The 228,352-nt window shown below is 64.3% G+C and carries 195 protein-coding genes and 1 pseudogene (1 of these 196 running past the window's edge); 56 read left to right on the forward strand and 140 right to left on the reverse strand.

Annotated elements, in window-relative coordinates; translation table 11 throughout:
* A protein-coding gene (locus ACJJV2_RS12165) for a Gldg family protein (protein WP_405281201.1) crosses the window boundary here: on the reverse strand, positions 1 to 2,030 show its 5' portion. It extends 748 nt beyond the left edge of the window; 2,030 of the gene's 2,778 nt are visible here — the first part of the coding sequence; its start codon is at positions 2,028 to 2,030; its stop codon lies off the left edge, out of view.
* Entirely contained in the window at positions 2,030 to 3,283 is a 1,254-nt protein-coding gene (locus ACJJV2_RS12170; protein ID WP_405281204.1) for an ABC transporter ATP-binding protein, read from the reverse strand. The genes ACJJV2_RS12165 and ACJJV2_RS12170 overlap by 1 nt, the downstream gene beginning before the upstream one ends.
* 522 nt (positions 3,284 to 3,805) lie before the next feature.
* On the opposite strand from ACJJV2_RS12170, the gene ACJJV2_RS12175 reads away from it, so the two are divergent.
* Both ACJJV2_RS12175 and ACJJV2_RS12180 read left to right on the forward strand, forming a co-directional pair.
* Entirely contained in the window at positions 3,806 to 3,937 is a 132-nt protein-coding gene (locus ACJJV2_RS12175) for a hypothetical protein (protein WP_263643036.1), read from the forward strand.
* A 170-nt stretch (positions 3,938 to 4,107) separates the two neighbouring features.
* Positions 4,108 to 5,058: an AEC family transporter gene (locus ACJJV2_RS12180; RefSeq protein ID WP_043335541.1), complete on the forward strand. Its 951-nt coding sequence runs from the start codon at positions 4,108 to 4,110 to the stop codon at positions 5,056 to 5,058.
* Between the two features lie 149 nt (positions 5,059 to 5,207).
* Here the strand turns inward: ACJJV2_RS12180 and sixA are convergent, their stop codons facing one another.
* The 12 genes from sixA to ACJJV2_RS12240 form a co-directional block, all read right to left on the reverse strand.
* A complete protein-coding gene (sixA, locus tag ACJJV2_RS12185; protein WP_054554945.1) occupies positions 5,208 to 5,717 on the reverse strand; it encodes a phosphohistidine phosphatase SixA in 510 nt (169 codons plus the stop codon).
* Between the two features lie 157 nt (positions 5,718 to 5,874).
* Complete coding sequence (locus ACJJV2_RS12190) at positions 5,875 to 7,002, reverse strand: NAD(P)H-dependent glycerol-3-phosphate dehydrogenase (protein ID WP_405281209.1); 1,128 nt, start codon at positions 7,000 to 7,002, stop codon at positions 5,875 to 5,877.
* 345 nt (positions 7,003 to 7,347) lie between these two features.
* Positions 7,348 to 8,736 (reverse strand): NAD(P)(+) transhydrogenase (Re/Si-specific) subunit beta, encoded by a 1,389-nt coding sequence (locus tag ACJJV2_RS12195; protein ID WP_043335534.1) that lies wholly within the window; start codon positions 8,734 to 8,736, stop codon positions 7,348 to 7,350.
* The gene (locus ACJJV2_RS12200) at positions 8,736 to 9,068 is read right to left on the reverse strand and encodes an NAD(P) transhydrogenase subunit alpha (RefSeq protein ID WP_043335532.1); all 333 of its coding nucleotides are present in this window, start codon (positions 9,066 to 9,068) and stop codon (positions 8,736 to 8,738) included. The genes ACJJV2_RS12195 and ACJJV2_RS12200 overlap by 1 nt, the downstream gene beginning before the upstream one ends.
* Positions 9,065 to 10,282 (reverse strand): NAD(P) transhydrogenase subunit alpha, encoded by a 1,218-nt coding sequence (locus ACJJV2_RS12205; RefSeq protein ID WP_405281214.1) that lies wholly within the window; start codon positions 10,280 to 10,282, stop codon positions 9,065 to 9,067. The genes ACJJV2_RS12200 and ACJJV2_RS12205 overlap by 4 nt, the downstream gene beginning before the upstream one ends.
* Before the next feature lie 607 nt (positions 10,283 to 10,889).
* Positions 10,890 to 12,644 carry a protein adenylyltransferase SelO gene (locus tag ACJJV2_RS12210; protein WP_405281217.1) on the reverse strand — a complete coding sequence of 585 codons (1,755 nt, stop codon included), beginning with the start codon at positions 12,642 to 12,644 and terminating at the stop codon, positions 10,890 to 10,892.
* Entirely contained in the window at positions 12,637 to 14,706 is a 2,070-nt protein-coding gene (locus ACJJV2_RS12215) for an ATP-dependent helicase (RefSeq protein WP_405281220.1), read from the reverse strand. Before ACJJV2_RS12215 ends, ACJJV2_RS12210 begins: the two co-directional genes overlap by 8 nt.
* Positions 14,707 to 14,763: 57 nt before the next feature.
* On the reverse strand, positions 14,764 to 15,702 hold the full coding sequence (locus ACJJV2_RS12220; protein ID WP_405281223.1) for a glucosaminidase domain-containing protein: 939 nt from the start codon (positions 15,700 to 15,702) through the stop codon (positions 14,764 to 14,766).
* Between the two features lie 408 nt (positions 15,703 to 16,110).
* Positions 16,111 to 17,994, reverse strand: coding sequence for a molecular chaperone HtpG (htpG, locus tag ACJJV2_RS12225; protein WP_405281226.1), 1,884 nt, complete (start codon positions 17,992 to 17,994; stop codon positions 16,111 to 16,113).
* Between the two features lie 358 nt (positions 17,995 to 18,352).
* A complete protein-coding gene (locus tag ACJJV2_RS12230) occupies positions 18,353 to 19,528 on the reverse strand; it encodes a hotdog domain-containing protein (RefSeq protein ID WP_405281229.1) in 1,176 nt (391 codons plus the stop codon).
* Positions 19,528 to 19,914, reverse strand: coding sequence for an MAPEG family protein (locus tag ACJJV2_RS12235; RefSeq protein ID WP_213115055.1), 387 nt, complete (start codon positions 19,912 to 19,914; stop codon positions 19,528 to 19,530). Before ACJJV2_RS12235 ends, ACJJV2_RS12230 begins: the two co-directional genes overlap by 1 nt.
* Positions 19,915 to 20,154: 240 nt before the next feature.
* Positions 20,155 to 20,493, reverse strand: a complete 339-nt coding sequence (locus ACJJV2_RS12240) for a YkvA family protein (RefSeq protein WP_107335278.1) — start codon at positions 20,491 to 20,493, stop codon at positions 20,155 to 20,157.
* Positions 20,494 to 20,767: 274 nt separating this feature from the next.
* Between ACJJV2_RS12240 and ACJJV2_RS12245 the strand changes: the two genes are divergently transcribed.
* Positions 20,768 to 22,750: a transglycosylase SLT domain-containing protein gene (locus ACJJV2_RS12245; RefSeq protein WP_405281234.1), complete on the forward strand. Its 1,983-nt coding sequence runs from the start codon at positions 20,768 to 20,770 to the stop codon at positions 22,748 to 22,750.
* A gap of 121 nt (positions 22,751 to 22,871) precedes the next feature.
* Here the strand turns inward: ACJJV2_RS12245 and ACJJV2_RS12250 are convergent, their stop codons facing one another.
* From ACJJV2_RS12250 to ACJJV2_RS12285, 8 genes are all read right to left on the reverse strand, one after another.
* Complete coding sequence (locus tag ACJJV2_RS12250; RefSeq protein WP_405281237.1) at positions 22,872 to 23,954, reverse strand: hypothetical protein; 1,083 nt, start codon at positions 23,952 to 23,954, stop codon at positions 22,872 to 22,874.
* A 113-nt stretch (positions 23,955 to 24,067) separates the two neighbouring features.
* Positions 24,068 to 24,604: a hypothetical protein gene (locus ACJJV2_RS12255; protein ID WP_043335517.1), complete on the reverse strand. Its 537-nt coding sequence runs from the start codon at positions 24,602 to 24,604 to the stop codon at positions 24,068 to 24,070.
* Positions 24,605 to 24,671: 67 nt separating this feature from the next.
* On the reverse strand, positions 24,672 to 25,316 hold the full coding sequence (locus tag ACJJV2_RS12260) for a LysE family translocator (protein WP_405281241.1): 645 nt from the start codon (positions 25,314 to 25,316) through the stop codon (positions 24,672 to 24,674).
* Between the two features lie 300 nt (positions 25,317 to 25,616).
* The gene (locus ACJJV2_RS12265; protein ID WP_279831351.1) at positions 25,617 to 26,201 is read right to left on the reverse strand and encodes an exopolysaccharide biosynthesis protein; all 585 of its coding nucleotides are present in this window, start codon (positions 26,199 to 26,201) and stop codon (positions 25,617 to 25,619) included.
* An 87-nt stretch (positions 26,202 to 26,288) separates the two neighbouring features.
* Entirely contained in the window at positions 26,289 to 27,002 is a 714-nt protein-coding gene (locus ACJJV2_RS12270; protein ID WP_043335509.1) for a ZIP family metal transporter, read from the reverse strand.
* Positions 27,002 to 27,427 (reverse strand): hypothetical protein, encoded by a 426-nt coding sequence (locus tag ACJJV2_RS12275; RefSeq protein WP_405281246.1) that lies wholly within the window; start codon positions 27,425 to 27,427, stop codon positions 27,002 to 27,004. Before ACJJV2_RS12275 ends, ACJJV2_RS12270 begins: the two co-directional genes overlap by 1 nt.
* Positions 27,428 to 27,554: 127 nt before the next feature.
* Positions 27,555 to 27,980 (reverse strand): TM2 domain-containing protein, encoded by a 426-nt coding sequence (locus ACJJV2_RS12280; protein WP_043335505.1) that lies wholly within the window; start codon positions 27,978 to 27,980, stop codon positions 27,555 to 27,557.
* A gap of 218 nt (positions 27,981 to 28,198) precedes the next feature.
* Positions 28,199 to 29,038 (reverse strand): isopenicillin N synthase family dioxygenase, encoded by an 840-nt coding sequence (locus ACJJV2_RS12285; protein WP_405281250.1) that lies wholly within the window; start codon positions 29,036 to 29,038, stop codon positions 28,199 to 28,201.
* Between the two features lie 247 nt (positions 29,039 to 29,285).
* Here ACJJV2_RS12285 and ACJJV2_RS12290 point away from each other — a divergent pair, with 247 nt between their 5' ends.
* Complete coding sequence (locus tag ACJJV2_RS12290; RefSeq protein ID WP_043335501.1) at positions 29,286 to 29,489, forward strand: cold-shock protein; 204 nt, start codon at positions 29,286 to 29,288, stop codon at positions 29,487 to 29,489.
* Positions 29,490 to 29,748: 259 nt separating this feature from the next.
* Here the strand turns inward: ACJJV2_RS12290 and ACJJV2_RS12295 are convergent, their stop codons facing one another.
* From ACJJV2_RS12295 to ACJJV2_RS12320, 6 genes are all read right to left on the reverse strand, one after another.
* Complete coding sequence (locus ACJJV2_RS12295) at positions 29,749 to 30,297, reverse strand: hypothetical protein (RefSeq protein ID WP_052384908.1); 549 nt, start codon at positions 30,295 to 30,297, stop codon at positions 29,749 to 29,751.
* A 220-nt stretch (positions 30,298 to 30,517) separates the two neighbouring features.
* Positions 30,518 to 30,976: a nucleoside deaminase gene (locus tag ACJJV2_RS12300; RefSeq protein WP_405281255.1), complete on the reverse strand. Its 459-nt coding sequence runs from the start codon at positions 30,974 to 30,976 to the stop codon at positions 30,518 to 30,520.
* A gap of 73 nt (positions 30,977 to 31,049) precedes the next feature.
* Positions 31,050 to 32,075 (reverse strand): SPFH domain-containing protein, encoded by a 1,026-nt coding sequence (locus tag ACJJV2_RS12305; protein ID WP_043337056.1) that lies wholly within the window; start codon positions 32,073 to 32,075, stop codon positions 31,050 to 31,052.
* A gap of 137 nt (positions 32,076 to 32,212) precedes the next feature.
* Positions 32,213 to 32,659 carry an NfeD family protein gene (locus ACJJV2_RS12310; protein WP_405281258.1) on the reverse strand — a complete coding sequence of 149 codons (447 nt, stop codon included), beginning with the start codon at positions 32,657 to 32,659 and terminating at the stop codon, positions 32,213 to 32,215.
* Between the two features lie 163 nt (positions 32,660 to 32,822).
* Positions 32,823 to 33,731 (reverse strand): lipid kinase YegS, encoded by a 909-nt coding sequence (yegS, locus tag ACJJV2_RS12315; RefSeq protein ID WP_404326251.1) that lies wholly within the window; start codon positions 33,729 to 33,731, stop codon positions 32,823 to 32,825.
* 146 nt (positions 33,732 to 33,877) lie between these two features.
* Positions 33,878 to 35,083: a multidrug effflux MFS transporter gene (locus tag ACJJV2_RS12320; RefSeq protein WP_240916702.1), complete on the reverse strand. Its 1,206-nt coding sequence runs from the start codon at positions 35,081 to 35,083 to the stop codon at positions 33,878 to 33,880.
* A 131-nt stretch (positions 35,084 to 35,214) separates the two neighbouring features.
* On the opposite strand from ACJJV2_RS12320, the gene ACJJV2_RS12325 reads away from it, so the two are divergent.
* Positions 35,215 to 36,282: a LysR family transcriptional regulator gene (locus ACJJV2_RS12325; RefSeq protein WP_405281263.1), complete on the forward strand. Its 1,068-nt coding sequence runs from the start codon at positions 35,215 to 35,217 to the stop codon at positions 36,280 to 36,282.
* Positions 36,283 to 36,357: 75 nt separating this feature from the next.
* Positions 36,358 to 36,753 (forward strand): glutathione S-transferase N-terminal domain-containing protein, encoded by a 396-nt coding sequence (locus tag ACJJV2_RS12330; RefSeq protein WP_043337063.1) that lies wholly within the window; start codon positions 36,358 to 36,360, stop codon positions 36,751 to 36,753.
* Positions 36,754 to 36,887: 134 nt separating this feature from the next.
* Here ACJJV2_RS12330 and ACJJV2_RS12335 read toward each other — a convergent pair whose 3' ends face one another.
* The 3 genes from ACJJV2_RS12335 to ACJJV2_RS12345 all read right to left on the reverse strand — a co-directional run bounded on the left by ACJJV2_RS12335 (position 36,888) and on the right by ACJJV2_RS12345 (position 39,853).
* Positions 36,888 to 37,994, reverse strand: coding sequence for a COX15/CtaA family protein (locus ACJJV2_RS12335; protein WP_405282222.1), 1,107 nt, complete (start codon positions 37,992 to 37,994; stop codon positions 36,888 to 36,890).
* Between the two features lie 317 nt (positions 37,995 to 38,311).
* The gene (locus ACJJV2_RS12340) at positions 38,312 to 38,953 is read right to left on the reverse strand and encodes a hypothetical protein (protein ID WP_405281266.1); all 642 of its coding nucleotides are present in this window, start codon (positions 38,951 to 38,953) and stop codon (positions 38,312 to 38,314) included.
* Between the two features lie 75 nt (positions 38,954 to 39,028).
* Positions 39,029 to 39,853, reverse strand: coding sequence for an SURF1 family protein (locus tag ACJJV2_RS12345; protein WP_405281269.1), 825 nt, complete (start codon positions 39,851 to 39,853; stop codon positions 39,029 to 39,031).
* On the opposite strand from ACJJV2_RS12345, the gene ACJJV2_RS12350 reads away from it, so the two are divergent.
* Positions 39,852 to 40,043, forward strand: a complete 192-nt coding sequence (locus tag ACJJV2_RS12350) for a DUF2909 domain-containing protein (protein WP_043337068.1) — start codon at positions 39,852 to 39,854, stop codon at positions 40,041 to 40,043. The genes ACJJV2_RS12345 and ACJJV2_RS12350 overlap by 2 nt on opposite strands.
* Before the next feature lie 17 nt (positions 40,044 to 40,060).
* On the opposite strand, the gene ACJJV2_RS12355 is transcribed toward ACJJV2_RS12350, so the two are convergent.
* From ACJJV2_RS12355 to coxB, 4 genes are read right to left on the reverse strand one after another with little or no spacing between them, the layout of a single operon-like run.
* Positions 40,061 to 40,921 carry a cytochrome c oxidase subunit 3 gene (locus tag ACJJV2_RS12355; protein ID WP_405281272.1) on the reverse strand — a complete coding sequence of 287 codons (861 nt, stop codon included), beginning with the start codon at positions 40,919 to 40,921 and terminating at the stop codon, positions 40,061 to 40,063.
* Entirely contained in the window at positions 40,918 to 41,511 is a 594-nt protein-coding gene (locus ACJJV2_RS12360) for a cytochrome c oxidase assembly protein (protein WP_107335292.1), read from the reverse strand. Before ACJJV2_RS12360 ends, ACJJV2_RS12355 begins: the two co-directional genes overlap by 4 nt.
* A gap of 27 nt (positions 41,512 to 41,538) precedes the next feature.
* On the reverse strand, positions 41,539 to 43,191 hold the full coding sequence (gene ctaD / locus ACJJV2_RS12365; RefSeq protein ID WP_107335293.1) for a cytochrome c oxidase subunit I: 1,653 nt from the start codon (positions 43,189 to 43,191) through the stop codon (positions 41,539 to 41,541).
* A 30-nt stretch (positions 43,192 to 43,221) separates the two neighbouring features.
* The gene (gene coxB, locus ACJJV2_RS12370; protein WP_405281277.1) at positions 43,222 to 44,382 is read right to left on the reverse strand and encodes a cytochrome c oxidase subunit II; all 1,161 of its coding nucleotides are present in this window, start codon (positions 44,380 to 44,382) and stop codon (positions 43,222 to 43,224) included.
* A 444-nt stretch (positions 44,383 to 44,826) separates the two neighbouring features.
* Between coxB and ACJJV2_RS12375 the strand changes: the two genes are divergently transcribed.
* From ACJJV2_RS12375 to ACJJV2_RS12410, 8 genes are all read left to right on the forward strand, one after another.
* Positions 44,827 to 46,575, forward strand: coding sequence for a carbon starvation protein A (locus ACJJV2_RS12375; protein WP_405281280.1), 1,749 nt, complete (start codon positions 44,827 to 44,829; stop codon positions 46,573 to 46,575).
* Positions 46,565 to 46,885, forward strand: a complete 321-nt coding sequence (locus ACJJV2_RS12380; protein WP_199852375.1) for a cory-CC-star protein — start codon at positions 46,565 to 46,567, stop codon at positions 46,883 to 46,885. Before ACJJV2_RS12375 ends, ACJJV2_RS12380 begins: the two co-directional genes overlap by 11 nt.
* Positions 46,876 to 48,090: an ArsA family ATPase gene (locus tag ACJJV2_RS12385; protein WP_405281284.1), complete on the forward strand. Its 1,215-nt coding sequence runs from the start codon at positions 46,876 to 46,878 to the stop codon at positions 48,088 to 48,090. Before ACJJV2_RS12380 ends, ACJJV2_RS12385 begins: the two co-directional genes overlap by 10 nt.
* Positions 48,091 to 48,630: 540 nt before the next feature.
* Positions 48,631 to 49,929, forward strand: coding sequence for an efflux RND transporter periplasmic adaptor subunit (locus ACJJV2_RS12390; RefSeq protein ID WP_405281287.1), 1,299 nt, complete (start codon positions 48,631 to 48,633; stop codon positions 49,927 to 49,929).
* Between the two features lie 101 nt (positions 49,930 to 50,030).
* A complete protein-coding gene (locus ACJJV2_RS12395) occupies positions 50,031 to 53,162 on the forward strand; it encodes an efflux RND transporter permease subunit (RefSeq protein WP_192838457.1) in 3,132 nt (1,043 codons plus the stop codon).
* A 376-nt stretch (positions 53,163 to 53,538) separates the two neighbouring features.
* Entirely contained in the window at positions 53,539 to 55,041 is a 1,503-nt protein-coding gene (locus ACJJV2_RS12400) for a PqiA/YebS family transporter subunit (RefSeq protein WP_405281290.1), read from the forward strand.
* Complete coding sequence (gene pqiB / locus ACJJV2_RS12405) at positions 55,038 to 56,672, forward strand: intermembrane transport protein PqiB (RefSeq protein WP_284892264.1); 1,635 nt, start codon at positions 55,038 to 55,040, stop codon at positions 56,670 to 56,672. The genes ACJJV2_RS12400 and pqiB overlap by 4 nt, the downstream gene beginning before the upstream one ends.
* Before the next feature lie 11 nt (positions 56,673 to 56,683).
* A complete protein-coding gene (locus tag ACJJV2_RS12410) occupies positions 56,684 to 57,382 on the forward strand; it encodes a membrane integrity-associated transporter subunit PqiC (RefSeq protein WP_405281294.1) in 699 nt (232 codons plus the stop codon).
* Between the two features lie 119 nt (positions 57,383 to 57,501).
* Here the strand turns inward: ACJJV2_RS12410 and ACJJV2_RS12415 are convergent, their stop codons facing one another.
* From ACJJV2_RS12415 to ACJJV2_RS12425, 3 genes are all read right to left on the reverse strand, one after another.
* The gene (locus ACJJV2_RS12415; protein ID WP_043331847.1) at positions 57,502 to 58,041 is read right to left on the reverse strand and encodes a glycine zipper 2TM domain-containing protein; all 540 of its coding nucleotides are present in this window, start codon (positions 58,039 to 58,041) and stop codon (positions 57,502 to 57,504) included.
* A gap of 369 nt (positions 58,042 to 58,410) precedes the next feature.
* Complete coding sequence (locus tag ACJJV2_RS12420; protein WP_405281297.1) at positions 58,411 to 59,034, reverse strand: hypothetical protein; 624 nt, start codon at positions 59,032 to 59,034, stop codon at positions 58,411 to 58,413.
* 87 nt (positions 59,035 to 59,121) lie between these two features.
* Complete coding sequence (locus ACJJV2_RS12425; RefSeq protein ID WP_405281300.1) at positions 59,122 to 60,306, reverse strand: GGDEF domain-containing protein; 1,185 nt, start codon at positions 60,304 to 60,306, stop codon at positions 59,122 to 59,124.
* Between the two features lie 709 nt (positions 60,307 to 61,015).
* On the opposite strand from ACJJV2_RS12425, the gene ACJJV2_RS12430 reads away from it, so the two are divergent.
* The 8 genes from ACJJV2_RS12430 (at position 61,016) to ACJJV2_RS12465 (ending at position 68,669) form a co-directional block, all read left to right on the forward strand.
* Positions 61,016 to 61,516, forward strand: coding sequence for a hypothetical protein (locus tag ACJJV2_RS12430; RefSeq protein ID WP_405281302.1), 501 nt, complete (start codon positions 61,016 to 61,018; stop codon positions 61,514 to 61,516).
* Between the two features lie 344 nt (positions 61,517 to 61,860).
* Entirely contained in the window at positions 61,861 to 62,475 is a 615-nt protein-coding gene (locus ACJJV2_RS12435) for a CBS domain-containing protein (protein WP_166019319.1), read from the forward strand.
* Between the two features lie 250 nt (positions 62,476 to 62,725).
* Positions 62,726 to 63,340, forward strand: coding sequence for a hypothetical protein (locus tag ACJJV2_RS12440; RefSeq protein ID WP_225347719.1), 615 nt, complete (start codon positions 62,726 to 62,728; stop codon positions 63,338 to 63,340).
* A gap of 204 nt (positions 63,341 to 63,544) precedes the next feature.
* On the forward strand, positions 63,545 to 64,735 hold the full coding sequence (locus ACJJV2_RS12445; protein WP_054554976.1) for an MFS transporter: 1,191 nt from the start codon (positions 63,545 to 63,547) through the stop codon (positions 64,733 to 64,735).
* 367 nt (positions 64,736 to 65,102) lie between these two features.
* Positions 65,103 to 65,876, forward strand: coding sequence for a DUF969 domain-containing protein (locus ACJJV2_RS12450; protein WP_405281307.1), 774 nt, complete (start codon positions 65,103 to 65,105; stop codon positions 65,874 to 65,876).
* The gene (locus ACJJV2_RS12455; protein WP_405281310.1) at positions 65,873 to 66,784 is read left to right on the forward strand and encodes a DUF979 domain-containing protein; all 912 of its coding nucleotides are present in this window, start codon (positions 65,873 to 65,875) and stop codon (positions 66,782 to 66,784) included. Before ACJJV2_RS12450 ends, ACJJV2_RS12455 begins: the two co-directional genes overlap by 4 nt.
* Positions 66,785 to 66,860: 76 nt before the next feature.
* On the forward strand, positions 66,861 to 67,520 hold the full coding sequence (pcp, locus tag ACJJV2_RS12460; protein WP_225347715.1) for a pyroglutamyl-peptidase I: 660 nt from the start codon (positions 66,861 to 66,863) through the stop codon (positions 67,518 to 67,520).
* Positions 67,521 to 67,622: 102 nt separating this feature from the next.
* Positions 67,623 to 68,669 (forward strand): asparaginase, encoded by a 1,047-nt coding sequence (locus ACJJV2_RS12465; RefSeq protein ID WP_284726304.1) that lies wholly within the window; start codon positions 67,623 to 67,625, stop codon positions 68,667 to 68,669.
* A 242-nt stretch (positions 68,670 to 68,911) separates the two neighbouring features.
* Here ACJJV2_RS12465 and ppc read toward each other — a convergent pair whose 3' ends face one another.
* The 5 genes from ppc to cysM all read right to left on the reverse strand — a co-directional run bounded on the left by ppc (position 68,912) and on the right by cysM (position 77,568).
* Entirely contained in the window at positions 68,912 to 71,560 is a 2,649-nt protein-coding gene (ppc, locus tag ACJJV2_RS12470) for a phosphoenolpyruvate carboxylase (RefSeq protein ID WP_043331859.1), read from the reverse strand.
* A 332-nt stretch (positions 71,561 to 71,892) separates the two neighbouring features.
* Positions 71,893 to 72,861 carry a nucleoside triphosphate pyrophosphohydrolase gene (gene mazG / locus ACJJV2_RS12475; RefSeq protein ID WP_405281315.1) on the reverse strand — a complete coding sequence of 323 codons (969 nt, stop codon included), beginning with the start codon at positions 72,859 to 72,861 and terminating at the stop codon, positions 71,893 to 71,895.
* Positions 72,858 to 75,122 (reverse strand): GTP diphosphokinase, encoded by a 2,265-nt coding sequence (relA, locus tag ACJJV2_RS12480; RefSeq protein WP_043331860.1) that lies wholly within the window; start codon positions 75,120 to 75,122, stop codon positions 72,858 to 72,860. The genes mazG and relA overlap by 4 nt, the downstream gene beginning before the upstream one ends.
* Positions 75,123 to 75,178: 56 nt before the next feature.
* Positions 75,179 to 76,582 carry an RsmD family RNA methyltransferase gene (locus ACJJV2_RS12485; RefSeq protein WP_043331861.1) on the reverse strand — a complete coding sequence of 468 codons (1,404 nt, stop codon included), beginning with the start codon at positions 76,580 to 76,582 and terminating at the stop codon, positions 75,179 to 75,181.
* Entirely contained in the window at positions 76,582 to 77,568 is a 987-nt protein-coding gene (gene cysM, locus ACJJV2_RS12490) for a cysteine synthase CysM (RefSeq protein WP_131431465.1), read from the reverse strand. The genes ACJJV2_RS12485 and cysM overlap by 1 nt, the downstream gene beginning before the upstream one ends.
* A gap of 221 nt (positions 77,569 to 77,789) precedes the next feature.
* On the opposite strand from cysM, the gene ACJJV2_RS12495 reads away from it, so the two are divergent.
* Positions 77,790 to 81,038: a response regulator gene (locus tag ACJJV2_RS12495; RefSeq protein ID WP_405281320.1), complete on the forward strand. Its 3,249-nt coding sequence runs from the start codon at positions 77,790 to 77,792 to the stop codon at positions 81,036 to 81,038.
* 111 nt (positions 81,039 to 81,149) lie between these two features.
* Here the strand turns inward: ACJJV2_RS12495 and acpS are convergent, their stop codons facing one another.
* The 9 genes from acpS to ACJJV2_RS12540 all read right to left on the reverse strand — a co-directional run bounded on the left by acpS (position 81,150) and on the right by ACJJV2_RS12540 (position 90,637).
* The gene (gene acpS / locus ACJJV2_RS12500; RefSeq protein ID WP_043331863.1) at positions 81,150 to 81,527 is read right to left on the reverse strand and encodes a holo-ACP synthase; all 378 of its coding nucleotides are present in this window, start codon (positions 81,525 to 81,527) and stop codon (positions 81,150 to 81,152) included.
* Complete coding sequence (gene pdxJ / locus ACJJV2_RS12505) at positions 81,524 to 82,354, reverse strand: pyridoxine 5'-phosphate synthase (protein WP_054554985.1); 831 nt, start codon at positions 82,352 to 82,354, stop codon at positions 81,524 to 81,526. Before pdxJ ends, acpS begins: the two co-directional genes overlap by 4 nt.
* A 121-nt stretch (positions 82,355 to 82,475) precedes the next feature.
* Positions 82,476 to 83,192 (reverse strand): DNA repair protein RecO, encoded by a 717-nt coding sequence (recO, locus tag ACJJV2_RS12510; RefSeq protein WP_405281323.1) that lies wholly within the window; start codon positions 83,190 to 83,192, stop codon positions 82,476 to 82,478.
* 203 nt (positions 83,193 to 83,395) lie between these two features.
* Positions 83,396 to 84,340, reverse strand: coding sequence for a GTPase Era (gene era, locus ACJJV2_RS12515; protein ID WP_052384345.1), 945 nt, complete (start codon positions 84,338 to 84,340; stop codon positions 83,396 to 83,398).
* Positions 84,341 to 84,432: 92 nt separating this feature from the next.
* Positions 84,433 to 85,125 carry a ribonuclease III gene (gene rnc, locus ACJJV2_RS12520; RefSeq protein WP_043331866.1) on the reverse strand — a complete coding sequence of 231 codons (693 nt, stop codon included), beginning with the start codon at positions 85,123 to 85,125 and terminating at the stop codon, positions 84,433 to 84,435.
* A gap of 340 nt (positions 85,126 to 85,465) precedes the next feature.
* Complete coding sequence (gene lepB / locus ACJJV2_RS12525; RefSeq protein WP_054554987.1) at positions 85,466 to 86,269, reverse strand: signal peptidase I; 804 nt, start codon at positions 86,267 to 86,269, stop codon at positions 85,466 to 85,468.
* Between the two features lie 55 nt (positions 86,270 to 86,324).
* Positions 86,325 to 88,145 carry a translation elongation factor 4 gene (lepA, locus tag ACJJV2_RS12530; protein WP_043331869.1) on the reverse strand — a complete coding sequence of 607 codons (1,821 nt, stop codon included), beginning with the start codon at positions 88,143 to 88,145 and terminating at the stop codon, positions 86,325 to 86,327.
* Between the two features lie 321 nt (positions 88,146 to 88,466).
* Positions 88,467 to 89,882, reverse strand: a complete 1,416-nt coding sequence (locus ACJJV2_RS12535) for a DegQ family serine endoprotease (protein WP_107335313.1) — start codon at positions 89,880 to 89,882, stop codon at positions 88,467 to 88,469.
* Positions 89,883 to 90,166: 284 nt separating this feature from the next.
* Positions 90,167 to 90,637: a SoxR reducing system RseC family protein gene (locus tag ACJJV2_RS12540; protein WP_054554989.1), complete on the reverse strand. Its 471-nt coding sequence runs from the start codon at positions 90,635 to 90,637 to the stop codon at positions 90,167 to 90,169.
* 127 nt (positions 90,638 to 90,764) lie between these two features.
* On the opposite strand from ACJJV2_RS12540, the gene ACJJV2_RS12545 reads away from it, so the two are divergent.
* Positions 90,765 to 91,010 carry a VF530 family DNA-binding protein gene (locus ACJJV2_RS12545; RefSeq protein ID WP_405281329.1) on the forward strand — a complete coding sequence of 82 codons (246 nt, stop codon included), beginning with the start codon at positions 90,765 to 90,767 and terminating at the stop codon, positions 91,008 to 91,010.
* A gap of 186 nt (positions 91,011 to 91,196) precedes the next feature.
* On the opposite strand, the gene ACJJV2_RS12550 is transcribed toward ACJJV2_RS12545, so the two are convergent.
* On the reverse strand, positions 91,197 to 91,934 hold the full coding sequence (locus tag ACJJV2_RS12550) for a sigma-E factor negative regulatory protein (RefSeq protein ID WP_107335316.1): 738 nt from the start codon (positions 91,932 to 91,934) through the stop codon (positions 91,197 to 91,199).
* A gap of 367 nt (positions 91,935 to 92,301) precedes the next feature.
* Complete coding sequence (gene rpoE, locus ACJJV2_RS12555; protein WP_153635273.1) at positions 92,302 to 92,904, reverse strand: RNA polymerase sigma factor RpoE; 603 nt, start codon at positions 92,902 to 92,904, stop codon at positions 92,302 to 92,304.
* 533 nt (positions 92,905 to 93,437) lie between these two features.
* Here rpoE and ACJJV2_RS12560 point away from each other — a divergent pair.
* Entirely contained in the window at positions 93,438 to 94,526 is a 1,089-nt protein-coding gene (locus ACJJV2_RS12560) for a 3-deoxy-7-phosphoheptulonate synthase (protein WP_043331875.1), read from the forward strand.
* Between the two features lie 150 nt (positions 94,527 to 94,676).
* On the opposite strand, the gene dinG is transcribed toward ACJJV2_RS12560, so the two are convergent.
* Positions 94,677 to 96,815 (reverse strand): ATP-dependent DNA helicase DinG, encoded by a 2,139-nt coding sequence (gene dinG / locus ACJJV2_RS12565; RefSeq protein WP_248379280.1) that lies wholly within the window; start codon positions 96,813 to 96,815, stop codon positions 94,677 to 94,679.
* Between the two features lie 247 nt (positions 96,816 to 97,062).
* Positions 97,063 to 98,367 (reverse strand): DEAD/DEAH box helicase, encoded by a 1,305-nt coding sequence (locus ACJJV2_RS12570; RefSeq protein WP_405281335.1) that lies wholly within the window; start codon positions 98,365 to 98,367, stop codon positions 97,063 to 97,065.
* A 1,010-nt stretch (positions 98,368 to 99,377) separates the two neighbouring features.
* Between ACJJV2_RS12570 and ACJJV2_RS12575 the strand changes: the two genes are divergently transcribed.
* Together ACJJV2_RS12575 and xthA are read left to right on the forward strand one after the other, a co-directional pair.
* On the forward strand, positions 99,378 to 99,644 hold the full coding sequence (locus tag ACJJV2_RS12575) for a hypothetical protein (RefSeq protein WP_043331879.1): 267 nt from the start codon (positions 99,378 to 99,380) through the stop codon (positions 99,642 to 99,644).
* On the forward strand, positions 99,644 to 100,456 hold the full coding sequence (xthA, locus tag ACJJV2_RS12580) for an exodeoxyribonuclease III (protein WP_054554994.1): 813 nt from the start codon (positions 99,644 to 99,646) through the stop codon (positions 100,454 to 100,456). The genes ACJJV2_RS12575 and xthA overlap by 1 nt, the downstream gene beginning before the upstream one ends.
* Before the next feature lie 137 nt (positions 100,457 to 100,593).
* On the opposite strand, the gene ACJJV2_RS12585 is transcribed toward xthA, so the two are convergent.
* The 8 genes from ACJJV2_RS12585 to ACJJV2_RS12620 all read right to left on the reverse strand — a co-directional run bounded on the left by ACJJV2_RS12585 (position 100,594) and on the right by ACJJV2_RS12620 (position 108,167).
* On the reverse strand, positions 100,594 to 101,889 hold the full coding sequence (locus ACJJV2_RS12585; RefSeq protein ID WP_405281339.1) for a hypothetical protein: 1,296 nt from the start codon (positions 101,887 to 101,889) through the stop codon (positions 100,594 to 100,596).
* A gap of 133 nt (positions 101,890 to 102,022) precedes the next feature.
* Complete coding sequence (locus ACJJV2_RS12590; protein ID WP_405281341.1) at positions 102,023 to 102,799, reverse strand: energy transducer TonB; 777 nt, start codon at positions 102,797 to 102,799, stop codon at positions 102,023 to 102,025.
* A 1-nt stretch (position 102,800) separates the two neighbouring features.
* Positions 102,801 to 103,199 (reverse strand): biopolymer transporter ExbD, encoded by a 399-nt coding sequence (locus ACJJV2_RS12595; protein ID WP_043331884.1) that lies wholly within the window; start codon positions 103,197 to 103,199, stop codon positions 102,801 to 102,803.
* On the reverse strand, positions 103,192 to 103,815 hold the full coding sequence (locus ACJJV2_RS12600; RefSeq protein ID WP_082388107.1) for a MotA/TolQ/ExbB proton channel family protein: 624 nt from the start codon (positions 103,813 to 103,815) through the stop codon (positions 103,192 to 103,194). Before ACJJV2_RS12600 ends, ACJJV2_RS12595 begins: the two co-directional genes overlap by 8 nt.
* Complete coding sequence (locus ACJJV2_RS12605) at positions 103,808 to 105,259, reverse strand: MotA/TolQ/ExbB proton channel family protein (RefSeq protein ID WP_405281346.1); 1,452 nt, start codon at positions 105,257 to 105,259, stop codon at positions 103,808 to 103,810. Before ACJJV2_RS12605 ends, ACJJV2_RS12600 begins: the two co-directional genes overlap by 8 nt.
* Complete coding sequence (locus ACJJV2_RS12610; protein ID WP_235506905.1) at positions 105,259 to 106,170, reverse strand: DUF3450 domain-containing protein; 912 nt, start codon at positions 106,168 to 106,170, stop codon at positions 105,259 to 105,261. The genes ACJJV2_RS12605 and ACJJV2_RS12610 overlap by 1 nt, the downstream gene beginning before the upstream one ends.
* A gap of 321 nt (positions 106,171 to 106,491) precedes the next feature.
* Positions 106,492 to 107,418, reverse strand: a complete 927-nt coding sequence (locus tag ACJJV2_RS12615) for an electron transfer flavoprotein subunit alpha/FixB family protein (protein WP_043331885.1) — start codon at positions 107,416 to 107,418, stop codon at positions 106,492 to 106,494.
* On the reverse strand, positions 107,415 to 108,167 hold the full coding sequence (locus tag ACJJV2_RS12620) for an electron transfer flavoprotein subunit beta/FixA family protein (protein WP_405281351.1): 753 nt from the start codon (positions 108,165 to 108,167) through the stop codon (positions 107,415 to 107,417). Before ACJJV2_RS12620 ends, ACJJV2_RS12615 begins: the two co-directional genes overlap by 4 nt.
* Before the next feature lie 593 nt (positions 108,168 to 108,760).
* Here ACJJV2_RS12620 and ACJJV2_RS12625 point away from each other — a divergent pair.
* Complete coding sequence (locus tag ACJJV2_RS12625; RefSeq protein ID WP_405281353.1) at positions 108,761 to 110,404, forward strand: electron transfer flavoprotein-ubiquinone oxidoreductase; 1,644 nt, start codon at positions 108,761 to 108,763, stop codon at positions 110,402 to 110,404.
* 227 nt (positions 110,405 to 110,631) lie between these two features.
* On the forward strand, positions 110,632 to 111,867 hold the full coding sequence (locus ACJJV2_RS12630; protein ID WP_405281356.1) for a dicarboxylate/amino acid:cation symporter: 1,236 nt from the start codon (positions 110,632 to 110,634) through the stop codon (positions 111,865 to 111,867).
* A gap of 116 nt (positions 111,868 to 111,983) precedes the next feature.
* On the opposite strand, the gene ACJJV2_RS12635 is transcribed toward ACJJV2_RS12630, so the two are convergent.
* From ACJJV2_RS12635 to ACJJV2_RS12710, 16 genes are all read right to left on the reverse strand, one after another.
* The gene (locus tag ACJJV2_RS12635; RefSeq protein WP_405281359.1) at positions 111,984 to 112,925 is read right to left on the reverse strand and encodes a sulfurtransferase; all 942 of its coding nucleotides are present in this window, start codon (positions 112,923 to 112,925) and stop codon (positions 111,984 to 111,986) included.
* 131 nt (positions 112,926 to 113,056) lie between these two features.
* Positions 113,057 to 115,606 carry an ATP-dependent helicase gene (locus ACJJV2_RS12640; protein WP_405281362.1) on the reverse strand — a complete coding sequence of 850 codons (2,550 nt, stop codon included), beginning with the start codon at positions 115,604 to 115,606 and terminating at the stop codon, positions 113,057 to 113,059.
* Between the two features lie 106 nt (positions 115,607 to 115,712).
* Positions 115,713 to 116,342 carry a DUF1285 domain-containing protein gene (locus ACJJV2_RS12645; RefSeq protein ID WP_405281365.1) on the reverse strand — a complete coding sequence of 210 codons (630 nt, stop codon included), beginning with the start codon at positions 116,340 to 116,342 and terminating at the stop codon, positions 115,713 to 115,715.
* A gap of 42 nt (positions 116,343 to 116,384) precedes the next feature.
* Complete coding sequence (locus ACJJV2_RS12650; RefSeq protein WP_405281368.1) at positions 116,385 to 117,218, reverse strand: TatD family hydrolase; 834 nt, start codon at positions 117,216 to 117,218, stop codon at positions 116,385 to 116,387.
* 110 nt (positions 117,219 to 117,328) lie between these two features.
* Positions 117,329 to 117,679, reverse strand: coding sequence for a PilZ domain-containing protein (locus tag ACJJV2_RS12655; protein ID WP_043331891.1), 351 nt, complete (start codon positions 117,677 to 117,679; stop codon positions 117,329 to 117,331).
* 278 nt (positions 117,680 to 117,957) lie between these two features.
* Positions 117,958 to 118,983, reverse strand: coding sequence for a DNA polymerase III subunit delta' (locus tag ACJJV2_RS12660; RefSeq protein ID WP_405281371.1), 1,026 nt, complete (start codon positions 118,981 to 118,983; stop codon positions 117,958 to 117,960).
* Positions 118,980 to 119,729, reverse strand: coding sequence for a dTMP kinase (gene tmk / locus ACJJV2_RS12665; RefSeq protein WP_084589254.1), 750 nt, complete (start codon positions 119,727 to 119,729; stop codon positions 118,980 to 118,982). The genes ACJJV2_RS12660 and tmk overlap by 4 nt, the downstream gene beginning before the upstream one ends.
* Positions 119,730 to 119,828: 99 nt before the next feature.
* A complete protein-coding gene (mltG, locus tag ACJJV2_RS12670; protein WP_405281375.1) occupies positions 119,829 to 120,830 on the reverse strand; it encodes an endolytic transglycosylase MltG in 1,002 nt (333 codons plus the stop codon).
* A gap of 72 nt (positions 120,831 to 120,902) precedes the next feature.
* On the reverse strand, positions 120,903 to 121,793 hold the full coding sequence (pabC, locus tag ACJJV2_RS12675) for an aminodeoxychorismate lyase (protein WP_405281378.1): 891 nt from the start codon (positions 121,791 to 121,793) through the stop codon (positions 120,903 to 120,905).
* 118 nt (positions 121,794 to 121,911) lie between these two features.
* Entirely contained in the window at positions 121,912 to 123,156 is a 1,245-nt protein-coding gene (fabF, locus tag ACJJV2_RS12680; protein ID WP_405281381.1) for a beta-ketoacyl-ACP synthase II, read from the reverse strand.
* 339 nt (positions 123,157 to 123,495) lie between these two features.
* The gene (gene acpP / locus ACJJV2_RS12685; RefSeq protein ID WP_024950601.1) at positions 123,496 to 123,729 is read right to left on the reverse strand and encodes an acyl carrier protein; all 234 of its coding nucleotides are present in this window, start codon (positions 123,727 to 123,729) and stop codon (positions 123,496 to 123,498) included.
* Positions 123,730 to 123,829: 100 nt separating this feature from the next.
* Entirely contained in the window at positions 123,830 to 124,573 is a 744-nt protein-coding gene (gene fabG, locus ACJJV2_RS12690) for a 3-oxoacyl-ACP reductase FabG (protein ID WP_043331893.1), read from the reverse strand.
* A 60-nt stretch (positions 124,574 to 124,633) separates the two neighbouring features.
* Positions 124,634 to 125,596 (reverse strand): ACP S-malonyltransferase, encoded by a 963-nt coding sequence (gene fabD / locus ACJJV2_RS12695; protein ID WP_043331894.1) that lies wholly within the window; start codon positions 125,594 to 125,596, stop codon positions 124,634 to 124,636.
* Between the two features lie 287 nt (positions 125,597 to 125,883).
* Positions 125,884 to 126,906 (reverse strand): phosphate acyltransferase PlsX, encoded by a 1,023-nt coding sequence (gene plsX / locus ACJJV2_RS12700; protein ID WP_405281386.1) that lies wholly within the window; start codon positions 126,904 to 126,906, stop codon positions 125,884 to 125,886.
* A 29-nt stretch (positions 126,907 to 126,935) separates the two neighbouring features.
* Entirely contained in the window at positions 126,936 to 127,106 is a 171-nt protein-coding gene (gene rpmF, locus ACJJV2_RS12705; protein WP_065392644.1) for a 50S ribosomal protein L32, read from the reverse strand.
* 33 nt (positions 127,107 to 127,139) lie between these two features.
* Positions 127,140 to 127,670, reverse strand: a complete 531-nt coding sequence (locus tag ACJJV2_RS12710; protein WP_107335333.1) for a YceD family protein — start codon at positions 127,668 to 127,670, stop codon at positions 127,140 to 127,142.
* 258 nt (positions 127,671 to 127,928) lie between these two features.
* On the opposite strand from ACJJV2_RS12710, the gene ACJJV2_RS12715 reads away from it, so the two are divergent.
* On the forward strand, positions 127,929 to 128,525 hold the full coding sequence (locus tag ACJJV2_RS12715; RefSeq protein ID WP_405281391.1) for a Maf family protein: 597 nt from the start codon (positions 127,929 to 127,931) through the stop codon (positions 128,523 to 128,525).
* 63 nt (positions 128,526 to 128,588) lie between these two features.
* Here ACJJV2_RS12715 and ACJJV2_RS12720 read toward each other — a convergent pair whose 3' ends face one another.
* From ACJJV2_RS12720 to ACJJV2_RS12730, 3 genes are read right to left on the reverse strand one after another with little or no spacing between them, the layout of a single operon-like run.
* Complete coding sequence (locus ACJJV2_RS12720; RefSeq protein WP_405281394.1) at positions 128,589 to 129,707, reverse strand: S49 family peptidase; 1,119 nt, start codon at positions 129,705 to 129,707, stop codon at positions 128,589 to 128,591.
* Between the two features lie 34 nt (positions 129,708 to 129,741).
* Positions 129,742 to 130,428 (reverse strand): HAD-IA family hydrolase, encoded by a 687-nt coding sequence (locus ACJJV2_RS12725; RefSeq protein WP_405281397.1) that lies wholly within the window; start codon positions 130,426 to 130,428, stop codon positions 129,742 to 129,744.
* The gene (locus ACJJV2_RS12730; protein ID WP_405281400.1) at positions 130,421 to 131,380 is read right to left on the reverse strand and encodes an RluA family pseudouridine synthase; all 960 of its coding nucleotides are present in this window, start codon (positions 131,378 to 131,380) and stop codon (positions 130,421 to 130,423) included. The genes ACJJV2_RS12725 and ACJJV2_RS12730 overlap by 8 nt, the downstream gene beginning before the upstream one ends.
* Before the next feature lie 1,036 nt (positions 131,381 to 132,416).
* On the opposite strand from ACJJV2_RS12730, the pseudogene rne reads away from it, so the two are divergent.
* Positions 132,417 to 134,261: pseudogene (gene rne, locus ACJJV2_RS12735) on the forward strand (ribonuclease E); the annotation flags it as partial.
* A 2,632-nt stretch (positions 134,262 to 136,893) separates the two neighbouring features.
* Here rne and murB read toward each other — a convergent pair.
* The 9 genes from murB to ACJJV2_RS12780 form a co-directional block, all read right to left on the reverse strand.
* Positions 136,894 to 137,976, reverse strand: coding sequence for a UDP-N-acetylmuramate dehydrogenase (gene murB, locus ACJJV2_RS12740; RefSeq protein WP_405281403.1), 1,083 nt, complete (start codon positions 137,974 to 137,976; stop codon positions 136,894 to 136,896).
* The gene (locus ACJJV2_RS12745) at positions 137,973 to 138,530 is read right to left on the reverse strand and encodes a low molecular weight protein-tyrosine-phosphatase (protein ID WP_405281405.1); all 558 of its coding nucleotides are present in this window, start codon (positions 138,528 to 138,530) and stop codon (positions 137,973 to 137,975) included. The genes murB and ACJJV2_RS12745 overlap by 4 nt, the downstream gene beginning before the upstream one ends.
* Complete coding sequence (gene kdsB / locus ACJJV2_RS12750; protein ID WP_405281408.1) at positions 138,527 to 139,369, reverse strand: 3-deoxy-manno-octulosonate cytidylyltransferase; 843 nt, start codon at positions 139,367 to 139,369, stop codon at positions 138,527 to 138,529. The genes ACJJV2_RS12745 and kdsB overlap by 4 nt, the downstream gene beginning before the upstream one ends.
* Positions 139,369 to 139,563, reverse strand: a complete 195-nt coding sequence (locus ACJJV2_RS12755; RefSeq protein WP_043331901.1) for a Trm112 family protein — start codon at positions 139,561 to 139,563, stop codon at positions 139,369 to 139,371. The genes kdsB and ACJJV2_RS12755 overlap by 1 nt, the downstream gene beginning before the upstream one ends.
* A 54-nt stretch (positions 139,564 to 139,617) precedes the next feature.
* Positions 139,618 to 140,607, reverse strand: coding sequence for a tetraacyldisaccharide 4'-kinase (gene lpxK, locus ACJJV2_RS12760; protein ID WP_054555010.1), 990 nt, complete (start codon positions 140,605 to 140,607; stop codon positions 139,618 to 139,620).
* Entirely contained in the window at positions 140,604 to 142,352 is a 1,749-nt protein-coding gene (msbA, locus tag ACJJV2_RS12765) for a lipid A export permease/ATP-binding protein MsbA (RefSeq protein ID WP_225347686.1), read from the reverse strand. The genes lpxK and msbA overlap by 4 nt, the downstream gene beginning before the upstream one ends.
* Positions 142,353 to 142,380: 28 nt before the next feature.
* The gene (locus ACJJV2_RS12770) at positions 142,381 to 142,806 is read right to left on the reverse strand and encodes a biopolymer transporter ExbD (RefSeq protein ID WP_153635253.1); all 426 of its coding nucleotides are present in this window, start codon (positions 142,804 to 142,806) and stop codon (positions 142,381 to 142,383) included.
* Positions 142,803 to 143,582: a MotA/TolQ/ExbB proton channel family protein gene (locus ACJJV2_RS12775; protein WP_082388116.1), complete on the reverse strand. Its 780-nt coding sequence runs from the start codon at positions 143,580 to 143,582 to the stop codon at positions 142,803 to 142,805. Before ACJJV2_RS12775 ends, ACJJV2_RS12770 begins: the two co-directional genes overlap by 4 nt.
* A gap of 107 nt (positions 143,583 to 143,689) precedes the next feature.
* A complete protein-coding gene (locus ACJJV2_RS12780; RefSeq protein WP_405281414.1) occupies positions 143,690 to 146,584 on the reverse strand; it encodes a ComEC/Rec2 family competence protein in 2,895 nt (964 codons plus the stop codon).
* A 201-nt stretch (positions 146,585 to 146,785) separates the two neighbouring features.
* On the opposite strand from ACJJV2_RS12780, the gene ACJJV2_RS12785 reads away from it, so the two are divergent.
* A complete protein-coding gene (locus tag ACJJV2_RS12785; protein WP_405281417.1) occupies positions 146,786 to 147,367 on the forward strand; it encodes a DUF2062 domain-containing protein in 582 nt (193 codons plus the stop codon).
* Positions 147,368 to 147,462: 95 nt separating this feature from the next.
* Here the strand turns inward: ACJJV2_RS12785 and ACJJV2_RS12790 are convergent, their stop codons facing one another.
* Complete coding sequence (locus ACJJV2_RS12790) at positions 147,463 to 148,185, reverse strand: ABC transporter ATP-binding protein (RefSeq protein ID WP_054555014.1); 723 nt, start codon at positions 148,183 to 148,185, stop codon at positions 147,463 to 147,465.
* A 52-nt stretch (positions 148,186 to 148,237) separates the two neighbouring features.
* The gene (locus tag ACJJV2_RS12795; RefSeq protein ID WP_043332064.1) at positions 148,238 to 149,482 is read right to left on the reverse strand and encodes a lipoprotein-releasing ABC transporter permease subunit; all 1,245 of its coding nucleotides are present in this window, start codon (positions 149,480 to 149,482) and stop codon (positions 148,238 to 148,240) included.
* 253 nt (positions 149,483 to 149,735) lie between these two features.
* On the opposite strand from ACJJV2_RS12795, the gene ACJJV2_RS12800 reads away from it, so the two are divergent.
* From ACJJV2_RS12800 to ACJJV2_RS12810, 3 genes are all read left to right on the forward strand, one after another.
* On the forward strand, positions 149,736 to 150,797 hold the full coding sequence (locus tag ACJJV2_RS12800) for an agmatine/peptidylarginine deiminase (protein WP_405281420.1): 1,062 nt from the start codon (positions 149,736 to 149,738) through the stop codon (positions 150,795 to 150,797).
* Positions 150,797 to 151,717, forward strand: coding sequence for a carbon-nitrogen hydrolase (locus tag ACJJV2_RS12805; RefSeq protein WP_405281423.1), 921 nt, complete (start codon positions 150,797 to 150,799; stop codon positions 151,715 to 151,717). Before ACJJV2_RS12800 ends, ACJJV2_RS12805 begins: the two co-directional genes overlap by 1 nt.
* 291 nt (positions 151,718 to 152,008) lie before the next feature.
* Positions 152,009 to 152,878 (forward strand): DNA replication terminus site-binding protein, encoded by an 870-nt coding sequence (locus tag ACJJV2_RS12810; RefSeq protein WP_405281426.1) that lies wholly within the window; start codon positions 152,009 to 152,011, stop codon positions 152,876 to 152,878.
* Between the two features lie 57 nt (positions 152,879 to 152,935).
* On the opposite strand, the gene ACJJV2_RS12815 is transcribed toward ACJJV2_RS12810, so the two are convergent.
* From ACJJV2_RS12815 to ACJJV2_RS12865, 11 genes are all read right to left on the reverse strand, one after another.
* Positions 152,936 to 153,268: a YrhK family protein gene (locus ACJJV2_RS12815; protein ID WP_405281429.1), complete on the reverse strand. Its 333-nt coding sequence runs from the start codon at positions 153,266 to 153,268 to the stop codon at positions 152,936 to 152,938.
* A gap of 129 nt (positions 153,269 to 153,397) precedes the next feature.
* The gene (gene sthA / locus ACJJV2_RS12820) at positions 153,398 to 154,789 is read right to left on the reverse strand and encodes a Si-specific NAD(P)(+) transhydrogenase (protein WP_043331912.1); all 1,392 of its coding nucleotides are present in this window, start codon (positions 154,787 to 154,789) and stop codon (positions 153,398 to 153,400) included.
* Between the two features lie 132 nt (positions 154,790 to 154,921).
* Positions 154,922 to 155,173: a (Na+)-NQR maturation NqrM gene (gene nqrM / locus ACJJV2_RS12825; RefSeq protein WP_043331913.1), complete on the reverse strand. Its 252-nt coding sequence runs from the start codon at positions 155,171 to 155,173 to the stop codon at positions 154,922 to 154,924.
* Between the two features lie 233 nt (positions 155,174 to 155,406).
* Positions 155,407 to 156,480, reverse strand: a complete 1,074-nt coding sequence (locus tag ACJJV2_RS12830) for an FAD:protein FMN transferase (protein WP_405281433.1) — start codon at positions 156,478 to 156,480, stop codon at positions 155,407 to 155,409.
* A 3-nt stretch (positions 156,481 to 156,483) separates the two neighbouring features.
* Positions 156,484 to 157,716: an NADH:ubiquinone reductase (Na(+)-transporting) subunit F gene (gene nqrF / locus ACJJV2_RS12835; protein ID WP_405281436.1), complete on the reverse strand. Its 1,233-nt coding sequence runs from the start codon at positions 157,714 to 157,716 to the stop codon at positions 156,484 to 156,486.
* Between the two features lie 25 nt (positions 157,717 to 157,741).
* Complete coding sequence (nqrE, locus tag ACJJV2_RS12840; RefSeq protein ID WP_043331916.1) at positions 157,742 to 158,362, reverse strand: NADH:ubiquinone reductase (Na(+)-transporting) subunit E; 621 nt, start codon at positions 158,360 to 158,362, stop codon at positions 157,742 to 157,744.
* A 1-nt stretch (position 158,363) separates the two neighbouring features.
* Positions 158,364 to 159,032, reverse strand: a complete 669-nt coding sequence (locus ACJJV2_RS12845) for an NADH:ubiquinone reductase (Na(+)-transporting) subunit D (RefSeq protein WP_043331917.1) — start codon at positions 159,030 to 159,032, stop codon at positions 158,364 to 158,366.
* Between the two features lie 2 nt (positions 159,033 to 159,034).
* A complete protein-coding gene (locus ACJJV2_RS12850; protein ID WP_043331918.1) occupies positions 159,035 to 159,817 on the reverse strand; it encodes a Na(+)-translocating NADH-quinone reductase subunit C in 783 nt (260 codons plus the stop codon).
* A gap of 1 nt (position 159,818) precedes the next feature.
* A complete protein-coding gene (locus ACJJV2_RS12855) occupies positions 159,819 to 161,051 on the reverse strand; it encodes an NADH:ubiquinone reductase (Na(+)-transporting) subunit B (protein WP_043331920.1) in 1,233 nt (410 codons plus the stop codon).
* Positions 161,051 to 162,400 (reverse strand): Na(+)-translocating NADH-quinone reductase subunit A, encoded by a 1,350-nt coding sequence (locus ACJJV2_RS12860; protein WP_054555019.1) that lies wholly within the window; start codon positions 162,398 to 162,400, stop codon positions 161,051 to 161,053. The genes ACJJV2_RS12855 and ACJJV2_RS12860 overlap by 1 nt, the downstream gene beginning before the upstream one ends.
* Before the next feature lie 341 nt (positions 162,401 to 162,741).
* A complete protein-coding gene (locus ACJJV2_RS12865; RefSeq protein ID WP_405281443.1) occupies positions 162,742 to 164,190 on the reverse strand; it encodes a glyceraldehyde-3-phosphate dehydrogenase in 1,449 nt (482 codons plus the stop codon).
* A gap of 555 nt (positions 164,191 to 164,745) precedes the next feature.
* Between ACJJV2_RS12865 and mfd the strand changes: the two genes are divergently transcribed.
* The gene (mfd, locus tag ACJJV2_RS12870) at positions 164,746 to 168,273 is read left to right on the forward strand and encodes a transcription-repair coupling factor (protein ID WP_405281446.1); all 3,528 of its coding nucleotides are present in this window, start codon (positions 164,746 to 164,748) and stop codon (positions 168,271 to 168,273) included.
* A gap of 218 nt (positions 168,274 to 168,491) precedes the next feature.
* Here the strand turns inward: mfd and ACJJV2_RS12875 are convergent, their stop codons facing one another.
* From ACJJV2_RS12875 to ACJJV2_RS12900, 6 genes are all read right to left on the reverse strand, one after another.
* Positions 168,492 to 169,229, reverse strand: coding sequence for an S-methyl-5'-thioinosine phosphorylase (locus ACJJV2_RS12875; protein ID WP_405281449.1), 738 nt, complete (start codon positions 169,227 to 169,229; stop codon positions 168,492 to 168,494).
* Between the two features lie 222 nt (positions 169,230 to 169,451).
* The gene (locus ACJJV2_RS12880) at positions 169,452 to 170,033 is read right to left on the reverse strand and encodes a hypoxanthine-guanine phosphoribosyltransferase (RefSeq protein WP_043331927.1); all 582 of its coding nucleotides are present in this window, start codon (positions 170,031 to 170,033) and stop codon (positions 169,452 to 169,454) included.
* On the reverse strand, positions 170,014 to 171,360 hold the full coding sequence (locus ACJJV2_RS12885; protein WP_405281452.1) for a mechanosensitive ion channel family protein: 1,347 nt from the start codon (positions 171,358 to 171,360) through the stop codon (positions 170,014 to 170,016). Before ACJJV2_RS12885 ends, ACJJV2_RS12880 begins: the two co-directional genes overlap by 20 nt.
* Before the next feature lie 48 nt (positions 171,361 to 171,408).
* A complete protein-coding gene (gene nagZ, locus ACJJV2_RS12890) occupies positions 171,409 to 172,563 on the reverse strand; it encodes a beta-N-acetylhexosaminidase (protein ID WP_405281455.1) in 1,155 nt (384 codons plus the stop codon).
* A gap of 259 nt (positions 172,564 to 172,822) precedes the next feature.
* Positions 172,823 to 173,365, reverse strand: coding sequence for a L,D-transpeptidase family protein (locus tag ACJJV2_RS12895; RefSeq protein WP_405281458.1), 543 nt, complete (start codon positions 173,363 to 173,365; stop codon positions 172,823 to 172,825).
* Positions 173,365 to 174,042, reverse strand: a complete 678-nt coding sequence (locus ACJJV2_RS12900) for a TetR/AcrR family transcriptional regulator (RefSeq protein WP_339926531.1) — start codon at positions 174,040 to 174,042, stop codon at positions 173,365 to 173,367. The genes ACJJV2_RS12895 and ACJJV2_RS12900 overlap by 1 nt, the downstream gene beginning before the upstream one ends.
* 567 nt (positions 174,043 to 174,609) lie before the next feature.
* On the opposite strand from ACJJV2_RS12900, the gene lexA reads away from it, so the two are divergent.
* Positions 174,610 to 175,239, forward strand: coding sequence for a transcriptional repressor LexA (gene lexA / locus ACJJV2_RS12905; RefSeq protein ID WP_043332079.1), 630 nt, complete (start codon positions 174,610 to 174,612; stop codon positions 175,237 to 175,239).
* Between the two features lie 117 nt (positions 175,240 to 175,356).
* Here the strand turns inward: lexA and ACJJV2_RS12910 are convergent, their stop codons facing one another.
* The 3 genes from ACJJV2_RS12910 to topA all read right to left on the reverse strand — a co-directional run bounded on the left by ACJJV2_RS12910 (position 175,357) and on the right by topA (position 178,970).
* Positions 175,357 to 175,596: a hypothetical protein gene (locus ACJJV2_RS12910; protein WP_052384340.1), complete on the reverse strand. Its 240-nt coding sequence runs from the start codon at positions 175,594 to 175,596 to the stop codon at positions 175,357 to 175,359.
* A gap of 252 nt (positions 175,597 to 175,848) precedes the next feature.
* A complete protein-coding gene (locus ACJJV2_RS12915) occupies positions 175,849 to 176,328 on the reverse strand; it encodes a DUF6586 family protein (protein ID WP_153635242.1) in 480 nt (159 codons plus the stop codon).
* Positions 176,328 to 178,970, reverse strand: a complete 2,643-nt coding sequence (gene topA / locus ACJJV2_RS12920; protein ID WP_107335351.1) for a type I DNA topoisomerase — start codon at positions 178,968 to 178,970, stop codon at positions 176,328 to 176,330. Before topA ends, ACJJV2_RS12915 begins: the two co-directional genes overlap by 1 nt.
* Before the next feature lie 784 nt (positions 178,971 to 179,754).
* On the opposite strand from topA, the gene pyk reads away from it, so the two are divergent.
* Positions 179,755 to 181,224 (forward strand): pyruvate kinase, encoded by a 1,470-nt coding sequence (gene pyk, locus ACJJV2_RS12925; RefSeq protein WP_043331933.1) that lies wholly within the window; start codon positions 179,755 to 179,757, stop codon positions 181,222 to 181,224.
* A 79-nt stretch (positions 181,225 to 181,303) separates the two neighbouring features.
* Positions 181,304 to 181,777, forward strand: coding sequence for a methylglyoxal synthase (locus ACJJV2_RS12930; RefSeq protein ID WP_054555025.1), 474 nt, complete (start codon positions 181,304 to 181,306; stop codon positions 181,775 to 181,777).
* Between the two features lie 257 nt (positions 181,778 to 182,034).
* Here the strand turns inward: ACJJV2_RS12930 and ACJJV2_RS12935 are convergent, their stop codons facing one another.
* The 6 genes from ACJJV2_RS12935 to ACJJV2_RS12960 form a co-directional block, all read right to left on the reverse strand.
* Complete coding sequence (locus tag ACJJV2_RS12935; RefSeq protein ID WP_405281466.1) at positions 182,035 to 182,790, reverse strand: isochorismatase family protein; 756 nt, start codon at positions 182,788 to 182,790, stop codon at positions 182,035 to 182,037.
* Between the two features lie 162 nt (positions 182,791 to 182,952).
* Entirely contained in the window at positions 182,953 to 183,660 is a 708-nt protein-coding gene (locus ACJJV2_RS12940; RefSeq protein ID WP_225347671.1) for a prephenate dehydratase domain-containing protein, read from the reverse strand.
* Between the two features lie 95 nt (positions 183,661 to 183,755).
* Positions 183,756 to 184,508 carry an SDR family oxidoreductase gene (locus ACJJV2_RS12945; protein WP_225347670.1) on the reverse strand — a complete coding sequence of 251 codons (753 nt, stop codon included), beginning with the start codon at positions 184,506 to 184,508 and terminating at the stop codon, positions 183,756 to 183,758.
* Between the two features lie 195 nt (positions 184,509 to 184,703).
* Positions 184,704 to 185,255 (reverse strand): lactoylglutathione lyase, encoded by a 552-nt coding sequence (gene gloA, locus ACJJV2_RS12950; protein ID WP_166019255.1) that lies wholly within the window; start codon positions 185,253 to 185,255, stop codon positions 184,704 to 184,706.
* A gap of 118 nt (positions 185,256 to 185,373) precedes the next feature.
* The gene (gene oadA / locus ACJJV2_RS12955; protein WP_405281471.1) at positions 185,374 to 187,206 is read right to left on the reverse strand and encodes a sodium-extruding oxaloacetate decarboxylase subunit alpha; all 1,833 of its coding nucleotides are present in this window, start codon (positions 187,204 to 187,206) and stop codon (positions 185,374 to 185,376) included.
* 83 nt (positions 187,207 to 187,289) lie between these two features.
* Entirely contained in the window at positions 187,290 to 188,705 is a 1,416-nt protein-coding gene (locus tag ACJJV2_RS12960; protein WP_405281474.1) for an acetyl-CoA carboxylase biotin carboxylase subunit, read from the reverse strand.
* Between the two features lie 193 nt (positions 188,706 to 188,898).
* On the opposite strand from ACJJV2_RS12960, the gene ACJJV2_RS12965 reads away from it, so the two are divergent.
* Positions 188,899 to 189,888: a LysR family transcriptional regulator gene (locus tag ACJJV2_RS12965; RefSeq protein WP_043331946.1), complete on the forward strand. Its 990-nt coding sequence runs from the start codon at positions 188,899 to 188,901 to the stop codon at positions 189,886 to 189,888.
* Positions 189,889 to 189,993: 105 nt separating this feature from the next.
* Here the strand turns inward: ACJJV2_RS12965 and lipA are convergent, their stop codons facing one another.
* The 12 genes from lipA to ACJJV2_RS13025 form a co-directional block, all read right to left on the reverse strand.
* On the reverse strand, positions 189,994 to 190,986 hold the full coding sequence (gene lipA, locus ACJJV2_RS12970) for a lipoyl synthase (protein ID WP_052384342.1): 993 nt from the start codon (positions 190,984 to 190,986) through the stop codon (positions 189,994 to 189,996).
* Positions 190,986 to 191,711, reverse strand: a complete 726-nt coding sequence (gene lipB, locus ACJJV2_RS12975; protein ID WP_082388119.1) for a lipoyl(octanoyl) transferase LipB — start codon at positions 191,709 to 191,711, stop codon at positions 190,986 to 190,988. The genes lipA and lipB overlap by 1 nt, the downstream gene beginning before the upstream one ends.
* 57 nt (positions 191,712 to 191,768) lie before the next feature.
* Entirely contained in the window at positions 191,769 to 192,056 is a 288-nt protein-coding gene (locus ACJJV2_RS12980) for a YbeD family protein (RefSeq protein ID WP_043331948.1), read from the reverse strand.
* A 196-nt stretch (positions 192,057 to 192,252) separates the two neighbouring features.
* Positions 192,253 to 193,455, reverse strand: a complete 1,203-nt coding sequence (locus ACJJV2_RS12985; RefSeq protein ID WP_054555032.1) for a D-alanyl-D-alanine carboxypeptidase family protein — start codon at positions 193,453 to 193,455, stop codon at positions 192,253 to 192,255.
* A 102-nt stretch (positions 193,456 to 193,557) separates the two neighbouring features.
* Positions 193,558 to 194,589, reverse strand: a complete 1,032-nt coding sequence (locus ACJJV2_RS12990) for a septal ring lytic transglycosylase RlpA family protein (protein ID WP_288987516.1) — start codon at positions 194,587 to 194,589, stop codon at positions 193,558 to 193,560.
* The gene (gene mltB / locus ACJJV2_RS12995) at positions 194,586 to 195,629 is read right to left on the reverse strand and encodes a lytic murein transglycosylase B (RefSeq protein WP_054555034.1); all 1,044 of its coding nucleotides are present in this window, start codon (positions 195,627 to 195,629) and stop codon (positions 194,586 to 194,588) included. Before mltB ends, ACJJV2_RS12990 begins: the two co-directional genes overlap by 4 nt.
* A gap of 71 nt (positions 195,630 to 195,700) precedes the next feature.
* Positions 195,701 to 196,849 (reverse strand): rod shape-determining protein RodA, encoded by a 1,149-nt coding sequence (rodA, locus tag ACJJV2_RS13000; RefSeq protein ID WP_043331958.1) that lies wholly within the window; start codon positions 196,847 to 196,849, stop codon positions 195,701 to 195,703.
* The gene (gene mrdA / locus ACJJV2_RS13005) at positions 196,839 to 198,785 is read right to left on the reverse strand and encodes a penicillin-binding protein 2 (protein ID WP_216059756.1); all 1,947 of its coding nucleotides are present in this window, start codon (positions 198,783 to 198,785) and stop codon (positions 196,839 to 196,841) included. Before mrdA ends, rodA begins: the two co-directional genes overlap by 11 nt.
* A gap of 42 nt (positions 198,786 to 198,827) precedes the next feature.
* The gene (gene rlmH, locus ACJJV2_RS13010) at positions 198,828 to 199,295 is read right to left on the reverse strand and encodes a 23S rRNA (pseudouridine(1915)-N(3))-methyltransferase RlmH (protein WP_043331959.1); all 468 of its coding nucleotides are present in this window, start codon (positions 199,293 to 199,295) and stop codon (positions 198,828 to 198,830) included.
* A 145-nt stretch (positions 199,296 to 199,440) separates the two neighbouring features.
* Positions 199,441 to 199,800, reverse strand: coding sequence for a ribosome silencing factor (rsfS, locus tag ACJJV2_RS13015; RefSeq protein ID WP_043331961.1), 360 nt, complete (start codon positions 199,798 to 199,800; stop codon positions 199,441 to 199,443).
* 230 nt (positions 199,801 to 200,030) lie between these two features.
* The gene (gene nadD / locus ACJJV2_RS13020; RefSeq protein ID WP_405282225.1) at positions 200,031 to 200,666 is read right to left on the reverse strand and encodes a nicotinate-nucleotide adenylyltransferase; all 636 of its coding nucleotides are present in this window, start codon (positions 200,664 to 200,666) and stop codon (positions 200,031 to 200,033) included.
* A gap of 257 nt (positions 200,667 to 200,923) precedes the next feature.
* A complete protein-coding gene (locus ACJJV2_RS13025; protein WP_405281484.1) occupies positions 200,924 to 202,207 on the reverse strand; it encodes a glutamate-5-semialdehyde dehydrogenase in 1,284 nt (427 codons plus the stop codon).
* Positions 202,208 to 202,555: 348 nt separating this feature from the next.
* Between ACJJV2_RS13025 and ACJJV2_RS13030 the strand changes: the two genes are divergently transcribed.
* The 4 genes from ACJJV2_RS13030 to ACJJV2_RS13045 all read left to right on the forward strand — a co-directional run bounded on the left by ACJJV2_RS13030 (position 202,556) and on the right by ACJJV2_RS13045 (position 207,046).
* Positions 202,556 to 203,617 (forward strand): hypothetical protein, encoded by a 1,062-nt coding sequence (locus ACJJV2_RS13030; RefSeq protein ID WP_405281487.1) that lies wholly within the window; start codon positions 202,556 to 202,558, stop codon positions 203,615 to 203,617.
* Complete coding sequence (locus ACJJV2_RS13035; RefSeq protein WP_153635231.1) at positions 203,617 to 204,576, forward strand: diguanylate cyclase domain-containing protein; 960 nt, start codon at positions 203,617 to 203,619, stop codon at positions 204,574 to 204,576. Before ACJJV2_RS13030 ends, ACJJV2_RS13035 begins: the two co-directional genes overlap by 1 nt.
* Entirely contained in the window at positions 204,573 to 206,045 is a 1,473-nt protein-coding gene (locus ACJJV2_RS13040) for a bifunctional DedA family/phosphatase PAP2 family protein (protein WP_405281491.1), read from the forward strand. The genes ACJJV2_RS13035 and ACJJV2_RS13040 overlap by 4 nt, the downstream gene beginning before the upstream one ends.
* 122 nt (positions 206,046 to 206,167) lie before the next feature.
* Positions 206,168 to 207,046, forward strand: a complete 879-nt coding sequence (locus ACJJV2_RS13045) for a DMT family transporter (protein ID WP_405281494.1) — start codon at positions 206,168 to 206,170, stop codon at positions 207,044 to 207,046.
* A 92-nt stretch (positions 207,047 to 207,138) separates the two neighbouring features.
* Here the strand turns inward: ACJJV2_RS13045 and ACJJV2_RS13050 are convergent, their stop codons facing one another.
* The 3 genes from ACJJV2_RS13050 to mpl form a co-directional block, all read right to left on the reverse strand.
* Complete coding sequence (locus tag ACJJV2_RS13050) at positions 207,139 to 207,768, reverse strand: LysE family translocator (protein WP_405281497.1); 630 nt, start codon at positions 207,766 to 207,768, stop codon at positions 207,139 to 207,141.
* Positions 207,769 to 207,853: 85 nt separating this feature from the next.
* Positions 207,854 to 208,507, reverse strand: a complete 654-nt coding sequence (locus ACJJV2_RS13055) for a flavin prenyltransferase UbiX (protein ID WP_043331969.1) — start codon at positions 208,505 to 208,507, stop codon at positions 207,854 to 207,856.
* Positions 208,504 to 209,946, reverse strand: coding sequence for a UDP-N-acetylmuramate:L-alanyl-gamma-D-glutamyl-meso-diaminopimelate ligase (mpl, locus tag ACJJV2_RS13060; RefSeq protein WP_405281501.1), 1,443 nt, complete (start codon positions 209,944 to 209,946; stop codon positions 208,504 to 208,506). Before mpl ends, ACJJV2_RS13055 begins: the two co-directional genes overlap by 4 nt.
* A 194-nt stretch (positions 209,947 to 210,140) precedes the next feature.
* Here mpl and ACJJV2_RS13065 point away from each other — a divergent pair, with 194 nt between their 5' ends.
* A complete protein-coding gene (locus ACJJV2_RS13065) occupies positions 210,141 to 211,403 on the forward strand; it encodes a 6-phosphofructokinase (protein ID WP_043331973.1) in 1,263 nt (420 codons plus the stop codon).
* Between the two features lie 201 nt (positions 211,404 to 211,604).
* On the opposite strand, the gene ACJJV2_RS13070 is transcribed toward ACJJV2_RS13065, so the two are convergent.
* The gene (locus tag ACJJV2_RS13070) at positions 211,605 to 212,261 is read right to left on the reverse strand and encodes an NAD(P)H-binding protein (RefSeq protein ID WP_405281504.1); all 657 of its coding nucleotides are present in this window, start codon (positions 212,259 to 212,261) and stop codon (positions 211,605 to 211,607) included.
* A gap of 47 nt (positions 212,262 to 212,308) precedes the next feature.
* Entirely contained in the window at positions 212,309 to 214,036 is a 1,728-nt protein-coding gene (locus ACJJV2_RS13075) for a bifunctional protein-serine/threonine kinase/phosphatase (RefSeq protein WP_043331977.1), read from the reverse strand.
* Positions 214,037 to 214,300: 264 nt separating this feature from the next.
* Between ACJJV2_RS13075 and ppa the strand changes: the two genes are divergently transcribed.
* On the forward strand, positions 214,301 to 214,831 hold the full coding sequence (gene ppa, locus ACJJV2_RS13080; protein ID WP_043331979.1) for an inorganic diphosphatase: 531 nt from the start codon (positions 214,301 to 214,303) through the stop codon (positions 214,829 to 214,831).
* A gap of 134 nt (positions 214,832 to 214,965) precedes the next feature.
* On the opposite strand, the gene ACJJV2_RS13085 is transcribed toward ppa, so the two are convergent.
* Positions 214,966 to 216,069, reverse strand: coding sequence for a DUF2333 family protein (locus ACJJV2_RS13085; RefSeq protein ID WP_405281508.1), 1,104 nt, complete (start codon positions 216,067 to 216,069; stop codon positions 214,966 to 214,968).
* Between the two features lie 515 nt (positions 216,070 to 216,584).
* On the opposite strand from ACJJV2_RS13085, the gene dsbD reads away from it, so the two are divergent.
* From dsbD to purH, 8 genes are all read left to right on the forward strand, one after another.
* Complete coding sequence (gene dsbD, locus ACJJV2_RS13090; RefSeq protein ID WP_405281511.1) at positions 216,585 to 218,618, forward strand: protein-disulfide reductase DsbD; 2,034 nt, start codon at positions 216,585 to 216,587, stop codon at positions 218,616 to 218,618.
* Positions 218,619 to 218,874: 256 nt separating this feature from the next.
* The gene (gene aroQ / locus ACJJV2_RS13095; protein ID WP_043331983.1) at positions 218,875 to 219,315 is read left to right on the forward strand and encodes a type II 3-dehydroquinate dehydratase; all 441 of its coding nucleotides are present in this window, start codon (positions 218,875 to 218,877) and stop codon (positions 219,313 to 219,315) included.
* A 173-nt stretch (positions 219,316 to 219,488) separates the two neighbouring features.
* Complete coding sequence (gene accB, locus ACJJV2_RS13100; protein ID WP_043331985.1) at positions 219,489 to 219,962, forward strand: acetyl-CoA carboxylase biotin carboxyl carrier protein; 474 nt, start codon at positions 219,489 to 219,491, stop codon at positions 219,960 to 219,962.
* A 19-nt stretch (positions 219,963 to 219,981) separates the two neighbouring features.
* Positions 219,982 to 221,322 carry an acetyl-CoA carboxylase biotin carboxylase subunit gene (gene accC / locus ACJJV2_RS13105; RefSeq protein ID WP_043331987.1) on the forward strand — a complete coding sequence of 447 codons (1,341 nt, stop codon included), beginning with the start codon at positions 219,982 to 219,984 and terminating at the stop codon, positions 221,320 to 221,322.
* Between the two features lie 124 nt (positions 221,323 to 221,446).
* Positions 221,447 to 222,361 carry a 50S ribosomal protein L11 methyltransferase gene (prmA, locus tag ACJJV2_RS13110; protein ID WP_043331989.1) on the forward strand — a complete coding sequence of 305 codons (915 nt, stop codon included), beginning with the start codon at positions 221,447 to 221,449 and terminating at the stop codon, positions 222,359 to 222,361.
* Positions 222,362 to 222,527: 166 nt separating this feature from the next.
* On the forward strand, positions 222,528 to 223,562 hold the full coding sequence (gene dusB, locus ACJJV2_RS13115) for a tRNA dihydrouridine synthase DusB (protein ID WP_405281516.1): 1,035 nt from the start codon (positions 222,528 to 222,530) through the stop codon (positions 223,560 to 223,562).
* Positions 223,559 to 223,855, forward strand: a complete 297-nt coding sequence (gene fis, locus ACJJV2_RS13120; RefSeq protein WP_043331993.1) for a DNA-binding transcriptional regulator Fis — start codon at positions 223,559 to 223,561, stop codon at positions 223,853 to 223,855. Before dusB ends, fis begins: the two co-directional genes overlap by 4 nt.
* Positions 223,856 to 223,917: 62 nt before the next feature.
* Positions 223,918 to 225,495 (forward strand): bifunctional phosphoribosylaminoimidazolecarboxamide formyltransferase/IMP cyclohydrolase, encoded by a 1,578-nt coding sequence (gene purH, locus ACJJV2_RS13125; protein ID WP_404326145.1) that lies wholly within the window; start codon positions 223,918 to 223,920, stop codon positions 225,493 to 225,495.
* A gap of 120 nt (positions 225,496 to 225,615) precedes the next feature.
* On the opposite strand, the gene ACJJV2_RS13130 is transcribed toward purH, so the two are convergent.
* Complete coding sequence (locus tag ACJJV2_RS13130) at positions 225,616 to 226,725, reverse strand: amidohydrolase family protein (protein WP_405281521.1); 1,110 nt, start codon at positions 226,723 to 226,725, stop codon at positions 225,616 to 225,618.
* 61 nt (positions 226,726 to 226,786) lie between these two features.
* Positions 226,787 to 227,026 (reverse strand): DUF2061 domain-containing protein, encoded by a 240-nt coding sequence (locus ACJJV2_RS13135; protein ID WP_043331997.1) that lies wholly within the window; start codon positions 227,024 to 227,026, stop codon positions 226,787 to 226,789.
* Between the two features lie 350 nt (positions 227,027 to 227,376).
* Here ACJJV2_RS13135 and glsB point away from each other — a divergent pair, with 350 nt between their 5' ends.
* Positions 227,377 to 228,318 (forward strand): glutaminase B, encoded by a 942-nt coding sequence (gene glsB / locus ACJJV2_RS13140; RefSeq protein WP_054555045.1) that lies wholly within the window; start codon positions 227,377 to 227,379, stop codon positions 228,316 to 228,318.
* Positions 228,319 to 228,352 lie beyond the last annotated feature (34 nt).

Here is a 228,352-nt window from a genome sequence, read left to right on the forward strand (position 1 = left end):
ACCACCAGCAACTGGCCGCCCCTGGCGCCTGCCGCTGGCCATTGCGCCAGCACGGCCAGCCCGCCCGCCGGCGGTGTTTCCCCTGCCACTCCCGACAGCGGACGCGGGTCCATGCGGCTGGAGTGAACACGCGCCGCCGGAATAAGGCGCGCCTCATCATTGCCACGAATCAGCCACTGCAACGGCGCGTCTTGCGCTCCCGGGCCTTTCGATGATGCGTCTGCTGCATCAGGCAGCGGCGCCAACCAGCCCGCGCTGGACATCACCAGTTGCTCGACATTGAGGTTGAGCGCGGCGTCCGACAGCTGGGCGGCACTTAGCCCGAGCAACGTCGGACTCAGCGCACGCGTGCCGTCCAGCAAGCCGATCGGCAAGGCCAGCTGCGCATCCGCCACCACCTCGCCCGCACGTGATTCAAGCCCGGCGCGCGCCAGCAATGTCGTGAGCGCCTCGGAAGCCGGCGCCGGCTGATCGAGCATTTCGGGCAGCGGGTCCACCAGCATCAACACCCGGCCGCCACGCTCGAGATAGGCCGTGATGGCCTCCAGCGTCTTGACCGGCAACAGCCGCGGCGCGATCACCAGCAACGCATCCTGATCGGCGATAGGGCGCGCGGCATCATCACCGGCCGACAGCCAGTCGATGCGCAGGCGTGCATTGAGATGCTCCATCAGGCCCCAGCTGCCCAGCGCTCTGCCCTGCTCCAGGCTGGGCTGGCCCATCACCGGCAAACGCGAGACGACACCCAGGCGCGGCGGCTCGGTGCGCGAGACTTCCTGGATCTGGCGTGTCACCTGCGCCTCCAGCCCGCCGATATCCGCCGCCTTGAGCAGCGGAATGGCGCGGCGTTCGGCGTAGGGGCCATCCACCACCAGCCCGAACAGCATCTCTTCGCCGCCCGGCAATGACAGCGCGGTCAGGCCCTGCGCTTCGAGATCCGCGAAGTCGGCACTGTCCGGTGCAGGATCGACACGCTTGAGGCGTATCTGCGGCTCACGCGCGAAGGCGGCCAGACGCGTCTCGATCCGTGTCGCCAGTTCACGCAGCTGCGGCAGGTCGGCGGCGAAGCGTTCGCTGTAGGCGAAAGTCAGCGTCACCGGTGCCTCGAGGTCATCGAGCACCGCACGGCTGGCGGGGCTCAGGCTGTGCTGACGCGTGGCGGTCAGATCATGCGCGCGGGTGAGCGGATTGTGGCCGTCGGCCGTCAGCAGCGGCGGCAGGCGCACGCCGGCCAGCAATAGCGCGGTGACCGCAGCCGCCAGCGCCGCCGTGACCAGCCACTGTGGCGCCTGCTTGCGTGCATGGCGCTCCTGACTGAGGCCGCGCGCCTGCAGCACCAGCCCGGCCAGGGTCAGCAGCAGGAAGTAGCTGGCATCGAGCCAGGTCGGCCGGCCTTCACTGAAAGGCGTCAGATGCGCCGGCAAGCTGATCAGATCTAGCAGCTGCACCCAGTGCGGCGCCAGATGCAGAGCCAGCTGGCTCGTCACCGCGGGTGTGCCCGGCAGCATCAGCGCCAGACCCAGTACCAGCGCCCCGAGCCACGCCGACAGCGCAGAAGGCGCGCGCACCGCCAGCGCCTGACCGAGACTGGCCAGCGCCATCACCAGCAGCGCCATGCCCAGATAGCCGCTGAGCATCAGGCCGAGATCCGGCGTGCCGAGCCAATGGATCAGCACTACCAGCGGTGCCGTCATCGCAAGCCCCAGCCAGCCCAGCACGCTGGCACTGATCAGGCGTGCACTGGCCAGCCGCCATGACCCCAGCCCGAGGCCGGACAGCCATTCGAGCAGGCCATTGGCGCGCTCTTCCGGCCAGCCGCGCAGGGCCAGCAGCGGTGTCCACAGCACCAGCAACCAGGGCAACACCTGCCACAGCGAGCCAAGATCGGCGCGATCACGTGCCAGCAGATCGCCCACCTCGAAGGCCCCCAGCGGAGCCAGCACCGCCATCACCACCAGCAGCGACCAGCTGGCGCCCTGCGTCAGTGCCTGATGCAGGTCACGGCGGACCAGCGCGAGAACGGCCCTCATTACGACACCTCCTGATCTGCGCGCGGTGTCTGCTTGCGCATCGGCAGCGGCGAGGGCTGTTCCGCCATGCGCGTCACCAGCTGGCGGAACGCGACCTCGATATCGCCCCGTTCGTGGACGCATTCATCGAGGCGGATTTCCATATAGCTGCACCAGCGTGCCAGCGCGGGGCGCGGGTCCTGGTGGAGCCGCCCGGCCAGACGCAGCACGGCGCCGGTCGAGACCACCAGCGGCGACTTGTCACGCGCCATGGCATCGCCGGGCTTGACGGGCGTGATGGCCGCCACGCCCGGCAGACGCGAGACACTGGCCAGCTCGCGCTCGCTCAGGGCCCGGCTCAGCGTCACTCGCCATACCGGCAGGCTGGAACTCGCGCCATACCCCGCGCCGTAGCGCGAACGGCTGCCGCCCAGAATGCCTTCGCTTACCGAGGTCGCGGCCAGCGCCTCCGGCGTATCATCAAAGCCCAGCTGGCCATTGGCCATGACCAGTACGCGGTCACAGATGCGAGGCACTTCCTCCAGCAGATGGGTGGAGACGATGATCAGACGCTCACGACCCAGCTCACGAATGAAGGCGCGCACGCTGTCCTTCTGCAGCGGGTCCAGCCCATCGGTGGGCTCATCGAGCAGCAGGATGTCCGGATCATGGGTCAACGCCATCGCCAGCGCCACACGACGCCGATAGCCTTTGGATAACACTGCGCACAATTGATTGGCGAAAGGCGTGATATCCAGGCGATCCATCAATGCCGCAAGGCGATCATTGCGCACCTTGCGCGACAACCCATGCAGACCCGCCACGCACTCGAGGCTCTCGCGCACCGTCAGCTGCGGCCACAGGGGCGCGCCCTCCGGCAGATAGCCGATGCGACGCTTGAGGCGATTGAGCTGGCGCTGACTGGCGCGACCATCGAAGGCTTCGCCTTCCAGCTCCAGCTGGCCCTGGGTGGCGGCGAGCGTGCCCGCCAGCATGCGCAGACTGGTGGTCTTGCCGGCACCATTGGGCCCCAGCAGACCGATGACCTCACCACGCGAGGCCGTGAAGGTCAGCCCGGTGACGGCCTGTTGCTGACCGAATTGACGCCCGAGCCCGCGACTGACCAACAGCGCCGGGGAAGCGGACGGCTCGGCAGGCTCACGCGCGGGAGTTGCCACAGAGCGAGTCGCAGCAGAGGGCGCCGCGCCAGAGGGCGTCGCGTCAGAGGGCGTCGCGGCAGAAGATGACGCAGAGGTCGTGTATGGGTCCTGCAAGATACCCGCTCCTTGTACTTTTCTTGATAGGGGCAATGCGCTGCCGGGGCTGATGGTTCCGGCAGGTGATCATGAGGCCGGAAGATAACCGTGGCACCGGCAGATAACCGTGACAGATGACAATGCAGCGCACAGGGTAAGCGGACAGCCTGCGCTCGCCAAGCAGGAGTGCGCGCACAGTCGCCACTCGCGCGGTTATGGCGTCTATTCCGCCCTTTGCCGGCACTCAAGGCGGGTCGCGGCGCCGGTCTTCTCTACCATCACGCCCGCCCGCGCCTCTGGTTGGCGGCATGCGGTCAACGCGACCTGATACCAGAGCTGATAGCGGAACTAGCACCGGGGCTGATGCCCGAGCTGCACGACTATCCCTAAGTCTAAGGAAAGCCTGATATGCTGGGCGGATGACAGGCACGCGCTGTTGTCAGAGCGCCTTGCTGGCCGGCCGTCTGCCCGCCAGAGCCTTCACACGCTGAGCCTTCATTCGCTGAGCCAATATTTCACCTTGCTGGACAGGACCCCTCGATGCCCAAGCATGACAAGCAGTCCGCTACTTCCTCGCCGTCTTCCAGGCCGCGTCGCGATACACGCCTGCGCAACGGCCTGTTCTGGGCCTTGCTGGCAGCGGCCTTGATCACGGGCTTCTGGCTGGCCTGAGCCAGGCCGCCGCGGCAGTTCACGACGAGTCTGATACGACAGTTCGCAACAGGCTGGCATGACAGTTCACGATGGGCGGTCGCGCAACGCTCGTCAGGCGCTGACCAAAAGCCTCACCAGACAGACCGCAACACTCACAGGACAAGGGCGGAAATGAGCGAGACTACTTCATGAACGACATGCTGGCGCTGTTCGTCGCGACCCTGAACGTCACCGTTCCGGTCTTCGCGATGGTATTTCTGGGCCTGGGCCTCAAACGCCTCGGCTGGATCGATGACACCTTCATCGGCACCGCCTCATCACTGGTGTTCAAGGGCACCATGCCGGCGCTGGTCTTCCTCTCCATCGTGCGCGCGGACCTGGATCACGCCCTGCGCCCGGGCATGCTGACCTACTTCGCGCTGGCGACACTGGGCACCTTCCTGCTGCTGTGGGGCTGGGCGATCCTGCGCGTGCCGAGAAAGGAGCGCGGCGAGGTGGTACAGGGCTCGTTTCGCGGCAACTGCGCCATCGTCGGGCTGGCACTGGCCGCCAATCTCTATGGCGATCTCGGCCTCTCGATGGGCGGCATCCTGATGGGCGTCGTGATCCTGTCCTACAACATGCTGTCGGTGGTGGTGCTGTCGAGCTATCTCGGCGATGGCCGCACCAGCTGGAGTGGCATCGCGCGCGGCATCATCACCAACCCGTTGATTCTCGGCGTGCTGGCCGCCCTGCCCTTCGCGGCATTCAGCTGGCAGCTGCCCGAGTGGCTGGAGACCTCCGGCGACTACTTCGCGCGCATGACGCTGCCGCTGGCATTGATCTGCATCGGCGGCACCCTGTCGATGCGCTCGCTGCGTGAAGGCCGCAAGCTGGCGCTAAGCGCCAGCCTGATGAAGATGATCAGCGTGCCGCTGCTGGCGACCACCGTCGCCGTGCTGCTGGGCTTCCGCGGCACCGAACTCGGGGTGCTGTTCCTGTTCTTCGCCTCACCGACGGCGGCGGCAAGCTTCGTGATGGTGCGGGCAATGGGCGGCAATGACCGCCTGGCCGCCAATATCATCGCCATCAGCACCCTGATGGCGGGCATCACCATCACGGCTGGCATCTTCGTGCTCAAGCTGAGCGGTCTGGTCTAGCAGCAGCGCTCTGATCAAGTAGCAGCGGTCTGATTCAGAAGACGACACGCCACCTATACACGCCACAACGAAACGCCCCCGCCAGTGCAGACTGGCGGGGGCGTTTCGTTGTGGCTCAATGGTTGTGGTTCATGACAGCCGCGCGTGACTTACGCCAGTTCCGCCGGGCTCACGAACTGGTGCAGATCCGCCAGACCAGCGGCCCAGACATCGGCGTCCAGCCAGGCGAGACTTGCGGTGGCAAAGGCCAGCTGGGTGCTGCCGGGGCCATCGACCAGGGCGCTGGCCAGATTCGAGACAAGCGGATTGTGGCTGATGATCAGCCAGTCGCGCGGCTCGCGCCCTTCAGAGGTGGGCGGCACATGGGTCTGCAGCCAGTCGAGCACCGGCGTCAGCGGGTCGTCCGGGGTGATGATCTCGAGCGTGGTCTGCTGCTCACCACTCAACTCCAGCGCCGAGGAGATCTCCTGGGCGGTCTGCTGGGCGCGGGTAAACGGACTGACGACCAGCGTCAGGCGCGCACGACGCTCGGCGGGCAGCTGATGGGCCAACCAGCGCCCAATGCGGCGCGCCTCTTCGCGGCCATATTCACTCAATTCGCGGCTGGGGTCCGGCGTGCCGGCCTGGGCCTCACCGTGACGCATGATCAGTACACTCATGACATTCTCCTGAAAAGATGACTGCCGCAGCGCAAGCGCTTCATCACTCGCTCTGTCGCTGCGGCCGATGACCAGGGACTCGCCAACCGGAGCGTTGCACGAGTCAGACAAGGGGATGGCAAAACACGCTCCATCACCCGCTACCTGCTATGAGTCCTCAGGAGCCGTCGGGTTCCAACTGCCGCGCCTGCTGCACCGACTCACGCGACAGCACGAATTCCACATCGCTGGATTGCTCACCGCCCATCAGCGCGCGGGCCATGTGATGCGGGTCGACATTCTCGAACAGCACCTTGGCCATGCCACTGACCAGCGGCATGTAGATGCCCAGTCGCTCGGATTCATCCTGCACCAATCGCACGGTGTTGACACCCTCGGCGACCTGGCCCAGCACCTCGACCGCCTGGTCGAGGGTGCGCCCTTCTCCCAGTGCGTAGCCGACCCGATAGTTGCGCGACAACGGCGAGGAGCAGGTCACGATCAGATCGCCCACGCCAGCAAGGCCGAGGAAGGTCATCGGATTGGCGCCCTTGGCCACGGCGAAGCGGCTCATCTCGGCCAGCGCGCGGGTCATCAGCATGGCGCGGGTGTTCTCGCCCATGCCCAGAGCCGCGGCCATGCCGGCCGCGATGGCGTAGATGTTCTTCAGCGCCCCGCCCAGCTCGACGCCGTAGCGATCATTGCTGGCGTAGACACGGAAATAGTCGCAGCCGAAGGCCGTCTGCACGCGAGCGCGGGTGTAGGCATCGTCGGAGGCAATCACCGTGGCCGTCAGCTGCCGCTGGGCGATCTCGGCCGCCAGATTAGGGCCAGACAGTACGCCGATATGCGTAAAACCGGTTTCCTGCTCCAACACCTCGCTCATCAGGGTGAAACCTTCGCTCTCGATGCCCTTGGTGGTGGCCACCAGTATCTGCCCTTCACGCAGGTGGGCACGCGCCTGACGGACCACCGTGCGGAAGGCCTTGGAGGGAATCGCCACGCACACCAGCTCGGCCTCGGCCAGTGCATCGGCCATGTCGGTGGTGGCACGCACCGAGGCATTGATCTCGAAGCCCGGCAGATACCCCGAGTTGCGGTGCCGGGTGTTGACCTCCTCGGCCTGGTTGGCATCACGCATCCACTGGGTGACGCTGGCACCATTGTCGGCGGCAATCGAGGCGATCGCGGTCCCGAAGCTGCCGCCACCCAGCACGCAGACATTGAGTCCCACCGCCTGAGGGGTCGTTTCGCTTGCCTCGCGATCACGAATGGCCCGACGAGGTGAAGGGGTAGTGGCAGACATGCTGACTCCTTGGATGACGATGTGCTCAGTGAATGGCAGGCATTGTACTCATAGTTTGTCAGAGAATGCTGAACAAGAGATGTCTGCGCAGACCTCGTGGCCAACGCAGGGGCTGCGCCTGGGTGACGCGCCTGGGTGACGTGCCTGAGTGACGTGCCTGCCACGCGCGCCTCGCAAGCAATCGACTAGCATGCACCATCGATACGCATGAACTCTCGATATGCATGAATTCTCAACATGTACAAAAAAACCGGCAATTCCTGCCCCCTGAGGCGCAGAAATTGCCGGTCTATTCAGCACTGGCGTGATGGCGGCAGACTTGCCCCATCACGCCGAGGCGTCAGTTCACAGCGTCTTGAGGGCCGTGATCATGTCGCCAACAACTTTCTGACCATCGCCATACACCATGCGTGTGTGGTCAAGATAGAAGAGGTGGTTCTCGACCCCGGAGAAGCCGGAACCCTGACCGCGCTTGATCACCAGCACGTTGCGTGACTGGTCGGCGTTGAGGATCGGCATGCCGTACAGCGGGCTTGAGGCGTCGTTCTTGGCGACCGGATTGACCACATCATTGGCGCCGATGACCAGCGTGACGTCGGTGGTCTCGAAGTCGTTGTTGATCTCGTCCAGGTCCGCGATCATGTCGTAGGGCACGCCGGCTTCCGCCAGCAGCACGTTCATGTGACCCGGCATGCGACCGGCGACCGGGTGGATCGCGAAGCGCACTTCGACGCCACGCTCACCCAGCAGCTCGACCATCTCCCAGACCTTGTGCTGTGCCTGTGCCACCGCCATGCCGTAGCCCGGCACGATGATGACGCGCTCGGCGAAGGCCAGCTGCACGGCGGCGTCCATCGGATCGGAGGCCTTCATGCTGCCCTCGATCTCGCCCTGCTCGACACCGGAGGCGCCACCGAACTGCTTGAACAGCACGTTGCGGATCGGGCGATTCATGGCCTTGGCCATCAGCTGGGTCAGCAGCGTACCGGCCGCCCCGACGACAGTACCGGCGATGATCATCGCGGCATTGCCGAGCACAAAGCCTTCCATCGCCACCGCAAGGCCGGTCAGCGCATTGAACAGCGAGATGATCACCGGCATGTCGGCGCCACCGATGGGCAGTGCCAGCATCGCACCGAACAGCAACGCGAGCGCGAAGAACACCAGCACCAGCGAGCTTGATGGTTCCACCGCCGCGATCACGACACCCAGGTAGACCGTCAGGCCCAGCACGATCATGTTGATCAGCTGCTGACTCGGGAAGTTGAACGCCTTCTTGAGGCGCCCATCCAGCTTGGCCCAGGCCACGATGGAACCGGAGAAGGCCACCGCACCGATCATCGCCCCGAGCACACCCAGCCACAGCGCCAGCGAGCCGTGCTGCTCGATCAGTGCCGGGTTGTCGCTCATGCGCATCAGCTCGACCGCGGCGATCGCCGCTGCCGCACCGCCGCCCATGCCGTTGTAGATGGCGATCATCTGCGGCATGTCGGTCATCTCGACCTTGTTGCCGGAATACCAGGCGATACCGCCACCGATCACGATGGCCAGCAGCATCAGGCCATAACGACCATCAATCTGCGGATGCAGGAAGGTGAGCAGCGTGGCCACGACCATCGCGATACCGGCCCAATGGATGCCGCTGCGTGCCGTGGAAGGATGTGACATGCGCTTGAGGCCGAGGATGAAGACCACCGCCGCCGCGAAATACCCTGTTTCGACCAGCCAGTTCATCAGCGAGCCTCCTTGTCGTTGATGCCATTGGCAGCGTCTGTGCCCTTGCTGCGATCACTGGTCTTGAACATTTCCAGCATGCGCTCGGTGACCACATAACCGCCGACCGCGTTGCCGGCGCCCAGCAGCACGGCGATGAAGCCGATGAACTGCTGCATGCCGGTCTCGGCCTGACCGAGGGCGATCATCGCCCCGACCAGCACGATGCCGTGGATGAAGTTGGAACCGGACATCAGGGGCGTGTGCAGAATCACCGGCACACGCGAGATGACCTCGTAGCCGACGAAGGCCGCCAGCATCAGGATGTATACGGCAGAAAGTCCTTCGATCATGCGGCGTCCTCCGCGCGAGCGCGTACGTCATCGTGGGTGATGCGGCCGCCTTCGGTCAGACGCATCGGGCCGAGCACCGCATCCTCGAAGTCCAGCGTCAGTTCGCCGTCCTTCATGAAGGGGGTCAGCAGGTTGAAGAGGTTCTTGGCGTACATCTCGCTGGCATTGACCGCCAGGCTCGAGGCCATGTCCAGCGGGCCGAGTACCGTGACGCCGGCGTGCTCGACACGCTTGCCGGGCTCGGTCAGTTCACAGTTGCCACCGCCTTCGGCGGCGAGATCGACCAGCACGGCGCCGGGCTTCATGCCCTCGACCATCTCACGGCTGATGATGCGCGGCGACGGACGCCCCGGAATCGCGGCGGTGGAGATCACCACATGCGCATCGCCCATGTGACGTGCCAGCGCATCGGCCTGCTGGGCGCGCTCGTCATCGGTCAGCTCGCGGGCGTAGCCGCCCTCGCCGGAGGCATCGACGCCGGTATCGATCATCTTGGCGCCCAGCGATTCGACCTGCTCACGCGCGGCAGCGCGGATGTCATAGGCCCACACCTGGGCGCCGAGACGCTTGGCGGTCGCGATGGCCTGCAGGCCCGCAACGCCGGCACCGACCACCACGACACGCGCCGGACGCACGGTCCCGGCGGCAGTCGTCAGCATCGGGAAGAATACCGAGGACTCATTGGCCGCCAGCAGCGCGGCGTGATAGCCCGCGACACCTGCCTGCGAGGACAGGGCGTCCATGCTCTGGGCGCGCGAGATACGCGGCACGAATTCCATGCACAGGCTGGTCAGCCCCTGGCTGGCAAGCTTGCTGATCAGCTGCGGGTTCTGGTACGGCGTCATCAATGCCACCACCACCGCGCCTTCACGCAACTCGCTGATCTGTGACTCGCTGGGCGTGCGCACGCACAGCACGAGATCCGCCGCGGCACGCGCCGCCGCGATGTCGGCCTCGGCGACGACTGCCACCCCGGCCTGGGCGGCGTAGGCCGCATCGTCGAAGTGCGCATGACGCCCGGCACCGCTCTCCACGTGCACGATGGCGTCGCTGGTGTCACTGACACTGCTGTCGAGGTGACGCGCGAGCTTGCCGGCCGTCACCGGGTCCAGCGCGACGCGGCATTCCCCGCGCGCCAGTGTGCTGCTCACCCCCTCGTCGAGTGTCACCAGGTCCGGTGCACGCATCTCGCGCACGACTAGAATATTCAGCATCGCGCACCTCGTTTCACGTCCGTGTTCATGCCTGAGGCTGCCAGCCTTGAAAGGTTCATGGCGTCGTTCCTGTTGAGCGCTGATTCGCGCCATCCTGCCTGCCGGAGGCGCTTTCAGCGACGTTATTGCCTGTCACAGGTGAGACTTGCCTGAATCGCAAGCCGTGACTCACGCATGGCCAGAAGGCCTGACATCACCCGCGACACGATGAGTGTCCAGCATCAGTCTTTTCTTGTCGGTGCATCAGGGTCAAGCGCTGCATTGCAAAAAAGCAATAAAATCAAGCATAAAGCTATCGTTATGGCAGCCATAACAGCCGCCTTATGCTGACAGGCGCCTTGCGGCACTACCAAGTGACTGATTTGCAATGAGTTTACAAAAGGCACCTCACCAAGAATAGCTCAGCTTTGTGTTATGCATCGCATAATCTCGAGCTTATGGCTGCCATAGTGCCTGCCATGAAAAATGGGATACCGCCGCAGCAATATCCCATTTTCATGACGATGACTTGAGTGTCAGCGCGTGTTTCCTGCATTGCGCCAAGCGGATGTCCGGCCATGGCTTGCGCTGTCAGCGAAGCAGTTCAGGCCCTCTTCATGAGAACCGCTCAGGACGAGCAACTCATGCAGATCGGCGCTGCATTCGCCGCCGGTGACCGTGTCCAGTCATCGACGAGCTCGGCATCCACGCCCTGCGCCTGCCCCAGCGCCAGCGCCGCCTCCAGACTGCCCTCCTCGGGGCGGAAGAAAGGCGCCGCCAGACGCTGACGCAAGGCCTTGAGCGAAGTGTCATCGCCCTGCTCCACCCGTGCGATCACCTCCAGCAGCAGATGCGTGCGCGGCACATAGAGCGGATTGCAGCCGAGCATGGCCAGACGACGCTGGCGCTCATCCTCGGCGGAGAGCCCGATGGCCATGACGCGCGCCTGATAGCGCTCAAGCCACGCCGAGGCTTCATCGCGCGCCTGGGCCGAGTTGCCATGCGGCCCACGCTCACCCGCCAGACGCACGACCAGCGTTTCCGGCGCGGGCTGCGCGACATCCCAATGATTGAGCAGACGGTAGGCATGGGTGTGGTCGACCTTGCCGGCCGCCAGCAGCTCGCGCCACTGCTGCACCAGCGTCATGTCCTCATCGCGCGCATCCGGCAACCCGAGACGCGCGCGCATCAGGCGGGCATATTCGCGCTGCAACTCGCCCTCGTAGGTGCCCAGCGCAGCAGAGAGCGCTTCGACATCGATCAGCGGCGACAGCGCGATCCCCAGACGCTCCAGATTCCATAGCCCGATGCCCGGCTGCTGGGCGAAACCATAGCGCCCGGCCTGATCGGTATGATTCGGCACGAGGTTCTCTTCATAGCCATCGAGGAAGGCGTAGGGCCCGTAATCGAAGGTCAGCCCCAGCAGCGACATGTTGTCGGTGTTCATCACCGCATGCACGAAGCCGTAGGCCTGCCAGGCCGCGATCAGTTTCGCGGTGCGAGTGATCACTGTCTCGAACATGGCCAGCGCACTGGTCACGCGCACTTGATCTGCAAGGGGCTGGTCTGTGAGGGGCTGGTCTGCCAGCGGCTGGTCCGCCGCTGCCTGCGCGCCGCCTTCCGGCAGTGGTTCAGTCAGCTCTTCGGGCAGGCACTCAGACAGAGGTTCAGTCAGCTCCTCGGGCAGACACTCTGAAAAATGCTCCCGCAGGGCGTGATCGATCAGCGTCTTGAGGTCTTCATGTCGGCCGGAGTGGGCCAGCCACTCGAAGTGCCCGAAACGCAGGTGGCTCTCGCAGACGCGCAACACGGTCGCGCCGGGCTCGACGGTCTCGCGCTGGACCCGCTCGGCATTCACCGCCAGTGCCAGCGCGCGGCTGGTGGGAATGCCCAGCGCGGCCATGTACTCGCTGGCCAGATACTCGCGCACGCTGGAGCGCACCACCGCCTGACCATCGCCGAAGCGCGAGTAAGGCGTACGCCCGGCGCCCTTGAGATGCAGATCGAAGGTCTTGCCGTGTTCGGTCTCAAGCTCGCCGAGCAGAATGCCTCGCCCGTCGCCGAGCTGCGGATTGTAATGACCGAACTGATGGCCAGTGTATTTCTGGGCCAATGCGTCCATGCCCGGCAGCAACTGCTCACCGGCCATCAAGAGGCGCAGCTGCTCGAGCGCCTCCTCACTGGAGGATTCGGAGGTCAAGGCCGCCTCCAGCCCCAGCAGACGGGCGCAGTCAGGACTCACATCGGCAAGGCGGGTGCCGTGTCGCGGCTGCGGGGCGACACGCGTGAAGAAGTGCTCCGGCAGGCGGGCATAACGATTGTTGAAGCGCAGCGCCGCCAGGTCGTGCACGTGCGCGGCGGGCGTAGGGGCAAACTCACTCATCAAGAGGCTCCGTCGGGCCGCCGGGGGTCGGCGACTCGCTGGGGGAAGAAGTGGACGCGGCGGCGTCGCTCGGGGTCAACAGGCTGCGCAGGCCGCCGGAGGGCCGCCCGGGCGGCAGCTTGCTGGCCATTTCATACAGCTTGCGCGCCGTCGTGTCGGTGCGAGCCTGACGCTTGAGCGCCTGCAGGGCATCGTCGGAGCCCCGGGCATGGCCCAGGTGCTGAGCATGAGCCAGGTGCTGAGCATGACTGGCAAGGTCGCTCGAGGCTGGCGCCTGATCGCGCGCTCCAGCCGCGGGCGACACCGCGACAGACGTGCCCTCAAGCGAGGTCTCATGCCGGCGCAGTAGCAGGCGCTTGCGCGGTGTCAGCGCCAACTCCGACAGGCGTGCCTTGCCCCACCAAGGGTGCGGCGCCTGCACGCCATGCGTGGACTCGCTCAGCCAGGCCTGCGGCAGTGCCTCGAGCAGAGGGAAGCGCTCACTCTCGCCCTGCGCCTGCCACCAGTGGCTCAGGCGCTCATTGAGCACCAGCAGCTGGCGTGCCCGCGTGGCGGCGGTGTAGCTGAGATTGGTGACCAGCACCTGATTGGGCAATTGCTGGCGCTCGCTTGGCAATGCCAGATCATCGGCCAGCACCACGCAATCAAATTCGAGACCCTTGGCGCGGAACACCGTCCCCAGCATGACCGTGGGCAGCTCGACCGACTGTCCCCGCGAGTGAGCACTGACGATGGCGGCCTGCAGGTCGCCATCGTGCTTGCGCAGCTCCCCGATCCATTGATCCAGTGGCGCATGGGCATACCAGGAGGCCAGCTCATGCAGGCTGCGCGCCTGATGATCATCGAGACGCGTCAGAGCCCCCAGCACCTGCGCCGGGGTCTGACCGAGCCGTGTCAGTGAGGGAGGCAGCAGTCGCCACCACTCACGCTGACTCGCGCTGTCGCCCTGCTCGGCCATCTGATGTGCGCGCCAGAGTCGCCAGTGATCCAGCAGCCCCGCCAGCGGATAGCCTTCGATGCCGTCCAGCCAGGCCACCGCGATGCCGCGCTGATGCAGTGACAGCGCCTCCCCCAGCGCTGCCACCGGGCCGGCACTGATCACCGCATGGCGCTTGCCGGAGTGCAGCAATGCCTCACGCACCGCGGGCAGCGCCAGACGGGTCGCCGGGCCGAGGCCGCTCATGGCCTGCTCGCGGGCGGTGGGCGAACAGGCCGCCAACCGCGTGCCCAGCGCCGCCAATGCCGGCCCGAAGCGCCAGGCGCCGGGCAGCGAGTAGACGGTGGCATCGGCCAGCAGCGGCGAATCCAGCGAGCTCATGCCTTCCACCTGACGCGACAGGCTCTGATGCGGGTCGCCGATCAGCAGCAGGTCGCAGCGCTGGCGACGCAACATGGCCAGCAACGCTGGCGTGGCGTCCTGCGCCTCATCCAGCATCACCAGGTCGGCCTCCAGCGACTGGCCATGCTGCGACCACAGCTTGAGCAAGGCGTTGAACGACAGGCTCTGCTGATGATCGGCGGGGTCCAGCAGGCACTCCCACACCAGTCGCATGCTCTCGACCAGCTGGCGCAGTTCATTGGCGCTCAGCCGTTGTGCCACGCCGTCGGGCAGATGCTCAGGCATGGGCACCGCGTCGCTCTCGGCGAAGAAGGTGTTCAGGCCCTGGGCGATCAGGCTGCGCGACTGGCTGGAAAGACTGCCCAGCCAGCTGAGGCTCTGCGGCGCCAGACGGCGCGTGATGTCGGGCTGCCGCTTGAGCTTGTCGCCGTACTCTTCCATCAAGGCCTGGCGCGCCAGCTGATGCAGCGACAGCGACTGGACATTGGCGGGCAGCTGACTGGCGGTCCGCCCGGCCACCGCCGGGTTGAGCGAGGTGTAGATGAGGGTCTCGTCGGCATAGGTACGCGCCAGCTCGACCATCAGCACGGTCTTGCCGCTGCCGGCACAGGCACGCACCACCACGCAATCGCTGTGCTCGGCGCTGTTGGCCGGCGTGCGATCGCGCAGGCGCGAGGGAAAGGGATGGGCGAGAATTCGCCGTTGATCATTGCTCAGATGCATGGCGGCATGATCCCCCCTGTCAGCGCGGGGGGCAAGACCTTCGCTGCGCGATCATGACTAGGACAGGGCGCCATTGGCCGCGAGGCGCTCACGCACGGTACGCATCAGGCCACGATTCCAGCGCAACAGATCATAGAGCGTGGTGAAGTAGGCGTTGCCCCGCGTCGAGTAGGCACTCAGCGTCGGGATGAGGTCTTCGGCGCGCACCGGCTGGCCCGCGTTGCGCAGACGCCCGCGCAGCTCACGTAGCTCGGCGTAGCTGCGCTGGGAGTTGAGGTTGTCGAAATAGGCGGCGATACCGGCCTCCAGGCTCTCGAAGCGCCGATATTCACGCCCCGGCGGCCCGATACCGCAGCCGCGCGAGAAACAGCGCATGCCGAACAGATTGTTGGCCTCACGGGCATGGCCCGACGTCCCCCAGCCCGACTCCTCGATGGCCTGCACCAGCACCATGTCCAGCGGCAGGGTATCGATGCGCAGCAGCAGGCGCGTCCAGCTGACGCCGATGTCCTCGCGCGTGACGTCACAGGGCAGATTGGCCTGATCACACAGGCCGTTGAGGCGCTCCTGCTCGCGCTCGCTGTAGTCACGCCCTCCGTCACCGGCGCGCTTGCGCATCGCCAGCAACCAGTCGCGCTGCTCGGCGATGCGCTGATTCTCGGCCACCACCAGCGGAATCATCAGCTCGAAGAATGCGATCTTGCGCTTGTTACCCGCGGGATAGGGCCGCAGGTCCGGCATCTGATGGGTCCTGTCACGGGCCAGCAGCTCATCATCCAGCCGCGCCGCCTGCGCCATCGAGCCCAGCCCCATCACCAGCAGCAAGGCGGCACTGACCAGACGAACATAGCTCAGACGAACAGAGCCCAGACGGACAGCGCCCAGGCGAACAGGGCTCAGGCGCCACGAGCGCCGCGGCCAGGCCCACGCAGACAGGCGTGGCAGGCCACGCACTCCGCCAGTCAGCCAATCCGCAGAGAAAGGTAGGTAAGTCATGTGCTGCGCTCATCGAGAGGGATGCAGTAGCAAGACGCGAGATACCAACAGCGTATCTCATGAGGCTGCATGAAACCCTAAAAACGCGTGGGCGAGAAGATGGCGCGGCCGGCCAAGCGAGGAAAGACACGGCAAGCCCTGTCGTTTGTCACCGACAGACCGCCAGGCGATGCCCGCCTTTCGCGCCACTGACGCGGCGCGCGCTCTGCGCTCCCTGCGCTTCCTCGCCTTTTCCCTTTTCCCTTTTCCCTTCCTACCTTGCCGCCTTCCTGACCTGCACACCTTGCACCTCGCACTGGACGCTATCGCTGACGACACACCCAACGCAAAACGCCCCCGCAGCACAGGCTGCGAGGGCGTCGTTGCGGACATGCTTGATCAAGCCAGTGACTCGATCGTTCCGCCGTCTCAGGCGCTGAGCATGCTGTTCAGGCGGCGCACGTAAGCGGCCGGATCTTCCAGCGCACCGCCTTCGGCGATGATGGCCTGATCGAGCAGCACGTGTGCCAGATCGGTGAAGTAATCGCCTTCACCGCCTTCCAGACGCGTGACCAGAGCGTGCTCCGGGTTCAGCTCGAGAATCGGCTTCACTTCCGGCAGCGGCTGGCCAGCGGCTTCCATCATCTTGCGCATCTGGTAGCCCATCTCGTGCTCCGGCAGCACCACGCAGGCCGGGGAATCGGTCAGGCGGTGCGTGATGCGCACTTCCTGAACGTTCTCGGCCAGCGCTTCCTTGACGCGCTTGACCAGATCTTCCTTGGCCTTGGCGGTCTCTTCCTGGGCCTTCTTCTCTTCTTCGTTCTCGACATCGCCGAGATCGAGATCGCCCTTGGCGACATCCGCGAAGGACTTGCCGTCGAACTCGGTGAGGTGGCTCATCAGCCACTCGTCGATGCGGTCGGTCAGCAGCAGGACTTCGATGCCCTTCTTGCGGAAGATCTCGAGGTGCGGGCTGGACTTGGCGGCATTGAAGCTGTCGGCGACCAGATAGTAGATCTTGCTCTGGCCTTCCTTCATGCGCTCGACGTACTGGGCCAGTGACTGGTCCTGGGTCGCGCTGTCGGTCTCGGTGGTGGAGAAGCGCAGCAGCTCGGCGATCTTCTCGCGGTTGGCGAAGTCTTCCGCCGGGCCTTCCTTGAGCACGGAGCCGAACTGGTTCCAGAAGGTCTGGTACTGCTCGGGGTCCTTGGCCAGCTTCTTGAGCATGTCCAGGCCACGCTTGGTCAGCGCGGACTTGAGCTTGTCGACCTGCGGGTCCTGCTGCAGCAGTTCACGCGAGACGTTCAGCGACAGGTCGTTGGTGTCCAGCACGCCCTTGATGAAGCGCAGGTACAGCGGCAGGAACTGCTCGGCGTCGTCCATGATGAAGACGCGCTGCACGTAGAGCTTCAGGCCACGCGCGGCATCACGCTGGTAGAGGTCGAACGGCGCACGGCCCGGCACGAACAGCAGGCTGGTGTACTCGAGCTTGCCCTCGACCTTGTTGTGGCTCCAGCTGAGCGGGTCGGAGAAGTCATGCGAGACGTGCTTGTAGAAGTTCCTGTACTCCTCGTCGCTGACCTCGGCCTTGGGACGCACCCACAACGCAGTGGCGGAGTTGGCAGTTTCCCAGTGGACCTGCTCGTTGCCTTCCTCGTCCTTCTCGACGCGCTTCATGCGCACCGGCAGTTCGATATGGTCGGAGTACTTGGTGACCAGGTTGCGCAGACGATGATCGTCGGCGAACTCGATGGCATCGTCCTTGAGGTGCAGCACGATCTCGGTGCCGCGCTCGGCGCGCTCGATGTCGGCGACGCTGAACTCGCCTTCGCCACGCGAGGTCCACTCGACGCCCTGGTCAGCGCCCAGGTCGGCGCGACGGGTGCGCACGGTGATCTCGTCGGCGACGATGAAGCCGGAGTAGAAGCCGACCCCGAACTGACCGATCAGACGCGAATCCTTCTGCTGGTCACCCGACAGGTTCTTCATGAACTCGGCGGTGCCGGAGCGCGCGATGGTGCCCAGGTTGGCGACCACATCGTCACGGCTCATGCCGATGCCGTTGTCACGCAGGGTGATGGTCTTCGCCTCGGCATCGTGCTCGATCTCGATGCGCAGCTCGCTGTCGTTGCCGTAGAGGGCGTCGTTGTCCAGCGCCTGGTAGCGCAGCTTGTCGCAGGCATCCGCCGCGTTGGAGACCAGCTCGCGCAGGAAGATCTCGCGGTTGGAATACAGCGAGTGGATCATGAGGTGAAGCAGCTGCTTCACTTCTGTCTGGAAGCCATGCGTTTCGGTGTGAGTGGCGGTCGTCATCGAAAAGGACCTCTATGTCGTGGATGCCTGAAAAGAAGATTCGCGGTGGCCAGAGCGCCCCCGCAACAATGGAACCGGCTCGCCGACGCCTGCCTTTCTTGGGCGGCAGATCGAAGGAAGCACTCGTGGATCAGATATGGGGCAAGGGTGAGGGATTTCAAGGCACTAGCAACAGATGATTGCGCTCGGCCCGCCTGGCGCATGCCACAGAAACACCCAATCGGCTCCCTGGGGTAGCAACCAAAGGAGCCAACGAAGGGAAGCAACGAAAGGAGCCAACCAAGAGAGCCAACGAAGAAGTAGCCATCAGGGAGGCGCTTTCTAGTGTGACGCTTGCGGAGCAGACATCGCCTGCCCATCACGGGGAGGCGAGTGATTCCAGCACGAAGTGCATGCGCGCGCTGGCAACCGGTTGCTCGCGGGATTTCTGCCAGGCGCTGACGCGCACATTGGTCATGCGCCGGCCTTCGCGCATCACTTCACAGTCGATGCGCGTCACCTGATCGCCGCGCGCCGTGGCCAGATAGTCGATGGAAAAATCGATCAGCTTGGGCAGGCGCGCTTCACGACCGCCGCGCCCATGCCGCCTGAGCACCTCAAGCGTCGCAGCGGTTTCCATTGCCGCGGCCAGCACGCCGCCATGCACCGCCGGTAGCATCGGGTTGCCGACATTGTCGGGCATCGCCGCCATGGAATAGCTCAGCGCCTGCTCAGGATGCAGCTCGGCATCACTGGCCGCGCCCGCCTGCTGCCCGTCAATGGCACACAGCCCAAGCCCGATCGCCTGCGCGTAGGGCAGACTCGCCAGCAGCGCCGCCAGGTCGGCGTGAGTGCGCTGCCCTTCGACGAAACGTCGCGCACTGAGCAGGCCGCGCGGGTCCCGGGCATCGCGCGGCGCCTGCGCCTCGGTTTTCTCGCCTGCTGGCTGTGCAGCCTGTGCTGAATGCCCCAGCGGTTCCGACTCGTCCGTGGAAGGATTCGCAGGGGCTTGAGCATTGGCCGCCGCCAGCAGCGCCTCGGCAAAGCCGCTGGGCGTATTGCGCTCGCCGAGCCTGACGAAGTTGCCGATCGCGCGACACAGGATCTTGCCCGGCTGCTGCCAGATCTGCGCCTCGGTAAACACCATCGATTCCGTGACCCGCAGCACGCGCGCCTCGCCCACCAACGCCAGGCCCTCGACGCCGGGTCGGTAGTGATCGAGGCGCAGATCCAGCGTCGGGCAGACTTCCGGTGCCGACAGCCCCGTGAGCACGGCACTGCCGCACAGCGTATCGGCGAACATGGTCAGCACACCGCCATGCACCAGCCTGCGGTGCGGATCGCCGATCAAGGCCGGCTGCCACGGCAGCTGCATGCGAATGGCCGGCGCGGCGACCTCCTCGACCCTGACGTTCAAGCGCGCCGTGTGCGGAATGAAGCTCAGGAATCCGGTCAGCGCCCGCGCCCAGCTGGCGTCATCCAGTACGCCACCCGCAGCCGGCACGTCAGCGGGATTGACGGCCAGCCCCAGCAGGCTCTGCGGCACTGCAGGCATCACATCCACAGCGGCATCGCCATCAACGTGAGGGAGACCAGATAGCCGGCGCCCCACAGCAGGGAGCGCAACGTGGCGATGTTGGCCAGATAGCAGCCCCAATAGCCCAGTCGTACCAGCACGAAGATCACCGCCAGCGTGGTCGCGATGGGCGCGCCCGGCGCGGTGATCACGCTGACCAGCACCCCGGCGGCAAACAGCGGAAAGGCTTCGATGGTGTTCTGGTGCGCGGCGAGCGCGCGGGCCCCGAAGCCCGTCAGTTCACGCTGCTGTGCGCGCGGATCGTGGTTGTCGTAGCGTCCGGTTCGCTGTTGCGCCCAGGCGACCGGCACCTTGGTCAGCACCAGCATCAGTGCGGCAAACAGCAGGCAGGCATAGATCAGCATGCAGAATTTCCTTGAAAGGCGTTGTTCAGGGCGTTGCCACAGCGGCGCGTCTCGTTTGTGAACAAACAGTGCGCCGCCCTGTGATAAAACGGCAGACCAAACACTGACGGCGCGCCATTCAAACTGGTGTTTGATAGCGTGTCACGAGCATGGCAGGGTCGCGGCGTCCCTGCCATGCGGCCAATGGCCAGTGCCAGCATCAGGGCTGGTAGAGGAATGGAGTTTCCACGCTGCACGCCTTCAGGGAGTCGGCGGCTCGGAGGGATCAGGTTCGGGAATCTCGCCACGCCACAGGCGATAGTCGGCCAGCGCATCATCGAGCTTGCCGAGCAACCAGGTCACGATCACCAGATCATCGAGAATCCCCAGCCCCACCAGCAGATCCGGAATCAGATCCAGCGGTGAGACCAGGTAGATGAAGGCGCCGGCCGCCAACCCCAGCGCCTTCCAAGGCACCGGGCGATAACGTCCGCTCACCACGTCGCGCAGCAAGGGCCCCATGGTGCGCAAGGCGGCGCCTGCCTTGCCCAGCACATGTCGGCGGCCAAACAATCGCGTCAACCATAATGCCTTGCCCATAGTGGACTCCTCACGGATAGCACAAATTTCGTTTACTGAGCTTGCCATCTTCGCGGCAGCACAGCCGCGATATCACTCTCGGATAATTCACTATCAGTATCAGATGGTGCTGTTATTCAGCGCCGACCACTGCCACGATAGCCACTATCGTTACTGAATCGGCAACCCCTGATAGCCAATATCGGGGCACTTGTTCAACATCGGGGCACTGAACCGCCACCACAAGGTCGCAGCCAGCCCACGCCCCCTTTACCGACAGTCGCAGGAGTCCCAGGTGACACCAGGCAAGCAAACACTCCGATCCCGTGGCAGCCGTCGCTTCGCGGCGCTGCGGCACCTCACCGGCCTAGGCCTGCTGTTGGGACTGAGCCTGCCCCTGCAGGCCGCCACTCCCAGTGACCAGAGCTTCCGCGCCGCCTTCGATGATGCGCGCGCCAAGCGTTTTGACGAGATTCAGCAGGTCGCCGTCAATGGCCACGTGCTGGAGGGCTACATCGAATATCACCAGCTCAAGGCCCGCCTGCCGTACGCCACCGCCGCGGAAGTGCTGTCCTTCATCGAGCGTCATGCGGACTCGCCGTTGGCCGAGTGGATGCGAGGCCAGGCGATCTCCGCCTACGGGCGTACCGGCCGTCATGATGCCCTGCTGGAAGTCAGCGATGGCGTGCCGGCCGGCGCGCAGCGCCAGTGCTATTACTACACGGCGCAGCTGAGCAATGATGTCGCGAGCGCATCGCAAGGCGGCCTGAAGCTCTGGCATGTCTCCGGCTCGCAGGACTCGGCCTGTGACCCGCTGTTCTCGGCGTTGCGCGAGCGTGGCGTGATCGATGATCAAGCCATCTGGGAACGCGCCATGCTCGCCTGGGCTGCCGGCCAGGGTGGCATGGTCAGCTATCTCGAGCGCCAGCTGCCCAGCAGCTGGCAGCGGGCCATCGCGGCACGCGAACAGCTGGAGGGCAACTTTGCCGCCATCACGCGCCTGCCGACCAACCTCGGCCACGGCGGCCATGCCTTCGCCGCCTTGAGCGTCGCTGCCATGCATGGCTTCGTGCGTGCCGACACCGAGGCCGCGCTGGAAGCCTGGCGCAAGGTGAATCCGCACATGCCGATGAGTGATGAGCAGCGCCACACCGTCGAACGCGACCTGGCCTGGTATTCACTGGTACGTGACATCCCCAACAACCGCGGCTGGGTCGATCAGCGCCTGACCATCCTCGATGACGAGGAGCTGTTCGATCTGCGCATGCGCAACGCGGTACGCGATGGCGACTGGCCGCAGGTGCGTGAATGGGTGTTGAAGATGCCGGACCGCTTCCGCAACGAAGCCCGCTACCAGTATTGGCTGGGGCGTGCCGATGACAGCCTGGGCCGCCCGCAGGAAGCACGCGCCGCCTGGACGCGCGCCGCGACCGAGCGCAACTTCTACGGCTTCCTGGCCGCCGACCGTATCGGGCAGGCCTACTCGCTCAATCGCGATGACCAGGACTTCTCCGACGCGGAACTGGCCGAGGTCGCCGAGACGCCGGCCGTCAAGCGTGTCAGGGCGCTGATGAACATCGACGAGATCGGTCTGGCTCGCTCCGAGTGGTTCAACGCCGTCACCCAGGCGGATGACGCCGATGCACGCCGTCTCGCAGCCTATGCACTGCAGCAGAAATGGTATGACCTGACCGTCTTCGCCACCATCCGCGGCCAGTTGTGGGATGGCCTTTCCTGGCGCTTCCCGCCGGCCTGGCAGCAGGACTTCCAGCGCTTCGGTGCCGATGCCGGCGTCGACCCGTGGATGCTGATGGCACTCGCGCGTCGCGAGAGCGCCTTCAACCCCACCGCCACCTCGCCGGTGGGCGCACGCGGCCTGATGCAGCTGATGCCGGGCACCGCCGCTCAGGTCAGTCGCGGCCTGGGCCTGCCCACGCCCAGCAACGCGGCGCTGGGTGATCCGGTTACCAATATCCGTCTTGGCAGCACCTACATCCGCGAGATGCTGGACCGCTACTCAGGCAACCGCCTGGCTGCCGCCGCGGCCTACAACGCCGGGCCGGGACGCGTCGATCGTTGGCTCGCCGACACCCCGGGCGAATACGACCGCTTCGTCGAGCGTATCCCCTTCAAGGAGACCCGCGAATACGTCAAGGCCGTGCTGGCCTACCGCGTGATCTTCGAAAGCCTGGCCAAAGGCACCAGCGAGGGCGTCAAGGTGGTCAGCGACCGCGAAGTCAGCCAGCGCTACACCACCGCGCTAGTGGATCGCCGCTGAGCCGAGCAGCATCCAGCAACGAAAACGCCAGCCCCATGGGGCTGGCGTTTTCGTTTCCATGGCATCAGGGCCCATGGCGTCAGAACTCATTGGGCCTTCAGCCATTCTTTCAATCGGTCATTCAGTCATCACGACGTGGACGAATGACGGGCGAGGACCCGGACTGGCTCTCGCCCTTGGCTTCTCCCGGTCGCGAGGCAGCCACACCATTGCCGAACGGCGGCTTCTGCTGAGGGGTATACCGTCCCAGCGCCTCGGCATAGCTCAGGGGGCGCCCTTCGTCGCTCCCCTTGCTCTTGCCACGCCAACCCTGGCGCTTGCCGGGAGCGCCTTGGGGCTGTGGTGCGTCATCATGGGACTGAGATTCCGCATAGGGCTGAGATGCCGCATGGGAGCGAGTCGCATAGGGCTGAGACGCCCCCTCGCCCTCAGCCTCGCCGCCAGGGTATGCCTGCGACACCACCGGCTCCGATGCCGCTCGGCCGGAATAGGCCAAGGGCTGGGAACGCGTGACGCGCGGTGTACGCATCAGTCGCACCATCAGCCAGACCGCCAGTGCCCAGCAGAGCGTGCCCAGCACGCCATAGACGATCATCGCCCAGACATTGCCGGGGCGGTGGCCGGCATTGATGATGATCACACGCGACAGATCGATGTCGGGCCAGCGCTCGGCCAGAAGGGAGCGCTCATCGCCCGGCAGGTCCGTCTCGGCGTGCAAAACGGTGCCGAACAGGCCATCGGGGAACTCGATCAGCGGCGGCACGTTCTCCAGGCTCTGCACGGAGTCGGTTCGCACCAGCACGCCCATGCGCTCGATGCGCGGCCATTCTTCCGAGGGGATGCCATCGATGCCCCCGAAGGCGCGGGACAGACCGGCCAGCTCCAGCAGATAGGGGTTCATGTCAGAGATGACCGGATAATAGAGCGTCTCGATGCGGCGGCCCCCGTCTGCATTGGCATCGAGGCGGAAGGTCTCGGTGTGCTCGCGATAGACCGCCCAGTGATTGCGCAGCGAGACGAACTGATTGACCGGCAGGTTGCCCTGCTCCACCGACTCGAGATTCAGCGTTTCGGGGCGCGTGGTCACGCGCCCGACCCAGCGCCCCTCATCGACGGCGTACAGCCAGGCCGCTATCCCGGCGACCACCAGCACCACGGCACTCAACCCGCCCAGACGGCGACGAAGGGTATGTGAAAGACTCATCCGATTGCGTTCCCTGCCAATGCCAGCCTTGATGGGCCGGTCTTCATGTCATGAATGCAGCACTGTACCGCTGCTGTCGTTGGCTCGGGCAGGCGTCGGCACCGGCCCGGGCATCATTGTTGTTCGAGCCGTGCTGCCAATCGATTGCTCTTGTCGCAGTAGCGTTGCCGCAGGCGCAGGATCTCCAGAGAATTCGAGGACAGGGCATCCAGCACGTAGCGGTTGCAGGCCTGCTCGGCTTCTCGATGCGCCGCTTCCAGCGCCTTGCGCGCCTTGCGCTCTGCCGGCGTCATGCCCGCATAGGGGTCGCGCCGGGGCTTGAAGGTCGCTGCGGCCTTGCAATACATGGTGCGGGTGTCGATATGCGCCGCCCGCCCCCGGCGCTGCAAGGCATGGCAGGTCTCGACGAACAGTCGGCTGGCCATGCGCGAGCACTCCCGCTGCTCGACGGCGGTACCGGTCTTTTCCAGATGTGCACAGACCGATTCATCATCGATGCGCCACAGCTGGTGGCGGAAGTCGATGGTGTAACCGTAGTAAAGCACCCGTACCTGCTGTACGCGGGAATCGTAGACATCACTGATATCCCGAGCCTCCAGGTGCGTGACGACCTTGAGAAAGGCCGCCAGTGTCAATGTCACAGGATCCATGTGTCATCAAGGATACGAACCGTCATCCCATGCGCTCCGTTGCGATGTTGGCAGTGGCCGCTCATCCCTAGCGGCCTAGCGCCAGCCGTGCCCCCAGCAGCACCATGACGGACCCGGTGATGCCTTCCATCCAGCAGGCGACCCGCGGCCTTGCCAGCCAGCGCCCTGCTCCACCGACCATCAGCGCCACGCTGATCTGCCAGAGATTGGCGATCACGAAGTGGACACTCGCCAGCCACAATGACTTGAGCACGGCCGGGTCGGTCGGCGCGATGAACTGCGGCAGAAAGGCCATGTAGAACACCACCGTCTTGGGGTTGAGCACATTGGACAGGAAGCCCTCACGCAGCGGCAGCCAGCACGATACCTGCTGCCGTGTCACGCTGACGTCGACATTCAGCCCGCGCGCGCGCCGCGCACTCTTGAGACTCTTGATGCCCAGCCAGATCAGATAGCCCGCTCCGACCAGCTTTAGGGCCGAGAACGCCCATGCCGACTGCAACAGGATCAGCGAGATGCCCGCCGACGACACCAGCGCGTGCACGAAGAGACCGGCACAGATCGCGAGACTGGTCAGTACGCCGTCACGCAGACCGCCGCGCGAGGTATTGCGAATCACCAGCAGGGTGTCGACCCCGGGCGTGACCGTCAGCAAGGTGATGGCCACCACGAAGGACCAGAAGGCAGCATCGAACTGGATGAAATCAAACATGACGAACGTCCTTGCGACAGACCCGCTTCAGTAGCCGAATTCGTGCCCCCATGGCACTGAACAGGCGACCAGTCTAGGCGAGCACGGCCAGCCTGCAAAGCCATCCACACCAAGATGACAGCCTGGTTTGCCTCTGAATGGTGCACTTCAGTCTTTTGTCTTACTACGTTGCTACACAACGGCGCAGGCGCTCTCATGAGCCCGCAGCTGATGGCATGCAGAAGCCATCTCGCGTCATCAAGGATACGAGCCTCGAGTCCTAAAATACGCTGCGTCGCTGTTGAGCGACCAACGCAGCCTTCAACCTACCAACCAGAACCCCGTAGCGATATCCAGCAGCAGCACCAGCAAGGCCAGCAGGATGACCAGGCCATCCTCCCCGATCAGCCCCAGTCCCAGCAGCAGCAAGGTCGCCGCCGGCAAGGCCGCGGCGAAGGGCACCAGCTCCAGCGGCACCATGGCCGTGGCCAGCAGGATGGTCAGCGCCGCGATACCGCGATAGGCAACGCCGCGCGTCATGAAGCTCAAGCGTGGCTTGAGCAGACGATCGAGGCGTCGTGTCCAGGGTCTTGCCCGCTCGACGCCATGGGTCAGGCGTTGATGCTCGAAACTGAAGCGCGCCAGCCGGCGTGGCAACCACGGCATCTTGCGGCCCAGCAACAGTTGACCCGCGATCAGCACGATGAACAGCGCGCAGGTCGTCGGTACGCCGGGGATCGCCCCGGTCGGCAGCAGTACCAGCAAGGCAGGCAATACCAGCAAGGGGCCGAAGCCCCGGGAGTTGAAGTGCTCCAGAATGTCGCCCAGCGAGATATCCCCTTCGATCTCGCGGTCCAGCTCTTCCAGCAACCCCGTGAGGTTGCCTTCATTGGCGTGCTTGCTCATGCGAGCTCCCTATCGGGAAGATGACGGAGGGTGTGAAGGTCTCGGGCCGTGGCGAGTCAGCTGGTGCCGCCCCGCCACGGTGAATCGTCAGCCGACCAGGCGATCGCCCAGCATGCCGATCATGAACCCCAGCGAGGCGCCCAACGGCGGTGACCAGTGATGCGCCACCCGCGACTGGGGCGCAATGTCCTGGAAGACGAGGTAGAGAATGCCGCCGGCGGCGAAGGCCATCAGTCCGCCCAGCACGCCCGGCGCATCCGCAAGCCACAGATGGCCGGCCAATGCCGCCAGCGGGCCCAGCAGTGACAGCAGCACGAAGGCCCCAAGCCCCTGACGCGCCGTCAGTCCGGCCCCTTCCAGCTCACGGTAGGCATTGAAGCCTTCCGGCAGGTTCTGCACCGCGATGAACAGTGCCAGCAGCATCGCCGCGGCGGGAGAGGCAGAGGCCAGTGCGCCCAGCGCGATCGCCTCGGGGATGAAGTCCATCAGCATCGCCAGCAACTGGCCCTTGGCGCCACCACCGCGCGCCAGCCAGCGGTCCAGTTGCATGAAGATCAGCGCGCCCAGCAGGAACAGCCCCAACAGCGCCGCGATGGACAGCGCCTGCATGGCATGCGGTACCAGCACCAGTGAGACGGCGGCCAACAGAATGCCGCCGCCGAGCGCGGTGATCCCCGCCAGCCAGCTGCGCTTGACGTGACTCTCGTGACTGCGCTCCAGCTGGGCGATCACGCCACCCAGCGGCATGCACAACCCGGCAGCCCAGGCGAGCGCCACCATGGTCCACGGAATCGATGCCATCATGCTGTCGTCGGGGCCGCAGGACTCGGTCGCGCGCCCAGAACACGCATCAACAGGCTGGTGCCGACGCCCCAGGCGCCATTCAGGATCAGGCCACCGACCACCATCAGCGGCGCGACCTCGATCCCCTTGAGCGGGAAGACGACCAGCATGGCCACGGCCGTCGGGCCGACTGCACCGAAGACGAGGCTGATCAGCCAATGGCTGATGCCCGTCCTGCGGCGCACCAGTGCCCACAGCGGCAGCCCCCAGAGCCCGCCCCAGAAGGCCAGCGAGAGCACTGACGGGACGCCCAGCGGCCCGGTAGGCGTCATGTTGTAAGGCGCCTTGGGCAGGATATCGGCCAGATAGAAGAGCCCGAAGAGGCCCTGATGGAAGATCAGAGTCGCCAGAAAGGCGGCGATGAAGGCTTTCAACCAGATCATGTTCACTTCCTTGTCGTCATGTTGATGAAAACATCCGAGCCCCAGCACATTAGAACGTGCGAAAACTCGACACTGCCTTTTCTGCTACGTCGCTTCCATCCCGCTGGATGCAACGCAGGCGTGATCTCTAGCGCTGGGTGGCCGGCGCCTGCTCGGCATGACGCAGCGATATCTGGTCATTGAGTGTCCAGAAGTCATACAGCACGCCGATGAAGAACAGCCCACCGGTGCACAGGTAGAGCAAGCCGGTCAGCCACTTGCCCATGTACATGCGATGGATGCCGAACACGCCCAGGAAGGTGAGCAGAATCCAGCTCAGCGAGTAATTGATCGGGCCTTCGCGAAAACGGAAGTCCGCCTCGCGGTCCATCGCCGGAATCAGGAACAGGTCGATCAACCAGCCGATGCCCAGCAACCCGAAGGTGAACAGCCAGATGGTGCCGGTGACCGGCTTGCCATAGTAGAAACGGTGCGCGCCGAGGAAACCGAAGATCCACAGCAGATAGCCCATGGTCTTGGAATGCGTGTCCTGTACAACAGGCGATGTGGTCATCAGTGAAGCCTTAGCCGCGATGCGGCAGATCATGATTGCGAATACTGTCAATGCGGTCTTGGCGCCGATGAATCAAGCCTTCTGCCGCCAGAGGCCACGCCCGGAAACGACAACGCCACCCGCGCACTGGCGCGGATGGCGTCGGATCAGCAGGTGTCTCTTCATCGGTCCCGGGAGCGAAAGCCAGGCCGGAAACGAAAGCCAGGCCGCAGCCGGCGCTAGATGACGCCCAGCTCGCGCAGACGTTCATTGAGGTAGGAGTCCGCCGTGTGCTTGTCAGACAGTACCACTTCGGGACGCGGATGCAGGAACAGCGGCAGCGACAGGCGTGACTGGCTGGAGCCCTCGCCGGTCGGGTTGATCACGCGGTGCGTGGTCGACGGGAAGTAGCCGCCGCTGGTCTCCTGGAGCATGTCGCCGACATTGATGACCAGCTGACCCGGATCACAGGGCACGTCCATCCACTCGCCATTGACGTCCATCACCTGCAGGCCCGGCTCGTTGGCTGCCGGCAGCACGGTCAGCAGATTGATGTCTTCATGCGCCGCGGCACGGACGGCGCCCGGCTCTTCACTGCCGGTCATCGGCGGGTAGTGAAGCACGCGCAGCAGCGTCTGACCGCTGTCCTTGATCATGTTGGAGAGCGGTTCACGGTAGAGCTCGGCCACTTCGGCAGGTGAATGGGCCTCGACCCAGCTCAGAAGCTCTGCCGCGAAGGCTTCGGCCTGGCGGTAATACTCCATGGCATTCTCGCGCAGGCTGTCCGGAATCTTGCCCCACGGGTAGATGTGGTAATACTCCTTGAGATCACGCGCCGTATGGCCCTTGGCGGTCTCGGAGACATCTGCCGGGAAGAGTCCATCCTGGGTCTTGGGGTCGAAGCGCCAGTCAAGCTTGTCGGCACTGGAGAAGAATTCGGCCCATTCGGCGTAGATCTTCTCGACCAATTCATGAGAGATCGGGTGATTGCGGATGACACCGAAGCCCGTCGTGCGCAGGGATTCGACAAATTTTTCGGCTGCATCGGCCGAGCGGTAATCTACGTTCTGGACCTTCATGGCATTTCCATCTATGTTGGCTCTGTGTGAGCATCCTACTTGAGCTGGAAGGAGTCGCCAATACGACAACTTTCTGTTCGAATGGAAGCGAGCACGTGCAGCCTAGGCTGCATGCGTAGGTCAAGCAGGAAAGGATGTCGTCGCTGGACGCAACGCGTCTCTCTGGTGGAATTCCCCCTAGCCGCACCAACGCACTCTGGTCTGATGGGCAGACCACCAACATCATCTCGTAAGCAAGGAAAGAATCATGGCAACTGGCACAGTCAAGTGGTTTAACGACACCAAAGGTTTCGGCTTCATTTCTCCGGACGACGGCGGCGACGACCTGTTCGCGCACTTCTCTGAAATTCAGGCAGAAGGCTTCAAGTCCCTGCAAGACGGTCAGAAGGTTTCCTTCGACGTCACCCAGGGCAAGAAAGGCCTTCAGGCCGCAAACATCAAGCCGGTCTGATCTTCTCGATCAGCCTGGTCAGGCCGCCTTCACCGGCGCTCTGATGATGGCAGCAAGACAGTTATGGAAAAGCCCGCCTTCCGGCGGGCTTTTTTGTGGCCAGGCCTTGGCCTGACTCACGCTTCACGAAGAATCACCAGCAACAAGAACGCCGCGACCCAAAGGGGCGCGGCGTTCTTGTATCGGCGGCCATGTCACTCGTACTCAGCCAGTGACATGGCTTGCGACAGGCATCACGCCAGCATTCGCTGGCCAGTGATTACTGCTGCGCTTCGTCGATGGACTCGTTGGCATCCTGCTGCGCAGCGTTGATCTTCTCGTTCGCTTCGGCAGCAGCGTTGTCGCCAGACTGCTCAGCGGAGTCGGTCAACTCGGCAGCCTGCTCCTTGGTGGAGTCATAGGCGTTCTTGGCAGCATCGGCAGTGGCGTCAGCAGCGTCGTTGACACCTTCCTTGGCAGACTCATAGGTCTCGGAAGCAGCGTTCTTGGTCGCGTCGAGGGCGCTTTCGCTCTCGGCAGCAGCTTCATCACCCATGGCATCGGCGGATTCGGCAGCGTCGTCAGCCATGTTGTCGGCCTTGTCAGCAGCGTCGTCCATCTCTGCGGCCGCTTCGTCAGCTGCCTGGTCCATCTTCTCGGCAGCGGCGTCAGTCGCTTGATCGGCGCTCTGTTCAGCCTGCTCGGCGCTCTGCTCGGCAGAGGTCTCGGCGTTCTGGGCAGCTTTGTCAGTATCGCCGTTATCGCAACCAGCGATAGCCAGAGACAGGCCAGCGGCCAGTGCGGGAATCATCCATTGCTTGAGTTTCATCGTCTTCTCCATGATAGGTGGGGAGTTGCCAGCCCCTGTTTCCTGCAAGTGGCATTGCAACAAAGGTCGTGTAGTCATGCAAGCGAAAGCGTGGCTTGGCGCCTGATACCCAAGACATGGTGCCAGACCGACAGCTTTTCAAGCATTTCACCCTTTTCACAGCAGAATAGTGTTAACGAACACCATTTTCCATCAGCTACCACCAACAACCGCGTCGTGATCACTCACCGATATCTTCGTTCCAGACGTCCGGCTGCTCGCGAATGAAGGTCGCCATCAGCTCGCGGCAACGCGCGTTGTCGACCACGTCGACCTTCACGCCCAGGCCACGCAGGTGGTCTTCCGCGCCCAGGAAGGTGTGGTTCTCACCGACCACGACATGCGGGATACCGTAGAGCTGGATGGCACCACTGCACATCGGGCACGGTGACAGCGTGGTGTAGAGCACGGATTCACGATAGACGCTGGCCGGCAGGCGACCGGCGTTTTCCAGCGCATCCATTTCACCATGCAATACCGTGCTGCCCTTCTGCTGGCGCTGATTGTGGCCACGACCGATGATCTTGCCATCATGGACGAGTACCGAGCCGATCGGCACGCCGCCGGCCGCATAGCCCTTTTCCGCCTCTTCAATGGCGGCCTGCAGGAAGCGCTCATGATCGGTAGTCATTGCTGTCATCGTCTTGCTCCAGATGCGGTGAATATTCAGTGGAGCGGCAGCCTACTGCCACTCACTGCTCGGCACAATACACTCAGCCCAGGCCCGCTTCGCCGGTCATCATCTGACGGGCGCGTCTCAGCCCTTCATTGCTGGCATTGGTGGGCTCACCGACTTCAGTGGCAAGCTCGCGGAAACTGCCCATGGCACCCAGCAAGGCAGAGGCCTCGTAGGGAATGAAGACGCGATCACCTTCGCGCGCCATGTCCGGCAGCACCTGTAGATATTTCTGGCCCAGCATGTAGCCGACCACCAGCTGCGGGTCTTCCGCACCGATGGCATCGCGCAGCTGATAGATGGCCTGACGCTCACCTTCGGCGCGCAGAATCGCGGCCTGCTTGTCACCCTCGGCGCGCAGTACCGAAGACTGCTTCTCGCCCTCGGCGGTCGCGATGGCGGCTTCGCGCTGGCCATTGGCCTCGGTCACCGTAGCGCGACGCTTGCGCTCGGCCGCCATCTGCAGCCGCATGGCGTCCTCGACTTCCTCGGGCATGCTGATGTCCTGGATCTCGACGCGCGTCACCTTGACACCCCACTTGTCACCGACTTCATCCATGGTGATCTGCAAGGCGTCGTTGACCTCCTTGCGGCTCTCGAAGAGCTTGTCGAGCTCCATGCGACCGATCTCGGAGCGCAGGCTGGTCTTGGCCAGGACCTCGACGGCCTGGGTGAAGTTCTCGACTTCATAGACGGCGCGCTTGGGATCGACGATCTGGAAATAGAGCGCGCCATTGACGGTCACGGTGACGTTATCCGTCGTCACCACGCTCTGGCCGGGGAAGTCCATCACCGTCTCGCGGCGATCGATGCGCGTCTCCTCCACCACCAAGGGCAGATTGTCGCCCTTGACCTCACGATAGCGCCGAATGGTGATGGAGCGCGGCTTGTCGATGAACGGAATCACCAGATTCACGCCGGATTCCAGTGTGCGGCTATAGCTGCCGAGGCGTTCGATGACGACGGCTTCTGACTGCTGGACGATCATCAATCCCTTGGCCAGCAGGATTACCACCAGCGCCAGTATGAAAAGAATGATGATGAGTCCCGGACTGATAATCATATTGCTCAACTCCCTTGAACTGGGCCGTATCCGCAAGCCCTTGTGAGATATCCGATCACGCTTGACCCGCTGCCACCACGACCGCGCCGTCGAGCCGCGATCTCATGGCGTCTTTGTGCAGCTTCCTTCGAGACAGACTACTTCGAGACCGATTCCTTCGAGGCAGGCTCGACACAGACGGTGATGCCTTCGACGCTGACGATCCTGACCGTGTCCCCCGCTGCCGGCGGCGCCTCCCCCTCCCAGCGTAGCGGATACTCATTGCCTGACACGCGCACGGCAGGTTTGCCGCCGTTGCCGATGATCACCTTGGCCAGCTGCCCGGTCTCCGCGCCGCTGCCCAGGGTACCGTAGGGCGTCTTGGGCAACAGATAGGGATGGATCTTGCGCACGAACAGCGGCACCAGCACCAGGGCCGTGATCGCGACGCTGATCAACTGGAGGTTGAGCCCCGCCCCCGCCAGAGCGCCCCCGAGGGCACTGACCCCCAGTGCCAGCAACACGAACTGCGCACCCAGCAACTCAAGCCCCGCCAGAATCAACGCGAGGATGACCCAGATATGCCACGCCGCCAAACCGACCATGCAATCACTCCCTGAGGTCCTGACTCCCGCCCTGCGCGGCCGAGAGATTGGAAGAATACGCTGCCACCAACGCAACGAGCGCAGCCTGAGTAAACCTCAGACTGCGCTCGTGTACCAGCCAGCTCTCATGGCTCAGCCAGCGCTCAATGGCCCATCTGCGGGCTCATGAGTGTGTCAGCAGGGCGGCGTCCTGCGGGGCGACCAGACGCAGAGCGCCGGGAATCAGCTGGAATTCGCTGTTCTCGATCAGGTAGCTCTCGCCATCGAGATTCACCGGCAGCGACTCACCACGATAGTGCAGCGAGTCAGTGCGCACATACCGCACGAAATGGCCGTTGTCGGGGAGCGACTCCAGCTCCTCGATCACCTCACCCACCCGGGCGATGGGGAAGTCGCGGATCACCAGCACATCGAAGCAGCCATCATCGAGCAGCGCCCGAGGTGCAAGCTCCTGACCGCCGCCCGCCTGACGGCCATTGCCGATCGCCAGCACGAACAACGCCAGCTCCTCCTCCACCCCGTTGAGGGTCACGCTGCCACGATAGGGACGGAAGTCCCATGCCTTGAGCACGCCCATCAGCGAATAGGCCCCGCCGCCGAACAGCTTCTTGAGGCCACCGGGCGTCGAGCGCGTCACCTCGGCACCGAAACCTGCCGAGGCCATGTTGAGGAAATAGGCATCATCCAGCTGCACCACATCGACGGCTCGCGCCGCGCCTTCACAGGCCAGCGCCAGCGACTCCGTCACCGGCTCGGGGATGCCGAGCGAGGTCGCCAGGTCATTGGCGGTGCCCAACGGCAGGATCGCGACTTCCGGACGCTTCGCGAGTGGATGCTGCATCAATGCATTGGCGATCAGATTGAGGGTGCCGTCACCGCCGCCAACGACCAGCCGCGTGACGCCTTCATCGACCGCCTCGCTCACCAGCCTCGCGACGTCATCTCCCTCGAAGGTCAACCGCACTTCAAGCCCTGCCATACGCTCACGCTGAGCGAAGATGGCCTCACGCAGCTCCGGCTGCTGAGCCTTGTCCCCGTTGAGTATCACGCGCACACGCGCCGCTGATTCCATGGTGCCTCCTTGGCGACATGCGGATCGAGCGACAAGCATACTCTGGTCAGGTGCCTTCAATGAACCATCTCTGCCCTGCGGCCCGCCGCTGGCGCCAGCCAGCGAATCCTCCATGCCTGTCCAGTCCCACCGGGCAGTCTTACCGACTAGACGCCCGGCTGACGTCGCGCACCCAGCAGCAGCAACGGCAGCACCATCACCACGCTGATGAGCAACAGTCCCTGCTGAGGGGCGAGCGGCGTATTGAGCAGCACCGTTGCCACCACTGCCGAGCCGCCGAGCTGGATGCTGCCGAGCAGCGCCGCCGCAGTGCCGGCACGCTCAGCGAAGGCCTCCAGCGCCAGGCTTGATGCCGCCCCGAGCGCCAACGAGAAGCCGACCGACAGCACTGCCACCGGCACCATGAAGGCAGCGGCAGACAGTGGTAGCCAGGCGAAGGCCGCGCCCTGCATCAGGCCGGAGAGCAGGATGATCGCCAGCCCCAGGCGCACGGTGGGCTGACGGCCGAGGCGCGTGATCACGCGCGGTGCGAAGAAGAAGGTGATGATATTGATCACGGCATTGCCGCCGAACAGGGCACTGAAGACCAGCTCGGAGTGACCGAGGCGCTCGACCAGCAGCTCGGAGGACGACGAGACATACAGCAGGATGGCGCTCATCGCGGCCATCGCGACCAGCGCCTGATACAGGAAGCGCCAGCTGGTCAACACGGGGCGGTAGCGCGCCCAGTTGTACAGCGGACGCTCCACGACCGTCGTGGCCGGACGCGTCTCGCCAAAGCTCTTCCACGCCATCAGGCCGACGCACAGCGCGAAGGCGGCCATGAACAGGAAGTTGGAGCGCCAGCCGAACTGCACCGCCAGCAGGCCGCCCAGCACCGGCGCCAGCGCCGGGATGATGCACAGCGCACCATTCAGATAGCTGTACATCCTGGCGCCCTGCTCCGGCGTGTAACAGTCACGCACGGCCGCGAAGGCCACCGTCACCGTGGCGCACGCTCCCAGCCCCTGCAGGATACGCCCGAGATACAGCATGCTGATGTCCTGTGCCAGCACGGCGACCATCGCGCCGACGAGGTAGACCGTCGCGCCGCCCAACAGCGCCGGACGTCGTCCGTAGAGGTCCGTCAACGGGCCGACCAGAATCTGTCCGACACCCACAGCGCCCAGAAACAGCGTCACCGTCATCTGCATCACATCGGTGGGCTGGGCGAATTCACGCGCCATCGCCGGCAGTGAGGGCAGATAGATATCGATCGCCAGCGGCGAGAACATCACGCAGCCGACCAGCAGCAACAGCAATAATCGTGCGTTGGGCATGGGCCTTGCGGCAGCAGAGGAAGACACGGACATGGATAATCTCGAGAGTCAGAAGCCAAGGGCGGCCCGATAGAGGGGCCATCAAGAATCCGCAGAGCCTAGCGCCTGCGACTTATGAAGCAAAATGATATTATTTCAGGCCTGATATTCCACTGGAGAAACTCATGAGCGCGACTGCTCCGCAGACACCCGCAAGGCCGGTTGGTGCCCAGTCTCCAGCCGCGTCGTCACTGCCTGCGTCTTCGGGCTCAGCGCCAGCGTCCACGCCCTTCAACACGCGCATCGATCTCAATCTGCTGCAGGTGCTGCAGGTACTGCTGGAAGAGTGCAGCGTGACGCGCGCGGCAGGCCGCCTGCATCTCTCGCAGTCTGCCGTCAGCAAGAGTCTGGCACGCCTGCGCGTGATGTTTGATGACGCCCTTTTCATTCGCGAACGCCATGGTCTGCGCCCCACGGCGCGGGCCCTGTCATTGCGTGGCGAGCTGGCCGAGCTGCTCTCGCGTCTCGAGAACCTGAGCGCCCCTGCCACCTTCACCCCCGCCACCAGCCAGCGGCGCTTTCAGCTGGCGGTGCTGGAAAGCGCCTGGGCGACCCTGATGCCGTCCTGCACGCGGGCACTGACCGATGCGCTGCCGCATGGCAGCCTCGAGATCAGTCGCTGGCAGGCCGATTGCCTGAGCCTGATGGAAAAGGGCCAGCTGGATATCGGGCTTGCCGGACACGATCACAGCTCCGAGACCCCGGGCGAGCCGCCTGCCCTCCCCGCTGGCTTCCAGTCGCGCCTGCTGTGGCGCGACGACCATGTGATTCTGGTGCGGCGTGATCATCCGCTCACGCGGCGCCAGACACCGATGACGCTGAGCGAATTCGCGGCCTTGAGTCATGTCCAGGCCACCTGCGAGGGGCGCTCACGCTGGTCGCTGGATGAGCGGCTGGAGCAGCACGGCGCACCACGCCGCATCAGCGTGCTGGTGCCGGATTTCCGCGATGCCCTGAGCATCGTCGCGCACAGCGAACTGGTGTTCTGCGCGCCCAGAAGCTTTGCCCAGGCCAGCAGCGAGCTGCATGGGCTGGCGATTCTTGAGCTACCGATGCGCCTGCCCGCGCTCAGCTACCGCTTGATCTGGCATGCCAGCCACGAGCAGGACCCCGGGCACCGCTGGTTGCGACAGTCCCTGTTGACGCATATCCGCAACGCGCATGGGGAAGACGCCGAGGCCGCTGAGCTCTAGAATGGCCCCATTGTAAATTCGCCACCCGCCCTGCGGCACTGGCGCCGATACCCGCACGTCCCATGAGGTTCTGCCATGCGCTCCATCATCCGCCTGTTCTTCCGCACCCTGCGTCTGGTGCTGGCTCCCTTCATGCTGCTCAGCGAGAAGCTGACCCGTGGCAGCGCGCTCGAGCGCAGCCCCGCCCAGCAGGCCGAGGTGGACGCCGAGACGGCCAAACTGGCGCTGTATCAGTTCTCGACCTGCCCGTTCTGCATCAAGGTGCGCAAGCGCATGCATCAGCTGAACCTGAACGTCGAGCAGCGCGACACCCAGCACAACGCCACTCACCGCCAGGCCCTCGAACAGGGTGGCGGTCGCGTCAAGGTGCCGTGCCTGCTGATCACCCATGACGATGGGCGCGAAGAGTGGATGTACGAATCCGACACCATCAATGCCTACCTGCAGGAGCGCTTCGGCAGCGCCGCCTGACAGGATACCGGCTGATACGACGCAGACCGCAAGAGGCCGCTCATGAGAGCGGCCTCTTGCGGTCTGGTGAGCGCGATCACGCGCGCTTGGGTGTCTCTCTTCTGCTTACCGTCTTGCCCACCTTCTGCCTCTCATCAGGCCAGCGCCTGCGAGACGGGTGCCCGCTTGAGGCGAGCCGCCTGGCGCATCCGATCCATCGCCCACACCATCGCCAGCGTCAGCGCGACGGCCCCCAGGGTATGCGCCAGCGCCAGATCCAGCGGCAACCACCACAGCACATTGGCGATTCCCAAGCCTGCCTGCACCAGCCAACACCCCAGCGCCCAGCGCCAGGGGTTGTCAGGCGCCGCCTTCCGCGCCGGCAAGTGGCGGCGCTGGCGCCAATACAGCGCCAACAGCACCGCCCCCAGCAGCACGGCCCCGCCACGGTGCGCCATGTGGATGGCCGTGCGCGCCTCACCATGCAGCTGCCCGTGCAGATAGCTGGGGCCGACATCCTGGGTCAGGTGGAAGCCCTCTCCCCAGTCCATCGCCGGCCATGCGGCACCATTGCAGGTCGGGAAACCCTCACAGGCAAGCCCGGCATAATTGCTCGAGGTCCAGCCCCCCAGGGCCAGCTGCCCCAGCAGCAGAACCGCGGCCAGAGTGGCCAGCCAGGGCTGACGCCGGATGTGCGCTCCATCAGCGCCCGCCTTGTGTTGCTCATCTGTCACCTTGAGGTGCGCCGCCCGCCGTCTGAGTGATAGCCACAGCAACAGCAGCAGGCTCAATACGCTCAGACCGCCCAGCAGATGCAGCGTCACCACCTGCGGCCACAGCTTCAGCGTCACGGTAAAGGCCCCGAACGCGCCCTGGACCAACAGCATGCCCAACAACAGCCAGCAGCCGGCCAGGGGAAAACGCGTGCGCGCCTCCGCGCCCCAGTGATCAGTCACCTTTGCCTCGCCGCTGCCACCCTCGAAGGCCTGCGAGTGATGAGCCTCCCGACGGCGTATCCGCCAGCCCAGCGCGAGCAAAGCGATTGCCGCAAGCCCGAGCAGACTCGCCGCATAGCGATGGATCATCTCCGCCCACGCCTTGTAGCCTTCAAGCGGATGATGCGGGCTATGCAGACTCGCGGTCTGGGCATCCGGCACGACAAGAGCGCCATAACAGCCCGGCCAGTCGGGGCACCCCAGACCGGCGTCCACCAGCCGCGTCCAGGCTCCCAGCCCGATCACCAGAATGACCAGTCCCAGCATGCTGGCGACCAGTCGCTGGCTGCTCCGCCACAGGCGTGCCGTCACCCGCCGGCTCGCCGCCTGCCGTGAGACAGGGCCATGCACCAGATCAGACGTCAGCTCAGGCGTCGCCATCGAGAAGGCCTGCGCGGCGGCAGCTTCATCAGTGGTGGCGTGACGCAGAAATGGCGGGCGAGGCAGCAACGCCGCCCCTCGTTGGCGAGCCCGCGAGACGGCGCAGGCCCGCGGTGGATAGCGCTTCTGTATGGCGAGGCGAGACATGGCATATCTCCCTGGTGAAGCGAAAGAAGATCACGCGCGACCTGGCGAGGCGCGACCTACCGAGGCGCAACCGGATTACGCTTGAGCAGCCGGCGCACATCCTTCATCACGGCCTGCGGCGTGATCTCGGGCCCGTAGGCGACCACTACCTGTCCGTGAGGGTCGATCAGGCGTAACTGGTGCGGCGCGGAAGTGGTGTCGTTGGGCGCTGGCCAGCGCCCGAGCGCCCGTTGCTCGCCCGGCACCTGAGGATGCACAAAGGCCCTTTCAGCCACCACCAGGCGGCCCAGGCGTGGCGCCTCCTTGCCAAGTGCGCGATGCAGGCGCCACCAGCGCTCGGCCTGCGCCGCGGCCAGCTGCGGCTGGTTCGGCTCCGGCCAGCTGAGCCAGAAACGCTGCTCATCCGCGCCTCGGGCGGCCAGCGGCGGCATGCCGGGGGCCTCCTTCGCGCCAACAGCGCCGCCAGTCGCGCTTCCTGTGGCGTTTTCGGTGACGTTGTCAGTGGCGTTCTCTGTCACGAGGTAGTCGAGCGACCAGTCCGTGAGCGGCTTGACCTTTGGCAACAGGGCACCATTTGCCACCCGCCCCTCGGGAATCCCTACCTGTGCGCTCAGCATGGCCCACGCCAAGGGCAGCGGGGCGGACAACAGCCCCAGCAAGGCCACGAGTTTCAGACGCTGTCGCATCACGTGTGTCATCGCTCTCCTCCTGACGACGGCTTCCCTGCATGTCCGGGCGTGCGGACAACAGACTCAAGACACAAGCACCGGGCGCTAGGCCTGGCGCTGACGTAGCGCGGACTGACGTTGGCGGCGCGCACCCAGAATCATGACCACCGCCGCCCCCAGGCTGAGCCCCAGCCACTGCAGCGCATAGGCGTAATGGCGCTCCGGCGTCATGTTGCTCGGCTGCCACCAGGGCAGGAATCGCCCCTCCCCGCTCGTCTGGTGCAGAACACCCGCAAAGGCCGGTGTGCCCAGCGCCTGCCAGGCGCTCAGATCGACCTGCTGCAGGCGCTGCCCCTCGCGATTGGGGCCGAACAGTGGTCCACCGCTGGTGCCCTGGCCGTTCAACCACTGCCAGCGACCACTGATCACCCCGGAGCCTGTCGGGGTCGTGAACTCCGGGTCACTGCGGGGTGCCGGCGATGCCACGAAGCCGCGCTCCACCAGCCACCAGCGGCCACCCAGCGTTCGAAAGGGCGTGAGCACCGCCACGCCATGGCGCTTGTCCAGCGTGCGGTTGTCCAGCAGCAGGCTGTGTTCCGCGAGCCATTCGCCGCGCAACTCGATCAGGCTGGCACTGGCGGGTGGCGCCGTCGGCATCACCAGCTCCGGCGCGCTGGCGGTATCCTCCAGATGCTGGGCACGCGCCTGGCCACGCATCACCTGCCAGCTGCACAGACACAGGCCGAGCACGATCAGGCATCCCCAGAACAGCCACCAGCCGCGTCCGACCTGGCGCTCCTGCGTCGCCGCCGTTGAAGACGCCTGCGCCGCAGGCACTGACTTGCGCTTGTCAGCCGAATGAGCTCGACTGTCACAAGCGAGTGCCGCGCTGTGCTCACCCGCCACTGTCTGCGCCCCGGGAGGTGACATGCTGCTCAAATCGCTGATCGCACTGGTCTTTATCGGCATGCTGGCAAGCCTGGTCGCCGGCGCCGGCTTTCTGCTGCGCGATGGCAGCCGCAGTCGACGCCTGCTGACCTCTCTCAAATGGCGGGTTGGCCTGGCAGTGTGTCTGGTGATTCTGCTGGTCATTGGCTTCTCCACCGGAATGCTGGACTGACATCACGCCGCGTGCTGTCAGAACACATAGACGAACAGGAACAGACCGATCCACACCGCATCGACGAAGTGCCAGTACCAGGCAGCCGCTTCGAAGGCGAAGTGACGTTCACTCGAGAAGTGGCCGCGCATCACGCGCACCAGCATCACGATCAGAATCAGGGTGCCGATGGTGACGTGCAGACCATGAAAACCGGTCAGCAGGAAGAAGGTGCCGCCATAGACCCCCGCCTGCAGCGTCAGCCCCAGGTGGTGCCAGGCCTCGTAGTATTCGATGCCCTGCAGGGTCAGAAAGCACAGCCCCAGTACCACGGTGCCCGCCAGCCAGTTGCGCGCCGTGCGCCGAAACTCCATCTTCAGTGCTTCATGCGCCACCGTCAGGGTGACGCTGGAACTGACCAGCAACAGCGTGTTGGCAAGCGGCAGCTGCCAGGGCGACAGCAGCTCTCTGGGCCCGGCGATGCTGGCATCCGGCGGCGTCATCAGGGGCCAACTGGCGGTGAAGTCCGGCCACAGCAGCGCCGTCACCCCCTTGGCGCCCTCGCCATCGAGCCAGGGCAGCGCGAAGGTTCGCAGATAGAACAGCGCCCCGAAGAAGGCCGCGAAGAACATCAATTCCGAGAAGATGAACCAGGCCATGCCCCAGCGGAACGAGCGGTCCATCTGGTCATCGTAGAGGCCGCCCATCGACTCGCGCACCACATCCCGAAACCAGCCCGCCATCACCAGCACCACGGCCAGCAGACCGATGCCTGACAACCAGGCGGCGCTGCCGTGCACCATCCAGATTCCGGTGCCGATCATCATGCCGCCCACCGCCAGCACGCCGAAGATGGGCCAGGCACTGTGGGCCGGGACGTAATAGCTGCCACTGCTCATGTTTCACCTCCTGCAGAATGCTCTGCACCATCGTCCCCCGCGGATGACGGCGTCGTGACCGGATAGAGCGTGTACGCCAGGGTCAGATCACGAATGCCCTCCGGAAGGTCAGGGTCGACCTGAAAGACCAGCGGAAGCTCGCGCCGCTCGCCTGCTGCCAGCGTCTGCTCCTGAAAGCAGAAGCACATGATCTTGCGCAGATGCAGTGAGCCCTCGGCAGGACTGACACTGGGGACCGCGCGGCCACGCACCGGGTAATCGGCGTGATTGGTGAACACGAAACGCGCGCTGTACTGGCCACCGGGATGGATACGGAACTGTTCATCCAGCGCCTCGAGTGTCCACGGCAGGCCCTGCCCCTGCTGGGTGATGAAGCGCACCGAGACCCAGCGGCTCTCGTCGATCTCCATCGCCACCGCGGCCCTGGCCTGACTGGCGGCCTTGCCATTCAGGCCGGTGAGATTGCAGAAGACGTCATAGAGCGGCACCAGCGCGAAGGCGAAGCCCAGCATCGCGACCAGCGCCAGCAGCGTGCGCCGCACGGTGCGTGCCACTGCCTGTTGCTGTGCTGCGTGATCGCGTGAGGGCATGTCACTCTCCTGGCCGCTGTCCATTGCTCAGCGGATGATCTGGCCATCGCGGGTCTGCGGAGGAATCTCGAAGGTATGCAGCGGCGCCGGGCTCGGCACGCTCCACTCCAGGTCCACCGCGCCCTCCCAGGCACACGCCGGCGCTCTGACACCGCCGCGCGCGCACTTGACGATCACGACCAGGAACAGCAGCTGCGAGATACCGAACAGGAAGGCGCCGATGCTGGACAGCATGTTGAAGTCGGCGAATTGCAGCGCGTAATCCGGGATGCGGCGCGGCATGCCGGCCAGCCCCGAGAAGTGCATCGGGAAGAAGGTCAGGTTGACGCCGATGACCGACAGCCAGAAATGCCACTTCGAGAGCCCTTCATGGGGATAGAAGCCGGTCCACTTGGGCAGCCAGTAGTAGGCTCCGGCGAGAATCGCGAACAGCGCGCCGGGCACCAGCACATAGTGGAAATGCGCCACCACGAAGTAGGTGTCGTGGTACTGGAAATCCGCCGGGGCGATGGCCAGCATCAGGCCCGAGAAGCCGCCGATGGTGAACTGGACGATGAAGGCGATCGCAAACAGCATCGGGGGCTCGAAGCTGATGGAGCCGCGGAACATGGTGGCGATCCAGTTGAAGACCTTCACGCCGGTCGGCACCGCGATCAGCATCGTCGTGTACATGAAGAAAAGTTCCGCCACCAGTGGCAGGCCGACGGCGAACATGTGATGCGCCCAGACCAGGAAGGACATGATCGCGATGGAGCCAGTGGCGTAGACCATCGAGGCGTAACCGAACAGCCGCTTGCGCGAGAAGGTCGGCACGATGGCGGACACGATGCCGAAGGCCGGCAGGATCATGATGTAGACCTCGGGATGCCCGAAGAACCAGAACAGATGCTGGAACAGCACCGGGTCGCCGCCACCGGCGGCATTGAAGTAGCTGGTGCCGAAGTTGATGTCGAACAGCATCATGGTGATGGCGCCCGCCAGCACCGGCATCACCGCGATCAGCAGGAAGGCGGTGATCAGCCAGGTCCAGACGAACAGCGGCATGTCCATCAGGCGCATGCCCGGGGCACGCAGATTGAGGATGGTGGCGATGATGTTGATGGCGCCGAGAATCGAGCTGATGCCGGCGATGTGCAGCGAGAAGATGAAGAAGCTGGTCGAAGGCGGCGCATAGGTGGTGGACAGCGGCGCATAGAAAGTCCAGCCGAAATTGGGGCCACCGCCCTCCATCAGCAGGGTGGAAAGCAGCAACAGGAAGGCGACCGGCAACAGCCAGAAGCTGAAGTTGTTGAGGCGCGGCAGCGCCATGTCGGGCGCGCCGATCTGCAGCGGAATCATCCAGTTGGCCAGCCCGGTGAAGGCCGGCATGATGGCGCCGAACACCATGATCAGCCCGTGCATGGTGGTCATCTGGTTGAAGAACTCCGGCTGCACCATCTGCAGGCCGGGCTGGAACAGCTCGGTGCGGATCACCAGCGCCATGATGCCGCCGATGAACAGCATGCTCAGCGAGAAGATCAGATAGAGGGTGCCGATATCCTTGTGATTGGTGGTCAGCAGCCAGCGCAGCATGCCGCGCGGCGCGCTGCCGTGGCCCTCGCCCACATGAGCGCCGCCTGCGGTGGCCCCCTCGCTCTCGCTGGCCTGAAGTACCGCCTTGCGTGGCTGTTCACTGGCCATGACACGCCTCCTGAATGCGTCGCTTGCACGCTATTGAGACAGCTGTTCCTTGATGACGGCTGGCTGCACCAGCTCGCCGGTATCGTTGCCCCAGGCGTTGCGCTCATAGGTGATGACAGCCGCCAGCTCGACCGGGCTCAGCACATCGGCGAAGGCCGCCATGGGCGTGCCCGCCTTGCCGTTGACCACGATATCGATGTGCGCCTGCATGTCCTGGGTGACGATGGCGCTGCCCACCAGCGAGGGGAACGCCGGCGGCATGCCCTGGCCATCCGGCTGGTGACAGGAGGCACAGATGGTGGCGTAGGTCTTCTCGCCCTTCTCCATCAGCTCCTCGAGACTCCAGTCACGACCGGCATCGTTGAGCGCGGCCTCGGCTTCGGCCTTGCGCGCGATCAGCCACTCATCGAACTCGGCCTCCGGCAACGCCTCGACCACCACCGGCATGAAGCCGTGGTCCTTGCCGCACAGCTCGGTGCACTGGCCACGATAGGTGCCGGGGGTCTCGATACGCGTCCAGGCCTCATTGATGAAGCCGGGGATGGCGTCCTTCTTGACGCCGAAGTCCGGCACCCACCAGGAGTGGATGACGTCGGCGGAGGTGGTCAGGAAGCGCACCTTGCGATTGATGGGCAACACCAGCGGGTTGTCGACTTCCAGCAGGTAATGCTCGCCCTTGGCGGCGGTGTTGTTGATCTGCTCGCGCGGGGTCGCGAGGCTTGAGGTGAAGGCGACATCCTCGCCCAGATACTCGTACTGCCAGCGCCATTGATGGCCGGTGATCTTCACGTCCAGCGCCGACTCGGAGGCGTCGTACATGTCCTTGAGCGTGGCGGTGGCAGGCACCGCCATCACCACCAGGATCAACAGCGGGATGGCGGTCCACAGAATCTCGATACGGGTATTTTCATGGAAGCTTGCCGATACCGCACCGCGTGACTTGCGGTGCTTGATCATCGCGTAGCCCATGACACCGAACACCACGATGCCGATGACCACACAGATCCAGAAGATGATCATGTGCAGCGAGTGGATCTCGCGGCTGACCGCGGTGACCCCGACCGGCATGTTGTATTCGACTGCCAGCACCGAAGAGGAAAGGGCTGTCAGTGTCAGGGTCGTCACTGTGCGTCGCAAGCGCAGACGCATTGGCCTGGTGACACGGGAAAGGCATTCCGCGATCCATGACATCGGCGCCTCCTTGTCATTGTTATCGAGAGCCTCACCCAGATGACGGCGCTGAGCGGCTCCCCGTGCTCCGACTTGCTTCGAGTATAGAAGAGCTTGGCGGAACACAAGGTCGCGTGGATCAACCCACTGATACTCCTTGGTCGCAAGGCAGAGCGAGGCAAAAACGGCTACCCCGCGCGTGATGCCGCCTGAGCACAAGGCGGTGGCGCGCTTCTGCGTTCAGTCCACGCAGAGAGGCGGCGATTGAGTCATTGCCAAGAAGTCGGCTCGCGACATGCCGGCGCGCGTCGGGGCGACCAATGGCGAAGTTATATGCGCATTTATCGATGTTAGCGTCACGCCGATCTGCATCAGTGTGTTGAAAGCCCTCCGGCACGCGTCCAGACACCTGACACACGCCAATACGCCCTACTCAATCCATCACCACGCCCCTCGGAATCTGCCATGAACGCCATCTGGCTTGCCCTGTTCGGCTGCGTTGCCTTCGCCATCGGCTATCGCTTCTATTCCCGCTTTCTGGCCGAACGCATCTTCCGCCTCGACCCGAATTTCGTGACGCCAGCCCACGCGCTGCGCGATGACACCGACTACCTGCCGACCAATCGTTGGGTGCTGTGGGGCCACCATTTCACCTCGGTGGCGGGCGCAGCCCCCATCGTCGGTCCGGCGATCGCCGTCTACTGGGGCTGGCTGCCGGCCGTGCTGTGGGTCGTGCTGGGCAGTCTGTTCGCCGCAGGCGTGCATGATTTCGGCACCTTGACGCTGTCGGCGCGCCATCGCGGCCAGTCGGTCGGCACCCTGGCGGACAAGCTGATCGGCAAGCGTGCCAAGCTGCTGTTTCTTTTCATCATCCTGATTCTGGTCCTGATGCTGAACGCGGTGTTCGCCTGGGTGATCGCCAATCTGTTCATCAACTTCCCGGCCAGCGTGCTGTCGGTGCTGATCCAGATTCCGCTGGCGGTATGGATCGGCCATCGCGTCTATCGTCGTGGCGGCAAGATGTTGATTCCCTCGCTGCTCGCGCTGATGGTGATGTATGCCGCCGCCCTGCTGGCGGGTCAGTTCGAGTTCCTGCAGATCGATCTGGCCGGTGCCTTCACCGCCATGGCCGGTGGCGAGGATGGCACCCTGCTGTTCGGCCTTTCGCCCATCTCCAGCGCCTTCCTGGTGTGGATCATCGCGCTGATGAGCTATGTCTACATCGCCTCGGTATTGCCGGTCTGGAAGCTGCTGCAGCCACGCGACACCATCAACTCTCACCAGCTGGTGGTCGGGCTGGTACTGCTGTATCTGGGACTGGCCGTAGGTGGCCCGCAGCTGACGGCGCCGGCCTTCAACGCCGATGCCGAGATGTCCTTCTACCCGCTGCTGTTCATCACCATTGCCTGCGGCGCCATCTCGGGCTTCCACGGCCTGGTCGCCTCCGGCACCACCTCCAAGCAGCTGTCCCATGAACCGGATGCGCGCCTGATCGGTTACTCCGGTGCGCTGGGCGAAGGCATGCTGGCGCTGATTTCCATCATCGCGGTGGCGACCCTGTTCACAACCCAGGCCGACTTCACCGCAACCTATTCAAGCTTCGCCGCGGCGGGTGCCAATGGGCTCTCGAGCTTCGTTCAGGGGTCCGGTCAGCTGATCTCGCACCTCGGCCTGCCCGCCAATGTCGGCAGTACGCTGGTCGCGGTCATCGTGGTCAGCTTCGCGGCGACGACGCTGGACTCCGCCGTGCGCCTGATGCGCTACATCATCGCGGAACTGGGCAGCGAATACGGCATGCCGGCGCTCAGCCACAAGCATGTCGCCACCAGCATCGCCGTCATCGCCAGTGCCGCGCTGGTCATCCTGCCGCAGGGGCCCAAGGGCTTCGGTTCCGGCGGCTACCTGCTGTGGCCGTTGTTCGGCACCAGCAATCAGCTGCTGGCGGGCATCTCGCTGATGCTGGTGTCGGTGTGGCTCAAGCGTCAGGGCCGCCCTGTCATCTATACCCTGGCCCCGATGGTCTTTTTGATGATCATGACGCTGTGGGCGATGGTGAAGCAGGTGGTGCTGGATTGGTCGGGCATGGGCAGCAACGACCCGCAATGGCTGCTGTTCACCTTCGGCAGCCTGATCATGGTGTTCGCGCTGTGGATTCTGCTCGAAGCCAGCCGCAGCCTGAAGTCTCCCGCCCGGGTGAGCGCTCATGAGAGCTGATGACGATACCCGGTTGGCGTCATCACCCCGCCAGCCGGGTCTGACAAGGCGCCTGCTGACAGGCGCCATTCAGCTGCGGGATGGCTGGGAGGCCATGCTGCGCGTCAACCAGCAGCGCGATCTGGCGCAGCTTGCCCGTGAAGAGGAGGACATCTTCATGATGATGAGCTTCGCGGAGCTGATGGGCATCCCCAATCCGGCGCCGGCCGTCTCGCTGGAGATGCTGCCGCTGATGCTGGAACGCATGCATGACTGGCACCTGCGTCAGGGGCTTGAGCATTCACCGCTGGAGGGCATCAAGTGCTGTTAAGCAGGCTCTGGAAACGCGCAGCATCCCGCAAGGCGAAAGATACGGCTGTCTGGGAAGGCACTCAGCCGTCAGCGGCTCGCGAGACTTACGAGACTCACACTCCTCAGCCTGGCCGAGCGCCGGGGCAAGCCGGGAAATCGGAGCCCCCCGAGATCTGGTTCTTCGGTGGCAAGGGCGGTGTCGGCAAGACCAGCTGCGCGGCCGCGCAGGCGCTGGCACTGGCGGAGAAAGGCGAAGCGACCCTGCTGGTGTCGACGGACCCCGCGCACAATCTCGGCGACCTGTTCGGTGCGATCGGTGGCAAGCCCTGCAACATCGCGCCGCGCCTCGACGTGATGGAACTGGACCCCGAGCGGGAATGCGACCGCTACCTGGAGGCGGTCCGCCAGCGGATCGCCCCTCTGGTAAGTGGCGAGCGCAGTGCCACCGTGATGCGCCAGCTCGAACTGTCACGCCACGCCCCCGGCACCAGTGAAGCGGCACTCTTCGATGCACTGGTGGAGATCATCCTGACCCCGCCAGCCCCGCTGGAAGGTGAAGCTCCACACTATCGCCACATCCTGTTCGATACGGCCCCCAGCGGGCACACCATTCGCCTGCTCAGCCTGCCCGAAGTGCTGGGCGGCTGGTTGGAGGGCATGCTGGGCCAGCGCAGGCGCGCCATCGCCGAACGCAGCCTGTGGCTGGACAGTCAGCAGGCATCAGAGGCGCCAGGCGAAGAAGCGCCGGAAGACCCGATCAGCGAGGCGCTGGAGCAACGCCGTACGCGCTACGCAGCATTGCGTCAGCGCTTGAGCGATACCCGCCGGGCGCGCGTGATTCTGGTCAGCACGCCGGAGAAGCTGCCGTGTCTGGAGACAACTCGAACACGAGAGGCGCTGGAAGCCCATGGTCTGGCCGTCGGCGGATTGATCATCAATCAGTGCCTGCCGGAGCCCGCCGCGCAAGAGGCTGGCAAGTCCCCCTCAACGCCCCACGAGCCGCAGGCTGAGTGGGTCGCGACCTGGCGAGAACAGCAACGACACTGGGCCGCCAGACTGGAGGAGGCCTTCGCTGATCGCCCGCGCCTGCGTCTGCTGCGCCAACCACAGCTGCCGGAGGACCGCGCAAGCCTTGCCCCGCTGGTGGCACAATTCACGGCGTTCCGCCCCTGGTCACCCGCCCCTGCCGCGTCCTCTTGTGGTTGCGCTGCTCCCGCCAGATGACTCAAGAGGTCGCCCTGCGCTTCAGCCCCTCAGCGCTTCCGCTCTTTCACCCTCCCGCTTTCCCGCTTTCCCGCTCTCCCGACCTCACGCTGATCCGCTGATCCGCTGATCCGCCCTGTGCTGGCGACATGCATTCGCGTACAGGGCCGGGGAGTTCATCATTCAGACACTTCGACCTGATAACTTATTCAGAATTTGCGCATATTGGTGCACCATCACTGCCCTGGCCTCACCTGACTTGTGCACGCACCTTGCGTGAGGCGAGACATGTGCACGCCTGCGGGCATGGCAAGCGAATTGCATTGTCTTGCATCCCCTCCATGAGGTTCAGAATGCTGCTCACATGGCAACAATCTGTTGCAACAGGGTGCGCAATAACTGCACAAAACAACCATACAGTCGCCTCGCCATTCCGATAGAATAGCGGGCTAAATATATTCCTCATCATGACATCGTTGCTTTGACCTGCCGCGCCTGCGGTGAGTCACAATGTGGCGATAGTGACGCACTTCAGCCCCTGAATTTCGTAAAGGACGCTCCATGGCCCCGACTTCCCCCAGTCAATCCCGCTTGCAGAGACACCCATTGGCTTTCAATGCCCGCCGCCTCGGCCTGCTTCCGGCAAGCCTGCTGCTGGTCGGTGCCCTGCTGGCCGGCTGTAGCGGCGACAAGGAAGAGGCTGGCCAAGGCTCCGCCGCAGGCGCCAGCCAGGCCGCTCAGGTCGATGTCGTCACCGTCACCGCCCAGGATGTACCGCTCACCAGCGAACTTCCGGGCCGCACGCGTGCCTATCAGATCGCGGAAGTGCGTCCGCAGGTCGGCGGTATCATCGAATCGCGCGACTTCACCGAAGGCAGTGACGTCGAGGAAGGTCAGGTGCTCTATCACATCGATTCGCGCACCTATCGCGCCGATGTCGAGAGCGCCAAGGCGAGCCTGGCGCGTGCCGAGGCGAGCCTCAACACCTCGAGCCTCAAGGCCAAGCGCTACAAGAATCTCGTCGCGCGCAAGATGGTCAGCCAGCAGGATTATGATGATGCCGTGGCCACCGTCGGCGAAGACCGTGCCGATGTCGCCTCGGCCAAGGCCGCGGTATCCAGCGCGCAGATCAACCTGGATTACACCAAGGTCACCGCACCGATCAGTGGTCGTATCGGCAAGTCCAGCGTCACCAAGGGCGCACTGGTCACGGCCAGTCAGGAAACCAGCCTGGCCACCGTCCAGCAGCTGGACCCCATCTATGTCGACCTGACCCAGTCCGCCACCGAGGTGCTGCGTCTCAAGCGTGAGCTGGGCGAGAATCGCGATGCCGCCACCGCCCCGGTCCAGACGGAAGTCGAGCTGGTGATGGAAGACGGCAGCGTCTATGGCGCCAAGGGCAAGCTGCAGTTCGCGGATGTCACTGTCGACCAGGGAACCGGCATGGTCACGCTGCGCGCACTGTTCCCCAACGAAGATGAGCTGCTGTTGCCGGGCATGTTCGTGCGTGCCCGCCTGACCGAAGCCGTCGCCAAGGAAGCCATCCTGATTCCGCAGAAGGCCGTGAGCCGTGACAGCAAGGGCCAGGCCAGCGTGATGACGGTCAATGCCGAGAACAAGGTCGAGGCCAAGCAGATCGTGATCGGTCAGGCCATCGACAATCAGTGGCTGGTGACCAGCGGCCTCGACAGCAATGACAAGGTCATCGTCAGCGGTCTGCAGAAGATCAAGCCGGGTGCCACGGTCGAGATCGCCTCGGACGAGACAGGCACTGACCAGAACGCCGCACCTCAGTCGCGGACTGCTGCCAGCAGCGACTCCTCGGAAAGTGAACAGGCCAAGACCGGCGATAGCCAGTAAGCCTGCCCCCGCTTTTCGCGCCACTGTCGCCAGTCAGACGAGAGACGCTTCTCGTGTGATTGGCGACCGTCCCGAACGACGTTCCAGGAGCCTCAAACGTCATGGCCAGATTCTTCATCGATCGCCCTATCTTTGCCTGGGTGCTCGCCATCATCGTGATGCTGGGGGGTATCTTCAGTATCCTCAAGCTACCGATCGAGCAGTACCCCTCGCTGGCCCCTACCAGCATCACCATTCAGGCCACCTACTCCGGTGCCTCCGCCCAGACGGTGGAAGACACGGTGACCCAGGTCATCGAGCAGCAGATGAACGGCATCGACAATCTGCTGTACATGAGCTCGACCTCGGACTCCCAGGGCAACGCCAGCATCGAGCTGAGCTTTGACACCGGCACCGATCCCGACATCGCCCAGGTTCAGGTACAGAACAAGCTGCAGCTGGCCACTCCGCGCCTGCCGCAATCCGTACAGAACCAGGGTGTCTCGGTCACCAAGTCCTCCGGCAGCTTCCTGATGGTCGCGGCCTTCGTCTCTGACGATGGCAGCATGACCAAGCAGCAATTGACCGACTATGTCGCCTCCGACATCCAGGATGAGGTCGCGCGTGTCCAGGGCGTCGGCGAGACCCAGCTGTTCGGCGCGCCGGGGGCCATGCGTGTCTGGCTCGACCCGCAGAAGCTCAACAACTTCAAGCTGACCACCAGCGACGTCACCACGGCCATCAGCACGCAGAACAACCAGATCGCCTCGGGCCAGCTGGGCAATCTGCCGGCGGAAGAAGGCCAGCAGCTCAACGCCACCATCGTGGCGCAGACCCTGTTTGAAACGCCGGAGCAGTTCGGCAACATCCTGCTCAAGACCCAGGAAGATGGCTCTCAGGTCTATCTGCGTGACGTCGGTCGCGCCGAGAAAGGCGCCGAGACCTACAGCACCGTCAGCCGCTACAACGGCAAGCCTGCTGCAGGCCTGGGGATCAAGCTGGCCTCGGGCGCCAACGCGCTGGACACCGTCCAGGCCGTCAAGGACCGCCTCGATGAGCTGTCCGCCTACTTCCCGCCGGGCATGAGCTTCAAGGTTCCGTACGACACCTCGCCCTTCGTCAAGATCTCCATCGAAGAAGTGGTGATGACACTGCTGGAAGCCGTGGCACTGGTCTTCCTGGTGATGCTGCTGTTCCTGCAGAACTTCCGCGCCACCCTGATTCCGACCATCGCGGTACCGGTCGTGCTGCTGGGCACCTTCGGGGTGCTGGAAGTGCTGGGCTTCTCCATCAATACCCTGACGATGTTCGCCATGGTGCTCGCCATCGGGTTATTGGTCGACGATGCGATCGTGGTGGTGGAAAACGTCGAACGCGTCATGCACGAAGAGAAGCTCTCGCCACTGGAAGCGACTCGCAAGTCGATGGGCCAGATCACCGGCGCACTGGTGGGTATCGGCCTGGTGCTGTCATCCGTGTTCATTCCGATGGCCTTCTTCCCCGGCACCACCGGCGCGATCTTCCGTCAGTTCTCGGTGACCATCGTCTCGGCGATGACGCTGTCCGTACTGGTGGCGTTGATCCTGACGCCGGCCCTGTGCGCCACCCTGCTCAAGCCGACCAAGGAGAAGACCACCGGCTTCTTCGGCCTCTTCAATCGGGTCTTCGATCGCTCCAACGCGCGTTACCAGAAAGGCGTTGGCGGCATGCTCAAGCGCACCGGTCGCTCGATGCTGGTCTATGCATTGATCGTCGTCGGCTGTGGCGTGGTGTTCACGCGCATCTCGACCGGCTTCTTGCCGGATGAGGATCAGGGCTATCTGTTCAACCAGGTCATCCTGCCGGTGGGCTCCACTCAGGAACAGACGCTCGAGACGCTGGAAAAGGTCGAGCATCACTTCCTGGTCGATCAGGAAGATGCGGTTCAGGAAATGTTCGACGTCGCCGGCTTCAGCTTCGCCGGTCGCGGTCAGAACATGGGGCTGGCCTTCATCAACCTGAAGCCGTGGGATGAGCGCGAGCGCGATTCCTTCAGCGTGGTCAGTGAAGCACAGAGCTACTTCAGCACCTTGAAGGAAGCCCTGGTCTTCGCCATCAACCCGCCGCCGATCATGGAACTGGGCAACGCCAGCGGCTTCGACATGATGCTGGTCGACCGTGGCGGCATCGGCCACAAGGCACTGACCGACGCGCGCAACCAGCTGCTGGGCATGGCGGGCCAGAATCCGGCCGTGACCGGCCTGCGCCCCAATGGTCTGGAAGACAGCCCGCAGTTCACGCTCAATATCGATGAACTCAAGGCGACGGCGATGGGGGTCTCGCTGTCAGAGGTCTACTCGACGCTTTCCACGGCGTGGGGCTCGACCTACGTCAATGACTTCCTCGACAACGGTCGTACCAAGAAGGTCTACGTGCAGGCGGAAGCCAGTGCCCGCATGCAGCCGGAAGACCTCAAGAAGTGGTACGTACGCAACACCTCCGGCGAGATGGTGCCGCTGAGCGCCTTCATCAACGGCGAGTGGACCTACGGGTCGCCGCAGCTGGAACGCTACAACGGCGTCTCCTCGATGGAACTGCTGGGACAGGCGGCACCGGGTTACTCCACCGGTGAGGCCATGCAGGCCATGGAAGAGATGGTCAGCCAGCTCAACAATGGCGTCGCGCTGGAATGGACCGGCATCTCGCTGCAGGAATCCCAGAGTGGCGGCATGGCACCGTATCTGTATGCCATCTCGCTGGTCTTCGTCTTCCTGTGTCTGGCCGCGCTGTATGAGAGCTGGAGCATTCCGTTCTCCGTCATGCTGGTGGTACCGCTGGGGGTGCTGGGTGCCCTGCTCGCCACCTGGATGCGCGGACTCGACAATGACGTCTACTTCCAGGTCGGCCTGGTGACGACCATCGGGCTCTCGGCCAAGAACGCGATCCTGATCGTCGAGTTCGCCAAGGACCTTGAAGTGCAAGGTCGCTCGCTGATCGATGCCACCATGGAAGCCGTGCGCATGCGTCTGCGCCCGATCCTGATGACCTCGCTGGCCTTCACCCTGGGTGCCGTGCCACTGGCCATCTCGACGGGTGCGGGTGCCGCCAGCCGTCACGCCATCGGTAACGGCGTGATCGGCGGGATGATCTCGGCCACGGTGCTGGCGATCTTCCTGGTGCCGGTCTGCTATGTGGTCGTGCGCCGCCTCTTCGGTGAGCCGAAGGACCTCAAGCGAGCCCACGAAGCGGCCCGCCAGGAGGATGACCTTGTCTGATCTCTGATCACGACAGAAGCCTCATTGCTGTCACATTGCGTGACGGCCCTGCACGCCGCCCTCTCCGGGCGGCGTGCCTGTTTGCAGGCTGGCAAAAAAAGGCGCGCTCACGCGGCAAGCATTGAGTGCCATCAGCCTTTTGCGGCATCATGCTACTATCGAACACTGTTTGCCTGCGCAGGCCTGGTGCTCCTACAGCTCCTATACCTTCGCAGGTCCGCGTGTGCATGGGGCCAGGCCACTGACGGCGCATCCCCGAGAGCGCTTCCCCAAGAGCGCAACCACAGGCGTGGTCAAGCCGCGACTGACAACGCCTCTGCGCATGCCCCGAACACGCGCGGCACGGCGATACACCACCCGATCCCGCTGGAGCGACATGCCTCGTCCCCTTGCTGCCCTGCGCCGCTACACCCGGCGTACCTTTGAAACCCGTGATCCGCCGCAGGTGTTCGCGCCTGTCACGTCAGGCGTGTCACGGCGGCGGATGCGTGCCTGCGAGTGCTGCGATCTCGTCGTGGCCCTGCCGGCGCTCAAGGCCGGCGAGCGCGCCCGCTGCCCGCGCTGCGATCATCTGTTCGCCCAGCGCCACGCCCATGCCGTGCAACGCACCCTGGCACTGGCGATGGCGTGCCTGGTGATGCTGGTGCTGACGCTGCCCTTCGAGTTCATCGCCTTTGCCACCAGTGGCATCTCGGCAAGCCTCAGCCTGATCGATACGCCAGCCGCCCTGACGGCCGAGTCCTATCCTTCCCTGGCCGTGCTGCTGATCCTGACCATCGTGATGCTGCCGGCGCTCTACCTGCTGGGCGTCATCTACACCCATGCGGCCATCGGGCTGAAACTGCCCTTGCCGGGCATTCGCGGCATTGCGCGCACCCTGAGCCACCTGCGCCCGTGGATGATGGCGGATGTGTTTCTAGTCGGCGTGATGGTGAGCCTGGTCAAGATCGCCGGCATGGCCGATATCAGCTTCGGCCCTTCCTTCTGGGCGTTCTGCGCCTTCGCCCTGCTGATGACCAAGACGCTGGCCAGCATCGATGGAGATCGCATGTGGTTCGCACTGGCGGGCGAGCCAGCCGCCCCCAGCGGTACGCTGCCAGGCATCGGCGCCGCCTTGCAGGGATTGGCCAGTTGCCATAGCTGCGGCCTGATCAACGCCTGCGGCGAACGGGAGGCGCACACCCACTGCCGCCGCTGTGGCGACCCTGTCCATCAGCGCAAGACGCAGAGCCTGCAGCGCACCTGGGCGTGGCTGATCGCGGCGGCGATTCTGTACATCCCCGCCAACCTCTTCCCGATCATGACCACGGTCAGCCTCGGGGAGAATGACCCGCAGACGATTGCCGGTGGCATCGTGGTGCTCTGGTCACATGGTGACTGGCCTATCGCGATGGTCATCTTCATCGCCAGCATCCTGGTGCCGGCCTCGAAGATGATCGCCATCGCCTGGCTGTGCATCAGCGCCCAGCGCCCCGAGGTGCAGCATGCGCGAGCGCGGGTGGCCCTGTACCGCATCACCGAATATGTCGGGCGCTGGTCGATGGTCGATGTCTTCGTGGTGGCGCTGCTGGCCGCGTTGATCCAGCTGGGCGCGCTGATGTCGGTCCACCCGGGGCCCGCGGCGCTGTCCTTTGCCTGCGTGGTGGTGCTGACGATGCTGTCGGCGTTGAGCTTCGACCCACGCCTTGTCTGGGACACCGAGACGGAGAAGACGATGATGGCGAACACGCTGTTCGGTGATCTGCCGCTGACGCCGCTGACGGGCTCCGCGTCTCTTGCCGCGTCCTCGCAGGCCACGCCTCCGTTCACGACGCCATTCACGACCCCGAATGCTTCCCGCAATCCCCCTTCCGCTGCCGCCTCACAGGATGACTTATGAGTGATGATTCTCGCGCACGTCGTGAAAGTCGACGCCGCCTTTCGCCGATCTGGATAGTCCCGATCGTGGCCCTGCTGATCGGCGCCTGGATGGTGTGGCACAACTACGCCAGCCGTGGCCCGCTGATCACGATCGAAATGGAGACGGCGGAAGGTATCGAGGCGGGCAAGACCCTGATCAAGACCCGTAACGTCGAGGTCGGCAAGGTCGAATCCGTGCGTCTGTCGGACAATCTCGACAAGACCATCGTCACCGCGCGCATGTCCAAGGACAGCGAGCGCATGCTCAATGCCGACTCGCGGCTCTGGGTCGTGAAGCCGCGCATCGGTCGTGAGGGCATCAGTGGCCTCAACACCGTGCTGTCGGGGGCCTATATCCAACTTCAGCCCGGCGACAGTCGCGATGAGGAGGATCACTTCGTGGCACTGGAGCAACCGCCGGTGACGACGCAGGACGCCAAGGGGCTGCGCATCGACCTCACCAGCAACGATGGCAGCGTGCTGTCGGATGGCGACCCCGTCACCTACGAAGGCTTCGTGGTCGGGCGCGTGGAATCCAGCGAGTTCCGCCCCAGCGAGAAGGAAATGCACTACACCCTGTATATCGACTCGCCCTACCATGAGCTGGTGACCTCCACCACGCGCTTCTGGTCCACCAGCGGGGTCAGCCTGCGCCTGGATTCCCAGGGCCTGCAGGTCGATGTCGGGTCACTGGAAAGCGTACTGAGCGGAGGGGTGGCCTTCGGCATTCCCGAAGACCTGCCGCGTGGTCGTCCGGTGGTCGAAAACACCTCCTTCACGCTGTACTCCGACCAGGAAGAGGCCCGTGAAGGCAGCTTCCACCAGGCCATCGACTACGTGATCATGGTCGACGATACCGTGCGTGGCCTGTCGCGCGGCGCGCCGGTGGAATTCCGCGGCGTCCGTCTCGGCACCGTGGTCAGCGTGCCCTATCGCCTGACCCACCAGCGCGTGCGGACGCTGTCGAGCTTCGAGATTCCGGTGCTGATTCGCATCGAGCCTGAACGCCTCGAGGGGCAAGTGGATGATGAAGGCGTGGCCCAGTGGAAGAAGCGCCTCGAGCGCCTCTTCAAGCGCGGCATGCGCGCGACGCTGAAATCCGGCAACCTGCTGACCGGCGCCCTGTTCGTCGATCTCGACTTCTATGACAGTCCGCCGCCCTACAAGGCCGATACCTTCGATGATATCGAGGTCATGCCGAGCGTCTCGGGAGGGCTGGCGCAGATGGAAGCCAAGCTCAATGCCCTGCTCGACAAGCTCAATGCACTCGATGTCGAGCCGGTACTGAGCAACCTGAACAAGACGCTGTCGGCCTCCGAGAGTCTGGTCAAGCGCCTCGACAAGACGGCCGGTCATGTCGATAGCCTGCTGGGTTCCGAGGCGGTACAGAAACTGCCGGGCGATATCAGCACCAGCATCGACAACCTCAATCGCACCCTGGATGGCCTGACACCGGATTCTTCCGCCTACCGCAAGCTGGAAGGCGATCTCGAACGACTGGACCGCGTGCTCAAGAAGGCGGAACCGCTGCTCGACACGCTGGAGAAGAATCCCTCCAGCCTGATCTTCGACAAGCCGACCACTCGCGATCCGATTCCAAGGGCCCAATGATGACGACAGCCATGAGTCTCTCGACCCGTACAGCCGCCATGCCGCAAGCGTGCAGCGCGTCTGCCTCACCGCGCACTTCCACGTCGCACAAGGGCCGCTTCGGCGGCCTGATGGCAGGCTTGCTGATGCTCGGCACATTGGCGGGCTGCACGACTGCCGCCACCGGTGGCGCCTACCTGCTGCCACAAACGACACAGGGCGGTGCCGCCCAGCGCAGCGTTGCCGCCGATGCGCCCCTGCTGGAAGTGATGCCGGTGCAACTGGCCAGCTACCTGGAAGGCGGCAGTCTGGTCTATCAGACGGACGACATCACGCTGGTACAGGCCAGCCAGAACCTGTGGGCCGATGACCTGCAGGACATGCTGACCCGCCAGCTGCTGACGCAGCTCAAGGCCAGCCCCGCCCAACCGCTGAGCCAGTACCGTATCGCGGATACCAGCCTGAGCGGCCTCAAGGGCGCACGCCTGAGCGTAAGCCTGGATCGCTTCATCGGCCGCCATGATGGCCAGTCCGTCATCACCGGGCGCTGGCGCCTGCGCGGCGTGGATGGCAGCGTGCTGGAGGAAGGCGACATCCAGACACTGACTCCCCTGATGGATGACGGCTATCCGGCGCTGGTCAATAGCCTGGGCGAAGGCTGGCGTGTGGCCGGCGAGCAGTTGGCACGCGAGATCGCCAAGGCACTGCCGGCCACGGCGGATGCCAGCTGATGACCTGACGGCCTGATGGAAAAGAGCACGGCTGGATAACCAGAAAGCTGGATGTCCAAAAAAAAGAAGACCCCCGACGGAATCCGTCGGGGGTCTTCTTGTCTGGCGGCTAGCTGGCCTCAGCCTTGCTGGGGCAGCACCAGCTCACCGTCACGGATCTCGAAGCGCTTCACGTCCGGCTTGTCCTCGAGACGCACGGTGCGGGTCTCGTCACCCATGTCGACCTTGACGTCGTAGCCGACCACCTTGTCTGACGCGTCCTGCACCGTTTCGCAGCGCTGTTCGGTCGTGGTGTAGGTGTCGCCCTTCTTCATCTGACCCTGGATCTGGTTGCCGGCATAACCGCCACCCACGGCGCCCGCGGCTGTCAGCACCTTCTTGCCATTGCCACCGCCAAACTGATTGCCCACCACACCGCCGACGATCGCGCCGACGGCCGTGCCGACGACATTGTGGGTGTCCTTGCTGGGCGCCTGATGCGTCACGGTCTCGTTATGACAGACCTCGCGCGGGGTGGTCACGGTTTCCGTCACGGCATCCACCGCCACGATATCGGCATATTCAGGGCCTGAGTTGCTGGCCGTATAGCTGCCGATCGCCACTCCACCGCCAATGCCCAGTGCAGCCACGATCGCGCCAATCAGGATGGACTTGTTCATGCGTGTTCTCCTCACCGAATAGTGTTGCAGCCTGGCTCGTCGGCCAGTCAGCCAAGCCCCTGGATGACACTTGAGGGGCTTGCCGCTGCGTTCGGAGAGTAATCTAACACTGTTCGATAAACTCGGTAATGTGGCAACTTCACCACCCGGTCGTCGCCATTTCGCAACATCGAACATGGAAAAGCCGGGTTCTACGCTAGATCATGCCTTATATTAGCAATTTCTTGGCAAGCAGGCTTGCGGCCAGAAAACCCCACTCATCGCCCTGACGCTGACGCGGGCTGTACGAGTCGGACAGGACGAACAGGGCCGGTGCGAGCGCCTCAGCTCGCACCGGCCCTTGTCTTGATGGCCCTGACCGCAAGCCACTCAGTCCAGCTGATTGGCCGTGATGGACACGGCTTCATCGTTGCAGAACTGCACGCGGACATCTTCCCACCAGTTCAATAGACGGCAGGACGTGTCATCGGCAATCGTCTCGCTGATATCACTGGGCTTGCCCAGCAACGAGATGGCCTGTGCCTCACTCATGCCCTGCACCAGATAGCCATCATCCAGCGCTGAACGAATGCGGTACTGGCGCTGACTCTCCTCACGTGCGGCCAGGGCACGCTCTTTCTCACGCGCCAGGCGCTGTGCGGTCGGGTCTTCGCCTGAGGTTTCCTCTACCACGTCAGCGGCGGGTACCACCGTCAGTGAATCATCCAGCGTGACGGGGGTATCGCCCTGCTGACAAGGCTGCTGCTGCCAGGTGGGCACCCCCGCCTGCATACAGCGAAAGATGCTGTTGTTGGCCTTGGCGGCAGGCGGCAGAGAGGGTGTCGCCGGGTCGGCAATCACTTGCGCCCGGGGCGCCTGCCCGTCACTCGAAGACTCTGCAGCATTCGGCGACTCCTCCGCCTGAACCGCCGCAAGCGGCATACCACTGACCAGCGTCGCCACCAGCAGTCCCCGCAAGAGCCGGCGCGACACGCTGCCACAGGAATCCATCATCAACTTGTCTCTCCGCTTGGTGAGAGCGTGGATCATGCACGGATATCACGCCCAATGAGGTGAAATGGCAAAGCCATCATCCTTGCGTCAGCGCTTCCACTGATAGACCTCATCGGCGGTCTGCACATCGTCATGGTGACTGACATCAGAGCGACTGGGGGTCGAGGCCGCTGCGCCTGATCCATCGCCCGGAGCGTCCAGTGGCGGCATGCCTGGCATGGCCAGCCTGTCGTGGCTGTGGCCGTGATCAGACGGCTCGATCTGATCGAGACTGGCTGCGCCGTGATCGGGCGTATCCCAGACGGTGACTACCCGATTGCGCCCTTCGCGCTTGGCACGGTACATGGCCTGATCGGCACGCTGCAGAAGGTCCGGCAGCAGTGATTCCGCGCAAGCGGCCGGTCCGCCCTGGGCCACCCCGATACTGATGGTGACCCGCAGCAGCTGGCCGTTGCTCAGCGTGAAGGCACGACTGTTGATCGAGAGCAGCAAGCGCTCGGCTGCGTGCTGGAGCCCTTCTCTGTCCTCCGTCGGGCACAGGGCCACGAACTCTTCTCCCCCCTGGCGGCACAACTGATCACTGCCGCGCAGGTGATGACGCAGTCGTTGCGTCAGCTCTATCAGCACCTCATCGCCAATCGCATGCCCTTGCGTATCGTTGATGGCCTTGAAGTGATCGACATCGATCATCAGCACTCCCAGGCCACCACGACTCAGCAGACGCGGCCCCTCTTCCAGCAAGGCAAAACGAGACAGCGCCCCCGTCAGCTGATCATGGCGCAAGTCACGACGGTAGCGCTTCTCGCGCTGCTCAGCCTCCCACCCGATCTGCACGGCCACCACCGCGATGAAGGTGACGGAAATCACCAGGTTGACGACACTAGCCAACGACATGAACTCATAGGAGACGATATAGACCGGGCTGGTGAGGTATTGGGCACCGATATAGAACAGCAGCAGGACACCACTGAACAGTAGCCGTTGAATGCGTGACAGGGACGCGATACAGACGAAGAAGATGGCGACGATATGGAAATACTCGAAGCCACCCTCGGCGCCGAACTGGTGTTCCCACCATGCCGCCTTGGCAGACACCGGCACCACCAGCAACAGCAACGCGGTATTCATGTACCCCTTGCGGTGGAACATGATGGCCAAGACGTTGAGCAGGACGCCGATGACATTGATCACCACCGGCTGCGGATAAGGCTGCAGGCCCAGCAGAGCGAAGTAGCCCAGCTGACAGCCGAGCGCACTGATATAGATCCACATGAACAACTGATAAAGCACGAGGTGCCGCTCAGCCAGCCCCGCCGGAGCTGGCCACCGCCACTTCATGTTTACCGTGCGCAAGACACTCTGCCGACTTCCCGCTTTGCGACGGCGATCTGCTTTCGCCATGATTCCTTCCTCATTTACGGCACTTCCCGTGTGCCTCCGCTGCGCGCTACCTGATAATTTTACCTGCCTATTCTATCTCACGCTGCTATATGAAACGTGACGGCCACTTTCATTGCGCACCCTACAAGGCATGCAGAGCAGCCAGGCACATGGCCCGCGATGCACCGCAAGCTGTACTCTTCGACACTAGCAATTCCGCCTGAACCGCGTGGCTCACGTAGCAGGAGCCTGAACGTGAAGCATCAGCAATCTCGAGGATCAGCAGTCGAAGATTCTCACAAAGTGGGCCTTGTGGGTGACTTGCAGAGTAGTTGAGAGAAGATTTAAGCCCTAGATTCAGTCGTGATGATGACCGGGCTGGAAAAAGTCCGTGACCAGTCAATGGTACTCTTGAGCATGGCAATGCTGACATCTCGCCGCCAGCCTGCATGACCCAGACCACCTGACACTCGGGCCCTCCTCGACGTCAGAGACAAGAACCGGGCAGACAATCGCCCGCCTTCGTGACACCATCAGCGCCTGGACATGGCAGTAGCCGTCACCCACTTTTCCCCGCCGTTTTTAGAGAAGAGAGACTGTAATGGACGCGACCACTCTGACACGCGACTTCCACCTGTGGCAGCGTTTCTCCAAGCAAGATCGCCTGGAACGTGAACATCGTGCTGCCCGCCGCAAGATCGCCGAAGCTGGCACCATGGCGACGCGCATGATCAAGGCCTATGAAAGCATGGCCGCCAAGGGCGTCTCCGAGAATGCATGCTATCGCACCATCTACAAGCAACGCGATGCGCAGGGTGAGATCATGGTGCGCGAAGGCTGGCTCAAGGTGCGTCGTGTGGTCGCGGAAGGCGGCACAACGCGTCTTCGCGGCACGCTGATGACAACGTTCAGCCTGCTGGATGGCGAGCAGGAACCCTCCGATGCCAGCGTCGAGAAACTCACGCTCGAGGTGTATGACGAAATCGTCGCCGGCACCAAGATGAAGCTGGCCTGCAAGGTGGCCCGTTGCGACGCCGATGACCAGACGGACTTCATCACCTTCCTGGATGCCGTACGCGGCGACCTCAAGCAGTGGGTGTGACGCGCCCAAGCGTAAACACCAGCCCCTGATGAAGGGATAACTCCCTGAATCGGCTCAATGATGCCCACCCGCCTCGTGCAGTGGGCATCATTGCTGTCAGGGGCAAGGAGGCTGCTGACTCATGTCAGTGTCGGCCTTCCGGGCGCAGCCTTTGTTTCCTAAATGGAATCTATCCATTTCCCATCTCGCACAGATAGCGACGAATATTGACCTCATAGACCGAAACCCCTGCCACTGTTGCGACAGTAGCAACCTGAGGTTACCCATCGTGCAGGAAACTCCTGGCCCTCGCCTGACTCATAGTACGCAGAACATGCTCGTCATCTGATTACAGGAGTCAGTCCATGAATGCCATTGCACCGTCGGCTTACCACACCCTCGACGTCGAAACGCTCTCTCATGTCACCTCCGCTCGCCTGCCTTTGCAGCCGATCGGCGACATCACTATGGATAGCCCGGCCAGTGAGCTGGTGACGGACTTTGCCGTTACCGCCGGTCGCAGCATTCAGGGCAGCGCCTCCATCGGTCAGGCACTGGCGACCATGAAACAGGCGGGGGTGCGTCTGCTGCTGGTCCACGATCATGATGGCACCTTCACCGGCGTGGTGACTTCGCGTGAGCTGCAGGGTGGCCGAGTCGTGATGCGTGCCATGACCCGCTTCAATGTTCAGCGCGATGAAGTCACTACCGACATGGTGCAGATACCCCGCGCGGAGCTGCAGGGCATTCCTCTCGCCGTGCTCAAGCGCGCCCGCGTCGGGGACCTGGTCGAGACACTACGTCAGAGCGGCGAATCCCACCTGCTGGTGACCGAGCAGGGCGACGATGGCAAACCCAGCGTGCGCGGTCTGGTCGCCGCCTCCCGCGTCGGCAAGGCCTTGGGGCTCAACCTGGAACACCCGCCGGAAGCTCGCAATTTCGCTGATATCTGCCGGGCCGTGCTGGGCAAGTACGAGTGACCCGACAAGGGTAGGCAGTGTTCTCAGTCATCTGGCTGACAGAGGCGTCATGAAGCCGCGTCTTGACAAGATGGTTTATCCCCAGACTGGTGCTTGATTCGGGAAAAATGCTCACAAACGGCGTATGATGTGGCTATCAGCGCGAGATATCACTTGGCAGGCAGCATGGAAGCGCCTGTCGGTCAGAGAGATGACTCGGGCTCTGACGGATATACTCAGCCAACGGATGGTGTAGATGAGGATTTCAGCCATGCCATTACGCTCACTGCGTGATCATCTTTTCAAGCAGCGCCACGTCGAGGTGCTCGTCATCAAACAGATTGATGGCGAGCTCGTGCATGTGTGTGGTGCCGGCATCGTGGAAGGCAGCGGCAGCGTCAGTCACAAGCGGCGTGAGCTGCAGCGTGACAACCATGCCTTTCCGGTGCGCATGCATGATGGCAATCAGGTGCTTCAGCCGGACGACTTCAATCGTCTGGTGCTGCTGGAGGAAGTGACTCTGCATCCCCTTGGCTGCCAGCCGAAGGAAGCCATCTCGCTGGAGGTGGCTGGCCATCGCTATCGTGTCGCGCATACCCCCATGCGCTGCTGGCACTTCCGCGGCCACCTCGTGCTGGAGCGCACGCCCCAGGGCATGCTGCTGAGCACTGAGGACATGACCCTGATTCGCGCCAAGGCGAGTCGCCAGCCAGTCTCCAATACGGCACGCGCCAATGCCGAGCGCCTGCAGAAGACGCCCGCATGGCGCAATGTCGCTCCCCGCGGCCACGATGTGCATGCCGACGGCGCCACGACGCGTCAACGCGCGGCAGCACGCAGGATCGACAGCCCGACACGCGAGCTGGAGCTTGAGCCCAAGTACTGAGGGGCACAGGAGCGGCGCATTGAGACAGATGAATTGAGAAAGGCCCATCGAGAAAGGCGCATAGAGACAGAACGCTCGGCAACTGCCGAGCGTTCTGCTGTCCAGGGTCCGGTTGGAGGAAGAACGGTTCGCGGCAAGACAGCTTGAGCATATGCCGGTATTCTCACAGACCTGTCCTCTCGTTCAGGTTTCCTCATGCGCCGAATGCCAGCATCCCTATTCCTGCTCATCCTGATTCTGGTCGCTCTGAACCTGCGTCCGGCGCTGTCATCCCTGGCGCCCCTGCTGGATCGCATCACCCAGGACCTGGGCCTGAGCACGCTGGCAGCGGGCCTTCTCACCACACTGCCCGTCGTCTGCCTGGGACTGTTCGCCCCACTGGCGCCGCGCCTGGCCCGCCGCCTGGGGGTAGAGCGCACCCTCAGCCTTGCCCTGGTCACTCTCGGCATCGCCCTGTGGTTGCGGGCCAGTGACATGGCGCTGCTGCTGTATCTCGGCACCCTGTTATGTGGTGGCAGCATCGGCGTCGCCGGCACCCTGCTGCCCGCCATCGTCAAGCGTGAGCATCCTGAGCGAGCCGACCTGTTCACCGGCGTTTACACCATGGCGCTGTGTCTTGGTGCGGCGCTGGCCGCGGGACTCAGCGTGCCACTGGCCAATCTTCTCGACAGCTGGCAAGCCTCATTGGCCTGCTGGGCGCTGCTTGTGGTGATCGCGCTTCCCGCCTGGCGCCTGAGCATGCCCCACCCGTGGCCAGAGAAGATGACCAGCCAACAGCAGGCCACCCCCCGCCTGTGGCACCTGCCGCTGGCCCGCCAGGTCACCTTCTTCATGGGCTGCCAGTCTTCCCTGGCCTATATCGTCTTTGGCTGGCTGCCTTTCCTGCTCCAGCAACGCGGTCTGAGCGATATCGAATCCGGCTGGCTGATGGCCGCCTCGGTGATGGCACAGGTGCTCACCGCCCTGCTGGCCCCCGTGATCGGCCGCATGGGGCGCGACCAGCGCCCCGCCATCCTGCTGCTGCTGTCCTGTACCGCCATCGGCCTGCTGGGACTGATGATCGGGCCACTGTCCCTGCGCTGGCTGTTCGCCGTGCTGCTCGGTTTCGGCCAGGGGGGCAGCTTCTCGATGGCATTGACGCTGCTGGTGCTGCGCACCTCCGATGCACGTCTGGCGGGCGCCCTCTCCGGCATGGCACAAGGCACCGGCTACATGCTGGCCGCCCTCGGGCCACTCGCCGTCGGCATTCTGCTGGAAATCACGGCCGACCTGCGCGTGATCGCGTCGCTGTTCGCGCTGATCCTGCTGAGCGCCGCCATGCTTGGCTTCCAGGTCGGCAGGCGTCGCCGTATCTGCCTGCGCGAGGATGGCAGCACCGAAGTGGTCGACGGCTGACACCTTCTCCCCCCATTAGGTGAGGCAAGGCCCCACCAAGGCATCAATATTATCTGTCAGCCATGTCTGGATGATAGATTTTATCGATACTACTTGTCGCTGAAATTTATATATTCCGAATGTCTCATTTGGATTCCTCTGGTGTCGCTCTACCCTCTGAGTTCTCGTTGTAAAGCAACGAACATTGCGCCCTGCCATGTTCGAACGGCACTGCCATGTTCGAACTGCTCGGCCATGGTCAACCAGCCAGGCAATGTTCGACCTGCTTCGCAACGAGACCCTCATAACAACAATCTCACACCCAGAGGCACATGCTCATGTCCTTCGAAAGGATTCGATTGTCCTCCCCCTGCTCGGGAGACACCTCATGCTGTCATTGATCGGCGTAGCCATCATCGTCATCGGCCTGGCACTGCGCCTCAATGCGCTGCTGGTGGTGCTGGTGGCAGGTTTCTCCTCCGGCCTGGTGGCCGGCATGTCACCCACTGAAATTCTCGCCGCGCTCGGTCAGGCCTTTACCGACAACCGCGCCGTCTCGCTGTTCATCATCACCCTGCCGGTGATCGGATTGCTCGAGCGCAATGGACTGCGCGACCAGGCCGAACATCTGGTCCAGAAACTGCGGGCTGCCAGCGCCGGGCGCATCTCCTTCAGCTACCTGGTGCTGCGCAAGGCGACCAATGCCTTCGGCCTGCAGCTCGGTGGCCACCCGGCGATGATCCGGCCGCTGGTCGCCCCGATGTCAGTCGGCGCCGCCGAACGTGATCTCCCCGAAGAGGCGCTGAGCTCGCCATGCTTCAAGGCCCTGAGCCAACGCATCCGCGTTCTGAATGCCGTCAGCGAGAACTTCGGCAACTTCTTCAGCCAGCTGATCTTCGTGGCTTCCGGCGGGTTGTTGCTGATCAAGAGCGTGCTCGACAAGAGTGGCGCCAGCGTCAGCCTGGCCGACATGGCAATGTATGCCATTCCCACCGCGCTGGTGTCACTGGTGGTGGTCTTCGTGCTCTGCCGCCGGCTGGACGCACGCATTCGCCGTGAACATCAGCTGCTGCGCGAGGAATACCCCCAGCCCTCCGGCCAGACCAACGCGACACCAGGCAAGGACACCTTCACCACTTCTGCGACGGAGAGCCACTCATGAACGGTATCGACGCTCTCTACCTGATTACCGGCTTCGCCATCATGGCCTTTGCCGTCTTGACGCTCACCGATCGTGATCATCCGCGCAGACTCGGCACCACTGCCTTCTGGATGATCTTCGGCATCAGCCTGGCATTTGGCCAGTGGCTGCCCGATGTCGTGGTCGGACTTGCCATGCTGGCGCTGGCGCTGCTGGCCGCCACCGGCCAGCTCGGGTTCGGCAACTACGGCCAGTTGAGCGATGAGGCGCGTCAGGCGCGCCGCAAGCGTCTGGGGTCGCGCCTGTTCATCCCCGCGCTGGTGATTCCGGTCGGCACCTTCCTTTACACCCTCACGACAGGTCAGAGTGCGCTGGTCGGCCTTGGCGTCGCGACGGTACTGGCCTTTGCCGTGGCACTGCTGCTGCTGCGCGAGAGCCCGGCGACCGGCATGCAGGAAGGTCGCCGCCTGGCCGATGCCATCGGCTGGGCCGCCATCCTGCCGCAATTCCTGGCCGCCCTTGGCCTGCTGTTCGATCAGGCCGGCGTCGGCCAGACCATCGCCGGGCTGGTCTCGAGCGTGGTGCCGGATACCAGCCTGATCGCCTGCGTGATTGCCTACTGCGTCGGCATGGCCGTGTTCACCATGCTGATGGGCAACGGCTTCGCGGCCTTTGCGGTCATCACCTCCGGAATCGGCTATCCGCTGGTCATCGCGCTGCATGGCGGCAACCCGGCCATCGTCGGCGTGCTGGGCATGCTGTCCGGCTACTGCGGCACGCTGATGACGCCGATGGCCGCCAACTTCAACATCGTGCCGGCCGCTCTGCTGGAACTGGATGACCGCTACCACATCATTCGCGCACAGATACTGCCTGCGCTGGTCATGCTGGCCGCCAATATCAGCCTGATGCTGCTGCTGGCCTTCTGATCTCCCACTCTCACCCGCGCATCGATCACCGCCAGCCGTGACCCGCGGTGATCGATGCCAGCCAAGGAATGTCATCATGCGTCGTCTGCTACTCTGCGGCTTCGAGCCCTTCGGCACGGATAGCGTCAATCCCGCCCTCAAGATCATCGAACAACTGGACGGTCAGACACTGGCCATGCACGACCAGCCCGATGAGCGCTTCGAGATCATCACCTGCCGGGTGCCGGTGACACGCTACGCCGCGATTGACAGCGTCATCAAGGCCATCGGCGAGCACGCCCCTGACACCGTGATCATGCTCGGCCAGGCCAGCGGTCGCAGCGCCATCACGCCGGAGCGTGTCGCCATCAACCTGGATGACTATCGCATCAAGGACAACGGCGGCCACCAGCCGGTGGATGAGCCCATCGAGGCCGACGGCCCGGATGGCTGTTTCACCACCTTGCCGATCAAGGCGATGGTCAACGACCTCCAGGCGGCGGGCCTTCCCGCCAGCGTCTCCTACACGGCAGGCACCTTCGTCTGCAACCACCTGTTCTATGGGGTGCAGCGTCATCTGGCGGATAGCCCCATCCGCTCCGGCTTCGTGCATATCCCGGCGCTGCCCGAGCAGAGTGTCGATGGCCGCCTGCCGACCATGAGTCTTGAAAGCATGCTCGAAGGCGTACGGGTGATGTGCGTCAGCGCCATGTCCCATCAGAAGGATGCACGCATCGGCGGTGGCAATATCAGCTGAGCGCCCCCATCGCGTCGCGGCTGAACGCCCGACTCCGACAGCTCCCCTGCAAGCCGGCATGCGTTACAATGCCGGCTTTCCCATTTCTGGCAGGTGGACACGATGACTCCCGAGACACACATCCTGGTGCTGTATACCGGCGGAACCCTGGGCATGGTGGAAAGTGAACAAGGACTGGTACCTGCCGGTGACTTCGATACACGTCTGCGCGCAGCACTGGAACAACTGCCCCCCAGCCGTCGTGGCCGTCTGCCCGCCTTCACCCTGCGCGAGTTTCCACAGCTGATCGACTCCTCCTCCGCGACACCGGCGGACTGGCACACCATCGCCAGCCAGATCGCGGACGCCTACGACAGCTTCGATGGCTTCGTCGTCCTGCAGGGCACCGACACCCTGGCCTGGACGGCCTCCAGCCTCGCCTTCCAGCTCAAGGGCACCGCGCGCCCGGTGATCGTCAGTGGCGCACAGTTGCCGCTGGAAGCCGAGCACAGTGACGCGCTGGGCAATGTCGAACTGGCACTCACCGCCGCCGCCCAGCCGACCCTCAATGAAGTCGTGGTCGCCTTCGGCGGGCAGCTGCTGCGTGGCGTGTGCACCCGCAAGTGGTACACCCAGGACCACCGCGGCTTCACCACGCCCAATGCGCCGCTGCTGGGCGAATGGGTCGATGACCGCGTCGTGCTCTACCCCGGCCGCCTGATGGATGATCAAGGCCCCGCCTTCGAGCTGCCCGACTATGCCCGCCTCGGCAAGGACAGCATCATTCGCCTGCCGCTCTACCCCGGCATCAGCGCCGAGAGCGTGCGTGTGCAGTTGATGCGCCCCGAGGTCAAGGGCGCCGTGCTGGAGCTGTGGGGCAGCGGCAATCTGCCGGAAGACGGCGAGCTTTTGGGGGTATTGGCCGATGCGCGTGGCGAAGGCAAGCTGCTGGCCGGTATCAGCCAATGTCCGCACGGGCCGGTCACCATCGGTCACTATGCGGCCGGCGCAGGCCTGGCCACCGTCGGCGTGCTGTCAGGCGATGACATGACGCTGGAAGCGGCCTTCACCAAATTGCTGCATCTCGTGGCGCTCGATCAGGACGAAGACTGGCAGCGGGAACGCTTTCTGATGCCCTTGGTAGGCGAGCGCGCCAGCGGCCTGCTGTGAGTCCTGGCAGCCCCGCGTGTCGCTGAACTCTTATCGCTGAGCGCTGAGCTCTAGCCACTGAGCGCTGAATTCTGGTCGCTGATCAGGGCGCAAACCAGCCTTCAGCGTTGACCGATAGATAACAGAAAGCCCCCGCCAGGCATGCCTGACGGGGGCTTTCTAGTTTCGCTGATAGGCCTTGGCTAATCCTTCACACCAAGGCGCAAATCAACAGGGCCAGCTGGTTCACCGGATCAACCGAATCAGCCGGTGTTGCGCAGACCGGCGGAGATACCGGCCATGGTCACCATCAGCGCGCGTGACAGCTCGGCGGAGATAGCACCATCGGCGTCGCGGTTACGCTGCAGCAACTCGGCCTGCAGACCATGCAGCGGGTCGATGTAGGGGTTGCGCACATCGATGGCCTGACGGATCAACGGCATATGCTCAAGCAGTGCCTGTTGATCGCGGATCTCCAGCACCACCTTCTCCAGACGCTCGAGACGATCTCGCAGCGATTGCCCCAGCGCCTTCAGGGCCGGCTCATCGACCAGACGCTGCTCGTAGTAGGCCGCCGTCGAGAGATCGGCCTTGGAGAGCAGCATCTCCAGCATGTCGACGTAGGTGGAGAAGAACGGCCAGTCGTTCATCATCTCGCGCAGCACTTCCAGGCCGCCCTCTTCCTGCATGCGCGTGGCGAAGGCCTCGCCACTGCCCAGCCAGGCGGGCAGCATCAGGCGAATCTGGGTCCAGGCGAAGATCCACGGGATCGCACGCAACGTCTCGACGCCACCATCCTGACGACGCTTGGCGGGGCGTGAGCCCAGCGGCAGGCGTGCCAGTGCGGTTTCCGGCGTTACCGAGCGGAAGTACGGCACGAAGTTCGGGTCTTCACGCACCACGCCGACATAGGCCTTGTGCGCGATACCGGCCAGGCGGTCCATCTCGTCACGCCATTGCTGCTTGGGCGCCGGTGGCGGCAGCATGCTGGCTTCCAGCACCGCGCAGACATAGATCTCCATCGAGCGGCTGGCGATGTCCGGCAGACCGAACTTGAAGCGAATCATCTCGCCCTGCTCAGTGACACGCAGCGAGCCGGTCACCGAGCCCGGCGGCTGGGACAGGATCGCCGCATGCGCCGGGCCGCCACCACGACCGACCGTACCACCACGGCCGTGGAACAGGGTCAGTTCGACGCCGTGGCGCTTGGTGACTTCCACCAGCGTTTCCTGAGCGCGGTACTGTGCCCAGGCGGCCGCCAGCTGACCGGCGTCCTTGGCGGAGTCGGAGTAACCGATCATCACTTCCTGACGATCACCGGCCTGCTCGCGATAGATCGGCATGCCCAGCAGCGTGTCGATGACCGGGCCTGAGCGGTCCAGATCATCCAGCGTCTCGAACAGCGGCGCGATCGGCAGACGCACATCACCGCCGATCTCCTTCATCAACAGTGCCACCGCCAGCACATCGGAGGCCTGACCGGCCATCGAGATGATGTAGGTGCCCAGCGCCTCGCGATGCTCGCGCGCGATGACCTTGAAGGTATCCAGCACCTCGCGCGTGTCGGTGGAGCATTCCCAATGGCGCGGGATCAGCGGGCGACGGCCAGCCAACTCCTTGGTGAGAAAGTCACAGCGCTGCTGCTCATCCCACTCGAAATAGCTGCCCAGCCCCAGCGTCTGACTCAGTTCATCGAAGACCTGCGCGTGGCGCGTGCTTTCCTGACGGATATCGAGCTTGGTCAGGGTGACACCGAAGCAGGCCACGCGGCGCAGGGTGTCGAGCAGTGCGCCGTTGGCGATGGTGTCCAGCCCCACATCGCACAGCGAGCGATAGCAGGCCAGCAGCGGCGTATACAGCTGCTCGCGGGTCTCGATGATATCGACGCCTTCGTGGCGCTTGCCGTCCAGGCCCGCCTTGGCCCAGTCACGCGTGCTTTCCATGCGCAGGATCAGGCGGCGCAGGATCTCGCGATAGGGTTCGGCCACATCGCCGGCCTCGGCACGCAGGGCGGCCGTGCACTTCCACATCGACAGCTCCGACTTGAGCTGTTCGAGGTCGCGAAGGTAGAGGTCCGCCGCCATCCAGCGTCCCAGCAGCAGCACGGTCCGCGTCACGCTGGCGGTGACATTGGGGTTGCCGTCGCGGTCACCGCCCATCCAGGAGGCGAAGCAGATCGGTGCGGCGTCCAGCGGCAGGCGCTCACCGGCGGCGTCCAGCGTCATCTCGTCAAGCTGACGGTGGAAGTCCGGCACCGCTTGCCACAGCGAGTTCTCGATGGTGGCAAAGCCCCACTTGGCCTCATCCACCGGCGTCGGACGCTCGTGGCGAATCTCGTCGGTGTGCCAGGCCTGGCTGATCAGCTCGGTCAGGCGTGCACGCGCGAGGGTCGCCTGTTCCGGGCGATCACAGGCACCTTCCATCTGGGTCAGACAGCCCTCGATGGCATCGTATTTCTGGATCAGGGTGCGGCGGATGACTTCCGTCGGGTGCGCCGTCAGCACCAGCTCGACACGCATCGCCGAGAGCTCCTCGACGATCTTCTGCGCGCTGAAACCACGCTCGCGAATGCGCGTGATCAGCTCGCCGAGGTCCGGCTGGCTGCCGGGACGATAATCCTCGACGCGCTTGAAGCGGCCACGGTAGTGCTGCTCGGCGATGTTGGAAAGATTCAGGAACTGGTTGAACGCCCGGGTGACCGGCAGCAGATCACCATCCGGCAGATCACGCAGATAGTCGATCAGCTCATGACGGGCGGCCTGATCGCCCTGCTGGCCCTGTTTGGCCAGGGCGCGGATGCGCTCGATGCGTGCGACGAAGTCATCGCCGAGGTCGGCCGCGATGGTCTGGCCGAGGTTGTCACCGAGAATACGCACGTTATCGCGCAACGATTCATGCAAGTCGTGACTCATGAAACCCTCCTTGGGAGTGACGGTGCTGCCGCGGTCATCTTCCCCTGTCACCAGGGGCACACAGTCAGATAGCTGACAACAGATTCCCTCATTGCGCAAAGACACCTGATGACAACCGGCTGAGGGAAGACACCGGTCTGGCGCTGGTGAAGACACTGGCGCGAAACGGAAAGACCCGCGGCGCAGCAGACCGGAAAGCAGGACAAGACTCGCGTCCTGATCGCTTCCCCTCAGCATACGACCGCGGGCCTTGGCTCCACAATCCGACTATCGCGTAAACTTACTACATTTTTCCAAATGCCCTTTTCCCAATACGCTGCGACGACGCTCCCTCATCGAACCAGCGGCGTCACCGGACGTGCTGCTGACGTCGCACCCTCGCCCTGTCGCGCCTGCTCAGCCGCACGCTCCCGGCGCTTGGCCTCATCCCAGTGCGCATCCATCTCGGCAAGCGAGGCCTCATCCAGCGTGCGCCCTTGCCCTACGATCGCGGCTTCCACATGGCGGAAGCGTGATTCGAAGCGCGCATTGGTAGCGCGCAGCATCTGCTCCGGGTCCGCCTTGAGGGTGCGCGCGAGATTGACCACCGCGAACAGCAGGTCACCGACCTCCTCGCGCGCATGGGCCGTATCACCCTCGGCCAGAGCTTCCTCGACTTCGCCGAGCTCCTCACGAATCTTGGCCAGCACGCCACTCGTGTCCGGCCAGTCAAAGCCCGAACGCGCGGCCTTCTTCGAGAGCTTGGCCGCCCGCGTCAGCGCTGGCAGGCCAAGTGGCACGCCATCCAGTACGCTGTCGCCGGCAGCCTGACTGGCAGGCGCATCAGCGGACTCCTGCTGCTTGAGCGACTCCCACTGGGCGTTGAGCGAGCCTTCGTCGACCTCATGAGTGGCGATGCCCTCACGGCGCGACGCGAGGGTGCCATCCGGGAAGACATGTGGATGGCGGTGCAGCATCTTCTCGGTCAGCACATGGATCACGTCGTGGAAATCGAAGTGTTGCTGCTCGCTGGCGATCTGGGCGTAGAAGACGCCCTGAAACAGCAGGTCACCCAGTTCCGCCGGCAGCTCCTCGAGCACACTGGCATCGGCCGCGGCGCGCTCGATGACATCGGCGACCTCATAGGCCTCCTCCAGGGTGTGCGGCACCAGACTCGCGTAATCCTGGCGGCTGTCCCAGGGGCAGCCGTACTGCGGGTCACGCAGCACGGCCATCAGGGTCAGCAGGTCATCGAGGGTGTAGCGCGCATCAGCTTGCCTGCCTGCATCGACATCGACACTGGCATCGAATCGGCGACTCATGCCTTGTCGCCCCCGACCCGCAGGCGCTTGACGTCGATGATGTTGGGCAGCTGCTGGATGCGGGCGAACACGCGCCCCAGCACGTCGAGATTCTCGACTTCCAGCGTGATCTTGAGCGTGGCGATGTTGTCGAGCTGATCGGTGCGCGTGTTCACCGACAGCACATTGACCTTGTCGCCGCTCAGCACGTTGGTGACATCACGCAGCAGACCGGAGCGGTCCCAGGCCTGGATCTCGATATCGACCGGATACTGATTGCGCGAGCGCTGACCCCAGTCGACATCGACGATGCGACGCGGCTCGTCCGAGCGCAGCTGGATCAGGTTCGGGCAGTCCTGACGGTGCACGGTCACGCCGCGCCCCTGGGTGATGAAACCGGCGATCTGATCGCCCGGCACCGGGTGACAGCAGTTGGCCATGGTGGTCTTCAGATTGCCGACCCCCAGCACCATGACGGCGTCGGGCTTTTCCTTGCCCTGCGGCTTGCGCTGGCGCAGCAGACGCTCGAGCTGCTCCTGATCATCGGTATCGCCGAACAGCTGCTGGGCCTGGTGCAGCACCTGGCCGACGCGCAGATCGCCCGCACCGATGGCGGCGTACATGTCATCACGCGTCGGGTAATTGACGGCGTTGGCCAGCTTGTCACGGTCGAGATTCTCCAGCGCCAGCCGCGAGAATTCCTTCTCGAGCAGCGCCTTGCCCTCATCGACGTTCTGGTCGCGTGCCTGCAGCTTGAACCAGGTCTGGATCTTGGCGCGGGCCCGCGAGGTGCGCACATAGCCCAGATTCGGGTTGAGCCAGTCGCGGCTCGGGCCGCCCTTGGTGGCGGTCAGGATCTCGACCTGCTGGCCGGTCTTGAGCTTGTAGGTCAGCGGCACGATGCGCCCGTCGACCTTGGCACCCCGGCAGCGATGGCCGACCTCGGTGTGCACGCGGTAGGCGAAGTCGATCGGCGTGGCGATCTTGGGCAGGTCGATGACATGCCCCTCCGGCGTGAAGACGTAGATGCGGTCCGGCGCGACATCGGAGCTCAGCCCCTGACGGATCGCCTCCTGGCCGCCGTTCTCGCCGACTTCGTCCTGCCATTCGAGCACCTGACGCAACCAGGCGATCTTGTCCTCGTAGCTGCGGCTCTTGTGGCCGACATCGTGGCCCTTGTAACGCCAGTGGGCACACACGCCCAGCTCCGCCTCCTCGTGCATGTCGAAGGTACGGATCTGGATCTCGATGACCTTGTTGCTCGGCCCCACCACCGCAGTGTGCAGTGACTGGTAGCCATTCTTCTTGGGGTTGGCGATGTAGTCATCAAACTCATGCGGCACGTGGTGCCAACGCGAGTGGACGATCCCCAGCGCCGTGTAGCAATCGCTGACGGTGCCGACCAGAATCCGTACCGCGCGCACGTCATACACCTGGGAGAAGGCGATGCGCTTGATCTTCATCTTCCGCCAGATGGAATAGATGTGCTTGGCACGGCCCGCGACATCGAAGTGCTTGATGCCCTGCTCGCTCATCAGAGTGCGCATCTCGACCAGCAGGTCGGCGATGTAGTGCTCACGCTCCAGACGCTTCTCGGACAGCTGCTTGGCGATGGTCTTGTATTCATCCTCCTCGCGGTAGCGGAAGGACAGGTCCTCCAGCTCCCACTTGAGCTGACCGATGCCCAGGCGGTGCGCCAGCGGCCCGTAGATATCGAAGACTTCGCTGGCCACGCGCATGCGCTTCTCGCGCGGGGCATCCTTGACGTGACGCAGGGCGACGGTACGTTCGGCGATCTTGATCAGCGCGATGCGCACGTCATCGATCATCGACACCAGCATCTTGCGCAGGTTGTCCTGCTGGTCATGCTGCGCCATGCCATGACTCGGCGCCTGCAGCTGACTGATGGCGGCCATGTTGAGCACGCCATCGATCAGGCGTGCCACTTCCTTGCCGAAATGCTTCTCGATGGCCTCAAGCCCCAGATGCCCTTCACGCACCGCACGATAGAGCACGGCCGCGACCAGCGCCGGTTGGTCAAGCTTGAGTTCCGACAGGATGTCGGCCATCTCGAGACTGAAACGGAAACTGCGCAGCGGCTCGCGCCACGGCTTGTCACCGCGGGCGTCCGCCTCGCGCGCCACCTTGAGCGCCACTTCACAGGCCTGCACCATGACCTCGGCATTCACCGACGGGACTTCCTCGCGCAGTCGCGCGACCCACACCGGGATGTCCACACCACCGCTATCGGTCAGCGGCTGATCTTCGCGCACCTTGACCATGACCCTATGTCCTTGAATATCTTGCCATCTTGATGACAGTGCCCGAGGGCACCGCCTCAGTCTTCCGCCCGCTCCAGCAGCAACATCGACTCCAGATGTGCCGTGTGAACGAACATGTCCGCCATCAGGGCACGCGTGACGCGATAACCGGCGTCCTGCAACAGCCGTGCATCACGCATCAACGTGGTCGGGTCACAGGCGATGTACAGCACACGCTGCGGCACTCGGCTGACCCTCCCAGCATGCAGATCACGTGCCAGCTCCTCGCAGAGAGGCTGAGCGCCATCACGCGGCGGGTCTAGTACCAGAAGGTCGATACCCTCGAGTGACGGCAGGGCCTTGCTCAGGTCCGCTCGACGTGCACTCACCTGAGCCAGTCCGTTGGCTTCGGCATTGACCATCAGCTGATCGACCATGCCCTGACTGCCCTCGATGCCCGTCACCTCACTGGCGCCGGCCGCGGCAGCCGCCAGGGTCAGGTTGCCGACACCGGCGTAGAGGTCCATCACCTTGAGGCCACTGACGTCGCCCAGCCATTCGAAGGCGGTGTCGATCAGGCGCTGATTGAGCGCCGCATTGACCTGCACGAAGTCGCCCGGCGAGAAGGCAAGACGCAGCGTCGTTGCGCCGATATTCAGCGAATACGCGGCGTTCGGCGTGCCCGACAGCCACTCCAGCACCACCGGATCACGTCCGACCCGCCAGCCGACCACCAGGCCATGCTGCTCGGCGAAGGCCTGCCAGCGCTGCGCATCACGCGGCACCGCCTTGAGCTGGCGCACCACCACGATGACCTGGCCTTCGGCAGCGGTCAGCTCCAGATGGCCCAGACGCTTGGGTGCCTCGAGGCTTTCGATCAGCTCACGCAGCGGCGCGAGCAGGCGGTCCAGCTCCGGCACCAGCACGCTGCAGGTGGTGATATCGACCAGCTGGTTGCTGCCGCGTCCCCGGAAGCCGAACTGCAACTCACCGGCATCGGTCACGCGTACGCCGATACGCGCGCGACGGCGATAACGGCTTTCATCATCGCCCAGCGGCTGAATCTCGGGCAGCGTCACGCCATTGCGTGTCGCATGTTCGCCCAGCACCTGCACCTTATGAGTGCGTTGGGCATCCAGCGCCATATGCTGCAGATCACAGCCGCCACAGCTGCCGAAATAGGCACAGGGCGGCGTCACGCGACTGTCAGCCGCGTTGTCACGTGCACGCACATGCGCCTCATTGAAGCGCTTGTGGGTGCGGTGGATGGCCAGCGTCACGCGCTCGCCGGGCAAGGCCTGATCGATGAACTGGGTCTTGCCGCTCTCGTCATGGGCGATGCCGCGCCCGTCATGGGCCAGGCGGTCGACCGTCAGCCACTGGCTGTCGGCGTCGCTGGCATTGCGGGTGCCACGGCTGGCCACTTCCTTCTCGCGACGGGTCGGCTTGCGCGCCGGTCGCTTCTGTCCGAGCAGCGCCATCAGGAACGCTCCCCTGCGACGGCTTCATTGTGGGGCGTGTCCTGCTGAGTCATGTCGTCGTCCTGGGTATAGAGGCCTGTCGAGAGATAGCGGTCTCCCCGATCACAGACGATGAACACGATGACCGCATTCTCGACCTGCTCGGCGAGCTTGAGCGCACCCGCCAGCGCACCGCCGGAGGAGACACCGGCCAGAATGCCTTCTTCGCGCGCCAGACGGCGCATGCAGACTTCGGCTTCGTGCTGGCCGATATCCAGCGTGCGGTCGATGCGTGACGCATCGAAGATCCGCGGCAGATATTCAGCAGGCCAGCGGCGGATACCCGCGATGCTGGCGCCTTCGGCAGGTTGCAGACCGACGATCTCGATGGCCGGATTCTGCTCCTTCAGATAGCGCGAGGTGCCCATGATGGTGCCGGTGGTGCCCATCGAGGACACGAAGTGCGTGATGCGTCCGTGGGTCTGCTGCCAGAGCTCCGGCCCGGTGGTGCGGTAATGCGACAGCGGATTGTCCTGATTGGCGAACTGATCCAGCGCCTTGCCCTCGCCACGCGCGATCATCGCCTCGGCCAGGTCCCGCGCGTGCTCCATGCCATCGGCTTCGATCAGCGTGGCCCCGTAGGCACCCATCGCCTGCTTGCGCTCGCTGGAGGCACTGGCCGGCATCACCAGCACCATGCGGTAGCCCTTGATGGCTGCCGTCATGGCCAGCGCGATGCCGGTATTGCCGGAGGTCGCTTCGATCAGGGTATCGCCGGGAGAGATCTCGCCGCGCGCTTCCGCCTCCTGGAACATGGAAAGCGCCGGACGATCCTTGACCGAACCCGCGGGGTTGTGACCCTCCAGCTTGGCCAGCAGCACATTGTTGCGGCCCGCGGTGATGCGCGTCAGGCGCACCAGCGGCGTGTTGCCGACGACATCTGCAAGACTGGGATAATCGGACGCGCCAGGGATGGCGTCACCGGGGGTTTCGCTGAGATGAGACATGAGAGGCAGACTCCAGAGACGCCGCGCCCGGACAGCCGAATGACAGCGGTCAGGCGCTGGCATCGGGACCAAGGACGAACGGGGGGCCACGTCGGGGTGTAGATGATGCGCGCAGTATATCGCTCCCGCCCAGCCCTGTCAGGGCGCTCGCCATCGCTTCGCTCAAGAGCGCGAGGTATGCTTGCCGCTGATGCTCGTTCGCCCTTTGACGATGGATTGCCATGCTGCTTCGTACCCGATTCCAGCTTGCCCTCTTGCTGCTGCCCCTCGCCACCAGCCTGATGTTCAGCCTGTATGCGGTGGACCGCGAGATCAGCGGTGAGCGCCTGGCCATGATGGAGCGCCTGCAGGCCAGCATGCAGGCCATCATGCCGGGCATGGCCAACGCCGCCCTCGCCGCTGACGACCAGCGCCTGCACGAGCAGGCCCAGATGCTGATCGACCAGCGCGACGTGCGCGCCCTGACGCTGCGCACCGCCAACGGCGGCGCCCTGTTGCATCTCGGCCCCAGCCAGCGCCCGGAAACCAGCACGCTGATCGAGAGTCAGGCCTACCCCTCGGACCCGGACTCGCTGGTGATGGTGATGCCGGTCATCGACCCGTGGCGCGAGACGCAACGCGGCGAGCAGATGTCATGGCTGGTGCTGGAGGCCTCCGACACCCGCCTGGTGCTGCATCGCTACCAGCTGCTGGTCGGCTACGGGCTGGCCAATCTGGTCTTCGGGCTGGCGCTGCTGCTGCTGGCCTTCCATGGCTCGCGCCGCATGCTGCAGCCGCTGCATGAACTGGGCGAGGCCCTGACCTGTCTGGCGCGCGGCGAGACACACCGCCAGCTGCCGGTGGCAGGCAATGACGACCTCAGCGAGCTGGCCGAGAATTACAACCGCAGCGTCGAGCAGCTCAAGCGCGCCCGCGAGGACATGCAGGACCAGATCGAACAGACCACCCAGGACCTGCACGAGTCGATGGAAACCGTCGAGATCAAGAACATCGAGCTCGACATGGCGCGCCGCAAGGCGCTGGAAGCCAACCGCATCAAGTCGGAATTCCTGGCCAACATGAGCCATGAGATCCGCACGCCGCTCAACGGCATCATCGGCTTCAGCAACCTGCTGGGGCGCAGCGATCTGGACAACCGCCAGCGCGACTGGCTGGGCCACATGCAGAATGCATCCTCGAGCCTGATGTCATTGATCAATGACATTCTCGACTTCTCCAAGATCGAAGCCGGCAAGCTCGAGCTCGAGAAGGTGCAGATGGACATCGAGCCGCTGATCGAGGAAGTGCTCGCCATGCATGCCCCGGAGGCCCATCGCAAGCATCTGCATCTACTCGGGCTTGTCTATGACGACGTGCCGCAGCGCTTCGAGGGCGACCCGCTGCGCATCAAGCAGGTGGTGACGAATCTGGTCGCCAATGCCGTCAAGTTCACCGAGCGCGGCGAAGTCATCGTGCGCGTGATGGTGGATGACCTCTCCGGCAGCAACACCCGCCTCAAGATCGCGGTGGCAGACACCGGCATCGGCATGGACAGCGCCCAGCGCAATCGTCTGTTCCAGGCCTTCTCGCAGGGAGACCCGTCACGGGCCCGTCAGTTCGGCGGCACCGGCCTTGGGCTGATGATCTCCAAGCGACTGGTCGAGCAGATGGGCGGCGAGATCCAGGTCGACAGCCTGCCCGGCCACGGCTCCACCTTCCTGTTCAGCGTGCCGGTGGCGGTGAGCAGCATCGAGGAGCGCCCGCGCGAAGTCGTGTTCGATCATCAACGCATCTGCCTGATCGAGCCGCACTCGGCCACCCGTCGCGCCCTGAGTTACCTGCTGACCCGCTGGTCGCTGACGCTGGTCGGCATCGAAGAGCAGCCGGACCTGGTGGTGGTCGCGCTGGAGAGCCGTGACCTCAAGCGGCTGGATGAATGGGGTGCACGCCTCAAGCATCTGCCGTGTCGCGTGCTGGGCCTGCTGAACGCACCTCTGCCCGCCGACGCCGAGAACCTGCAGCAGTACGGCATCGACGAAGTGGTCAGCAAGCCGGTCACGCGCCTGCAGATGCGCCACAAGCTGGCCAATCTGCTGCACTCACCTCACCGCGACCCGACTCAGGCGCCGCGCAGCGCCTCCTTCACCTCGTTCGAGCCGGCCACACGCGAGCAGGACGCAAGCACGGCGCCAGCCGCCAAGCCGACCGCCACGCCTGATGCGAGCGCCAAGCCAGCCAGCACCCCTGCCGCGAGCACCACGCCTGCCAAGACGCCACCGGCCGGCCCGCGGCCTGAGCTCACCGCCCAGCCTGCGAGTCAGGAAACGCCTGCGCAGCCTCGCAAGTGCGTGATGGTGGTCGACGACAACCCCTCCAACCGCCTGTTGGCCGAGGAGCTGTTGACCGACATGGGGCTGGACACCCTGGCCGCCCAGAGTGGCGAAGAGGCGCTGGCCTTGGCTCAGGAGCAGGTCGTGGATGCCGTCCTGATGGATATCCAGATGCCGGGCATGAACGGGCTGGAAGCCACCAAGGCGCTGCGTCATCAGCATCGCGAGGGCAACCGCCACCTGCCGGTGATCGCCCTCACCGCCCATGCACTGGCGCATGAACGGCGAGAGCTGCTGGCGGAAGGCATGGATGATTACCTGATCAAGCCCATCGACGAGGGCCTGCTGGCCAACCTGCTCAGCCGTCATCTGGGCATTTCACTGAACCCGCCGCCGCAGGCCGCGCGGTCATCTAGCCAAACGCGCAGCCCTGCCCGCAGCCAATCGCGCAGTCCAGAACGCAACCAACCGCGCAGCCCTGCTCGCAGCCAGGCGGCGTCTGCCTTGCCGCCGGGAGTGAAAGACGCTGCCAGCCAGGCCGAGTCCTCGTCGCCGGCAACGCCACTGCCCCGCTCTGCCGCGAAGAGTCAGCTCAGCCTGGAGCATGACGCCGACCTGCCGGTGGTCGACATGGCGCTGGGGGTAGAGATGGCCGGTGGCCGCGAGGCCCTGGCTCTGGAGATGCTGGGGCTGCTGATCGAGAGCCTGCCGGAGAGCGAGGCCAGGATCCGTCGCGCCTGGCAGGCGCGTGACAACGAGGCAATGCTCGATGGCGTGCATTACCTCAACGGCGCCTGCCGCTACTGTGGCGTGCCACGTCTGGCGCTGCTGGTGGAGGCACTGGAGACCCGCATCCGCGTCAGCGGCCTGTCGCAGCTGGAAGAGGATGTCGATGCCCTGTTCGCGGCCATCGACAGCCTGGTCCAGTGGTCGCACAGCGATGAGGCCAAGTCCTTGCTCGCCGCGCCGCTTGAGCCGGCTAGCCCCGACGGCGAGACGCCTGAGACGCCGACAGCGCCCCCTGTCGAGCCCTCATCCCCGCCCGCCACAGCGCCCTCGGACGCACCCGCTGAGCCATCCGACACAGGCTCGTCATCGGTAAGCAAGCCACAGACGAGCGAGCCACAGACAAGCGAGTCCCAGTCCAAAAACCAGCCCTGAAAGACCAGCCCTGCACAAACGACAACGCCACCCGCTGCCGCAAGGCAGGGGTGGCGTTGTCGTTTCGAGCGCCGTGTTCAGAGTCGTGATTCAGCGCCAGACCGAATAGGGCTAACGCTCCAGCACCACGAAGGCGATGGCCTGATCACGCTCATCACTGATCGACAGGTGCAGATGGCGGATACCCGCCCGCGCGGTCAGGGCTTCCGCCTCGTCAGACAGCTTGAGCGAGGGCTTGCCCAGGGCGTCGTTGACCACCTGAATCTGGGTGAAGCGCATGCCCTGACGCAGGCCGGTGCCCAACGCCTTGACGAAGGCTTCCTTGGCCGCGAAACGCTTGGCCAGAAAGGCCGCCGGCTGAGGGTGATCGGCAAAGCGCGCCAGCTCCTCTTCCCCCAGCAGTCGGCGCGCAAAGCGCTCGCCGTGGCGCGCCATGCCTGCCTCGAAGCGCTCGATACGCGCGATGTCCGTGCCTATGCCGACGATCATCCGCAGCAGCCTGAACCCTGCACATGCTCATGGTCATCACCGTGTTCGTGGTCATGGTCATGATCGTGCGCATCCAGCGCGGCCATCAGGCCCGCTTCCTGGCCTGCGATACACAGACGCTTCATCTCGATGACGGCCTCCTTCAGGCCGACGAACATGGCGCGCGCGATGATCGCGTGACCGATGTTCAGCTCGTTGAGCCCGGAGATACCCGCGATCGCCTCGACGTTGTGATAGTTGAGGCCGTGACCGGCATTGACCACCAGCCCCAGCTCGTTGGCCAGTTCCGCGGCGGCCGCGATACGCTCGAACTCGACACGCGCCGTCTCGCCCGTGGCATCGGCATAGGCGCCGGTATGCAGCTCGATGACCGGCGCACCGGCCTCGAAGGCGGCACGGATCTGCTCCGGCTCCGGGTCGATGAACAGCGAGACTTCACAGCCCGCCGCTGCCAGACGCTCGCAGGCGGCGGTGATGCGCGCCAGGTCACCGGCGACATCCAGTCCGCCTTCGGTGGTCAGCTCTTCGCGCTTTTCCGGCACCAGACACACGTTGGCCGGCTGGACTTCCTCGGCCAGCGCCAGCATCTCTTCGCTGACGGCCATCTCGAGGTTCATGCGCGTGTTGAGCACCTCGGCCAGAATGCGCACGTCGCGCTCCTGGATGTGGCGACGGTCTTCACGCAGGTGCACGGTGATACCGTCGGCACCCGCCTCTTCCGCGACCAGCGCGGCCTGGACCGGGTCCGGATAGCGGGTACCACGCGCCTGACGCAGTGTGGCGATGTGGTCGATGTTGACCCCGAGCAGGATGCGCAGCGGATGCATGATCAGCTCCTAACGATGAACAAGAGAACAGGCATGGCGACGAGGGCCATGCCGAAGACAGGTCGCGCAATACTATCATGCGTCACGCCGCAGCCGGACAGTGTCGCCACGCCTGATGACGTCAGTCGGACTGACGACTCTGACGCCGCCTGGCCGTCAGCTGCATCATCAACTCGCGCGAACGCAGCGGACGGTCCCCCAGCAGCGGCGCCAGCGCACGCCGCGCCAGCCACAGGCTCTCGCGGGCAAGCCCTGCATGCCCCCGGTCTTCGCTGGCCAGCAACTTCAGGGCCCGCCCTTCGATGCCCGCCGCGCCTGGCGGCTGCGCCTGAAAGCGTCGCTCACTGACCACATAGTCATAGCGCACATCCGGCATCAAGGGGCTGTCATCCAGAGCGCGAAACTGCGGCAGTTGTTCCAGCGCTTCCAGCAGGCTGTATTCGAGCCGCCTGAGCGCGGCCGCGCGTCTGGCGGGCAGTGCCACCTCGTCCAATGTCAGCGAGTAGAGCGCGAACAGCTCCGGCACCGGCATTTCCACCGGCAGCGTGCGGGTCAAAAGCTCATTGGCGTAGAACCCGCACAGCAGCCCCTCACCCGCCAGCAGACTGGCGCTGCCGCCGGTCTCCATCAGGTTGAGAGTCTTGAGATCGCTCTCGCCACGCCAGGTGACATGCAAGGGCGTGAACGGCTGCAGTCGTGCGCGCGCCTTGCTGCCCGGGCGCTGAACGCCACGCGCCACCGCGCGCACCCTTCCGTGTTCGAGGGTCAGCAATTCGATGATGGCACTGGTTTCACGGTAAGGCTTGCGATGCAGCAGGAAGGCCGGTTGCGGCGTCATCAGGCAGGCTCACGTCAGACGGTGGCTTGGCAAAAAAAGCTGGCAGAAGGACTGGCAGAAGGGCTGGCAAGAAACGAGACCGCCTGGGCAAGGCCAGGCGGTGCGCGGCAGAGACCGCGAGAACATCGAATCGGCGACGGGCGGCACACGGCAGTCGCGACCCTCTCGGATCGCCACCACCCTGCACCGCTCGCGCGGCGTCGTCAGTCCTTGTCGTGGGTGTAACCCAGACTCTTCAGGGCACGCTCGTCATCCGACCAGCCACGCTTGACCTTGACCCACAGGTTCAGCATGACCTTGGCGTCGAAGGCACGTTCCATCTCGAGACGCGCTTCACGACCGATGTTCTTGATGCGCTCACCGTTCTCGCCGATCAGGATCTTCTTCTGACCCTGACGCTCGACCATCATCAGCGCGCTGATGTGCAGGGTGCCGCGCTGATCGGTCTTGAATTCCTCGATCTCGACGGTCATCTGGTAGGGCAGTTCGTCGCCCAGCTGACGCATCACCTTCTCGCGCACCAGCTCGGAGGCAAGGAAGCGAGAGCTCTTGTTGGTGATCTGGTCGTCCGCGAACATGTGCTCGCCCTGCGGCAGACGCTTCATCACGTTCTCGAGCAGCAGATCGATGTTGGTGCCATTCTTGGCCGACATCGGAATGATGGCCGCGAAGTCACGACGCTCCTGCAGGCTCTGCAGCCAGGGCGCGAGGGTGGTCTTGTCCTTGAGCCAATCGATCTTGTTGACCACCAGAATCACCGGCGCCTTCACGTGGGCCAGCTTCTCGAGCACGATCTGGTCTTCTTCCATCCAGCGGGTGCGGTCGACGATGAAGACGACGGCATCGACGTCACGCAGCGCCTGGGTGGCGGCCTGGTTCATGAAGCGGTTGATCGCCTTGTTGCGATCGCGCTGCATGATGTGGATCCCCGGGGTATCGACGAAGACGCACTGGGTGCCCTCTTCGGTGTGGATACCCATCACCTGGTGACGCGTGGTCTGCGGACGACGCGAGGTGATCGAGACCTTCTGGCCCAGGATGTGGTTCATCAGCGTCGACTTGCCGACATTCGGGCGACCGACGATGGCGACGAAGCCACAGCGGGTGTCCGGCAGCGGCTGATCGCTGACACCGGCGGCGGCCAGCATGCCCTCGAGGGCATCCGGCGTGCCGGCGCCGTTATCAGTGGAGTGATCAGGGGCGTCGCCGCTCGGGGTGACGTTGTCTTCTGGGGTATGGCTCATGAGCGGCCTCCGCGGGCAGGTTCGAGCAGTTGCAGCGCGAACTCGGCCGCCTGCTGTTCAGCATGACGGCGGCTGGAGCCGACGCCTGTGGTCTTGGTGTCGATCATCTCGACGTGGCAATCGACGCTGAAGGTCTGCGAATGCGCTTCGCCTTCGACGCTGGTCACCTCATAACGCGGCAGTGCCGCCTGACGCGATTGCAGGAATTCCTGCAGACGCGTCTTGGGGTCTTTCTGGGTGTCCTGAAGATTCAGTGCTTCAAGACGGGTGGCGTACCAGCGCAGCACGTGTTCACGCGCCACCTGCATGCCGGCGTCCAGATAGATGGCGCCGATCACAGCTTCCACGGCATCGGCCAGAATGGACTCGCGACGGTGACCGCCGCTTTTCATCTCGCCGGAGCCCAGACGCAGGTTCTCGCCGAGATTGAATTCACGCGCCAGCTCCGCGAGGGTCTGGCCCTTGACCAGGCGCGCACGCAGGCGTGACAGCTGGCCTTCACGGGCCTGGGGGAAGCGCAAAAACAGCGCTTCGGCGATCACGAAGTTGACGATGGAATCGCCAAGGAATTCGAGACGCTCATTGTTCTGGCCACCATAGCTTCGATGGGTCAGAGCCAGTTCCAGCAGGCTCGCATCCTCGAAGGTGTGGCCGATACGCTTTACAAAGGCATTCAGCGGGCTACTCACAGGTCTCCCTACTCTCTTTTTGTCGCTGACGCCCGCGGGCGTCCTGTCGAATGGTGCATCAGTCATGCTGGCTGATGCCTGTCGTCTTCGACATGTCTCGCGATGCCCGAAGCCTACGCGGCTTGAGGAGTTGCCGATTGCCACCATCCCAATCCGATATTCGTCAGCCGCGCTGCCCGCAAGCTTGTGGCCACGGATCCGACATGATGAACAGCAGGTTGACATGGCAGGCACGACGCATCGTCCCATGTCGAAAATCCGCACTGATAAGGCCGGCGGGCCAATGTAGCCCTGCCAGACACGACCGGGCCGCCTCTCGGCGGCCCGGTCAATGCACTGATCAATGAATCAGGCGTACCGAGGAAAAGTCCGGGAACCCTTCTTTCCAGTGCATCCACACCGCCACCGCCTTGCCGACGATGTTCTCTTCCGGCACGAAGCCCCAGTAGCGGCTGTCGTTGGAGTGATCACGGTTGTCACCCATCACGAAGTACATGCCTTCCGGCACCCGGATCTCGCGCATCTGCGGGCCGGGGTCCTGAGGGTTATTGTAGATTTGATGGGCGTGTTTCCCCAGTGTCTCATCCAGCAGGTCTTCACCGGATTGTTCACTGGAGTTGCGCGCATTCAATGTCTTGTCGATGGCCTCACCATTCACGTAGAGCTGCTTGCCTTCGTAACGAATGGTATCGCCCGGCAGGCCGACGACGCGCTTGATGAAGTTGGTGGACGGATCCTCCGGGAAACGGAACACCATCACATCGCCACGCTCCGGCTCGCCGACTTCCAGCACCTTGGTGTCGACCACCGGCAGGCGCAGGCCATAGTCATACTTGTTGACCAGGATGAAGTCGCCGATCTTGAGCGTCGGCAACATCGAGCCGGACGGAATCTGGAACGGCTCGAACGCGAAGGAGCGCACCACCAGCACCAGCAGCAGTACCGGGAAGAAGGACTTGGCATAGTCCACCGGCCACGGGTCACGCGCCAGCTTCTCACGCGTGCCAGCGTCCAGTTCTCCTTCGACGGAGGCCTCGGCCTTGGCCACACGCGCCTTGCGCGCACTGCGCAGGGCAACCAGGTCTATCAACCACACCACGCCGGCTACCGCTACGGCAATCACCAATACTAGCGAGAAATCCATCGTTGTCCCTGTCTGCCCTGGGTCTTGGTGGCAAGCCGCCAGACGGCGGCCTGCCTCAGTCGTTCATCTTGAGCACGGCAAGGAAGGCGTCCTGGGGAATTTCCACCCGGCCGACCTGCTTCATGCGCTTCTTGCCCGCTTTCTGCTTCTCGAGCAGTTTCTTCTTGCGGCTGACGTCGCCGCCGTAACATTTGGCGGTCACGTTCTTGCGCAGCGCCTTGACGGTGGAGCGTGCCACGACCTGGCCACCGACGGCAGCCTGGATCGCCACATCGAACATCTGACGCGGAATCAGCTCTTTCATCTTCTCGACCAGCAGACGGCCGCGGCCATGTGCGTGATCACGGTGGATGATCGCCGCCAGTGCATCGACGCGGTCGCCGTTGATCAGCACGTCCAGACGCACCAGCTTGGCCGCCTCGAAGCGCTCGAAGCTGTAATCCAGCGACGCATAGCCCTTGGAGATGGACTTGAGGCGATCGAAGAAGTCCATCACCACTTCCGCCATCGGCAGTTCATAGATCAGCTGGATCTGGCTACCCAGGAACTGCATGTCGAGCTGAACGCCACGACGATTGACGCACTCGGTGATGACGTTGCCGACATATTCCTGCGGCACGAGGATGGTAGCGCGGCAGATCGGCTCGCGCAGCTCATCGACGTTGGCCATGTCCGGAAGCTTGGACGGGTTGGACACCGGCAGCACATCGCCGTTGTCCATCAGCACCTCATAGATCACCGTCGGCGCGGTGGTCAGCAGATCGAGATTGTACTCACGCTCCAGACGCTCCTGGATGATCTCCATGTGCAAGGTGCCGAGGAAGCCGACACGGAAACCGAAGCCCAGCGCGTCGGAGTTTTCCGGCTCGTAGTCCAGCGAGGCATCGTTGAGCGCCAGCTTCTGCAGCGCATCACGGAAGTCCTCGTAGTCATCGGAGCTGATCGGGAACATGCCGGCATAGACCTGCGGCTTGACCTTCTGGAAGCCCGGCAGACGCTCGACCTTGTCGGCGGTCTTGGTGTGCACGATGGTGTCACCCACCGGCGCGCCCATGATGTCCTTGATCCCGGCGACGATGAAGCCGACCTCGCCGGCGCGCAGCACGCCGGTTTCCTTGCGCTTGGGCGTGAAGATACCGATCGCGCCGGTTTCCCAGTCACGGCCGGTGGACTTCAGGCGAATCTTCTCGCCCTTCTTCAGGGTACCGTCGAAGATACGCACCAGCGAGACGACGCCGAGGTAGTTGTCGAACCAGGAATCGATGATCAGCGCCTGCAGCGGTGCCTCCGGATCGCCCTTGGGCGGCGGAATGTCACGCACCAGACGCTCGAGCAGCGCTTCCATGCCCATGCCGGACTTGGCCGACACCTGACAGGCATCCGTCGCGTCCAGGCCGATGATCTCCTCGATCTCCTGGGAGACCTTCTCCGGGTCCGCCTGCGGCAGATCCATCTTGTTGAGGACCGGCAGCACCTCGAGCCCCTGCTCGATGGCGGTGTAGCAGTTGGCCACGGACTGGGCTTCGACGCCCTGGCCGGCATCGACCACCAGCAGCGCCCCTTCACAGGCATACAGCGAGCGCGAGACTTCATAGGAGAAGTCGACGTGCCCCGGCGTATCGATGAAGTTCAGTTGATAGGTATTGCCATCGTCAGCGTGGTAGTCGAGGGTCACCGACTGCGCCTTGATGGTGATGCCGCGCTCACGCTCGATGTCCATCGAGTCAAGCACCTGCTCCTTGAGCTCACGGTCGCTCAAGCCTTCGCACAGCTGGATGATGCGGTCAGCCAGCGTGGACTTGCCGTGGTCAATGTGGGCGATGATTGAGAAGTTGCGGATATGCTTCAAGGACGGCGGCGTTACGCGTTCGGTCATGGATCACTGCTCTGTATTTGTGCCCGTCTCCGTGAAATCACACGGCCAACACGGGAGACGACGGAAATCGAATTGCACGCATTGTACAGTCCGACCACAAGCGATGATAGAAGGCGTTGCCTTTTGCGCCCCTCCGGCCCTGTCACAACCCGCCTGATCTCGGGTGAACCGCAGGGCCGCCCGGCAGCAGACGGGGCGCACAGTCGCCCGTGCGCCCCGTCTGCTGCCGGAGTGACCGCCGTCCTGCTGGTGGCGGTCGCCTTCTGTTGCCTGCGCGCTCGTCGCTCAAGTTCTTGACGCTTGCGTCAGGCGCTGGCGGGATCACTTGTCGCTGTCAGCACGCATGCGCAGTGCGATGTACAGCGGGCGACCATTGCGCACCAGGCGTAGCGAGACCGGACGGTTGGTCGGCAGCTTGGCGACCACATCGCGCAGCGCCTGCACGCTGGTCAACGGCTGCTGATTGAGTTCGACCAGCACATCGCCAGCGCTGATGCCTGCCTCGGCAGCCACGCCCTGCGGGTCGACTTCCATCACGCGCACCCCGTGATCGAGGTTGAGCTCGTTCAAGCTGGCCTTGTCGAGCTCTGCCACCGCGACACCCAGCCCCTGCTTGTCGTCACTGGCCTTGCCGGCATGCGCCTGCTCACTGCCCGGCCAATGGCCGACCTTGGCGGTCAACGTCTGGCTCTTGCCATCGCGCAGGATGGAGAGCTTGAGCGAATCGCCCGGCGAGCTGGCACCGACCATGCGCGGCAGGTACGCCGAGCTCTCGACCGCCTTGCCATCCACGGCGGTGATGATGTCACCGCTCTTGAGGCCAGCGGCGGCGGCAGGGCCGTCCGGATCAAGATCGGCGATCAGCGCACCGCGCGCACGGTCCAGCCCGAAGGATTCGGCCAGGTCCTTGGACACCGGTTGAATGACGACGCCCAGCCAGCCGCGGTCCACGCGCCCATCGGTCTTGAGCTTGTCGGCGACATCCATCGCCACATTGATCGGAATCGCGAAGCTCACGCCCATGAAGCCGCCGGAGCGGGTATAGATCTGGGAGTTGATGCCCACCACATCGCCATCGAGATCGAACAGCGGCCCACCGGAGTTGCCCGGATTGATCGCCACATCGGTCTGGATGAACGGCACATAGGCGTCCGACGGCAGGGTGCGATCGATGGCGCTGACGATACCGGCGGTGACGGAATGATCGAAGCCGAACGGTGAGCCGATCGCGGCCACCCATTCGCCGACTTCCAGAGCATCACTGTCGCCCATCGGCAAGGTCGGCAGGTCTTCCGCCTTGACCTTGAGTAGCGCGATATCGGTCTTCTTGTCCTCACCGACCACCTGCGCCTTGAGTTCGCGGCGGTCGTTGAGGCGCACCATCACCTCATCGGCACCGTCGATGACGTGGGCATTGGTCATAATGTAGCCATCATCGGAGATGATGAAGCCAGACCCGAGACTGGAGCGCTTCTCGACGCCCCCGCGGCCCGGACCAGGCAGCTGATCACCGAAGAAGCGCTTGAAGAATTCGGGCATCTCTTCGCCATTGGGCCCACGGAACACCGGCCCCGAGCTGCGCTGGATCTCGGTGGTGGTCGCGATATTGACCACCGCGGGCGCCGAGTCCTTGACCAGCTGGGTGAAGTCGGGCAATTCACGAGCCTGAACCAGCTGGGAGCCCATCAGGGCAGCCATGGCCAAGGCAGGTACCATCAGGCGGGAAAGGGATTTCATCAGTGCGGCTCCTGGTACGTCCTGTCATCACTTGTTATCAGGCGTGCAATCACGCAACTACTGACGATGGCAGCGTCACATCGCTGGCGGCGTCCTTCTCATTGACGTCGAAGCGTCGTTGAAGTTCAGCGATTGGTGCCGCGCTGGACGCAACCATGCGTCGCCAACATCCGACAGGTGCCGATGCCAGCCCGATGCAGACTGACGACGCCACCTGCCGACTACGCAAGTCACTCCCCTATCTGCCGAGAGAGTCGACTACCGCTATCACTTGAGCACGACGACTACAGCGCCTTGATCGCCATCGCGTCCATGCCGAGACGACGCATCAAGCGCGGCCGGTAGAGTGCCTGGCGCTCAGGACGCGCGGCATGCCAGCGCACGACCATCAGGCCCGCCGCCAACGAGAGCGCGAAGCCCAACGGCACCGCCAGGGTGCCAGCGCCCGCCAGCTGCTCGGCCACGATTCCCCCCAGCATGCCGCTGACCAGCGGCAGGCCATACAGCAGGCCCGCACTGCGCAGAAACGCCGACTCATCGATGCCGATCACCACCCGCTCACCCACCATCGGCAAGTCTTCGCCTGCCGGCACATGGATCAGCACGCGATGCGGCTTGCGACGCGAAAACTGGCTCAACAGGCCGCTGCCACAGCTACTGCGCGCATTGCAGGCACCACAGGTGGAGCGACGCTGGGTCTCGACCCAGACGCCTTCCTTGCCATGCCCCGTGACCTGCCCCTCTTCCTGCATCATCTTGCTGACTCCTGCAAAAACTCGCCGCGCACTGGCGACACATACGCGTAGAATAGCGTCATTCACGGCGGCACTTCACGCGCCTCAGGCCCGATAAGCGCCCACGATACCATCAACAGGAGCCCGCATGAGCGACGCACCCCCATCCACCTCCCGCCTGGAACCGCTGCACGGCGTCACCCTCAAGGCACTGCTGACCTGGCTGGTGGACCACTACGGCTTCGAGACCCTGGGCGAGCTGATTCCCATCAACTGCTTCCGCAGCGACCCGAGCATCAACTCGAGCCTCAAGTTCCTGCGCCGCACGCCCTGGGCACGCGCCAAGGTCGAGGCACTCTACATCCAGACGGCAGATCGCTATCTGCATGACTGAGGCCGAGCGTGGTCACACCGGCAAGTGACGGCGCTGGCCGGACGCGACCAGGTCATGTGGGCGCAACCAGGTCATACAGACAAGAAAAGAGGGGCAGCCAATGGCTGCCCCTCTTTTCTTGTCTATCCATGCTGCTTTCATCTGCCTTGGCAATGACGCCAGCGCAAGCCAGTCATCCAGAAAATGTTACTGGGCAACATCCTGCAGGCTGATCCACTCACTGCGCTCCGGCACCGGGCCGCGCGAGGAATGCTGGCTCAGGTAGGCCTCGAGCAGACGACGCTGGGCGAGATCCGCCGCGGCGACATTGCTGGACGACATGCCGGAATCGTAGCTGCCACTTTGCGGCGCCATGAACATCGGACGTGAGCTGGAGGGCGTCACGCCGACCTGCATCAAGCCGCTGTTGGCACCGGGCTGTACCCACTGAGACGCCTCGGCGTTCACCGACGGCTGGCTGACCTGACGCACGGTGCCGCCCTGGATGGCTGAACCACCCTGGTTGACGGAAGAACCGCTGGCAAGCTCTGCGCCGCTGTTCACGCCGCCGGGCACCCCATTGTCACCGCCATTGAAGACCTGCACGCCGGTGATCACCATCACCGCGACGCCTGCCGCGATGGCCGCGGAACCGGCAAAGGAGAACAGGCTGCGGCGCTCGGCCACGGGCGGTGCACTCGCGGGAGCCTCGCGGGAGATCAGCTCGACCTCGGCGCTGACCGCCGACGCGATATCCAGAGTGAAGGTGCTTTCACGCTCACGATGCATGGCACTGCGCGCCAGGTGATAGCGGCGCCAGGTGTCTGCAGCCTCAGGAGACTCATCGAGCCCCTTGAGGACACGACGCAGATCCAGCTCGTCACCCTCCGCATCCATCAGCGCGGACAGCGACTCCTTCACGGATTCGGTGGTCTTCAGATTCATGCGTAAATACCCTCACACTCGTCAGATTGAACGACGACTTCAATCTGCACTCCTGGCAACAAATGGCGTCATTCACCATGGCGGCTGATGGCCCGAGCGGGCCAACGGCAAACAGCGTTACTGCGCCGTGGAAGAGGGGCTTTCGTGCCCTGCCCCTCACCACTCAACTTTCCAGCGCTCATGCACGCAGTCGCTGAGCTACATGACTACTGAACAGTAAGAACACGCGCCGCACGGATTGTTCCGCCATTCGTTCAGAAAACATTCACTTTAGCTGCAAGATTTCGCCAAGCCACTGAGTTGATTGAATTTAACCAACAAAATTTTTGTGGCTCTTCTCTCACAGGGGCGACGCAGAACAGCGACGTCACTCGACGGCAGACACCGCCGAGGCGGGACTGACCAGCCCCTGGATCGCCTTGTCGACCGCTTCACGTGCACGGAAGATACGCGAACGCACCGTGCCCACCGGGCACTGCATCACCTCGGCGATATCCTCATAGGACAGGCCATCGAATTCGCGCAGCGTGATGGCGGTGCGCAGGTCTTCAGGCAGCTTCTCGATGGCCTCGAAGACGACCTTCTCCAGCTCATCGCGCGCCATGGCGGCTTCCGGCGTCTCGATGTCCGACAGGCGACCGGATTGATCGACCACCTCGGCATCGCCGATATCCATGTCGGTGCCCGGCGGACGACGGCCCCGCGAGACCAGATGATTCTTGGCCGTATTGATGGCGATCCGGTACATCCAGGTATAGAAGGCGCTCTCGGCCCGGAAGTTGGGCAACGCACGATAGGCCTTGATGAAGGCTTCCTGGGCGACATCCTGCACTTCTGAATGATCGTGTACGTAACGGCTGATCAGGCCGAGAATCTTGTGCTGATATTTCCTGACCAGCAGATCGAAGGCGCGGTTATCCCCTTTCTGGGCGCGCTCGACCAACTGCTGGTCCGTTTCATTGACACTCATTCACTCGCTCCCTCCGCGGGAGTGGAGGCACCGCTTGCGGACTCCACATCAGGAATCCCCGGGGCATCAGCACCTGACAGGAATTGCGACTCGCGCATGCGTTATCCGGCCCCTTTGATATTCGTTGTGATGGATGCGATGCCTGGCGCGGGGCGAAAAAGCGCCCGGCGGCCCGCTGACGCGACCAAAATCAACGCACAGTGTTCCTGTTTATCATTTGTACGGCAAGACGCCATGCCGTCAAAGCCTCAGGTTTTGCGTGTTCACTCCCGTCATGACAGCGTTTGGCGACGCTGACACGTCAAAGCGTAACGATTTCTTTACGATTTACGCTTATCTTGAGTCACACGAGCCTCAAGTCAGCGCCAGTCAGCTTGACAGTTGATTAAATTTGACCCAAGGACGCTGACAAGCCGGCATGCAGCAGATACCATGGACGTCATTCAGTACGCACAACACGGATGGCGGGCGCGAAGACGCCCGTCTGACTCTGCTAGCAGCCATGCAGACCGCACACCGCTCAGGACACTGTCATGTCAGAACAACACGTCAACAACCTCAACGTCCTGTCACAGGACGTGCTGATCACCCCCGAAGCGCTCAAGCAGGACATCCCGCTGACCGCCAAGGCCGAAGAGACCGTCATCGAAGGCCGTCGCACCATCCAGCGCATTCTGGACGGTGAAGACCCGCGCCTGCTGGTCGTGGTCGGCCCCTGCTCCATCCATGACCTGGACGCCGCCCGTGACTACGCGCGCCGCCTGAAGGTGCTGGCCGAGGAAGTGAAGGACAGCCTCTACATCGTGATGCGCGTCTACTTCGAGAAGCCGCGTACCACCGTCGGCTGGAAAGGCCTGATCAACGACCCGCACCTCAATGACACCTTCGAGATCGAGGAAGGCCTGCACATCGCGCGCGGCCTGCTGGTCGAACTGGCCGAGATGGGCCTGCCGCTGGCCACCGAAGCCCTCGACCCGATCTCCCCGCAGTACCTGCAGGACTGCATCAGCTGGTCTGCCATCGGCGCCCGCACCACCGAATCCCAGACCCACCGCGAGATGGCCTCTGGCCTGTCGTGCCCGGTCGGCTTCAAGAACGGCACCGACGGCTCGCTGGATGTCGCCGTCAATGCCCTGCAGTCCGTGTCCCACGGTCACAACTTCCTGGGCATCAACCAGGCCGGTCAGGTCGCGATCATCCGCACGCGTGGCAACGCCTACGGCCACGTCGTGCTGCGTGGCGGCAACGGCAAGCCGAACTACGACAGCGTCAGCGTCGCGCTGGCCGAGCAGGAACTGGCCAAGGCCGGCGTCACCGCCAACCTGATGGTCGACTGCTCCCACGCCAACTCCAACAAGGACCCGGGCCTGCAGCCGCTGGTGCTGGAGAACGTCACCCAGCAGATTCTCGAGGGCAATCGCTCCATCATGGGCCTGATGGTCGAGTCGCACATCAACTGGGGCGCGCAGAAGATCAATGCCGACCGCAGCAAGATGGAATACGGCGTCTCCATCACCGATGCCTGCATCGACTGGGCCACCACCGAAGACACCTTCAAGACCATGGACGCCAAGCTCAAGGATGCACTGCGCGCTCGCCTCGAGCAGCCTGCCGAAGCCTGAGCCAGAAGCCTGGGGCCAGAAGCCTGATCCAGAAGCCTGAGGCCACTGATTTCAGGCCGACAGCATTGGATGAATGAAAAAGCCCCGCCGATTGGCGGGGCTTTTTTGTGGCCGCTGCGTCGTCAGCTCTGACCTACCAGCCCTGCCCCATCAGTTCTGGCGCACGCCATCGATCTCGCGCACGAAGGGCGGCAAGGCCTCGATCAACTGCTGACCGTAACGCTTGGTCAGGATGCGTCGATCCAGAATCGTGATACGCCCTTCATCGGCTTCCTTGCGGATCAGGCGCCCACAGGCCTGCACCAGCTTGATGGAGACATCCGGCACCGCGATACGCATGAACGGATTGCCGCCCCGCGACTCGATCCACTCCGCCAGCGTTGCACCGACCGGGTCATCCGGCACCGCGAACGGCAGCCGCGTGATCACCACGTGGGTCAGATACTTGCCGGGCAAGTCGATGCCCTCGGCGAAGCTCGCCAGCCCGAAGATGATGCTGCCGCGCCCGCCATCCACCGCCTTGCGATGCTGACTGAGCAGCTCATGCTTGGGCAGACGACTCTGCGCCAGCACCCGCTTGCGGGTCTCGCTGTCCAGCGCCTTGTTGACCGCCGCCAGCTGCTTGCGCGAACTGAACAGCACCAGCACCGCCTCGCGCACATCCAGCGCATTGACGAAGTCGACGATCGCCTGCTCATGCGGGCCGGGCGGCGACGGCTCCACCGCCTCGCGCGGGATGGCCAGCACCGCCTTGCCATAATCGAACGGGCTGGGCAGGCGCTGATAGCGATAGCGATTGGCCAGGCCTGCGCGCTCCTGCAGGCGTTCGAAGCGATTGAGCGCCGTCAGGGTCGCCGACGTCAGCACCGCACCGAAACAGGCGCCCCACAGATGACGCGCCAGCGTTTCCGCGGCCGACACCGGACTTGCCGAGACGGTCATCTCCGGCTCGCCATTGAAGCGCTCGAAGGTCAGCCAGCGCGCATGCGGCGGCCCATCGGCAGGGTCGCTCAAACCGATGGCCTCCCACAGCGCATGGGCTTCCAGCGCACGCCCGTGCAACAGGGCCACCAGCGGCAGCCAATCCTCGGCATTCTCCTTGGGCAGGCCGGTGGCCTTCTCCGGGTCCAGGCTCTCACGCAGGATGTCGGCGATCTGCTCCAGCGCCCGCGACAGCTCCGCGAAGCCCTTGAGCAGGTTGTGACCCAGCTCCTTGAGCGCCTCCGGTGCCTGACCGCGCTCGAAGCGATGATTGGTGACGTCCTCGCCGGCCCCATTGGGCAGATCCGCCAGCTGATGCCCCAGCCCGAACACCTCGCCCAGACGCGGCTCGATATCCGCCAGCAACTCGGGCATGCGCGCCAGCAGGCGGCCGATGGTCGGCTGACTGCCCAGCGCCGCATTCAGCTCGGTGAGCGACTTCTTGAGATTGCCCAGCCAGCGCAGCGTCTGATTGATCGGCGTGCGGTGATGGAAGTGATCCAGCGCCTTGTCGGGCAGATGGTGCGCCTCATCGAAGACGTAGATGCAGTCACTGGGCGATGGCAGCACCAGCCCGCCGCCCAGCGAGAGATCCGCCAGCACCAGGTCATGGTTGGCGACGATGATGTCGGCCTGCTCCAACTGACGACGGGCACGGAAGAAGGCACACGCCGAGAAGTGGCTGCAGCGGCGATTGGTGCACTGACGGTGGTCCGTGGTCAGGCGCGCCCAGTCGCGGTCCTCGACCTGCAGCGGCCAGCTGTCGCGGTCCCCTGCCCATTCGCCGCTGGCATAGTCCTCGGCCATCTTGCCGGCCAGCTCCACGAAGCTGCCGCCGTCGCTGGCGATCATGTCGCGCTCGAACAGCGCCATGGTCGGGTTGTCCTCGACACCTTCCAGCGCCTGATCCAGCTTCTGCACGCACAGGTAACGGCGACGGCCCTTGGCCAGGGCGTAGTCGAAGCTCAGCCCCGAATGCTTCTTGAGCGCCGGCAGGTCCTGATGCATGACCTGCTCCTGCAGCGCGATGGTCGCGGTAGAGACCACCAGCCGCTTGCCGCGCGCCTTGGCCACCGGCAGCGCGGAGAGCAGATAGGCCAGCGTCTTGCCGGTGCCGGTACCGGCCTCCAGCACGCAGACATGCTCGTTGCCGAGGCGATAGCCTTCCGGATTCTGCTCGATGTTGCCCAGGGTGCGCGCGATCTCGGCGATCATCAGCCGCTGCCCGTAGCGCGGCGTCAGCTCAAGACCCTCGAGCAACTTGCGATAGGCGCCCTGAATCTCGCCCTTGAGGCTATCTTCCAGCATTGCGTGTCTCTCTCCTCAACTGGCCATCCACCCCTGACCCACGACATCCGGCCGACGACAACTGGCGACTGGCTGCTTGTCAGCAGATCACTTGTCGTCAGCTAACTCGTCGTCAAAACAGCGGATCATGGAGCGCAAGACGGCGAACAGCCTGAGCTGTCCGCCGTCTTTGCGTGCTACTGCCATCCACCTCGACTGCCCTGCGCGGCCGGCCACCTTTCTGTGACCGGTCGGAGGCAAGCAGGCGTTACAGCAGGCCCTGGGGCGGCTGCTGACGCGGCAGCGTTTCCTGCAGGTAGTCTTCGATTTCCGGCAGCGAGAAGACATCTTCCTCACCGACGAAGCTGATCAAGGTCACATCGCTGAAGCTTGCACGGTGAACGTAGTCTTCCGGCACTTCCGGCAGCGTGAAGTTGATCGCATGGGTCGCGTCTTCGAGTGCGAAGCCACGTCCGGCGACATCGCTGACCACCAGCACCTTGAGCTTGCCGTTGCGGAAGGCCTCATGGGCTTCCAGGCGCTCGGTCTGGGTCTCGGCGCCGGACATCACCGCCGATTCGATACCGGCTTCCTTGAGCGCGGCGTTGATCTTGCGCACCAGCCCACGGCTGTTGCCGAAGACCACGGAGCGCTCCATCTCGCCCTGCTTCACCAGATTGATCAGCAGACGCAGCTTGTCATCATCGCTCACGGTGTAGGTCTGCACGGCGTCGTTGTCCGCCGCGATGGCAGCCGTCGCTTCGTGCTCGACCGCGACCTGAGTCGCCTCATGCGTCCACTGCTCGGCCAGCCCCAGCACGTCGGAAGACAGCTCGGCGGAGAACAGCAGCGTCTGGCGCTCTTCGGGACGCGGCGTGGCGCGGATGATGCGCTTGACGTCGGGAATGAAGCCCATCGACAGCATGCGGTCCGCTTCGTCGACCACCAGCACCTCGGTCTCGGAGAGATCGACATCACGCTTGGTGTGGAAGTCGAGCAGGCGGCCTGGCGTTGCGACCAGCAGGTCGACCTTGCGCTCGAGGCGTTCACGCTGCTTCTGGTAGTCCATGCCACCCACCACGCAGGCCACCGAGATGCGCGCGAATTCGGAGAACGCCTTGGCGTCCTTCTCGATCTGCAGCGCAAGCTCACGGGTCGGCGCGATGATGACGGCACGCGGCGCGCCCGGCTTCTGGCCTTCCGGCGCCTTCTCTTCCAGGAAGTAGGCCAGGGTGGCGATCAGGAAGGCGGCGGTCTTGCCGCTGCCGGTCTGGGCACGACCGACTACGTCACCACCCAGCAGCGCCTTCTCGAAGGTCTGGGCCTGGATCGGGGTGCAGCATTCGAAGCCGGCCTTCTGGATGGCACGCATCAGCGGCAGCGGCAGATCGAAATCATGGAAGCGCCACTGACCGGCGACCGGCGCGACCGGGAACTGATCGAGGTTCCACTTGGACTGGGAGCGACGCGGCTTGCGACGACGACGCTTGGGCTTTCTCGGCTTCTGGTTCGGGTCCTGCGGCTCTTGCTGAGTCTGCTCAGCGGCTGGCTGGGTCTGATCCGTCTCGCTCATGTAATCCGTTCTTTTCAAGGGTTCATATGCGACAGGCGCGGGTCGTTCTCGGAATCTCGCCGTGACAGGCCACACCCGGTTGGTTCGTCATGCCCAGTCGTCTCACCTGGTTCGCCTGACTCGCGCCTGATGCGCGGTAGTCTCGGGCTGCATGCGCCTTTACCGGATTGGGAGCCATCCCCTGCCCTTCTGCGCGACACCCCCTGGGTGTGCGTCTCCGAGGCCACGCAGGCCTCGGGTGCAGAAGGACACGAATGCTCTCACCTGTTCTTGACGGATTCACGCATCCAGCGCTCCCCTGCCCGAATGTTCGGCAAGGGACTGGAGCGGACGTCTGCCATGAGGGTCTGCTCACGTGGCACCGGTCATGTCATCGCCGGGCTCACGCAACGGACAGGCTCATGGGTCGCCACAAGGACGGCCGATACTGCGTGTCGGTCGAAAGGGCTTCTTCATCGGGCAGGCATCAGGCTGCCGGGCAACCTTGGCCACGCCACGGGACAGTTCGCCGCCGCCCGTCTGTCTATATGTCTTACTGTGTGGGCCGGGGCGGCGTACCTGCCAGGGTCATTCAGGTAACACTCATATATTGCATATTGCATGTCGCTGGCACGGGCAATGGCAGCAAGACTGGCGCGTCCGGCAAGCCGTTGTCTCTGACATGCGTGAGGGGAAACGCGCCCCGAGGGGCAGGCGACCCGCCATCGTGCATGAGACACAAGGCGTCGGTTCAAGCGGCCAGTCACGCACCTCACCTGCGGGCAGCGACGATAACGCCGACATATTGTACCAGCCCGCCGGCGTCTTCGCGCCCCTGCATCATGACGCACTCGGCGCGAAACATCCTCGCGCGCACGACACGCGATGCCTCTCACCACGACGCCCCTCATGGCACCCGCCCCATGCAGGCTGGTAGAATGCCCGACAACTGATGCGGTTGCCCGCGTGCCGCGGCCTTGCCGTGCGACTCAAGGCTGGCGACTGCCGACACCGAACAGGAAAGCCCGAAGATGACACGTAGAAAGAAGAGCCGCTCCATCGCCGACAAGGTGCAGATTCGTACCGGCCGCCGCAAGGACTTCAAGAAGTGGCGCGCCGAGAACCCGGACCAGGTGCATTCCGGCCCGCGTTACGTGGCCAAGAAGAAGGACCAGCGCAAGTCCCAGGCTGCCGCCAAGCTGGAACGCATGAACGCGGCGCCGCTGTTGCCGCTGCACCCTGATGCGCCGGCAAAGGAAGACAGCTCCTCCAAGGATGATGGTGGAGGCGAAGCGTGATGCGCCTGATTTCCTTCAACATCAACGGCATCCGTGCGCGTCCGCATCAGCTGGAAGCGCTGATCGAGACGCATCAGCCGGAAGTCATTGGCCTGCAGGAAACCAAGGTGCAGGACAGTGAATTCCCCCACGCGCACATCGAGGCGCTGGGCTATCACGTGGTATGGCACGGCCAGAAGGGCCACTACGGCGTCGCGATGCTGACCCGACAGGTGCCGAAGAAGGTGCACTACGGCATGCCGGATGACGACGAGGATGCCCAGAAGCGCATGATCGGCGTCGAGATCGACGGCCCGAACGGCGAGCCGCTGATCGTCTACAACGGCTACTTCCCCCAGGGCGAGAATATCGAGCACCCGGTGAAGTTCCCCTACAAGACGCGCTTCTATCAGCAGCTGTTCCGCCTGCTGGAAGAAGACCACCAGCCCGAGCAGCATGTGGTGGTGATGGGCGACTACAACATCTCGGCCACCGACCGCGACATCGGCATCGGCGAACCCAACCGCAAGCGCTGGCTGCGCGAAGGCAAGACCAGCTTCCAGCCCATCGAGCGCGAGTGGATGGAGCGCCTCTACGCCTGGGGCCTGACCGACAGCTTCCGCCACGTGCACCCGGAAGTCGATGATCAGTTCAGCTGGTTCGACTACCGCTCGCGCGGCTTCGAGCGTGAGCCCAGGCGCGGCCTGCGCATCGACCTGATCATGACCAGCCCCGGCCTGACTCCGCTGATCAAGGATTCCGGTGTCGACTACGCGCTGCGCGGCATGGAAAAGCCGTCGGATCACGCCCCGGTGTGGACCGATATCGGCTGATGCGCTGAGCAACGCCAGCGCGAACACGATCGCCAGACACGCAAACGCCGCCTTTCCCGTCTCAGGACGATCAGGAAAGGCGGCGTTTTCGTTGCAGTGATACTCAGGCAGCGCTGGATCGCCAGCGTCTCACGTCATCAGCGCTGCGCGACGGATTTCAACCAGGCATCGGCCCCTTCGGCGCCACGCGCCTGAGCCTTCTTGAAGGCTTCACGCGCAGGGTCGAACTGCTCCAGCTGACTGGCGACCACGCCGGAGAGCAGCCAATGACGCGCCGAGTCATCGCCACGCTCACCGGCCGCGGCCAGCGCCTGCTGCGCCGTTTCCCAGCGGCCCCAATCATAGGCAAGCTCGGCATACTGCCGGGCATCCTCGAGTGACTGGCTCTGCTGCGAGACGGCTGCCCACGCCTTGAGCGCATGCTCGACATCGCGCGCCGCCGTCCAGGCCTGTGCCAGCTGGCGACGCAGCGCCGGGGTATCGTCAAGCAGCGGCTGCCCCTCGGGTGTCGCGGATTTCGAAAGCCCCGCCTCGATCAGCTCCGCCGCCCGCGCCGGCGCACCGGCCGCCAGCTGCAGGTCGACTCGCTGCTGGTAGGCGTCACTGCCGCTGACGATCCCCGCCGCCCACGCCGCTTCCCAGGTGCTGGCGGCGCGGGTGTTCTGGTTGAGGCGCTGATAGAGCGCCACGGCACGCTGCCAGTCCTGCGGGTCGCGTGACTCGCCCAGTCCCTGCTCGACCAGCGCCACCGCCGCGCCATGGCGGCCGGTCTGCTGATAGACGCTGACGGCCAGCTTCAGGCGATCGCCGCTCGGCGCACTCGCTTTGCTGGCACGCTCCAGCCAGTCCTCGGCGCGCGCCCAGTCACCTCGGGTGGCTTCCAGACTGACCGCCAGCCACAGGTCATCGGCACTCGCCGAGCCGCCGTGCAGATATTCCGCCAGACGGGCGATACCACTGTCGCGCTCACCGGCGCGCAGACGCAGCATCGCTTCACGACGCAGCCACTCGCGAGCCTGGGAGGCATTGACGCCCGGCAGGCGACGCGCCTCGGCATACAGACGTGCCGCCTGGGCCTGATCGCCCTGGCGCGCTCGCGCACTGGCCGCCAATGACAGATACAGCGCACGCACTTCACCACGCTGGCGCTTGGCCTCACGTTCGGCGCGCTCACCGACCGCATCATAATCGCCTTCATCCAGCCGTGACTGCAGCGTGCGCAACTGCCCCGCCACTTCGGCGGAGACGCGGGTCGCCGCATGAGCCGCACTGATGCCACCAACTTCCATCATCAGCATCAGGCAGGTCGAGACCAGCGTCACGCGGGTGAGTCGACGCCCGCCGCGTGTCAGCAGCTGGCGCGCCCGCGCCATCAGGCCTCGCGATCGCTCAGAGCTGTCGGCGTCCTGCGGCGGTGTGGATTTCGCTACCATGAGTCTTTCCTCTTGCGTTCATCCGCTGCCATGACCCGGCGCATTGCCGATAAGTCCACGGCATCAGAGATGACGACATATGACACACATCAGACACCCGATGAAAGCCCGCGCCACGGGGTCATGGGTTGCCTCAACGCAACTGGAACTCGAGCCGCTGGCGCGCCTGGCGCGCATTGCCCGCGGCCGGGAATTCCCAGCGCGCGATCGCCTTCATCGCCGCCCGGTCAAACACGCCCGACGGCTCGGCACGCACCACCCGCAGCGAACCGCCATCGACATTGCCATCCGGACGAATCACGAACGCCACCTCGACGAAGCCCTCGATGCCGCGGCGACGCGCGCGACTCGGATATTCAGGAGCGGTGCGCACGGTGGGCCGCGGTGAACCACCCTGCGCCGCCGGGGCTGCCTTGGGCTTTGACGGCTTCGCCGCGGCCTGTGATGACGCATCAGACGCCGACTGCGCCGATGAAGCGGCCTCGGCCTGCTTGGCGACCGCCTTGGGTTCCGGCTTGGCCTTGGGTGCTGGCTTGGGCGTCGGTTTGGGCGGACGCTCGACTTCCAGCGGCGGCAGGCTGTCATCCATGGTCAGCTCTGGCGTCGGCGGCAATGGTGTCTTGACCTCGGGAATCGCCACCGGGCTTGTCGCCTTGGGTGCCGGCATCGGCGCTGCCTTGGGTGGCGGCGGTGGCTCGGCCGGCGGCGTGGGCAGACTTTCACTCGCCGCCGGCGCGGGCGCCGGTGCCTCTTCAGGCGCCTGAACGGTGGAGACCGACAGCGGCTCCGGTGGCGGCGTGTCGTTCACCGGCGGCGCGACCAGCAAGGCCAGCGCATAGAACAGCACCAGCGCCAGCAAGGCACCACCGACAAGCCCGACGAGTCGATTGGCATACAGGCGTCGCGTCATGTCATTCGCCTTTCGAGGCGGCGACCGCGATGTCCTGCACACCCGCGTTGCGCAGTGCATCCATCGTCTCGACCAGCAGACCGGTCTGTGAGCGGCTGTCGGCCTGGATCACCACCGGCTGACCATCGGCAAGATCGGCCACGGCGTCGCCGACGCGATGGGCATCCACCGGCTTGCCGTCGACCCACACCGCGCCCTCGGCGGTGATGGCGACCATGACCGCCGCGTCAGGGCGCGCCGTGGCATTGGAGGCTTCCGGACGCTGGATCTCGACCCCGGACTCCTTGACGAAGCTGGTGGTGACGATGAAGAAGATCAGCATGATGAAGACGACATCCAGCATCGGCGTCAGATTGATCTCGCCGCTGTCTTCCGCGGCCTCCATGCGACGTCTACGCATGTGGTGTCTCGCTTGTATCAGAGGAGGAATCAAAGCCGTTCGCAGCGGACATGCCGGAACGTGCATCATCGACGGCGCGCGCCAGACGGTCGTGCAGACGCTGGTCTTCACGACGCACCACGCGCTCGAAACGCGTGACGAACATCAGGCCCACCACCGCGACCGCCATGCCGGCCAGCGTCGGCAGCGTGGCGCGAGCCACACCATCGGCCATGGCACGCGCCTGGCCGGTGCCGGCGATCGCCAGCGAATCGAAGACATGGATCATGCCGGTCACGGTGCCCAACAGGCCTGCCAGCGGACAGATCAGCACCAGCAGCTTGAGCCACGGCAGCGGCGCGCGCAGGCGTGACAGCAGCTCACGGGTCAGCACTTCGCGATGGGTGAGCGCCGACCAGCTGTGGTGTTCGCTGCGCGCCACCCAGTCGTGGATCAACTGCTGACGCGCCGGACGATGCACGAGCCGCCAGTAGAGACCGCGTTCCAGCGCCAGCCCGAACAGCACCATGGCGATCAGGCAGATCACCACGATCAGCGGGCCACCGCTTTCCACCAGCCGCATCACTGGCGCGAAGCCACCGCTCAGCAAGGAAGAGGCGGCCAACGAATCAGGCATGCTCGGTATCCCGCTGACGCGCCGCCGCGCTGACAGCCTTGCTCGGGGCGCGCTTCTCGAGGTGATCGGCCAGACGTGCACTGGCGCGACCCTCGAGGCGGCCCATCAGGCCCTTGGACAGACTGGAAAGTCCGGTCTGGGCGAACAGCAGCGGCACGGCGGTCACCAGACCCAGCACGGTGGTCACCAGCGCCTGGGAGATACCGCCGGCCATCAATTTGGGGTCGCCGGTACCGAAGACGGTGATCGACTGGAAGGTGCCGATCATGCCGGTCACGGTGCCCAGCAGACCCAGCAGTGGCGCGATGGCAGCCAGCAGCTTGACCAGCGCCTGGCCACGCTCGAGCCTGGGCTGCTCGGCCAGCAACGCCTCGTCGAGACGGGCCTCGAGCGCTTCCGGCTCGTGATCATGTCGCATGCCTTCAAAGCGATGCAGCACACGGCCCAGCGGGTTGTCGTCACTGAGCTGGCTCAGGTCGGCTTCCTGACGCTTGACCGCCCGGCGGGTCAGCGACAGACGCACCAGCTGGATCAGCGCGATGATCAGGCCCAGCACGCCAAGACCGACGATGACATAACCGACGGCACCGCCCTGCTTGAGGCGCTCACCGAGACGCGGCGCCCGCGCCAGTGCCTGGGTGACATCGCCACCGGTGGGATCGAAGCTCAGACGATCACTGTCGCCGGCATCGAAGGCCGCCAGCTGCTTGCGAATACGCAGCGGCGTGGTGCCCGCAAGGCCGAGGGTGTCCAGCGCCGAGGGGCCATCCACGGCCTTGTCTTCCGACAGCGGCGCCAGCAGGTGGCGACCACTGAAGGCCATCTGCTCGCCGACGCGCACGATCTCACGCGGCTTGATGCTGCCATCCGGCCCGGCCAGCGGTGCCTGGAAGCGCAGTGCGCGACCGCTTTCGGTGGCGATGCTGCGGATGTCCGCGGTCAGGGCGGCGAGTCGCTCGCGGCCCGGCACCTCATCGCGCGGCCCCAGGTCCGGCAGACGCGCCTGGCCGCCGACCAGCAGCCAGTTGCCCGCCAGTGCTTCACGCGTCTCGCGGGCATGCTTGCGCGCCACCTCGAACACCTGACCGAGGTCGCCCTGCTGGGCCTGACGCTCTTCGTCCAGACCGCTGAGGGTCGCCTGTTGTTCCTGCGCCTCGGCTTCGAGGGTCGCGCGCGTCTCACGCAGGCTGTCACGCCGCGCCTCGGCCTCGCTGACCGCCGCTTGCAGTGCCTCGCGATCCGACAACAGGGTGTCGAGACGCGCCTGATCGCGGCCTTCGGCCTGACTGGCGGCCTGTTCGAACTGCTCGACGCTCAATGACTGCTCGGCACTGCCGGTCGCCGCCAGCACGGCGGGAGACGACAACGTCAGCAGCCCCAGGGTGCCGGCCGTCAGCAACAGGCGTGACAGAGACGCACGTGGCGCTTGTGAATTCGTCGCCATCAGCTGGACTCCTGCGCGGTACGGGTAGTGGTGGTACGTGTGCTGGTGACTGCCGCGGCAGCCTGATCGGCGCTCTCGAGCGCGGACTGCGACAGGCGCCCCTTCGGAGCCAGCTCGACGTCCTCGACCGGCACCGACAGCGGCAGGGTCACCAGTGACGGTGCCTGCTGGTCACGCGCCATGCTGATGCCCTTGCGCAGCGCCTCCAGGCCGCTGTCATCCAGCACCTGCCAGCTGCCATTTCTGGCCTGCCAGGCGCCACCATGCTGACCATCCAGCGTCAGATAATAGAGGCCGACGCGGCCGACACGCAGATACTGCACCTCGGTGTCTTCCCCACCGACAAGTCCTGCGCGCCAGGTATCGAAGCCCTGACCGTAGCTCAGCTCCTGCTGCCAGGCGTTGAGCAGCTGATCGAGGCGCTCGTCATTGCTCAGGCTGGCATTGGAGAGGTTGTCACGCAGACGCTGGACGCGCGCGAGACGCTCGTCCTTGAGAAACGGCAGATCCTGCTCGATGAAGTCCGCCAGCTCCTCGACCTGCTGACGCAGCAGGCCCGGCAGCGACTCGCGCGTGGCCTCGAGATTCTCCAGCGCCGTGCGCTGACGCTCGATACGCGCCGCGCGGTCAGCATTCAGCGGCGTCAGTTCCGCGGTATAGCTTTCCAGACGCGCGGCTTCCTGACGCGCTTCACGCAGGCGCACCAGCAGCGCGCGCGTCTCGTCATCGGCGGCGTCGATGCGCGCCTGCAGCTCACGCTGGGTTTCCTGATGAGTGGCGGCACTGTCACGCAGTGTCTCGGCATGCGCCGGCAATGCGGTGGCTGTCAGCGGTGCAAGCAGCACCAGCGCCGGGAGCAGGCCGCCAAGGGCTCGCACGCACGGGAAGGGGAAAGAAGTCGAACGCCGCACGGACATCTCCTGAAGAACTAGGCTTGGTTGCATCCTCGGTCGCCTGCCAGGCCGCTAGTGGCTTCCGAGTGGAAATGCAAATCACTGGCATGGACGGTATTACAAACAAGAACAATTATCAATTGATCTTGCCTCGCTCTGCCTCATCAGCAGGCCCTGAAACCTGCAATGCAGCGTTGCACTTTTCTCCTAACGCTTTCTCCCCTGCCCTCGCCCCTACCCTTGCCCGCAGACACAAAAAAACGCGACCCGCCGAAGCGGGTCGCGTTGATTGGCCAGGGCACCTTGCGGTGTCTCGGCCTCAGCCTTGCGGGGCGTTGCTCAGAGCTTGCCTTCCAGCTCCGGCAGTACCTCGAACAGATCGCCGACCAGGCCGTAATCCGCGACCTGGAAGATCGGCGCTTCGTCGTCCTTGTTGATCGCGACGATGACCTTGGAGTCCTTCATGCCCGCCAGGTGCTGGATCGCCCCGGAGATGCCGACGGCGATGTAGAGGTCCGGCGCGACGATCTTGCCGGTCTGGCCGACCTGCATGTCGTTGGGCACGAAGCCGGCGTCGACCGCTGCGCGAGAGGCACCGATGGCGGCGCCCAGCTTGTCGGCGATACCGTTGAGCAGCGCGAAGTTCTCACCGTTGCCCATGCCGCGGCCACCGGAGATCACCACCTTGGCGGAGCCAAGCTCGGGGCGCTCGCTTTCGGCCAGGGTTTCCTCGACGAAGCTCGAGACACCTGCATCCTCGACCACGTCCACGGCCTCGATGGCCGCCTGTCCGTCGAGCGCGACCGGATCGAAGCCGGTGGCACGCACGGTGATGACCTTGAGCACATCGTCGCTCTTGACGGTGGCGATGGCGTTGCCGGCGTAGATCGGGCGCTGGAAGGTATCGGCGCTCTCGACGGCGATGATCTCGGAGATCTGCGCCACGTCCTTCAGTGCCGCGACACGCGGCATGAAGTTCTTGGCGGTGGTGGAGGCGCTGGACAGCACATGGCTGTAGTCATCGGCCAGCGCCACGACCAGTGCCGACAGGTTCTCGGCCAGCTGATGGGCGTAGACGGCATTGTCGGCGACACGCACACGCGCGATGCCGGCAAGCCTGGCGGCCTGCTCGGCGACGGCGCCTACACCCTCACCGGCGACCAGCACATCGATATCGCCACCGATGGCGGTTGCGGCTGCCACGACACTCGCGGTGCTGCTGGTCAGCTGGCCATCATGATGATCGGCAATGACGAGAATGCTCATGAGATCACCTTTGCTTCGTTCTTGAGTTTGTCCACCAGCTCATCGACGGAGCCGACCTTGATGCCGCCCTGACGCTCGGCCGGCGGCGTGACCTTGACCAGCGACACCTTGGAGGCCGTGGAGACACCCAGCTCTTCCGGCGTCTTCACATCCAGCGGCTTCTTCTTGGCCTTCATGATGTCCGGCAGCTTGGCGTAGCGCGGCTCGTTGAGGCGCAGGTCAGTGGTAACCACCGCCGGCAGGTTCAGCTTGACGGTCTGCAGGCCGCCATCGATCTCGCGGGTGACGTTGACGCTCTCGCCATCGACCACCACCTCGGAGGCGAAGGTGCCCTGCCCCATGCCGGTGAGTGCCGCCAGCATCTGACCAGTCTGGTTGTTGTCGGCATCGATGGACTGCTTGCCGAGAATCACCAGGCCGGGCTGTTCTTCCTCGACCACCCTGGCCAGCAGCTTGGCCACGGCCAGCGAGTCGACGGCGTCATCGGTCATCACCTGTACGGCGCGATCGGCACCCAGCGCCAGCGCGGTACGCAGCTGTTCCTGGGCGGCCTTCGGGCCGATGGTGACGGCCACGACTTCGGTCGCCACACCCTTTTCCTTCAGGCGCACCGCTTCTTCCACGGCGATCTCGCAGAAGGGGTTCATGGCCATCTTGACGTTGGTCAGATCGACGTCAGACTGGTCAGCCTTGACGCGAATCTTGACGTTGTAATCGATGACGCGTTTCACCGCGACGAGTACTTTCATGGTGTCCTCGCTGATTTCTCATGGAGTACCAGTGACCGTGAGGCCGCCAGCGCTCGATTCATGCAAGCGTTTGATAGGTGAATATCTTCCACAGATGACCGTGATGACAAGTGTCTCGCCACGATATCCGCTGGCCCCCGACGGATGAAGTCAGCCAGACCGGCGTGGTTTTCACTCTCCGGGCGCCGCCATTCTCATGCGGGCATCTTGCGCAGAATTGGTTGCCGGGGTCAAACCTGACAATCACTCTCAACACGCCCGAGCGTGAAACCCATCGGGCGATTTCCTGCAACGCCCCCGGTGGCTATTACGTCAGACCCAAGCATAATAAACAAACGGTCGTTTTAAATGCTACTGTTGCGGCATGCTATGCGGCTGCTTCGCGCCAGCGCCTTGTGTCGAGCGGCCGATCGTCCGTGCAGGACATGGCGTACCAGCGTGAGTCGCACCCCTATTTTCACTCCGACGAGTCGTGCCCTGACGCACGCCACGTCGGAGGTTCACTGCCCAGCGAACGGCCATGGTCGTTCGTGACACGCCCGCCCCGCCGGATCCGCGGGGCCCTGACGGCGCAAAGATTGAGGAGACGGGTCATGGAACGCGAATTCATGGATTTCGACGTGGTCATCGTCGGTGCCGGCCCTTCCGGCCTGGCGGCGGCCTGCCGACTGATGCAGCAGGCCAACGCGGCCGAGAAGGAGCTGACGGTCTGCGTGGTCGAGAAAGGTTCTGAAGTCGGCGCGCACATCCTGTCCGGCGCCGTGCTCGAACCGCGTGCACTGACCGAGCTGTTCCCCGACTGGGCCGAACGCGGCGCACCGCTCAAGACGGCCGTCACCCGTGACGAGGTCGTGCTGCTCAAGGATGACCAGAAAGCGCAGGTCATCCCCAATGCACTGGTCCCCAGGACCATGCACAACGACGGCAACTACATCATCAGCGCCGGCAACCTGACGCGCTGGCTGGGCGAGCAGGCCGAGGAGCTGGGCGTCGAGATCTTCCCGGGCTTCGCCGCCCAGGAAGTGCTGCATGGTGAAGATGGCACGGTGCGCGGCATCGTGGTCGGTGACATGGGCGTGGCCGCCGATGGCAGCGAGAAGGATGGCCACATGCCGGGCATGGAACTGCGCGGCAAGTACACCCTGTTCGCCGAGGGCTGCCGTGGCCACCTGGGCAAGCAGCTGATCTCGCGTTTCTCGCTCGACAGCGAAGCGGATGCCCAGCACTACGGCATCGGCTTGAAGGAGCTGTGGGATGTGCCCGCCGAACAGCATCAGCCAGGACTGGTGGTGCACGGCAGCGGCTGGCCGCTCAAGGGCAACGCCGAAGGCGGCTTCTTCCTCTATCACACCGATGACCAGCAGGTGGTGGTGGGCCTGATCGTCGATCTCGCCTACGACAATCCGTACCTGTCGCCCTTCGATGAATTCCAGCGCATGAAGCAGCACCCGACCCTGGCCCGCCATCTCGAGGGCGGCAAGCGGGTCTCCTACGGGGCGCGCGCCATCGCCAAGGGCGGCCTCAACTGCCTGCCCAAGATGAGCTTCCCGGGCGGCCTGCTGATCGGCTGTGACGCCGGCACCCTCAACTTCGCCAAGATCAAGGGTCTGCACACCGCGATGAAGTCCGGCATGCTGGCGGCGGAAAGCGTGTTCGACGCCATCAAGGGCGGCGACGAAGGCGGTGAAGACCTGGTCGACTTCGGCAAGCGCTTCAAGGACAGCTGGGCCTATGAGGAACTGGACGCCTCGCGCAGCTTCGGCCCGGCCATGCACAAGTACGGCTCCTTCCTCGGCGGCGCCTACAACTTCCTCGACCAGCTGACAGGCGGCCGCCTGCCGACCCTGCATGACACCACGCCGGACTACGCGCGCATGCGCCCGGCGGCTGAATGCACGAAGATCGAGTACCCCAAGCCGGACGGCAAGCTGTCCTTCGACAAGCTGTCCTCGGTCTTCCTCTCCAACACCAATCACGAGGAAGACCAGCCGTGTCACCTGCGCCTGTCCGACCCGGAACTGCCGGTGCGTGACAACCTGCCGCGCTACGCCGAGCCCGCCCAGCGCTACTGCCCGGCCGGTGTCTACGAGATCGTCGAGGAGGCCGGTGAGCCGCAGTTCCAGATCAACTTCCAGAACTGCGTGCACTGCAAGACCTGTGACATCAAGGACCCGGCGCAGAACATCACCTGGGTCGCGCCGGAAGGCGGTGGTGGCCCCAACTATCCCAATATGTAAGCCTCTGCTGCCCGCCAGCTGACAATGCCGCCGCGGCCCTGCCGTGGCGGCATTGTCGTGTCTGGCTCTCCTCATCTCCCAGCGCCGCGCCTGCGGACGCCTTGCGCCCCACGGGCGCTTCTTGTGTTATTCCAAAAAAATCTCAAAGCGATTGTTGATATAACAGCTTCCCGGTAGCACATTAGCCTCCCTCGAATTCAGACTCACGCCATCGCTTCGGAGCCACCATGTCCGTCACACGCCAGATACTGCTCGCCCTGGGGCTGGGCATTCTCAGCGGCCTTGCCCTGAACGCCGGGGCAGGCGCTCTGCCCGAGGGCAGCGTCGCCTGGCTCGACAGCCACCTGCTGACGCCGGTGGGCCAGATCTTCCTGCGCCTGCTGCAATTCGTGGTGGTGCCGATGGTGTTCGGCGCCCTGATCATGAGCCTGACCAACCGCGAAGGCGGCGCCGATGTCGGTCGCCATGCCGGGCGCCTGCTGGGCAGTTACGTGGTCACCAGCGCCGTGGCGCTGACACTGGGCATGCTGGTCGCGCATTGGTTGACGCCGGGCAGCGGCGCCGAGAGTCTGGTGGATTCAGCACCTGAAGGCCGCAACGCCGACAGCATCGCCCAGTGGCTGGTGGGCCTGGTGCCCAACAACCCCTTCACCGCACTGGGCGGCGGCGGCCTGCTGCAGGTCATCTTCGCGGCCGCCCTGATCGGGCTGGCGATGCGCGCCCTGCCGGAGGAAAGCGCGCCGCTGCATCGCGTGATCGAGAGCGGTTACACCGTCAGCCTCAAGGTGCTGTCCTTCGTGCTCAAGCTGGCGCCGGTGGGGGTCTTCGCGCTGATCACCTCGGTGATCGCCACCCAGGGGCTGGACCTGCTGATGCGCCTGGGCATGTACGTGATCGGCCTGATCATCGCGCTGGCGCTGATGGCACTGCTCTATCTGGTGCTGCTGGCCGTCACCGGTGCCCGCCCGCTGGCCTTCGTGCGCCATTTCGGCCAGAGCTTGGGCTTCGCCTTCGGTACCGCAAGTTCCGGCGCGACCCTGCCGCTGGCGCTGGGCAATGCCCGCGACTACGGCATGAATGAATCCCTGGCCAGCTTCGCGCTGCCCTTCGGCACGGCGCTCAAGCGTGACGGCGCCGCCGTGCTGCAGGGCTTCAATGCGCTGTTCGTGGCCCAGCTGTTCGGCATCGATGTCACCACCTCGCTGGTGATCACCGTGTTCACCACCGGTCTGCTGGTCAGCTTCTCGACGGCTGGCGTGCCGGGTGCGGGGCTGGTCGCGATGACCACCGTGCTGGGCGCGGCAGGGCTGCCGCTGGAAGGCGTGGCCGTGGTCGCCGGGGTGGACCGCTTCACCGATGGCCTGCGCACCGCCCTCAACGTGATGGGCAACTGCGCCAACGCCGCCCTGCTGGAGCGCTTTGATTCGCGCAAGCCCGCTGCTGAGCCCAAGTCGCAAGCGTAAGCACGCACGCACGCAAAGAGTCAGGCAAAACGCCCCACAGACGACAACGCCCGCCAGAGAAACCTCTGGCGGGCGTTGTCATGTCTGAAAGGCAGTCATCGCGCTAGCGCGTGCGGCTACTTCTCGCTGGCCTCACCGGCGGCAACCGGGCGCGCGGGATCACTGATCCAGTCGCTCCAGGAGCCGGCATACAGGCGCGGCAGCGGCAGCCCCGCGATCGCGAAGGCCAGGATGTTCTGGCAGGCGCTGATGCCGGAACCGCAATAGGCGATCACCTCACCCTGCGCCGGCAGCAGACTGCGCAGCTCACGCATCAGGCTCATGCGGTCCTTGAAGCGGCCATTGGCTTCCAGATTGCTGGGGGTCGGCCGGCAGAATGCCCCGGGAATATGGCCTGCCACCGGATCGACCGGCTCCTGCTCACCGCGAAAACGCGCCTCGCCGCGGGCATCCAGCAAGCTGTCATCCGTGGCGGCCACCTCCTGGGCGCTGACCAGCAGGCTGTCATCAAAGCTCGGCTGCCAGTCGCTGGGTGTGGGGCTCACCGGTTGGGCAGGCGCACGCTTGAGCTCGCCCATGGCCTGATTCCAGGCCTGGATGCCGCCATCCAGCACCCGCACATCCGGATGCCCGGCCCAGGTCAGCATCCACCACAGCCGCGCCGCCGCCATCTGCCCGCCCATGTCGTCATAAACCACCACCTGCTGCTCGGGCGTGATGCCGAGGCGGCGGAACAGCTCGGCCGTCGCCTGATGTGACGGCAGCGGATGCCGCCCGCCCACGCCGTCCTCGCGCACGGCGACCGAGAGATCGCGGTCCATATCGACATGGATGGCCCCGGGCAGATGGCCTTCACGCCACAGGCGCTCGCCGGCTTCCCCATCGTCGAGACGCGCACGGCAATCCAGCACCACGGGCGACTTGAGGCCCGCCATCGCCAGCTGGGTCACCAGCTGACTGGCATCGATCAGGGGCGCCTGGCGCTGGTCCGGCACCAACAGCGATGAGGCGGAGACGGAGGCTGCCGCCAATGCGGCAGGATCAGGATACTGAGCCATGGGAACTCCTTTTCGGGCAGACGAAGATGCGCTGCAGGCATGATGGTGCTCGGCGCAAGGCTTGGCAATCGCGCTGCCTTGTCGCCCGAATCTCAAGTCCATTGTCACAAGGGTCACAAGGGTCACAAGGGTCACAAGGCTGTCAGCGGGGCACGCGTGGCGATCAGGCGGCGCTTGTTGCCATCGGCGAAGCGCACCTCGATCAGCGGATTGGCCTCATTGCCCGAGACCTCTTCGATTACCCCCTCCCCGAAGCTCTCGTGACGCAAGCGCTGACCGACTTCCCAATCACCGACGCGTCGCAGCACCGCCGGCTCGCCGCGTGGAGTGCGATTGCCCTGTCGAGCGCCGCGAGCATAGGTGCCGCCCGAGCTGGACTGGCCTTGCGCAGCCGACTTGCTGGCCGGCTTGCCCGGGGACTTGGCGACCTTCTTCGGCAGCGCTTCCAGCGTCGGCGGTGTGATGCCGTGACGTGCCAGAGGCAGTCGCGCCAGATAGGCCTCGCCAAGCGCCGGCGCCGCCACACGCAGCCGCTCGTCGTTGTCGGTCGCTGACTCGCGGGCGTCCTCATCGCCGTACTCGGCCTGCAGACGGGCGAGCTTGGCACGCTTGCCGGCACCGTGAATCCAGTCACCGAGGCGGGTGCAATCCTCCACGCACAGCTCGGCCAGGAAGCGGCTTGGCGTATGCGTGCCGCCGTCACGCCACAGGTGCAGCTGCTCGCGAGCACGCGTCACGCCGACGTAGCACAGGCGTCGCTCCTCCTCGAGGCGCTCCGGCGACAGCGGGTTGTCACGCGAGTAGGCCGGGAAGTCTTCCTCGTTCATGCCCCACAGCCCCACCAGCGGCCACTCCAGCCCCTTGGCCCCGTGCACCGTGGTGATCAGCACGCCGTCGGCGGCGTCCTCGACCGGATTGCGCAGCAGATTGATGAAGGCGTCGGGGTCATTGGCCAGTTCCCCTGCCTGCTCGATCAGCACATCCAGCAGGCGCACATCCTCCTCGCCCTTGTCACGCCGGGCCGCGGCGCGGCGCAGCACCTTGTCGGCCTCCAGCTCATCGACCACATGGCGCAGCAGTCGCGCAGGTGCCCAATCGCCCAGCGAGGGCAGATCGCACAACAGCTTCCAGCGCTTGTGCAGATTGCGGCGTTGCAGCGGCTTGAGCCCCTCGAGGATAGGGTCCTCCTTGCGTGGCCAGCGCTGGCTGTCGGCCAGTTGCTGACACAGACGCTCGAGGCGCTCGCGCGCGACGAAGGCGGTGGGCTGGGTGAACAGCAGTAGCAGGTGCGTCGGGTCGCGCAGACGCGTGGCATCACGCGCCAGCTCCAGATAGCCCGCCAGCGCCTGCACCAGCGGCAGGCGGAACACGAAGCGATCCCCCTGCCCCAACCGGAAGGGAATGCCGGCCTTGAGCAGCTGCAACTGCACCGGCACCGACAGCGCCCAGCTGCGCACCAGCACGGCGGCCTCGGCGCCACTGCGTCCCGACTCTCGCCAGGCCGTGAGCGCCGCGACCAGACTGGCGGCACCCTGGCCTTCGAACAAGCGCGTCGCCGGCGTGCCGGGCGCAGCCAGACACAGCTGGTCCGGACGGCGCGCATTGGCGGCGATGGCGTGATTGGCCGCCAGCGCCAGACGATGACCGTGGCGGAAGGTGTAGCTGAGCGGGAAATCCAGCGGCGCGGCAAAGCTCTCGGCAAAGCGCGTCAGCATGTAGTCAGGCCGCGCGCCACGCCACTCGTAGATGCACTGGTTGGCATCCCCCACGGCCATGACTTCTGCCATGGCGCCGGAGGCTGCGGGCGACGCTTCGCCGGGCGAGGCAGCTTGATCGGGCGAGGCCTCGCCGGATGGCGCACCCGCCAGCAGTGCCAGCATGCGCTGCTGCGCCTCATTGATGTCCTGATACTCATCGATGATGACGTGCTGCAGATGCCCCTGGATGCGCGCGCGGGTCTCGGGCTCCTTCTCCAGCTGGCGCAGCGGCCGGTAGAGCAGATCGGCATAGGTCATCTGACCGTACTGCTCGAGCAGCTGCTCAAGCTGAGCGAAGGACTCGACGAAGTGGCCGGTGTGCTCGCCGAGATTCATGCGCTCATACAGCAGCGTCGGCTCGCACATCTCGGCCTTGACCAGATCACAGAACTGGGCGAGCGCTTCGAGGCGCTCGCCCTCGAGCGCTGCCTCACGATCGGCGCGATCGGCATCGCCCAGCGCACGCTGGGCGGCCTGCTTGAGCAGACGCTCCAGCGCCCAGTCCTGCTGGATGAGTTCACGCGGCTCGAGGCTGCCCCAGCGCACCAGGGTGGTGGTCAGGCGATGGCCGATGGAGTGGAAGGTGCGAATGTCGGGCAGCCGTGTGCCCGGCGGGGCCGACTGCGCCAGCTTGGCGACGAAGTCCTCACGCGCCGAGCGGTTGAACATCAGCACCAGAATCCGCTGCGCCGGAATGCCTTCCGCCAGCAGACTCAGCACCCGCGCCACCAGCGTGGTGGTCTTGCCCGACCCCGCCACCGCCGCTACCCGCGCATGCCTCCCACGATGCGCCACCACGGCGCACTGCTGATCCGTCAGCCGTTGCGTCAGCTGATCGACGGCCAGCGCCAGTGGCGATGCTGCAACATCTGGCCCGGAGGTTGCGGTGCTGTCGGGCTCGATGGGAGGAAGTGGTGACGACATGAAGACCTGCAATGGCTGACGGCGAGAGAAAAGGAGCGAAGCAGAACGCGAGGGGCATACGGAAGAGAGAGCAGAAGGCGGCAAGTTCAGACACGCTCAGACAGGTTCAGACCTCGACCTCATCGGCCGCCAGCTGTCCCAGAATCTGGAAGCGCCCGCCGCTCATGAAGCCGAGTGTCAGGCTGCCGTCTTCCTGTTCATGCGTCTCGGCGCTCTCGAGCAGCCGATAGTAGAGGTTGCGGTGCAGGCGCGCGGCAAGACCGAAGCGCACCGGCACTTCCGGTAGCCACAGGCCGTCCGGCGTCTCGCTCAGCGTCAGGCAGGTCTCCCCTTCCAGTCGCACGACATCGCCCTGATCGGTGACCAGCTGCCAGACGTCCGGCTGAGGCTCTGCCTGTCCTGGCTCTGGCTGACCGAGCTCAGCCGGCGCAGAATCGCTCTCGACGCGGGAGCAGTCCACCGCCAGGAAGGGGCGGTCCTCGACCTGGATGGTGACCTTTTCCGCCGGCGTGACCAGGCAGTAGCTGCCATCGGGCTCGCGGCGCAGGACACGCGACAGCATGTGCACCAGTCGCGCACGGCCGATGGGCGTGCCCTCGTGTATCCAGCGCCCGTCGGCGCAGATGACGAGGTCCATCTCGCCACAATGCGCCGGGTGCCATTGATCCACCGGCGGCAATGCCTTGCCGCTGGTGGCCTTGTCGCCCAGCTGAGTGAGGATGGCGGCTGGATTCATGACGTTCCCTCCCTGGTGGTCAGATCATGCGGGGTGCCACGCTCAATCGATGAGCATACCGCTGCTGGCCAGCGCTTCGCGAACGTTGTCCGGCGCTTCCGGCGCGGCGGCGCGGAGCAGGCGATAGAAGTTGGCGGTGGTCTGCATCGCCAGCTCATCGACGGTGATGCCGCGCTCGGCGGCGATGCATTCGGCGACCTCGACCACATTGCCCGGCACATTGGAGGTGCCACGGTACGGCACCGGCGCCAGATAGGGGCTGTCGGTCTCGATCAGCAGGCGGTCCAGCGGGATGGCGCGCGCCAGCTCGCGGACGTGTTCGGCGTTGCGGAAGGTGACGATACCGGAGATGGAGACCATGAAGCCGTGGCCCACCGCGACGCGCGCCATGTCGAGATCTTCGGTGAAGCAGTGCAGCACGCCACCGACAGCGGGGTCCGTGTGCTGCTTGATCAGCGCCAGGGTGTCTTCGCGCGCCTCACGGGTGTGGATGATCACCGGCAGCTCGAGCTCACGCGCGGCGATCAGATGACGCGTGAAGCGCTCGTACTGCAGCTCGCGGCTGACGCTCTCGTAGTGATAGTCGAGGCCGGTCTCGCCGATGGCCACCGCGCCGAAGCGCTCGGCGCACTTCTTGATGTCCTCGACCGTGGGTTCCGGGTCGACCTGGTGCAGCGGATGCACACCGGCGGAAATCACCACATCCTCATGCTGCTGGGCGATGGCCGAGATCTCGGGCACATCGTCGAGCGTGACGGCAATGGCGAGGAACTGGTGCACGTGACGGGCGCGCGCGGCGTCCAGCACAGCCTCGAGGCTGCCGCCGTGCTCTTCCAGTTTCAGACGATCAAGGTGGCAATGCGAATCGACAAACATCCGGAAACTCTCACTACTGATGGCCACGCGCTGCGCGGCGAAAAACGTGCTCGACCGGCGGGCGCCCATGGCACTGCCGGTCGAGATGATGAAACGACGCTGCGCTCGCGCTACAGCGTATAGGTCGCGTGACCCTTGCCGAGCATGCCGGCCAGGTGGTTCTCGATATGGTCACGCACCTGGCGGTCCTCTTCACTGAAGTGGATGCCGATCCCGGCAGTGCGCCGGCCACTGACGCCCTGCGGGGAAATCCATACCACGCGCCCGGTGACCGGAATGCGCTCGGATTCCTCAGGCAGGGTCAGCAGCAGATAGACTTCCTGGCCCATGGTGTAGCGCTCGGTGGTCGGCACGAAGATGCCGCCGCGCACGAGGGTCGACATGTAGGCGGCCAACAGGGTCTTCTGATCACGAATGGTCAGCGAGAGCGCCTTCTGACCTTGCTGTGGAGCGGTATCCATCCTTCACCTCCGGCCGGTCTCCCGGCACATGCAGTCCCGTGACGAGCGTCAGCGCTCACATGAGGGCTCACGCTGCGTATCAATGCGTATTCTTCGGCCATTGCCTGCTGTTATCTGACGCAGGGCGAGCAAGCGGCCTGGCTGGCTTCAGTCTAGCCTGCCCGCCTTGCCTCGCGCAGCCTCGTGGCTTTCCACGCGGACCTTTGCTCATAACCTTCCTCAGCTCTTCGCTCAGTGCTTCACTCGGGCCATCACGCCAGAAAAAGCCAGCTGCGCATTCAGGAGCGCAGCAAGGCGGCCCAACGCACCAGCCAGGCTTCCAGCACCAGCTGAGGGTTGGGGTTGCCGCCCGCGGCCAGCAGACGGCGCTGCTCGCGGGCGAAATCCAGCAGCTTGAACCAGTCCTGGGTGCGCCCGTTCTTGACCGCCTGTCTCAGCAGCGGCTCAAGACTGGGGTCACGCAGGTCGCTGGCGTTGCCGGACAGGCCCATGCGAATCAGGTCTTCCAGCCAGGCAATACCGTACCACAGCACCTGCGCCAGCGGTTGGCGCTCCAGTCGCCACGCCTCGGCCACCGGCTCGCCACCGCGCACCAGCGCATCGAACAGCTCGCGCAAGGCCTGACGCAGCTGACGCTGCTCCGCCTCGCCAAGACGCACCGCCAGCTGCGGCAGTCCGCCCGCCATGCGCAGCAGAGCCTGAGCATCCTCGCCCAGCTGCTGCGTTAGCCACGGCAGGCTCTCTTCGGCGGGCGGAATCACCAGCGGCCATTGCTGACAGCGCGAGCGAATGGTCGGCAGCACCCGTGACGGCATGTCGCTGAGCAGAATGAACAGCGTATTGGCGCCGGGTTCCTCGAGGCTCTTGAGCAAGGCGTTGGCCGAGGCGATGTTCATCGACTCCGCCGGTTGCAGACGGATGACGCGGTAACCACCCTGCTGGGCCGTCTGGGAGACGAAGCGGTTGACCTCTCGGATCGGGTCGATGCGGATCATCTTGCCGACATCCTGCGGCGCGACCGCCATCAGATCAGGGTGATGCCCCGCCGCCAGCATATGACAGCCATGACATTCACCACAGGCCGCCACGCCGGGCTTGCCCTGGGCGGTGCGACACAGCACGCGGGCGATCATCGCATCGGCCAGCTCATGCTTGCCAAGCCCCGACGGCCCGCTGAGCATCACCGCATGCGGCAGGCGACCATTGTCGTGTACCGCGGTGAAGTGTTGCCACAGCGAATGCTGCCACGGCAGCGGCGAGAAGCTCGAAAGCGTGACACCACTACTGACGTCTGATGCACTCATGGCTGCTCATCCGTGGGAGTGTTCGCCTGCCAGGCCGCCACGCGAGCCGCCAGCACCGCCGCGATATCGGCTTGCACGGCTTCAAGCGACTGACCGGCATCGATGGTGGCAAAGCGCTCGGGGTCGGCGTCACGACGCATGTGATAGCCGACACGCACCGCCTCGAAGAACTGCTCGGCTTCCTGCTCGATGCGGTCGGCGCCTTCACCGGTCTCGGCGCGGCGAGCGGCCAGGCGGCCACGTGCCGCCTCGACCGGCATGTCCAGCAGCAGGGTCAGGTCCGGCTGCAAGCCTTTCTGCACCAGGGATTCCAACGCCGAGATATCGGCCAGCGGCAGGTTGCGGCCACCGCCCTGGTAGGCAAAGGTCGCGTCGGTGAAACGATCGCACACCACCCAGGCACCGCGGGCCAACGCCGGGCGAATGGTCGCGGCCAGATGCTGGGCACGCGCGGCGAACATCAGCAGAAGTTCGGCATCATCACTCAGCGACTCGGCCGGCGCCGGGTCCAGCAGCAACTGGCGAATGGCTTCCGCTCGCTCGCTGCCACCCGGCTCACGCGTGCGCACGACCTCGAGGCCATGCGCCTCGAGCTCGGCGACCACGAAGGCGACATTGGTGCTCTTGCCGACGCCTTCACCGCCTTCCAGCGTGATGAAGCGACCAGCGGGCGAAGCCTGAGTGGCCGCCGCGCTGGCGGCGTGGCGAGAAGACGTCGTGCTTGATGCGCTCGGACGTGAAGACATGATGTTTCCTGATTCAGACAGCAGATGACTCGCGACGAAAGCCCCGTGCAGCATGGTAGCCCCTGTTCGCCACACGGGTTTCAGCTCATTCGCCACGCATTACCGATTGAGAATATAACGGCGCACGGCATTGTTGTGCTCGCGCAGCGTGCGCGAGAAGTGATGCTTGCCCTCACCCTTGGCGACGAAGTAGTAGGTATCGCCTTCCTTGGGATGCACCGCCGCTTCCAGCGCGGCGCGCCCGGGCATCGCGATCGGCGTCGGCGGCAAGCCGGTGATCACGTAGGTATTCCAGGGCGTCGGCTTGCGCAGGTCGGCACGCGACAGCGAGCCATCATAGTCCTTGCCCAGGCCATAGATGACGGTCGGGTCAGTCTGCAGGCGCATGCCACGCTCCATGCGACGCTTGAAGACGCCGGCGATCTCGTCGCGCTCTTCCGGCGCGCCGGTCTCGCGCTCGATCAGTGACGCCATGATCAGCGCTTCGTAGGCGCTGGTGATCGGCAGGTCGTCGTCACGCCCGGCCCAGACTTCCTCCAGCGTCTTGCTCATGCGGCTATAGGCCTGCTTGTAGAGCGAGAGGTCGCTGACGCCCTTGTGATAGCGGTAGGTGTCCGGGAAGAAGCGACCTTCCGGCTTCTCGCCCTCTGCACCGACGGCCGCCATCAACTCTTCATCGCTCATGTCGCGAGTCGTGTGCTCAAGCTTGGGCGAGGCATCCATGGCAGTGCGCATCTGGGCGAAGGTCCAGCCCTCCGGCACGGTCAAGGTATAGCTGACCACCTCGTCACTGGACAGCAGCGCCACCAGCTCACGGCCGTTCAAGCCCGGCGTGAGACGGAATTCACCGGCGCGCAGGCCATTGACGGCCTCAGGCTCGAGGCGCGACCACACCTTGTACGGCCAGCTCGCCTCGATGATGCCCTGTGACTCGAGCTCGCCCACGACCCTGGTCAGGCTGGCGCCCTTGGGCACCTCGAACAGCTGTTCCTTCTCGATCGCCAACGGTGACAGCAACTGCGCCTGCCAATAACGGAAGCCCACCACACCCGCAGCCACGGCCAGCACTACCAGCATCAGGAGGATCTTGAACACTCGCATAATCAGGTTTCCAGTCTTCATGGCGAAGGCGACGACCGCACAGGCATGCCTGCTGACGCTCGTCGTCTTCCGTCAGTTCGCGGGCTCGCCCAGCAAGCGCGCGACAGTGTGATTCAACTCGTCCAGCGCCGGATGCGCCTCATCCTTCCACTCAGCCAGAATCTCGCCATCAGGCTTGAGCAGGGTGCACAGCGGCCAGACGCCCTGCACGGAATTCATGACGACGACCCGCTCGGCCCACACGAGTGACTCAAGCCCCTCACGGACTCGCTCGAACGCCATCTCGGCCTCAAGCGCCGCCAGCAGCGTGCCCTCGACACCGGCACGATCAAGACACGGCGTGAACCAGCGCCCGTCACGATACCAGGCCAGATTCATGCTGGTGGCCTCGATCAGTTCGCCCTGCGCATTGAGCAACAGGCCCTCGCTGATCGCCGTGTCGCTCCACTCGCGGCGCGCCAGCACGTTCTCGAGCCGATTGAGGTGCTTGAGCCCCGCCAGTGCCGGTTGCTCGGCCACTCGCAGCTCACAGACCCGCGCCGTGATGCCACGGCGCGACTGTTGATTGACCGCAAAAGGCGTCGCGCGTGCCCGCAAGCGCGTCTCCGGTGACTCAGGCGCCCTGTAGCCCCGACCGCCGGAGCCGCCGGTGACGATCAGCTTGAGCACTTCAAGCCCCTCGCCCTGGCAGACTGTCAGACAGCCCGCCAGCTCAGCTGACGAAGGCGCCGCAATTCCCAGCCGCTGACAACCGCGCGTCAGGCGCGCCTCGTGCCAGGACCACAGCTGCGGCTGGCCCTCACGCACCAGAATCGTCTCGAACACGCCCTCGCCATAGGCGAGGCCACGGTCATCACTGGGCAGATCGGCGGCGAGCGCCGCAAGAGAGCGCTTGTCACAAGCGCTCCTTTCATCAGAGGCCCGGTCATCTGAGCTCTTGCTGCCAGAGGCATCAGTCGTCATCGATACAGCCCTCCAGAGAACGGTTGCGGACACGACACACGAAGCAGGTGACGCCCCACAGACAAACGCGCCCCCGGATGGGAGCGCGTCTGAGGAGAGAGAACACGAAAGCGTGTGATCAGTCCTTGAGCTTGCCGAACACCAGCGAGCCGTTGGTACCACCGAAGCCGAACGAGTTGGACAGGGTGTACTCGATCTTCATGTCACGTGCGACGTTCGGCACGTAATCGAGATTGCAGCCCTCGGCCGGGTTGTCCAGGTTGATGGTCGGCGGCGCGATCTGGTCACGCATCGCCAGCACGCAGAACACGGCCTCGACCGCGCCGGCAGCGCCCAGCAGGTGACCGATCATCGACTTGGTGGAGCTGACCGCCACATCACGTGCCGCGTCACCCAGCACCGACTCGACGGCGAGGCTTTCCGCCTTGTCGCCGGCATTGGTGGAGGTGCCGTGGGCATTGATGTAGTCGATCTGGCTCGGCTCGAGCTTGGCGTCACGGATGGCGTTGCGCATCGCGGCGGCCGCACCACGGCCGTCTTCCGGCGGCGCCGTCATGTGGTGAGCGTCGTCGGACATGCCGAACCCGAGCACCTCGGCGTAGATGGTCGCGCCACGCGCCTTGGCGTGCTCGTACTCTTCCAGCACGACGACACCGGCGCCGTCGGACAGCACGAAGCCATCGCGGTCACGGTCCCACGGACGGCTGGCCGCCTGCGGATCATCGTTGCGGGTCGACAGCGCACGCGCTGCGGAGAAGCCACCCAGACCCAGCGGCGTGGTCGCCATCTCGGCACCACCGGCCACCATCACGTCGGCATCGCCATAGGCGATGGTACGTGCGCTGTAACCGATGTTGTGCGTCCCGGTGGTACAGGCGGTGGTGATCGCGATGTTCGGACCACGATAACCGAACTGAATCGCCAGATTACCGGAGATCATGTTGATGATGGAGCCCGGCACGAAGAACGGCGAGATGCGACGCGCACCGCCCTTCTCCAGCGCCTTGTGGTTGTGCTCGATCATCGGCAGGCCGCCGATACCGGAACCGATGGCGACACCGATGCGCTCGGCGTTGTCTTCGGTGCATTCAATGCCGGAGTCGGTGATGGCCTGGTGGGCCGCCGCGATACCGTATTGGATGAAGAGGTCCATCTTGCGGGCCTCTTTCGGGTTCAGGTACTGACCCACATCGAAGCCCTTGATGGAGCCACCGAAACGGGTATTGAAACCGCTGACATCGAAATGCTCGATGGCCGCGATGCCACTCTTGCCCGCCTTGATGTTGCTCCAGCTTTCCTCGACGGTATTCCCGACCGGGGTTACCAGGCCAAGACCTGTTACCACTACCCTTCTGCGAGGCATCGTGTCTCCTCCAAAACTATCGAATTGGCACGCCAGGGCCATGGACGCCCGGACGGTAATTGAGCGCATTATACAGAAACCTGGCCATGCGTGGGCAGTCGGTTTTCAAGCGCTTTTCTGGCCACTTTCACGAAGGAATTCCGACACTTGCCACAAGGGGACATTTGTCACGAAGCCCACCGCCTACCACCATGCAATACGCGCCCTGTCGGCGCAGCATTGCGCAGCACATGCCTGAACGACAAGAGCCGCACTGAGGAACAGTGCGGCTCTTGAACGTACAGACAATTGCATCACGACCATGAGCAACAGGTTGCTCCGTGATCGCTTCAACACACCTTACTGGTGGTTGACGATGTAATCGATAGCTTCCTGCACGGTGGTGATCTTCTCTGCTTCTTCGTCAGGAATTTCAGTATCGAATTCCTCTTCAAGAGCCATCACCAGCTCGACGGTGTCCAGGGAATCGGCGCCCAGGTCTTCAGTGAAAGAGGAAGAGTTCTGGATTTCTTCTTCTTTGGCGTTCAGGCGCTCAGCCACAACCTTCTTGACGCGTTCTTCAATGGTGCTCATTTAACAATCACTCCTAGTGGTACGGAATCCGCAGCTCGAAAAAGCTGGGCGTAGTTTATAGGCCACCCCAAAAGGACGCAACCACGTCCCTGCGTGGGGTTCAGCGCATGTTCATGCCACCGTTCACCTGCAACGTCTCACCGGTAATGTAGCCTGCTGCATCACTGGTCAGGAAGCCGACTGCCGCAGCAATCTCTTCCGGCTGGCCAAGGCGCGCCAGCGGGATGTTGCCGAGCAACGCTTCGTGCTGCGCTTCCGGCAATGCTTCAGTCATGTCAGTGGCAATGAAGCCAGGCGCCACTGAGTTGACGGTAATATTGCGTGACGCGACTTCGCGCGCCAGCGAGCGGGCAAAGCCTTCCATGCCTGCCTTGGCGGCAGCATAGTTGACCTGACCGAGGTTGCCCATGGTCGCGACCACGGACGAGATGTTGACGATGCGGCCGAAGCGCGCCTTGGTCATGCCGCGCAGGCAGCTCTTGCTGACACGGAAGACCGACTTGAGATTGGTGTCGAGCACCGCGTCCCAATCGTCTTCCTTCAAACGCATCAACAGGTTGTCACGCGTGATGCCGGCATTGTTGACCAGGATGGTCGGGGCGCCGAAGCGCTCGCCGATTTCCTTGAGCACGGCGTCGACGCTGGCCTGATCGGTGACGTTGAGCAACATGCCCGCGCCTTCGATACCGTGCGCCTCGAGGTCAGCGCCGATGGCCGCTGCCCCTTTCTCGCTGGTGGCAGTACCGATCACGATACGGCCCTGACGGCCGAGTTCACGGGAGATGGCTTGGCCGATGCCACGACTGGCACCGGTCACCAGTGCGATTCTGCGTTCGCTCGTCATCTTGAGTCCTGAGTTGGCTGATCCAAGTCACATGGCCGGCCAGATGGGCCAGCCACGAGCTTACTGATTCTGTTCGGCAGCGGTCTCGCGGGCAAGTTCCAGCGCCGCTTCCAGGCTATCCGGATCATTCACGGCCAGGCCACGTGCCTGACGCTGAATGCGCTTGCCAAGGCCGGTCAACACCTTGCCCGGGCCGCATTCGATGAAGCTGCGCGCGCCACTGTCGAACATGGCATTGACGCAATCGGTCCAGCGCACCGGCTGATAGAGCTGCTCGATCAGACGCTGACGCAGAGTCTCGACATCGTCATGCGCCTTGGCATCGACATTCTGGATGACGGTATAGCGCGGCGCACGGAAATCGATGGCATTCATCGCCTCGGCCAGCTTGTCGGCCGCCGGACGCATCAGATCACAATGCGACGGCACCGACACCGGCAGCGGCATGGCGCGCTTGGCACCCGCTTCCTGACATGCCGCGATGGCACGCTCGACGGCAGCGGTGCCACCGGCGATGACGACCTGTCCCGGCGCATTGTAGTTGACTGCCGCGACCACTTCACCCTGTGCCGCACTGGCACAGGCGGCTTCGACCTGGGCATTCTCGAGCCCGAGAATGGCCGCCATCGCGCCCTGGCCCTGCGGCACGGCAGTCTGCATGGCTTCGCCGCGCAGATTGACCAGCTTGACGCCCTCGGCGAAACCGATCACGCCAGCGCAGACCATGGCGCTGTATTCACCCAGGGAGTGACCGGCCATGCGCGCCGGGCGCGGGCCTTCCAGCTCCTGCCAGACGCGCCAGATGGCGACACTGGCGGTCAGAAGCGCCGGCTGGGTCAGCTCGGTACGATTGAGCTCCTCCGCCGGGCCTTCCTGTGTCAGGTGCCAGAGATCGCGCCCCAGCGCGTCAGAGGCTTCCTCGAAGGTGGTGCGGACCACGCTATAGCGCTCCGCCAGCTCCCGCAGCATGCCGACCTGCTGGGAGCCCTGTCCCGGGAAGATGAGGGCCAGGGAATCTGTCATTGCTGTCACCATTTCCATCTGTTCAGGTGGGACTGACACGGGTCAAGAAACCCGATTTCCACTGGCTCGCAAGCGAGACGACCACTGCCGTGTCTCACGCTTCTGCCAGGGGAAAGCCTGCTTCCTGTCATTTACGTCATGCTGCTGTCCTGCGGGGGCTTCCTGTGGGGGCTGCCCGCCCCTGATTCCCGTCCGCCTTCACCGCCCGGCCGCGAAGCGCTGGCATTGTCGCACCGTGTGCGCCGAAGCTCGACCCCAACAGGAACAAATCAGACCAATTTACTCATTCAGCGTGAGTATGTGCCTTCCAGGGCCTGCGCCAGGCGCGAGGGCAACTGCTCGCGAGCCTCGCTGGCCGCCCGCGTGACGGCAAAGGCAAAGCCTTCCGCCGCCGCGCCGCCGTGGCTCTTCACCACCACGCTTGCCAGGCCCAGCAGGCTGGCGCCGTTGTAGCGCACCGGGTCCAGTTCACGCGAGAGCCGTGTCAGCGCCGGGCGCGCCAGCCAGGCCATCAGGCGCGTGCGCCAGCTGGCCGCCAGGGTTGCCCCCAGCTGCGCCGACAGCATCTGCGCGAGCCCTTCACTGCTCTTGAGCACGACATTGCCGACGAAGCCGTCACAGACCACCACATCTACCTTGCCGGAGAAGAGGTCGCCGCCCTCGACAAAGCCAAGGTAGTCGAAATCCAACTCGCTGCCAGCCAGCAGGGCGTGCGCTTCCTGCACCTGCGCAGTCCCCTTGACCGACTCGACCCCCACGTTGAGCAGCCCCACTCGTGGACGCTCGACCGCGTCGATGAGGCGGCTGCGCATCGCGCCCATGCGGGCGAACGCCAGCAGATGGTGCGGTGCGACATCGACGTTGGCGCCGAGATCCAGCAGGCTGCAGGCGCGCGCGCCGCGCGTGGGCACCGCGGCACAGATGGCAGGTCGCTCCACCCCTTTCACCCTTCCCACTTCGCGCATGCCCAGCGCCATCAAGGCGCCGGTATTGCCGGCACTGACACAGGCATCCGCCTGGCCCTTCGCCACCAGGCCCAGGGCCTGAGACATGCTGCTGGGCTCGCGACTGCGCAAGACGCGGGACGGGCGAGCATCAGACGCGACAATGCCGTCGACAGCGAGTGTCTGAAGGCGATCACGAACACGGGAGAGTGAAGCAGGGAGGGAGTCTAACTCGGCATCCAGTAGATGCTGCGGGCCGACCAGGATGGCGCTGAGTTGCGAGTCTCGCAACAGCGCACTGGCCGTGCCCCGTAACGTAGCGCGGGGACCGAAGTCCCCGCCCATCGTATCGATGGCGATACGCACGGCGTTACGCCGCGCGCTGCATCAATGCCTTATGCATCAACGACTTTGCGGCCACGGTAGAAACCGTCGGCAGAGACGTGGTGACGCAGGTGAACTGTACCGGTTTCCTTGTCCTGGGACAGGGTCGGTGCAGTCAGGGCATCGTGGCTACGACGCATGCCACGCTTGGAACGAGTTTTGCGGTTCTGCTGAACTGCCATGGGGATTACTCCAATCTTGTCGACAAATTGAGTTCAGTGCTTGTCCTTCAGGGTGCGAAGCACACTGAATGGATTCACAGCGGGTGCGTCCGAGGCCTCGGGTTCCACACCGCTGGCCAGCTGGTCGCGAGAGACGGCACAATCGGCCTCCTCGTGGTAGACCACCTGCGGCAGGACCAGGAGCACTTCATCCTCGATCACTGTCAGGAGATCCAGCTGTTCGTTTTCCACCACTACCGGCTCGTACTCACCGGGCAGCTGCGCCGCCAGCGCATCGCTGGTCACCAGACCCAACAGGAACTCGCTGGAAAGCGGCTCCGGTTCGGTGGGTCCCAGACAACGCTGACATAGCAGACTTGCCTCGAAGGCGATGGAGCCTTCGATGAAGCTGCGACGTTGAGTGTCGATGTCAAAGGTCATGGAGACGCTGACGTCCCCTTCCTGAGCACCGATGGCCTCAACAACACGGGGCATGTTCGCCAGTGGAATCACGCCTTCAAGGCGTTTACCCGCTGACGCCAGCCGGTAGGGCTCGACCTTGGTCGGCAGTCTTGTGGTCAACATAGGCGCGCCATAATAGGGATTCCCCCTCCCGGTGTCAAAATGCATGAGCAACTTGTTGCTTTTGCCAGCCCCCTCACCATCACGCTTTCACGTCGATATGCGGCAACTGACACTGGGCTACACGTCCAGCGCGCGATTGTACGCGCCTGACGCTTCAATGCCGAGAGGATTTACGGCATCCTGCAGCCCTTGTTTTTCAATTACTTGCCGCGCGCCGCCCAGCCAATGCCCGCAACGCGCCCCGACGGGAGAGCCATGATGACTCCACTGGTCCTGGCGTCCAGCTCACGCTGGCGTCGTGAACTGCTTGAACGCCTCGGGCTGCCCTTCACCTGGAAAGCCCCCAGTGTCGATGAGACGCCGCGGCGCGAAGAAAGTGCCGAGACACTGGTCCATCGTCTGGCACTCGGCAAGGCCAACGCCGTGGTGGACGCCTACTCCCACCACCTGATCATCGGCAGCGATCAGGTCGCCGTCTTCGAGGGCGAGATACTGGGCAAGCCGGCGGATCTGCCAGCCGCACGCGCCCAGCTGGCACGCTTCTCCGGACGTCGCGTGCGCTTCGTGACCGGCCTGGCGCTGATCGACACCCGGTCCGCGCGTCACTGGGTCTGTCATGAAGACTACGAGGTCGTCTTCCGCTCCCTGACCAGCGCCGAGATCGAACGCTACGTCGAGCGCGAACGCCCCCTCGACAGCGCCGGCAGCTTCCGCATGGAAGGACTCGGCATCACGCTCTTCGAGCGTCTCGAGGGGCGTGACCCCAACAGCCTGATCGGCCTGCCGCTGATTCGCCTGTGCGAACTGCTGCGCGAGGCAGGCGTCGACCCTCTGCTGGATGCACCGCGCTCCTGAATGGCACCGCGCCCCTGAGAGACACCGCAGCCCTGAGCGACGAGGGCTGCGGCCCTGGCTCGTCTACCAGGGCAGACGGTAGCTGACCGGCGACACCGTCGTCTCGAGCCCCATCGCACTGGCCATCACACCGGCGAAGCGCCGCGTGAAGCGCTCGAAGGGGTCCTGACGCGGCGTGTAATCGTGCAGCTCCGCCTCTGGCGTCAGCTCCGCCGCCAGCTCTTCCAGCGTACCGGTACGATCGACCAGCCCCAGCCCCCGGGCTTGCTCGCCGGTCCAGATCAGCCCCGAGAACAGCTCGGGGTCATCCTTGAGGCGCTCACCACGCCCGGCCTTGACCGCCGCGATGAACTGCTGGTGCGTCGTGGCCAGCACGCTCTGCCAGAAGGCACGCTGGTCCGGCGAGATTTCCGAGAACGGATCAAGAAACGCCTTGTTGTCTCCCGCCGTGAACACGCGACGCTCGATATCCAGCTTCTCCATCGGCCCCTTGAGCCCGAAGCTTGAGGAAATCACGCCGATGGAGCCCACCAGGCTCGAGGGTGCCGCGATGATCTCGCCAGCGCCGGCCGCCATGTAATAGGCACCACTGGCGCCCAGGTCTTCGATCACCGCGATCACCGGCTTGTCGCCCCGCTCGCGCAGCCGCATCAGCTCGTCATAGACTCGCTGGGACTGCACCGGGCTGCCACCGGGCGAGTTGATGTCGAGCACCACCGCCACGGAGGCCGGTGACTCCCAGGCCGCGCGCAGCCCCTTGATGATGCGCTCGGCATTGGCTTCACCGTCCGCTTCGATCACGCCCTTCACGCGCACCACGCCCAGATGCTGCTCGCCGGGCAGCGCCGCTGGCTGGCTGCCGAGCGTGAACAGGGTCACCGAGGTCGCGATCGAGGCGATGAACAGCAACGCGAACAGGAAGCGGAAGAACAGCTTCCAGCGCCGCGAACGACGCTGCTCGGTGACCACGCCCTGCACCCAGCGGTCCATCATCTCGAGCTGCGCGGTGCGCTCGCGCGCCTGCCAGTCCACCTCTCGCTCGGAGGCAGCCGCCGCGCCCTGTCCACTCATGCCCTGCCCACTCATGCCCTGCCCACTCATGCCCGGCCCGCTCAAGCCCGCTTCGCTCTCGTCCTTGCCACCCGCGCCTTCACGCCAGGGATCCTGCGGCCTATCACTCATCGATTGCTGCTCCTGTGCTGGGCGATCGCGGCCGTTACCTGGCCACGTACAGCCAATCCATCAATTCATCGAAATGCGAGACGATGCGCTGCGGCGCACAGGCCTCAAGACGCGGCACACTGTGTACGCCGTAGTCGACACCGACACTGTGCATGCCAAGGGCACGCGCCATCTCCAGATCATATTCGGTATCGCCGACCATCAGCGCCTCATGCGCCTCAACGTTCAGCTCGGCCAGCAATTCCTCGAGCATGCGAGGGTGCGGCTTGGACAGCGTCAGGTCCGCGGTGCGCGAGGCATGGAACCAGTCACCGCAGTCATGGACCATGAACATGCGATCCAGCCCGCGGCGGCTCTTGCCCGTCGCGACGGCCAGCAGCTGCTCGGGATGGCGACGCAGACGCTGGATGCCGGCCTCGACACCGGGGAAGAAGTCCAGCGGCGTGGTATCGACCGCCACGAAATGCGCCTTGTAGGCCGCAACCAGTGCCTCGCATTGCTCGGCCGTCACCCCCGGGAACAGGCGCTCCATGGCTTCGGGCAGCCCGAGTCCGATAATGTCGCGCGCCGCATGGGCAGGCAGCTCGCCCATGCACGTCGCCAACGAGGCCGCCTGCAGGCAGTCGACGATGCGCGCCTCGGAATCCATCAGGGTGCCATCCCAGTCGAAGATGACCAGGCGATAGCGCGGTTGCGGCAGTCCTGCGGTGAGATCAGTCATGACGAGCTCCCAGCTCTCTGGCAGTGGCGAGAACGCGCTTCATCCGCTTGTCCAGCGGCGCGCGCACGGTAACGGTTCGCCCGTCGATCGGATCAGGAAAGCTGAGCTGGGCGGCATGCAGGAACAGGCGCTCCAGCCCGACCTTCTTCGCCAGGGCATTGCCGCGCTCGGTGCCGTACTTGGTATCGCCGAGCAGCGGGTGCCTGGCATGCACCGAGTGCACGCGAATCTGGTGGGTACGCCCGGTAATCGGCTCGGCCTCGACCAGCGTCATGCTCGGATAGGCCTCACGCACCGCGTAGCGGGTGCTGGCCGTCTTGCCGGCCTCATCGACGCGCACCCGGCGCTCACCATTGCCACCGTCGTAGCGCTCCAGCGGCGCATTGACGTAATCGCGACGTGAATCCCAGCGCCCCTCGACCAGCGCCAGATACAGCTTGGTCATCTTGTGGGCCTTGAGGTCGGCATTGAGCTGCAACAGCGCAGCCCGCGACTTGGCCAGCAGAATGCAGCCGGAGGTATCACGGTCCAGGCGATGCACCAGCTCCAGGAACGGCAGGTCGGCGCGAATCTGGCGCATGGCCTCGATCAGGCCGATCTTGACGCCGCTGCCGCCGTGCACGGCAAGCCCCGAGGGCTTGTTGATGACCATGAAGTCATCCGTCTCGCGCACGATGCAGCCCGCCAGCACCTCGCGCAGATTGTCACTGACTTCCTGCACGGCGGCTTCCGGCGAGAGGCGCAGCGGCGGCACCCGCACCAGATCACCCGCCTGCAGGCGGTAATCGACCTTGATGCGCTTCTTGTTCACGCGCACTTCACCCTTGCGCACGATGCGATAGATCAATGCCTTGGGTGCGCCCTTGAGGCGGGTACGCAGAAAGTTGTCGATGCGCTGCCCGGCCAATTCCGGGGCAACCTCGATCCACTGGACTGATTGGCCTTCGGCCATGTCGCACTCCTTTCCGGCCCCGCCTTCGCGCGGCCTGCTCATCTTGTTGCCGTGCGCCTGGGCGCACTCAGACCGGTCATTCTACGGTGTCATGCGACCAATGGGGAATCATCGTGCCATATGCCGCTCTCATCTGCGGCTCGCCGGGCCTCGTATCTCGGGCGATGTAGCGAAGCGTTTGATCTGGCAGCTGAATTGCTGGTACATACCTTTACTGGTATATTCGAGCGCAGTGAGATGGGCCTTCTCTATATGCCCGATCATCGTCTCCGCAGCCCTGTCACAGCGGCCGGAAAAACGGCGCACCCGGCACTTCAACAAGGTGCTTCACGCCGGCGGAGAGGGTCAGATGGCCTGCAATGAAGCAACGCGCACCGACATCAGCACCGTGCAGGTCACGCAAGCACCCTGTTGTCATCTACCCTGTCGGTAGCGTGCTGTCCCGCGCATCGCACCTGTCAATCACAGGCAGCGAAGGCCGCCCCAAGGACAGTCATTCGCGGCCAGTGGCCAGACCAACAGCTGACGCAAAACATCGATGTCGCTCAGGTCTCACAGGACCTGATGACGATATCAGCGGGCGCGGAATGCATGACGCCGCGCGCCGCAGCGCAATCGCCCTTCGAGCCTTCGTTGCAGACTCCACGAGATGATGTCGCGGGAGCCCGAAAGCCGCCTGCGCAGGCAAGACAGCAAGACGCCCAGTCATTCATGGGCCAACGACACAAGACCGCTCGGGCATGAAGCCCGGGTAATCATTCGATATCCGTGCCGAAGGCCGGCGTCGATGAATCGGCAAATGCCAGGTGTTAGGGAAGAGACCGCAGGGCCGGAGGAGTACAAATCCCCGCAACACGTCCTGCCTCTTCCAAGTACTCAACATGATCATGCCGCATGTGGCCCGTCCACGGACTTGCCTGCATGCGAAAAACGCATTCCACGACATGCGCTGAGCACAACACGAAGCGGAAAACGGTTCCTCGTCGCCGACGCACAATGCGGCTGCCCTTCGGCACGCCCAGTCTAGCGAGACGACATGAAACGGATGCTCATCAACGCGACCCAGCCGGAAGAGCTGCGCGTCGCACTGGTCGACGGACAACGCCTTTACGATCTCGACATCGAGTCCGGCGCCCGCGAACAGAAGAAAGCCAACATCTACCGCGGCAAAATCACCCGCATCGAGCCCAGCCTCGAAGCCTGCTTCGTCGACTTCGGTGCCGAACGCCACGGCTTCCTGCCGCTCAAGGAAATCTCCCGCGAGTACTTCTCCAAGGACCCCGGCCAGGGCCGTCCCAACATTCGTGAAGTGCTCAAGGAAGGCCAGGAAGTCATCGTCCAGGTCGACAAGGAAGAACGTGGCAACAAGGGTGCCGCCCTGACCACCTTCATCAGTCTGGCCGGCCGCTTCCTCGTGCTGATGCCCAACAACCCGCGTGCCGGTGGTATCTCCCGCCGCATCGAGGGCGAAGAGCGCGCTCAGCTGAAGGAAGCAATGAACAGCCTGACGCTGCCGGACAAGATGGGCGTCATCGTGCGCACCGCCGGCATCGGCAAGAGCGCCGAAGAGCTGCAGTGGGACCTCGACTACCTGGCCCAGGTGTGGGACGCGGTGACCAAGGCCGCCTCCAGCCGCCCTGCCCCCTTCCTGATCTACCGTGAATCCAACGTCATCATCCGCGCCATGCGCGACTACCTGCGCAATGACATCGGCGAGGTGCTGATCGATTCTCCGGAAGTCCAGGAAGAAGCGCTGTCCTTCGTGCGTCAGGTGATGCCGAGCTACCAGCAGAAGATCAAGCTCTACGAAGACGACGTGCCGCTGTTCTCGCGCTTCCAGATCGAATCCCAGATCGAGACCGCCTACCAGCGTGAAGTGAAGCTGCCCTCCGGTGGCGCCATCGTCATCGACCACACCGAAGCCCTCGTCTCCATCGACATCAACTCCGCTCGCGCCACTCGCGGCAGTGATATCGAGGAAACCGCGCTGCAGACCAACCTGGAGGCCTCCGACGAGATCGCCCGCCAGCTGCGTCTGCGCGACATCGGCGGCCTGGTGGTGATCGATTTCATCGACATGACGCCGGCACGCAACCAGCGTGAAGTCGAGAATCGTGTGCGCGACGCGCTCAAGATCGACCGCGCTCGCGTCCAGATCGGTCGCATCTCACGCTTCGGCCTGATGGAAATGTCGCGTCAGCGTCTGCGTCCGTCACTGGGCGAGACCAGCGGCGTGGTCTGCCCGCGCTGTGACGGCCAGGGCACCATCCGTGACGTGCGCTCCATGGCGCTCTCCATCATGCGCCTGATCGAAGAAGAGGCCATGAAGGAGCGCAGCTCGCAGATCCGCGCCATCCTGCCGGTGCCGGTCGCGACCTACCTGCTCAACGAGAAGCGCGCCACGCTGTTCGACATCGAACGTCGTCAGGGCGTGAATGTCGTGCTGCTGCCGAACCCGGAACTCGACACCCCGCACTACGAAGTCGTGCGTCTGCGTGATGACCACGTCGATGAAGACGGTGCCGACAAGTCCAGCTTCGAGCTGTCCGTCGAGACCGAAGTCGGCAAGGAACCGGACCCGAACTTCGACAAGCCGCCGGCGCGCACTGAAGCAGCCGTCAAGAGCGTGTCCCACACCACGCCTGCCCCGGTTGCCGCACCGGAAGCGCCTGCAGCAGCGCCCGCCGCCGTGGTAGAGAGCGCTGACAGCAGCAATGACAGCGATAGCCGCAACGGCAACGGCAAGAACAACGGCAATCGTCGTCGCAACGGCAACGGCAGCAGCAACGGTCGCAACCGCCAGGAGTCGCGCAACGAGTCTCGTAACGACACTCGCAGCGAAGGCCGCAACGACAGCCGTCAGAGCTCGCGCAATGACAACCGTCAGGGCAACCGTTCGAGCCAGGGCAATGACACCCGCGCTCAGGCCAGCAAGCAGGAAGTCGTGGCGCAGTCGTCAGCCCAGACTCCCGCCAGGACTGCCGCTCCGGCCACCGGTGGCGGCCTGCTGTCGCGCCTGGCCCGAGGCTTCAGCCGCCTGCTGGGCAATGACAGCGATACCGCCGTGCCGGCCAAGTCCAGCGAAGCCCGCAAGGCACTGGAAAAGGCCCGCGAGCGTCGCGAGACCGTCAGTGAAGCCAGCGCTCCGGCAGCGGCTCGCAACGACTCCCGCAATGGCCGCAACGCTGAACGTAGCAACGACCGCAACAACGACCGCAGCAACGAGCGTGATGACAACCGCAAGGACTCCCGTCGTCGCAATGACAACGCGTCACGCAACAACGACGGCGAGTCACGCAACAGCGGCAACGAATCCCGCGGCAACGACGCTGACAGCAGCAGCCAGAACGATGGCCGCAGCAACAACAAGCGCCGTCAGCGCAACGACCGTGGCAACCGTCGCAAGTCCAACGAGTCGCGTCAGGACAGCCAGCAGGAAATCGTCACCAACGACAGCAAGCCGCAGGCCGAACCGGAGCAGACGCCGCAGGCTGACAACAGCCCGAAAGCCGAAGCCAGGAGCAGCGACAGCCAGAACGCCAAGGCCGACAACGCCAGCAAGCGCGATTCCGGCAAGCGCAGCGACAAGCCGGCCCGTGGTGAAAAGCCGGCCAAGACTGACAAGGCCGAGCAGGTCGACAGCAAGCAGGCACGCGAGTCCATCAAGGCAGCCGAACAGGCCGAGCAGGCGGAACAGCAGGTCAGCAGCGAAGACCAGCAGACCCGCAACAACCCGCGTGTGCGCAGCCGTCAGCATGCTCTGAACCCGCAGGCGGTCGAAGAGCAGAAGTCGCTCAAGGCCATGACGCTGGCAGGCCCGCAGGCCACCGCTGCTCCGGCAGCCGCTACTTCGGCAGCCGCTGCGGTGCCGGCCATTGCCGAGGAAGGTGCCGAAGCCGTCAACGCCACTACCGCTGCTCCGCAGGGCGAAGCCAATGCTCCGCAAGGCAACGACAGCGCCTCGCAGGGTGAAAACAGCACCGCAGCACAGGACGCGCCGGCCAGCGCCGAGCAGTCTGCCAGCGCAGACCTCACGGCTGCCGTTGCACCGGAAGTCAGCGAGCCGAGCAACGAGGCGCTGAAAGAGACGGTAGCCCCTGAGTCAGCGGCATCCGATGCGCAAGCGTCTGAGTCTGAGCCAGCGACAGCGGAAGTGCCCGAGCCGGTCGTCGAAGCACCAGTCGAAGAGGCGTCCGAAGCGCCTGTCACTGGCGCTCACCAGGCGCAGAAGACTGAGCAACACGCCGCCCAGCGCACTGAGCAGCACGCCGTCCAGCAGCCAAGCGTGCACCAGCCGCAGGCCAGCGAAGCTGACGTCACCGTCGACACGCCGGCCATCACCGCGGCAGAAGTCGCGCCGGAAGCCGCGGCCGATGAGCAGTCGCTGAAGGAAAGCGTGACCAGCGAAGCCGCTGCGCCTGAAGCGCCAGCCGTCGTCGAGCAAAGCGTCCAGGCACCGGCCGCCGAAGCGCAAGCTGCCGAGCAGACCGAAGCTCAGGCACCTGTCGCTGAAGCAGAGGAAGCGATCGCCGCTGAAGCCGACACTGCCAGCAAGCCTGCGCAGACTGTGGCGGAAGAACCTGCCGTGGAAGAACCTGCCGTGGAAGAACCTGCCGTGGAAGACGCTGCCGCTGAACAGCCTGTACAGGAGACCGCGCACGAAGAGGCTCCCCAGCAGACTGAGGCCAGCGAGGTGAAGGTGACGCAAAGCGCTGACGTGGCCAGCGCTGAGATTGAGCCTGCTGTCAGCACTGAGCGCACCGCAGCTACTGTCGCTGAAGCTGCGGAAGGCGCTCAATCAGCTGAAGGCTCTGATGCTGCTGAAGGCTCTGCAAACGCTGAAGGCTCTGATGCTACTGCTGAAGGTGCCGAAAGCGCCGTCAACGTCAGCGCCAGCGTCGAGAGTGCGCCGGCCGAGACAGCGTTCGCGACTGCCGAGCGTCACGACAATGTCGCCGTGGCGCAAGCCGTGAGCGACGACTCCCACACAGGGGAAGTCGCTGACAGCGAGCAGAAGCAGGCACCGAGCGAGCAAGGCGAGACGACAGTGGCAGAAGGCGCGCAGCAGGACAGCACGCAGCCAGCCACCGAGACCCGCCGTCGCCGTGGCGAACGCGCCTACAACGATCCGCGCGAAGTGCGTCGTCGTGAGCGTGAAGCTGCCGAACGTGCTGCTGCACAACAGGCCAGCGCAGAGACTCAGGACACGACCGCTCAGGATGACAGCGATACGTCTCACTGAGGCCTGAGGCTGGCGCCCTGCCCCTGCCGCCACTATGGCGCCTCTTTCAGCCACCAGCGCTGAAGGGGGCGTCAGAAAGTCAGCAAGCCAGGGTCTATGCCAGCATCTGCCAGCCGCTCCCGTTGAGCAACAAGTCAGAACCAAGCACTGAAAACAAGAACGCCCCGCAGGCAAGCCTGCGGGGCGTTCTTGTTTTCAGTGCTTGCTATTTTCAGCGCCTGGTGTGCGTGCCTTCACTTCAGCGCAGGTCTCGTGCGCACGACTCTGGGCCTCAGCCCTCGGGCGGCATCATTCCCAGCTCCCGCGGCTCCTGCTCGAGCCAGACACCGAAGCGGGCATGGACGGCCTCACGCACCTCCTGCGCCAGTGCCAGCAGCTCCGTGACGGCCCCCTCGCCGAAGTGCACCAGCACCAGCGCCTGCTGAGCATGTACGCCGACATGGCCTCTGCGCGCGCCCTTGAGACCACATTGATCGATCAGCCAGCCTGCTGCCAGCTTGATGCTGCCATCGGCCTGCGGGTAATGCGGCAAGCTCGGGAAGCGGGTCAACAGCGCCTGGGCCTCGGCCCCGGGAAGCTGCGGATTCTTGAAGAAACTGCCGGCATTGCCCAGTTGCGCGGGGTCGGGCAACTTCTCACTGCGCGTGGCAATCACCGCCTGGGCGACCTGCAACGGCGTCACTTCCTCCCCTTGCGGCAGCGCCGCACTGACGCGCTGGGCGAGATCACCATAACCGAGCCGGGGCGACGCCTGGCGCGACACCTGCAACTCCAGACGCGTGATCAGCACGCGATGCTCAAGCGCGCCCTTGAAGATGCTGTCGCGATAACCGAAACCGCATTCCTCACGATTCATCCAACGGCAGCTGCCATCTTCCAGCGACATGACTTCCAGGCGCAGCAGATGGTCTGCCAGCTCGACGCCATAGGCACCGATATTCTGGATAGGCGCCGCACCGCAGCAACCGGGAATCAGCGCCAGGTTCTCGCAGCCCCACCAGCCGGCGGCGGCCAGCTCCATCACCAGGGCATGCCAGCGCTTGCCGGCCTCGACAGAGACCGTGGCCGTCAGGCCGTCTTCTGCCGGCGTGATGGTGACCTCGTCAAAAGCCGGGCGCATGACATGGGCATCCAGCCACGGCAGCAATACCAGATTGCTGCCGCCGCCGATCACTACCAGACGCTCACCAGCCTGCCGGGAGGCCAGCACCTGTGCCCTGGCCGCCTCGACGGTGTGTGGCTCGCTCAGGGCGCGGGCGCGCGCCGAGAAGCCCAGCGTATTGCAGCCATCCAGCGCCACCCCCTCACGTTGCGAGGTGTCGCCAGCGTTCTGATCACTGGATACCCGAGTCATGAGCGCGCCCGCGCCGTGGTCGCCGCAGGCAGTGCCGCAATGAGTACCTCACAGGCCACATCGATCAGATCCAGCACACGCTCGAAGGCATCGGGGCCCCCGGTGTAGGGGTCCGGCACCTCACGACTGCCCGCTGCCAGCGCGGGCAGCGGGGTCGGCAGCAGGTCCAGCAGGCGACCGATCAGCGCCTGATCACCACTGTTGCTACGCGCAGCCAAGGCACGGGTATCGGCAAGATTGGCGTCGTCCATCACCAGAATCAGATCGAAGTCGTGAAAGTCCTGCTCGCACAACTGACGGGCACGCAGCGTGCTAATGTCGTGTCCGCGCTTGGCCGCATGCGCGATGGCCCGCGAGTCAGGCTGACCGCCGACATGCCAGTCACTGGTACCGCAGCTGTCCACCGTGACGACCTGCTCCAGACCATGGCGCGTCAACGCCGCACGCAACACGCCTTCGGCACTCGGTGAGCGGCAGATATTGCCCAGGCACACCATCAGGATGCGCTCCAATGGCGCCTGACGCTGGACCAGTTGCTCAAGAAGCTCGCTCATCTGGCCTCTCCGCTCTCGCTGCCTACCGCTGCTTGCGCCAGCCAGTCGCGCACGCGCTCGAGATCCTCCGGCGTATCGACACCGGCCGGATGCGCCGTGCAGGCAATGGCCACCTGGATGGCATGACCATGATGCAGCGCGCGCAGCTGTTCGAGCTGTTCGAGCTGCTCCAGCGGGGCCGGCAGCCAGTCGACGTAATCGGTCAGGAAGCTGGCACGATAGGCGTAGAGGCCGATATGGCGCAGCCAGGAATCGGTGGCCAGCATGTCCGGCGGCGTGGTGAAGTGCTCGCGGTCCCACGGGATAGGCGCACGCGAGAAGTACAGGGCACGCCCACGCAGGTCACGCACCACCTTGACCACATTGGGATTGAACAGGCTGTCAACGCTGGCGATCGACTCCGCCAGCGTGGCGATCGAGGCGCCCTCGTCTTCCTCGAGACGCACCGCCACCTGATCGATCAGCGCCGCCGGCAGCAACGGCTCATCGCCCTGGACGTTGACCACCAGGGTCTCGGGGGCCAGCGCCAGCAGCGTGACCACCTCGGCAAGACGGTCCGTCCCGCTGGGATGATCGCCACGCGTCATCACGACCTCGGCCCCGAAGCCTTCACAGGCCTCACGGATGCGCTCGTCATCGGTGGCGATCACGACCCGGCTGGCCTGACTGGCGCAGGCATTGCGCCAGACGTGCTCGATCATCGGCTGGCCATGAATGTCCGCCAGGGGCTTGCCCGGCAGGCGTGAGGAGTTGAAGCGCGCCGGAATCACGACCACGAAGCCGGACTCGCCCTCTGAACGGCTGTCGTCTGCCAGCCCCTGCTGCAGAAGGTCACTCATCAGCCGCGGCTCCCCTTGAGCTTCTCGTCGGCATCCATCTGGCGCGCTTCTTCTTCCAGCATGACGGGGATGCCGTCGCGTACCGGATAGGCGAGGCCATCGTAGAAGCACTTGAGCTCGGCGTTCGCCGCATCATAGGTCAGCTTGGCCTGACACAGCGGGCAAACCAGTAGCGCGAGCAGTTCCTTGTCCATCGAGACATCTCCGGAATAACAGCAGAAAAGAAAGAAAATTCAGCGATCAAGCACTCAGAGCGCCTCAAGGCGTTTGGCGAGCCAGTCCACCAGCGCCTGATCCGGACGCGCCTCGACATCCAGCGCCCAGCAGCGCTCATTGGCGAAGCTGCGACACTTGACGGCGTCCTTGGCGGTCATCACCACGGGCAGATTGTCGGAAAAGCGCAGATCCGTCGGCGTGAAACGATGGTGGTCCGCCAGCGGACGCGGCAGATGCTCGACCCCGAGGTTGGTCAGGGTACGGAAGAAGCGCTGCGGATTGCCGATACCGGCCAACGCATGCACCTGACCGCTGAACGGCAGCTGGTGGGCAGGATAGCGCACGTCGTCGATCAGGTGGCGCCAATGGACCGGCGTCAGCTTCATGCAATGCGATTCCACCGGCAGGCGCGAGCAGTCGATGACACCGTTGGAGATCACCGCATCGACACTGGCGAGGCGCGACAACGGCTCGCGCAGCGGACCAGCGGGCAGGCAACGCTGATTGCCGAAGGCACGCTCACCATCCACGACCACCAGCTCGATATCGCGCCCCAGCGCATGATGCTGCAGACCGTCATCGGAGAGCAGAATGTCGCAGCCGGCGGCAATCAGGCGCCGCGCCGCGCTCGGGCGATCCGGATCGACCGCCACCGGCAGGCCGGTCTGCTGAGCCAGCATCACCGGCTCATCGCCGGCATGCTGAGGGTCGGTATCGGCCTGCACGTAGAGGGGATAGCGCGGCGAATGCCCACCGTAGCCGCGCGAGATGATGCCCGGGCGCCAGCCCTGCTCGCTCAACCAGCGCCCCAGCCAGGCGACCAGCGGCGACTTGCCGGTACCACCGACGGTGATGTTGCCGATCACGATCACCGGCACCGGCGCCTTCCAGACCTCACGCTTGCCGGTGAGATAGGCATTGCGCTTGCGCGCCACCACATTCTTGTAGACATGTTCCAGCGGGCGCAGCAGGTGCAGCCAGCCGGCGCCGCGATACCAGGCGTCTACCAGTCGTTCACTCATGCGTCCGCCGTCTCCCGGAACTGGATGCGATGCAGCGCGGCATAAGCACCTTCCTGAGCAATCAATGATTCGTGGGTGCCGTCTTCGATGATCTCGCCATCATCCATCACCAGGATGCGGTCCGCCTTCTCGATGGTGGACAGGCGGTGGGCGATCACGAAGGTCGTCCGGCCCTGACACACTTCCTCCAGCGCGCGCTGGATATAGCGTTCGGATTCGGTATCCAGCGCCGAGGTGGCCTCATCCAGCACCAGGATCGGCGAGTCCTTGTAGATGGCACGCGCGATGGCGATACGCTGGCGCTGACCACCGGAGAGCATCACGCCATTGTCGCCGACGATGGTGTCGTAGCCTTCGCTCATGCGCTCGATGAATTCGTGGGCATAGGCCGCGCGCGCCGCCTCTTCCACCCGTGCCTTGTCGACCTCACCGGTGCCATAGGCGATGTTGGCGGTCAGGTCGGCATTGAACAGGGTGACATTCTGCGAGACCAGCGCGATCTGCTGACGCATCGGGCGCAGCTTGTAGTCCTCGATGGCGACATCATCGATCAGGATGCGGCCGGTGGTCGGTGCATAGAAGCGCGGCAACAGGCTCATCAATGTCGACTTGCCCGACCCCGAACGCCCGACGATGGCGACCATCTGCCCCGGTTTCACCTCCAGATCGATGCCCTTGAGCACCTCCGGCTGATGGTCTGCATAGCGGAAGTGGACATTGTCGAAGCGCACACGGCCCTCGAGGCGACCCTCGGGCACCAGGGTGCCGTTGTCCGGCTCTGCCGGCGTATCCAGCAGGCCGAACAGTTCTTCCGAGGCCGCCATGCCCTTCTGGATCTCGCCATTGACTTCGGTCAACTGACGCACCGGCTTGGCCATCATCGAAGCGGCGGTGATGAAGCCGACGAACTCACCGGCACTCATGCCGGCCATCAGTTCCGGCGCCATCGCCAGCCACACCAGCGTGGCCAGTGCCACGGCGATCAACAGCTGGATGACCGGCGTGGCAGTGGCCTTGGTCAGCGCTTCCTTCATCTTCTGCTCGCGGTTGTACTCACTGACCGCCGCGAAGCGTGCCTTCTCGTAATCCTCGGCACCGTGGGTACGCACGACACGATGGCCGGACAGCGCCTCGGAGGCCACGTGAGTCACCTCGCCCATCGAGCCCTGGATACGCTTGGAGAGCTTGCGGAAGCGCTTGCTGGCATAGCTGACCACCCAGCCGATCAGCGGCGTGACCGCGATGAACACCAGCGTCAGCTTCCAGTTGGTCCAGAACAGATAGCCCAGCAGGCCGAGCACGAAGAAGCCTTCGCGCAGGATGATGGTCAGCGCCTTGGTGGCCGCGCCGGTGATCTGCTCGACATGGTAGGTGACGCGGGTGATGAGATGGCCGGTGGAGTTCTCGTCGAAATAGCGCCCCGGCAAGTGCAGCATGTGGTTGAACACCGTGGTGCGCAGGGTGTGGACCACGTTGCGCGCCACATCACTCATGCAGTAGGTGCCCAGGAAGGTGCCGACGCCACGCACGGCGAACATGCCGATCACGAACAGCGGCAGGAACAGTCTGAACTGGGCGTCAGGATTCTGAATGCCGTCGATCAGGCGCTTCATCATCTCGGCCAGCGCCGTACTCGAGGCACCGTAGATGATGTAGCCGACGACGGCGGCCAGAAACATCTTCCAGTACGGGCGAACATAGCCGAGCAAGCGGCGGTAATGAATCCAGGTGGAGTCGCGACTCACGGGGTCTCCATAGACTTGGGCGGCGCCCTCATGGGGCATCCGGTGATGATGATTCCGTCCCGATACGCGTACTGATGCGCACACGGGTGATACCCACTTCAGCGGCGGCGTCCAGCGCCGTGACCACCTTGGCGTGGGGCGTGCGGCCATCGGCTTCGAGGATCAACCCGAAGCGATCTGCCTGGTCCTTGTACTGCGCAAGTTGCGCTCCCAGTTCATCCTCGCCGAGGCTTGCCTCGCCGAGCGTAAAATCACCTGCCGCCCCGATGCTCAGGATCAAGGGCGCCTGCTCTACCGCGCTGGCCTGACTGGACTGCGGCAGGATGAGGTCCAGCGCTCGACGGCTATCGAAGGTCGTCGAGACCATGAAGAAGATCAGCAGCAGAAACACCACGTCGATCAGCGGGGTGAGATTGACCTCCACCGACTCACGCTGGCGACGCGGAAACCTCATGACGGCCTCCCGGCACCTGCCCCCTTGCCATCATCGCCACCATAGGGGTCATCGGCGTCACGACGCATGTAGGCCGGCAGGTCTTCCGGCAGGCGCTCATGGGGCTCCGGCACCTGGCCGGGGCGCTGGCCCGGACGACGGTCGATGCCGTCATGGCTCTCGGCCAGCCCGAGCTCGCCCTGGTGGTGCGAGATATACTCCACCACCTGCCCTGCCTGTTCCTCCATGTTGACGGTGATGTCCTCGACACAGCGCTGGAAATAGCGATGGAACATCAGTGCCGGAATCGCCACCGTCAAGCCGGACGCCGTCGTCACCAGCGCCTGGGAAATCCCGCCGGCCAGCTCCTGGGCGCGCTCGGCGCTGCCCGCATCGACGATCACGGCGAAGACGTCGATCATGCCGACCACCGTGCCCAGCAGCCCCAAAAGCGGCGTGATGGCGGCGATGGTGCCCAGCGGACTCAGGAAGCGCTCCATGTCATGGATGACGGCCACGGCCGACTCCTGCATGCGCGCGCGTACCTGCTCATTGCCTAGGCGCGCATTGCGCAGTCCCGCCGCCAGCACGTTGCCCAGCGGCGAATGACTCTCCAGCCAGTAGACATTGACCTGTCCCTGGCTGATCAGTTCACACACCTGCTGTCCCAGGCCCTTCGGCGCGATGCGTCGACGACGCAGCGTCCACAGGCGCTCGAGGATGATGGCCAGTGCCACGACGGAACATCCGAGGATGGGGAGCATCAAGACTCCCCCTGCGTACAAGGCTTCCAGCATGTGACCTCTCCCTTGGTCTCGATGCCTCTGCGGGCACCATTGTTGTCGTGTCAGATGTCACGCGCCATCCCTGTCGCGCAGGCCGTATGAATCCGCCATGCATCTGATCATTCAGCGGATTTTACCCCAAGGCACCTCACTCCGATACCGCCAGCCCTGCGCGCTGGTTGCAGCCGCTCCCCCTGCGGCGACCACTCCCAGTGCAAGGCACCATCCAGCCCGACATGCCAGAGACACTCGACATGACGCGCCAGACGCTCCACCACGTCCGGATGCGGATGACCATGCGGATTGTAGCGACCGGCGCTGACAATCGCGTGACGCGCCGCCAGGCTCTCAAGCCAGGCATCACCACTGCTGGAGCGGCTGCCGTGATGGGCGACCACCAGCAACGGCAAGCCGCGCCCGGCCAGGCGCTGACGCAGCGTCGCCTGCAACTCGCGCTCCTGCTGCTGGCCGATATCGCCGGTCAGCAACGCCAGCGGGCGAACGCCATGTGCTATCAAGACCACACAGGAGTGCGCGTTGTCACGTCGGGTCTTCAACCCTGCTGGCGGCCACAGCATCTCAAGGCGCACGGGGTGGCCCTGCAGCTGACCGAGGGTGATGCTGCGCCCGGCGACACACTCCCGCATTACCACCTCATCGAGCCAGCTTACCTGACGCTCCAGTCGCGCCCGCTGCCCGGCCGGCACCCACAAGGCGGCGATCTCCTCGGCAGACAGGGCCTGCAGACCGCCGGCGTGATCGCCATCCCCGTGACTCATGATCACGCCGATAGGCTCTCCCGCAACGGATGGCGCCCCCGGCAAGCGGGCGCTGGCATTGCGTGACGCCGCCCCCAGGTCGTAACGCCAGTGCCTCGGCACCTGCCGTGACGCGTCAGTCGAGTCACTCGCGCTCGGCGAAAGATGACTGTGCAGCGACAGCGCCAGCCCCTGCCCGACATCGTGCACCGTCAGACTGAGCGCGGGCGCCCAGGGCGAGAACGAGGCGGATTCTGTCGCGCGCGTGCCGGCGTCCCGCCCGACGGTGGCCAGCGCCGCCGGTGACCACGGCAAGGCCAGCGCCGCCAGCGACAGCCCCCAGCAGAGTGCCACGCTGCCACACAGGCGCTTCAGACGGCCATCGAGGCCCGGCACCCCCTCCGCCAGCCAGGCACCCAGCAGAGCCATCAGCGCGAGCGTCAGGATCAAGGCCGAGGGAGTGGCGTCCGACAGCCCCGCCGCCATTGGCGTCTGCGGCCAGCGCCCCTGCGTCGACGCAAGCGAAGACAAGGTCTCCATCGTCTGCGCCATGCCCTGTGCCAGCAGCTGCCATAGACCGCCGCTGAACACACCATCGGCGAGCATCGCCGCGGGCCGTGACGGGACGAGCCCCGTAAACAGCAACAGCTGCTCGAGTCCCGCAAGCCCCCAGCCCAGCATGCCAAGCGGCACGATCAATAGCGTCACCAAGGGCGCCATCAGCAGATTCATCGGCAGCGACAACCAGGACAGCTGGCCGCGCGAAAGCAGCAGGGCCGCGCCCATGACCAGCGTCAGCAACCACTGGCTGCGCAACGTGGCCAGACACCAGCCGCGCATTCCCCGCGGTCGCGAGCGGCCCTGCCAGGCCAGCAACAACACCGCCACGGCGATGAATGACAACCAGGTGCCCGGGCGCCACAGCGCCAGCGGGTCCAGCCCCAGCACCAGAATCAGCGCCAGCATCCAGACCTGCCAGACACCCAGCCCGCTGCGGCCACTCGCCATCCAAAGCCCGACCGTCACCATCAAGGCGGCGCGCAGGGCCGGAGGCGCCAGGCCTGCCAGCAAGGCGAAACTCCAGGCCGCCAGACAGGCAAGCCACCAGGGCGCGACGCTGAATCGCCATCCGCCCGGGCGCCAGAGACGCAGCACGCCGAAACTCAGCCCCAGCACCAGGCTTGCCATCAATCCGACATGCAGCCCCGACACCACCGCCAGATGCGTCAGCCCGGTGGCGTTCAGCGTGTCCCAGTCGTCATGGGTCAGTGCCGAGACCTTGCCCAGCGTCAATGCTGCCAGCCAGCGACAGGGCGAACCCGGCCAGTCGACCAGTGCCTCGCCCTCGCCTTCGCCGCAGCGCTGCCACAGAGCCTGCTCGGCATGCAGGCGCAGTGCTGCCAGCCCGCCTGGTGGCGCCAAGCGCTGCGCAAGGGACAGTTGGCGCACGTAACCCGTGGCGACGATACCTTCACGCCATAGCCAGGCGACACGGTCAAACTCCGCTGGGCTCGCTGAGCGCCCGAAGGCCGGGTTGCTGGCGCCATGAGGCGGCACCAGACGTACGACCATGCGCCAGCGCTCACCGGCCTGCCAGGGAGTCGCCAGCGCCTCGCGTGTCGCTACATCGCGGGGCAGCTTGCGTGGCCAGTAGCGCCGTAGCTGGACCCGCTGATCCAGCAGCCGCTGACAGGCGGCCTGACGTCCGGCATCCGCGCTGGACACCTCCGTCGGCTGGAAGAGATCACAGCGCGAGACACGCAGCACCAGGCGCACCGAGTCATCAGGCGTCGGCAGTGCGCGGTTGACCTGCTCGACCCGGCCCTCCAGCCACAGCTCCTGGCGCGTCAACGCCTCCGCCATCACGAGCGGCTGCTGCAGAAGGCCGATCACCAACCCGACCCCCAGCGCTGTCGAGAGCCGCAGACTCAAGGCCCCGAGCCGAGAGCGGCGTGACTCAGCGTCGGGAGCAGAGTGCTGGAAAGCACGGGCGGGAGAGGCGGCCAAGGCCCCCACCACCATCAGCCAGCAGAGCAGCAAGGCGGCCAACAGCAGGTTGTCGCTCAGCGTCATGAAGGCGGCCCAGCCATGCGCCCCACCCTCTTGCGCGCCAAGCCCTGCCGATGAGCGTGACTGCCAATCCGCGCCCCACTCGCCCTGGCGTGACAGCCAGATTCCCGCCACCAGCCCCGCCAGCAGCTGGGCCAGCGAAGCCGGTGACAGCCAGAATCGAGCGGGATGGGACGATTTATTCACGGTGGCGCCTGACATGTTGCTGGCCTCTTGCAAGGTCACCCATGGCGCAGCCCGTCAGGCATGGCGCGGGCTTTGCTGTACTCAGTGCCGAATCGAGACACGCGGGTTGCAGATCACGAACCGGATAACTGCGCAGTCAGCATGGCAGTCCTGTAGCCATGTATGGATAATGGCCGGCGTTGAATGCCAAATGGCCAAGTCATGCCTCGTCGTCTACTCAAGCGGCTCATGCCGGAACCGGATGCCCTCAAGCGCAAGAAGTCGCTGCGCTTCATGCATCACCTGATCGCCGATCCCGCACTGTGGGCGTTGTCGCGACGCACTGTGGCCAATGCCTGCATGGTGGGGCTGTTCTGTGCGCTGCTGCCGATTCCCTTCCAGATGGTGGTGGCCGCCTTCGGTGCCTGGGCACTGCGCTGCAACCTCGCGCTGTCGGTGGGTCTGGTGTGGGTGACCAACCCGCTGACCATGCCGGTGGTCTACTACGCGACCTACCGCGTGGGTGCCTGGATGCTGGACACGCCCGCACGCGTGATGCCGGACCAGGTCTCCGCGGCCTGGTTCGCCAACCAGCTGGAAGACATCCTGCCCGCCCTGGCGCTGGGTTCGCTGGTCAGCGCCGTCGTCCTCGCGCTGCTGGCCAACATGCTGGTCCGCCTCTTGTGGCGCTATCAGGTGGTGCGCAACTGGCGCAGCCGCCGCAAGGCGCGCCTGGCCGCCAGGCGTTGCAGCAAGGAGCAGTCGTCACGCCAGAACGCTGAGCAGGACGCCGACAAGCTCTGAACGCTGCCGACAGGCACGCATGAAAAACGCCCCGCCATCTCTCGATGGCGGGGCGTTTGGCTTTCTGGCTAGCGTGAATCAGTCAGCGGCTCGACTCAGTCCTCATGCAGCTTGCCGCCATCCAGGCGCAGCACACGGTGCTGGTGCGCGGCCAGACCGTTGTCGTGGGTCACGATGATGAAGGCTGCCTGCGCTTCACGCGCGATGTCATCCATCAGCTCGAGAATGCGTGCTGCCGTGGTCTGATCCAGGTTGCCGGTCGGCTCATCCATCAGCACCAGGCTCGGGTCCGTCACCAACGCACGCGCGATGGCGACGCGCTGGCGCTCCCCCCCGGACAGCTCGCCCGGCTTGTGGTCGGCACGCGGCGCCATGCCGACCCGCTCCAGCAGCTTGCGCGCCTTGACGGCAGCCTCGGCGCGCTTGTGGCCACGGATGATCAGCGGCATCGCCACGTTCTCTTCGGCGCTGAATTCCGCCAGCAGGTGGTGGAACTGATACACGAAGCCGATGTGCTGATTGCGGAAGCTGCCCAGCGCCGACTCGCTGAGTTCGGACAGGCGCTGGCCGGCCACCTTCACGATGCCCTGACTGGGATGGTCCAGACCGCCGAGCAGGTTGAGCAGCGTGGTCTTGCCGGAGCCGGAGCTGCCGACGACGGCGACTCGCTCACCGGCATGCACGCGCAGCTCCAGCTCGTCGAGCACCTGCACCTCTTGCGGGCCCTCATCGTAACTGCGACTCAGGCGCTCACAGATCAGCATCGGCTTGCCGTGGGCCTGCCCCGGCGCGTGAGTGTCAGAAGCCGGCGTCGGCATGGCGGTGTCTCCAGCAGCAGAACGGATGGATGCATCAGACGGTGTCGACGGATTACTCATAGCGCAGCACCTCCGCCGGCTGGATGCGCGAGGCGCGCCAGGCCGGATACAGCGTCGACAGGAAGCTCAGCACCAGCGCGGAGCCGATGATGATGCCCATGTCGCTCATCTCGAGGCGCGATGGCAGATAGCTGATGAAGTAGACATTGGGGTCCAGGAACTGGATACCGAAGGTCGACTGCACCCAGGCGATGATGTCGGAGACGCTCAGCGCCAGCGCCACACCGGCGATGGCGCCGATGATGATGCCCATCACGCCGATGGTCAGCCCCTGCACGATGAAGATGCCCATGATGGAACCGGGCCTGGCCCCGAGGGTACGCAGGATGGCGATGTCAGCGTGCTTGTCCGTCACCATCATCACCAGCGTCGAGACGATGTTGAAGGCCGCGACGGCGACGATCACCATCAGCAGCAGGCCGATCATGTTCTTCTCCATCTGGATGGCGGCGAACAGGTTGCCGTGGGTGCGCTTCCAGTCCATGCCGCGATACTGCGGCCCCAGCTGGCTGACGATGTCGCGGGTGACCTGATCGGCGCTGAACAGGTCATCGAGCTTCAGGCGCACCCCCTGGACGTCGCCTTCCTTGAAGCGCGCCAGCTTGGCCATGTCCGAGATATCGGTGTAGGCAAGGCTGGCATCGACGTCCGCGCCGACCTTGAAGATACCAGTCACCGTGAAGCGCTTGAGGCGCGGGAAGATACCCCCGGGCGTGATGGAGGCCTCGGGCACCAATAGCGTGACGCGATCCCCCACGCCGACGCCCAGGTTGCGCGCCAGCAGCTCGCCCATCACGATGCCCCAGCTGCCGGGCGTGAGATCCGCCAGGCTGCCCTGCACCATGTGCTCGCTGATGATCGAGACCTGATCCTCCGCGGACGGATCGATGCCGGTGACCAACGCGCCCTTGTTGCGCCCGTTGGTGGTGAACATGCCCTGCTGCTCGATATAGGGCGCCGCGCCGACGACATGCGGCTTCTCGCGCAGCTTGCCGGCCAGCGTCTCCCAGTCGGTGACGCTGTCACGCGCCTCGACGCGCACATGCGGCACCATGCCCAGCACGCGAGTACGCAGCTCGTGGTCGAAGCCGTTCATCACCGACAGCACCAGAATCAGCACGGCGACGCCCAGCGACAGCCCCAGCATCGAGGTCAAGGAAATGAAGGAAATGAAATGGTTACGGCGCTTGGCGCGGGTATAGCGCAGGCCGATCAGAAAGGGTAGGCGATCCAGCAGCATCGAAGTCGATTCCTTGGGTCAGGGTCGCGGGCCATGATACGCATTCCGCAGGCTCGGCGCATGGAGCCATATTCGAACGCAGTTTGCCAGCCTTCGTCTGTGGCCAACATGAACCGCCAGCAGGGCAAGACATGTGCACGTCAGGCACCACAGGGCTAGCGTCGGCGCATGGCTCTGCTATCATCGCGCGCCGAGTCCGCGGCATTGCGGCTTGCGCCTTTATCGTTACCTCTTCATCAGGGAGATGCCCATGGCCACCCGTCTGCTCGCCGAATGGCACCCGCAGGACGCCATCCAGCTCAGCTGGCCCAGCCCGCACAGTGACTGGAGCGAGATGCTCGAGAGCATCGAAGCCACCTGCGAGGCCATGGTGATCGCCATCAGCCGCTATCAGCACGTACTGATCAGCGTCAGCGATGACGCCACCCGCGAACGCCTCGCCGCGCGCTTCGCCGGTTTCGGCGTGCCCGCCGAGCGCCTGCATCTTTTCGTGGCGCCGCTGGACGACACCTGGACGCGCGACCATGGCCCCATCACCGTCGAACGTGATGGTCAGCCGGTGCTACTCGACTACACCTTCACCGGCTGGGGCGGCAAGTTCGAGGCCGCCCGCGACAATGCCCTGACCCGCGCCCTCGCCACGCAGGGGGCTTACGCAAGCCCGGTGGAAAGCCGCGACTTCATTCTGGAAGGCGGCGGCATCGAGAGCGACGGCCAGGGCACTCTGCTGACCACCGAGGCCTGCCTGCTCAACGACAACCGCAATGCCGGCCTGAGCCGCGCCCAGGTCGAGGCGCAACTCAAGGCCGATTTCGGAGTCAAGCGCGTGCTGTGGCTCGCCAATGGTCATCTGGAAGGCGATGACACCGACAGCCATGTCGACACCCTGGCGCGCTTCTGCGACCCGCGCACCATCGCCTATGTCCGCTGCGATGATCGCGACGACCCGCATTACCCGGCGCTCAAGGCGATGGAAGCCGAGCTTGAAGCACTGCGCGACGCCAACGGCGACCCGTACTTCCTGGTGCCGCTGCCGTGGCCGGATGCCTGCTTCGATCCGGACGACAGCCATCGCCTGCCGGCGACCTACGCCAACTTCCTGATCATCAACGGGGCCGTGCTGGTGCCGACCTACGCCGATCGTCACGACATGATCGCCCTCAAGGCCCTCGCCAGCGCCTTCCCCAAGCGTGACATCATTCCGGTCGATTGCCGCGCCGTGATTCGCCAGCATGGCAGCCTGCACTGCATGACCATGCAACTGCCCAAGGGCACGCTGGCCACCTCGAACACCTCTCAAGGAGCACTGTGATGACTGCTTCCCGCCGTACACTCAAGGTCGGTGTCGTCCAGCAACAGGGCTGGCCCGACAAGGACACAAGCCTGGCGGCCAGCGAAGCCGCCATTCGTCGCCTTGCCGCCGATGGCGCTGAGCTGGTGATGCTGCAGGAGCTGCATGCCAGCCACTACTTCTGCCAGACCGAAGACACCGAGATCTTCGATCTCGCCGAGCCCCTCGAAGGCCCGACCACCCAGCGACTGGCCGGTCTGGCTGCCGAACTCGGCCTGGTGATCGTCGGCTCCATCTTCGAGCGCCGCGCGGCGGGCGTGTATCACAACACCGCCGTGGTACTCGACAAGGCCGCTGGCCTGGTCGGCACCTTCCGCAAGATGCACATCCCGGATGATCCCGGCTTCTACGAGAAGTTCTACTTCACACCGGGCGATGCACCCAGCGCACAGTCCCCGCGCCGCGGCTTCGAGCCCATCGACACCTCGGTCGGCCGTCTGGGCGTGCAGGTCTGCTGGGACCAGTGGTACCCCGAAGGCGCACGCCTGATGGCGCTGGCCGGTGCCGAGATGCTGCTCTACCCCACCGCCATCGGCTGGGACCCGCGCGACGATGAAGCCGAGCAGAAACGCCAGAAGGATGCCTGGACCCTGATCCAGCGCAGCCACGGCGTCGCCAATGGCGTGCCGGTGATCGTCGCCAACCGGGTCGGCCATGAAGCGGACCCGACGCCTGCCAGCGAAGGCATCCAGTTCTGGGGCGGCAGCTTCATCTGCGGCCCCCAGGGCGAGCTGCTGGCGCATGGCGGCACCGAGCCCGAGGAGCTGCTGGTCGAGGTGGACCTGGCGCGCGGCGAAGATGTGCGCCGCATCTGGCCTTACCTGCGCGATCGTCGCATCGATGCCTATGGTGATCTCACCGAGCGCTATCGCGACCGCTGAGCCCATCGGGCTTTTGCAGGTGCCGGCCTGACAACAGCGCCCTGTCGAGATCACACAGACCCCCGCAGAGACAGGAGGGCGCCCAGCGTGGCGCCCTCTTCTGTTTCAGTCTGTCGGCGCCGGCGCAGCCGGCCTATCCCGTCACTCCATTCCGGGTGATTCATCCTCTCGGAGCCCCTCTTCTGTCCGCGCATGCCGCCATGGTCTGACTTGCCATCCCGGTCACGCTAGGCTAAACAAGATAACGCGATAAAAAATCACGTCTCCCTTGCTGCAATCAGGACGCAGAGCATGCCCGAATACCAGTTGATGGCCAGAATAGAAGCGGCCTTCGATACGCAGATCGATGCCGCCGATCAGGTCATCACCGCGGTCAGAGAAGAGAATTCGCCACTCTGGCGGCTGGATGGCGTCAGTGCCGATAGCGAATGGCTCAGCCAGGCGTTGCAGGACGTGTGGTATCAGGATGGCCAGGACGGCCGAGTCACCCGCCCCTATCTGGGCGTGGTCGCCGCAGGCCCGACGGTGATCGAGCGCGTCGCGGCGCTCAACACCGCCAAGGAGCAGCTGGCGGAGCTCTTCGCCGAGCTGCGCGAGAAGTATCCCGACCAGCTGGCCGAGCTGAAGGCGATTCTGCCCTTCCGCCATCCGGGGCTGAATCAGCACCTGAGGGGCGATGGACTGGCGCGGCTGCATCTCAAGCAGTGCTGGCGACGAGTGCCGGTGGCAGAGGCGCCGGTGGCGCGGGTGCGCTTCGCCTGGTACAGCTCCGGGCGTTCGATCCAGCGCGTCAGCGTGGCGGAGTGTGAAGCCTTGCTGATGAAGCTGGATACCGAGGCCGAGCACGTACGCCTGCAGCTCAAGCTGCTCGCTGGCTTGCCATCGGATGAGATTCTGGCCCGCATCCAGCCCCAGGCGCCGCTGATGCGCGCCAACCTGTTCTATCGTGAGCCGGTGATGCGCGAAGACGGCGAGCTACGCACGCGCCGCGCGCTGAATGTCTCACTGCCGCTGTTCCTGCCGCATGATGATCTGCGCCTGCCTGCACTCAACCAGCCAAGCCCGACGCCGCCCACCGAACGCACCCGCGCCCGCCGCGGCGACGTGCGCATCGAGGACACGCCCTTCCTCAAGAGTCTGCGCGTGCATCGCTATCGCTGATCTCCAGAGCAAGAGAGCCAGAGAGCCGGTGAGACAGTCAGGCCGTGAAGACGCCTGCTAGAGGTCCAGCGCCGATTCCGGCATCCGCTTGAGGTGCATGCGGCGCGCCAGGCGAATCACCGGCTTGAGCGTCAGCTGCAGCGAGCCGATCACGAACAGCCAGATTCCCAGTGTCATCCACTCTTCCCAGAAGAAGCACACGCTGCCGATCGTGAACAGCAGGCCCAGCACCAGCTCATTGATGATGCTGGCCAGCTCATAACGGCGATGGATGATCAGCTCCTCATGGCCCAGCCGCAGCGTGAGGTCCGAGGTCGGATCATCCTGCAGTGTCTCGCGTGACTGGGCACCCGACTGCTGAGTGTCGTGTTGCTGCGAATCATCCTGCATGCGTGATTTCCTCAAGGCTCATCAACAAGGTTTCCCAGTTGGGAGCCCGAAAACCACAAGGCCCCGACATCAATGATGTCGGGGCCTTGTGGTGTGCCTTCAAGTCAGCGGGCGCGAGGCCCACGCCGCTCAGAACAGACGGTTGAGTCCGTTCATGGCCGCGACCCGGTAGGCTTCCGCCATGGTCGGGTAGTTGAAGGTGGTGTTGACGAAGTACTTGAGCGTATTCGCCTCACCCTTCTGCTGCATGATGGCCTGACCGATGTGCACGATCTCGGACGCCTGGTCACCGAAGCAGTGGATGCCGAGGATTTCCAGCGTATCGCGATGGAACAGGATCTTGAGCATGCCGACGGTATCGCCGGTGATCTGGGCGCGGGCGGTGTCCTTGAAGAACGCCTGCCCCACTTCGTAGGGGATGCGCGCCTCGGTCAGTTCGGACTCGCCACGCCCCACCGAGCTGATCTCGGGGATGGTATAGATGCCGGTCGGCACCTCATTGACGAACTTGAACTCTTCCCCCAGCAGGTTGGCCGACGCGAAGCGGCCCTGATCGTAGGCGGCGGATGCCAGGCTCGGCCAGCCGATCACATCGCCCACCGCATAGACGTGGTCCAGCTCGGTGCGGTACTGATCATCGACGGTCAGCTGGCCGCGGCCGTTGGCCTGCAGGCCGACATTCTCGAGGCCGAGGCTGTCGGTGTTGCCGGTACGGCCGTTGGCCCACAGGAAGGCGTCAGCACGCAGCTTCTTGCCCGACTTGAGGTGCACGACCACGCCGGACTCGTCGCCCTCGATGCGATCGTATTCCTCGTTGTGACGCACCAGCACGCCGTTGTTGCGCAGGTGATAGGACAGCGCGTCGGAAATCTCGTTATCCAGGAAGGACAGCAGACGATCACGCGTATCGATCAGGTCGACCTTGACGCCAAGGCCGGAGAAGATCGAGGCGTACTCGGAGCCGATGACACCGGCGCCGTAGATGATCAACGTGCGCGGCGTGTGTGACAGCCCCAGGATGGTATCGGAGCAATAGATGCGCGGGTGGCGGAAGTTGACGTCCGCCGGGCGGTAGGGACGCGAGCCGGTGGCGATCACGACCTTCTCCGCGTGCAGCTCCTCGACCCCTTCATGGGCATCGCGCACCACGACGGTGTGCTCGTCCTTGAAGCGCGCGGTACCGAAGAACACATCGATGCGATTGCGGGCGTAGAAGCGCGTACGCATCTCGACCTGCTGCTCGATGGTGCGGCGTGAACGCTCCAGCACCTTGGGGAAGGAGAACCAGCGCGGCTCGCCGATATCGCGGAACATGCGATTGGTGTTGAACTCGATGATCTGCTTGACCGCGTGGCGCAGCGCCTTGGAAGGGATGGTGCCCTTGTGGGTGCAGTTGCCGCCCACGGAAGACTGAGCCTCGATCACGGCGACACGCTTGCCATGCTTGGCCGCGTTGACTGCCGCGCTTTCCCCTGCCGGACCGGTACCGATCACGACGACATCGTAGTTATAGACTGCCATGAGACTCGCTTTGCTCCTTGATTGTTCGTAGACCGGCCCTGACACGTACGGTCTCACCTCGCGGTGACACTGCCATGTCAGGGCCGGTAGCAGGCCTTGCGGCCGGCGGGCTCTGAGCCATCAGAGCAGAAATCAGCGACGTGCGGCGTCGTAGGCCAGATCGCTGGCCGGCTTGCCGCCACTCTCTGCCATCAGACGCTGGCGATCCTGCTCCTTCTCGCACTCCTCGTCCTTGCCGCCACAGATGTCACAGCCATCCTTGAGCCCGAGGTTGTTGAGACCACCGCAGGAGCCGGCGATCGGCTTGCGGCCCATCAGGACACCGACGGCCATCACGCCAATCAGCAGCAACATCGCGGCGAATACCAGTAACCAGATCGTCATGTCATTCCTCCCGGGGCATGGCCCCATTGTGAACCTCTCGCGCGGGTCGGCTCCAGCGCAGCTTGCACCCTATCGATCCTGTGGATCATTCAGGACAGCATCCAGAAGATGCCATGCAATCCGAGCGTCCGACCCTGTCGGAGGCGTGTCTCGACAGATGGCAGATGAGAAAGCCCGGCCGGCTACCTCTCGGCAGACCGGCTCTTGGCAGACCGGCTCTCGATAGACCGGGCTCAGGCGCCGGCTTCATCTGCGGGCTTCGTGTCGCCTGTCGCCAGCGCGTCCTTCAGGTAGGGCGCGAATGCCGGACTCCAGGACTGCTTGAAGCCATCATCCGTTTTGACAATGAAATAGGCGGCAATGTTCTCGCGAATTGCGATCGTCATTGCCTTCTCGGCGCCCAGCACGTTGAGTGCCGTGGCCCAGGCGTCCGCACTCGCGCAATCCGGCGTGATCACGGTCACCGAGGCCAGACTGTGCTGGATCGGTCGACCGGTACGTGGATCGATCGTGTGCGAGTAACGCACGCCGTCCTGCTCGAAATAGTTGCGGTAATCACCGGAGGTGGCAACCGCGGCATTGCCGGGATCGATGATCCGCTGCACCGAGCGCTCGAAGGACTTCGGCGCTTCGATGGCGATACGCCACGGCTTGTGGCCGGGCTTCTCACCCTTGACGCGGATCTCGCCACCGACTTCGACCAGATAGTTCTCGATGCCATTGGCCTCGAGCACATCGGCGACTCTGTCCACCCCATAGCCCTTGGCGATCCCCGACAGGTCGGCATACACCGGCTTGCGCTTGATCACCGTATTGCCATCGAGCTCCAGCGCCAGATGATCGACCTTCGCCAGCGCCTGCGCGATCTGTTCATCGCTCGGCGCCCTGTCGAGACGCTCATCCGGGCCGAAGCCCCACAGATTGACGGCCGGGCCGACGGTGATATCGAAGGCCCCGTCGGAGCGCTTGCCGATATCCTGCGACTCGGCCAGCACCTGCGCCAGGCCATCCGACAGCGTGATCGGCGTATCCAGCGGCGCCTGATTGAGCTTTGAGAGCTCCGAGGCGTCCTTGTAGGTCGACATCTGCCAGTCGACCTTGTCGAGTGCCTCGAGACTCGCCTGCTTGAGCGACGCCACCTCATCGGCATCCAGATCCGCAGCCACCGTGACATGGAACCCGGTGCCGAAGATGGGGCCGGCGAAGCGATGCAACTCAGGGTTGCTGGAATTTTCACAGCCTGCAACCAGCAGGGCCAGCCCCATGAGGGCCGGCCCTGCCAGTCGTCTTGCGACGCGTGACATCATCGATCAACCACCGAAGTCATCGAGCAGGATGTTCTCCGGCTCTACACCCATGTCGGTGAGCATCTTGACGACGGCGGCGTTCATCATGGGCGGCCCGCACATGTAGTACTCGCAATCCTCAGGCGCCGGGTGGTCCTTGAGGTAGTTTTCGTACAGGACATTGTGGATGAAGCCCGTCGGGCCTTCCCAGTTGTCCTCCGGCTGCGGATCGGACAGCGCCAGGTGCCATTCGAAGTTCTCGTTCTCTTCGGCCAGCTTGTCGTATTCCTCGTCGTAGAACGATTCACGCATGGAGCGCGCACCGTACCAGAACGACATCTTGCGCTTGGAATTCAGACGCTTGAGCTGATCGAAGATATGGCTGCGCATCGGCGCCATGCCGGCACCACCACCGATGAAGACCATCTCGGCATCGGTATCCTTGGCGAAGAACTCACCGAACGGCCCCATCACGGTCACCTTGTCACCCGGCTTCAGAGAGAAGACGTAGGTGGACATCAGACCCGGCGGATGCTGGGAATTCGGCGGCGGAGTGGCGATACGGATGTTGAACTTCAGGATGCCGTACTCTTCCGGATAGTTCGCCATGGAGTAGGCACGGATGACCGGTTCCTCGTTCTTGTGCTGAACGTTGAACAGACCGAACTTCTCCCAGTCACCACGATACTCCTCTTCGATATCGAAGTCGGAGAACTTGATGTCGTAGGCCGGTGCTTCCAGCTGAACGTAACCACCCGCGCGGAAGTTGACTTCCTCGCCTTCCGGCAGCTCCAGATTCAGCTCCTTGATGAAGGTCGCGACGTTCGGGTTGGCGCTGACGGTGGTTTCCCACTTCTTCACGCCGAAGATCTCTTCAGGCACTTCGATCTTCATGTCCTGCTTGACCGGCACCTGGCAAGACAGGCGCCAGCCTTCCTTCTTTTCACCCATGGTGAAGTGGGATTCTTCGGTCGGCAGGATGGAACCGCCGCCTTCCGAGATCCGGCACTTGCACTGGGCACAGGAGCCACCGCCACCACAGGCGGAGGACAGGAAGATGCCGTTGGCGGCCAGGGTCTGCAGCAGCTTGCCGCCAGCCTGGGTCGTCAGGGTGTTGGCGGGATCGTTGTTGATCTCGATCTGGACGTCACCACTCGAGACCAGCTTGCTGCGTGCCGCGAGAATCACGAGCACCAGGCCGATAACGACCACGGTGAACATGACGACGCCGAGCACGATGATGGAGGTATCTACCATTTCGATTTCCTTATGCTCGGTTGCGTTACAGCTGGACGCCGGAGAAGGACATGAAGCCCAGCGACATCAGGCCAACGGTGATGAAGGTGATGCCCAGACCCTGCAGGCCAGCCGGCACGTCAGAGTACTTGAGCTTCTCGCGGATACCGGCCAGTGCAGCGATGGCCAGTGCCCAACCGAAACCGGCACCCACGCCATAGATGACGGACTCACCGAAGGTGTAGTCACGCTGCACCATGAACAGGGCCGCACCGAGGATGGCGCAGTTGACCGTGATCAGCGGCAGGAACACGCCCAGCGCGTTGTAGAGCGCCGGCACGAACTTGTCGAGGAACATCTCGAGGATCTGGACGATCGCCGCGATGACGCCGATGTAGGACAGGTAGCCCAGGAAGGACAGGTCGATGCTTTCCGCCCCTTCCAGACCCGTCCAGGTCAGCGCGCCTTCACGCAGCAGGTAGTTCAGGATCAGGTTGTTGACCGGGACGGTCACCGCCAGCACGACGATGACGGCCACGCCCAGACCGATCGCGGACTGGATCTTCTTGGACACCGCCAGGAAGGTACACATGCCCAGGAAGAAGGCCAGTGCCATGTTCTCGACGAACACGGCCTTGATGAACAGGCTCAGATAGTGTTCGAACATGTTACACAGCCTCCTTGATCTTGGTGTTGGCGGTAATCTTGTACTCCGCCTTCTCGACCTGCTCCGGGTAGATGCTGCGCAGCACCCAGATGAACAGACCGATGACGAAGAACGCGGACGGCGGCAGCAGCATCAGACCGTTCGGGATGTACCAGCCACCGTCATTGACGGTCTGCAGGATGGTCACACCGAACAGGGAGCCGGAACCGAACAGCTCACGCACGAAGCCGACCACCAGCAGGATCACGGTGTAGCCGAGACCGTTGCCGATACCGTCGATGAAGCTCATCGTCGGGCCATTCTGCATGGCGTAGGCTTCAGCGCGACCCATCACGATGCAGTTGGTAATGATCAGACCGACGAAGACCGACAGCTGCTTGGACGTCTCGAAGGCGAAGGCCTTCAGCGACTGGTCGACCACGATGACCAGCGAGGCAATGATCGTCATCTGCACGATGATGCGGATGGACGACGGGATGTGATTGCGGATCAACGAGATGAACATGCTGGAGAACGCTGTCACCAGGCACACCGCGATACCCATGATCAGGGCGGTGTTCATCGAGTTGGTCACCGCCAGCGCGGAGCAGATACCGAGGATCTGCAGCGCGATGGGGTTGTTCTTGAAGATCGGCGTCGTCAGGACACCTTTAGGAGTTTCGGCTGCCATCATTACGCTCCTTTGACGTCACGGAACTGGGTCAGGTACTTGGCGAAGCCATTCTCACCCATCCAGAACTGCAACAGGTTGGTCACGCCGTTGCTGGTCAGGGTAGCCCCTGACAGCGCATCGACCTGGTACTTGGCATCCGGAGAAGACGGATTCACGCCGCCCTTCTTCAGGTGCACTTCCGGGTCCATGCTGCCTTCGGGATAGATCTTCTTGCCATCCCACTGGGCCTTCCACTTCGGGTTGTCGACTTCGCCGCCAAGCCCCGGAGTTTCGCCCTGCTGGTAGAAGGAGAGACCGACCACGGTGTTGCCGTCCCCCTTCAGTGCCAGATAGCCGTACATCATTGACCACAGGCCGTTGCCGCGCACCGGGACGATGATCTCGTCCGGCTGCTCGACATCACCGACCAGATAGACCACGGAGTACTGCTCACGACGCTTGATGCCCGGCAGGTCTTCGTCGCCAGACAGGGTGCGTGAGGTGGCCGGGTCCTTGGACATCTTGGCCTGGTCGTACTTCTCCGGGTCGATGTCGTCGACGTATTCACCGGAATCCAGGTCCACCACCTTGGCGGTGACCTTGTCACGGAACTGCTGACCGATGTCCTCACCCGGCTGCAGCAGCTCGGCGACCGCGAGGATGTTGCTCTTGCGGTCCAGCTCGGCATTGGTCATCTGCATCGGACGCAGCACGACCGCTGCGGTGGAAACCACCACCGAGCAGACGATGCACAGCCCGAGCGCGACGCCGAGGGTTTTCTTGATGGAGTTGTTGCTGGCCATGTCAGACGGTCTCCTCGTTCGCGATGCCGGCAGTCTCGCGCTTGACGCGGCGCTTGATGTTGGCCTGCACGACGAAGTGGTCGATCAGCGGAGCGAACAGGTTGGCGAACAGGATCGCCAGCATGATGCCCTCCGGGAAGGCCGGGTTGGCGACACGGATCAGCACGGTCATCACGCCGATCAGTGCACCGAATACCAGCTTGCCCTTGTTGGTCATGGACGCGGAGACCGGGTCGGTGGCCATGAAGACCATGCCGAAGGCGAAGCCGCCGATGACCATGTGCCAGTACCACGGCATCTCGAACATGGCATTGGTGTCGCTGCCGATGGCATTGAACAGCGCCGAGGTCGCGATCATGCCCAGCAGGACGCCCAGCATGATTCGCCACGAGGCGATACGCGTCCACAGCAGCACTGCGGCACCGAGGAAGATCGCCAGTGTGGAGACCTCACCCACCGAGCCCGGAATGAAGCCGAGGAAGGCGTCGGTCCAGCTCATCTGCTGCATCAGGGCACCCATGCCATCCTGCGCGGCAGTGGAGAGCGCGGTCGCACCGGTGAAGCCATCCGCCGGCACCCATACCGCGTCGCCGGAAATGCTGGCCGGGTAGGCGAAGTACAGGAAGGCACGGCCGGACAGTGCCGGGTTGAGGAAGTTCTTGCCGGTACCGCCGAAGACTTCCTTGCCGATCACCACACCGAAGGTGATACCGAGCGCGACTTGCCACAGCGGAATGGTCGCCGGCAGTGTCAGGGCGAACAGCACCGAGGTGACGAAGAAGCCTTCGTTGACCTCGTGGCCGCGACGCATCGCGAACAGCACTTCCCAGAACCCGCCGACCGCGAAGGTCACCAGATAGATGGGCAGGAAGTAGGTGGCCCCCAGAATGAAGTTGGCCCACACGCTGCCGGCATCGTGGCTACCCGCCAGCAGCATGACGATGGCTTCACGCCAGCCGCCCAGTGCGCTGTAACCGCCAGCGATGGCCTCGTTGGCCTGCAGACCGGCGTTGTACATGCCGAAGAACATGGCCGGGAAGGTACACATCCAGACCGTGATCATGATGCGCTTCAGATCGATGCCATCACGCACGTGAGTGGTGCTGCGCGTGACGCTCGCCGGCGCATAGAAAATGGTGTCCACGGCTTCGTAGAGCGCGTAGAACTTCTCGTACTTGCCACCTTTGTGGAAGTGCGGCTCCAGGTTATCCAGAGTCTGTCGAATGCCCATCATCAGACCTCTTTCTCGATCGTGGTGAGGTTGTCACGCAGGATGGGACCGTACTCGTACTTGCCCGGGCACACGTAGGTGCACAGCGCGAGGTCCTCTTCATCAAGCTCCAGGCAGCCAAGCTGCATGCCGGTCTCGATATCACCCACGATCAGCGAACGCAGCAGCTGCGTCGGCAGAATGTCCAGCGGCATGACCGCCTCGTACGCGCCCACCGGCACCATGGCACGCTCGGAGCCGTTGGTGGAGGTGTTCGGACGGTAGTCGGTCAGGCCGGTCAGCTTCGACAGGTAGATACCCAGCACCGAGTGACGCTTGGCGCCCATCGACAGCCAGCCCATGAAGGCACGCTTGTTGCCTTCCTCGAGCAGGCTCACCTGATTGTGGTAGCGGCTGACGAAACGCAGCGCCCCTTCACAGGTCAGGCCGGAGAACACCGAACCGGAGATGACACGCGTGTCTTCCGGCTGCTCGACTTCGCCCTTGAGCAGCTCTTCGGTGCTGGCGCCCAGACGGGTGCGCAGCAGACGCGGCTTGGTGGCACGCGGGCCACCGACGGCGATGACGCGCGTGGTGTCCAGGCGACCTTCCGCCAGCAGCGTACCGATGGCGACCACATCCTGATAACCGACATGCCAGACCTGACGCTGCAGGCTGACCGGTGCGAGGTGATGGATGTGCGTGCCCGGCAGACCCGCCGGGTGCGGGCCCTTGAAGGACTCGCTGACCACACCGGAGACGTCGCCACCCGGGATATCAGCACCCGGTGCCTGACACAGGAACACCTTGCCTTCGGTCAGACGCGTCAGTGCGACGAGACCCTGACGGAAAGCGGCTTCCTGGCCCTTGAGCACCACGGCCGGATCCGCGGACAGCGGGTGGGTATCGATGGCGGTGACGAAGATGGCTGCCGGCTTGGCATCCAGCGCCGGCACGCGCGAGAACGGGCGGGTACGCAGCGCCGTCCACAGGCCGGACTCGACCAGCTGGTCGACCACGACCTGACGTTCGAGACCTGCAATGGCGGCGTCGCCATGTGCAGTGAATTCCACAGCTTCGCCCTGCGCGTCGATCTCGATGACCACGGACAGAAGCTTGCGCTTCTCGCCACGATTGATCTCGACCACAGTACCGGCAGCAGGCGCGGTGTAACGGACGCCCGGGGTCTTCTTGTCAGTGAACAGGAGTTGCCCCTGCTTCACCTTGTCCCCTTCGCGGACTTCCATCGTCGGCTTCATGCCGACGTAGTCAACACCCAGGATCGCTACGCGACGAACGGGCTGCGCATCCTCGATACGCTGCTCCGGCGCCCCGGCGATGGGGAGATCCAGGCCACGTTTGACTTCGATCATAGACTCGCCCAATTGTCGGATCTGATGTTGTTCAGGAAAGATCACCCATCGTAGATACGCCTCGAGGCCGATAATTGACCAGGCAACCTCGCAATTTTCGCGTATCAGGCAATGTGAATGCTTTTCTTATCAGACGGTTGGAGGTGTAGCCCAGAGATTGGACCGGCCCAAAAAAATCCGGCTCATTATAAAGATGCGAGGCCGGAAAGACCATACGACACTAAAGTTGTGCGCACGCCGAAAACGCCAACGCCCCCGCCATCATTGAGGGCAGGGGCGTTGTAACAGCTGGTATTTATTTCAATTTTTCGCAAGTCACACCACAGACGCGGCGCATTGACTCAGCGCGTCGGGAAGTAGCTGAAACGCACGTTGGACATGTGCTGCAGAATACGCACCACCTGACAGCTGTAACCGAACTCGTTGTCGTACCACACGTACACGACGGCCTGCTTGTCGGTGACGATGGTCGCCTGGCCGTCGACGATGCCGGAATGGCGGTTGCCGACGAAGTCCGAGGACACCACTTCACAGGAATCGACGTAGTCGATCTGCTTCTGCAGCGAGGAATGCAGCGAGGCGGTGCGCAGGAAGTCGTTCATGCGCTCGGCGTCGCTGGCGGTGTTCAGCGTCAGGTTGAGGATCGCCATCGAGACATTGGGCGTCGGCACGCGGATCGCGTTGCCGGTCAGCTTGCCGGAAAGCTCCGGCAGCGCCTTGGCGACGGCCTTGGCGGCACCGGTCTCGGTCAACACCATGTTGAGGGCCGCGGCACGGCCACGACGATCACCACTGTGGAAGTTGTCGATCAGGTTCTGGTCGTTGGTGTAGGAGTGCACCGTCTCGACGTGACCCTGGCTGACACCGTACTCGTCGTGCAGCACCTTCAGCACCGGCACGATGGCGTTGGTGGTACAGGAAGCCGCGGAGATGATGCGGTCATCATCGCTGATGTCGGTGTGGTTGACACCGTAGACGATGTTCTTGAGATCGCCCTTGCCCGGCGCCGTCAGCAGTACCTTGGCCACGCCCTTGCACTCCAGGTGCTGGCCCAGGCCCGCTTCGTCACGCCACTTGCCGGTGTTGTCGACCACGATGGCGTTGTCGATGCCGTGCGCGGTGTAATCGATCTCGGTGGGCGAATTGGCGTAGATGATCTTGATGTAGTTGCCGTTGACGATCAGCGCCGAGTTTTCTTCATCGACGGTGATGCTGCCCTCGAAGGGACCGTGCACCGAGTCGCGACGCAGCAGGCTGGCCCGCTTTTCCAGATCATCCTTGCTGCCACGCACCACGATGGCGCGCAGACGCAGCAGGTTACCGCCGCCAGCCTTCTCGATCATGATGCGCGCCAACAGGCGACCGATACGCCCGAAGCCATACAGGACGACGTCCTTCGGGTCGCCGCCCATGCCGCCTTCGACGTAGCCACCGACGATGTCGGCCAGCTCACGCTTGAGGAAGGCGGTGATGTCCGACTCGTCAGAGCGCTTGAAGGCGACGGCCAGCTTGCCGATGTCGACGTGGGCCGGCCCCAGGTTGAGCTCGATCATCGCGCGCACCAGCGGGAAGGTATCTTCCACTGACAGCTCGACGCCTTCGGCCTTGCGCACCCAACGGTGGTTCTTGAGGATGCGCACCATCGAGCGATTGATCAGCGAACGCCCGTAGATGGAGGGCACGACGTTGAAGCGGCGGTAGAGATCTCCCAACAGCGGGATCATCTGCTCCGCGAGGGCTTCATTGTCCTGCCACTGCTTGAAACAGGCTTCGAGATTCTCTTGGCTCACGGGTGCATCCTCTCACGTGCGGGCAAATAATGATGGTCGTCACCGAGCGCTTGGCGACGCCGGACAAGGCCAGCTGAGTATGCGTAACGCGGCTATGCACCACAATGAAAGGATGGTCGCACGCAGGGTAGTAGTGCTACAGAATCAACGATTTGACTACAAAAGCGTTTCCCCCATCCCGCGCTCGGCCATCTGTGTCCACGGTGCTGAAAAGCGCATCACTTGCCCCCATATAGCGACTGACTTGCTATGATCAAGCGCGACTCCTTTCATGGCGGCGACTGACGTTGCAGCCCCTTGCGCTGCGACAGCTTGCGTTGAAGCGCGCCTGCCTTGTTGCTCTCCTGAGTGTGCCGCGCGCTCACCAATGTGCCGTGCACCCGAGAGACTGCCTTGCGCCCATGAGTCGCTCAGCATCATCTGCATGCGTGGACCGCTCACCGCGAGCGACTGACCCAGCACCTTATTCACTCGGGCCCTGCCCGTGACGTCATCCCGTGCCGTGAACGCCGCAAGGCGTTGCGCCCAAGCCCAGGACACAAGACACCAGAGCCCATGTTCGAGACTCCGCTGACGCCCCCGTTGCCGCGCTCGCGCCGCGAAACCACCTTCTGGATGCTCAATGACCCCAGCGCCGCGGCGCTGGCGCTGGCGCGCCTGGCCGATGCCGATGAAGCGCCGCTGATGGTCATCACGCCGGACACCGCCAGCGCCCAGCGCCTGGAAGCCGACCTGCGCTTCTATACGCGCCATCCCGAGCGCCTGCTGCCCTTCCCCGATTGGGAAACGCTGCCCTACGACAGCTTCTCGCCGCACCAGGACATCGTCTCGGAGCGTCTGCGCACCCTGCGCACGCTGCAGACCAGCCGCCGCGCCATCGTGCCGGTACCGGTCAACACCCTGATGCAGCGCCTCGCGCCGGTGGATTACATCGCAGGCCAGGTCTTCAGTCTCGCCAAGGGCGACATCCTCAATCGCGAAGACTTCCGCTCACGCCTGTCGCGAGCCGGTTACCGCGCGGTGGAGACGGTCTACGAGCCGGGCGAATACGCGCTGCGCGGCGCATTGATCGACCTGTTCCCCATGGGCAGCGAGCAGCCGCTGCGCATCGACCTGTTCGATGACGAGATCGACACCCTGCGTGCCTTCGACCCTGACACCCAGCGCAGTGGCGACAAGGTCGAGGCGATCGAGATTCTGCCCGCACATGAATACCCGCTGACGCGTGGCGCCATCGCCTGCTTCCGCGAGGGCTTCGAGACGCTGTTCGATGTCGACCCGCGCCAGTGCATTCTCTACAACGACGCCATCAAGGGCATTCCCTCGCCGGGGCTCGAGCAGTACCTGCCGCTGTTCTTCGACGAGACCGCGACGCTGTTCGATCATATGGGCGACGAGCTGCGCATCGCCATGCTGCCCGGCGTGCGCGAGGCGGCCGAGAGCCACTGGGACGCCATCACCACCCGCTACGCCAATCTGGGCGTCGACCCGACACGCCCGCTGCTGCCACCGCACCGAGCCTTCGTGCCGGTCAATGAGCTGCTGGGCCTGATCAAGCAGCACGAGCGCATCGAGCTGGTACGCGAGCCCAATGCCCACGCCATCGAGTTCGGCCATCAGACCCTGCCGAGCCTGGCCATCGATGCGCGCAGCGCCGACCCGACCCAGGCCCTGGCCAGCTTCCTCAAGCAACGCCTGAACGGTGAGCACGCCCAGCGCGTACTGTTCGTCGCCGAGACCCAGGGCCGCCGCGAAGTCGTCGAGGAGCAGCTCACCCCGCTGCTGCGCGGCTTCGGGCTGCGCAGCCTGGATGACTTCGCAAGCTTCGAGCACTTCGTGGATAGCCCAGCCGCCGTCGGCCTGACCGTCGGTGGCCTGACGCATGGCACCTGGGTGGCCAGCGCGCAGGCAGAAGATGCCCTGTCCAGCGATGACAGCGACAGCCACAAGGGGCTGGTGGTCATCACCGAGACCGAGCTCTACGGCGAAGTGGTACGTCAGAGCCGCCGCCAGGCGCGCGCCACCGATGACAACGAGCTGGCCGTGCGCCACCTCTCGGAGTTGCGTGAAGGCGCGCCGGTGGTGCACCACACCCACGGTGTCGGCCGCTATCTGGGGCTGGAGACCATCAACGCCGGTGGTCAGGAGGCCGAGTTCCTCGCGCTCGAATACGCCGATGGCGCCAAGCTCTACGTGCCGGTGGACAGCCTGCACCTGATCTCGCGCTATTCCGGGGCCAGTGACGAGCTGGCACCGCTGCACAAGCTGGGCTCCGAGCAGTGGGAGAAGGCCAAGCGCAAGGCGGCCGAGAAGATCCGCGATACCGCCGCCGAGCTCTTGGACGTCTATGCACGCCGCGAGGCACGTGTCGGCCATGCCTGTGACTTCCCCGCCGAGGACTACGCACGCTTCGCGGCCAGTTTCCCCTTCGAGGAAACCCCGGACCAGGCGCAGACCATCGGCGCGGTGATCCAGGACATGTGCGCGCCCCAGCCGATGGACCGCGTGGTATGTGGCGATGTCGGCTTCGGCAAGACGGAAGTCGCGATGCGCGCCGCCTTCCTCGCCGTCAACTCCGGCCGTCAGGTGGTGGTGCTGGTGCCCACCACCCTGCTCGCCCAGCAGCACTACGACAACTTCCGCGATCGCTTCGCCGACACCGCGGTGGAGATCGCCCTGCTGTCGCGCTTCACCAGCGGCAAGGGCCAGGAAGCCTCGCTCGAGCGCATCAGAAACGGCCAGGCCGATATCGTGATCGGCACTCACAAGCTGCTCTCCAAGTCGCTGGAGCTGCCCAACATGGGGCTGTTGATCATCGATGAGGAGCACCGCTTCGGCGTCTCCCAGAAGGAGCGCCTCAAGAGCCTGCGCGCCGAGGTCGATATCCTGACCCTGACTGCCACGCCGATTCCGCGCACGCTGAACATGGCGATGAGCGGCATCCGCGACCTGTCCATCATCGCCACGCCGCCGGCGCGCCGCCTGTCGGTGAAGACCTTCGTCCAGCAGCGCAACGACGGCGTGGTCAAGGAAGCCATCCTGCGCGAGCTGCTGCGCGGCGGGCAGGTCTACGTGCTGCACAATGAAGTCAAGACCATCGAGGAGAGCGCCGCGCGCATCGCGGAGCTGGTGCCGGAGGCCAATGTCGGCGTCGCCCACGGCCAGCTGCCGGAGCGCAGCCTGGAGCGGCGCATGTCGGACTTCTATCACAAGCGCTTCAACGTGCTGGTGTGCTCGACCATCATCGAGACCGGCATCGACATCCCGAGCGCCAACACCATCATCATCGAGCGCGCCGACAAGTTCGGCCTGGCCCAGCTGCACCAGCTGCGTGGCCGCGTCGGGCGCTCGCATCACCAGGCCTACGCCTACCTGCTGACCCCACACCCCAAGGCGATGACCCGCGATGCGGTCAAGCGTCTGGAGGCGATCAGCGAGTCCCAGGACCTCGGTGCCGGCTTCACGCTGGCCTCCCATGACATGGAGATTCGCGGCGCGGGTGAGCTGTTGGGTGACGAGCAGTCCGGCCAGATGGAAACCATCGGCTACTCGCTGTACATGGAGATACTCGATCGCGCCGTGAAGGCCATCAAGGCGGGCAAGACGCCCAATATCGAGTCACCGCTGGATGAAGGCGTCGAGGTCAGCCTGAATCTGCCGGCACTGATTCCGGCCGATTATCTGCACGACGTCCAGCAACGCCTGATGATGTACAAGCGCATCAGCAACGCCGAGAACGCAAGCGACCTGCGCGAACTGCAGGTCGAGATGATCGACCGTTTCGGCCTGCTGCCGGAGCCGGTCAAGACGCTGTTCCGCCAGACCCAGCTGCGCCAGCGTGCCCAGGCGCTGGGCATCATCAAGCTGGAGGCCGGCGCCGGACGTGGTCGCATCATCTTCGGCGCCCAGACGCCAGTCGATCCGCTGACGCTGGTCAACCTGATCCAGCGCCAGCCGGATGTCTACAAGCTGGAAGGCGCCGACACGCTGCGCTTCGCCACCGACATGGATGACGCCGAGGCGCGCTTCAGCTTCTGCGAGACCCTGCTGGACCTGCTCAACGCCAAGACCAAGGCGGCCTGACGCGCCCTGTGCTACCAGGCGCCTGGGCTCGAACTTGGGCATGAACTTGAGCTTGAACTTGAACTTGAGATTGAGCTTGAGCGAAACACGAAAACGGCCTGCATCGCGGATGCAGGCCGTTTTCGTGCGGGCATACCCTCTACACGCTCTACACCCTTTACACGCCCTACCCTACCTACACCACCGCATCCCCCACTCCCCTCCTGAAGTCAGGCAGCTCAGGCATGGCGCGCCAACAGCGTCGCCAACAAGCGCTGCACCCTGGGCATGCCGGCCTCGATCACGGATTCCGTGCCCGCGCGGGTCGGCTCCTCTTCGCCGACGCCCGCGGCATGACTGATCACCAGACACAGGCTGGCGTATTCCATCTCGAGCTCGCGGGCCAGCACGGCCTCGGGCATGCCCGTCATGCCGACCAGCGTATTGCCATCGCGCGCCATCAGGCGGATCTCGGCGGCAGTCTCCAGCCGCGGCCCCTGCACCACGCCCAGCACCCCACCGGCCGTGAGGGGCAGCCCCGCCTCGGCCGCCGCCGCATGCAGCTCCTCACGCCAGACCCGGTGATACGGCCAGGCGAACGACACATGCTGGAACGGCTTGAAACGCCCATCGAAGAACGAACCCTCGCGGCCGGTGGTGTAATCGATCAGCTGGTCCGGCACCACCAGCGTGCCCGGGGCCAGCGTCGGGTCGATGCCGGACACACAGTTGACTCCCACCACATGAGTCGCACCAGCCTGCTTGAGCGCCCATAGATTGGCGCGATAGTTGATGCGATGCGGCGGCACCTTGTGCGGTTGGCCATGACGGGCCAGAAACAGCAGCGACTGCCCATTCAAACGCCCCTCCACGACACCACAGGTGGCCGCCCCTAGGGGTGTTTCCTGCCCACCGCGCTTGAGCACTTCCATGCCTGACCAACTGCCGAACCCCGTCCCACCGATCACCGCCAGCATTGCCCGCCTCCTTGCCACCCATGTGCAGGAATCTCCCGAGACCGGACACTCCGATCCTCAGCGAACGCTACTCCGAGCCGACCGACGACGACAAGCACAATCGTCACGCTCTGCGCCAGGAGAACAGAAAAGACCCCGAAAACGACACCACCCGCCGCGGTTGCCCGGGCGGGTGGTGAACGAGTGTCATATCGCGGGATGGCGGCTGCCATCCAGCAAATCTTACAGACCTTTGGGCGCGTAGATGCCCGGCGCGTTACGCCAGTAGCCCTTGTAGTCCATGCCGAAGCCGAACAGGAAGCGGTCTTCGACGTCGAGACCACAGAAATCGGCCTTGAAGCCCGGATAGGCCTTGCGGTCATGCTTCTTGTCGACCAGCACACAGCTGGACACGCTGCGCGCACCGGCTTCACGGCAGTACTCGAGAATCGCGGCCAGGGTGCCACCCTCATCGAGAATGTCATCGACGATCACCACGTCGCGACCGGCCATCGGCAGCTCCGGGTTGACGCGCCAGAACAGCTCACCGCCGCGCATCGCGCCACGGTAGCGAGTGGCGTGCAGATAATCGACTTCCAGCGGGAAGTCGAGGCGGGTCAGCAGCTGGCCGGCGGTGATCAGGCCGCCGTTCATCACGCAATAGAAGATCGGCATGCGATCGCCGAGGCGTTCCGTCAGCTCAACGGCCATGCGGTCGAGTGCCACTTCAAGGTCAGCTTGCGGGATCAGGCAATCGGCGTTGTCCATCACCTCACGCATTTCGTCATGCAGGGCGGTGAGGGTCTCAGGCGTCGGAGTCAGCATCGGGAGTTTCCTGGGTGTCACTGGCCTCATCTCCACGCCGGACGGGCGCAGAGGAGGATGTAGCAGCGGCGGTTGAATCAGAACGGCGGCGGGACCCGCGCGTCTGCGTGTCTGATGACGCCGCGGCATTCTCAGCCTCGGCGTCGTGTTCATGGTGGCGTCCTTCGAAGGACAGTACATCGGCAAAATGCAGACGCTGGCCCGGCAGCGCCACCTGGGCATCATGCTCACGGATGATGTCGTGCACCCTGAGCAGGACATCCTGCTTGATCGCGTGGTACTTCACCCAGTCGGTGGTGCGCGTGAAGACATAGACGAAGAAGTTCAGCGAATGCTCACCGTAGGTGGTGAAGTTGACGATCTGGGTGCGCGTCTGATCGATCTCGTCATGGCCTTCCAGCATCTCGCGTACCGCGGCAACGATGGGGCCGACCTGGGCGGCATCCTCATAGCGCAGCCCCACGGTCTCGAAGATGCGGCGATTGTACATACGCGACGGATTCTCCACCGAGATGCTGGTGAAGATGGCGTTCGGCACGTAGAGGGGCCGCATGTCGAAGGTGCGGATGCGCGTCAGGCGCCAACCGATATCCTCGACGGTGCCCTCGATCTCGCGGTCCGGTGAGCGGATCCAGTCGCCGACCTTGAAAGGCCGGTCGAGATGGATCATCAGGGCGCCGAAGAAGTTGGCCAGCAGATCCCGCGCCGCAAAGCCGACCGCGATACCGCCGACACCCCCGAAGGCCAGCACCCCGGACAGCGAGACGCCGAGATTCTGCAGGATGGCCAGCCCCACCAGCACGACCACGACCGCCCGCAGCAGCTTGCTGATCGCCGAGGCCGTGGTGGCATCCATCGCGTTGACATTGGTGCCGGGCGGCGGCATGGTGCGCAGCGCCTCGAAGCGCTTGACCATGCGAATCAACGCCCAGGCCAGCGCCAGCAGGGTCACGATCTGGCGCGCCGTGCCCAGATACTTCTCGGCCCCGCCGAGGCTGAACTGGCCGGCGATGATGCCGAGCGCCAGCAACACCCCCATGCTGTAGAGCCAGAATGACAAGGGATGACGCAGGCCATGCACCAGGGCGTCATCCCACAGGTTGCGACTCTTCTCGGCATGCGTCGCCAGGCGGCTGAGCACCACTCGCTCGATGAGGTGCAGCAACAGCACCGCCAGCAGCAGCAGAGCGAGATTGATGCCCCACAGCGGCAGACCAAAGGTCTGCTCGACCCAGTGGCGCAGCGGCTCGACCCATTGATTGATCATCTCTTCGGCAGGCGCTGCCAGCTTGTCGGCAGCAGCCTCGGTGGCGGATTGCTCAGCCATGGGTATTCCTTGCCAGTCTTCGACTCGAAAGAGGCACCGCGTGCCTGATTATTGCGCGCTACCGGACTCAGAGGCCGACCGTGCGTCAGACGCCTCAGGCGCCTCGGCAGCGCCTAGCGTGCCCGAGGGCATGTCAGCCTGCCGTGATGCCTGACTGGCCGCCATCGATTCGAGCCGCGCGTGGGTGCGCCGCCAGCGTGCCAGCCCCACCAGGCCATCCAGCGTCGGGCGAGCTCGCGCATAGCGCAGCCGCGCCTGGCGCTTGCCACGGTGGCGCTGCTCATCGTCATCGAGGCTGTCGAGCACTTCGCGCGCGGCGGCCGGGTCATTGCAGACCAGCGCCATGTCGCAGCCGGCGTCCAGCGCCAGGCGCGCACGCTCTGCCGGACCACCTTCCGCGACAGCCGCCGCCATGCCGAGATCATCGGAGAAGATGGCGCCCTTGAAGCCGAACTCTTCGCGCAGCAGGCCCAACCAGCTGGGCGAGAAGCCCGCGGGACGTGCATCGAAATCCGGATAGATCACATGCGCCGGCATCACGCCGCCCAGACGCTCGGCGAGGGCCGCGAAGGGCTTGAGGTCATGCTCGCGCAGCTCGCGGAACGGCCGCGGGTCGACCACGCGCTCCAGATGGGTATCTGCCGAGATGCCACCATGCCCCGGGTAATGCTTGCCGACGGCGGACATGCCCGCCTCCTGCAACCCGTCGATGAAAGCGCCGCCCACCGCGATGACGTCTTCCGGCGTGGCGCCGAAGCTGCGATCGCCAATGATGGTCGAGCCCGCCACATCGATATCCAGTACCGGCGCAAAGGTGATATCACAGCCGATGGCTGCCATTTCCATGCCCAGCAGCCAGCCGGCATCGCGTGCCAGACCCAGGCCTGCGGCCTGGGCGTCTTCGCCGCAGCCATCACAGTCACGCCCGAGGCAGCACTGTGCCAGGCTGCGCATCGTTGGCAGGCGTGTCACGCCCTCGCGCAGACGCTGGACGCGCCCGCCTTCCTGATCGATGGCGATCAGCAGGTGGGGATTGACGCTGCGAATCTCGCGGCTCAGCTCCAGCACCTGCTCGGGAGAGGCGCAATTGCGCGCAAACAGGATGACGCCCCCGACGGCAGGGCGTGCCAGCAGTTCACGTTCGTCGCGGGCGAGGGTCAGCCCCGCAACATCGACCATTACGGAGCCCAGCGGCTGTGTCATGTCATCCTTCCTGTCCATGGCCTGCGGCAGTGATGTCCCGTGAAGAGAGGAATCACGACCGCCAGGACTTCATGTCTTTTACGGGGCTCGGCAGCCTGGAAGAAACGTGATGAATCAGGCTGCCAGCGCGAGGAAAGGCGCAATTCTAGCCGACTGAACCCCTATCGAACAGTCGCGGCCAGCTGCGCCTCGGCAAGGGGCTGTCACGTAGATTCCGGTAACAGCTCATGGAGGGTATCAGACTCGGACACCAACGCCTTCAGGCATGCAGCAGCACCGGAGTGTCGGGCACAGCCTCGGCAAAGAGTCGCAGCAGATCGTCATCACGCAAGCGAATGCAGCCGTGGGACGCCGCTACCCCCATGGGCTCAGTGCTGGGCGTGCCATGAAAATAGATGTAGCGGCGCAGGCTATCGACCCGCTCGCCGCGGGCATTGCGACCACGATTGACGCCGGGCTCGCGGCCGCTGAGCCACAGAATGCGCGTCAGGATCCAGTCACGCTCAGGATGCTCTAAGGCAAGCTCGGGCGTGAACACCTCGCCCGTGAAGCGCCGGCCGCGATAGACGGCGCCACGCGGATTGCCCGCCCCGATGGCGGCACGAATCACATGCCAGCCGGTTGGCGTGCAACCGCTGCCGTCGAGCTCGCCGATACCGTTGAGGCCGCTGGAGATCGCGCAGGCGTGCACCAGCGCGTCAGGGTCAGCCGCGGGGGGCGGCGCATCACGACTGCCACTCGGCATGTCATTGCGTATCTCAAGCCTCTGGCGCGAGAGATCCACCGCTACCCAGCAGGCCATCAGCTGGCCGCCTGGGTGACCGCCTCACCATCCCCGAGCGAGGCAGGCAGCGGCGCTGCCATCGCCGCGACCACCACCGGACGCATGTGCTGGATCAGCTCGCGCACCGTGGTGTGATGGCCGTACTCGGCCTCCTCGATATCGCGCAGCGCATCCAGGCCCGAGAAGGTAAAGATCACGCTGCCGAGCATGAAGTGCAGACGCCAGAAGCGCTCGTTGTCCGGCAGATCAGGCGTCGCCAGCTTCAGAAGCTCGGCGAAGCGGCTGAAGACCGTGCCGTAATGCTCACGGATATAGCGCCGCATGTGGCCCTGACCCTGGGTATAGGCCAGCCCGAGCAGGCGCATGAAGGTACGCAGACTGTTGCGCTCGGCCGGCACCTCCAGCACGGTACGCGCCATCACCTCCAGCAGGACCTCCAGCGGCACCTGACGCCCGGCGTATTGCTGCTCGATGCTGTCGAGTGCCGCGTGGAAACGCTCACTGAAAGGGTCGAGATAGCGCGCGAAGACCGCCTGGATCAGCGATTTCTTGGAGCCGAAGTGGTAGTTCACCGCCGCCAGATTGACCTTGGCCTTGCTGGTGATGTTGCGCAGTGAGGTCTCGGCGAAGCCGCGCTCGGCGAACAGCACCTCGGCAGTATCGAGGATGCGGGTAACGGTATCGGTCTGGGCCATGGGCGGAACCCTTGTCAGGTAGAAAAGGACTGGAGTCGTAGGTCACGGCGCAAGCCCCGCGCGGCGACTCTCTCATGAGGTGGTGCAGGTTCACCGCAAGGCGCGTTCGATCATGGCACCCGTGAGCACTACCATCGGCGAACATTCGTTTGAAACACCTTGATTCTAGCGCGCCATGCCATGACTGACAATTCTCTCGCGTTTCAAACACCAGAGGTTTAGCCAAGCCTGATATTCCCTCAACGCTGACCGAGCCGATTCAAGGGCTCGTCATGCTCGGTGACTGACCACCCACGCCAGAGCCAGGCCGGGTTCATCTCCAGGCATTCACTTCCAGGCATTCACTTCCAGGCATTCCCTTCCAGGCATTCCCTTCAAGAAAGAGTGCCTCGGATATCGGCACGAAAAGTCGCCAGACAGCGATATCTCGACGACTACCTGCCCTTTGAGGCCACCACGCAAGCCACGATGCCTTGCATGACCGCCATGACTGGATACAATGACAGTTGTATGGATGCACACCCCGTGCCGTCAGCTCAAGATGCCGCCCAGGCCAAAGGCAATGCCATGACCCAGCCGCTTACTCCGCGCCAGCAGGATGTCTTCGACTTCATCATCAAGACCATCAAGTCCTCTGGCTACCCACCGACGCGGGCCGAAATCGCCCAGGCGCTGGGCTTCCGCTCGCCGAATGCCGCCGAGGAGCATCTGCGTGCCCTCAAGCGCAAGGGCGCCATCGAGATGGTGCCGGGCACCTCACGTGGCATTCGCGTGCCGTCGCTGGCTGACGTCGACGACAGCGCCAACGATGGTCTGCCGGTGATCGGGGAAGTGGCCGCCGGCAGTCCGATTCTTGCCAGCGAGCATATCGACCGTCACTGCCCGCTGCCGAGCGACTACTTCTCGCCGGCTGCCGACTACCTGTTGCGCGTGCGCGGCGTGTCGATGAAGGACGTGGGAATTCTGGAAGGCGACCTGCTGGCCGTGCACCGCACCAGCAGCGTGCGTGACGGCCAGATCGTGGTGGCACGTCTGGGGGATGAGGTCACCGTCAAGCGCTTCCGCCGTGACGGGCATTACGTGTGGCTGGAAGCCGAGAACGAGGACTTCTCGCCGATCAAGGTCGACCTGCGCACGGACAGCCTGGAGATCGAGGGTCTCGGGGTGGGCGTCATCCGCGATGGCGGCCTGCACTGAGGCCTTGACCAGCAGCGCTTTTCTCGCAGAGTTCTGAGCAGCAGAAAAGCCGCACGCATTGCACAAAAAAACCCGCCTCGAGGCGGGTTTTTTTGTGCGCGAAGCGCGAGCGATGAATCAGTGCACGATGCCTTCTGACTGCTCGTCCTCGTCTTCTTCACCATCCCAGAGGCGAGTCCGGGTGATGGCGTGGTCGATCATCTCACGCGCGACCTCGAAACGATTGTCACGCAGCAGATCAGCGGCCTCGTCCGAAATGCGAATGCTGAGCAGCGGCTCACCTTCGCTTTCCGCGGCGCGCAGAATCACTTCACCATCTTCCATTTGCACAATTTCAAGTACGGCGGGATCGGACACGTCATTCCTCCTGCACGGCATCTCGCGAGATACCGGCGTCGTTGTAATCGTCAGCGCGACGGCTGGCAAGCCCGGCACCGCGTTGCCATCAGCGACGCAGAAAAAAGTACGACCACAGCCAGAGCCATGGTCGTACCGGAGAATGCAGGGCTTGCCACAATGCGATCAGTCTAGCACCCGTGAAGGCGAAACGTCACCCGATTGCCATGCGCCAGTCATCACCAGCGTGCAGCACCAGATCAACGCCTTGACCTACCACTCGACACTCGACTCGCGCAGCTGCGGCAGCAGCGCCTTGAATGCCGTGATGGCGGCACTGAGACGCTCGGCCAGCGAGGCGCTCGAGGCTGCCGCGATGATCAGACCATCACCACGCGAACGCGATTCCTCGCGGCGAGCGACGCCGCCCTCTTCATGCAGGCGGGTCACATCCGCGACCAGCTCAGACAACCAGCTGTCGGAATGCTCCAGCAGGCTGCGCAGCTGCTCGACCTCGGCGATGGGCGTCGGCGGCGACGCCAGGCGCTCGCGCCAGCTACCCTCTGGCCAGCGCGCCGTCACGGCACACTCTTCCAGCAATGACGCCAGCGCCAGCTCCAGCAGGGCGAGCGCGCCCTCTTCACCGGCCATGCGACGCGCCACGGCATGCTCATCGTCGCCAGAGGCTGCTGACTGGGCCAGCAGCAACTCGGCCTGATACAGCAGCTGATTGGTACGGGCACGCTGGCTCATCAGCTCTTGGCTCCCTTGCGCTTGTCCTCGACGACCCAGCGACCGTTGTCGTAGGTCGCTTTCCAACCGGTCGCCTTGCCTTCCTCATCGGTCATGACGTACTGAGCCTTGACCTTGCGCGAGAAGCGAATCTGCGCCGGACGTCCGTCCGGGTCCTGATCCGGGGCCTCGAGAATGAAGTGATACTTCTCCGGCAGCTCGTCGGCGTGCGCCTTGAGCTCCTTGACCAGCGGCGGACGCGTCTCGCGATTCTTGGGGAACTGACTGGCCGCCAGGAACAGGCCACTGGCGCCATCGCGCAGCACGTAGTGGTCCTCGACCTTGACGCAGGCAAGTTCCGGCATCGGAATCGGGTCCATCTTCGGCGGCGCCACTTCACCGGACTTGAGCAGCTTGCGGGTGTTCTTGCAATTCTCGTTGGTGCAGCCGAAGTACTTGCCGAAACGCCCGGTCTTGAGCTGCATGTCGGAACCGCACTTGTCGCACTCGATCACCGGGCCATCGTAGCCCTTGATGCGGAACTGACCTTCCTCGACCTCGTGACCGACACAGTCCGGGCTATTGCCGCAGACGTGCAGCTTGCGCTGCTCATCGATCAGGTAGCTGTCCATCGCGGTGGCGCAGATCGGGCAGCGACGCTTGGCGCGCAGCGCATCCGTCTCGGCATCTTCACCGGCATCGGCCGCCACGGCTTCATCGCCCGGCAGCAGATCGATGGTGGTCTTGCAGCGCTCCTTGGGCGGCAGGTTGTAGCCGGAACAGCCCAGGAAGACCCCGGTCGAGGCGGTACGGATCTGCATCTCACGTCCACAGGTCGGGCAGGCGATGTCCGTCGGCACCGGCTGGTTGGGACGCATGCCCTCTTCGGACTGGGCGTGGTCCAGCTCGGCCTTGAACTCGGCGTAGAAGGTGTCCAGCAGCTCGCGCCAGTTGCGTCCGCCGTTGGCCACCTCATCGAGATAGTCTTCCATGCGCGCCGTGAAGCCGAAGTCCATCAGGTCCTTGAAGGACTCGCTGAGGCGATCGGTGACGATGTCGCCCAGCTTCTCGGCATAGAAGCGACGGTTTTCCAGCGCCACGTAGCCACGGTCCTGGATGGTGGAGATGATGGCGGCATAGGTGGACGGACGACCGATACCGCGCTTCTCCAGCTCCTTGACCAGACTGGCCTCGGTGTAACGCGCCGTGGGCTTGGTGAAGTGCTGCAGCGGCTGCAGCTCGACCAGGTCCAGCTTCTCGCCGATGGCGAGGTCCGGCAGCGACTGGTCCTCTTCCTTCTTGCCCATCGGCTTCATGACACGCGTGTAGCCGTCGAACTTGAGCACACGGCCCTTGGCGCGCAGCTCGTAGCCATCCACTTCGATGGTCAGCGTGGAGGACAGGTATTCGGCCGGCAGCATCTGACAGGCCACGAACTGACGCCAGATCAGCTCATACAGGCGCTCGGCGTCACGCTCCATGCCGGCGAGATCGGTGGCGCGGCGCGACACTTCGGAAGGACGAATCGCTTCGTGCGCTTCCTGGGCGCCTTCCTTGCTGGAGTAGACGTTGGCCGCTTCCGGCAGGTAGTTGCTGCCGTATTCTTCGCTGATGAAGTCGCGTGCCGTAGCCACCGCGTCCGCCGACAGATTGGTCGAATCGGTACGCATGTAGGTGATGTAACCCGCCTCGTAGAGACGCTGGGCCATCATCATGGTCTTCTTGACCGAGAAGCCGAGACGACCACTGGCCGCCTGCTGCAGGGTCGAGGTGATGAACGGCGCGTTCGGCTTGGAGCGCGTCGGCTTGTCTTCACGATTGGTGATCGCGAGCTTGGCCGTGCGCAGCGCCGCGATGCGATCCATCGTCTCCTTCTCGCTGGTCGGACGGAAGGCCTTGCCATCCTGACGCGCCAGCTCGAAACGGATCGCTTCACCACTGGCGGCGGCCAGCTCAGCGTGGACATCCCAGAACTCTTCGGGGATGAAGGCGCGAATCTCGCGCTCACGCTCGACGATCAGACGCACGGCAACCGACTGCACTCGCCCAGCGGACAGACCACGAGCGACCTTGGCCCACAGCAGCGGCGAGACCATGAAGCCGACGACGCGATCCAGATAGCGGCGTGCCTGCTGGGCATGCACGCGGTCCATCTTCAGTTCGCCCGGCTCATCGAAGGCCGCCGTGATCGCCTTCTTGGTGATCTCGTTGAACACCACGCGCTTGTAACGCGAATCGTCGCCACCGATGGTCTCGCGCAGGTGCCAGGCAATCGCCTCACCTTCGCGGTCCAGATCCGTCGCGAGATAGATGGTGTCGGCTTTCTCGGCCAGACGCGTCAGCTCGGAAACGACCTTTTCCTTGCCGGGCAGGATCTCGTAATGCGCCTCCCAGCCATTCTCCGGGTCGACCCCCATGCGGCGGATCAACTGGGTCTTGGCCTTCTGCGCCTTGTGAGCCGCCTTGACCTCGGGCGACATCTTGCGAGTCTCCGCCGCCTGACGGGCACGTTCCTTGGGGTCGGTGGCCTGCTTGCCGCTTCCGCTGGTCGGCAGGTCGCGGATGTGCCCGACACTCGACTTCACCACGAAGTCGTTGCCGAGATACTTGTTGATGGTCTTGGCCTTGGCGGGCGACTCGACGATCACCAGTGACTTGCCCATGGTTGCTCGCATCTCCTGGCCGGCGCTGATTGCGCCGGCGAATGACTCGTCGCGCTGGGTTTTGTCCCAGCCGAAAAATGCGCCTACCCTACCCCAGCATTTCAGCGCTGACCAGCAATGTTGAGACTGACGCCTCGTCAGGGCGGCTCGACAGGTCGCCTCTGCGACAACCTCGAGACATGCCATGCCACCCGCCATGTCAGCGTGCTGCTTGCGCCGAATGACATCGACAGCCGTCAGGCATGTGGTCGTGGCAATCCGGCATTCAAGCCGGGTTTGAGCATAGGTCATCAGCGCATGACAGCGGTCAACGGGCCCGATACACGGGGCCGATACATGGGGCCGGTACAGGGTCTGCGCTGGGCCGAAGAACGAAATCTCGCTCAGCAGGGTATTGCCACTATATAGGTAGCACTGGAATGGCTGTCAGTGAAAGCCAGCCGGCGGACATTGGCGTGACGGGGCGGTCACCACGACGCTGCCGCAGAGAGCATGCGACGCCTGGCCGTCAGGCGTCGAAATGACGGGCCGCGCCCGCATGGCGCAGCGCGGCATACCCTGACGCCCCAGCAGACGTCCGCGTACCCGCGACAACGTATTCGCAACAATCGCTCGGCATACTTCACGTCACCCCTTGCAGTCCCGATCGTGATCACGAGAATGGACAACGACAGCCGACGATACTCGACAGGCTCCCTTTCAGCCTTCAATGTAGTAAAATGACAACAACCTGGTTTGCGTTTTCAGCCAGTCCATCACGCCAGTGTTCAAGGAGTATGCTTTCATGCCGCACGCGTTCAACGGCCCGATCCGCCGCACCAAGATTGTCGCCACTCTCGGCCCTGCCAGTGACAAGCCGGGTGTGCTCGACGCGATGATTCGTGCCGGAGTCGATGTGGTACGCCTCAACTTCTCCCACGGTAGCCCCGAAGATCACCGCATGCGCGCCGAGGCCGTACGTCAGGCTGCCGCCGCCCAGGGCCGCAGCGTCGCCGTGCTGGGCGACCTGCAGGGTCCGAAGATCCGCATCGCGCGCTTCAAGGATACCGCCGTCAAGCTGAGCGAAGGCCAGCCGTTCATCCTCGATATCGGCCTGGGCCGTGATGAAGGTACCGTCGAGCGTGTCGGCTGTGACTACCAGGAACTGGCCGATGACGTGGTCGCGGGCGACGTGCTGCTGCTCGACGATGGCCGTGTGGTGCTTGAGGTCAATGAGCTCAAGGGCAACGAGATCCACACCACCGTCAAGGTCGGCGGCAAGCTGTCCAACAACAAGGGCATCAACAAGCAAGGCGGCGGCCTGTCTGCCGAAGCCCTGACCGACAAGGACAAGGCTGACCTGAAGACCGCCATCGATATCGGCGTCGACTATCTGGCCGTGTCCTTCCCGCGCAGCGGCGCCGACATGCAGCTGGCCCGTGAGCTGCTGGGCGAGGAAGGTCGTGACATCGGCCTGATCGCCAAGGTCGAGCGCGCCGAAGCCGTGGCCGACGACGCCGTGCTGGATGGCATCATCCTCGCCAGTGAAGGCGTGATGGTGGCGCGTGGCGATCTGGGCGTCGAGATTGGCGATGCTCAGCTGATCGGCGTGCAGAAGCGCATGATCCGCCGCGCGCGCAGCCTCAACCGCGTGGTCATCACGGCCACCCAGATGATGGAATCCATGATCAGCGCGCCGCTGCCGACCCGCGCCGAAGTCTTCGACGTCGCCAATGCCGTGCTCGACGGCACCGACGCCGTGATGCTGTCGGCCGAGACCGCCGCCGGCGACTTCCCGGTCGAGACCATCGAGACCATGGATCGCGTCTGCCTGGGCGCCGAACGTGAGCGTGCCGCGCAGGAATCCCAGCACCGCATCCACGAAGGCTTCAGCAAGACCGACGAGACCATCGCGCTGTCCGCGATGTATGCCGCCAACCACCTGACCGGTGTCGTGGCCATCGTGTGCATGACGGAATCCGGCTATACCCCGCTGATCGCCTCGCGCATCCGCTCCGGTCTGCCCATCGTCGGCCTGGCGCAGGACCAGAAGACCCAGCGTCGCATGGCGCTCTACCGTGGTGTGGTGTCACTGCCCTTCGATTCCAGCGAATTGCCGGCGGCGGAAATCAACCGCCGCGCCATCGCGGAACTGGAAGCCCGTGGCATCGCGACTCGCGGTGACCTGGTGATCCTGACCCGTGGCGACCAGATGAACGCACATGGCGGCACCAACACCATGAAGATCGTCACTGTCGGCAGCACCATCGACTGATCGGCCTCGCTGGCCTCCCGCCCCGGGCCTTTCAGGGCGGGAGGCCAGCGACATTGCCCCATCCTCAGGAGGTCAGGGAATGAGCGAACAACGACCCAAGCGCCAGGCACGGCGCACCCTGCCAGCACGCAAGCGCATTGCGCTGGTGGCGCACGATGGCAAGAAGGATGAAATGCTGGCGTGGGCCAATCGCTGGCGCGATGAGCTGTCCCGCCACCAGCTACTGGGCACGGGCACCACAGCCCGCCGCATCAGCAAGGAGCTGGGCCTCGAGGTCGAGGGCTTGCTGAGCGGCCCGCTGGGCGGTGATCAGCAGATCGGCGCGCGCATCGCCGAAGGCAATCTGGACCTGCTGGTCTTCCTGTGGGATCCGTTCGCGCCGATGCCGCACGATCCTGACGTCAAGGCGCTGCTGCGCCTGGCGGCATTGTGGAACGTGCCGGTCGCCAGCAATGCGGCCAGCGCGGACTTCCTCTTCCACTCGAAGTTGATCTCCGAGGAAGTCGAAGTGGCCGTGCCGGACGCCAACGACTGGGTCAGCACCCGCGCCTGAATGACGCTGGCTGTCGCCCCATGAAAACGCCGCCTGCTCGCAAGAGAGGCGGCGTTTTCATGGCCAGATGTTGTAATCAAACTACCTTTTGCGCAGACGGGCAGTATTGCCTGTACGGCATGTGGCGAAATTTCTGCCTTCCTGCCACCACCCCTGCTCTTCCTCTCTCTTCAATTACTCTCTAATCGTCTACCCCTCTCTCCGGCGACGCTACGAGAGACGCAGCTCAATCCATGACAGCAGCTCACGACATCTGCTCAAGACGTCAGCTCAAGCTGACTGGCGATCACCGCACCACGCGCCGCCATGCAGTAAAGTCCGATGTGATGACTGTCTGCCTGGGGATGCGTCGCCGTATCGGGGAGCCCCAGCTGCTCAACCACTTCGGCCGGCAGGTCGTAGGTGGCACAGCCGGGCTCCAGCACCACGATGTCACGCACCTTGCCCAGCAGGCCGTGATTGCGCGCCGACAGCAACGTCAATACCAGGTCCATCACGCAGATATCGGTGCAGATGCCTACCACGACCAGGGTTTCCAGCCCTTCGTCGCTCACCCACTCCTGCAGCGCATTGACCTGGGTATGGGGATCAATCGCGCCGACATAGCCATTGATGCAGTCCTTGCGCACCAGCGTGGCCTGCGGCTCCTCTTCCAGCCAGGCAAGTTCCACCACCAGCTCATCCTCGCCGCTGCCCTGCTCACAATGGGCGGGATAAGGCGGCTCCGGCTTGCCCGGCGCATGGGAATCAATGAAGGCCAGCAAGGGGCGTCTGCGCTCACTGAAGGCCCGCGCCAGCGTATCGCTGAGGGCGATCATCCTGCTGACCTGGGCATTGGGCGTCTGAGGCGCCAGCGCACCGCCTGCGACCTGACAGAAGCCGTTGATCTCATCGACGATGATCAGCCCGGCCGTCGGCAGCGAGACCGGCACCACGGCCGGCCGCACCGGCAGGCGGGCATCAAGCTCGCCGGGGGTCTTCCACTCGGCGGGAGCGGCAGGAATGCGTTGCACCACGCAGGACGCCGCGACATCGGATGAAGTCGCGGCGTCCTGCGTCTCTGATGTAGGGGATACGGAGGGTGCGGATGAGCGCTGGTCGGAAGACACCATACAAAAGGCCTCTGATGACGAATGGCCTTCAGCATAACGGAACTCAGGGCCGAGCGGCGAGCCTCACCCGGTGGGCTCGCTGGTACCGGACAGCACGGCGTTGCCCTGCCCTTCATCCACCGTGGCATCACAGGAAAAGCACTGGCCGCGCACCCGCGAGTGATCACGCCTCAGCACCGCGAATTGCGCCACACGCCCGGGGTCATCCTCGATGCGCTGGGCGAGGCACACAAGCCCCGGGCGACGCGCCAGTGATGGCGGCGCGATGGCCAGCGTATCGCTGCGACTCTCTGCCATGTCCAGCGCATCCGCCATGTGCAGACACTCCACACGCTCGACCTCCGGCAGGTTCTGCTGCAACCAGGCATCGCACTCTTCAAAGAGGGCCTCACGCGCCACGATACGCCTCACCGCCGACGGCGAAGCCCCGGGCGGCCCGAGCAGACTGAGACTGATGGCACGGAAGACGCGCCGCTCGACGCAGATGCCCGTCCAGAAGGCCAGCGCCTGATGCGTGGTGCGCACAGGACGCTGATGCCCACGCGACCAGGGCACCACGGCGGTATCGATCTCGCCTTCCGCCAGCGCCCTGATGACCTCATCGATGCCTGCGTAAGCCTTGAGCTGGGCGTCGTTGGCATAGAGCTTGAGCGCGCACTCGCGCGAGTAACCTCCAAGGTGCCCGGGATAGCCCACGCGCAAACCATCGGGAGCCGGGATCACGCCCTGCGGCGAGATATCGCCGTGGACTTCGCTAGCTGTCACCTTCATACCAGCCCCTCATGCCAATGTCTGAACAAACCTCATCCTGACAACAGCATAGCCGCAAACATGGGCGGTGTTAGGCAAAACCCACCTCGGCGACCTCAGGCAAAGCCGCCATTGGCACCGATGACCTGGCCACTCACCCAGCCGGCATCTTCGCTGGCAAGCCAGGCCACGACGGCTGCGACATCCTGCGGGTCCGCAATGCGCCCCAGCGCCGCCATGCCCTTGAGGCGCTCGATGGTCTCTTCACTCTTGCCATGACGAAACAGCCCGGTGTCCGTCGGGCCCGGCGCCACGGCATTGACCGTGATGCCTCGCTCGCCGACTTCCTTGGCCAGCACCCGCGTCAGCTGGTCCACCGCGGCCTTGGAAGCCGCATAGGGCCCATAGGTCGCGAACATCTGCCGCGTCACCGAGGTGGACATGTTGATCACGCGCCCGCCATCGCGCAGATGCCGCGCCGCCTCACGCATCAGATTGAAGGAGCCGGTCAGATTGGCCTGCATCAGGTTGGCGAAGTCGTCATCCGTGAAATCGGCGATGGGCTTGTAGATGCTCATGCCGGCATTGTTGACCAGGATATCCACGCCGCCGTAAACGCGCCGGGCTTCGGTGAACAATTGTGCCGCGTCGCTGCTGACACCGACATCGGCCTGTACGGCGATCGCCTTGCCGCCCCGCGATTCGATATCCGTCACGACCTGCAAGGCGCCATCACTGTCGCTGCGATAGTTGACGATGACGTGAGCGCCGTCCGCCGCCAGGCGCTGCGCGATCCCGGCGCCGATCCCGCGTGAAGCCCCACTGACTACCGCCACCTTGCCGCTCAACCGCTGTGCATTCTCCGACATAGCTGTCTCCTCTTTCGTCATGGGCGATCGATCTCAAGGACGATCAATAATGAGCGCCTTGCGAGTGTCAGTCAGACATCATCATTGCAGCAAGCGAATGCCGCTGACACCTCTGCAACGCGGAGTTTCGTATAAACGAAAAACCGCCACCCCGGGCATGCCGGTGGTGGCGGTTGTCTACAGCGGCGGCCTGCCTCAGGCTTCGCCGTTGGCCTGACGCTCGAAGGTATCGGCGCGCAGGATCTCGATCCAGTAGCCATCGGGGTCCTTCACGAAGGCCAGACCCTTCATCTTGCCATCGTCGGGGCGCTTGACGAACTCGACGCCCAGCGACTCGAAACGCTCGGCAGCCGCATAGACATCCGGCACGCTGACCCCGATATGGCCGAAGCCCTGCGGTTGGGCGTTGCCGTCATGGTAGGCGAAGTCCGGATCATTCTCGGTGCCCCAGTTATGGGTCAGCTCCAGCATCGCCTCACGCCCGAAGGTGTAGGTGGTGCGCTTCAGGTCATCACCGGGCACTTCACTGGCCTGGTCGTCATCCAGATAGGCGAGGAAATAGAGGCTGAACTGCATTTCCGGGAAGTCGAGCTTGCGCACCAGACGCATGCCCAGCACGCGGGTGTAGAAATCCAGGCTGCGCTCGGGGTCCTTGATGCGCAGCATGGTCTGGTTGAAGACGTAGCCACGGGTGGCCGGGTCGATCTGCTCACTCAGGCCGGGAACCTGCTCGAAATGTGTTGCCATGTTGGTCCTTCCACAGGAAAGGACGGCAGAGCCTCGAAGATGCCCGGCCGCCCCTGGTGATCGTATAGCTGTCAGATGGTGACGGCGGCCAGATTTTGCAACCTCGCCGCCGCTGGCATCACGCGATCTCGATCAGCACTTCCCCCGGCGTGACACGATCGCCACGCGCGACATGAATGGCCTTGACGGTACCGTCGACACGCGCGGCGATCTCGGTCTCCATCTTCATCGCCTCACTGATCAGCACCGACTGGCCCGCGGTGACGCTGTCACCGACCGCGACCAATACCTCGACGATGTTGCCCGGCATCGCGGTGGTGACATGGCCCGGCGCCGAGGCGCTGGCACGTCCGCCGCTCTGGCCGCCCGCCACGTAATCGTCCTTGGCCTCGAACACCACCTCTTCCGGCATGCCATCCAGGGTCAGATAGACGTGACGCTTGCTGCCCTTGGCGCCGCCGACGCCGGTGATCTGCACCGCGTAGGACTCGCCGTGCACGTCGATGACGAACTCGGTCGGTACGCCAGAGGTCACCGGACGCTCCGCCTCGCCCTGGGGGATGATTTCCGGTGTGAGCGTGCCGGCGCGGCGCTCATTGAGGAAATCACGTCCCAGCTCCGGGAACATGGCGAAGGTCAGCACGTCCTCGGGGGATTCGGCCAGCTCGCCCAGCTCCTCGGTGAGGCGCGTCATCTCCGGCGCGAGCAGGTCGGCCGGGCGCCCGACTTCCACCGGCGCGTTGCCGATGGCACGCGAGCGGACCTCTTCATTGACCGGTGCCGGCGCCTGACCATAGCCGCCCTGCAGATAGCGCTTCACCTCGTTGGTGATGCTCTTGTAGCGCTCGCCGGTCAGCACGTTGAGAACCGCCTGGGTGCCGACGATCTGCGAGGTCGGGGTGACCAGCGGCGGATAGCCGAGATCGGCACGCACACGCGGGATCTCATCGAAGACCTCGCGGATGCGCTCCAGGGCGTTCTGCTCCTTCAGCTGGCTGGCCAGGTTGGACATCATGCCGCCGGGAATCTGGCTGATCTGGACCGAGACATCCTCGCGGGTGAATTCACTCTCGAAGGCCGAATACTTGCTGCGCACCTCGTGGAAGTAATCGCCGATCTCGCGCAGCGACTCCAGCTCAAGCCCGGTATCCCACTGGGTGCCGCGCAGCGAGGCCACGAAGGATTCGGTGGCCGGATGGCTGGTGCCGCCGGCGAAGGCCGAGATGCAGGTATCGATATGGCGACAGCCCGCCTCGACGGCCTTGAGCTGGCATTGCGGCGCCAGGCCAGCCGTGGCGTGGCTGTGCAGGTGGATCGGCACCTCGACCGCCTCGACCAGCGCGCTGACCAGATCATAGGTCGCGTACGGCGTCAGCAGGCCGGCCATGTCCTTGATGGCGATGGAATCGGCCCCCATCTCGACCAGCTTGCGCGCCTGCTCGACATACATCTCCAGCGTATGCACCGGGCTCACGGTGTAGCAGATGGTGCCCTGGGCGTGCTTGCCGGCCTTCTTGACCGCGCGCATGGCGGTTTCCATGTTGCGCAGGTCATTCAGGGCATCGAAGACACGGAAGATATCGATGCCACCTGCCGCGGCGCGCTCGACGAAGGCCTCCACCACGTCATCGGCGTAGTGACGATAGCCGAGCAGGTTCTGGCCGCGCAGCAGCATCTGCAGCGGGGTATTGGGCATGGCTTCCTTGAGCGCCTTCAGACGCGCCCAGGGGTCTTCCTTCAAAAAACGCACGCAGGCATCGAAGGTCGCGCCGCCCCACACTTCGAGACTGTAGAAACCGGCCTGATCGAGGCGCGCGGCAATCGGCAGCATGTCCTCGGTGCGCATGCGGGTCGCGATCAACGACTGGTGGCCATCGCGCAGCACGACTTCGGTGACCTTGACGCGCTCGGCGTGATCGACGGCGTTGGTGTTGGGGGTTGCAGCTGTCATGTCTGGGGTCCTTCTAATTGTTGGCTACGTGAACCGGGGGAAGCTCAGGGAAGATTCACGACATCAGGGGCATCAGGTGCGCATCAGAGACCGGCGTGGGCCGCGATGGCCGCCGCGATCGCCAGCGCCGTCTGTTCCGGCAGGCGCTTGACCGAGTACTGGGTCAATTCCGGGTGGGCGGCCACGAAGCCGGTATCGAAGTGCGCGTTGCGGAAATCAGGGTGCTTGAGAATTTCCTGATAGTAAGGCGCCGTGGTCTTGACGCCCTGCAGACGCATGTCATTGAGGGCACGTGAACCACGATTGATGACCTCTTCCCAGGTCAGCCCCCACACGATGAGCTTCAGACACATGGAATCGAAATACGGCGGGATGGTGTAGCCGGTATAGATCGCGGTATCGGTACGCACGCCAGGCCCGCCCGGCGCGTAGTAGCGCGTGATGCGCCCGAAGCTTGGCAGGAAGTCGTTCTTGGGGTCCTCGGCGTTGATGCGGAACTGGATCGCATAGCCGTGATGGCGAATGTCTTCCTGACGGAAGGCCAGCTTGTGGCCCCAGGCGATACGGATCTGCTCGCGTACGATGTCCACGCCAGTGATGGCCTCGCTGATGGTGTGTTCCACCTGCACGCGAGTGTTCATCTCCATGAAGTAGATCTCGTTGCCCTTGACCAGAAACTCCACGGTACCGGCGTTGCGATAGCCGACGGCGCGGGCGGCGCGAACCGCCATCTCACCGACGTAGGAGCGCTGCTCCGGTGTCAGTTGCGGACTGGGGGCGATCTCGATCAACTTCTGGTTGCGACGCTGGATGGAGCAGTCACGCTCGAACAGATGAATCACGTTGTCGTGATTGTCGGCCAGAATCTGCACCTCGATATGCAGCGGGTCGACCACGCAACGCTCGAGGAACACATCGGCACTGCCGAAGGCCTTGGTGGCTTCCGAGATCACGCGCCCCCAGGCCTGCTCGAGCTGATGAGCATCATCACAACGCCGGATACCGCGCCCCCCACCGCCTGAGGTAGCCTTGAGCATGATGGGGTAGCCGACCTGCTCGGCGACACTCAGCGCCTCCTCGACATCGGCCAGATTGCCGGCCGAGCCCGGCGTCACCGGCACGCCGGCCGCCTTCATGGCATCGCGGGCCTGGGTCTTGTCACCCATGCGGGCGATGACACTGCTGGCCGGCCCCACGAAGGCGATACCCGCCGCTTCACAGATGGCCGCGAATTCGGCGTTCTCCGACAGGAATCCGTAACCCGGATGGATGGCGTCACAGCCGGTCTCGCGCGCGAGATCGACCAGGCGGCGGGCATCCAGATAGCCGGCCAGCGGGTCTTCGCCGATGAAATGCGCTTCATCGGCGCGTTTGACGTGCAAGGAGAAACGATCAGGTTCGGTGTAGACAGCGACTGAGCGGATGTCCATCTCGGCACAGGCGCGTACAATGCGCACTGCGATTTCCCCTCGGTTGGCAATCAGCAACTTGCGAAACATGGTGACTCTCCCGGACGTGACGCGTGATCTTGTTGTGGTGCTCTGGTCGTGCGCTTGTCATTGACCGCCAGACGCGACAACGGCGCTGACAGACACGAGGTAGCATGCGTTCCACGCTACCCAGCGAGAGACCAATAGAAAAGTTGATATTTTTTTGCCAATCTATAAGTAAAACCTTATGACTGGGTGTGTCATGTCGCGTCCAAACTTGTTGAATCGCTTAACTTTCAGACAGTTACAGGTGTTCCAAGCGGTTCATCGCCAACAGTCCTACTCCCGTGCGGCCGAGCAACTTGGCCTGACGCAACCCGCCGTCAGTGCCCAGATTCGTCAATTGGAGCAGGCACTCGAGCAATCGCTGTTCAAATATGCCGGCAAGACGCTGCATATCCTGCCGGCGGCTGATGCCCTGGCGAACTCGGTGCAGTCGATCTTCGGCGAGGTCTCGAGCCTGCAGATGGAGCTGTCGGAGATCGCCGGCACCATCCGCGGCGAGCTCAATCTGGCTGCCGTTTCCACCGCTCAGTACGTGGTGCCGCATATTCTGGCGCGCTTCCGGGCGCGGTATCCGGAAGTCTCGGTACGCCTGCGCGTCTGCAATCGCGGTCAGGCGCTCGAGCGTCTCGCCGAGCGGCGCGATGACCTGGTGATCATGGGCATGGTGCCGGATGACGCCAATCTGGCCTTCATGCCGATTCTCGACAACGAGCTGATCCCCGTCGTCTGGCCCGGTCATCCGCTGCTGGAGGTCAAGGGCATCACCCTGGAAGACCTCGCGCAGTACTACATGCTGATGCGTGAACCCGGTTCCGGAACACGTACCGCCTTCGAGGAGTTCGCCGCACGCGAGCGCGTCTCGCTGCGCCATACGCTGGAGTTGGGCTCCAATGAGGCCATCAAGCAAGGCGTGATGGCGCACCTGGGCGTGGCGATCCTGCCGCGACTGTCGGTTCAGCTCGAGCTGGCCTCAGGCCTGCTGGCCTCGCCCTCGCTGCCGGGCTTCCCGCTCAGACGCAGCTGGTGCACCGTCTACCCCAAGGACCGCTACCCCACGCCGGTCACCGAGCTGTTCCTGCGCTTCGTGCGCGAGCTGCTGCCGGAGCTCAATGCTCACTTCAGCGCGCCGATGGAGCCCATCCCCGGGCACAGCGTGGCCTGCCTGCCGCTGGCGACCGAGCAATGAACATAGCGCCCTGATGGCGCAAACCACATGAAAAAACCGCCATGGAGACAAGCTCCATGGCGGTTTTTTTCGTTCAGGCAACTGACGGCATGTCAGCAGTGCGGCTTACTTCACTTCCACACCGTGCGCCTGCTTGTCGGCGTGGTAGGAAGAGCGCACCAGCGGGCCGGAGGCGACATGCGAGAAGCCCATCTCGCGCGCCTTCTGGCCGAGCCAATCGAAGGTGTCCGGGTGCACCCAGCGGTCGATGGGCAGGTGGTTGCGCGACGGCTGCATGTACTGACCCAGGGTCAGCATGTCGACACCGTGGTTGCGCAGGTCCTGCATGACTTCGAGCACCTGCTCGTCAGTCTCGCCGACACCCAGCATCAGGCCGGACTTGGTCTTCACTTCCGGACGACGCTCCTTGTAGCCCTTGAGCAGATCAAGTGACCACTGGTAGTCGGCACCCGGACGCACGCGACGATAAAGGCTCGGCACGGTTTCCAGGTTGTGGTTGAAGACGTCCGGCGGCGTCTGCTCGAGCACGTCCAGCGCGACCTGCATGCGGCCACGGAAGTCCGGCACCAGCACTTCGATCTCGGTGCCATCGCACTTCTCGCGAATCTCGCGGATGCACTCGGCGATGTGGTTGGAGCCACCGTCGCGCAGGTCATCACGGTCGACGGAGGTCACGACGACGTAATTCAGGCGCATCTCGGCGATGGCCTCGGCCAGCTCGCGCGGCTCGTCAGCGTTCAGTGCGTTGGGGCGACCGTGCGCCACGTCGCAGAACGGGCAACGACGGGTGCAGATGTCACCCATGATCATGAAGGTGGCGGTGCCGCCGCTGAAGCACTCGCCCAGGTTCGGGCAGGAGGCTTCTTCACAGACCGTGTGCAGGCCGTGCTTGCGCAGCGTCTGCTTGATGCGCGTGACTTCCGGCGAGGCCGGCATGCGCACACGCAGCCAGTCCGGCTTCTTGGGCAAGGTCTCGGTGGGAATCACCTTGACCGGAATGCGGGCAACCTTCTCGGCGCCGCGCAGCTTCACGCCACGCTCCTTGCGGGCAGGAGCAGCGGAGGGAGCGGGCTTCGTGGTAGCGATGGTCTCGGTCATCAGTTCTGTCCTGCTGTTCGAGAAATGTCAGCCAGTGCCGCGGGCAGGCCGCTCACCGGAGTCAGGGTCACATCGCCCAGGCTTGCGCCCAGACAACGCACCAGGCGGTCACGCTCGCTGGCAAGATCCACCGGTGCGCGAACGAGATCGCGCAGCTGGGTCATCGCCATGCCGGCATAGCCGCAGGGATTGATGCGCCCGAAGGGCGCGAGGTCCATGTCCAGATTGATCGCCACACCATGGAAGCTGCAACCACGCCGGATGCGCAGTCCCAGCGAGGCGATCTTGGCCTCTTCCATCGAACGACGCGGGTCATCGCCACGCTGCGCCGACTTCTTCACATAGACGCCAGGCGCGTCCGGACGCGGATAGGCCTCGATGCCATGCTCGGCCATCGCCGCCACCACCGTCTCTTCCAGCGCCGTCACAAGCTGGCGAACGCCGATGCCGCCTCGCTTGACGTTGAGCAGCGGGTAGAGCACCAGCTGGCCGGGCCCATGATAGGTCACCTGGCCGCCACGGTCGGTCTGCACCACCGGAATGTCGCCCGGCATCAACAGATGCTCCGGCTTGCCCGCCTGGCCCTGGGTAAAGACCGGCGGGTGCTCCACCACCCACAGCTCGTCCGGCGCATCGGCCGCACGCGTATCGGTGAAGTGGCGCATGGCCGACCACACCTCATCATAGGCCTTGAGGCCGAGGTGGTAGACGTGAATCGTGTTCATGCATGCGCTCCTGTCATCAAGGCGCAAGACAAGGAAATCCAGCGTTTCATGCCTGGATCACAGCACCATGTGGATGCGACCGGTGGCCTTGAGGTCACGGTGCAGCGCATCCAGCTGATCAGTACCGGTGGCACGGATCACCACACGGATGCTGCGGTAGTTGCCGTTCTTGCTGTCCTGCCAGGTGATGGCCGTCGCATCGAAGCCCGGCGCATGCACTTCCAGGATATTGCAGACCACTTCGACGAGATCTTCTGCGGCGGTGCCGACGATCTTGAGGGAGAAATCACACGGGAATTCAATCTTCGGGGGCGTCTGCCCACCAGCTGCTGGCGTCTTGGCCATGGGGATAGCCCTTCAGGTAACTCTATTTCCGACCATTCTACTCAACAAAGGGCGATCCGTCAGCCGGATCGCCCTTTGTTGAGTACACGACCGCGATATTCAGGGGCGCGCGCCTGGCACCGCCAGCACGCGCGCCCTACTGCCATCACTGAATCATGTCATCGGCCGCGTCACTTCGCACAGCCAGACGACTGACTCAGTTGAACAGGCCGTGGAAGAACAGCATCAGGGCATCCCACAGACGCTTGAACAGGCCGCCCTGCTCCACCGGCTCCAGTGCGACCAGCGGTTCTTCGGCCAGCACCTTGTCGTCCAGCTTGATCTGCAGGGTACCGTACTGCTCGCCGGCCTGAACCGGGGCCTTGATGGTGTCCTTGAGATCAAGGCGCGCGGTCAGCTTGTCTGCCTGACCACTCGGCACGGTCAGGAAGACGTCCTGGGCCATGCCCAGACGCACCTGGTCCTTCTCGCCACCCCAGACACGCGCCTGGTTGAGCACCGCACCCTTGTCATAGAGCTTCTTGCTCTCGAAGTAGCGGAAGCCGTAGGTCAACAGCTTCTGGGATTCCTGCGCACGCGCCTCTTCGGACTTGGTGCCCATCACGACACTGATCAGGCGGGTATCTTCCTTCTTGGCGGATGCCACCAGGCAGTAGCCGGCTTCTTCGGTGTGGCCGGTCTTGAGGCCATCGACATCCTTGTCACGCCACAGCAGCTTGTTGCGGTTCGGCTGCTTGATGCCATTCCAGGTGAAGTACTTCTGGGAATAGATCTCGTAGTGATCCGGGTAGTCCTTGATGATGCGACGCGCCAGAATCGCCAGGTCGTGGGCCGTGGAGTAATGCTCCGCGTGCGGCAGGCCAGTGGCGTTCATGTAGTGGGTGTTCTTCATGCCCAGACGCTTGGCGTGCTGGTTCATCAGGTCGGCGAACGAACCTTCGCTGCCGCCGATACGCTCGGCCAGCGCGACGCTGGCGTCGTTGCCGGACTGGATGATGACACCGTGCAGCAGGTCATCGACGGTGACGCTGGTGCCTTCGCGGATGAACATGCGCGAGCCACCTGTCTTCCAGGCATTGACGCTGATGCGAACCTTCTCGTCCGGGCTCAGCTTGCCGTCGTCCATCTCGCTCTCGACCAGGTAGGCCGTCATCATCTTGGTCAGGCTGGCCGGCGGCAGGCGCTTGTCGGCATTGTGCTCGACCAGGATGCGCCCGGAATTGGCGTCCATCAGAATCCAGGAAGATGCCGCCAGCTGCGGCGCCGCCGGAATCAGGGTATCCGTCTCGATGGCATGGGCCGGGGTGGCGGCAACGCCTGCGAACAGCGCAATGCCGCTGGCCGCCATCAGCGCGGAGAATCGACGCCGAAGAGGAAGAAGTCGGGCTTTCAGGGACATGTTGGAATCTCTTTGACACTCATGCATAAGCCGAGGCTTGCGCCTCGGCCAGGTTGCGCCTCTTCACGAAGCGCATGATGGATGAAAACGGGCCTGCGGCCCTTATCGCTCTGCCGTGACGCTGAAGGCCCCGGCATAGCCAGCATCGGCCAGCGCCGACTTGAGCGATTCAATACGGACATTGTCTTCCAGCGGGCCGACCTGAACCTTGTAGAGGTCGCCGCTGCCCAGCACGCGAGTCGGTCGTCCCAGACGGGAGCTGACACTGGCACGAATGCTGTCGGCCTTGCTCAGATCACTGACCGCCGCGACCTGCAGGAAGGCAGCTTCCCCGTTCGCCACGGAGGACGTGCTGCTCGGCGCAGCAGAGGCTACCACGGGCTTGGCGGCAACGCTCGCGCCGGAAGCGCTCGAGGCCACGGAACCACCGGTTGCCTGCATCGCGTCAAGCCCGGCAATGCCCTGCTCGCGGCGTACCGCCTGGCTGCGCGCCAGCAGACGCTCGGACTCTGCCGTGCCCTGGGTCGGGCTCGGGCCCGGCTTCCAGGTCGTGGCGTCGAGGGTCTCGACACGCACATGCCCGGTGCCATGGCCCAGCATGTCCAGTCGCCACGCCGCGCTGTAGGACAGGTCGATCAGGCGGTCTTCATGGAAGGGGCCGCGGTCGTTGACCTTGACGATGACCTGCTTGCCGTTGTCCAGATTGGTGACACGCGCATAGGTCGGCAATGGCAGCGACTTGTGGGCCGCCGTCATGGTGTACATGTCATAGATCTCGCCACTGGCGGTGGCGTAGCCATGAAACTTCTTGCCATACCAGGAAGCAGTGCCCTCGGCCACGTAACCGCGCGGATCATCCATCACGTGATAGGTCTTGCCCCATACCTCGTACTCGCTGCGATTGCCGCTGCGGGTATAGGGTTCGACACGTGGCACCTCATCGGGCACCGCCGAGACATCCGGCGCATCATCGGGATAGGCATCGCTGTCCATCTCGTAGCGGCTGTTCTTGCCCGCCTTCTTGCCGGTGCTCGCCGAGGCACCATCACTGACCTGGGTGCCACCCCCACTGCTGGCACAGCCGGCCAGCAGGGCAAGCGCGAGGGTCAGCGGTAGCGCACGTGACCAGCTCATCCCGCACCTCCGTCTTCGAGACGACGCTTGATCGCCCGGGAGAGCTCATCCACGGCCATCGCATACATGTGGCTGTGGTTGTAGCGCGTGATGACGTAGAAGTTGTCGTAGCCGACGGCGTAGCGGTAGCCCTGCTTCAGGTCCAGCGCCAACGGAATCACCTGGGTATTGCCGGCCACGTCATCTGCCACCTGGACACCGGCCGCCTCGAGCGCGGAAACGCTCATGTACGGCTTTTTCGTCTTGTTGAAGGTAACGGAGGACGGCGGCGTCCCGGGGCCATCCGCGGCGCTGACCACCGGCGCACCGGCCTTCCAGCCATGACGCGCGAAGTAGTTGCCGACGCTGCCGATGGCATCGACCGGGTTGTGCCACAGATCACGCACGCCATCGCCATCGAAATCGACCGCATAGGCCTGATAGCTGGTCGGGATGAACTGCGGATAGCCCATCGCGCCGGCGTAGGAGCCCTTGATGGAGAGCGGGTCGATGCCCTGCTCAATCGTCAGCTGCAGGAAGGCTGACAGCTCGCCACGGAAGAACTTGCCGCGACGCGGGTGATCGAAGGCCAACGTGGACAGTGAATCGATCACGCGGTGAGTGCCGGTGTGCTTGCCGAAGAAGGTCTCGACACCGATGATGGCGGCGATGACTTCCGGCGGCACGCCATACTCGGCCTGGGCGCGATCGAAAGTCTCACGATGCTCGGCGATGAACTTCACACCGGCTTCGATGCGTGATTGCTTCATGAAGATGGCGCGGTACTGGTCCCAGCGCAGATGACCTTCCGCCGGACGCGACATGGCATCCAGCACTTTCTGGCTGTAATCGGCCTGGTTCATCAGCTCGGTCACGCGATCGCGATCCAGCCCCTTGGCCACCAGCTCGTCGACCAGCTTGGCCGTTTCCGGGTGAGTCGCCGGGGCGAAGCCATCAGGCGCCGCCTTGGCCACGCCTGACATTCCCAGCAGCGGTGCCACCATCACCAGGGCTGCGCCCCAGTGCTTCAGACGTCGCCCACGCGCATTGATCACCGTCATCGACTCTCTCCTTGCCTGTCTGCGAGCTTGGGCTCGCGAATGTCCTTGCCACTCGGCAACTGGCCGCCACGTCATCGCGACAATAGGCGCCGGTGGGTATGAATGCTCATGAGAATACCGAAGCCTGCCAGCAAGGTCACGCTGGAGGTCCCACCATAACTGACCAGCGGCAACGGGACGCCAACGACCGGCAAGATACCCGATACCATGCCGATGTTGACGAAGACGTAGACGAAGAACGTCAGGATGATCGCGCCCCCCGTCAGCCGTGCAAAACTGTCCTGGCCATTGTTGGACATCACCAGCCCGCGCAGCACGATCAGCACGTAGAGCCCCAGGAAGAAGCTCATGCCGATCAGGCCGAACTCCTCCCCGATGACCGCGACGATGAAGTCGGTATGGCGCTCCGGCAGAAACTCGAGCTGGGACTGGGTCCCCAGGGTATAGCCCTTGCCGAAGATGCCGCCCGAGCCGATGGCGGTCTTGGACTGGATGATATTCCAGCCCGCGCCGAGCGGGTCAGACTCCGGATTGAGGAATGTCAGCACACGGCGGCGTTGATAGTCGTGCATCACCATCCACAGAAGCGGCAATGCCGAGGCGATCAAGGCGCCGAAGAAGGCGATCAGCTTCCAGGAAAGCCCCGCCAACAGGATCACGAACACGCCCGCCGCGGCGACCAGCAACGAGGTGCCGAGGTCCGGCTGGCGCGCGATCAGCAGCACCGGCGCGACGATGATGACGGCGCAGATGGCCAAGTCTCGCCAGCGAGGAGGCAGCGGGCGCTGACCGAGCCAGCAGGCCACCATCATCGGCATCGCCAGCTTCATCAGCTCCGAGGGCTGAAAGCGCACCACCCCGGGGATGACCAGCCAGCGCTGGGCGCCCATGCCGACATCCCCCAACACCTCTACAGCCACCAGCATCAGGAAGCCGGCGCCATAGGCGACCGGCGCCCAGCGGTAAAGGGTCGCGGGTGACAGCTGGGCGAGTCCGATCATGATCACCAGTGCCAGCGCCTGACGTGAGGCCTGGCGCAGCGTGAAGTCGATATCCTGGCCGCTGGCGCTGTAGAGCACGATCAGCCCGCAGCCGAGCACGGCCAGCAGCAACAGCAACAGCCAGGGGTCGAGGTGGATACGCTCCCACAGGCTGGTGCGGCGGCGATGACTGAGATCTCCACCTACACCACGCATCGAGCGCTGATAATCAGTCGGCATCGTTCTCTCCTTGCTCACCCTCGCCCACCGGTGCCTCCGGCGGCGCCAGAGCGGCAGCCAGCGTGAGCGCCGCCTCACGCGCCTCGGGGTCAATGCGCGGCAACAGCCAGTAATCGGTGACGGCACGCGCCATCGGGCCCGCCACGGAGCTGCCGCCCTGGCCGTTCTCGATCACCACGGAAACGGCAATCTCCGGGTGCTCGACCGGCGCAAAGGCGGCGAACAGGGCGTGGTCACGCAGACGCTCCGCGAGCTCCTTGCCGTTGTATTTCTGGTCCTGCCCGAGAGTGAAGACCTGGGCGGTACCGGACTTGCCGGCCATGCGGTACTTGAGGCCGGGCCCGACATACTTGCGCGCCGTGCCTTCTCGCCCGCTGACCACATCCTCGAGCGCGGCGATGACATCGTCCCACCACGCCGGATTGTCCAGCACCACATCCGGCTTCTCCTCGCTTCTGGGCAGCAACACCGTCTCGTCACCGATGCGCTTGGCCAGGTGAGGCGTCACGTGTCTGCCGCGATTGGCCAGCACGGCCTCCGCCGAGGCGAGCTGCAACGGCGTGGCAAGCCAGTAGCCCTGACCGATACCGATGGAGATGGTCTCGCCGGGGTACCAGGGCTTGTCGTAGCGATTGCGCTTCCATTCCTTGGACGGCATCAGGCCGGGCAGCGCGCCCTGCACGTCCAGCGCCGTCTGCTCACCGAAGCCGAACTTGTGCATGTACTCGCTGATGCGGTCGATCCCCAGGCGATAGGCGACGTTGTAGAAGAAGGTGTCATTGGACACCGCAATGCCACGCCGCATGTTGACGCGCCCATGCCCCCAGCGCAGCCAGTTGCGATACTTGTGGCTGTCATTGGGCAGCTGGAAATAGCCGGGATCGTAGAAGGTGGTGCTGGTGGTGATGGCACCGTTCTCCAGCCCCGCCAGCGACATGAAGGGCTTCACGGTCGAGGCCGGCGGGTACTGGCCGCGAATGGCACGATTGAACAGCGGCAGGTCGATATCATTCTGCAGCGCGCGATAGCTCTTGACGCTGATGCCGGTGACGAACTCATTGGAGTTGAAGCCCGGCACGGAGGCCATCGCCAGGATGTCGCCCGTCTCGGGCTCGATGGCCACGATGGCACCACGCCGCCCCTTGAGCAGCCGATAGGCGAGATCCTGCAGGCCGCGATCGATGGTCAGCGTCAGGTCCTTGCCTGGCACCGGGTCGATCCGCGACAGCTCACGCAGCACGCGACCCCGCGCATTGGTTTCCACCTTGCGCAGGCCCGCCTGACCGTGCAGCTCCTCTTCATAGAAGCGCTCGATACCGGTCTTGCCGATGAAGTGGGTGCCCGAATAGTTGCCCTTGTCGAGGGTCTTGAGCTCGGCCTGATTGATGCGCCCCACGTACCCCAGGGTATGCGACAGCGGCTTGGCGTCCGGGTAGTAGCGCAGCAGCTGCGCCTCGACCTCGACGCCGGGCAGGCGATAGCGATTGACGGCCAGACGCGCGATCTGCTCCTGACTCAATTCACTCATCAACAGGGCGGGCTGGTAGGGGCGTTGACGCTGACGCGAGCGTTCCTTGAAGTCTTCGACTTCATCGGGCGGCAGATCGAGAATCTCGACCAGGCGCTCAAGCGTCGTCTCGAGATCACCGGCGCGTTCGCGCACGATGGTGAGATTGTAGTTGGGGCGGTTTTCGGCGAGCAGCTGACCATTGCGGTCATAGATCAAGCCGCGCGTGGGCGGCAAGGGCTCGACACGCACACGGTTCTTGTCCGAGCGCGTCGTATAGATGTCGTGTTCCACGACCTGCAGGAAGAGCAGCCGCGCCAGCAGACACCCGGCCAGCACCAGCACAAGGCCGGCAGCCACGATGCTGCGAAGGCGAAAGATCCGCACTTCCTGTTGAGGATTCTTTATCGTCGCCCGGCGTTGGCGCATGGCGGGTCTCGCAACCAGTGTCGTGTCGCAAGCGGCAGGCGCTTACCGGTGATAGGGGTGCCCGACCAGCAATGTCCAGGCGCGGTAAAGCTGTTCCGCCAGCACGATGCGCACCAGGGGGTGCGGCAGCGTCAGTGCCGAGAGCGACCAGCGCTGATCGGCACGTGCCAACAGGCGTGGGTCGAGCCCATCCGGACCACCGATGAGGATGGCCACGTCTCGCCCTCCCAGCCGCCAATCATCGGCATGCTGGGCAAGCTGCTCGGTACTCCAAGCCTTACCTAGGACATCAAGGGCGACAACATGTTCATTTCCCTTGAGTTTTTCAAGCATCCGGTCGCCTTCACTGGCCATGGCACGGGCGATGTCCGCATTCTTGCCGCGATTGCCGGGCGCCAGCTCGATGAACTCAAGCGAAAAATCCCGCGGCATGCGCTTGAGATATTCCCGGCTACCCTTCTCCACCCAGTCCGGCATCTTCTGCCCGACCGCCAAAACTCGGATTTTCATGTCCTGTCCCGTGCTGTGTCAGAACGACGGGCAAGCCCGCAGTCCTTCCATCGGATACTCCCTGCCCGCGACATCGCGACCGGCAAGGACGTAACGCGCGGTTGGCATGTCCCGACGAGCAACCCGTCGGGTCAGGCTGGCAGGATCAGTGGCTCTGCTCGTACTCTTCACGCGTTTCGCGGGGCAGATCGCTCCACAGGCGCTCGAGGTCGTACAGGGCACGGGTTTCGGCCAGCATGACGTGGACGACGACATCGCCCAGATCCAGCAGCACCCAATCGGAGCCGTTGTCGCCTTCACAGCCCAGCGGCTTGACGCCGGCTTCTTTCACGGTGACCTGCACGTTGTTGGCCAGCGCGGAGATATGGCGGCTGGACGTACCGGTCGCGATCACCATCACATCGGTGACGCTGGTCAGCTTGGAGACATTGATCTCGCTGATTTCCTGGGCCTTGAGTTCTTCAAGGGCGTCGACAACCAGGTTTTTAAGAGCTTCGGTCTGCATGATTCCTCGGGAGTTTGTTCGGCAGGGGGCGCATTCTACCCGTTGGCGATGCGCGCGCCTATGGGCATCGTCATTTACTCGCCAAAGGGGCGCCACGCACGGCAATGCGGGATCGCGGCAGTGATGCCCCTCTCATGATGCCACGCTCGCACGCGACAAGACGTTCAGAGCCACAACGCTCAGCTCGATGATGGGCTCAGGTCGATGATGGACTCAGGCTGATGATGGGCTCAGGTCGATGACGGACAATAGAGGCCATGCGCCTCGATATGACGGATCACCGCTTCCGGCAGCAGGTAGCGCACGCTGTCACCCAGCGCGAGACGCTCGCGCACGAAGGTGGCACTGATGGCCATGCGTGTCGGCAGCGACAGGCGCAACAGATGGCCACCCGGGCGCGTCATCAAGGCCGCCACCGAGTCGACCTCGCGCCCCTGGATCAACGCTTCGAGCGCCCGGGGCAGCGGTGCATCATGGTCCGGACGCTCGATCACCACCACATGGGCATCATCGAACAGACGATCGGCGGCATGCCACTCCCCGAGCTTGAGGAAGGCGTCATGGCCGATGGCCATCACCAGCCGCGCCTGCGGACCATATTCGGCGCGCAGACTGGCCAGGGTGTCGGCACTGTAGGAAGGCCCATCGCGCAGCAGCTCACGCCCATCGGCCTTGAGGCCCGGCTCTGCCTCTATCGCGGCTTCCAGCATCGCCAGACGCTGGTCACTGCTGACGCCGGGCGCGGCGCGATGCGGCGGCTGATGCGCAGGCACCAGCAGCACATGGTCCAGCCCCAGTGCTTCGCGCAGTTCGATGGCACTGCGCAGATGGCCGTGATGGATGGGATCGAAGGTACCGCCGAGCATGGCGACACGCGGTACCGGGCCGAGGCAGCCCTCGAAGCCCGACTCCGCTGCCGTGTCAGTCCTTGAGCGCGAATCATGTGCCGACTCGGTGCCGTGATGCACGGCCTCACGCTCCTGCGCGAGACCATCGGCATTCAAGGGGCGCTGGGTATCCTCCAGCGCCTCGGGCGACAGGGCCTGCTCGTTCGTCAAGGTCTGCTCGTTCGTCAAGGTCTGCGCGGGCGCGACCTGATCCTCGGCGGGTGAGACCTGGTCCTTCACTGGCGAATCTGCCCATCACCGAACACGATGTACTTGCGGGTCGTCAGGCCCTCAAGCCCGACCGGACCACGCGCATGCAGCTTGTCGGTGGAGATGCCGATCTCGGCGCCCAGGCCATATTCGAAGCCATCGGCGAAGCGGGTGGAGGCGTTGACCATCACCGAGCTGGAATCGACTTCCGCCATGAAGCGGCGCGCCAGCGCATAGTTCTCGGTGATGATGGCCTCGGTGTGCCCGGAGCTGTGCCGCTCGATATGCGCCATCGCCTCATCGACGCCATCCACGACGCGAATCGCCAGAATCGGCGCCAGGTATTCGGTGTCCCAGTCTTCCGCACTGGCGGCCACGGCCTGCGGCAGCACTTCGCAGGTGCGCGCGCAACCGCGAATCTCGACTTCATGTGCCGCCAGACGCTCGGCGATACGCGGCAGGACCTCGGCGGCAACCGGCGCATCGACCAGCAGAGTCTCCATGGTGTTGCAGGTGCCGTAGCGGTGGGTCTTGGCGTTTTCGGCGATCCGGACCGCCATCGCCAGGTCAGCCGTGGCATCGATATAGACGTGGCAGATGCCATCGAGGTGCTTGATGACCGGCACGCGCGCATCACGCGAGATACGCGAGATGAGGCTCTTGCCACCGCGCGGAATGATGACGTCGACGAACTCGGGCATCGCGATCAGCTCACCGACCGCGGCGCGGTCCGTGGTGGCGACGACCTGCACTGCCGTGGCCGGCAGTTCGGAGAGCACCAACGCCTCGCTGATGATCTCGCTCAGCGCACGATTGCTGGACGCGGCCTCGGAGCCACCGCGCAGGATGCAGGCATTACCGGACTTCAGACACAGGCTGGCCGCCTCGATGGTCACGTTGGGGCGTGACTCGAAGATGATGCCGATCACGCCCAGCGGCACGCGCATGTGACCGACCTGAATACCGCTCGGACGCGAGCGCAGCCCATCGACCTCGCCGACCGGGTCCGGCAGCGCCGCGACCTGCTCGAGCCCTTCGATCATGCCGTCGATACGCGCCGGCGTCAGCGCGAGACGATCGACCATCGCCTCCGAGAGCCCATTGGCGCGTGCACGCGTCAGGTCCTCGGCATTGGCCTCTGCCAGTGTCTCGCGACGCTCATCGATCAGACGCGCCATGGTCTGCAGAGCACGATTCTTGATGCCGCTGTCGACGCGACGCATCACGACGCTTGCCGCGCGCGCTGCGTGCCCCAGACGATTCATGTACGCCACGACGTCCGTGGTGTCGTGCTTGCCCTGCTCACTCATGTGCCTAATCTCGCTGGTTGTCAGTGTCCACGTGCTCATTTCATCATCGGCCGGGCCCCGCGAGGGCATTCCCCAGAGAAGCCTCGACATGAAGCCCTGACGTACAGCCCGACGTGAAGGCCTGAGGTGAAGGCCAGACGTGGTGGTCGTATGTGAAAGCCTCAGAGGCGTAGACACTTTTGTCACTCGCCGTTTGGGGTATGCTGCCATTATTGCAGACGACGTTGCATGATCGGAGCACCGTCGCATCTTGCAAACGTGCAGGCAATGCCCACGTCACAGACCGTTCGGCCAGGGAATTCGGCCGATTTCGCGCCATCCACGGCAAAGGTGCCAATATAAGTCACCATGGAGATCAAGTTCAAAGTCCGTATCAGTCAGTTCGTCTGTCTGCTCGGCTCTGTATTGCTGCTGCTGGAAGCGGCACGACAGATCAGTATCGGCCTGACGCTCACTGCCCTGTTGCTGGCGGTGGGCGGCACGATGTTGCTGGTGGTCTCTCTCGCCCACGAGCTGTTCACCCTGCGCTGGTTCCGCACGCTGGTGATGCTCAGCGTCGCGCTGATCATGAGTGCGCTGGTACTGCTGGCCCCGCAACAGCACCTGATGTGGCTGTGGGGCTTTGCCGTCCTGCTGCTCTATCCGCGCCCGCGCTGGCTGGCACCGGCCTGCGCACTGATCGGGCTGGTCACCACCTGGCTGGCGCTCGCTCAGCTGGGCAGCGACTGGCTGAGTCTGGGCATCGGCATCACCGCGACCCTGATGGCGCTCGGTGCCATCGGTGGGCGACGCCAGCAGCAGGTCTGGATGCAGCTGGAGCGGCGTGGTCGGCGTGATTCCAACCGCGCTATCTGGTCACAATACCAGCTGATGCGCGACCTGCCGCGGGAAATTGCCCGTGCCGATCGCGAGGACATCCATATCGAATTGATCCTGCTCGCACCGGTCAAGACCGGTCGTCTGGCCAATCGTCGCCTGATGAACACCCTCGACAGTGCCGCGCTGCCGCATGAGACCCGCTACCAGCTCGATGACGGGGCACTGGCCGTCCTGCTGGTCACCCGCGGCGAGCGCATGGCCAGTCTGCGCCGTCGCCAGTTGATCGAGCATCTCGCGATGCCGATCCGCGCCCGCGTGCAGCCTCTCAACGACAGCGACCCCAGCGCGCTGGACCTCAAGCGCCTCAGCGCCCACCTGAGCGATGAACCGCAGCCGATCACCATGCTGCCGCCACTGCCTCGCAAGCCTGCCGATGCCGATGCCTCGTCAGACGAAACCTCGACAGACAACGCCCCGTCAGACTACGCCTCGACAGACGATGCCCCGTCAGACCATGGGCGAGACACCCTCAAACCGGCCAGCGCGGCAGACAAGGTCGCCGTGGCACCGTCGCGGGGGAATGATCACTGATGTCTCCTCTGCACAGCCTGGCCCATCGCGAGCGTCGCGAACTCGCCAATCGCAAGACACTGATCATGCTGCTGGCCGCCGCGGTGATAGCCACCTATGCCCTGTGGCGCTACCTGGTGGGCGATTTCGAGCATATCCTGACGCCGGTGCTGGCCACCTTGCTGATGGCGATTGCCGCCGGCCTCAATCACCTCGATGATGAGCAGCCGCTGCCTTCCTATCTGACTCTGATTGCCAGCTATCTGATGCTGGCACTCGAGGCACCGGGCACCTATCCGGGCATGTCGCTGTGGCTGGGGCTGCCCAGCGTGCTGACATTGCTGCTGCTGCCCCTGGCACCGGCGATGCTGCTCAATCTGGTGCTGGCACCACTGTGGCTATGGCTATTGGGCCACCAGGAAGACAACTTTGGCGAGATACTGCGCTACCTGTGTCTGCTGCTGGTGGCCAGCCAGCCGTTCGTCATCAACAGCCTGCAGGCGGGTGTCATGAGCCTGACCGCCAGCGAGGAAACCGAGTGCAATGCCTTCAACGCCCGCACCGGCCAGCAACGGCTGATCAGTGAGGCGGCGCGTGCGCGGGCGCTGGACCAACCGTTCAGCATTCTGGTCGTCTATCTGCCGCAACTGGACATGCTCGGCGAGCAGTTCGGCGAGGACAGGCGCGTCGAATGCCTGGCAATGGCCTGCGACGTGATGCAGGAGGTCTCGCGCCAGGGCGACCTGCTGTGTCGCAGCGACAAGTCGTCCTTCTGGCTGATGCTGCCCAATACCGGCGAGGCCGGAGCGCTGATCATGCGCGAGCGCCTGACCGCGGCGCTGGCAGCGGCCACACAGCCGGAAACCGGCTCCATCATTGCCCGCGCGCGCCTGGTGACGTACAAGGCCGATGACACCACCCAGAAACTCGAGCAACGCCTGCTGGCCAGCCAGCTTGCCCTGATGGATCTCAATGAATGAGCGACACCCTTGCGTCACTGCTGCATTGGCTGAACCCCAGTGTGATGATCGACACCCTGATGACCACGCTGAGCGATCACCCGGCAGCCCTTGTCGCCGTCATCGGCCTGGTCTCACTGCTTGAATCTCTCGCCATCATCGGCCTGCTGGTGCCGGGAGTGGTCATTCTCACCGCCGGCGCCTCCCTGGCCGGGCATCTCGAACTCTCGCTGCCGATATTGCTGGCCGCCGGTGCGCTGGGCGCCATCATCGGCGATGGCGTGAGCTTCTGGCTGGGCATCCGCTATCGCGATCAACTGCCCGGCCGCTGGCCCTTCTCGCGCCATCCCGAGTGGATCGAGCATGGTCAGCAGTTCTTTCATCGCCACGGCAGCTGGTCGATCGCCTTCGGGCGCTTCGTCGGCCCGGTGCGCCCGATCATCCCGCTGGTCGCCGGCATGCTCGACATGCCGCCGACGCGCTTCTTCCTGGTCAATGGCCTCTCGGCGCTGGCCTGGGCACCGGCCTACCTGCTGCCGGGCTATCTGCTGGGCCAGACCTGGCAGTCACTGTTCACCCTGCCGGAAGGGGCCGACGGCCTGCTGGTCGGCCTGGCCAGCGGCCTGATCGCCTGTGCCTTCGCCTTCTCCTTCCTGCGCCGCCAGCTGGGCCGCGAGGGCCGCCTCTATCATTGGCTGGCTCGCCGCATGCGTCGCAGCCCTTCCGGGCGGCGTCTATGGTGGCAACTGCGTCATCCCGACCCCGAGGGCGAGTTTCCGCTCGCCTCGATGGCGCTGCTGATCTTTGCGGTGATCAGCGTGCCCGCCATGAGCCTGGCGGTGCTGGCCCATCCCGAGCCGTGGTGGATCGACCGCGTGGCCGCCTCGCTGGCCGCAAGCCTCACCTCACTGATGCCCGAGGACTGGCTGCGCGAGGCAAGCCTCGTGCTGTCTCGCCTAGCCGATGGCACCGGCTTGGCGGCGCTCGTGGCTCCGTGGCTAGTGTGGCTACTGCTCAAGGGTCGCCACGCGGTGTGGCTGCATCTGACGGCCGCCTGGCTTTGCATCGCCAGCGCCAATACCGTGCTCAAGCACCTGATCCAGCGCCCGCGTCCGGATACCCCTGCCTTCCTGGAAGGATCGATGTCATTCCCCAGCGCCCATGCCGCCGGCAGCGTGGCGGTGTTCGGGCTGGCCGCCGCCTTCATTGCCGAGCGCCAGCCCTCCTCGCGACGTCGCTGGATCTACTGGGCTGCCATCGCCGCCTGTACGCTCGTCGGCCTGTCACGCATCACGCTTGGGGTCCATTACCTCAGCGATGTGCTGGGCGGTGCCTGTCTGGGCCTGCTGGTCTGTGCGCTGGTGCGCATCAGCTATCCCGCCTTCGTGCGCCAGCCCTCGGCCCCCCTGGAATCGCCAGCCCCGCTGCTGTGGTTGAGCATGGCGAGCCTGCTGCTGTTGGCGGCACGCTTCGCCTGGCTGCCGCTCTAGGCTGTCGCGATCAGACTGCTGCCGCTCAGGCCGTCGCGATAACGTTGCCGTGATAGCGCTGTAAACCGATGAGCCGCCTGAGATGGCGGCTTTATCACTACCCCCTGATGACGAGGAACCTCATGCCCGGCCCTGCTGCCCCTCCCGCCAACCAGCCCCAGGCGCTGATGTCGATTCATCTCGGCATCGCACTGCTCGGCGGTACGGCGCTGTTCTCGAAAGGCGTGCCCCTCTCGGCGCTCGATATCACCACCTGGCGCAGCCTGCTGGCGGGGCTGTTCCTGCTGTGGCTGGCGCGCCTGAAGTGGCATGTCTCGCTGCGTCTGAGCGGGCGCGACTGGGCCTTGCTGGGCATCGCCGCCGCGCTGATGGCCGCGCACTGGGTGAGCTACTTTCACTCGATGCAGGTGTCTTCCGTGGCCACCGGCATGCTGGCGCTGTTCACCTATCCCATCTTCATCGTGCTGCTGGAGCCCTGGGTGGAAGGCACGCGCCTGAAAGCGAAGGACCTGGCGGCAGCGGGACTGGTCTGCATCGGCGTCTGGCTGCTCGTCCCCGGCGGCGACAGCAGTGCGCAGGGGGACAGCCTGGCGGGAGTGTTATGGGGCGTGTTCTCGGGCCTGTTGTTCGCGGCGCGCAATCTGCTGGTGCGCTACCGTCTCAGCCACCTCAATCCGGTGCTGTCGATGGGCCTGCAGGCGCTGGGTGTCGTGGTGCTGACGCTGCCATTCGTCTCCGGCGAGATCATGGATGCCAGCCCCTCGACGGGGATCGCCATGCTGGTGCTGGCCATCGTCTTCACGGCAGCGCCGCATGCACTGATGACCTTCGCCCTCGGTGGCCTCAAGGCCAAGACCGTCGGCATGATCGGCTGCCTGCAACCCGTCTACGGCGTGCTGCTGGCATGGTTGATTCTCGGCGAGGTGCCCACCTGGCTGACGCTGGTCGGCGGCAGCTTCATCGTGGCGGCGGCAGCACTTGAGACACTGCGTCGTAGCTGAATCAAAGCCGCGCCCCTGAACGCACCAAGGCCCGCCATTGGCGGGCCTTGGTGCGTTCACAAGCTGTAATGCTTCGCTCAGTCATGCCGACATCAACCGGTCGCGAGCCAGATTCCCACGCCGATCATCAGCGTGCCGGCCACGCGGTTCATCAGGCGCACACGCGAGCCACGCCCCAGCCAGCGCGCCAGGCTGCTGCCACCGCCGGCATAGAGCAGCAGGCAGGTGAATTCCAGCGTCAGGATGATGCCGACCAGCGCGATCAGCTGCGGCGCCAGCGGCAGGCTGGCATCCAGAAATGGCGGCAACAGCGCAATGAAGAACGCCCAGCCCTTGGGATTGGCGATCGCGGTGACGAAGCCCTGTGCCGCCAGAGCACGGCGCGAGGCGCGCGGTGCCGCCGCATCCTCCCCTGCTGCCCCCAGGGCCAGGCGGCCACGTGAGCGCCACATCTGGATCCCCAGCCAGGCCAGATAGGCGCCACCCGCCAGCTTGAAGGCCGAGAACACCATCGGATAGCGCAGCATGATGGTCGCGACGCCGATCACCGCCGACACCGCCACCAGCCCGACGCCCAGCAGTTCGCCCACCATCATCCACAACGTGCGCTTGACGCCCTGGGTCATGCCCAGGGTCATCGCCAGCGTCATGCACATGCCCGGCGTCAGCGAGACCAGAAAGAATGTCGGCACGAACACCGACAACAATGACCAATTCAGCATTCCCTGCTCTCCTTGCACAGTCTGATGCAGTGCCAGAGGGATGCCTCTGACAAGCTCTCACCCGAGCGGATCGACTGACCGCCCTTCAATCGCCGCTGACATGCCCCTCGCCCCAGCGCGGCATCAGCGCATGCGAGATTCCCAGCTGGTTGAGAATGCGCGCGACGATGAAATCGATCATGTCATCGAGGGTCTGCGGGCGATGATAGAAGCCGGGCGCGGCGGGCAGGATGACGGCACCCATGCGCGTCAGACTCAGCATGTGTTCGAGATGGATGGCCGAGAACGGCGTCTCGCGCGGCACCAGAATCAGGGTGCGACGCTCCTTGAGAGCCACATCGGCGGCGCGCTCGATCAGGTTGTTGCTGGCCCCGGTCGCGATCGCGGACAGCGAGCCGGTGGAACACGGGCACACCACCATGGCGCTCGGCGCGCCGGAGCCGGAAGCCACCGGGGCCATCCAGTCCTCGCGCCCGAAGCAGCGAATCTGGCCGGGTCTGGCGGCGTAGCGCTGCGTGAGCACCTCAGTGAGACGCGCCGGGCGCGCCGGCAGCTCCTCGTCGGTCTCGGTGGCGATCACCATGTGCGCCGCCTTGGAGACCATCACCATCACTTCATGACCGGCCGCGACCAGACACTCGATCAGGCGCAGGCCGTACTGGGCGCCGGAAGCCCCGGTCAGCGCGACGGTGACCGCCGACTTGAACTCGCCCTCTGGGGCTGTCGCTTGCGTTTTCATGCTTCACCTTCACGTGCTGCCAGCGCCGCCAGAAGGCGCTCGTGGATACCGCCGAAGCCACCATTGGACATCACCACCACCCAGTCGCCGGCGCGGGATTGATTGGCGATCTTCGCGATCAGGGCATCGAGGTCCTGCTCGACCTCCGCCTCCACGCCGAGCGCGCGGCACTCGCTGACCGTCTCCTCCAATGACCAGCCAAGGCTGGGGCCCGCGAACCAGCTGACGCGGTCGGCCGCGGTCACTGAAGCCGGCAGACGCGCCTTCATGGTGCCGAGCTTCATGGTATTGGAGCGCGGTTCGATCACCGCCCACAGGCGACCGCCCTGCCCTTCGGCCGCAACGCCCGGCGCCAGGCCCTCGAGCGTGGTGGCGATGGCGGTCGGGTGGTGCGCGAAGTCATCGATGACCTTGACGCCTGCCACCTCACCGCGCAGCTCCTGCCGACGCCTGGGCGGCGCGAAGCGTGCGAGCGCCTCCAGTGCCACCGCAAGACTCACGCCGCATTCGACGGCCGCGGCCACGGCGGCGCAGGCATTGGCAACGTTGTGGCGCCCGCGCATCGCCCACTGGCACTCGACGAAGCGATCCGCCTCGCCTGAGTCATCAAACGGCGGTGCCAGCGCGAAGTGGCTGCCGTCGGCACTGATCAGGCGATAGCGCCAGTCGCCACCGGCATTCTCGATACCGCTCTCATCGCCGAAGCGCGCCACCGGCGTCCAGCAGCCTTGATCCAGCACGCGCTCCAGCGCCTCGGCTCCGGCGACGGCGTCCGCCGCGACCACCAGCTTGCCGCCTGCCGGCACGGTGCGCACCAGGTGGTGGAACTGACGCTCGATGGCGGCGAGATCCGGGAAGATGTCGGCGTGATCGAACTCGAGATTGTTGAGCACGGCGATGCGCGGACGGTAATGCACGAACTTGGAACGCTTGTCGAAGAAGGCCGTGTCGTACTCATCGGCCTCGACCACGAAGGGCGCCCTGGGATCGCCGATACGTGCGGAATCGCCCAGCTGCGGCGGCACGCCACCGATCAGATAGCCCGGCGCAAGGCCCGCGCATTCGAGAATCCAGGCGGTCATGGTCGCGGTGGTGGTCTTGCCGTGGGTGCCGGCGATGGCGATCACAGGACGGCCGGTCAGCACCTCGTCACACAGCCATTGCGGGCCGGAGGTATAGGCCAGACCACGCTCGAGCAGCGCTTCGACTTCGGGGTTGCCGCGCGAAACGGCATTGCCGACCACCGTAAGGTCAGGCGCGGGGACGAGATTGTCGGCCGCATAGCCTTCCATCAGGGTGATACCGGCCTCGGCCAGCTGTGTGCTCATGGGCGGATAGACGTTGGCATCGCTCCCCGTGACGCGATGACCGCGTGCGCGCGCCAGAAGCGCCAGGGAGCCCATGAAGGTACCGCAAATACCGATGACGTGAAGGTGCATCTGTTTCTCCAATCCGGAAGCCCGAGCAGCCTAGCATGCCCGCCAGGCGGCGAGTAGCGCGCGACCTGTCAGGGATGGACGACACCCCCAGTGGCATTCGGGCGTCGTGCAGGGGTCATGTCTTTCGGATATGATGCGGCGGGTAAGCGCCAGCCCGTTCAAGACCATGACAAGGAAGCAGAGACGAGAAGCCCATGCCCCAGCACAATGCCTTCTACGCCCAGTCCGGTGGCGTTACCGCCGTCATCAACGCCAGTGCCTGTGGCGTCATCGAAGCCGCTCGTGAAAACGGCGACCAGATCGGCAAGCTGTATGCCGGTCACAACGGCATCATCGGTGCCCTGACCGAAGACCTGATCGACGTCAGCCAGGAAAGCGACGAGAACATCGCCGCGCTGCGCCACACGCCGGGCGGTGCCTTCGGCTCCTGCCGCTACAAGCTCAAGAGCATCGAGGACCACCGTACCCAGTACGAGCGTCTGATCGAGGTGTTCAAGGCCCACGACATCCGTTACTTCTTCTACAACGGTGGCGGCGACAGCGCCGATACCTGCCTGAAGGTCTCTCAGCTGGCCGAGACCATGGGCTACCCGATCCAGGCCATCCATGTGCCGAAGACCGTGGACAACGACCTGCCGATCACCGACAACTCGCCGGGCTTCGGCAGCGTGGCCAAGTACATCGCCACCTCCACCCGTGAAGCCGGTCTCGACATCGCCTCCATGTGCGCCACCTCCACCAAGGTGTTCATCCTGGAAGTCATGGGCCGTCACGCGGGCTGGATCGCCGCTGCCGGCGCCCTGGCCGGTGAAGATGCCACCCAGCCGCCGCACATCGTCGTCTTCCCGGAAGTCGCCTTCCACCGCAAGGAATTCATGGCGCGCGTCGATGCCTGCGTCAAGGAACACGGCTACTGCGTGGTGGTGGTCTCCGAAGGTGCGCGTTACGAAGATGGTACCTTCCTGGCCGATGCCGGCAACACCGATGCCTTCGGCCACCGTCAGCTGGGCGGCGTCGCGCCGACACTGGCCGGCATGGTCAAGCAGGATCTGGGCTACAAGTACCACTGGGCGGTGGCCGATTACCTGCAGCGCGCAGCGCGTCACATCGCCTCCAGGACCGACGTCGAGCAGGCCTACGCCACTGGCCGTGCCGCCGTCGAGATGGCCCTGGCCGGCAAGAATGCCGTGATGCCGGCGATCCGTCGCCTCGGCGATGGCGCTGACTACGCCTGGGACATCATCGAGGCGCCGCTGGAGCAGATCGCCAACCACGAGAAGTTCATGCCGCTGGAGTTCATCACCGAAGATGGCTTCTACATCACCGACGCCTGCCGCGAATATCTGTCGCCGCTGATCCAGGGTGAGGACTTCCCGCCGTTCGTCAATGGTCTGCCGGCGGTCGCCAGGCTCACGCTGGCCAAGGTCGAGAAGAAGCTGACACCGTTCACGATCTGATCGCCTGACTTTGATGCGCCTGACTGGTCCGGCGCTGACACGGCCAGTTGCTGACTGACCCGGTAGCTGACTGACCCGATAGCTGACTGACCCGATAGCTGACTGACCCGGTCGATGACAGAGCCGGTAGTAGGCAGTGAAGCGAGTGTAAAAAAGCCCCGCACAGGCGACTGTGCGGGGCTTTTTGATGGCTGTCAGTTGTCATGCGGAGGGACGGGGAAATACCTCCTCCAGCCGGTAAACCGCATGCGCCTGCTGCTGACGCTGGCTGACCTCGACCATACGCGCCGCCACCTGAGCGCCACGGATCGGTCGATAGCGCTGCACGCCCGGCAAGCGGGTGAGCACCGGCAACAGATAGCGCGCCAGCGTCTCGCCCAGGCGGAACTCGCTGCGCTCCCCCACCAGCAATGACGGCTGGAAGACACTGATACGCGCGAAAGGCAGCGCCTTGATGGCCACTTCCAGCTCGCCCTTCATCCTGAGATAGCCATTGCGGCTCGCGTGATTGGCGCCGCTGGAGGAGACCAGCAGGTAGTGCGTCACTCCCTGGGCGGCCGCCAGCCGGGCGGCACTCAGTTGATGATCGATGTCGACACGCCGCTGCGCCTCGAGCGACCCCACCTGCTTGAGCGTGGTGCCCAGGCACGAGAACAGCAGGTCCACCTGAAAACAGTGGGCCCAGTCTTCCAGTCGCGCGAAGTCGACCACATGGTTCTCGACCTTGTCAGAGTCGCCAGGCGCCGGCCGGCGCGTCAGCGTGATGACTCGGGCGATGGCCTCGCAGGTGATGAGTTCAGCCACCACCTCGCGCCCCACCACGCCGGTCGCCCCGATCACGATCGCGGTCTGTCCCATACACCTCTTCCTCCCACCATGGCCTTGAGCCCCATCAGGCTCTGCGCTCACTTCAGCAGCCAGGACAGCACCAGCAGCAACAGCAGAATGCCGGCGACGCCCTGCCAGAAATTGGCCGGTTCACGTATCGCCTCCGAGGGCGTCAGCGCCTTGCCGGGGTCCTGCTGCGGCAGGCGCAGCGCGTAGAGCAGCTCAGACAGGCGGCGATAGCGCAGGGTGCGCTGCGGGTCCAGGGCGCGCCTGAGGGCGTCGTCCAGGATCTGTGGCACCTGGGGATTGCGCATGCGGGCTGGCTGATATTCCAGCAGTTCGAGGTCGGTATGGGTGCGCAGCTGCTCCATCGACTGGGCGTAGGGCTGCATGCCGGTCAGCAGCCAGTAGATCACCGAGGCCAGGCCGTATTGATCGCTGCGTCGACTGACATCGGCGCCAAGGGCATATTCCGGTGCGCTGTGCTCGGTGAGGCCGACCTGACGCGCCAGCGGACCGGCGCTCTCATGGCCATCCCCTTCACGCAGATGGCAGGCGCCGAAATCGACCAGCACCACCTTGCCATGACGGTCGATCATCACGTTGTCGGGGTGGATCAGCTGGTGCAGCACCTCACGACGATTGAGAGCATGCACGGCCTTGCCAAGCTGGCGCGCGATGTCGAGACGCTGCTCGAGATTGGCCTGCGGGTGCATGCGCGCCCATTCGGTCAGTGTCTGCGCCTCCAGATGCTCGAGCAGATAGTAGAGATGATCACGCGGACGTGACGGCTCCACCACCTTGACCACGAAGGGCGAGCTGACGCGGTCCACCACCCACTGCTGGAGCAGGAAGTGCTCGAGATAGGCATTCTTGAGCGACAGCTCCGGGCTGGGCGCCTTCATCACCATCACGCGCCGGCTCTTGAGGTCACGCACCTTGTAGACGCGTACCCGCGCGCTGCGCGACATGACTTCCATCACTTCCAGGCCATCGATGCGGTCGCCCGGCTCCAGCTCACGCGGCACCGGCAGGTCGCCATAGACGCGCCCCGGCGTATCGTCAGAGGCAGTCGCCAGGCGATCGATGCGCACCAGCTGGAAGCAGAACTGATCGGCCGTGTAGCCACGCTCATCGGCGCGGTCCGCCGCAGCATGCGCCAGGCGCTCACTGGCGGCATCGAGATCCGAGACGTCATCGCGAATCAGTGACACGAAATCGGAAGGCAGCAGGGTGCCGCGCACCGCCTGGGTGGTGAACAGGAAGATATCGCCCTGCTTGAGCGGCAGCTCGATGTAGTCGATGTCGAGGCTGACATCCATGCCCAGCGCCCGCGACGGATAACGATAGCCGCCGAGATCGGTGACATGATCGCGCGAGATCTGCTCGAACTCGCCGCCACGCAGCCGGAAGACCACCGTGTCGCCGGCATGGAACAGATGCGCCGACTGACCCCGGAAGACGACGGCGGAAATAGAGGTCACGTAACTGCCGCCCCGCACGAAGCGGCTCTGGCTGTAACACCAGCTGTTCAGCGCTCGCAGCACGCGGGTCGCGGAATACTTGACGCTCCAGTTGTCGGGCGTGGCGAAGTAATCGGCCAGAAAGCCACGCACGGCAAGATCGCCGGCCTGCTTGGCAATCGCGTTCTTGCTGGTGGTGTCCGCGATCAGCGCACAGCCGCCCTTGGCCGCCAGCGGGCCGCGCTCCAGCGGTATCTCCAGCGACATCGAGCTGCGATGACGCTTGCGGTCGGGAGCCACGAAGGCCTGACCGTAACTGAGTGAAAGCTCTGCATCCGCCAAGGCGGTCTCCTTGCGTCTCGATCCTGCCGTTACGTTTCATGCATGCGGTGGTGACGCAGCGCCAGCCGATGCTGAACGCACAATCGCCGTTGCGCCGCGCTGGACGGCCCCAAGTGTTACCCGAGTCAGCCTGCAGTGCCACCACTCGTTGGTGCAACGCAAGGCGATCGAGCGTGGCATAATGGCAAAACGGTCTGCCAGTTCGTATAATTCAGCGGAATTTTGACCCGCAGGCCTTCAACCCGCAAACCCAAGGACTCGACAATGAGTTTCGACAAGATCCCCGCTGGCAAGGAATTGCCGAACGACGTCTACGTAGCGATCGAGATTCCGGCCAATCACGCGCCGATCAAGTACGAGATCGACAAGGACATCGATGCGCTCATGGTGGATCGTTTCATGGCCACCCCGATGTTCTACCCGGCCAACTACGGCTACATCCCGAACACCCTGGCCGACGATGGCGATGCCCTCGACGCGCTGGTCGTGACCCCGTATCCGGTCGCACCGGGCAGCGTCATCCGTGCGCGTCCGGTCGGCGTGCTCAACATGAGCGACGAAGCCGGTGAAGACGCCAAGCTGGTCTGCGTCCCGCACCAGAAGCTGACCTCCCTGTACGACGACGTCCAGGAAGTCACTGATCTGCCGGAACTGCTGCGTCAGCAGATCGCGCACTTCTTCGAGAACTACAAGGATCTCGAGAAAGGCAAGTGGGTCAAGATCGATTCCTGGGACGGTGCTGATGCCGCCCGTGCCGCGATCGAGAAGGCAGCCGCTGCCTACCAGAAGGACTGAGTCCTTCTGAGGTGATGCGCGATTCAGGCATCACGATGCAAAAAAGCCCCCGTCATTGACGGGGGCTTTTTCGTTTCCGGCTCACGCCCGACACCGGTGAGGAGAACCCTCAGGCGGCATCGGGCGTCACGGGATCAGCCCTTCTCGAGCAGGCTGCGCAGGTCACTGATCGCGGAGTTGGCACGCGCGACGTAGTTGGCCATCACCAGCGAATGGTTGGCGAAGAAGCCGAAGCCGGAGCCATTGAGAATGATCGGGCTGCCGATATCGGTCTGGGTCGCTTCCAGCTCACGGATGATCTGGTCGATGGAGGTCAGCGCGTTCTTGTCTTCCAGTACGCCCTGGAAGTCATGACGCACTGCCTTGAGCAGATGGATCAGCGCCCAGGAGGTGCCGCGTGCCTGATAGAAGACATCATCGATCTCGAGCCACGGCGTCTTGATCTCTTCTTCCGTCTGGGTGCTCTTGGCCGAGGTGGCGCTCTTGTCGCCGGCCAGGCTCAGGTTGAGCTGCGACTTGCCGACACTCGCCGACAGGCGCTGGGACAGGGAACCGAGGCGATTCTCGACATCCGACAGCCAGGCCACCAGGTTGTCGGCACGCGCGTAGAACTGGCCGTTGTTCTGGGTGTCATCGCTCAGACGCTTGAGGTAGTCGCCCAGCTCACGGTTGGCGTCGGCATATTCATGCTCGGCTTCCGGCAGCATCCAGGCATTGGCATCGATGAACAGCAGGGATTCGGCCTTGCCCAGTGCCTTGTCATCGCTGGACTGGGACTGCGAGCGGCTGAATTCCTTGCGCAGCTCACGCGTCATGTCACGCACCTGCACCAGCACGCCATATTCCCAGTTGGGCATGTTGTCGAGCATCAGGCCCGGCGGGGCCACATCATTCTTGAGATAACCGCCCGGCTTGTGCAGCAGGGTATCGTTGAGTTTCATCAGGGTGGCGACGGTCGCGGTGCCTGTCGGCAGGGTCTCGAAAGCCGGTGCCTGCTCTTCACCCTCGACCTTGGCCACCGGCGCGGCCAGACCATGCACGCGAGCCAGTTCGGTGCGCGTGGCCTGATCGATGTTGAACTCGTCCGGTTCACTGCTCCAGTAGATACCAAGGCCAACGCAGACCAGCAGGTAAATGACGAACAGCCCGATCAGTGGTTTCCAGATCCAGCCATACTGAGGCGTTTCCAGCACATCGCGATTGGCGCCGCGCTTGCTGCCTTTACCGAATAGGGCCATGCGTTCTTCCTTGTATGAAGCCTTGTAGAAAAAGCCGTGTGAGAGACGAGTCAGACCTGCCTGAACGGATGTGAGCCGCGCCGATGCATCCAGCGCCGGTACTCATGACGTACGTCCTATCCTATCATGCGCCCCTGCACGTGCCAGTCGCACTCGGTGAAGTGCCGGTTCTGTGGCAAGGTGCGATGCACTCCGGATTGCGGGCTGGGCCACGGGCCTGGTCGTGGACCGAGCCGCAGGCGGGGCGAGGACCAGACTGCCACCCGCGCAGGCGGCTTCACCACTCGAGCCAATACGTCCTCACACGCCCTCACACGAGCGGGATGTCTGCTACATGGTGGCACATTCATCCGCGTGCAAGTCGTGCGCGGCGATGATGGGCCTGCTCTCGATCCAGCGCTCGCCCCCGAGCAGGATGATGGCGGCGCGAGACTGCGGTGCCTTGAGGCCTGCAGGATGTTCTTTCGGCACTGTATAAGGATGCTTCCGTGCTTCGTTCGTTCTTGAAAGTCAGCATGGCGCTGCCAACGGGCCGCGCACGCCCCTCCGCGTTCTCGCGCCTGCTGGGCCCTGAGTTGCTGGCAACCTTGCTGGCGGTCGCGCTGGTTGTCGCACAGGCGATGACGGCGCTGCCCGCCAATGCCGGTCTGTTCAGCTCAGATTCAGGCTCAAGTTCAGGCTCAAGTTCAAACGCCGGCAGCGGCTCCAGCAGTGCGGCGTCCAGCCTGTTCGGCGGCGGCAATCAGGGCGATTTCCTGCCGGTCAGTGAAGCCTTCAAGCCGCGCAGCTGGCGCGAGGGCGACACCCTGTATGTCGGCTTCACCAGTGCCGAAGGCTATTACCTCTATCGGCATCAGTTCAGCTTCTCGACCACCAGCGACCAGGTCGTGCTGGGCGACGCCGACCTGCCGCCGGGAGAGCTGAAGAACGATCCCTATATGGGCGAGGTGCATGTCTTCCATGATGCGCTGGTCATTCGTATCCCGCTGACCAGCGCCTCCACTGGCAAGGCAGTGCGTGACGACACACCGGCCAGCGGCCCGATCCCGCTCTCCATCACCTTCCAGGGCTGTGCCGATGCCGGGCTCTGCTATCCGCCGGAGACCGTCACTCTACAGGCCGGTGAGCAGAGTGCCCCTGCCCCCTTCGCGCAGCTGATGCCGACCGCCAGCCAGTCGAGCGATACGACTGCGTCGACGGTAAGCCGCACCACAACAGCCCCGATCAGCGGCACCGATGCCGGCTTCAGCGCACTGTTCGCGGATGCCAGCCTGCTGACGACTCTGGGGCTGTTCTTCCTCGCCGGCCTCGGCCTGACCTTCACGCCCTGCGTGCTGCCGATGATTCCGATCCTGAGCTCGATCATCGTCGGTCAGCGCCCCAGCCGCCCGCGCGCCTTGCTGCTCTCCACGAGCTACGCCCTGGGCATGGCCCTGACCTACGCCGCGGCCGGCACCTTGATGGGCCTGTTCGGCGCGGGGCTCAACCTGCAGGCGCATCTGCAGGCACCGGCCGTGTTGATCCCTTTCGCTGCGTTGTTCGTGCTGTTCGCGCTGGCCATGTTCGGTGCCTTCACTCTGCGCCTGCCCAGCGGCATGCATTCGCGTCTCGACGCGCTGCAAGGGCGCCTGATGAACGCCGGCCCCGGCGGCCTGGCGCTGGCAGGCGCGTTATCGGTACTCGTGGTATCGCCCTGCGTCTCGGCACCTCTGGCCGGTGCGCTGGTCTATCTTTCCGCCAGTGGCGATGCCATGACCGGCGGGCTGGCACTCTTCGCGCTGGGACTCGGCATGGGCGTGCCGTTGATTCTGGTCGGCACCTTCGGCGCCAGCCTGCTGCCCAGGGCCGGCGGCTGGATGGAGGGCATCAAGCAGGCCTTCGGCATCCTGCTGCTGGGGGTGGCGCTGTGGCTGGTGGAGCGCTTGCTGCCGGCCTCGCTGGCCGTGCTGGGCTGGGCCATTCTGGCCATCGGCACCGGCGTGGCGCTGGGGGCGCTCAGCACACAGACCCGAGGCTGGGGGCGTGCCCGTCAGGCACTGGGACTGGTCGCGCTAGGCTGGGGCATGATCAGCCTGCTGGGCGTGGCAGGCGGCGCAAGCGACCCGCTGCGCCCGCTGGCCCCCTTCACTGGCGGCACATCATCCGGGCAGGCTACCGAGACGTCACTGGACTTCACCACCGTCAGCGACATGAGCGAGCTAGAACATGAGCTGGCACTGGCCGCCAGCCGCGGCCAGCCGGTATTCGTCGACTACTACGCCGACTGGTGCATCTCGTGCAAGGTGATGGAGCGCGAGGTCTTCCCCAAGGTCGCCAGCCAGTTGCGCCAGTTCCACCTGATTCGCGCCGACGTCACCAGTACCGGGGCCGCGACCCAGGCACTGCTCAAGCAATTCGGCCTGTTCGGCCCCCCCAGCCTGCTGTTCTTCGCCGATGAACGCGAGCTCAAGGCGGCGCGCATCCAGGGGGAAGTCAACGCCAGACAGCTCGGCCAGCACCTGACAGCGGTGCTGGATCAGCTGCGCACCACCTCGCAGCGCGCGAACTGAGCGGCGTGTCTGCCACACGCCCGGCGCAGCGCAGTTGCTGCCGAGACGCACGCGAGGACGAAGAATGCGGCAAAATCTTCGGTTCAGTGCCAAACTGGACAGCGTTCGAGAATTTCGGCAGAATCCGCGTCACTACGGCAACAGCCTACGCTCAATAGGTAAACGTCGTGGATAGTGACGGTATCTTTGCATTTTCTTCATGGGTTAACAGCTCAATGAGCCTGGTGCTCGAGCACGGCTGACACAAGGGACTTTCATGGCGCGCATCCTGGTACTCAACGGCCCCAATCTCAATCTGCTGGGGACCCGTGAACCCGAGGTGTATGGCACCACCACGCTGGAGGATATCCACCAGCGTCTGGTCCAGCGCGCCAGCGCGGCCGGCCATCAGCTGGACTGGCTGCAGTCCAATGCCGAGCATGTGCTGATCGAGCGTATCCACCTTGCCCGTGAAGATGGCACCGCCATCATCCTGATCAATCCGGCGGCCTTTACCCATACCAGCGTTGCGCTGCGCGATGCGCTACTCGGCGTCGCACTCCCGTTCATCGAGCTGCACCTTTCCAACACCCATGCCCGCGAGCCGTTCCGCCACCATTCGTATCTTTCCGATGTGGCACGCGGCGTGATCATGGGCTTTGGCGCTCGAAGCTATGACATGGCGCTTGACGCCGCCCTGGACGATCTCGCGCAGTAAGGGCACGTCCAGAGCGGTGTTCACGCACCGCCATCAGGCCTCATCACTGCCTGATACCAGGATTCACCGGCCATCGCCATGGTCGGGACAGCCGTCGGGGCTGTCGCCCGCAGCCGCCGCTATCACGGCTGCACACCCCCATTTCCAGCCACATTTACATCGGGATTAATTTCATGGATATCCGCAAGGTCAAGAAGCTGATCGAGCTGCTCGAAGAGTCCAACATCAGCGAAATCGAGATCCAGGAAGGCGAAGAGTCCGTTCGCATCAGCCGCCATCCGCAGGGCTTCGCCCAGCAGCCGATGATGCAGGCCCCGATGATGATGCAGCAGCAGCCGATGCAGCAGGCCGCTCCGGCAGCCGCTGGCGCCGCTGAAGCACCGGCCGCTCCGGCAGCACCGGCTGCGCCGCAGGGTCACACCATCAATTCCCCGATGGTCGGCTCCTTCTACCGTTCTCCGGCGCCGGGCTCCAAGGCCTTCATCGAAGTCGGCCAGAGCGTCAAGAAAGGTGATACCGTCTGCATCGTCGAAGCCATGAAGATGATGAACCAGATCGAAGCCGACAAGGATGGCGTCGTCGAAGCCATTCTGATCGAAGACGGCGAGCCGGTTGAATTCGACCAGCCCATGATCGTCATTTCCTGATCCCAACGGACACGTCACCATGCTCGACAAGGTACTGATTGCCAACCGCGGCGAGATCGCCCTTCGCATCCTTCGCGCCTGCAAGGAACTGGGCATCAAGACGGTAGCGGTGCACTCCAAGGCCGACCGCGACCTGATGCACGTCCGCCTGGCGGATGAAGCTGTGTGCATCGGCCCGGCCTCCTCTGCCAAATCCTATCTCCACATCCCGGCGCTGATCGCAGCCGCCGAGGTGACGGACGCCGACGCCATCCACCCGGGCTACGGCTTCCTGTCGGAAAATGCCAACTTCGCCGAACAGGTCGAACGTTCCGGCTTCGCCTTCATCGGCCCGCGCGCTGACACCATCCGCATGATGGGTGACAAGGTCGCGGCCATCGAGGCGATGAAGCTGGCCGGCGTTCCGACCGTGCCGGGTTCCGACGGCCCGGTGCCGGAAGACGAAGACGAGATGTACGCCATCGCCGAGCGCATCGGCTATCCGGTGATCATCAAGGCCGCCGCTGGCGGTGGTGGTCGCGGCATGCGCGTGGTGCACTCCAAGGCCAGCCTGCTGTCCTCGGTGAGCATCACCCAGGGTGAAGCGGCCGCGGCCTTCGGCGACGGCACGGTGTACATGGAGAAATTCCTCCAGAACCCGCGTCACGTCGAAGTCCAGGTACTGGCCGATGGCCAGGGCAACGCCATCCATCTGTATGACCGCGACTGCTCCCTGCAGCGTCGTCACCAGAAGGTGCTGGAAGAAGCACCGGCGCCGCAGCTGGACGAAGAAGCGCGTGCCAAGGTACTCAAGTCGTGCACTGATGCCTGCATCGAGATCGGCTACCGTGGCGCCGGCACCTTCGAGTTCCTGTACGAGAACGGCGGCTTCTACTTCATCGAGATGAACACTCGTGTTCAGGTCGAGCACCCGGTGACCGAAATGGTCACTGGCATCGATATCGTCAAGGAACAGCTGCGCATCGCCTCCGGCCTGCCGCTGTCCGTGAAGCAGGAAGATATCGAGCTGCGCGGTCACGCCTTCGAGTGCCGCATCAATGCCGAGGATTCGCGCACCTTCATGCCGTCTCCGGGCAAGGTCGAGCTCTATCACGCGCCGGGCGGTCTGGGCGTGCGCATGGACTCGCACCTGTACTCCGGCTACACCGTTCCGCCGCACTACGACTCCCTGATCGGCAAGCTGATCACCTGGGGCGAGAGCCGCGAGATCGCACTGACGCGCATGCGCAATGCCCTCGACGAGCTGCTGGTGGAAGGTATCAAGACCAACACTGACCTGCAGAAGGATCTGGTACGTGATGCCGGCTTCCAGGAAGGTGGCGTCAACATCCATTATCTGGAGAAGAAGCTGGGCCTGTAAGACGCCCCGCTTGAGATCGGTGACGCGTGTTGCCGATAGACGCACGACAGAAGGGTGGCCTCGGCTGCCCTTCTGTCGTCTGTGCCCTCCTCCCCTTTCTTTTCGCCCATCGACAGGAGTCACCATGTCCTGGCTGCAACTCAAGGCGCGTATCGCCCCCGACCACGCCGAGATTCTCGAGCATCTGCTGATGGAAGAAGGCGCCTGCGCCATCACGCTGCAGGATGCTGAAGACCAACCGCTGTTCGAACCGGACCTCGGCAGCACGCCGCTGTGGAGCGAGACAGTCCTCACTGGCCTGTGGGATGGCACCGAAGGCATCGAGGCCATGCGCGAGCGGGTCAAGGCCGGCTGGGCGGCGCTGATTCCCGATGAGCCCTGCCCGGAGATCGAGGTCGAGATCCTCGAGGACCGTGACTGGGCCCGTGAATGGATGGACGGTTTCGAGCCGCTCAAGATGGGCCAGCGCCTGTGGATCGTGCCCAGCTGGCACGATGCGCCGGAGCAGGACGCCGTCAACCTGATGCTCGACCCGGGCCTGGCCTTCGGCACCGGCACCCACCCGACCACCGCCCTGTGCCTGGAATGGCTCGATGGGCTGGCCGTCGATGGCAAGCTCGCCCAGCACAGCGTGCTCGACTTCGGTTGCGGCTCCGGCATTCTCGCCATCGCCGCGCTCAAGCTCGGCGCGGTGGATGCGCTGGGCACCGATATCGACCCGCAGGCGCTGCAGGCCTCGCGTGAGAACGCCCAGCGCAATGACGTCAGCGACCAGCTGACCCTGTGCTACCCGGACCGCCTGCCGGACGCGGGCTATCAGATCGTGGTCGCCAACATTCTGGCCGGCCCGCTGGTCGAACTGGCCCCGCAGATCGCGGGCAGCGTCGCCCCGGGTGGCCTGTTGGCGCTCTCCGGCATTCTCGCGCCCCAGGCGGGAGAGGTGCTCGACGCCTATCGTGAAGCCGGCCTGATCATGGAAGAGCCCACCGAGCGCGATGGCTGGGTACGCCTCAATGGTCAGCGTCCACTGATGGGCTGAGCCACGCCATGAGCGCCGCAGCCGCGCAGGTAGAACGCATCCGCGACGCATTGTGGATGAAATAGCCCTTCAAACCCTGCGGCGCTCTAGGTATCATGACGCCCCCGCGAATCCCTGACACGACAGCAGCTCGCGCGCCTGACACCACTCGCATGACACGAGACCCATGACCGATACCCCGCTTCCCGCCGACCTGCCCCGCATCGGCGTACATCAGCTTCCCAATCGCGTGATTCTGGCCCCGATGGCCGGTGTCACCGATCGCCCGTTCCGACAGCAATGTCGTGAGCTGGGCGCCGGGCTGGTGGTATCGGAGATGGTGACCAGTGACAAGCGGCTGTGGAATACCGTCAAGTCACGCACGCGCATGAACCATGCCGGCGAACCCGGCCCGCGTGCCGTGCAGATCGCCGGCGGTGACGCCGCCATGCTGGCCGAGGCCGCGGCGCTCAACGCCGAGATGGGTGCCGAGATCATCGACATCAACATGGGCTGCCCGGCCAAGAAGGTCTGCAACAAGGCCGCCGGCTCTGCCCTGATGCGCGACGAGAAGCTCGTCGGCGAGATTCTCGATGCCGTAGTGCGCGCCGTGGACGTGCCGGTCACGCTCAAGATGCGCACCGGCTGGTGCGAAGAGACGCGCAACGCCATCGCCATCGCGCGCATGGCCGAAAACGCCGGCATCCAGGCGCTGTCCGTGCATGGTCGCACTCGCCAGCAGAAATATACCGGCGAGGCCGAATACGACACCATCGCCGCCGTGAAGGCCGCGGTGTCGATTCCGGTCTTCGCCAATGGCGATATCGACAGCGGCGAGAAGGCGCGACATGTGCTTGACTATACGGGCGCCGACGCCGTGATGATCGGCCGTGCGGCCCAGGGCAATCCCTGGATCTTCCGCGAGATCAATCACTACCTGGCCACCGGCCAGGTAGCCTGTGGCCCGAGCGATGCGGAGCGCGCCCTCGTGATGCGCACCCACCTCGAGGCCCTGTACGAATTCTACGGTGACTACATGGGAACGCGCATCGCGCGCAAGCATGTGGGCTGGTATCTGGCGACGCGGGAGGATGGCAGTGAGCTCAAGCGCCACTTCAATCCCCTCGAGGAGCCGGAACAACAGCGCCAGTTCCTGACCCGCCTGTTCGGCGAGCCGGATGGCATCGCCCGCACCGAGACGCAAGGAAGTCACGCAGCATGACCAGCAGGCACCCTCTTTCACCCGACGACGCAAGCCAGGCCACCCTGATGACGCCCGTGCGGCACCATCAGACCCTGCGCGAGGCGGTCGAGCACTCCATGGCGCGCTACTTCGCCCACCTGGATGGCGAGCAGGTCACCGACCTGCATGCCATGGTGATGGCTGAGGTCGAGGCGCCGCTGCTGGAGGCGGTGATGGCCCACGCGCAGGGCAACCAGACCCGCGCCGCCGACATGCTGGGCCTCAACCGAGGCACACTGCGCAAGAAGCTCAAGCAGTTTGATCTGATCTGACCCCGCCGGGGCACCTTTACAGGTGCCCCGGCGTCTTTTTGTTGATCCACGAGTGGAGCATCATGCAAGCCAAGCCCCAAGCCATCCGTCGCGCCCTCCTGAGTGTTTCCGACAAGACCGGAATCGTCGAATTCGCTCGTGCCCTGGACGCCCGCGGCGTCGCCCTGCTGTCCACTGGCGGTACCTTCCGCCTGCTAAAGGACAACGGCCTTGCCGTGACGGAAGTGTCCGAGCACACCGGTTTCCCGGAAATGATGGATGGCCGGGTCAAGACCCTGCACCCGAAGATCCACGGTGGCATTCTCGGCCGTCGCGGCCAGGATGATGCGGTGATGGCCGAGCACGGCATCGACCCCATCGACATGGTCATCGTCAATCTGTACCCGTTCGCCGCTACCGTGGCCAACCCGGATTGCTCGCTGGAAGACGCCATCGAGAACATCGATATCGGCGGCCCGACCATGGTGCGCTCCTGCGCCAAGAACCACGCCCACACCACCATCGTCGTCAACGCCTCGGATTATGACCGCGTGATCGCCGAGATGGATGCCAACGACAACGCCGTCAGCGATGACGCGCGCTTCGATCTGGCCGTGGCCGCCTTCGAGCACACCGCCGCCTACGATGGCGCCATCGCCAACTGGCTGGGCCAGCGTGTCGAAGGCGGCAGCGAAGGCCTGCCGCGTCAGTACAACGTCAGCCTGAGCAAGAAGCAGGACATGCGTTACGGCGAGAACCCGCACCAAAAGGCGGCCTTCTACGTCGAGGACGGTGCCACCGAGGCCAGCGTCGCCACGGCGGTGCAGGTGCAGGGCAAGGCGTTGTCCTACAACAACGTCGCCGACACCGATGCCGCCTTCGAGTGCGTCAAGGCCTTCGACGAGACCGCCTGTGTCATCGTCAAGCACGCCAACCCGTGTGGCGTCGCCATCGGCGAGTCTGCCCTGGCCGCCTACGAGCGTGCCTTCCAGACCGACCCGACCAGCGCCTTCGGCGGCATCATCGCCTTCAACGTGCCGCTGGACGCCGAGACCGCGCAGGCGATCGTCTCGCGTCAGTTCGTCGAGGTGATCATCGCCCCGGGCATCAGTGAAGAGGCAGCGGCCATCGTCGCCACCAAGGCCAATGTGCGCCTGCTCGACGTCGCGGATGCCTGGGCGGCCGAACGTACCGGCGGTCACGACTTCAAGCGTGTCACCGGCGGTCTGCTGGTTCAGGACCGCGACCAGGGCATGGTCGGCCGTGATGAGCTCAAGGTCGTCACCGAACGTGCGCCGAGCGAGCAGGAACTCAACGACCTGACCTTCGCCTGGAAAGTGGCCAAGTTCGTCAAGTCCAACGCCATCGTCTACATCAAGGATGGCCAGACCATCGGTGTGGGCGCCGGCCAGATGAGCCGTGTGTACTCCGCCAAGATCGCCGGCATCAAGGCCGCCGATGAAGGTCTGGAAGTGCCGGGCTCCGTGATGGCCTCCGATGCCTTCTTCCCGTTCCGCGACGGCATCGACGCCGCTGCGGCGGCCGGCATCACTGCCGTCATCCAGCCGGGTGGCTCCATGCGCGATCAGGAAGTCATCGATGCGGCCAACGAAGCCGGCATCGCCATGGTCTTCACCGGCATGCGTCACTTCCGTCACTGATCAGATAACGCTAGCCTGCACAGGTGCCTGTACTGGTACCTAAGCTAGCGCTCACGCAAAAGCCCCCGCCAGCGACATGCTGGCGGGGGCTTTTTCATGCGCATCTGACAAGAAACGCGGTCATTCGACCGGCAGGTTGACCCAGCGCAGGAAGTTGTCGCGCGCGACATTGCGCGCTGCCGGTGGCGACAGCGCATCGAGGAAGGGCGTATAGCTGGCGAGGATATCGCCCACCGAGCCGAAGCGCCCGACCACATCACTGCCGAGCACGAAGCGCTGTGGGAAGCGCTCGACCAGCGCCACCCAACGCGAGCGCGGCTGCCCTTCATCATCCAGCAGGTAGGGTTCCAGCACCGACCAGGACAGGTCGATATTCAGGTTGGGATAGGTTTCCAGCATGCGCTCGATCTCGCCGTGCAGCCAGGTCATGCGCCCCAGACGACGATTGAGCTCGGCACTGGTCCCGGCGTGTGCCCAGATGAAGGTCGTGTCCGGATTGTCGCGCACCGCACTCTCGAATTCCTCGAGATACAGGCCCTCATGCCCTTCCCGCTTGCTGGTGATGTTGGAATGCACCATCACCGGCAGCCCCTTCTCCGCCGCCAGCGCATAGACCTTCATCAAGGCCGGATGATTGGCGCGCGGCGTCTCGCCTTCGGTCAGGCGCGTCAGGTCGTCATGGCGCGTGAAGATCTCCCCGATGCCCTTCCAGAAGCCGGGATAGATCGCCATCAGCTGGCGAATCTCGTCGGCGGCATTCAGATCGGTGGGGTTGAAGCCAGTGATGAACGGCGAGAAACGCGCCTGTACCGGCTCGGGCGCGCGGGTCAGTGCCTCGGCCAGGATGTAATCGGTACCGGAATACCAGTAGACCGGCGCATCATCGCCCATGTAGTAACGTGGCTTCTTGGGTGCGTCCTGCTGCCATTTCTTGGCAACGCCGATGCCCGTGACCAGGGCGTGATCGACCTGCGCCTCGTCCATGGCATCCAGCAAGGCCCCCAGACCATCACCCTGCTGGAAGAAGTCCACGAAGTGCAGATGGGCGTCGCTGTAGTGATAATCGCGTGTCTCGTCGGCGGCCACGGCCTCGAGGCCAGCCAGGCTGCCGGCAAGCCCCAGCAGCAACGCCAACGCCCCCTGGACGAGAGGACGTTGGCGGGCGCGGGCAGGACAAGATGGCTGGGCAGGAAGAGAGGCACGGGCGGCGCGAGGGGCAAGCTTCAGCATGGGGAGCTCCGGGAAAAGGTCGCTCGATTCTGCGGCGCATCCCTGCCACGCGCAAGCAGCCTCAGCCCGCCAGCGCCGCCCCGCTCATGGCGTTTCGCGAGTTTGCCTCGCTCTCAGCAGCCTGCTGGCGGCGCGCGGTGACACGGTTCCAGACCTTCTCGTGGAAGAAGAAGGCGACGGTGTTGACCGCCGGCTCGACGATGGCGACCAGGCCGCCGACCACGATATCGCCGGTCAGCAGGTAGGTGACACCGAAGGCGATGGAGAAGTGCATGCTGGCAAAGGTCAATGTCTTGATCATGTTGGCTGCCCTCCGGGCGGTCTACTCAGCGAGACGCTGAGCCTCAGCGCGTCGCATGTCATGGGGTCAGGCAACTGCGTGCTGCCTTGATGAATTAATAATAACGATTCTCAACTGCATGTAGAAATCACTTTGCACTACCTGGCTGATAAGCGTCAACTATCACGCGATTGAGCCGGCCTGATGGCACGCCCTGCCAGCGGCATCGAGCGCGCCAGCTGCGGTCATATCCGCTAGAATGCCCTGCCGGCCTCGCGCGCCACTCTCGGTCTGATACCCGATGGCGCAGTTGTCACGATGGCTCGGCCAGCTTCGCGCCCTTTTCCCTCTACCGCTGCTTCAAGGTTGCCATGACGCCGCCACTCGACCCCGATGCTCTCCAGACACTGCTCGAACGCCTGTCCGATGATGCCAGCCGCTGCTTCAACGAGGGCAAGGTCGCGGACTATATCCCGGCCCTGGCGCAGGTCGACCCTGACCAGTTCGGCATCGCCGTCTGCCATGTGGATGGCCGTGTCCAGTACGCCGGCAGCGCGCATACCCGCTTCTCGATCCAGTCGATCTCCAAGGTGCATGCGCTGGTACTGGCGATGCAGCGTCTGGAGAGCGACGAGATCTGGTCGCGCGTCGGCCGTGAACCCTCCGGTCAGGCCTTCAATTCGATCATGCAGCTGGAGGTCGAGAACGGCATCCCGCGCAATCCCTTCATCAATGCCGGTGCCCTGCTGATCACCGACCTGCTGGTGTCGCGCATCGTCTCGATCCAGAACACCCTGCGTGAGCAGCTCAGGCGTCTGTCCGGCAGCGACGATATCGGCTTCGATGAAAAGGTCGCGCGCTCGGAAATGGACCACAAGGCACGCAATGCCTCGCTCGCCTATCTGATGCAGGCCTACGGCAATGTGCATTCCGACGTGGATGACCTGCTGGATACCTACTTCCACAGCTGCTCGGTGTCGATGAACTGCGTGGAACTGGCGCGCAGCTTCGCCTTCCTCGCCAATCGCGGCGTCAATCCGCTGGATGGCAAGGAAGTGGTCTCGCCGCTGGAGACACGCCAGCTCAATGCGTTGTTGCTGACCTGCGGGCTTTACGATGCGGCAGGCGACTTCGCCTGGCGGGTGGGTCTGCCGGGCAAGAGTGGCGTCGGCGGTGGCATCATCGCCATCCTGCCGGGACAGATGAGCATCTGCGTCTGGTCGCCACGCCTGGACGGCTACGGCAACTCGATTGCCGGGCGACATGCATTGGAAGGCCTGGTGGCGGGCATGGGGCTTTCGCCACTGGGGTGAGACATGCGAGCCGAGAAGTAAGGGCTGAGAAGTG

It is taken from the genome of Cobetia sp. Ld8 (assembly GCF_045066615.1).
Lineage (GTDB): Bacteria > Pseudomonadota > Gammaproteobacteria > Pseudomonadales > Halomonadaceae > Cobetia > Cobetia amphilecti.

What these genes read in the sequence shown, in the direction of transcription:
- rodA (WP_043331958.1), bottom strand. Translation starts at nt 196,849, where the DNA reads ATGCCGACTGATTATCAGCGCTCGATGCGTGGTGTAGGTGGAGATCTC.
- ACJJV2_RS12710 (WP_107335333.1), bottom strand. Translation starts at nt 127,670, where the DNA reads ATGTTGACCACAAGACTGCCGACCAAGGTCGAGCCCTACCGGCTGGCG.
- ACJJV2_RS12640 (WP_405281362.1), bottom strand. Translation starts at nt 115,606, where the DNA reads ATGTCGTCACCACTTCCTCCCATCGAGCCCGACAGCACCGCAACCTCC.
- kdsB (WP_405281408.1), bottom strand. Translation starts at nt 139,369, where the DNA reads ATGAGTGACCTTCTGCAGCAGGGGCTGGCAGACGACAGCCGTTCAGAG.
- mpl (WP_405281501.1), bottom strand. Translation starts at nt 209,946, where the DNA reads ATGCACCTTCACGTCATCGGTATTTGCGGTACCTTCATGGGCTCCCTG.
- ACJJV2_RS12900 (WP_339926531.1), bottom strand. Translation starts at nt 174,042, where the DNA reads ATGGCCCAGACCGATACCGTTACCCGCATCCTCGATACTGCCGAGGTG.
- pyk (WP_043331933.1), top strand. Translation starts at nt 179,755, where the DNA reads ATGCCGCACGCGTTCAACGGCCCGATCCGCCGCACCAAGATTGTCGCC.
- ACJJV2_RS12485 (WP_043331861.1), bottom strand. Translation starts at nt 76,582, where the DNA reads ATGGCGCTGCTCGGACAGAAGCGACCGGCGCGCAAGCCGACCCGTCGC.
- ACJJV2_RS12745 (WP_405281405.1), bottom strand. Translation starts at nt 138,530, where the DNA reads ATGAGCGAGCTTCTTGAGCAACTGGTCCAGCGTCAGGCGCCATTGGAG.
- ACJJV2_RS12495 (WP_405281320.1), top strand. Translation starts at nt 77,790, where the DNA reads ATGCTGCTTCGTACCCGATTCCAGCTTGCCCTCTTGCTGCTGCCCCTC.
- rsfS (WP_043331961.1), bottom strand. Translation starts at nt 199,800, where the DNA reads ATGCAGACCGAAGCTCTTAAAAACCTGGTTGTCGACGCCCTTGAAGAA.
- ACJJV2_RS12770 (WP_153635253.1), bottom strand. Translation starts at nt 142,806, where the DNA reads ATGAGGTTTCCGCGTCGCCAGCGTGAGTCGGTGGAGGTCAATCTCACC.
- ACJJV2_RS12575 (WP_043331879.1), top strand. Translation starts at nt 99,378, where the DNA reads ATGACACGTAGAAAGAAGAGCCGCTCCATCGCCGACAAGGTGCAGATT.
- ACJJV2_RS12600 (WP_082388107.1), bottom strand. Translation starts at nt 103,815, where the DNA reads ATGCCTGATTCGTTGGCCGCCTCTTCCTTGCTGAGCGGTGGCTTCGCG.
- lepB (WP_054554987.1), bottom strand. Translation starts at nt 86,269, where the DNA reads ATGGATTTCTCGCTAGTATTGGTGATTGCCGTAGCGGTAGCCGGCGTG.
- ACJJV2_RS12725 (WP_405281397.1), bottom strand. Translation starts at nt 130,428, where the DNA reads ATGACTGATCTCACCGCAGGACTGCCGCAACCGCGCTATCGCCTGGTC.
- mrdA (WP_216059756.1), bottom strand. Translation starts at nt 198,785, where the DNA reads ATGCGCCAACGCCGGGCGACGATAAAGAATCCTCAACAGGAAGTGCGG.
- ACJJV2_RS12415 (WP_043331847.1), bottom strand. Translation starts at nt 58,041, where the DNA reads ATGAACAAGTCCATCCTGATTGGCGCGATCGTGGCTGCACTGGGCATT.
- acpS (WP_043331863.1), bottom strand. Translation starts at nt 81,527, where the DNA reads ATGATCGTCGGCATAGGCACGGACATCGCGCGTATCGAGCGCTTCGAG.
- ACJJV2_RS12875 (WP_405281449.1), bottom strand. Translation starts at nt 169,229, where the DNA reads ATGCTGGCGGTGATCGGTGGGACGGGGTTCGGCAGTTGGTCAGGCATG.
- ACJJV2_RS12320 (WP_240916702.1), bottom strand. Translation starts at nt 35,083, where the DNA reads ATGTCCGTGTCTTCCTCTGCTGCCGCAAGGCCCATGCCCAACGCACGA.
- rpoE (WP_153635273.1), bottom strand. Translation starts at nt 92,904, where the DNA reads ATGAGTGTCAATGAAACGGACCAGCAGTTGGTCGAGCGCGCCCAGAAA.
- ACJJV2_RS12540 (WP_054554989.1), bottom strand. Translation starts at nt 90,637, where the DNA reads ATGATGCAGGAAGAGGGGCAGGTCACGGGGCATGGCAAGGAAGGCGTC.
- ACJJV2_RS12335 (WP_405282222.1), bottom strand. Translation starts at nt 37,994, where the DNA reads ATGCTGGGACTGGTCATTCTGGTGATCGGGCTGGGAGCCTGGACGCGG.
- coxB (WP_405281277.1), bottom strand. Translation starts at nt 44,382, where the DNA reads ATGTCATGGATCGCGGAATGCCTTTCCCGTGTCACCAGGCCAATGCGT.
- fabF (WP_405281381.1), bottom strand. Translation starts at nt 123,156, where the DNA reads ATGCCTCGCAGAAGGGTAGTGGTAACAGGTCTTGGCCTGGTAACCCCG.
- ACJJV2_RS12260 (WP_405281241.1), bottom strand. Translation starts at nt 25,316, where the DNA reads ATGTTTGATTTCATCCAGTTCGATGCTGCCTTCTGGTCCTTCGTGGTG.
- htpG (WP_405281226.1), bottom strand. Translation starts at nt 17,994, where the DNA reads ATGACGACCGCCACTCACACCGAAACGCATGGCTTCCAGACAGAAGTG.
- ACJJV2_RS12205 (WP_405281214.1), bottom strand. Translation starts at nt 10,282, where the DNA reads ATGCTGAATATTCTAGTCGTGCGCGAGATGCGTGCACCGGACCTGGTG.
- lpxK (WP_054555010.1), bottom strand. Translation starts at nt 140,607, where the DNA reads ATGAGTGAACGACTGGTAGACGCCTGGTATCGCGGCGCCGGCTGGCTG.
- ACJJV2_RS12325 (WP_405281263.1), top strand. Translation starts at nt 35,215, where the DNA reads ATGAGCGCGACTGCTCCGCAGACACCCGCAAGGCCGGTTGGTGCCCAG.
- ACJJV2_RS12980 (WP_043331948.1), bottom strand. Translation starts at nt 192,056, where the DNA reads ATGGCCAAGACGCCAGCAGCTGGTGGGCAGACGCCCCCGAAGATTGAA.
- ACJJV2_RS13130 (WP_405281521.1), bottom strand. Translation starts at nt 226,725, where the DNA reads ATGCTGAAGCTTGCCCCTCGCGCCGCCCGTGCCTCTCTTCCTGCCCAG.
- ACJJV2_RS12355 (WP_405281272.1), bottom strand. Translation starts at nt 40,921, where the DNA reads ATGAGCAGTGGCAGCTATTACGTCCCGGCCCACAGTGCCTGGCCCATC.
- fis (WP_043331993.1), top strand. Translation starts at nt 223,559, where the DNA reads ATGACCAGCAGGCACCCTCTTTCACCCGACGACGCAAGCCAGGCCACC.
- ACJJV2_RS12285 (WP_405281250.1), bottom strand. Translation starts at nt 29,038, where the DNA reads ATGAAGGTCCAGAACGTAGATTACCGCTCGGCCGATGCAGCCGAAAAA.
- ACJJV2_RS12940 (WP_225347671.1), bottom strand. Translation starts at nt 183,660, where the DNA reads ATGAAGGTGACAGCTAGCGAAGTCCACGGCGATATCTCGCCGCAGGGC.
- ACJJV2_RS12395 (WP_192838457.1), top strand. Translation starts at nt 50,031, where the DNA reads ATGGCCAGATTCTTCATCGATCGCCCTATCTTTGCCTGGGTGCTCGCC.
- nqrE (WP_043331916.1), bottom strand. Translation starts at nt 158,362, where the DNA reads ATGTTCGAACACTATCTGAGCCTGTTCATCAAGGCCGTGTTCGTCGAG.
- ACJJV2_RS12195 (WP_043335534.1), bottom strand. Translation starts at nt 8,736, where the DNA reads ATGAACTGGCTGGTCGAAACAGGGTATTTCGCGGCGGCGGTGGTCTTC.
- ACJJV2_RS12290 (WP_043335501.1), top strand. Translation starts at nt 29,286, where the DNA reads ATGGCAACTGGCACAGTCAAGTGGTTTAACGACACCAAAGGTTTCGGC.
- xthA (WP_054554994.1), top strand. Translation starts at nt 99,644, where the DNA reads ATGCGCCTGATTTCCTTCAACATCAACGGCATCCGTGCGCGTCCGCAT.
- ACJJV2_RS12930 (WP_054555025.1), top strand. Translation starts at nt 181,304, where the DNA reads ATGAGCGAACAACGACCCAAGCGCCAGGCACGGCGCACCCTGCCAGCA.
- ACJJV2_RS12645 (WP_405281365.1), bottom strand. Translation starts at nt 116,342, where the DNA reads ATGAATCCAGCCGCCATCCTCACTCAGCTGGGCGACAAGGCCACCAGC.
- yegS (WP_404326251.1), bottom strand. Translation starts at nt 33,731, where the DNA reads ATGGAATCAGCGGCGCGTGTGCGCGTGATACTCAACGGGGACAAGGCT.
- ACJJV2_RS12190 (WP_405281209.1), bottom strand. Translation starts at nt 7,002, where the DNA reads ATGTCTGCCACTACCCCTTCACCTCGTCGGGCCATTCGTGATCGCGAG.
- ACJJV2_RS12420 (WP_405281297.1), bottom strand. Translation starts at nt 59,034, where the DNA reads ATGATGGATTCCTGTGGCAGCGTGTCGCGCCGGCTCTTGCGGGGACTG.
- ACJJV2_RS12650 (WP_405281368.1), bottom strand. Translation starts at nt 117,218, where the DNA reads ATGTTTGTCGATTCGCATTGCCACCTTGATCGTCTGAAACTGGAAGAG.
- ACJJV2_RS12915 (WP_153635242.1), bottom strand. Translation starts at nt 176,328, where the DNA reads ATGAGCCAGCGTGCCCGTACCAATCAGCTGCTGTATCAGGCCGAGTTG.
- ACJJV2_RS12280 (WP_043335505.1), bottom strand. Translation starts at nt 27,980, where the DNA reads ATGACCACATCGCCTGTTGTACAGGACACGCATTCCAAGACCATGGGC.
- dinG (WP_248379280.1), bottom strand. Translation starts at nt 96,815, where the DNA reads ATGCTGGAAGATAGCCTCAAGGGCGAGATTCAGGGCGCCTATCGCAAG.
- ACJJV2_RS12880 (WP_043331927.1), bottom strand. Translation starts at nt 170,033, where the DNA reads ATGCTGACTCCGACGCCTGAGACCCTCACCGCCCTGCATGACGAAATG.
- lipA (WP_052384342.1), bottom strand. Translation starts at nt 190,986, where the DNA reads ATGACCGAGACCATCGCTACCACGAAGCCCGCTCCCTCCGCTGCTCCT.
- ACJJV2_RS12535 (WP_107335313.1), bottom strand. Translation starts at nt 89,882, where the DNA reads ATGAAATCCCTTTCCCGCCTGATGGTACCTGCCTTGGCCATGGCTGCC.
- acpP (WP_024950601.1), bottom strand. Translation starts at nt 123,729, where the DNA reads ATGAGCACCATTGAAGAACGCGTCAAGAAGGTTGTGGCTGAGCGCCTG.
- rlmH (WP_043331959.1), bottom strand. Translation starts at nt 199,295, where the DNA reads ATGAAAATCCGAGTTTTGGCGGTCGGGCAGAAGATGCCGGACTGGGTG.
- ACJJV2_RS12545 (WP_405281329.1), top strand. Translation starts at nt 90,765, where the DNA reads ATGAGCGACGCACCCCCATCCACCTCCCGCCTGGAACCGCTGCACGGC.
- ACJJV2_RS12465 (WP_284726304.1), top strand. Translation starts at nt 67,623, where the DNA reads ATGACTCCCGAGACACACATCCTGGTGCTGTATACCGGCGGAACCCTG.
- ACJJV2_RS13085 (WP_405281508.1), bottom strand. Translation starts at nt 216,069, where the DNA reads ATGGCCCTATTCGGTAAAGGCAGCAAGCGCGGCGCCAATCGCGATGTG.
- ACJJV2_RS12455 (WP_405281310.1), top strand. Translation starts at nt 65,873, where the DNA reads ATGAACGGTATCGACGCTCTCTACCTGATTACCGGCTTCGCCATCATG.
- ACJJV2_RS12860 (WP_054555019.1), bottom strand. Translation starts at nt 162,400, where the DNA reads ATGATCGAAGTCAAACGTGGCCTGGATCTCCCCATCGCCGGGGCGCCG.
- relA (WP_043331860.1), bottom strand. Translation starts at nt 75,122, where the DNA reads ATGGTCAAGGTGCGCGAAGATCAGCCGCTGACCGATAGCGGTGGTGTG.
- ACJJV2_RS12265 (WP_279831351.1), bottom strand. Translation starts at nt 26,201, where the DNA reads ATGAGCAAGCACGCCAATGAAGGCAACCTCACGGGGTTGCTGGAAGAG.
- ACJJV2_RS12815 (WP_405281429.1), bottom strand. Translation starts at nt 153,268, where the DNA reads ATGCAGGATGATTCGCAGCAACACGACACTCAGCAGTCGGGTGCCCAG.
- ACJJV2_RS12560 (WP_043331875.1), top strand. Translation starts at nt 93,438, where the DNA reads ATGTCAGAACAACACGTCAACAACCTCAACGTCCTGTCACAGGACGTG.
- ACJJV2_RS12340 (WP_405281266.1), bottom strand. Translation starts at nt 38,953, where the DNA reads ATGACACACGTGATGCGACAGCGTCTGAAACTCGTGGCCTTGCTGGGG.
- ACJJV2_RS12830 (WP_405281433.1), bottom strand. Translation starts at nt 156,480, where the DNA reads ATGATGTCACGCGTCGCAAGACGACTGGCAGGGCCGGCCCTCATGGGG.
- ACJJV2_RS12810 (WP_405281426.1), top strand. Translation starts at nt 152,009, where the DNA reads ATGCCCGAATACCAGTTGATGGCCAGAATAGAAGCGGCCTTCGATACG.
- murB (WP_405281403.1), bottom strand. Translation starts at nt 137,976, where the DNA reads ATGACTCGGGTATCCAGTGATCAGAACGCTGGCGACACCTCGCAACGT.
- ACJJV2_RS12960 (WP_405281474.1), bottom strand. Translation starts at nt 188,705, where the DNA reads ATGTTTCGCAAGTTGCTGATTGCCAACCGAGGGGAAATCGCAGTGCGC.
- ACJJV2_RS12250 (WP_405281237.1), bottom strand. Translation starts at nt 23,954, where the DNA reads ATGAGTCTTTCACATACCCTTCGTCGCCGTCTGGGCGGGTTGAGTGCC.
- ACJJV2_RS12945 (WP_225347670.1), bottom strand. Translation starts at nt 184,508, where the DNA reads ATGTCGGAGAATGCACAGCGGTTGAGCGGCAAGGTGGCGGTAGTCAGT.
- ACJJV2_RS12230 (WP_405281229.1), bottom strand. Translation starts at nt 19,528, where the DNA reads ATGCCTGCAGTGCCGCAGAGCCTGCTGGGGCTGGCCGTCAATCCCGCT.
- dsbD (WP_405281511.1), top strand. Translation starts at nt 216,585, where the DNA reads ATGGCGCTGCCAACGGGCCGCGCACGCCCCTCCGCGTTCTCGCGCCTG.
- ACJJV2_RS12215 (WP_405281220.1), bottom strand. Translation starts at nt 14,706, where the DNA reads ATGCATCTGAGCAATGATCAACGGCGAATTCTCGCCCATCCCTTTCCC.
- rpmF (WP_065392644.1), bottom strand. Translation starts at nt 127,106, where the DNA reads ATGGCAGTTCAGCAGAACCGCAAAACTCGTTCCAAGCGTGGCATGCGT.
- ACJJV2_RS12255 (WP_043335517.1), bottom strand. Translation starts at nt 24,604, where the DNA reads ATGGATCCTGTGACATTGACACTGGCGGCCTTTCTCAAGGTCGTCACG.
- ACJJV2_RS13035 (WP_153635231.1), top strand. Translation starts at nt 203,617, where the DNA reads ATGTCTCCTCTGCACAGCCTGGCCCATCGCGAGCGTCGCGAACTCGCC.
- ACJJV2_RS12570 (WP_405281335.1), bottom strand. Translation starts at nt 98,367, where the DNA reads ATGAGCGAGACGGATCAGACCCAGCCAGCCGCTGAGCAGACTCAGCAA.
- ACJJV2_RS12305 (WP_043337056.1), bottom strand. Translation starts at nt 32,075, where the DNA reads ATGATTATCAGTCCGGGACTCATCATCATTCTTTTCATACTGGCGCTG.
- ACJJV2_RS12235 (WP_213115055.1), bottom strand. Translation starts at nt 19,914, where the DNA reads ATGCTGATCTATGCCTGCCTGCTGTTTGCCGCACTGATGCTGGTGCTG.
- fabD (WP_043331894.1), bottom strand. Translation starts at nt 125,596, where the DNA reads ATGACAGATTCCCTGGCCCTCATCTTCCCGGGACAGGGCTCCCAGCAG.
- ACJJV2_RS12295 (WP_052384908.1), bottom strand. Translation starts at nt 30,297, where the DNA reads ATGAAACTCAAGCAATGGATGATTCCCGCACTGGCCGCTGGCCTGTCT.
- ACJJV2_RS12345 (WP_405281269.1), bottom strand. Translation starts at nt 39,853, where the DNA reads ATGTCACCTCCCGGGGCGCAGACAGTGGCGGGTGAGCACAGCGCGGCA.
- ACJJV2_RS12440 (WP_225347719.1), top strand. Translation starts at nt 62,726, where the DNA reads ATGCCATTACGCTCACTGCGTGATCATCTTTTCAAGCAGCGCCACGTC.
- pdxJ (WP_054554985.1), bottom strand. Translation starts at nt 82,354, where the DNA reads ATGCATCCGCTGCGCATCCTGCTCGGGGTCAACATCGACCACATCGCC.
- ACJJV2_RS12595 (WP_043331884.1), bottom strand. Translation starts at nt 103,199, where the DNA reads ATGCGTAGACGTCGCATGGAGGCCGCGGAAGACAGCGGCGAGATCAAT.
- dusB (WP_405281516.1), top strand. Translation starts at nt 222,528, where the DNA reads ATGACCGATACCCCGCTTCCCGCCGACCTGCCCCGCATCGGCGTACAT.
- ACJJV2_RS13030 (WP_405281487.1), top strand. Translation starts at nt 202,556, where the DNA reads ATGGAGATCAAGTTCAAAGTCCGTATCAGTCAGTTCGTCTGTCTGCTC.
- ACJJV2_RS12885 (WP_405281452.1), bottom strand. Translation starts at nt 171,360, where the DNA reads ATGGCTGAGCAATCCGCCACCGAGGCTGCTGCCGACAAGCTGGCAGCG.
- topA (WP_107335351.1), bottom strand. Translation starts at nt 178,970, where the DNA reads ATGGGCAAGTCACTGGTGATCGTCGAGTCGCCCGCCAAGGCCAAGACC.
- mazG (WP_405281315.1), bottom strand. Translation starts at nt 72,861, where the DNA reads ATGAGTCGCCGATTCGATGCCAGTGTCGATGTCGATGCAGGCAGGCAA.
- aroQ (WP_043331983.1), top strand. Translation starts at nt 218,875, where the DNA reads ATGGCGCGCATCCTGGTACTCAACGGCCCCAATCTCAATCTGCTGGGG.
- ACJJV2_RS12715 (WP_405281391.1), top strand. Translation starts at nt 127,929, where the DNA reads ATGACTCCACTGGTCCTGGCGTCCAGCTCACGCTGGCGTCGTGAACTG.
- ACJJV2_RS12845 (WP_043331917.1), bottom strand. Translation starts at nt 159,032, where the DNA reads ATGGCAGCCGAAACTCCTAAAGGTGTCCTGACGACGCCGATCTTCAAG.
- ACJJV2_RS12430 (WP_405281302.1), top strand. Translation starts at nt 61,016, where the DNA reads ATGGACGCGACCACTCTGACACGCGACTTCCACCTGTGGCAGCGTTTC.
- lepA (WP_043331869.1), bottom strand. Translation starts at nt 88,145, where the DNA reads ATGACCGAACGCGTAACGCCGCCGTCCTTGAAGCATATCCGCAACTTC.
- ACJJV2_RS12180 (WP_043335541.1), top strand. Translation starts at nt 4,108, where the DNA reads ATGAACGACATGCTGGCGCTGTTCGTCGCGACCCTGAACGTCACCGTT.
- ACJJV2_RS12275 (WP_405281246.1), bottom strand. Translation starts at nt 27,427, where the DNA reads ATGATCTGGTTGAAAGCCTTCATCGCCGCCTTTCTGGCGACTCTGATC.
- ACJJV2_RS12895 (WP_405281458.1), bottom strand. Translation starts at nt 173,365, where the DNA reads ATGGCCTGCTGGGTAGCGGTGGATCTCTCGCGCCAGAGGCTTGAGATA.
- ACJJV2_RS12435 (WP_166019319.1), top strand. Translation starts at nt 61,861, where the DNA reads ATGAATGCCATTGCACCGTCGGCTTACCACACCCTCGACGTCGAAACG.
- mltG (WP_405281375.1), bottom strand. Translation starts at nt 120,830, where the DNA reads ATGCGAGTGTTCAAGATCCTCCTGATGCTGGTAGTGCTGGCCGTGGCT.
- fabG (WP_043331893.1), bottom strand. Translation starts at nt 124,573, where the DNA reads ATGACGAGCGAACGCAGAATCGCACTGGTGACCGGTGCCAGTCGTGGC.
- accB (WP_043331985.1), top strand. Translation starts at nt 219,489, where the DNA reads ATGGATATCCGCAAGGTCAAGAAGCTGATCGAGCTGCTCGAAGAGTCC.
- purH (WP_404326145.1), top strand. Translation starts at nt 223,918, where the DNA reads ATGCAAGCCAAGCCCCAAGCCATCCGTCGCGCCCTCCTGAGTGTTTCC.
- ACJJV2_RS12220 (WP_405281223.1), bottom strand. Translation starts at nt 15,702, where the DNA reads ATGACTTACCTACCTTTCTCTGCGGATTGGCTGACTGGCGGAGTGCGT.
- ACJJV2_RS12625 (WP_405281353.1), top strand. Translation starts at nt 108,761, where the DNA reads ATGGAACGCGAATTCATGGATTTCGACGTGGTCATCGTCGGTGCCGGC.
- sthA (WP_043331912.1), bottom strand. Translation starts at nt 154,789, where the DNA reads ATGGCAGTCTATAACTACGATGTCGTCGTGATCGGTACCGGTCCGGCA.
- ACJJV2_RS12210 (WP_405281217.1), bottom strand. Translation starts at nt 12,644, where the DNA reads ATGAGTGAGTTTGCCCCTACGCCCGCCGCGCACGTGCACGACCTGGCG.
- ACJJV2_RS13065 (WP_043331973.1), top strand. Translation starts at nt 210,141, where the DNA reads ATGCCCCAGCACAATGCCTTCTACGCCCAGTCCGGTGGCGTTACCGCC.
- ACJJV2_RS12445 (WP_054554976.1), top strand. Translation starts at nt 63,545, where the DNA reads ATGCCAGCATCCCTATTCCTGCTCATCCTGATTCTGGTCGCTCTGAAC.
- ACJJV2_RS12800 (WP_405281420.1), top strand. Translation starts at nt 149,736, where the DNA reads ATGGCCACCCGTCTGCTCGCCGAATGGCACCCGCAGGACGCCATCCAG.
- ppa (WP_043331979.1), top strand. Translation starts at nt 214,301, where the DNA reads ATGAGTTTCGACAAGATCCCCGCTGGCAAGGAATTGCCGAACGACGTC.
- nqrF (WP_405281436.1), bottom strand. Translation starts at nt 157,716, where the DNA reads ATGGTAGATACCTCCATCATCGTGCTCGGCGTCGTCATGTTCACCGTG.
- ACJJV2_RS12425 (WP_405281300.1), bottom strand. Translation starts at nt 60,306, where the DNA reads ATGTGGATCTATATCAGTGCGCTCGGCTGTCAGCTGGGCTACTTCGCT.
- oadA (WP_405281471.1), bottom strand. Translation starts at nt 187,206, where the DNA reads ATGACAGCTGCAACCCCCAACACCAACGCCGTCGATCACGCCGAGCGC.
- ACJJV2_RS12585 (WP_405281339.1), bottom strand. Translation starts at nt 101,889, where the DNA reads ATGGTAGCGAAATCCACACCGCCGCAGGACGCCGACAGCTCTGAGCGA.
- ACJJV2_RS12240 (WP_107335278.1), bottom strand. Translation starts at nt 20,493, where the DNA reads ATGGGCAAGGCATTATGGTTGACGCGATTGTTTGGCCGCCGACATGTG.
- prmA (WP_043331989.1), top strand. Translation starts at nt 221,447, where the DNA reads ATGTCCTGGCTGCAACTCAAGGCGCGTATCGCCCCCGACCACGCCGAG.
- lexA (WP_043332079.1), top strand. Translation starts at nt 174,610, where the DNA reads ATGACCCAGCCGCTTACTCCGCGCCAGCAGGATGTCTTCGACTTCATC.
- gloA (WP_166019255.1), bottom strand. Translation starts at nt 185,255, where the DNA reads ATGGCAACACATTTCGAGCAGGTTCCCGGCCTGAGTGAGCAGATCGAC.
- nagZ (WP_405281455.1), bottom strand. Translation starts at nt 172,563, where the DNA reads ATGACACAGCCGCTGGGCTCCGTAATGGTCGATGTTGCGGGGCTGACC.
- nqrM (WP_043331913.1), bottom strand. Translation starts at nt 155,173, where the DNA reads ATGACGATCTGGTTACTGGTATTCGCCGCGATGTTGCTGCTGATTGGC.
- ACJJV2_RS12855 (WP_043331920.1), bottom strand. Translation starts at nt 161,051, where the DNA reads ATGATGGGCATTCGACAGACTCTGGATAACCTGGAGCCGCACTTCCAC.
- ctaD (WP_107335293.1), bottom strand. Translation starts at nt 43,191, where the DNA reads ATGGCCAGTGAACAGCCACGCAAGGCGGTACTTCAGGCCAGCGAGAGC.
- era (WP_052384345.1), bottom strand. Translation starts at nt 84,340, where the DNA reads ATGCTGGCCGCCGCCGGTGTCAGCGATCAGCCGCTGCCGGACACCCGC.
- ACJJV2_RS13055 (WP_043331969.1), bottom strand. Translation starts at nt 208,507, where the DNA reads ATGAAAACGCAAGCGACAGCCCCAGAGGGCGAGTTCAAGTCGGCGGTC.
- ACJJV2_RS12720 (WP_405281394.1), bottom strand. Translation starts at nt 129,707, where the DNA reads ATGAGTGATAGGCCGCAGGATCCCTGGCGTGAAGGCGCGGGTGGCAAG.
- ACJJV2_RS12550 (WP_107335316.1), bottom strand. Translation starts at nt 91,934, where the DNA reads ATGAATCTGAAGACCACCGAATCCGTGAAGGAGTCGCTGTCCGCGCTG.
- ACJJV2_RS12375 (WP_405281280.1), top strand. Translation starts at nt 44,827, where the DNA reads ATGAACGCCATCTGGCTTGCCCTGTTCGGCTGCGTTGCCTTCGCCATC.
- mltB (WP_054555034.1), bottom strand. Translation starts at nt 195,629, where the DNA reads ATGACGGTGATCAATGCGCGTGGGCGACGTCTGAAGCACTGGGGCGCA.
- ACJJV2_RS12390 (WP_405281287.1), top strand. Translation starts at nt 48,631, where the DNA reads ATGGCCCCGACTTCCCCCAGTCAATCCCGCTTGCAGAGACACCCATTG.
- mfd (WP_405281446.1), top strand. Translation starts at nt 164,746, where the DNA reads ATGTTCGAGACTCCGCTGACGCCCCCGTTGCCGCGCTCGCGCCGCGAA.
- ACJJV2_RS12200 (WP_043335532.1), bottom strand. Translation starts at nt 9,068, where the DNA reads ATGATCGAAGGACTTTCTGCCGTATACATCCTGATGCTGGCGGCCTTC.
- pcp (WP_225347715.1), top strand. Translation starts at nt 66,861, where the DNA reads ATGCGTCGTCTGCTACTCTGCGGCTTCGAGCCCTTCGGCACGGATAGC.
- ppc (WP_043331859.1), bottom strand. Translation starts at nt 71,560, where the DNA reads ATGAGTCACGACTTGCATGAATCGTTGCGCGATAACGTGCGTATTCTC.
- ACJJV2_RS12300 (WP_405281255.1), bottom strand. Translation starts at nt 30,976, where the DNA reads ATGACAGCAATGACTACCGATCATGAGCGCTTCCTGCAGGCCGCCATT.
- ACJJV2_RS12615 (WP_043331885.1), bottom strand. Translation starts at nt 107,418, where the DNA reads ATGAGCATTCTCGTCATTGCCGATCATCATGATGGCCAGCTGACCAGC.
- ACJJV2_RS12785 (WP_405281417.1), top strand. Translation starts at nt 146,786, where the DNA reads ATGCCTCGTCGTCTACTCAAGCGGCTCATGCCGGAACCGGATGCCCTC.
- ACJJV2_RS12985 (WP_054555032.1), bottom strand. Translation starts at nt 193,455, where the DNA reads ATGTCCCTGAAAGCCCGACTTCTTCCTCTTCGGCGTCGATTCTCCGCG.
- ACJJV2_RS12850 (WP_043331918.1), bottom strand. Translation starts at nt 159,817, where the DNA reads ATGGCCAGCAACAACTCCATCAAGAAAACCCTCGGCGTCGCGCTCGGG.
- ACJJV2_RS12620 (WP_405281351.1), bottom strand. Translation starts at nt 108,167, where the DNA reads ATGAAAGTACTCGTCGCGGTGAAACGCGTCATCGATTACAACGTCAAG.
- ACJJV2_RS12790 (WP_054555014.1), bottom strand. Translation starts at nt 148,185, where the DNA reads ATGCCGACGCCGGCTTCTGACACTCACGCGCCGGGGCAGGCCCACGGC.
- ACJJV2_RS12990 (WP_288987516.1), bottom strand. Translation starts at nt 194,589, where the DNA reads ATGAGCTGGTCACGTGCGCTACCGCTGACCCTCGCGCTTGCCCTGCTG.
- ACJJV2_RS13135 (WP_043331997.1), bottom strand. Translation starts at nt 227,026, where the DNA reads ATGATCAAGACATTGACCTTTGCCAGCATGCACTTCTCCATCGCCTTC.
- ACJJV2_RS12755 (WP_043331901.1), bottom strand. Translation starts at nt 139,563, where the DNA reads ATGGACAAGGAACTGCTCGCGCTACTGGTTTGCCCGCTGTGTCAGGCC.
- ACJJV2_RS12175 (WP_263643036.1), top strand. Translation starts at nt 3,806, where the DNA reads ATGCCCAAGCATGACAAGCAGTCCGCTACTTCCTCGCCGTCTTCCAGG.
- accC (WP_043331987.1), top strand. Translation starts at nt 219,982, where the DNA reads ATGCTCGACAAGGTACTGATTGCCAACCGCGGCGAGATCGCCCTTCGC.
- ACJJV2_RS12805 (WP_405281423.1), top strand. Translation starts at nt 150,797, where the DNA reads ATGACTGCTTCCCGCCGTACACTCAAGGTCGGTGTCGTCCAGCAACAG.
- pabC (WP_405281378.1), bottom strand. Translation starts at nt 121,793, where the DNA reads ATGACGACTGATGCCTCTGGCAGCAAGAGCTCAGATGACCGGGCCTCT.
- ACJJV2_RS12965 (WP_043331946.1), top strand. Translation starts at nt 188,899, where the DNA reads ATGTCGCGTCCAAACTTGTTGAATCGCTTAACTTTCAGACAGTTACAG.
- ACJJV2_RS12410 (WP_405281294.1), top strand. Translation starts at nt 56,684, where the DNA reads ATGAGTCTCTCGACCCGTACAGCCGCCATGCCGCAAGCGTGCAGCGCG.
- ACJJV2_RS12380 (WP_199852375.1), top strand. Translation starts at nt 46,565, where the DNA reads ATGAGAGCTGATGACGATACCCGGTTGGCGTCATCACCCCGCCAGCCG.
- ACJJV2_RS12330 (WP_043337063.1), top strand. Translation starts at nt 36,358, where the DNA reads ATGCGCTCCATCATCCGCCTGTTCTTCCGCACCCTGCGTCTGGTGCTG.
- ACJJV2_RS12450 (WP_405281307.1), top strand. Translation starts at nt 65,103, where the DNA reads ATGCTGTCATTGATCGGCGTAGCCATCATCGTCATCGGCCTGGCACTG.
- ACJJV2_RS12775 (WP_082388116.1), bottom strand. Translation starts at nt 143,582, where the DNA reads ATGCTGGAAGCCTTGTACGCAGGGGGAGTCTTGATGCTCCCCATCCTC.
- ACJJV2_RS12590 (WP_405281341.1), bottom strand. Translation starts at nt 102,799, where the DNA reads ATGACGCGACGCCTGTATGCCAATCGACTCGTCGGGCTTGTCGGTGGT.
- ACJJV2_RS12605 (WP_405281346.1), bottom strand. Translation starts at nt 105,259, where the DNA reads ATGGCGACGAATTCACAAGCGCCACGTGCGTCTCTGTCACGCCTGTTG.
- ACJJV2_RS13050 (WP_405281497.1), bottom strand. Translation starts at nt 207,768, where the DNA reads ATGCTGAATTGGTCATTGTTGTCGGTGTTCGTGCCGACATTCTTTCTG.
- ACJJV2_RS12310 (WP_405281258.1), bottom strand. Translation starts at nt 32,659, where the DNA reads ATGGTCGGTTTGGCGGCGTGGCATATCTGGGTCATCCTCGCGTTGATT.
- ACJJV2_RS13045 (WP_405281494.1), top strand. Translation starts at nt 206,168, where the DNA reads ATGCCCGGCCCTGCTGCCCCTCCCGCCAACCAGCCCCAGGCGCTGATG.
- pqiB (WP_284892264.1), top strand. Translation starts at nt 55,038, where the DNA reads ATGAGTGATGATTCTCGCGCACGTCGTGAAAGTCGACGCCGCCTTTCG.
- glsB (WP_054555045.1), top strand. Translation starts at nt 227,377, where the DNA reads ATGACGCCGCCACTCGACCCCGATGCTCTCCAGACACTGCTCGAACGC.
- tmk (WP_084589254.1), bottom strand. Translation starts at nt 119,729, where the DNA reads ATGTCTTCACGTCCGAGCGCATCAAGCACGACGTCTTCTCGCCACGCC.
- ACJJV2_RS13040 (WP_405281491.1), top strand. Translation starts at nt 204,573, where the DNA reads ATGAGCGACACCCTTGCGTCACTGCTGCATTGGCTGAACCCCAGTGTG.
- ACJJV2_RS12660 (WP_405281371.1), bottom strand. Translation starts at nt 118,983, where the DNA reads ATGAGTGCATCAGACGTCAGTAGTGGTGTCACGCTTTCGAGCTTCTCG.
- ACJJV2_RS12270 (WP_043335509.1), bottom strand. Translation starts at nt 27,002, where the DNA reads ATGGCATCGATTCCGTGGACCATGGTGGCGCTCGCCTGGGCTGCCGGG.
- ACJJV2_RS12655 (WP_043331891.1), bottom strand. Translation starts at nt 117,679, where the DNA reads ATGGATACCGCTCCACAGCAAGGTCAGAAGGCGCTCTCGCTGACCATT.
- ACJJV2_RS13025 (WP_405281484.1), bottom strand. Translation starts at nt 202,207, where the DNA reads ATGAGTGAGCAGGGCAAGCACGACACCACGGACGTCGTGGCGTACATG.
- recO (WP_405281323.1), bottom strand. Translation starts at nt 83,192, where the DNA reads ATGACGCCGCAACCGGCCTTCCTGCTGCATCGCAAGCCTTACCGTGAA.
- cysM (WP_131431465.1), bottom strand. Translation starts at nt 77,568, where the DNA reads ATGTCTCATCTCAGCGAAACCCCCGGTGACGCCATCCCTGGCGCGTCC.
- nadD (WP_405282225.1), bottom strand. Translation starts at nt 200,666, where the DNA reads ATGCTCGGCGGTACCTTCGATCCCATCCATCACGGCCATCTGCGCAGT.
- ACJJV2_RS12630 (WP_405281356.1), top strand. Translation starts at nt 110,632, where the DNA reads ATGTCCGTCACACGCCAGATACTGCTCGCCCTGGGGCTGGGCATTCTC.
- ACJJV2_RS12730 (WP_405281400.1), bottom strand. Translation starts at nt 131,380, where the DNA reads ATGGCCGAAGGCCAATCAGTCCAGTGGATCGAGGTTGCCCCGGAATTG.
- ACJJV2_RS12400 (WP_405281290.1), top strand. Translation starts at nt 53,539, where the DNA reads ATGCCTCGTCCCCTTGCTGCCCTGCGCCGCTACACCCGGCGTACCTTT.
- ACJJV2_RS12635 (WP_405281359.1), bottom strand. Translation starts at nt 112,925, where the DNA reads ATGGCTCAGTATCCTGATCCTGCCGCATTGGCGGCAGCCTCCGTCTCC.
- ACJJV2_RS12360 (WP_107335292.1), bottom strand. Translation starts at nt 41,511, where the DNA reads ATGCCCTCACGCGATCACGCAGCACAGCAACAGGCAGTGGCACGCACC.
- ACJJV2_RS12350 (WP_043337068.1), top strand. Translation starts at nt 39,852, where the DNA reads ATGCTGCTCAAATCGCTGATCGCACTGGTCTTTATCGGCATGCTGGCA.
- sixA (WP_054554945.1), bottom strand. Translation starts at nt 5,717, where the DNA reads ATGAGTGTACTGATCATGCGTCACGGTGAGGCCCAGGCCGGCACGCCG.
- lipB (WP_082388119.1), bottom strand. Translation starts at nt 191,711, where the DNA reads ATGAACACGATTCACGTCTACCACCTCGGCCTCAAGGCCTATGATGAG.
- ACJJV2_RS13070 (WP_405281504.1), bottom strand. Translation starts at nt 212,261, where the DNA reads ATGGGACAGACCGCGATCGTGATCGGGGCGACCGGCGTGGTGGGGCGC.